Genomic DNA, 175,096 nt, shown 5'->3' with positions numbered 1-175,096 from the left:
CGACAACGTGTCCTTCGAGGTCGAGCTGATCGCGCCGATCGCCATGGAAGACGGCCTGCGCTTCGCCATCCGCGAAGGCGGCCGCACCGTCGGCGCCGGCGTCGTCTCCAAGATCATCGAGTGATCGCAGACACCATGCGGTCGCGGGGCTGACCCGCGACCGTGCCACAAGACAGCGAGGTTCCGGGGCACACCCGGAATTTCCCCCGGATAACCGGGGAAAGGTTCGACGAGGGGGGCTGGATGCTCCGGCCTTCCTCCTATCAACTCAAACGCCGTGAAAGGCCAGACTGATGCAAAGTCAAAATATTCGCATTCGGCTGAAGGCATTCGATTACCGCGTCCTGGATGCCAGCACGCAGGAAATCGTGAACACCGCCAAACGGACGGGTGCCGAGGTCCGCGGACCGATTCCGCTGCCGAACAAGATCGAGAAATTCACGGTCCTTCGCGGACCCCACGTGAACAAGAAATCCCGCGATCAGTTCGAGATCCGGACGCATAAGCGTCTTCTCGACATTGTCGATCCGACGCCGCAGACGGTGGACGCGCTCATGAAGCTCGACCTCGCCGCCGGCGTGGACGTGCAGATTTCGGTTTGAGGAGGGCAAGTTGATGTTGCGCTCTGGTGTTATCGCCAAGAAAGTCGGCATGACCCGGCTGTTCATGGATGACGGCCGGCAGGTTCCTGTCACCGTTCTTCAACTGGACAAGCTGCAGGTCGTCGCCCAACGCACGCCCGAGAATCACGGTTATTCCGCGGTTCAGCTGGGCTCGGGTTCCATCAAGGCCAAGCGGGTCTCGCAGGCCATGCGCGGTCATTTCGCCTCGGCCAAGGTCGAGCCCAAGCGCAAGGTCGCGGAATTCCGCGTTGCGCCCGAGAACATGATCGCCGTGGGCGAGGAGATCACCGCTGACCATTACTTCGAAGGTCAGTTCGTGGATGTCTGCGGCACCTCGATCGGTAAGGGTTTTGCCGGTGCGATGAAGCGGCACAACTTCCGGGGTCTGGAAATGACCCACGGCGTGTCGATCAGCCACCGTTCGCACGGCTCGACGGGTCAGTGTCAGGATCCGGGCCGCGTGTTCAAGGGCAAGAAGATGGCAGGCCATATGGGCGCCGCCCGCGTGACCACGCAGAACCTGCAGGTTGTCCGCACGGATGCCGAGCGGGGCCTGATCATGGTCAAGGGTGCGGTTCCCGGTTCCAAGGGTGGCTGGGTCACGATCAAGGACGCGGTGAAGAAACCCTTCCCCGAGAACGCGATCCTGCCCGCCGCGCTGAAGTCGGCCGCCGATGAAGCCGCCAAGGCCGCCGAGGAAGCCGCCGCACAGGCCGCCGCCGAGGAAGAAGCCGCCGCAGCAGCCGCCGCAGCCGAGCAGGCCGCGGAAGAAGCCGCTGCCGAGGCCGAGGCCGAAGCCGAGAAGAAGGAAGGCGAGTGACATGAAACTCGACGTCATCAAACTGGACGGCAAGAAGGCCGGCTCGGTCGACCTGGGCGAAGATATCTTCGGCCTGGAACCGCGCGCCGACATCCTGCACCGCGTGGTCCGCTGGCAGCGCAACAAGGCGCAGGCCGGCACCCACAAGGTCAAGACCCGGTCCGAGACTTCGTATTCCACGAAGAAGATCTATCGCCAAAAGGGCACCGGCGGCGCACGCCACGGTGACCGCAACGCACCGATCTTCCGCAAGGGTGGTATCTACAAGGGCCCGACACCGCGCAGCCATGCGCATGATCTGCCCAAGAAGGTCCGCCAGCTGGGTCTCAAGCACGCGCTGAGCGCCAAGGCGAAAGCCGGCGAGCTGGTGGTGCTGGACACCGCCGCGTCGGACGGCAAGACCAAGACGCTCGCCAAGCTGGTGCGCGACCTGGGCTGGAAGCGTGCGCTGATCATCGACGGGGCCGAGGTGAATGCCGATTTCGCCCGTGCCGCGGCCAATATCGAGGGTCTCGATGTGCTGCCGTCGATGGGCGCGAATGTCTATGACATCCTCAAGCGTGACACGCTGGTGCTCACGAAGGCGGGTGTCGAAGCACTGGAGGCTCGTCTGAAATGAGCGCGAAACCCGAACATTACGACGTGATCCGCAAACCGGTGATCACCGAGAAAGCCACGATGGCGTCGGAAAACGGCGCGGTCGTGTTCGAGGTGGCGATGGACAGCAACAAGCCGCAGATCAAGGAGGCCGTCGAGGCGCTCTTTGGTGTCAAGGTCAAGGCTGTGAACACCACGATCACCAAGGGCAAGCAGAAGCGCTTTCGCGGCGTGCAGGGCCGTCGCAACGACGTGAAGAAGGCCTATGTGACGCTGGAAGAAGGCAACACGATCGACGTGACCACCGGTCTGTGATCGTGGCCGGGGCGATGCCCCGCCCGAAGGATAGGAACCCCGGCTGCGAAAGTGGCCGGGGTTCGTGCGTTCCGGGGCAGGGCGCGTCCTGGCGCAGGCCGAGGCCGGGGGGCCTGCCCCCCGGACCCCCCGAGGTATTTCAGGCCAGATGAAGGGGCAGGCGGATCGGTGAGCGGGCAAGTGCGCGCAGGGGCCGATGGGCCTTTATTTTCGGGCCTCACCCCCTTGACCCGCCATGCATGCTCCCTTATCAGACACCATCCGCAAGGCCCCGGATTCGTCCGGGGCTTCGCTGTTGTTCGCAAGAGCAACCCTAACCGGGGACCTTCGGGGCCCTATAAACCGGCCACCTTTCAAGAGGGGGCTTGAACATAGGCGGAGATGCCCGAAGGGCCTTCGCCGTTAGCAAACGGAAGACAGAAAGCATGGCACTCAAGTCGTATAAGCCGACGACGCCGGGCCAGCGTGGGCTGGTGCTGATCGACCGTTCGGAGCTGTGGAAAGGACGTCCCGTCAAAGCCCTCACCGAGGGTCTGACGAAGTCGGGCGGCCGTAACAACACCGGGCGGATTACCTCGCGGCGACGCGGGGGCGGGGCGAAACGCCTCTACCGGATCGTCGATTTCAAACGTAACAAATTCGATGTGGCGGCCACCGTCGAGCGGATCGAATATGACCCGAACCGGACCGCCTTTATCGCGCTCGTCAAGTATGACGATGGCGAGCAGGCCTATGTGCTGGCGCCGCAGCGTCTGGCCATCGGCGACAAGATCGTCGCCGGCGCCAAGGTCGACATCAAGCCCGGCAACTGCATGCCCTTCTCGGGGATGCCGATCGGCACGATCGTCCACAATATCGAACTGAAGCCCGGCAAGGGCGGTCAGATCGCACGCGCCGCGGGCACCTATGCCCAGTTCGTCGGCCGTGATGGTGGCTATGCCCAGATCCGCCTGAGTTCGGGCGAGCTGCGCATGGTGCGCCAGGAATGCAAGGCCACCGTCGGTGCCGTGTCGAACCCTGACAATTCGAACCAGAACTTCGGCAAGGCCGGCCGTTCGCGTCACATGGGCAAGCGCCCGTCGGTGCGCGGTGTCGTGATGAACCCGATCGATCACCCCCATGGTGGTGGTGAGGGGCGGACTTCGGGTGGTCGTCACCCGGTGACCCCCTGGGGCAAGCCCACCAAGGGCGCGCGCACCCGCAACAAGAACAAGGCGTCGCAGAAACTTATCCTGCGCTCGCGTCACGCACGCAAGAAGGGCCGCTAACACATGGCACGTTCTGTATGGAAAGGCCCGTTTGTTGATGCCTACGTCCTGAAAAAGGCCGAGGCATCGCGCGAAAGCGGGCGTAACGAAGTCATCAAGATCTGGTCGCGCCGTTCGACCATCCTGCCCCAGTTCGTGGGCCTGACGTTCGGCGTCTATAACGGGCACAAGCATGTTCCCGTCAACGTATCCGAAGACATGATCGGTCAGAAATTCGGTGAATATTCGCCGACTCGCACCTATTACGGGCACGCGGCCGACAAAAAAGCGAAGCGGAAGTAAGTCATGGGCAAGGAAAAGAACCCCCGCCGCGTGGCAGAAAACGAAGCAATGGCAAAGCTGCGCATGCTTCGCACCAGCCCGCAGAAACTCAACCTGGTGGCCGCGATGATCCGCGGCAAGAAGGTGGACAAGGCGCTGAACGATCTGACCTTCTCGAAGAAGCGGATCGCGGACGATGTGCGCAAGTGCCTTCAGTCCGCCATCGCCAACGCCGAGAACAACCACAACCTCGATGTGGACGAGCTGATCGTCGCCGAGGCCTACGTGGGCAAGAACCTGGTCATGAAACGGGGTCGCCCCCGTGCCCGCGGCCGGTTCGGCGCGCTGCGCAAGCCGTTCTCGGAACTGACGATCAAGGTGCGTCAAATTGAGGAGCAAGCCTAATGGGTAACAAAGTCAATCCGATTGGCATGCGCCTTCAGGTGAACCGCACCTGGGACAGCCGCTGGTATGCCGACACCAAGGATTACGGTGATCTTCTGCTGGAAGACATCAAGATCCGCGAGTTCATCGAGAAAGAGTGCAAGCAGGCCGGCATCAGCCGTGTGATCATCGAACGTCCGCACAAGAAGTGCCGCGTCACGATCCACACCGCGCGTCCCGGTGTCATCATCGGCAAGAAAGGCGCCGATATCGAGGGGCTTCGCAAGAAACTCTCGAAGATGACCGCAAGCGAACTGCACCTCAACATCGTCGAGGTCCGCAAACCCGAGCTTGACGCGGCGCTGGTCGCCGAGTCGATCGCTCAGCAGCTCGAACGCCGTGTTTCGTTTCGTCGTGCCATGAAGCGCGCGGTGCAGAACGCGATGCGCATGGGGTCGCTGGGGATCCGGGTGAACGTGGCGGGCCGTCTGGGCGGCGCCGAGATCGCGCGCACCGAGTGGTATCGCGAGGGCCGCGTGCCCCTGCATACGCTGCGCGCCGATATCGATTATGCCCACAAGGAGGCCATGACGCCCTACGGGATCATCGGCATCAAGGTGTGGATCTTCAAGGGTGAGATCATGGAGCACGACCCAAGTGCCCGCGATCGCAAGGCCCAGGAGCTCCAGGATGGTCCCGCGCCGCGTGGCGCCGGCGGCCGTCGCTGAGGAGGGAATGAAAGATGCTACAACCAAAGCGCACTAAGTACCGCAAGCAGCACAAGGGCCGGATTCACGGCGTCGCCAAGGGCGGCTCGGATCTGAACTTCGGCACCTATGGTCTGAAAGCGGCGCAGCCCGAGCGGGTGACGGCACGTCAGATCGAGGCGGCTCGCCGCGCGATGACCCGTCACATGAAGCGTCAGGGCCGGGTCTGGATCCGGATCTTCCCGGACACCCCGGTCACGTCGAAGCCCACCGAAGTCCGGATGGGTAAAGGCAAGGGCTCGGTCGATTTCTGGGCGGCACGGGTCAAGCCGGGCCGGATCATGTTCGAGATCGACGGCGTCAGCGAAGTCATCGCCAAGGAGGCCCTGCGCCTCGCCGCGATGAAGCTGCCGATCAAGACCCGGATCGTGGTCCGCGAGGACTGGTGACCGGCTGATCGCTGCACAGACAGTGAAATGGAAACCCCCGGCGCGCAAGCGGCGGGGGTTTTGCGTTGCGATGTGGGTGCGTGCGTCGCGCGGAGGTGAAAGTTGCAAACTTTCCCTTGCCCTGCTGGCGCGTGTCCCGTATAGAGCCGCAATCCATGATACCCCGCTTGGCGGGGATTCGTGTATTTGCAATTCATCCACCAGGTCTCGGGTCACCCTGAACCAGCCGTCAGGGGCCTACTGGTGTTTTGAGGAAGGAACCGGCGACATGAACGCCAGCGAACTGAGAGACAAGACACCCGACCAGCTGCGCGAACAGCTGGCCGATCTCAAGAAAGAGCAATTCAACCTGCGCTTTCAGGCTGCCACCGGGCAGCTGGAGAACCCCGCACGGATGCGCCTTGCACGCCGCAACGCCGCGCGCGTGCTGACGATCCTCAACGAAAAGGCGGCGCCTGCCGTCGACGCAGAATAAGGGAGGCCTTGAGTTATGCCCAAACGTATCCTTCAAGGCACCGTGACCAGCGACGCCAACGAACAGACCGTCACCGTGTCCGTCGAACGCCGCTTCACGCACCCGGTTCTGAAGAAAACCATCCGTAAGTCCAAGAAATACCGGGCTCACGATGAAAAGAACGCTTTCAAGGTCGGCGATTCCGTTCGCATCATCGAATGCGCGCCGAAATCGAAAACGAAACGCTGGGAGGTTCTTGAGGCGTAAGCCCCTGAACCTTCCGGTTTGAGCGAAACCCTGGGGAAACGGCAATGATGCCCCCCAAAGGTCGGGAGAAACCAAATGATCCAGATGCAGACCAATCTGGATGTAGCTGACAACTCCGGCGCACGCCGGGTTCAGTGCATCAAGGTCCTGGGTGGCTCCAAGCGGAAATACGCGTCGGTGGGTGACATCATCGTCGTTTCCGTGAAAGAGGCCATTCCGCGCGGCCGCGTGAAGAAGGGCGATGTCCGCAAGGCCGTCGTCGTGCGCACCGCCAAGGAAGTCCGCCGCGAAGATGGCACCGCCATCCGGTTTGACCGCAACGCGGCCGTCATTCTGAACAACAACAATGAACCCGTCGGCACCCGTATCTTCGGGCCGGTCGTGCGCGAACTGCGCGCCAAGAAGTTCATGAAAATCATCTCGCTCGCCCCGGAGGTGCTGTAAGATGGCTGCCAAACTGAAAAAAGGCGACAAGGTCGTCGTTCTGGCCGGCAAGGACAAGGGCAAGCAAGGCTCTATCCTTTCCGTCAGCCCCAAGACCGGCAAGGCCGTGGTCGACGGCGTTAACGTCGCCATCCGCCACACCAAGCAAAGCCAGCAGAGCCAGGGCGGCCGCATTCCGCAGCCCATGCCCATTGATCTCAGCAACCTGGCGATCCTCGACAAGAACGGCAAACCCACCCGCGTCGGCTTCAAGACCGAAGGCGACAAGAAGGTGCGCTTCGCCAAGACCACGGGGGACGTGATCGATGCTTGATACAGCTACCTACACCCCGCGCCTGCGTGTGCAGTTCCGCGACACGATCAAGCCCGCTCTGAAAGAAGAGTTCGGCTATACCAACGACCTTCAGATCCCGCGCCTGGACAAGATCGTCCTGAATATCGGCTGTGGCGCCGAGGCGGTTCGCGATTCCAAGAAGGCCAAGTCGGCCCAGGAAGACCTGACCCAGATCGCCGGCCAGAAGGCGCTGGTGACCCTGGCGAAGAACTCGATCGCCGGTTTCCGTGTCCGTGAAGGCATGCCGATGGGTGCCAAGGTCACCCTGCGTGGCCACCGGATGTATGATTTCCTTGATCGTCTGATCACGATCGCCATGCCCCGCATCCGCGACTTCCGCGGCGTGTCGGGCAAGTCCTTCGATGGCCGCGGCAACTATGCGCTCGGCATCAAGGAGCACATCGTGTTCCCCGAGATCGAGTACGACAAGGTCGACGAGGTCTGGGGCCTGGACATCATCATCGCCACCACGGCGAAGACCGACGCTGAAGCCAAGGCGCTGTTGAAGCACTTCAACATGCCCTTCAACAGCTGATCGCGGGAGAAGAAAGATATGGCTAAGAAAGCAATGATCGAACGCGAGAAGAAGCGTCAGCGCCTGGTGGAGAAATACGCTGCCAAGCGGGCCGCTCTGAAAGCGATCATCAACGACGAGAGCAAGCCGATGGAAGAGCGTTTCCGCGCCTCCCTGAAGCTGGCGGAACTGCCGCGCAACAGCTCGGCCACCCGGTTGCACAACCGCTGCCAGCTGACGGGTCGTCCGCATGCTTACTATCGCAAACTCAAAGTGTCGCGGATCGCCCTGCGAGAGCTTGGCTCGAATGGCCAGGCTCCCGGCATGGTGAAATCGAGCTGGTAAGGAGGACGCAAAATGAACGATCCTATCGGCGATATGCTCACCCGTATCCGCAACGCGGCTATGCGTGGCAAGTCCACCGTTTCCTGCCCGGCGTCGAAACTGCGCTGCTGGGTGCTGGATGTGCTGGCTGACGAAGGCTACATCCGCGGCTATGAAAAGACGACCGGCGCAAACGGTCATCCGGCCTTGGAAATCAGCCTCAAATACTTCGAAGGCGCCCCTGCCATTCGCGAGATGAAACGGGTCTCCACACCCGGTCGTCGCGTCTATATGGGCGTCAAGGACATCCCTTCGGTCCGTCAGGGCCTGGGCGTGTCGATTGTCTCCACCCCGATGGGTGTGATGTCGGATGCATCCGCGCGCGCTGCCAATGTTGGCGGCGAGGTGCTCTGCACCGTATTCTAAGGAGCTCGGACATGTCTCGTATCGGAAAACAACCAGTGGCTCTGCCCGATGGCGTCACCGCCACCCTCTCGGGTCAGACCATCGAGATCAAAGGCCCGAAGGCCACCAAGACCTTCACCGCGACCGACGATGTCACCATCGTCATCGAGGATGGCCAGATCACCGTCACCCCCCGCGGCAAGTCCAAACGGGCGCGCCAGCAATGGGGCATGACACGCACCGTGCTTGCCAACATGGCGCATGGCGCGAATGAGTCTTTCAAGAAAGAGCTCGAAATCAACGGCGTGGGCTACCGGGCGCAGATGCAGGGCAACACCCTGAAGCTGAACCTCGGCCTCAGCCACGATGTCGATTTCGAAGTTCCGGAAGGTGTGACCGTCACGGCCCCCAAGCCCACCGAACTGGTGGTCGAAGGCCATGACAAGCAACTCGTCGGACAGGTCGCGGCCAATATCCGCGACTGGCGCCGTCCCGAGCCCTACAAGGGCAAAGGGATCCGCTACAAGGGCGAGTACATCTTCCAGAAGGAAGGCAAGAAGAAGTAAAGGACGCGACAGATGGCAAACAGCAAGAGAAAACTGTTCCTCAAACGCCGCCTGCGCGTTCGGAACAAACTTCGCAAGGTCAACGCCGGGCGCCCGCGCCTCAGCGTTCACCGCTCGAACAAGAATCTCAGCGTTCAGCTGATCGACGATCTCAACGGTGTGACGCTGGCTTCGGCCTCGACACTCGAAAAGGATCTCGGGCTCGTGGGCAAGAACACCCTCGAGGCGGCGGCAAAGATCGGCAGCACCATCGCCGAGCGCGCCAAGAAAGCCGGCATCACCGAGGCCCAGTTCGACCGTGGCGGGTTCCTCTTCCATGGCCGTATCAAGGCCGTGGCGGATGCCGCGCGCGAAGCCGGTCTGAAGATCTAAGGAGACGAGAGAATGGCAAGACAAGATAACCGCCGTGACCGTCGCGAACGCGACGAAGCACCGGAATTCGCCGATCGTCTCGTAGCGATCAACCGGGTGTCCAAAACCGTGAAGGGCGGCAAGCGCTTCGGGTTCGCGGCACTGGTGGTCGTGGGCGATCAGAAGGGCCGCGTGGGCTTCGGCAAGGGCAAGGCCAAAGAGGTGCCCGAGGCGATCCGCAAGGCCACCGAACAGGCCAAGCGCCAGATGATCCGCGTGCCTCTGCGCGAGGGTCGCACCCTGCACCATGACGGCCACGGCCGTCACGGCGCCGGCAAGATCATCATGCGCACCGCGACGACCGGTACCGGCATCATCGCCGGCGGCCCGATGCGTGCCGTGTTCGAGATGCTCGGCGTTCAGGACGTGGTCGCCAAGTCGGTCGGTTCGCAGAACCCCTACAACATGATCCGCGCAACGCTGAACGCGCTGCAGTTTCAGGCCAGCCCCCGCATGGTGGCACAGCGCCGGGGCAAGAAGGTCGCCGACATCCTGAAAAAGGATGACGCGCCGGCCAAAGAAGCCGCGGAAGCGTAAGGAGAGCGACCCATGGCAAAGACCATCGTAGTCAAGCAGATCGGCTCTCCGATCCGCCGCCCGGAAAAGCAGCGCCAGACGCTGATCGGCCTCGGGCTCAACAAGATGCACAAGACGCGCGAACTTGAAGACACCCCCGCCGTGCGCGGCATGGTCAACAAGATCCCGCATCTGGTGGAAATCATCGAAGAAAAGGGCTGAGGCAGGGCCGGGGGAACCCGGCGTGCCAGGAAACCAGCCATGACGCCCCGGCCCGCAACGGCCGGGGCGTTTTCATATCCGCCTGGCGTGCCGTTCACCCCGCCACGCATCGACAGGAGCGTTTTCCTCAAAGGAAAACAGCCCGGAAACGTCCGAAGTTTCCGGCGACCACCGCGTCCCGGCGCCAGCCCCCTTGCATCGCGCGTCAACACCCCGTATACGCCCGCGGGTGGCCTTCGGGCTCACGACTCACAATCAAGACATGCCGTGGTTGGCCCCATCACGCTTCGGGGGTCACATCCGGCTTCAGGAGAAGCGACATGAAACTTCACGAACTGCGCGACAATCCCGGCGCGACCAAGACCAAGAAACGCGTTGCCCGTGGCCCCGGCTCGGGCAAGGGCAAGACCGCCGGCCGCGGCATCAAGGGTCAGAAATCCCGTTCGGGTGTGGCCATCAAGGGCTTTGAAGGCGGCCAGATGCCGATCTATCAGCGCCTGCCCAAGCGCGGCTTCACCAAGCCGAACCGCAAGCAATACGCGGTCGTCAACCTTGGCATGATCCAGAAATTCGTGGACGCCAAGAAGATCGACGCCAAGAACCCCGTCACCGAAGACGTGCTGATCGAAGCGGGCCTCGTGCGCCGCAAGCTCGACGGCGTGCGCATCCTCGCCAAGGGCGAACTGAGCACCAAGCTGTCGATCGAGGTCACCGGCGCGTCCAAATCGGCCATCGAGGCTGTCGAGAAGGCGGGTGGCTCGCTGACGGTCACAACCGCGCAGGCGGCCGAATAAGAGGTTGTGGGCGGTGTTCGCGCCGCTTACATATCTTTGAGTTTTCCTGAAACGCCGCCTGTGCCGGAAAACGGCTTTAGGCGGCGTTGGCACTTGAAAGAGACCACGAATGGTATCTGCAGCAGAACAAATGGCCGCCAACACCAGTTGGGCCGCCCTTGGCAAGGCCACCGAGCTCCGCAAACGGATCTTGTTCACGCTCGCGCTCCTGATCGTCTATCGCCTTGGCACCTACATTCCGGTCCCCGGCATCGACGGGGCCGAGCTGCGCAACTTCATGGAAGGGGCGGCGTCGTCGATCGGCGGGATGCTGTCGATGTTCACCGGCGGCGCGCTTGGCCGCATGGGGATCTTCGCGCTTGGCATCATGCCCTATATCTCGGCCTCGATCATCGTGCAGCTTCTGACGGCGATGGTGCCCGCGCTCGAGCAGCTCAAGAAAGAGGGCGAGCAGGGCCGCAAGAAGATCAACCAATACACCCGCTACGGCACGGTGTTCCTGGCGACGCTGCAATCCTACGGCCTCGCGGTCAGCCTGCAATCCGGCGACCTCGTGACCAATCCGGGCCTCTTTTTCCTGGCCAGCTGCATGATCACCCTGGTCGGGGGCACCATGTTCCTGATGTGGCTGGGCGAGCAGATCACCGCGCGCGGCGTCGGTAACGGCATCTCGCTCATCATCTTCGTCGGCATCATCGCCGAAGTCCCCGCCGCCCTGGCGCAGTTCTTCAGCCAGGGCCGCTCGGGCGCGGTCAGCCCGGCAGTCATCATCGGCGTGATCCTGATGGTGATCGCGGTGATCGCCTTCGTGGTCTTCATGGAGCGCTCGCTGCGCAAGATCCACATCCAGTATCCGCGCCGCCAGGTCGGCATGAAGGTCTATGACGGCGGTTCCTCGCACCTGCCGGTCAAGGTCAACCCGGCGGGCGTGATCCCGGCGATCTTCGCCAGCTCGCTGTTGCTGCTGCCGACAACGATCAGCACGTTCTCGGGCAACCAGACCAGCCCGATCATGTCCACGATCATGGCCTATTTCGGCCCCGGCCAGCCGTTGTATCTGCTGTTCTTCACGGCGATGATCGTGTTCTTCACCTATTTCTACACCTATAACGTTGCGTTCAAGACCGACGACGTTGCCGACAACCTGAAGAACCAGAACGGCTTCGTGCCCGGCGTGCGTCCGGGCAAGAAAACGGCCGAATATCTGGATTACGTCGTAAGTCGCATTCTGGTGCTCGGCTCGGCCTATCTCGCGGCTGTCTGCCTCCTGCCCGAGGTTCTGCGCAGTCAGCTGGCCATCCCCTTCTATTTCGGCGGCACCTCGGTGCTGATCGTTGTGTCGGTGACGATGGACACGATCCAGCAGGTTCAAAGCCACCTTCTGGCGCATCAATATGAGGGCCTGATCGAGAAATCGCAGCTGAGCGGCAAGGGCAAAGGCAAGAAGCGCGCTCGCAGGAAAGGGACGACACGCCGATGAACATCATTCTTCTGGGACCGCCGGGGGCGGGCAAGGGCACGCAGGCGCATATCCTTGTGGATACGCATGACATGATCCAGCTCTCGACCGGCGACATGCTGCGCGAGGCGAAGGACAGCGGCTCGGAAATGGGCCGCAAAGTGGCCGAGGTCATGGCCCGTGGCGATCTTGTCACCGATGAGATCGTGATCGGCCTGATCCGCGAAAAGCTCCAGGGTGACAAGAAGGGTGGTTTCATCTTCGACGGCTTTCCGCGCACTCTGGCCCAGGCCGATGCGCTGGCCGACCTTCTGCACGAACAGGGCGAGACGCTGGACGCCGTGATCGAGATGCAGGTCGATGACGACGCGCTCGTCAGCCGCATCACCGCCCGCTCCACCTGCGCGGGCTGCGGCGAGGTCTACAACGACATCACCAAGCCGATCCCGGCGGATGGCCGCTGCACCAAATGCGGCGGCAGCGAGTTCAAGCGCCGCGCCGACGACAACGAAGACAGCCTGCGCCAGCGCCTGATGGAATACTACAAGAAAACCTCGCCGCTGATCGGCTATTACTATGCCAAGGGTCAACTTCAGTCGGTCAACGGACTGGGCGAAATCGACGAGGTCAAGGCAGCCATCACCGCCGTCCTGGGCAAATGATGGCGCAATGAGGGGGCAGGGGGTTGACGCCCACCGCAATTGCTCCTAACCAGCACCATCCCGCGTGGAATTGATTCTGACGCGGGGCTTGGTCCGTAACGGATCGATCACCTGAAATCAGCTGCGGCCCGGTCGGCAACGCTCCGGGCCTACGTTGTGAAAAAAGGTTCTGGAGCTACGGAACCGCAACGAAAGGACATGACACGTGGCACGTATCGCCGGCGTTAACATCCCGACTTCCAAACGGGTTCCCATCGCCCTCACCTACATCACCGGAATCGGCCATTCCTCGGCCAAGGCCATCTGCGAAGCGACCGGCATCGACCAGAGCCGCCGCGTCAATGAGCTGTCGGATGCCGAGGCCCTGGCCCTGCGCGAATATATCGACGCCAACCACACCGTCGAAGGCGACCTGCGCCGCGAGACGCAGATGAACATCAAGCGCCTGATGGACCTTGGTTGCTACCGTGGCCTGCGCCACCGCCGGAACCTGCCGGTTCGCGGCCAGCGCACCCATACCAATGCCCGCACCCGCAAGGGCCCGGCGAAAGCCATCGCCGGCAAGAAGAAGTAAGGGAGGGCATAACCAATGGCACGTGATACCCGTCGTACGAAAAAGAAGGTTTCCAAGAACATCGCCACCGGCGTTGCGCATGTGAACTCTTCCTTCAACAACACCAAGATCCTGATCTCCGATGTGCAGGGCAATGCGATCGCATGGTCGTCGGCCGGCACAATGGGCTTCAAGGGCTCGCGCAAATCGACGCCCTATGCCGCGCAGATGGCCGCCGAAGACGCCGGCCGCAAGGCGCAGGAACATGGCATGAAGACCCTCGAGGTCGAGGTTCAGGGCCCCGGTTCGGGCCGTGAATCGGCGCTGCGCGCGCTGGCCGCAGTCGGCTTCAACATCACCTCGATCCGTGATGTGACGCCGATCGCTCACAATGGTTGCCGCCCGCCGAAACGCCGCCGGGTCTGAGCATTTTTTCAAAGGTGGGGCCGCGTGCGATGCACGGCCCCATTCCGTCATATTGAACCTCGGGCGTCCCGTGCTTTTGGACATGGAGCCGGGACAGGAATGGAGGGAACGCATGATCCATAAGAACTGGGCTGAACTGATCAAGCCGACACAGCTGGACGTGAAACCGGGCAATGACCCGCTTCGTCAGGCGACCGTGGTTGCCGAACCGCTGGAACGCGGCTTTGGCCTTACACTTGGCAACGCGCTGCGGCGCGTCCTGCTGTCCTCGCTTCAGGGGGCCGCCATCACCAGCGTTCAGATCGACAACGTCCTGCACGAGTTCTCCTCGGTCGCAGGCGTGCGCGAAGATGTCACCGACATCGTTCTGAACCTCAAGGGCGTCGCCCTGCGCATGGAAGTCGAAGGGCCGAAACGCCTGTCGATCTCGGCGAAAGGGCCGTCGGTCGTGACCGCCGCCGATATCGCCGACAGCGCCGGGATCGAGATCCTGAACAAGGAACACGTGATCTGCCACCTCGACGAGGGTGCGGATCTGTTCATGGAACTGACCGTCAACACCGGCAAGGGCTATGTCGCCGCCGACAAGAACAAGCCCGAGGATGCACCCATCGGCCTGATCCCGATCGACGCGATCTATTCGCCGGTCCGCAAGGTCAGCTATGACGTGCAGCCGACCCGCGAAGGGCAGGTTCTGGACTATGACAAGCTGACCATGAAGGTTGACACAGACGGCTCGCTGACGCCGGATGACGCCGTGGCCTTCGCCGCACGCATCCTGCAGGACCAGCTGTCGATCTTCGTCAACTTCGAGGAGCCCGAGTCCGCCGGTCGCGAATCCGAGGACGAAGGGCTGGAATTCAATCCGCTCCTTCTCAAGAAGGTGGACGAGCTGGAACTCTCGGTGCGTTCGGCGAACTGCCTCAAGAACGACAACATCGTCTATATCGGCGACCTCATCCAGAAGACCGAAGCCGAGATGCTGCGCACCCCGAACTTCGGCCGCAAGTCGCTGAACGAGATCAAGGAAGTTCTCTCGGGCATGGGTCTGCACCTCGGCATGGATGTCGAAGACTGGCCGCCCGACAATATCGAAGACCTGGCCAAGAAATACGAAGACCAGTTCTGAAGAATTCGCGGGGCTGTCCGGCTTTTGTACGGACCGCCCCGCGCAACCACGGAATTCGGTGCAAAACCGGCGTACAAAACGCGCGTTTCGTACCGTTTCCACCCCGGGCATCCGCCCCAAGGAGAGCCGGTGACACGCATCGCCGGTCAGACAAAGCAAAATCGCCCGTAGACGGCAAAACGGAGAAAGAACCATGCGTCACGCAAAAGGCTACCGCCGCCTCAACCGGACCCACGAACACCGCAAGGCTCTGTGGGCCAACATGGCCGGCTCGCTCATCGAACATGAGCAGATCAAGACCACCCTGCCCAAGGCCAAAGAACTGCGCCGGGTGATCGAGAAACTCGTAACCCTCGGAAAACGCGGCGATCTTCACGCCCGCCGCCAGGCTGCGTCGCAGCTCAAGCAGGACCAGTATGTCGCGAAACTGTTCGACGTTCTGGGGCCACGCTACAAGGACCGCCAAGGCGGCTATGTTCGCGTCCTGAAGGCCGGTTTCCGCTATGGCGACATGGCACCGATGGCGATCATCGAATTCGTCGACCGCGATGTCGATGCCAAGGGCGCAGGCGACCGCGCCCGCACCGCAGCCGAAGAAGCGGCTGCCGAAGACTGATAAACCATTGAAAACCGAAAGGTTTTCATGCAGGCCCCCGCCCCGGAACGGCGGGGGTCTTTGCGTTTGCGGATGGGTATTTTCCCGCGGATGATACCGGCAACGGTTGCAATGCCCGCCGCATCTCCGCATATGGTCTGGACAGCAGCAAGAGGAGAACGACGTGATCCGTGCGCTCTGCATTCTTGGACTTGTGCTGAGCGGCCCGGCCTGGGCCGATGATCCCCGCGTGCCCCAAAGCCCGGCCGAAATCTCGCTCAGTTTCACGCCCGTGGTCAAACGCGCGGCCCCCGCAGTGGTCAATATCTACGCGCGCCGCATCATCAACACGCGCTCCAGCCCGTTCAGTGACGACCCGTTTTTTCAAAATCTTTTCAGGGACTTCGGGGTGCCCCGTCAGCGGGTTCAGAACTCCCTCGGCTCGGGCGTGATCCTCAGCGAGGACGGGATCGTCGTGTCGAACTACCATGTCGTCGCCGAGGCCACCGATATCCGCGTGGTGCTCAACGACCGGCGCGAGTACTCCGCCTCGGTGCTTCTGGCCGACCAGGAAAGCGATCTTGCCGTGCTCCGCCTCGAGGATGCCCCCGAGATGCCCGCGCTTGATCTGCGCGACAGCGATAGCGTCGAGGTCGGCGAGCTGGTGCTGGCGATCGGCAACCCCTTCGGCGTCGGACAGACGGTCTCGAGCGGCATCGTTTCGGGCCTCGCCCGTTCCGGCACCGCAACAGGCAACGCGCGCGGCTATTTCATCCAGACCGACGCACCGATCAATCCGGGCAATTCCGGCGGCGCGCTGGTGGATATCGACGGGCGGCTGATCGGCGTGAACACCGCGATCCTCAGCCGTTCGGGCGGATCGAACGGCATCGGCTTCGCCATTCCCTCGGCGCTGGTGGCGCAGTTCCTTGAGCAGGCAAAGGCAGGGAACACGAGCTTCGAGCGCCCCTGGGCGGGGCTTGCCGGTCAGCAGGTCACAGCGGACATGGTCGAGGGCCTGGGCCTGTCGCGCCCCGGTGGGTTGATCATCTCGCAGGTTCATCCTCAAAGCGGATTTGCCAGCGATATCCGCCCCGGCGACGTCATCACCACGGTCGACGGAGAGCCGGTGAACACCCCGGCCGAGATGCTGTTTCGCATGTCGGTTGCCGGAATCGGCACCAACATCACGGTGACGCGGGTGCGCGACGGCGAGGTGCAGGATGTCACGCTGGCCCTTGCCGCGGCGCCCGACACGCCCGCGCGCGCTCCAACGGTCACGCCTGACCGCGCCGCCATTCCGGGGGTGACGATCTCCACCATCAATCCCGCCGTGCTCGCCGAATATGACCTGCCGCTCGGCGCGACAGGGGTTCTGGTCGAGGATCCCGGTCAGATCGGTGCGCGTGCGGGGCTGCGCGCGGGCGATATCCTGCGGTCAATCGACGGGGTCGAGATCACCGACACGAGCGAGGCCGAGGCCCTGTTGCTCAACGCACGCGGCCAGCTTGCGATCGAAGTGCAGCGCGGCACGCAGCGCGTCGTCATGCGGTTCAGGCTTTAGGGCGATGGCGGATCTCTTCGACAAGAACCCCGATGCTATCCCCGACAGCGCCCCGCGTCCGCTCGCGGACCGGCTGCGCCCGCGCAAGCTCTCGGATGTGATCGGGCAGCCGCAGGTGCTTGGCCCCGAGGCGCCGCTTGGCGTGATGCTGGCCTCGGGCAGCCTCTCGTCGCTGGTATTCTGGGGGCCGCCGGGCGTGGGCAAGACGACCATCGCGCGGCTTCTGGCGGATGAGACCGACCTGCATTTCGTTCAGATCAGCGCCATTTTCAGCGGTGTCGCCGAGCTGAAGAAAGTGTTCGAGGAAGCGCGCCACCGTCGTGCGAACGGGCAGGGGACCTTGCTGTTCGTCGACGAGATCCACCGCTTCAACAAGGCCCAGCAGGACAGCTTCCTGCCGCATATGGAGGACGGGACGATCCTTCTGGTGGGGGCCACCACCGAGAACCCCAGTTTCGAGCTCAACGCCGCGCTCTTGAGCCGCTCGCAGGTGCTGGTGCTGGAGCGCCTTGGCCTTGCCGATCTCGAGCGGTTGGCGCAACGCGCCGAGGCCGAACTGGACCGCGCCCTGCCGCTGGACGGCCCGGCGCGCGAGGCGCTGCTGGAAATGGCCGATGGCGACGGGCGCGCGCTTCTGAACCTGATCGAACAGGTCGCCGCGTGGAAGGTCGAAGGCAAGCTCGACGCGCAGGGGCTCGGCGTGCGGCTGATGCGGCGGGCGGCCAAATACGACAAGTCGGGTGACGAGCATTTCAACCTGATCTCCGCGCTGCACAAATCGGTGCGCGGATCGGATCCGGATGCCGCGCTCTACTGGCTGGCACGGATGCTGACCGGCGGTGAGGACCCGCGATACCTGGCGCGGCGCATCACCCGGATGGCGATCGAGGATATCGGCCTGGCTGACCCACAGGCCCAGAACGTCTGCCTGCATGCCTGGGAAATCTACGAGCGCCTTGGCAGTCCCGAGGGCGAACTGGCGCTGGCGCAGGCGGTCACCTATCTGGCGCTCGCTCCTAAATCCAACGCCGTCTACGCCGGCTACAAGGCCGCCATGCGCGAGGCAAAGAAGACCGGAAGCGCACCGCCGCCCAAGCATATCCTGAACGCGCCCACCGGCCTCATGAAGGAGCAGGGCTATGGCGAAGGCTATGCCTATGACCACGATGCCGAAGACGGGTTCTCAGGGCAGAACTACTTCCCCGAAGGGGTCAAACGCCCGGTCCTGTACCAGCCTGTCGAGCGCGGATTCGAGCGCGAATTGAAGAAGCGTCTGGATTACTTTGCCCGCCTGCGCGCGCGTCGTGATTCTGACTGAACTCGCAGCGAGGCCGCGCAACGCTGCGGTGCAGAAGGTCGTTTTCAGAACAGTTCACGCCCGCCTTCGTGTGTGCTGTCAGGCGCATTTGGCCGCTTAAGGGGGCTATCTATCTGTCAAGATTAAAAAATCGGGCAAGTTTCCACGTAAAAGCTGGATGATAGCGGAATTTCGTGTTTTGCTGGAACTATGTCGTTTTTAGGCTACTTGCCTGAACGTATGAAGGGGAAGCTTTGAAAGATGTCGTTTTCGGGCGACTCCATAACGAACAAAATAAAATCCACGGGGAGAAAACATGAAAAACGTCAACGATCAGATTCTGATGGACCGGCTAGCGGAGGCGGCCCGCGAAGGCCGCATTTCGCGCCGTTCCTTCATGAATTATTCGATGGCCGCGGGGCTCAGCGCCTCTGCCGCCACAGGACTATGGACCAGCAAGGCGCAGGCCGCGCCCAGCATGGGCGGCACCTTCCGCCTTGGTGCGCATGACGGCAATACTTCCGACACCCACGACCCGGGCACCTATCTGAGTTTCTCGATGATCCAGGTGGCGCATACCTTCCGCAGCTACCTGACCCTGATCGAACCCGACGGGTCGCTTGGCCCGGACGTGGCGACCGAATGGTCGGCGACGCCCGATGCCAAGGAATGGACCTTCAAGCTGAACGACAAGGCCACCTTCCACAGCGGCCGCAAGGTGACCGCCAATGACGTGATCGCCTCGCTCAACCATCACCGCGGTGAAGAGTCGACCTCGGCGGCCAAGGCGCTGGTGGCGGATGTCATGGACATCACCGACAACGGCGACGGGTCGATCATGATCGAGCTCGCGTCGGGCAATGCCGATCTGCCCTGGCTTCTGACCGATTATCACCTTGCGATCTGCCCGGCCAACGAGGACGGCAGCATCGACTGGAAAACGGGCGACGGTTGTGGCCCCTACAAGCTGACCAATGCCGAATTCGGTGTCGGCTACAATTTCGTGCGCCATGACGACTGGCACCTCGAGGGCGCCTATTTCGACGAGGTGGTCATTACCGTCCTCAACGACCCGAATGCGCGCCAGACGGCACTTGTCACCGGCGACGTGGACGCGATCACGCAGCTTGAGCTCAAGACGCTCACGCTGTTGCAGCGCGATCCCAATATCGAGATCGACAACGTGCCCTCCGCCGCGGCGATCACGATGCCGATGTTCTGTGACCAGGCGCCGTTCGACAATCCCGATGTGCGCAACGCGCTGAAAATGTCGATGAACCGGCAGGAGATCATCGACAAGATCGCCTTTGGCACCGCCACGATGGGCAATGATTTCCACCATTCCCCCGCGATGCCCTATTGGCCCGAAAACATCCCGCAGCGCGAATACGATCCCGAGCAGGCGAAATCGCTGCTCAAGAAGGCGGGTGCCGAAGGGCTCTCGACCGAGATCAAGGTCGCCGACTCGGTGTTCTCGGGCGCGGTCGACATGTGCGTGCTTTATGCCGAACACGCCAAGGAGGCGGGCATCGACATCCGCGTGAACCGCGTCCCGAGCGACGGTTACTATTCGGATGTCTGGCTCAAGGAACCCTGGTGCGTCGTCCAGTGGGGCGCGCGTCCCACCCCGGACGTGATGTATTCGCTCGCCTACAAGAGCGATGCCGCATGGAACGAAAGCCATTGGCAGAACGAACGGTTCAACGAACTGCTGCTTCAGGCCAAGGCCGAACTGGACAACGACCGCCGCGCTGAGATGTATGCCGAAATGGCAACGCTGGCGCGCGATGATGGCGGCACGCTCATTCCGATGTTCCCGAACTTCGTTTATGCGCGCCGCAAGAACGTGCAGCACGGGCCTGACCTGGCTCCGAGCTGGCAGATGGATGGCGCGCGCGCCTGCAGCCGCTGGTGGTTCGAAAGCTGAACAAGACGACCGACCCGGCGCATCGCGCCGGGTCTTTCACTGCCTGGACCGGCACAGATTCATAAAAAATACCGCGTTCAGGCCAACAGCCTTCCAAGGCATGGTCCATGGGAAAGGTCCGTGCCGGGGGCAAAAGAAAAATTGATCGGCTGGCCGCCGTGACGCTTACTGGAATTACCGCGGCCAGAACGACAGCAGGAGGGACAGATGGGTGACATTCTAGGACTGATAGCCAAACGGCTCGGTCTCGGACTTATTATTTTGCTGGTTATTTCGGCAATCATCTTCTTCATGGTCGAACTTCTGCCCGGCGACATCGCGCAAGCGGTGCTTGGCCAGGGGGCGACCGAAGAGAACCTTGCCGCGCTGCGCAAGGAGATGGGTCTCGATCAACCGGCGATCATCCGATACCTGGATTGGCTCGGAGGTGCTGTCACCTTCGACTTCGGCAATTCCATCGTCACCGGGTCGCGCGTCTCCGCGATCATCGGTGAGCGGTTCAGAAATACGCTTTTCCTCGCCACATACGCCGCCGCGATCGCGGTGCCTCTGGCGATCGTTCTCGGTGTCGTGGTCGCGTTGCTGCGCAACACGGTCTTCGACCGGGTGGCAAACGTTCTCACCCTGACGTCGATCTCGTCGCCCGAGTTCTTCCTCGGTTACATCCTGATCCTCTATTTCTCGGTCAACTGGGGCATGTTCCCCGCAATCGCGAGCCTGAGCCAGGACATGTCGTTCGGGGAACTGCTTTACCGCACCTTCCTGCCGGCTCTGACACTGGTGCTGGTGGTGACGGCCCACATGATGCGGATGACGCGGGCCGCGATCATCAACCTCCTCGCCTCGCCCTATATCGAGATGGCGCGGCTCAAGGGCACACCGCCCTGGAAGGTGATCGTCAGGCATGCCCTGCCGAACGCCTGGGCGCCGATCATCAACGTGGTGGCATTGAACCTTGCCTATCTCATCACCGGCGTGGTGCTGGTCGAGGTGGTGTTCGTCTATCCCGGTATTGGCCAGGCCCTGGTTGATAACGTGTCCAAACGGGACTTCCCCGTCGTTCAGGCCTGCTGCCTGATTTTCGCCGCGACCTTCATCCTGCTCAATCTTGCGGCGGATGTGGGCGCAATCCTGACAAACCCGCGTTTGCGGCATCCGAAGTAAGGGGAGGGTGGAACAATGAGCTACTTCGTTTTCGGCTTTTACGCCCTTCTTCTCACGGCGTCCTGCCTTGCGGCCTATTTCAACAAGCGCACCTGGTTCCTGACGATCTTCGCCTTCACGCTGGTGTCGTTTGTTCTGGGCATCGTGGGGGGTACCTCGGTGCTTCGGAACGTGGCGGCCCTTGCCGGGCTGCTGGCGCTGGCGGCAATGGTCTCCTACGCCTTTCGCGAGTTCCTGATCGCCATTGCGTCGAACAACATGGCCAAGGAGTTGCGCACCGCGCCTCTGACCGCGGCCTTCGGCCTGTTCGTGATCTTCACCTATGCGATCGCGGGCATCTTCGCACCCTGGATCGCGCCGCATGGCGAGGCCGAGGTGATCGCGACGGCCTTTGCGCCGCCGGATGAAACCATGTTGCTGGGCGCGGACCAACTGGGCCGCGACATCTTCAGCCGGATCATCTATGGCACGCGCAACACGGTGTCGCTGGCGCTTTCGGGCACCTTGATGGCGTTCATCCTCGGTGCGCTGGCGGGCTTGCTTGCGGCGACGACAGGGGGCTGGTTCGACCAGATGCTCGGCCGGATCTCGGACGTGATCATGTCGATCCCGGCGCTGATCTTCGCGCTGCTCATGCTGTCGATCTTTGGCGGGGCGCTGGCCACGGATACCACCAGTTTCGCACTGCTATTCGTCTTTGCGATGGTCACCGGCCTTCTGGTCGTGGTCGCGCGGGCGGAACGCAGCATCATGAGCTGGGTGATCGGCCTCGCGGTCCTCGTGGCCGCGGCGGCGGGCTTTTCGATCGGGATGCTGGTTCTCTTCAACCCGTCCGAAGTGATCCTGATCATGGTGGTCGGCGTCATCTACGCGCCGCGGGTCTTCCGCCTGACGCGGGCGGTCGCGGGCAACGTCGTGGTGATGGACTATATCGAAGCGGCCAAGCTGCGGGGCGAGGGCAAGTGGTATCTCATCCGCCGCGAAATCCTGCCCAACTCCACGGCCCCGCTCGTGGCCGAATTCGGGCTGGAGTTCTGCTTCGTGTTCCTTCTGGTCGCGGGCCTGTCCTTCCTCGGCCTCGGGATTCAGCCACCCACGGCGGACTGGGGCTCGATGGTGCGTGAGAACGCGACGCTCATCTCGTTCGGTGACATCACCCCGCTGATACCGGCAGCGGCGATCGCGCTGTTGACCGTTGCGGTCAATTTCGTGGTCGACTGGATGCTGCACCGGTCCTCCGGTCTGAAGGAGCAATAATCATGGTCAAATCAAAAGATGTCCTGCTCGAGATCAGGGATCTCCAGATCCAGGGCTATTCCGATGAGAAATGGGTCGACATCATCAAGGGTGTCGACCTGACCCTCCACCGCGGCGAGGTTCTGGGCCTGATCGGCGAATCCGGCGCGGGCAAATCGACCATCGGTGCCGCTGCCATGGGCTATGCCCGCGACGGTACGCGCATTTCGGGCGGGTCGATCGAGTTCGACGGGATGGAACTGACCACCGCCACCGAAGCCGAACGCCGCAGCCTGCGCGGCTCGCGGATCGCCTATGTGGCGCAATCGGCGGCGGCCTCCTTCAACCCGGCGCACAAGATCATCGACCAGCACACCGAGGCACCGCTTCAGTATCGCCTCAAGAAGCGGCTCGAGGCGCAGGAGGACGCGATCGAGCTCTACAACCGGCTGCGCCTTCCCAACCCCGAGGAGATCGGCTTTCGCTATCCTCACCAGGTGTCGGGCGGCCAGTTGCAGCGCGCGATGACCGCGATGGCCATGTCATGCCGTCCGGATCTCATCATCTTCGACGAACCCACGACCGCGCTTGACGTGACCACCCAGATCGAGGTGCTGGCGGCGATCCGCGATATCGTGGATCAGTTCAACACCGCCGCGATCTACATCACCCACGACCTTGCGGTGGTCGCGCAGATGGCCGACACGATCAAGGTCCTGCTCAAGGGCGAAGAGGTCGAGGAAGCCTCCACCAAGGAGATGCTCGACAATCCCAAGGAGGACTACACCAAGAGCCTCTGGGCGGTGCGCAGCCTCAAGCGTGAGCAGAAATCCCGCCCCGAAGGGGCCACGCCGCTCATTTCGGTCAGGAATGTCGATGCGGCCTATACCGGCGGGGTCAAGGTGCTGGATGATGTCAGCTTCGACATCCACGAGGGCATGACCGTCGCCGTTGTGGGTGAATCGGGTTCGGGTAAATCGACCACCGCGCGCGTCATCACCGGGCTGTTGCCGCCGATGGAAGGCGAGGTCCTGTTCAAGGGCGAACCCTTCCCGCCGGATTATCACAACCGCACCAAGGAACAGCTCAGGCAGTGCCAGATGATCTACCAGATGGCCGATACTGCGCTCAATCCCAAGGTGAAGATCGCCGAGATCATCGGCCGCCCGGCGCAGTTCTATCACGGGCTCAAGGGCACCGCGCTCAAGAACCGTGTCGATGAACTGCTCGACCTGATCGAGCTGGAGCCCTCGCAGTATTACAACCGCTTCCCACCCGAGCTTTCGGGCGGGCAGAAACAGCGGATCGGGATCGCGCGCGCCTTGGCGGCGGACCCGACCTTCATCATCTGCGACGAGGTCACTTCGGCGCTCGATCAGCTGGTGGCCGAAGGCATTCTGAAACTGCTGAACCGTCTCCAGAAAGAGCTGAACCTGGCCTATATGTTCATCACCCATGACCTCGCGACCGTGCGCGCCATCGCCGACGAGGTGGTGGTCATGCAGCATGGCAAGGTGGTCGAGCAGGGGCCAAAGGAAGAGATGTTCACGCCTCCGCACCATCCCTATACCGACCTGTTGCTCAGTTCGGTGCCCGAGATGGACCCCGACTGGCTGACCACCCTTCTCGAGGAGCGCGGCGTTGACAATATCGGCGATGCGGCCTCGGCGCGGATCGACCCGGACGATCCTCGCGTCAGCAAGTGATCGGTTCGCAATGAAAAACGGCGGATGGCCTCGCACCATCCGCCGTCACTATTTCTTGGATATGCGACCGGGCCTTGATCGTGCTGCCCGGAAGATGCTGCCCTGGATCAGGTGATGGACATCGCTGTCAGCACCATCGTCGCAACGATAACGCCATAGACGATGAAGACCGCCGGCCAGGAAGCACTGTGCATACGCAATTCGCGGTTAAGTTCATCGCGTGTCATGATGGCCTCCTGAGGTTCGAGGTTGCGGTTTGGCGGGCGTCAGAGCGACCGTATTCCGCACATAATTGAAAATTCCAATCGCGCAATCCCAAATCATCGAAAAAGCAATGAAATTCCTGCAATGCTGCCCGGACCGCACAGCATAGCTCGCCGCAGGTCTTGGCCCTTCGGGATTAAATCGTTTTGAAACAGTGTCTTGCGCGGGTCGCCCTAATGTGGATCAGGACGGCCCCTGAAGCGGCATGACCTTCAATTCGCCATCCTGTCGCGCCTTCATCGCCTGCGCCGCGGCATGTGCTCCGGCGGCAGTGGTGAAATACGGAATCTTGTCATAAAGCGCGACCGAGCGAATCTCGCGGCTGTCCTCGACCGCCTGCGCGCCTTCGGTGGTGTTCATCACCAGCGCGATCTGCCCGTTCTTGAGCATGTCCACGATGTTCGGACGCCCCTCATAGACCTTGTTGACCACCTCGCAGGCGATCTTGTGCTCGTCGAGGAAACCGGCGGTGCCGCGCGTCGCGATCAGCGTGAAGCCAAGCTCGACCAGCAATTGCGCCGTCTCGACCAGTTGCGGGGTTTTGTCCGAATCCTTGATCGAAAAGAACACCGTGCCGCCCTCGGGCAGATCGGCGCCCGCACCCATCTGCGCCTTGAGGAAGGCGCGCGGGAAGGACACGTCCCAGCCCATCACCTCGCCCGTCGAACGCATCTCGGGGCCAAGGATCGTATCGACACCGGGGAAGCGCGCGAAGGGCATCACCGCCTCCTTGACCGAGAACCACGGCATCGCCGGATCGGCCAGTGTCATCTGGTCGGCCATCGGCAGGGTGCCGGGTTTGGTGTCGGCCGGGTAGGGGCCGCGATAGGGGAAATTCGACAGCGGTTCACCCGCCATCAGCCGTGCAGCAATCGAGGCAATGGCCGAATCCGTGGCCTTGGCGACGAAGGGCACCGTGCGGCTGGCGCGCGGGTTCACCTCGATCAGGTAGATATCCTCGCCCTTGACCGCGAATTGCACATTCATCAGCCCGCAGACATTAAGGCCCTTGGCCAATGCCTTGGTCTGACGGTGAATTTCGGCAATCGTCTCGTCGCTCAGCGAATAGGGCGGCAGCGAACAGGCACTGTCGCCCGAATGCACCCCGGCCTCTTCGATATGCTGCATGATCCCGGCAACATGCACCGCCTCGCCATCGCAAAGCGCGTCCACGTCGCATTCGATCGCGCCCGACAGGTAGCCGTCCAGCAGCACGGGGCTTTTGCCCGACACCACCACCGCCTCGGCGATGTAGCGTTCCAGATGCGCCATGTCGCGCACGATCTCCATCGCGCGTCCGCCCAGCACATAGGACGGGCGGATCACCAGCGGAAAGCCGATGCTCTCGGCGATTTCAAGGGCTTCGGCGTCGGAATGCGCGATGCCGTTCTTGGGCTGCTTCAGCTTGAGCTGGTTGACCAGCGCCTGGAACCGCTCGCGGTCCTCGGCGAGGTCGATCATGTCGGGCGAGGTGCCCAGGATCGGAATGCCCTCGGCCTCGAGCGCATTGGCCAGCTTCAGCGGTGTCTGCCCGCCGAACTGCACGATCACGCCGTGCAACGTGCCATTTTCCTGCTCGATGCGCAGGATCTCCATCACGTGCTCGAATGTCAGCGGCTCGAAATAGAGGCGATCCGAGGTGTCGTAATCGGTCGAGACCGTCTCGGGGTTGCAGTTGATCATGATGGTCTCGTAACCCGCGTCGCTCAGCGCGAAACAGGCGTGACAGCAGCAGTAATCGAACTCGATCCCCTGGCCGATCCGGTTGGGGCCGCCGCCCAGGATGACCACTTTCTTGCGGTCGCTCGGGCGCGCCTCGCATTCAACCTCGCCCATCATCGGGGCCTCGTAGGTGGAATACATATAGGGCGTCTGTGCCTCGAACTCGGCGGCGCAGGTGTCGATCCGCTTGAACACGGCGGTCACGCCCTCGGCCACGCGGCGGCGGCGTATATCGGCTTCGGTGAACCCGGTCAGCATCGCCAGCCGCGCATCGGTGAAGCCCAGCATCTTGAGCGCGCGCAAACCGGCCGCATCCTGCGGCAGGCCATCGGCACGAACCTGTTCCTCGGCATCCACGATCTCGCGGATACGCGCCAGGAACCATGGATCATAGGCCGTGGCGGCCTGGATCTCGTCGTCGCTCAGCCCGTGGCGCATGGCCTGGGCGATGGTGCGCAGGCGGTCCGGGGTCTGGCGGCTCAGCGCCTTCACTACGGCGGCCTTGTCCGGTGCGCCCTCGATCTCGATCTCGTCGAAACCGCACAGTCCGGTTTCCATCGAGGACAGCGCCTTTTGCAGCGACTCGTGGATCGTGCGCCCGATCGCCATCGCCTCGCCCACCGATTTCATCGCCGTGGTCAGGGTCGGCTCGGAGCCGGGGAACTTCTCAAAGGCGAAGCGCGGGATCTTGGTCACGACATAGTCGATGGTCGGCTCGAAGCTGGCGGGCGTGACCTTGGTGATGTCATTGTCCAGCTCATCCAGCGTATAGCCGACAGCCAGCTTGGCCGCGATCTTGGCAATCGGGAAACCCGTCGCCTTCGATGCCAGCGCCGAAGAGCGCGATACCCGCGGGTTCATCTCGATCACGACCATCCGGCCGCTTTCGGGGTCGATGGCCCATTGCACGTTCGACCCGCCCGTTTCGACACCGATCTCGCGCAGCACGGCGATGCTGCCGTTGCGCATGATCTGGTATTCCTTGTCGGTCAGGGTCAGGGCCGGCGCGACGGTGATCGAATCGCCCGTATGCACGCCCATCGGGTCGATGTTCTCGATCGCGCAGACGATGATCGCGTTATCCGCCTTGTCGCGCACGACCTCCATCTCGAACTCTTTCCAGCCCAGCAGGGATTCGTCGATCAGGATCTGGCTGACTGGCGAGGCATCCAGCCCCGATTTGCAGATCCGCTCGTAGTCGTCGCGGTTGTAGGCCACGCCGCCGCCGGTGCCGCCCAGCGTATAGGCGGGCCGGATGATCGCCGGCAGGCCGACCGTTTCGATCGCCGCCATCGCCTCGTCGAGCGTGTTGGCGATGGTCGCCGCCGGGTTCTCGATGCCCAGCCGGTCCATCGCCTCGCGGAACAGCTTGCGATCCTCGGCCATCTCGATGGCCTCGCGGTTGGCGCCGATCAGCTCGACGCCGAATTTCTCGAGCACACCCATATCGGCCACCGCCAGCGCGGTATTCAGTCCGGTCTGTCCGCCCATCGTGGGCAACAGCGCGTCGGGGCGTTCCTTTTCGATGATCTTGGCGACGATCTCGGGGGTGATCGGCTCGATATAGGTGGCATCGGCCAGCCCCGGATCGGTCATGATCGTCGCCGGGTTCGAGTTGACCAGGATCACCCGATACCCCTCCTCGCGCAGCGCCTTGCAGGCCTGCGCACCGGAATAATCGAACTCGCAGGCCTGGCCGATAATGATGGGGCCCGCCCCGATGATCATGATGGACGAGATGTCGGTTCTTTTCGGCATGGTGATCCCCGGGCAGCTGATCGGGCGCAGACATTGCTGCCCGCGCACAAATTGTTGGCGGTTATATCCATCATACGCAGGCTTGCAAGGGGGATCGCAAAACCGGGGCCAATGGCCGCTTTTGAGGGTGTCAAACGGGCGCTCAGGCTTTAGACACCACCCACCACGGCAAAGGCAGGGGGCATCCGTTGCAGATTCGCTTCGATCATGGACCCGGTGGCAGCGCCGCCGCTTTCGCGGCCCCTCGGCGGATCATCAGCGCGTCGCATCCCGATGAGGTGCCCGATGCAATGGCCGCGCTTGACGTTGCGCGCGCAGATGGCGCCTGGCTTGCCGGTTTCGCCAGTTATGAACTGGGCTATGCCCTGGAACCGCGCCTCGCACGGCTCATGCCCGAATCCCGCCGCCTGCCGCTCCTGCATTTCGGGGTCTACGACGCGCCCGCCGCCGCGCCGCCGCTTACCCCCGCGCCTGCCGGGCTTTCCGACATGCGCCCGCTCTGGTCCGAGGCCGACTACGCCGCGGCCTTTCAGGTCGTGCATGACTATATCTGCGCGGGGGATATCTATCAGGCCAACCTGACCTTTCCCCTGACCATGCGGACCGGCGCGCACCCCGAGGCGCTTTACGCCGCGCTTTGCGGGGTGCAGCCGGTGCGCTATGGCGCGCTCATCGACGCGGACGATCTGCCCGCGATCCTGTCGCGCTCGCCCGAGCTGTTCTTTCGCACCGATGCCGATGGCGGTATCGAAACCCGCCCGATGAAGGGCACACAGCCTCGCAGCGACGACCCCGCCGAGGATGTGCATCGCAAGATGTTCCTGGCCACCGACGAAAAGAATCGTGCCGAGAACCTGATGATCGTCGATCTGCTGCGCAACGATATCAGCCGAATCTGCACCCCCGGCAGTGTGCGGGTACCGGAACTCTTCAAGGTGGAAAGCTACGAGACCGTCCACCAGATGACCTCGCTTGTGACTGGACGGATGCAATCGGGGCGGGGCCTTTCCGATATCTTCCATGCGCTGTTTCCCTGTGGCTCGATCACCGGCGCGCCCAAGCTGCGCGCGATGGAGATCCTTGCCGCGCTCGAACCCGGCGCGCGCGAGATCTATTGCGGCACCATCGGCTGGGCCGCACCGGACGGAAGCTCGGAGTTCAACGTGGCGATCCGGACGCTGCTGGTCGAGAATGGGCAGGTGACGCTCAATGTGGGCGGCGGGGTCGTTTATGACAGCACCGCCGAATCCGAATACGAGGAGGCGCTATGGAAGGCCCGCTTCGCCCGCCGCCTGCCGATGACTTCCGGCTGATCGAAACGATGCTCTGGACGCCTGATAAGGGTGTCCACCGCCGCGCCCGCCACCTTGCGCGGCTTGCGCGCAGCGCGGCACGGCTGGGGATCGCGCCACGCGGCGTGGAACGCGCGCTTGATGGCGTCAGGGGCGACGCACCCCAACGCCTGCGCCTGACCATTGCACGCGACGGGCAGGCGGACCTCGCCGCCTGTCCGTTCACACCGCTCCCGCCTGATCATGTCTGGCGCCTGGGGCTGGCGACGGCTCGGCTCTCCTCCGCCGATCCCTGGCTTGGGCTGAAGACCACCGAGCGCGCGCTATACGATTCCATGCGTGCCGACATGCCCGATGATATCGACGAGCTGCTCTTCCTCAATGAACGCGACGAGCTTTGCGAGGGCACGATCACCAACCTGTTCGTCGATCCCGGAACCGGGGTGTTGCTCACGCCGCCGCTTTCCTCGGGCGTCCTGCCCGGCATCCTGCGCGAAGAACTGCTCGCCAGCGGGCGCGCACGTCAAGCTGTGCTGCGTCCGGGCGATCTGCGCGCGCCCGCAGCGGTATTCCTGGGCAATTCCCTGCGCGGACTGATCGCCGCGCGGCTCTGCTAAGCGTCACTCCGCGGCGTGGCGCATCCCGGCGTCATCGCCATCGTAAAGATAGTCGCGCGTCAGCGGCACGGCCTCCTGTCTTGGCGAAAGCTGGAACTGGAACACCACCTGCCGGTTCAGCCTGAAGGTCAGCTCGCACGCCACCAGGTAATAGCGCCACATCCGGCAGAACCGCTCGTCATATAGCGCGCGGGCCTTGTCGATATTGGCCATGAAACGATCATGCCAGTGTTTCAGGGTCATGGCGTAGTGCAGCCGCCATATCTCGATATCGGTCGTGAAAAGGTCCTGTTTCTCGATCGACTTCGTGACCTCGGACAGGGCCGGAACATAACCGCCGGGAAAGATGTATTTGGCGATCCAGGGGCTTGTCGTGCCGGGTGGCTCGGCCCGCCCGATCGTGTGGATCAGCGCCACGCCATCCGGTGTCAGGCGCTGCGCGACATTGCGGAAATAAGTGCTGTAATGGGGCACGCCCACATGCTCGAACATTCCGACCGAGACGACGCGGTCGAACTTTCCCTCGACCTTGCGGTAATCCGTCAGCTCGAACTTCGCCCTGTCGGCAAGGCCCGCTTCCCGGGCCCGGGCATTGGCCATCGCGTGCTGTTCGCGCGACAGGGTGACACCGACAACCTCGGCGCCGTAATCGCGCGCCAGCGTCAGCCCCATGCCGCCCCAGCCACAACCGATATCCAGCACCCGCATCCCCGGCTCGATCAGCAGCTTGCCCGCGATATGGTGCTTCTTGGCTTCCTGCGCCTGTTCCAGCGTCATGTCTGGATCGCGGAAATAGGCGCAGGAATATTGCCGGTCTGTATCGAGGAACAAATCGTAAAGCGCGCCCGAAAGGTCATAATGATGCGCCACGTTCTGTCTTGACCGCGTCATCGGGTTGAACTGGTCAAGGTGGCGCAGAAGGTGACGACCGGCCACCAGCGGCTTGCGGAACCAAGGCTGGCCATTCTGCGCTATGTTGCGGATCGCCAGCCCCAGAAAACCGTAAAGATCGTCATCCTCGATGGTCAGCCGCCCGTCCATATAGGCTTCGCCCACGGCCATGTCGGGCGACAGCACAATCTTGCGGGGCAGGGTGCCGTCGTGCAGGCTCACCGCCACACTCGGCCCGGTTCCATCGCCATAATGGCCGGTGCTGCCATCGGGAAAGGTCAGCTTCAGGTCCCCGCCGCGAAACAGATGCGAAAGGAACCTGTCCAGTATCTTGATCCACATGTCTCACCCTCGATCGTTGCTCGCCGAAATGGGCGCACTCGTATCGTGAAGTGAAACCTGCCGGTTCTGATCCCGGTCATGCCGGGTCCTGCTCGATGAGGGGTATTTTTGCCGACAAATCGCGGCCTGTAAATGGTTTTGCGCACCGCCTCCCGCCTGGACGCCCGCCCGCCCCTTGACTTTGCGCCGCTGCCAAGGTGTATCGGCGCAATCCAAGCCACGAAGCCCGCCGGGCCAGAGAGGACGCCATGCACGCTTACCGCAGCCATACCTGCGCCGAACTCGACAAATCGAATGTGGGCGACACGGTCCGCCTTTCCGGGTGGGTCCACCGTATCCGCGACCACGGCGGCGTCCTGTTCATCGACCTGCGCGATCACTACGGCATGACGCAGGTTCTCTGCGATCCCGACAGTCCCGTGTTCGCCGAGGTCGAGGCGCTGCGCTCGGAATGGTGCGTGCGCATCGACGGCGAGGTGAAGGCCCGTGCCGACAACCTGATCAATCCCAAGATCCCCACCGGCGAGATCGAGGTCTATATCCGCGACCTCGAAGTGCTCGGCAGCGCCAAGGAGCTGCCACTTATGGTGTTTGGCGATCAAGAATATCCCGAGGAAACGCGCCTGCGCTATCGATATCTCGACCTTCGCCGCGAAGAGATGCAACGCAACATGACCCTGCGGTCGGACGTGGTCGCCTCGATCCGCCGGCGCATGTGGGACACGGGTTTCCGCGAATACCAGACGCCGATCATCACCGCCTCCAGCCCCGAGGGCGCACGCGACTTCCTGGTGCCGTCGCGCCTGCACCCGGGCCGGTTCTATGCGCTGCCCCAGGCGCCGCAGCTCTTCAAGCAGCTGATCATGGTCTCGGGCTTTGACCGCTATTTCCAGATCGCACCCTGTTTCCGCGACGAAGACCCCCGCGCCGACCGCTCGCCCACCGATTTCTACCAGCTCGACATGGAAATGAGCTTTGTCGAACAGCAGGACGTGTTCGATACGATCCAGCCGGTGCTGGAATCGGTGTTCGAGGAATTCGGCGGCGGTCACAAGGTCGACAAGCACTGGCCGCATATTTCCTATCGTGATGCGGCACTCTGGTATGGCACCGACAAGCCCGACCTGCGCAACCCGATCAAGATGCAGGACGTCTCCGAGCATTTCCGCGGCTCTGGCTTTGCCATCTTCGCCAAGCTGCTGGAACAGGACGGCACAGAGATCCGCGCCATCCCCGCCCCCACCGGCGGCAGCCGCAAGTTCTGCGACCGCATGAACGCCTTCGCCCAGAAAGAAGGCCTGCCGGGCATGGGCTACATCTTCTGGCGCGACGGCGAGAACGGCATCGAGGCCGCAGGCCCGCTGGCCAAGAATATCGGTCCTGAACGCACCGAGGCGATCCGCCAGCAACTCGGCCTTGGCAAGGGCGACGCGGCCTTCTTCCTGGGCGGCAAACCGCAGACCTTCGAATCCGTCGCCGGGCGCGCCCGCAACGTCATCGGCGAGGAACTGGGCCTCACCGAGAAAGACCGCTTCGCCTTCTGCTGGGTCGTCGATTTCCCGATGTATGAAAAGGACGACGAGACCGGCGCGGTGGATTTCTCGCACAACCCGTTCTCGATGCCTCAGGGCGGGATCGACGCGCTCGATGGCGATCCGCTGGATGTTCTGGGCTACCAGTATGACCTGGCCTGCAACGGCTACGAGCTGGTTTCGGGTGCGATCCGTAACCACCAGCTCGATATCATGATCAAGGCGTTTGAACTGGCCGGCTATGACGAGGCCGAGGTCCACAAGCGCTTTGGCGGCCTGGTCAACGCCTTCCAATACGGGGCGCCGCCCCACGGCGGCTGCGCGGCGGGGATCGACCGGATCGTGATGCTTCTGGCCAATGAACAGAATATCCGCGAGGTCATCATGTTCCCGATGAACCAGCGCGCCGAAGACCTGATGATGAATGCCCCCTCCGAGGCCAGCAGCGAGCAGCTGATGGAACTGAGCCTGCGGGTGATCGAACAGCAGGACTGACACCGGCACCAAAACCGGCATCGATCAAGGGAAAGGGCGCGCCATCGTTGCGCGCCCTTTCCATTCGGCTTGCGCCCTCCTAACCTGCGGCGCAGCGCAAGCCCCGAAAGGAAGCCCCATGTCAGATCGTCCCGTCGGCCCGCCCGTCAAGGAATGGCAAGCCCCGCCGCGCCCCGGCCCTGCGCGGATCGAAGGCCGTTATACCCTGCTTGAACGGCTTTCCCCCGACCATGCCGCGCCGCTTTTTGCGGCCTATGAAGGGCATGACTGGGTCTGGGATTACATGCCGGTCGGGCCTTTTGCCTCGCTCGAGGCATTCCAGGATTGGCTCGTTCAGGCGGCCACGCGCGACGATCCGATGTTCTACGCGATCCGCGACGGCGACAGCGGCGCTTGGGTGGGGTTCGCGTCCTTTCTGCGCATCGACCCGGCTGTCGGATCGATCGAGGTCGGCTTCATCGCCATGTCGCCCGCACTGCAACGCACCCGCGCCGCGACCGAGGCGATCTACCTCATGATGCAATGGGCTTTCGATGCGGGGTATCGACGCTTTGAATGGAAATGCGATGCGCTCAACGCGCCCTCTCGCCGGGCCGCACGGCGCTTCGGCTTCGCCTTTGAGGGCGTGTTTCGCCAGGCCACCATCGTCAAGGGGCGCAACCGCGATACGGCCTGGTTCGCGGTGATCGACCGCGACTGGCCGCAGCTTCGCGCTGCCTACGAGACCTGGCTCGACCCCGGCAATTTCGACGCCGGCGGTGCACAGATGCAAAGCCTGAGCGACCTGACCGCGCCGCTTGTCGCTGCGGGCGAGGCCGAGGTGGCAGGGCTTTAGCACCGTTTAAGGATCGCGGATTCAGATCACCGCACGGTCATGCAGCCGGTCATGCACCAATGCCCTCAGATGCGCCAGCACCGCCAGATCATCGCCCGGCGCACCATTGCGGCGGCTTTGCACAAAGGCCTGCGCCGCCTCCGCAAGGGGCGTGTCCTGCGCCGAAAGGGCGACACCGCGCAGAAACTGCGCCACGTAGTCCAGGATCCGGCTTTCGGGCTGATCGTCCAGAAGGTCGGCGATATGGGTGATGTCCTCATGATAGGCGCGCCGGTCCGGCCTGATCGGCTCGTCGCGCACCGCACGCGGGAAAGCGGGCTGGCGGTCCGCGGGCAGGTGGGCCACGATCTCGCGCTGAAACAGCGCCAGACTGTCGAGCGGCTTCAGCAGGCAGCCATCGGCCCCCGCCTTCGCGGCCTTCTCAGGGGCGCGGTCATCCGCGCTCAGCCCAAGGATCACGCCGATCCGCGGCTTCGTGACGGCCAGTTCCCGGATCAGGTCAAGGCCCGACCCGTCCGGCAGCCCGATATCCACGATGATCGCCGAGGGGCGGTAGACCTTGAGATGACGGCGCGCCGAGGCGATGCAATCGGCCCGCCTGAGCCGTGCGCCGCTATGCATGCACATCAGGCGGATCGCCTCGCTGGCAAAGCGGCTGTCCTCAACGACGAGGATCGTGAGCCCCAATAGCGGGCGGCTCGATGTGGGCAGACCGTATTGCGTGTGGGGGGGCGGGGATGCGTGGCGATCGTCCATGGATTCGTCCTCTGGCAACTGAAGGTGGAATCAGGCTAGCCCGATCAAGGATAACGATGGGTTAATGGAGGGGTTGCGTCGCCCTGTCGCTTGCCTCACGTGGTCTGCGACCCCATAACAGGCCAAACGCCAAGCAGGAGTGGACCATGATCGGACGCCTCAACCATGTCGCCATCGCCGTGCCGGATCTCGATGCCGCCGCGGATCTCTATCGCAACGCGCTCGGCGCCAAGGTCGGCGACCCGCAGGACGAACCCGATCACGGCGTCACCGTCATCTTCATCGAACTGCCCAATACCAAGATCGAGCTGCTCTACCCCCTCGGCGATGACAGCCCGATCAACGGGTTTCTCGAAAAGAACCCGTCAGGGGGCATTCATCATGTCTGCTACGAGGTCGAGGACATCATTGCCGCCCGCGATAAGCTCAAGGCCAGTGGCGCGCGTGTGTTGGGTAATGGCGAGCCCAAGATCGGCGCTCATGGCAAGCCGGTGCTGTTCCTCCATCCCAAGGATTTCCAGGGCACGCTCGTCGAGCTGGAGCAGGTCTGATGGGCATCGCCTCTGCCATCGTCCTCTATATGGTGCTCTGGTTCCTGACCTTCCTGATCGTGATCCCGATCCGGATTCAGACCCAGGGCGACCTGAACAAGATCGTGCCCGGCACCCATGCCGGGTCGCCCGAACATCACAATCTCAAGAAGAAGGCCGTGATCACCACCGCCGTCGCGGCCGCGCTCTGGGGGATCATCGGCGGCGGGATCATCATGGGCGTGGTGTCGGTGCGCGACATCGACATGTTCGACCGCATGGGGCCGGGCGGCAGCATGTGGTATAGCGAAAGCAACAAGGAATAGGGTGAGGGCCTTGTACCAAACGGGGCGCGGTTCTGTACGCGCGCCCTGTTAACCCGATGCCCGGTCGGTGCGCGATACCGACGTGATACCGATGCGATACCGTCGCAATGCCGAAAGCGGATTTTCCTTGTTAACCGGAGGGTTGCCCCGATTCGTTCATCTTTCCCTGCAAGCGGTGGAAAATATGCGTGAAGGTTGCCGCCCCCAGGATCGGCACCACCAGATTCAGGATCGGCACCATCAGCGGCGCCGCCATCAGTACCCCCGCCAGCCAGATCGTGACTCCGTGACGCCGCCGCAATTCCAGCGCCCGCTTGCGCCCCACCCGCCGCATCGCCGCGACGGTGAAATACTCGCGCCCCAACAGGTATCCGTTGACTGCAAAGAATACCGGCAAACCCGCTATGGGTAGTATGAGGGTCAGCAGAATGGCCAATATGTTGGCCACGATCAGCACGCCCATGGCCGACAGTCCGTCGATGATCTCATCCTTCAGGGGTGTGCCCGCTACCTTGGGCAGGGCGGGGTAGTGGCGTCGCTCCACCGCCTCGGCGACCTCGTCAAGGAACATCGACACCACGCCCGATGCGACCGGCACCATCAGGAACACCGACAGAACGATCATCAGCGCCAGAAAGGCCCAGCTCAGTACATTGTCCACCCATTGCACCTCGCCAAGCAGCGGCAGCGTTACCGCATCCCCGACGAGCCAGCCTACACCCCAGACCAGAACCGCCGTCAGCCCCCCCAACAGCAAAAGCGTCAGCCCGATTCCGCGCCAAAGAACAGCCCGGAAACGAGGGTCGGAAAGTTGCGCCAAGGCTTTGAAAAAAGAAGATAAAATCATTCCGTCACCCATGTCGTGATCTGCTCCAAATCGGGCCTTGGCCGTTCGGGCGGTGTCGCACTCGGGGTGCCGATATGGATGAAGCCGGCAACGCGTTCATGGCCATTCAAGCCAAGCCCGACCTCGACGAATCCGCGGTCATGCGCAGGCCATCCGCTCAGCCAATTGGCCCCCCAACCCGCGGCCAACGCCGCATTGAGCAGCGACAGGCAAACCCCCCCGGCCGAATATGTCTGTTCGATCGGCGGGATCTTTTCCGAGTCCTTCTGCACCTCGATCACCGCCACCGCCAAGTGACTGTCATCGAACTGCTTGCGGCCCTTGGTGATCTCGGCCTCGTCCCGTCCCAGCGACATCCCTCTTGCCGCCGTCAGTTCGCCAAGGCGCGAAAGTGCCTTGTTTTCAAGGACAATAAAACGCCAGGGCTCCAGCTTTCCGTGGTCGGGGCAGCGGGCGGCGGCGGTCAGCAATTGCAGCAAGGCATCGCGTTCCGGCACCGGCAAACCCAATGTCTTGGCCGGGCATGAGCGGCGGCTCAGGAGAAACGCAAGTGCGGGTGGCGGGGTCTGATCGGCCATGATTGTCCTGTCCATCTGGAGTGTCGCGCCTACATGTCGGCGCAGCAGCGCAGCGGGTCAACCCTAGCCGTGCATCTGGCACAACCGCGCAAGGCGCGCTATGCCTTCGCCATGACCGCCACGCCGCTCTCTCACCTTGCCCATCCCGGCGCCCGCATCGCCGTCCGCGTGACACCCAAAGCCTCGCGCGAACGCCTGACGGAAGAGGAGGGCGTGATCCGAGCCTACGTGACCGTGCCCCCCGAAGACGGCAAGGCCAACGTGGCTGTGCAGAAGCTGCTGGCCAAGGCAGTTGGCCTTGCCAAATCGCGCCTCGTGTTGGTGCAGGGCCATAAATCCCGCGACAAGGTGTTTGAAATCACCTAAGGCCAGAACGGCTAGGTCTTCTGATCGGGGCGCAGCGTATAGACACCTTCGGGCAGGTTCAGCGCCGCGCCAAGGTCGCGGACCTGCTGCATCGACAGGGTGATGGTCTGTACCCGGTCGGTGCGGGCGTCGTATTGCTCGATCGTGATACATTCCTCGAAGGCGTTCACGATCACGTCCTCCTGGAGGGGCGTGTTGCCTTCGTCCACCAGCGTGATGACGGTCGAGTCGAATTCGTGCTCAATTGAAAACATCTCTTAAACCTATCGGGTTGGCAGGTCTTTGCAACTGCGCCCATCTTGCCGTGAACGGGGCTGTCAGGAAACACGAAACCTGCTAAATGCATTGGAGTGGAGACGAATTTCGAGGTCGACGATGCGCTGGATTGCCCTTTTCTTCATGACTGCACTTGCTGGATGTGTGTCAACGGTCGAACCGCAGCGCCCCTCGGGCCAGCCTGCCAAACCCGCGGCATCCGCACCCGCCATGCCGACGCGGGCCAAGGTGGATCAGTTCGTGGCGGTCGTCGAGTCGGTCGAACCCGTCGCCGAAGCGGTGTGTCGCGCACAGACCGGACCGAACTCGAATTGCGATTTCCGCATCGTGGTCGATGACCGGCCCGGTCAGCCGGTGAACGCCTACCAGACGCTCGATCGCAATGGCCGGCCGATCATCGCCTTCACGCTGGCCATGATCGCCGAGGCGCGCAACCGCGATGAGTTGGCCTTTGTTCTCAGCCACGAAGCCGCCCACCACATCGCCGGGCATATCCCGCGCCAGCAGCAGAACGCGGCGGCCGGTGCCATCCTTCTGGGTGGGCTTGCCACACTGACTGGCGTCGGCTCGGATGCGGTGCGGACCGCCTCGGATCTCGGGGCGACGGTCGGCGCGCGCACCTACTCCAAGAACTACGAACTCGAGGCGGATTCGCTTGGAACCATCATTGCCAAGCGCGCAGGATATGATCCGGTTCGTGGTGCCGCGTTCTTCTCGCGCATTCCAGATCCCGGCGACCGCTTCCTTGGAACCCATCCGCCCAATGCGCAACGCATCGAGACCGTCCGCCGGGTCGATGCACAGCTTTGATGCGGCAACTGACGGGGGTGATCAGCGACCGGGGATCGAAATACGCGGTCTCGGGCGGGCCGGTTGGTGACAAGTCCGGGGTCGACGCCTTCCTGAAGACCCTCAAGCGAGACAAGAAGTTCGCCAAGGCGACGCATAACAGTTGGGCGGTTCTGTTGACCGATGGCACGCCTCTCAAGAATGATGACGGCGAATCCGGCGCCGGTATGGTGATCTTGCGAATGCTGGAACGCGAAGCGCTGATGGATCACGTGATCGTGGTGACTCGCTGGTATGGTGGAAAGCAACTTGGCGGAGACCGGTTTCGGCATGTTCAGGATTGCGTGCACGCCTATCTCGAGGCGCTGAGGGCCGGTTGACTCAGGTCAAGGTCGCATCGGGAACGGTGCGATAGCCTTTTGATCGGTGCTGCTGTCACATGCGCCGTCAATATGGGAGGTCCCAATGCCTGAGACCGCTACATTCCGGCGCCACGCGGTGCTGGTTGACCGAATGGCCAACGCCATCGGCATCGATCTCGAAGAGAAAGTCATGGAAGGCCAGCTGGATTTCAACGGCGTCAGCGATGCAGTTTTGAACTGCACAGGCTGCTGCTGCACCGGGGCCTGCGAAATATGGTTGGAGGCATTTGCCGGAGGGGCCGACGCACCGCCCCCGATTTGCCGCAACCGGGAACTCTTTGAACGACTTAAAGCAGGGAAGCGGGCCTGACATGCCACCCTTGGGCGATATGCGACGGCATTACTGGCTGGTTCTCGATATGGCCCGTCTTGCAGGGGTCGATCTGGTCGCGGCATTCCGCGACGGTCGGATCGACAACAAGTCATGGGCGGCGATGGTTGCCTCCTGCCGCATGTGCGGAGATGTCGAAGCCTGCAAAGACTGCCTTCAGGATCGCTCAGTGGGCGGCGAACCGCCAAGTGGCTGTCGCAACCGCGCTAAATTCACGTGGTTGCGCGAGGAACAGAAGGCGACAATCTCATGAGAACGCAACTCGGGTATCTCGGTGATCCTACATTGCATTTCTGGCTGACACGGTCGGTTGCGCGGGCCATGAACCTCAGCCTTTCCGAGGCAATGGCGCAAGGGCATCTGAGTGCGCGGGATTATGCCGACTTGGTCACGCGATGCCGCAAATGCCCACATGTCGATACCTGCGAGTCATGGTTGGCCGCGCGCGCCGAGGGTGCTGGATGTGCGCCCGATCATTGCTGGAACGCCGAGGTGCTGAATGCGCTGGCCGACCGGATGGAGCATTGATCCAAGGCGATCGGGCAAGCACGTTTCTCAATCGCCGCCAGTCTCCTCCGAGACCCAAGCCTCCGCATCCGAGCCAGCCCCTACCTCTTCCCAGATGATGACCGGCAGGTCGCAGGGGTGCTCTTCCTCGATCAACTCCATCAGGCTTTGACGATGCGCGGCGCGAGTCTTGAGGGTCAGGCCGACTTCCTCCTGCTCTTCGATGGTGCCGCGCCAGTGAAACAGGCTTCGAATCCCCGGCGTGATGTTGGCACTTGCTGCAAGCCGGGCCTGCAAGGCCGTGCAGGCCAGCATCCGCGCGCTGTCGAGATCGGGGCAGGTCGTGCTCACATGGATCATGTCGGGGCTCCTCGTTGTCGCATGGAGCAGCCTAACCGCGCGCACCAAACCTGTTAAGGCCCCGCGCGTCGTCCTGCCCTGCGCCTCAGCCGACCTGCGTCAGCGCGGCCCAGATCCCGATGAAGAAACAGGCCGAGGCGATAACGATGAACAGGTGCCAGATCGCATTGGCAAAGCGCAGGCCTTCCCAGCAATAGAACGCGACCCCACCAGTATAAAGAAGCCCCCCGGCGACGATCATGGCGATGCTCAGCCCCGGCAGAACGCCCGCCAGCGGCACCAACAGCGCAACTCCCGCCCAGCCAAGCGCCACATAGGGAAGCCAGCCAGTGGTCATCTTGCCCGGTGCGGTCATCAGTTTGGTCGCGGCACCAAGCAGCGCGCAGCCCCAGACGATCGTCAGCACGACATAGCCAAAGGCACTTCCAAGGATGACGCCAAGGGGAGTGAAGGTGCCCGCGATCTTGACGTAGATCGCTGCATGATCCAGCCGCCGCAGGATCGGGCGCGCGGGTGTGTAGGCCGCCATGTGATAGGCGGCCGATGCCGTCAGCATCACGATCAGCGCGGCGCAATAAAGGATCGTTGCCGCCAGTGTCGGCCCGTCCATGCGAAAGGCCCAAAGCGCGAACAGCAGGGCCACGCCGGTGATGGCGGCGCAAATGCCGACAACATGGACAACGCTGTCTGCAATGCGCTCGGCGCGGCTGTATTCAGGATAGGACAAGTCGATCATGCCTCCGGTGTGACACGGAAAGGTAAACAATTGGATGATAGCAGACCGGCGCGGTAAATGTCCGTTGACCTTGCGTAAGGGATCAAGCGTGAGCGATAAGGCGTCCCCAAAGGTCGTATTCTCCTGCCTCGTCGACCTCGACGGTCACGATGTCACCCACCGACAGGCGTGCTGTATTTTCATCGATGAACAGGCAGCCGTCGATTTCGGGGGCGTCCCCTTTGGTCCGGCAGGTGGCGATTCCGTCGGCATCTATGTCGTCGACGATAACCTGTTGGTGGCTGCCGAGCTTTGCGGCCAGTTTCGCCTCGGAAATCGCCTGCGCCTTCTGCATGAAGCGTTCCCAACGGTCCTGCTTGATATCCGGGTCCACATGATCCGGCAGGTCGTTCGAGCGCGCGCCCTCGACATTCTCGTATTTGAAGCAGCCGACGCGGTCGAGCTGCGCCTCGTCCAGCCAGTCGAGAAGGGTCTGGAATTCGTCCTCGGTCTCGCCGGGGTAGCCGACGATGAACGTGGAACGCAGCGTGATGTCGGGGCAATCGCGCCGCCATGCCGCGATCTCGTCCAGTGTCCGCGCGGCGGCGGCGGGACGTGCCATGCGCTTGAGCGTATCGGGATGGGCGTGCTGAAAGGGGATGTCCAGATAAGGCAGGATCAGCCCCTCGGCCATCAGCGGGACAAGCTGGCGCACATGCGGGTAGGGATAGACATAGTGCAGCCGCACCCAGGCACCAAGGCTGCCAAGGTCGCGCGCAAGGTCAGTGATATGAGCGCGGTGGCCATTGGATTCGGCGTGCTTGATATCGACTCCGTAAGCGCTGGTGTCCTGGCTGATGACCAGAAGTTCGCGCACGCCGTTCTCGACCAGCTTTTCGGCCTCGCGCAGGACGGCATGGGCCGGGCGGCTGGCCAGTCTGCCGCGCATGTCCGGGATGATGCAGAACCGGCACTTGTGATTGCAGCCCTCGGAAATCTTGAGATAGCTGTAATGGCGCGGGGTCAGTTTCACGCCGCTGGCGGGCAGCAGGTCCACAAAGGGGTCGGGCGCGGGCGGAACGGCTTCATGCACCGCGTCGAGCACCTGTTCGTATTGATGAGGGCCGGTCACAGCCAGCACCTTGGGGTGAGCCCCGGTGATATATGCCGGGTCGGCGCCCAGACAGCCGGTCACGATGACCTTGCCGTTTTCATTCAACGCTTCGCCGATCGCCTCGAGGGATTCGGCCTTGGCGGAGTCAAGAAAGCCACAGGTATTGACGATCACCGCATCGGCCCCCGAATAATCGGGCGAAATGCCATAGCCCTCGGCCCGCAGCCGGGTGAGGATGCGTTCGCTGTCGACGAGTGCCTTGGGACATCCGAGCGAGACCATGCCGATGGTCGGCTGGCCGGCACGGTTGGTTTCGCTGATGCGGGCGCGGGCCAGGTCGGGCCGCAGGTCAGGGGGATTGGTGCTCATGGCGGGCATATAGTTCAGCAGGCGCCTCGCGGGAAGGGAAAACGGTTGTTCGCAACAGCGTCGCCGCTTACATCTTGAAGGGAGGTAAGACGGGGGTCTCGCGATGCGGGTGTTGGTGCGCCTGATTGGGCTTGTAGTCGTTCTGGTCGCGGTTGTGGTGGTGTCGCTCCTGATGTTGCCGGGCGACCGGATCGCGAAGATCGCCGCCGAGCAGATCAGCAATGCCACCGGTCGCGACGTGACCATGAGCGGCGAAACGAAGGTCAGCCTGTATCCCGTTCTGGGGGTCAGCACCGGAGAGGTGATCGTCGCCAATGCCGCGTGGTCCAAGGCCGGGCCGATGCTGGAGGCCGACAGTCTGAAGATCGGCGTGGAGCCTGCGGCGCTGTTTGGTGGCGAGATCCGCATCACCGGGTTGGAAGCGGTGAACCCCAGGATTCTGCTGGAACGCGCCTCGGACGGGCGCGTCAACTGGGAGTTGGGCGTCGAGGGCGTGGCGCCTTCGGGGCAATCCGGAGGCGGCGACGGCAGTGGCAGCGGCGCACCTGCGCGTTCCGAGCGGCTTGCCCTCACACTGGACCGAGCGCTGATTTCCAAGGCGACGTTGCGCTATCTCGATCATGGCACCGGCGACGAGGTCGCGTTGTCGGATATCGATCTTGACCTGCGCTGGCCGGATTACGAAGGGGCCGCGACATTCGAGGCGGCAGCCCGCTACGCGAGCGAGATCATCCGGGTTTCGGGGCAGCTCTCACAGGTGGGCACCTTTATCGACGGCGGGGTGTCCGGCCTTCAGGCGGATATCAAGGCGAAGGGCGGCAGCTTGTCCTTTGACGGTCGCGCGAGCACGGTTCCGCAACTGGGCGGGCGGCTTCGCGCTGATATCGGCAATACGGCCGCTTTCCTGGCGGCGCTTGGTGTCCCGGGTGTCGATGTTCCCCGAGGACTGGGTCGCGCCATCGTGCTGGATACGGATCTTACGGTTTCAGAGGATATGCGCCTCTCTTTGCGCGAGACATCCCTGACACTGGACGACAACCGGTTGAACGGTGCTGCTGACGTGTTCCTCGGCGGCGCAAAGCCGCGGCTCAACATGCAGCTCAACGCTGGCGCGCTCGATCTTTCGGCATTGGCCGCAGGAGGTGATGCCGGGGGGGGCGCCAAGGGTGGCGGGGGAAGTGGTGGCTCGGGAAGTGGCGGCGGAAGCAATGTCCCGACCGATGGCTGGCCGAAGACCAAGATCGACGCCAGTGCTTTGGGACTGGCGGATGCCGAGATTGCATTGGTCGCCGACAGCGTGGACCTGGGCGATCTGGCGATTGGAAAGACCCGTGTCCTGATGACCCTCACCAACGCGCGCCTTGTCTTCGCGCTGCGCGAACTGCGCGCCTATGACGGGCTGGTCACAGGCGAGTTCGTGCTGAACAACCGGTCGGGCCTGTCAGTGGGCGGCAATATGGACGCGAGCGGGATCAACCTTGAGACATTCCTGTCAGATGCTGTCGATATCTCCAGGTTCTCGGCCAAGGCCGACGGCAAGGTCAGTTTTCTGGGTGTCGGCCGGTCGCTGCATGCGATCATGAACAGCCTCGAGGGCAAAGGGTCGCTTGGCACGGGGCGTGGCGTCATTTCAGGGATCGACCTGGACCGGCTGATGCGCTCGGGGGATGTCAGCGGTGGCACCACGGTTTTTGACAGCCTCAACGCCAGTTTCACCATGAAGCAAGGCAATCTGTTCAACAAGGATCTCGCGATGAGCCTGCCGCTCGCAAAGGCCAGCGGCGAGGGGCGCATCGGGCTTGGCGGGCGCGATATCGATTACACATTCACGCCGACCTTGCTGGAGGGTGAGAACCGCAAGGGCTTTGCCATTCCGGTGCGCATCCGTGGCTCCTGGGCCAACCCGCGCATCCAGCCCGACCTGGAGGCCGCGATCGACCTCAACTTCAAGGAAGAGAAGAAAGAGCTCAAGGCGAAGGCGAAACGGAGACTGAACCGCAAGCTCGAAAAGGAACTGGGTCTGACGATCAAAGAGGGCCAATCGGCCGAGGACGCGGTTCGCGACAAGGTCGAGGACGAGCTGAAGAAGGAACTGTTTAAACTGTTCGATTAAAAGGAAAAGCGTGCGCTGCAGGGCAGGGCACGCTTTCCGGGATCAGTGCGTCGTCAACGGCGCGGGACTTTAGCGTTTGCGGTCGCGCCGGCTGCTCATCGGCTGGAAGGCGACGCCGACATGGGCCTCGCAATAGGGTTTCCCTGCCTGAACGGGCAACCCGCAGAACCAGAAATCCTCGGTCGCGGGGTCGCCCACGGGCCATTTGCAGGTCCGCTCGGTCAGTTCCATCAGCGTCAGCCGCTTGGCTTTCTTTTCGATCTCGCTGACCTTGGCCAATGCGGCCGGGTCGATCTCGTTGGCCGAGGGCTGCGGCGGCAGGGGCTGCCCGGCCGGGATGATCTGCTTGGCGCGCGATACGGGTGCCGCCTGCACGGGGCTTGCGGGTTCCTTGGCTTCGGGCGCGGGCTTGGGTGCGGGTTTGGCCGCGGGCTTGGCGGGTTTGGCCTTGGCCTCGGGCTTGGCAGCCGGCTTCGCCTTGGTCGCGCTCTCGGCGCCGGTTGCGCCCGACCCGTTCCGGTTCGACAGGCCGAGCCGGTGCACCTTGCCGATCACCGCGTTGCGGGTGACGCCGCCAAGTTCCTTGGCGATCTGGCTGGCGGACTGGCCTTCGCCCCATAGTTTCTTCAGCAGTTCGACGCGTTCGTCGCTCCAGGACATGGTTGTTTCCTATCTCAAAAGGCGGCCGGTTGCCCGCGCCGCCCTGCACTATCCGTAGTCGCCCCTATTCTAATCACTCACCAGTAAGTTACAAGGCATCGAATCACCCGTGAACGGAGGAACAGCATGAGCGAAATCACCGATATGGGCACACGCCGCTTCGGCTATGTGAACTGGCTGGGGCTTTACACGCTGGCCTCGCGCGAGGTGCAGCGTTTCCTCTCGGTCTGGACCCAGACCCTGTTGGCGCCGCTGGTCACCGCGGGGTTGTTCATGCTGATCTTCTCGATCGCCATCGGACCGCGCCGGGGCGACGTGATGGGGGTCGATTTCACCACCTTCATCGCGCCGGGCATCCTGATGATGACGGTGATCCAGAACGCTTTTGCCAATACCTCGTCCTCGATCGTCATCTCGAAGGTGCAGGGCAACATCGTGGACACGCTGATGCCGCCGCTCAGCCCGGTCGAGATGGTGCTGGGATACATGGCGGGCGGAGTCGGGCGGGGCCTGATCGTGGCGCTGGCCGTTGCCCTGGGGCAATTGGTGGTGCTGGGGATCGTGCCTGTGCACCCGATATGGATGCTGACCTTCATTCTGCTTGGTGCCGCGCTGTTGTCGGCGATCGGCATGGTAGCGGGAATTTTTGCCAATAAATTCGATCAGATGGCCGCGATTACCAACTTTATCGTGACGCCGTTGGCGTTCCTGTCGGGGACGTTCTATTCGGTGCAGGCGCTGCCGCCTGTCCTGAACGAAATCACCCATTTCAACCCGATCTTCTACATGATCGACGGGGTGCGGCATGGCATGATCGGCGTGTCGGACAGTTCGCCCTGGCTGGGTCTGGCGGTCGGGCTGGGGTCGGTTCTGGCGGTCTCGTTCATTGCGTGGCGGATGTTCGCGCGGGGCTATCGGCTCAAGAGCTGAGCCGACCGGCACGCCCTAGCGGCACAGCCTTTCGGCGCGTTCGCCATAGGCCGTGTAGGCCTGCCAGAAACGACGATCCGAGGCGCTGTCCGACTGGCGGATTTCCTGGGCGCTGTGGGGGTCGGTATAGAAGGCGACGGCGCGGCGTTGCTGGGATGCGCTGAGGGTCTGGTTGGCCGCTGCCTGGATGCAGCCGCAGAGCGTGCTGGAGCGTGCTGAGCGGCCAGAGACCATGCAGGCCTGGCTGAGCGGGCCGGAGGCGAAAGGCATTGCGCCTGCAAAGCCACCGCTGCTGCGCGAGCGGTCGCCGCCGCCGCCGCAACCGGCCAGAAGTGTCACCAAACCAAGAATGATCGCCTGTCTCATGTCACATGCCTCTGTTGCCGGGTTTGGCGCGGGTATCGTTCCCGCCTGGATGGTCCGCACCCGCGTGCCCGTCTGGATGTTTGCCCCAGATCGGCGGATTTTTCAATTCACAACCCGCGCCATTGCTGCGACAGTTTGAAGGGACAGTGGTGCGAACCCGATGCGGAGCGATCATGGAATTCAACCTCTCGACCCTTTTCTTTATTGTTTTCATAGTGATGATCCTGCAACCGATACTGGCCGGAAGGGTGTTCGGGTTCCGGCGGGAACAGGCGATCCGCAGCATCGAGCGCAAGCGCGGCAGCCGGGTGATCACGATGATTCACCGGCAGGAAAAACGGAGCCTGTTCGGGGTCAATGTCTCGCGGATGATCGACCTCGAGGATGCGCAATCCATCATATCGGCGATCAAGGCGACGCCGGACGACAAGCCCATCGACCTTGTGCTTCACACCCCCGGCGGGCTTGTTATCGCGGCGATGCAGATTGCACGCGCGGTCGAGGCCCATCCCGCGAAAGTCACTGTTTTTGTTCCCATTTATGCGATGTCGGGGGGCACGCTCATAGCGCTTGCCGCCGATGAAATCGTGATGGGAGAGTTCTCGATGCTGGGGCCGATCGATCCGCAGATCATGGGGATTTCGGCCGCCTCGATCGTGGCGGCGCGGGATGCCAAGCCGGTGGAGCATGTGTCGGATGTGGCGCTGGTGCTGGCGGATGTGAGCGACAAGGCGATCAACCAGGTGACAAGGGGTGCCGTGGAGATCATGACGCCGCGCATGAAGCGTGACGAGGCCGAGGCGCTGGCGCGCAAGCTGGCTTCGGGGACCTGGACCCATGACTATGCGCTGACCCCGGCGGAGGCACATGATCTGGGGCTGGAAGTGACGGTCGGGATGCCGCCGGAGATCCTGAACCTGATGAAATTGTTCCCGGCCCCCGTCAAGCAGAGTGCTGTCGAGTTCCTGCCCTTCGATCCGCCGGGTAAGAAAATGGGCTGAGTGGCCGAATCGCCCTACAAGCCATTGATTAACAAAGAAAACATGCTTCGGTATTGCGTCTGTTTCACGTCGGTAACGCGTCGGTATCGGTACGGTAAAGCCGCCGGGTTAACAGGGCGCGCGATGAAATCTGCACAAAACACCCCCCGGTTCCGTACAGGGTCGCGCCGTGACCGGCGGCGCGACCGAGCGGGTCAGAGGCTGGCGTAGATCACGACCCAGACCGACAGGATCGTGGCGGTCAGGAGGAAGTAGCCCCCGTTCCAGCGCAGTCCGACGTGGCGCGCGCTGATACGGGCGAAGGAGCCAACAAGCAGCGTCGTTGCGGTAAAGGGCGAGGTCACGCCGCTCAGCGCCCAACCGGCGGTGATGGCGACGATGAGGGCGGTGGGCGAAATGCCGAGTTCGGCCGCCGGGGGCACCAGCGGCGCGATCAGCGTGACCGCAAGGATCGGGTTCATCCCGATCTGTCCGGCCAATGGAATGAGCCAGACGAAGGCGACCAGGACCAGCGGCATGGGCAGGGCCGCCAGATCGAGGCCGAGGCCAGTCAGCAGGGGTTCGAGCAGGGGCGCGCCGACGGTGCCGATATAGCCGGCCATCATCAGCAACAGGATCTCGCTGCGGTAATTGGGCAATTCGCAAAAGCTGTAGCGCGCAAACCTGCGGGCAATGCGCAGTTCGGGTTCCGCGCTGCGGCTTTGCAGGGCGATCCATGCCATCGCGATCAACGGCACGATCAATATCACCATCCCGACCACGCGCACGTCGGTGACGTAATGCAGCAAGGTGATGCTGCTGACGAGGATCGCCAGCAACAGCAGAAGCGGCAGGATCGAGGCCCATGAGCCCTGGGGCGGTTTGGGAGCGGGGCGCGGCCCTGACAGGGTCGGGCGAAACATCGAATCGAGCGCCCAGCCGGTGCCGGCCATCAGCACCGAGCTGACGATTCCGGGAAGCACCGCCTGCGCCCATGTCGCGCCGGGAATGAGCGCGACCGAGATGGCGATGGCGAAGGAGAGCGGCGACCAGGGCAACATCGAGGTAAAGGCCCGCTGGATCGCCAGCAACATGCGCCGCGTGCGGTGGCGGCGGATTTCGGGGTCGGGTTCCTCGTTGGCGCTGGCGGTGGCGAGGCTGCCCAGAAGGGCGATGGCCCCGTAATTGAGCAGAAGCGCGAACATCTGTCCGCCGACTGTCAGCGCAAGGTAGCGCCGCCCCGGTGGCTGTTGTGCGAGAAAGCGACCGGCGCGGCGGATCGAAGCGGAGGTCTCGGCCGCAAAGCGAAGGGTGGCGAGAGCAGTGAAGAAGGCGCAGATGAAACCGGCGGTATAGAGTGCCTTGAGCGTCACCGCCTGCCAGTCGGGATTGGCCAGCGCCAGCGCGACGGTCAGCGCGAGGGCGACCAGGGCGAAGAGATAGCGCCCGGCGCTTGTTTGCAGGGCCAGGAGGAGGGTGGTCACGATCACCAGTCCGGGCAGTATCATGTCGGCCAGCGCGTTTGGTGTCCATTCGCGCAGGATCACCAGCCCGGTGATGGTGAGCAGCAAACTGCCGGTCGTTCGGTTCACGCGTGTCGAGGGTCTCATGCCAGCGCCATATGAGCGGCGATGGACGGAAAGTGCAAGGCGATGATTGGCGGGGGTCAGAACCGCAGCGCGGAGGCGATCACAAGGTAGAGCCCGGTCAGGATCAGCAGGCCGTAGATCAGGCGCATGAACACGGCCGTGTCGATCCGGGTGAACAGCATCTGCCCCAGGACCACGCCCGCGCCGGTGGCCGGGGCCAGGATCAGCGAGGCGCGAAGCACCTCGCCGGTGGCCGAGCCGACCCCGATCTGGAGCGCGAGGCTGATCGAATAGGTGATGAGGAAGCAGGTGAGCGTGGTGCTGCGCAGCACGCGCGGCGGGATCGGCGCGCCCGAGAAATAGACCATGAGCGGCGGCCCCGGCATTCCCAGCCCGCTGGTGAGCGCGCCCGAGAACGCGCCGGTCAGCACGTCGCGCCGGTTGCTGCGCCGAAAGCGGAACTTGCGCAGCACGAAGAAGGTGAACGCCAGAAGCAACAGCCCGATGCCCATGCGCAAATGATCGGGATCCGCATAAACGTAGGTCAGTATCCCCAGCGGGGCGCCCAGTATCCCGCCCGCCAGCAGCCGCCAGAGCAGCGCCGTGTCGATATCGGCCAGAAGGCGGGGCATCAGCACCACGGAGATCATGATCGAAAGGGCGATATTGATCTGGATCGCATCGGCGGTGTCGAAGACCAGCAACAGGAAGGGCGTGGCCAGCACCGAAAAGCCGAAGCCCGTGCAGGCATGGAGGATCGCGGCAAGCATCACGATCGCGCTGGCGGCGAGCATCTCCATCAGAGGGGCCGGGGGCAGGGGGCGGGCATGGTTATTCCTGATCGGTATCCGAGACCAGCGCGGCAAGGTCGTCCGCCGCCCGGCGCATTGCGTCAAGGTAGTCGAGCGCCTTCTGGATCGTGAAGCGCTGGGTCGGGGCATGGAACGAGAGGGTCGCCATCAGCCGCCCGTTGGTGTCGGGCACCGGCACGGCGAGGGCGATCATGTCGGCCATGAATTCCTCGCGGTCGAGCGCATAGCCCTGCTGGCGGATTTCGCGCAGTTCGGCGAATAGGGCATCGTGGTCGGTGAGGGTGTTGGGGGTGCGCGCATCGAGCGGCGTTGCGGCGAGGTATTTCAGAAGATGGGCACGGGTCAGCGAACTGAGATACATCTTGCCGCTGGCGGTGCAATAGAAGGGCACCCGCGTGCCGATGGGCAGCTGGATGCGCAGCGGCCATTCGGTTTCGACCCGTTCGAGATAGGTCATCGCATCGCGGTCGGGCAGGGCGATGTTGCAGGTCTCGCCGATCTCGCGGCTGAGGCGGCGCAGGATCGCCTGTCGCGCCGTGCGGATGCGCAGCGAGGACAGGATTCCGCCTGACATGGTGCGCAGACGGGGGCCGGGCGAATAGGTCCGCCCGTCCATGTCGCGTTGCAGGAAGCCTTCTTCCTCGAGGGTGGCGAAGAGGCGATGGATGGTCGGTTTGGGCAGGCCGAGAGCGATGTTCACCTCGGTCGGGGTGACGGGCACCCCGGCCTTGGAGATTTCCTCGATCACCAGGAGGAGCCGAAGGTTGGTCGGGATCGTTGACGCCCTGTCGTCATCCATGCGCGAAACCCCTCGTCAGTTCGCCAGAAGCGCCGTTGAGAGGCTGGGAACAAGGGCGACGATAACCCAGACCGTCAACAGGGCCACAAGATAGGGGACCGTATAGCGCAGCAGTCTGAAATAGGGAACGCCAGTGACACCGGAGGCCACATAGAGGTTGAGCCCGTAGGGCGGGGTGATGAAGCCGATCGAGGCGCCCACGAGGAAGATCACCGCGAACTGGACCGGCTCGACCCCGACGGAATGGGCGATGGGGGCCAGGATAGGGGCCAGGATGATGGTGACGGGCAGGCTTTCGAGCACCATGCCCGAGACGAAGACGATCGCCATCGAGGTGAAGAGCACCGCGTGATAGCCGCCCATCGAGGTGACGAAGCCGCTGATCGCCTCCTGCGCACCGAGCACCGAGAGGATCTGCTGCATCACCACCGAGACGGCGATGAGGGGCGCAAGGATGCCGGTGATCTGGGCCGAGCGCATGGTGATCGAGGGGAGTTCGAGCGGGCCGAAGCCTTGCACCACGAGCATCTGGGGGATGGATTTCTGCGACACGTCGGTATGTGCGCTGCCGCCCGTTATACGGTGCAGGGGCAGGCACAGGAAGCCGACGATCACGCAGAAGCCCACGGTGACGCCGGCGGCCTCGGTGGGTGAGAACTTGCCGGTATAGATGCCCCAGAGCACGAGGCCGATGGCGAAGAAGCCGAGCCATGCGCCGATCGCCGTCTTGAGGACACGCAGCGGGCTCAGCGGAATGAGAAAGCCCCAGCCATTGCGCCAGCAGATCAGGAAGCAGGCGAGCATCATCGCCCCGACCATCATCGCGCCGGGGATGATCCCGGCGACGAAGAGGTCCGAGATCGGCAGGTTCATGAGGAAGCCGTAGACGATGAAGATGATCGAGGGCGGGATGATGATGCCGACGGTGCCGCCCGCCGCTGCTGTGGCGGCCGAGAAGCGCTCGTCATAGCCGCCCTTGACCATTTCGGGGTGGAGCATCGAGCCGATGGTGGCGGTGGTGGCAGAGTTCGAGCCGGAGATCGCGGCGAAGAGGCCACAGGCCCCGAGTGCCGCCATCGCCAGCCCGCCACGGATCCAGCCGAGGCAGGCATAGGCGAAATCGCTGAGCCTGCGGGCGATGCCGGAGCGGTTGATGAGGTCGCCGGTGAGGATGAAGAGCGGCATCGCCAGCAGGGCGAAGCCGTCGGTGAACACATCCGCCAGCGCGGCGCCGATATTGTCGAGCGTCATGCCCAGGAAGAAGGACATGCCGATGACCCAGTAGCCGATCACCAGAAAGACCGGCACGCCGAGCATGAAGAAGAGCGTGACGCCCAGTGAAATCAGCGTGATGATTGTTGAATCGGCCATGTCAGTCCCCTCCGATCACGGCTTGCCGGAGCAGCGTTTCGCCCGAGCGGTAATTGCGAAGGTCGATCAGCAGGTTTTCGAGCACCCGTGCGACCAGCATCGTGAAGGCCAGCGGCACCGAAAGCAGGAACCACCATTGCATGATATTGTCGGTGCCCAGCATGATCTGGAAATTCGCCGCCGAATTCGCGACGACGCGCGACGAGGTCACGACCACGACCCAGGAAAACCCGATCCAGAGCAGCGCATCGAGCAGCAGGCAGGCCAGTTGACCGACGCGCGGCATGGCGGTGCGGAACTCGGCAAAGGCCAGATGGGTGCGCAGCTTGACGTTATAGGCGCAGCCGAACCACGTCATGATGAGGAACAGGAAGGGCGGCAGGGTCGTGGACCACGGCGCCTGTTGTTCCAGCACGAAGCGGCGAAAGACCTCGACGAAGATGATGCCGCCGATGGCGAGATAGGAGATCACCATCACGGTGGATTCGAAGTTGCGCTCGAACCACGGGCTGATCTGATAGATCAGCAGGATCAGTCCCGCCGCGCCCAGCATGGCGATCAGCCCGAGGGGCCAGATCGCCGGTTGGCGCATCGCTTCGGACAGCATCCATGAATCGCCTGATGAAAGGGCGCTGAGGATTTCTCCCGTGCCCTGGAACAAGCCGCTCATTCCCCGTTCCTCCCTTTGGGTGGCCGTTTTCTCGAACAGAAGTGAGATCCGTGCGCGGATCGCCGGGCCACCGCGAAAGGGCGGCCCGGTTCCACGCTATCGCGTCAGGCCGAACGCCACCAGCGGCGGGGTTCGACGTTTTCGGGCAGCATATCCTTGGGAATCTGCCGCGCGACATCGTAGATTTCCTGATAGGTGTCGATGCCGCCAGCCCAGCCGTTGATGCGCTCGCGCCATTGTGCCCAAGGTTCGGGATTGAACTCGGGCGAGCACATTTCTTCGGCCATCTTGACCTGATCGTCGGCCAGGAAGGCCGGGCGCACGTTGTTCTCGGCAAAGATCGTGCCGGGCAACTGCGGGTCCGAGAAGCCCACAGTCTTGACCAGGGCGGCCTCGTTGGCGGCCTGCACATGGACCTGCGCAAGATAGGCCGATTCCATGATCGCGTCCTGCAGATGGGGCTCCATCGCGTCGAACACCTTGGCCGACATCGAGGTATGCTCGGTGCCGCAGAAGAACTTGAGATCGACCGACTGGCTGACCACGGGCGCCATGTTGGCATAGGCCACGGCGGAGGCCCATGTTTCGGCACCGTCGATCAGGCCCTGCTTGAGACCGTCGAGCGTTTCTTCCCAGGCCACCGGGACCGGGTTGAGGTTGAGCTGCTGCATGGCGATGCGGCCCAGCTGTGTGCCGGTGACGCGGTTCTTGGTGCCGAACAGTTCCTCGAGCTTGGTCACGGTCGGCTTGTCGGCAAAGGACTGGCCGAGCTGGATGCCGCGCAATTCACAATGGCTGAACAGGAACTTGAGCCCGTGGCGCTTTTCAAGCGGTTCGCGCAGGATGCGCTGCGATTCCGGGCTGTAGAGGAAATGATACTGCGACGCACGGCTGGGGAACATGTAGGCGTAATCGAGAACATTGAGATAGGGTGCGCCGCCGGCGGAGTTCTGGGTTGAGGCGGCATACATGTCGACAACACCCAGCTGGGTTTTCTCGACGCAGGAAAGCTGCCCGCAAATCTGGTTGTCGCCGATGAATTCGACGCGGATCTCGCCTTCGGTGCGCTCTTCGAGGTCGCGCGCGAATTCGAGAACGCCGGCGCGTTCGATCAGCAGGTTGCGGGCGTTGAAGCCCGATGCGCCCAGTTTGAGCGTGTGTTTGGGTTCCTTCGAGAACCGCTTGTCATAGGTGCTTTCGGCGGCTTTCGCCAGCGACGGAAGCGTGACCGCGCCAGTGAGCGCGCCTGCGCCCAGCACGACCGAGGACAGGCCGAACTGGCCCGACAAACGGAACAGGTCCCTGCGGCTGATGCCGCTCAGGGCTTTTGATGCTTTCATGGTTTCCTCCCAAATGCGCAATTTTGATACTTGCGGTCTCAATATTGCTCGAACTAAGGTCTCTGTGGCAAGAAAAAACTTTCAACACTTGTCGCCGTGAGGAGGAGTTTCGGGAAATGTCGGGGATTTCAGCGGATTACGTCATCGTCGGTGCAGGCTCTGCGGGCTGCGTGCTGGCGAATCGCCTGTCAGCCGATCCTTCGGTGAAGGTCGTTCTGCTGGAAGCGGGGGGGCGGGACTGGAACCCGTGGATCCATATCCCGGTCGGTTATTTCAAGACGATGCATAACCCGTCGGTGGACTGGTGTTACCGAACCGAGCCCGATCCGGGGCTGAACGGCCGTCAGCTTGACTGGCCGCGGGGCAAGGTCCTGGGGGGGTCGTCATCGCTCAACGGGCTGCTTTACGTGCGCGGCCAGCCGCAGGATTACGACCGCTGGCAACAGATGGGCAATCCCGGCTGGGGCTGGGACGAGGTTCTGCCGCTGTTCAAGCGATCCGAGAACCAGGAGCGCGGGGCGGATGATTTTCACGGTGACCAGGGGCCGCTTTCGGTGTCGAACATGCGGCTGCAAAGGCCGATCTGTGATGCCTGGGTGGCGGCGGCGCAGGAGGCCGGGTATCCGTTCAACCCAGATTACAACGGCGCGACGCAGGAAGGCGTCGGATACTTCCAGCTGACCACCCGCAACGGGCGGCGCTGTTCGAGCGCGGTGGCGTTTCTCAATCCGGCACGGTCGCGTCCGAACCTGACCATCGTCACGCGGGCGGCGGCGCAGCGCATTCTGTTCGATGGCGCGCGCGCGACCGGTGTGGCCTATCGCGACGGGGCGGGGCGCGAACAGGTGGTCAGGGCCGAAGGCGAGGTGATCCTGTCATCGGGGGCGATCGGGTCGCCGCAACTGTTGATGCTGTCGGGAATCGGCGAGGGCGAGCAGTTGCGCGAGCACGGGATCGACGTGCGCCGCGACATGACCGCCGTGGGCAAGAACATGCAGGACCATTTGCAGGCACGGCTGGTGTTCAAGTGCAATGAGCCGACCCTGAACGACGAGGTGCGCAGCCTTTTCAACCAGGCGCGCATCGCGCTGAAATACGCGATGTTCCGGTCGGGGCCGATGGCGATGGCGGCCAGCCTGGCCACCGGGTTCCTGCGCACGGGCGAGCATGTGGAGACGCCCGATATCCAGTTTCACGTCCAGCCCTGGTCGGCGGACAGCCCCGGCGAGGGGGTGCATCCGTTCTCGGCCTTCACCATGTCGGTCTGCCAGCTGCGTCCCGAAAGCCGGGGCGAGATCCGCCTGGCATCGGGGGATGCGGGGGTTTACCCGAAGATCCACCCGAATTACCTGTCGAGCGAAACCGATTGCCGCACCATCGTGGAGGGCATCCGGATTGCGCGCAGGATCGCGCGTTGTGCGCCGCTGGACAGCAAGATTTCCGAGGCGTTCCGGCCGGATGACACGCTCGGGATGGACGATTACGAGGGCACGCTGGACTGGGCGCGCAGCAATTCGACGACGATCTATCACCCGACCGGCACCTGCCGGATGGGTCCGGACGAAGGTGCCGTGGTCGATGCGCGGCTGCGGGTGCACGGGATCGAGGGGTTGCGGGTGGCGGATTGTTCGATCATGCCCGAGATCGTTTCGGGCAACACCAACGCCCCTGCGATCATGATCGGCGAGAAGGCCTCGGACATGATCCTGGAGGATCGCAAGGCGGGCCGGGTGCAGGGGATCGCATGACATCCCGGAAGCTGTGAGGACATGATGAATTTCTGGTTCGAGGGCATCGCGGCAAAGGCACGCGGGCTGTTTCCCGGCATGATGGTGGCGTTGCTGGTGGCGCTGGCGGCGCAGTTCGTGGCCGAGCATTACGGCGCGCCGGCGATGCTGATGGCGTTGCTGTTCGGGATTGCGCTGAATTTCCTGAGCGAGCCGGGGCCGACTGCCGAGGGCATCGGGTTCACCGCGCGCACGGTGCTGCGTTTCGGGGTGGCGATCCTCGGGGCGCGGATCAGCGTCGAGATGCTGACCTCGCTGGGCTGGGGGATGATCGCGCTGCTGGTGGCCGGGGTGGTCGCGACGATCCTTTTCGGCGTGATTTTCGCGCGGCTGATCGGGCAGGGGCCGCGCTTTGCGATCCTGACCGCCGGGTCGGTGGCGATCTGCGGGGCCTCGGCGGCGATGGCGATCGCGGCGGTGCTGCCCAAGGACGAGCGGTCCGAGCGCAACCTGTTGTTCACGGTGCTGGGGGTGACGGTGCTGTCGACGCTGGCGATGATCCTTTACCCGATCCTGACCAATGCGCTGGGCTTTGACGAGCTGACGGCGGGGGCCTTTATCGGGGCGACGGTGCATGACGTGGCGCAGGTGGTCGGGGCGGGGTTCTCGATTTCCGACACGGCCGGGGAGACTTCGACGCTGGTCAAGCTGATCCGGGTGTCGTTCCTGGCGCCGGTGGTGGTGCTGATCGCGCTGTGGTGGCGCGACCCCGAAAGCGGTGCGGGCGAGAAGCGGCCGCCGATCATACCGGGCTTCGTGCTGGGGTTCCTGGTGCTGGCGGGGCTGAATTCCTTCGGACTCATTCCGCAGGCGGCGGGGGCGTTCCTGGCGAAGCTGTCATCATGGGCGCTGCTGGCGGCGATCGCGGCGGTGGGCATGAAGACCGACCTGCGCAACGTGATCCAGGTGGGCGGCGGCGCGATCGCGCTGATCGTGGCGGAGACGCTGTTCCTGGCGGGGCTGGTGCTGGCGGCGCTGGTCTGGCTGGACCTGCTGGCGGTGGGCTGAGGCGCGCGCTACCCCTTTGAACTGCCGGATGTTCACATTATGTTCGGCATCATGATGCCCGATCTTTTCGACTCGTTTCCCTTGCGCAAGGCCCGCGTCCATGAGGCGTGCGGGGCCGGGGCGACCGGCTTTGCCGCCATTGCTGCCGCGCGGGCGGCGTCGGATGTGTTGTGGATCCACGAGACCTGGCGGCCCGAGGTGCTCAACCCGGTCGGGCTGAGCGCCTTTTGCGACCCCGCGAAACTGCTGGTCGCGCAGGTAAACAATCAGCTCGAAGCCCTTGGCGTGGCGGAAGAAACCCTGCGCGACGGGGCGATCCCGCTGGTGGTGATCGAGTTGAGCCAGCCCCTGAGCCTGACCGCGGGACGGCGCCTGCAGCTGGCGGCGAAGGACGGGGGCACGACCGGCCTGTGCCTGATTTCCGAGGAGATGGGCAGCAACGCGGCCGAAACCCGCTGGCGTTGCGCGCCGGTTTTCGATGCGCAGGACTCGACTCTGATGGCGTGGGAAATTATCAAGAACAAAGCAGGAACATTGGGTATCTGGCATGTTCGATGGGATAGGACGTCGCGTCGTCTCGATGTGGTTTCCCCGGTTGGCGAGCGACCGGGTTCTGCGCGCGCATCCGGTTGACGGGCCGTTTGCCCTGACGCTGAAGCAGAACAACGCCAACCGCATATATTGCCTCAATGCGCAGGCCGAGCGGCTGGGGCTGCATCGGGGCATGTCGGTGTCGGATGCGCGGGCGTTCTGCCCCGACCTGCAAAGCCGCCCGGCGGAGCCGCGCAGCGATATGCGATTCCTGCATGTGCTGCGCCGCTGGGCGACGCGCTATTGTCCCTGGGTCGGCCTTGAGGGCGATTCCGGGCTGGTGCTGGATATCACCGGGGCGGCGCATCTGTTCGGCGGCGAGGCGATGATGCTGTCGGATATGCGCCGGCAGCTTGCGCGGGGTGGGGTTTCGGGGCGGATCGGGCTGGCGGATACGCGCGGCGCGGCCTGGGCGCTGGCGCGTCATGGCGAGGGGCTGGCCGCGCCGGGTGCGCCGATGGAGGCGCTGGGGGCGCTGCCGGTGACTGCGCTGCGACTGGACGAGGGCACCGTCACCGCCCTGCAACGGCTGGGATTGCGCAGTATTGCCGAACTGGAGGCCACGGCGCGCGCGCCGCTGGCGCGCCGGTTCGGGCCGGAGCCGCTGTTGCGGCTGGACCAGGCGCTGGGCCGCCAGCCCGAGCAGATCACCCCGCTGGCCGAGCCGCCCCATTACGGCGCGCGCATGACCCTGCCAGAGCCGATTGGCTTGCAGGGCGATGTCATGGCGGGCGCGGCGCGGCTGCTGGAGCGGATCTGCGACAGGCTGAAGGCGCAGGAGGCGGGCGCGCGGGCCTTGTGCCTGACGCTGCGCCGGGTCGATCAGGAGGCGCAGAGCGTGGAATTGCGGCTGGCGCGCCCGCTGCGCGACCCGGCCCGCATCCTGCCGCTGTTCGAGCGCGGCGTGAGCAAGGTGGAAGCGGGTTACGGGATCGACCAGATGCGGCTGGAGGCGACGCGGGTCGAGCCCTTGCCGGTTCAGCAGCTGAGCCATGTTTCCACCGACAGCCGGGCGCGGCTGGACGATCTGGTCAGTCGCCTGGGCACCCGGATCGGGCTGGAGAATATCCGCCGCTTCCTGCCTGCCGACAGCCATATCCCCGAGCGCGGTTTCATCGTCGCCCCGGCGGCTTACAGCCGGCCGGAGGGGTCTTGGGTCAGTCTGCGCCCGCGTCCGTTGCGCCTGTTCGCGCCCGAGCCGATCGCGGGCAGCGGGCCGCGCCCGCCGCAGCATTTCCGCTGGCGGCGGATGCGGCTTGTGACGGCGCGGGCCACGGGGCCGGAGAGGATCGCGCCGGAATGGTGGCTGGAGGATGACAACTGGCGCTCGGGCCTGCGCGATTACTGGCATGTGGAGACCCGGCAGGGGCGGCGGCTCTGGCTGTTTCATACGCCGCAAAGGCCGGGCTGGTTCGTGCAGGGGGAATTCGCATGAGCTATGCGGAACTCTGCGTGACCACGAATTTCACCTTCCTGACCGGCGCGTCGCATCCCGAGGAGATGGTGACGCGCGCGGCGGAGCTGGGGCTTGAGGCGATCGCCATCACCGACCGCAATTCGCTGGCCGGTGTGGTGCGGGCTTATGCGGCGCTGAAGGCGTTGCGGCGCGAGGCGGACGAGGCGGCGATACGGATACGGTCGCAGCACCGGATCGACCCTTGTTCGCGTCAGGAGGTGGGGCAGGCGGCGCCGATCGCACGGCCCGAAGCGCCGCGCCTGCCGCGGCTGATCACGGGCTGCCGTCTTGTGTTGCGCGACAGCCCGGTGGAGTGGCTTGCGCTGCCTTGCGAAAGGGCGGGGTATCAGCGGCTGACCCGGCTGTTGACCCTGGGCAAGCGGCGGGCCGGGAAGGGGGAATGCCACCTGGATCTTGCCGATCTGCTGGAGGGCTGTGCGGGTATGATCCTTGTGGCGCTGCCGCAGGGGCGGCTGTCGGGGGTGCTGGGGCCTTTGCAAAAGATGCAGCGGCGGTTTCCGGGGCATGTGTTCCTGGGCGCCGCGCCGCGCTATGACGGGTCGGATCAGGCCTATCTGCGGGCCTGTGCGCGGCTGGCGCACCGGGCCTCGGCGCCGATGGTGGCGGTGGGCGATGTGCTGATGCACCGGGCCGCGCGCCGCCAGTTGGCGGATGTGCTGACCTGCATGCGCGAACATATCACCATCGACGAGATCGGCACCCGCGCGCTGCCCAATGCGGAGCGGCGCCTCAAGGGTCATGACGACATGGCGCGGGTGTTTCGCGATCATCCCGCCGCGCTGCGCCGGACGCTGGAGATCGCCGCGCGGTGCAGTTTCTGCCTGAGCGAGCTGAGCTATGAATATCCCGACGAGATGTCCGAGGGCGAGACCCCGCAGGCGCGGCTGGAGCGGCTGGCGCGTGAGGGGGTGACGCGGCGCTATCCGCGCGGTGATGCGCCCGAACGGGTTCATGCGCTGTTGGAAAAGGAGCTGAAGCTGGTCGCGGAGCTGGGTTTCGCCGCCTATTTCCTGACCGTTCACGATATCGTCTGTTACGCCCGTTCGCGGGGCATCCTGTGCCAGGGGCGCGGCTCGGCTGCGAATTCGATCCTGTGTTACCTGCTCGGGATCACCGATGTGGGGCCGGACCAGATCGCCATGGTGGTCGAGCGGTTCATCTCGAAATACCGGGGCGAGCCGCCCGATATCGACGTGGATTTCGAGCATGAGCGGCGCGAGGAGGTGATCCAGTGGATCTATGAACGCTACGGTCGCCACCGGGCGGGGCTCTGTGCGACGGTCATTCATTTCCGCAGCCGGGCGGCGATCCGGGAGGTGGGCAAGGTGATGGGCCTCAGCCAGGATGTGACGGCCAACCTGTCGGGGCAGATCTGGGGCATGTCGAATGGTGGGGCGGAACCCGAGCGGATCCGCGAGCTGGGGCTTGATCCCGAGGATCGCAGGCTGGCGCAGACCATCCGGCTGATCGGCGAGATCATCGGCTTTCCGCGGCATCTGTCGCAGCATGTGGGCGGGTTCGTCATCACGCGGGGGCGGCTGGATGAGCTGTGTGCGATCGAGAACGCGGCGATGGAGGACCGCACCGTCATCGAGTGGGACAAGGACGATATCGACACGCTGGGCATTCTCAAGGTCGATATCCTGTCGCTGGGGATGCTGACCTGTATCCGCAAGGCCTTTGACCTGCTGGAGCGGCACGCGGGCACACGCATGACCATCGACAGCGTCCCGCAGGAGGACCCGGCGACCTACGAGATGCTGCAACGGGCCGATGCGGTGGGCGTGTTCCAGGTGGAAAGCCGCGCGCAGATGAATTTCCTGCCCCGGATGAAGCCTGCGACCTTCTATGATCTGGTGATCGAGGTCGCCATCGTGCGCCCCGGCCCGATCCAGGGCGGCATGGTGCAGCCCTATATCAGGCGGCGCCAGGGGCTGGAGCGACCCGAACCGTTCGGCGACGCGCTGGAAGAGGTGACGCGGCGCACCCTGGGTGTGCCGCTGTTCCAGGAGCAGGCGATGCAGATCGCTGTGGTCGGGGCGGGGTTCACGGCGGAAGAGGCCGACCATCTGCGCCGCTCGCTGGCCTCGTTCCGGCGGATGGGCACGATCGGCGCGTTTCGGGACAAGTTCATCGCCGGGATGCTGGGCAATGGTTACAGCCAGGAGGTGGCGGAGCGCTGTTTCGACCAGATCGAGGGCTTTGCCGATTACGGCTTTCCCGAAAGCCACGCGGCGGCCTTTGCCATGCTGGCCTATGTCTCGGCATGGCTGAAATGCCATCATCCGGCGATCTTTGCCTGTGCGCTGCTGAATGCGCAGCCGATGGGGTTCTATGCGCCGGCCCAGATCGTGCGCGATGCGCGTGAGCATCATGTCGAGGTGCGGCCGGTCTGCGTGAATGCGAGCGGCTGGGACAACCTCTTGGAGCGGCGCGCCGACGGGCGGCTGGCGTTGCGGCTGGGGTTTCGCCAGATCAAGGGCCTGCGCGAGGAGGATGCGGGCTGGATCGTCGCGGCGCGCGGCAATGGCTATCGCGATCCCGAGGCGGTCTGGCTGAGGGCCGGGGTCGCGCCCGCGGTGCTGGCGCGGCTGGCCGAGGCGGATGCCTTTGCCGATATGGGGCTGACCCGGCGCGATGCGCTATGGCAGGTGAAGGCGGTGCGCGGGCAGGCGCCGCTGCCGCTGTTCAACGACCCGATCGACGGCGAGGCGATCCGCGAGCCGGTGGTCGAGCTGCCGGCGATGCATCTGGGCGAGGAGGTAGTGGAGGATTACGTCTCGACGCGGCTGACGCTGCGGGCGCATCCGATGGAGATCCTGCGCCCCGCGATCCCTGACCTCATGCCGCATGAACGGTTGGCGACGACGCCGCTGAAACAGGTCAGCGTCTGCGGTCTGGTCATCACGCGCCAGCGCCCCGGCACCTCGTCGGGGGTGATATTCCTGACGCTGGAGGATGAGACCGGGGTGTCGAATATCGTGGTCTGGCCGAGGATATACGAACAATTCCGCCGGGTCGTCATGGGGGGGCGGCTGTTGCGGGTGCGCGGCTATCTTCAGCGCGAGGGCATCATCGTGCATGTGATCGCGCAGCAGGTCGAAGACCTGTCGCCGCGGCTGTCGGAACTGGGGCATCCGCTGGACGAGGCGGTCGGCGTCACCCGCCCCGAGACCGACGACGCGCCCCGCCCCGCGCGCTATCCGCCGCGCGCGCGCCATCCGCGCGAACAGGCCAAGCGGCTGTTTCCGAGCCGGGATTTTCATTGATGCGAGGGTGAGGGCGGAACCGCAGGTGCGGTGCGGGCCGGAGCAGAGATCGCCCCGGCCCTGCCGCCCGCTTACATCGCCGCGCGGAAGAGCGCGGTCAGGTTCTCTTCGGTCAATTCGACCGGGTTGCCGCCACAGGACGGGTCCTTGATCGCGCCCTTGACCAGATCGGGAATGGCGGCTTCGTTCACGCCAAGCGCGGCCAGCCCCTTGGGCACGCCCAGACGGTCATTGAAACCGTCGACAAAGGCGCGGAAGCCCTTGTAGCCGCCTTCGATCCCCAGGTAGCTCGCGGCAAGGTCGAAGCGCCCGGCGATCATCGGCTCGTTGAGGTCCAGAACGGCGGGCATGCAGACCGCGTTGGTGGTGCCGTGATGGGTGTTGAAATGCGCCCCGATCGGGTGACTCATGGCATGGATCGCGCCGAGCCCCTTCTGAAAGGCGGTGGCGCCCATGGCGGCTGCGCTCATCATCTGGGCGCGGGCCTCGATATCGGTGCCATCCTCATAGGCGCGCGGCAGGTATTCGACCACCAGCCGCATCCCTTCGAGCGCGATACCCTGGCTCATCGGGTGGTAATGGGGCGAGGAGAACGCCTCGACGCAGTGGGCGAAGGCGTCAAGCCCGGTCCCGGCGGTGATGGCGCGCGGCATGCCGACGGTCAGTTCGGCATCGCAGATCACCACGGCGGGCAGCATCCGGGGGTGGAAGATAATCTTTTTCTCGTGGGTTTCAGAATTGGTCAGAACGCCCGCGCGGCCCACTTCGGAGCCGGTTCCGGCGGTGGTGGGCACGGCGATGATGGGCGCGATGGCGTCGGCATCGGCGCGGGTCCACCAATCGCCGATATCCTCGAAATCCCAGACCGGGCGGGTCTGTCCGGCCATGAAGGCCACGCATTTGCCCAGATCGAGCCCCGAGCCGCCGCCAAAGGCGATCACGCCGTCATGGCCGCCTGCGTTATAGGCGGCGACACCGGCGGCGAGGTTGGTTTCATTGGGGTTGGGATCGACATCCGCGAACAGCCCGGCATCAAGCCCGGCCTCGCGCAGGATGTCGAGTGCCTGTGCGGTGATCGGCAGCCCGGCAAGCCCGCGGTCTGTGACCAGCAGGGGTTTGGTGATCGAGGACTGGCGGCAGGCGTCGGGCAGTTCCGCGATGCGGCCTGCGCCAAAGCGGATGGCGGTCGGATAGGACCAGTTTGCGGTGAGGCTCATGATGTGACCTTCTTGAGGTGGTAGGATTTGGGACGGGTGAGGTTGTGATAGCCGATGACCGAGAGCGCGCCGCCCCGGCCGGTGCTTTTGCAGCCGGTCCAGCAGAGCGCCGGATCGAGGTAATCGGCCCGGTTCATGAAGATCGTGCCGGTCTCGATGGCGTCGCCGATCCGCGCCGCGCGCGCCACATCCGCGGTCCAGAGCGAGGCCGTGAGGCCGAAGGGGCTGTCATTCATCAGCGCGATGGCCTCGGCATCGTCGCGCACCGGCATGATGCCGACCACGGGGCCGAAACTTTCGTCGCGCATGACACGCATGTCGTGGCTGACTCCGGTCAGGATCTGGGGTGTCAGATACGTGCCGCCGTCATCCTGCGCGAAGGTGTCGATATGGGCGGTTGCCCCGGCCTCGAGAGCCTCGGATATCTGGGCGCGCACCTCGGCGGCGAAACGGGCATTGGCCATCGGACCGATGGTGGTTTCGGGGTCGAGCGGGTCGCCCAGCCTGTAGCCCTTGACGATGGCCACGGCCTTCTCGACGAAGGCGTCGAACAGGCTTTCATGGACGTAGATGCGCTCGATCCCGCAGCAGCACTGGCCCGAGTTGAACATCGCGCCGTCGATCAGCGTATCGACCGCAGCGTCGAGGTCGGCGTCTTCCATCACATAGCCCGGATCCTTGCCGCCAAGTTCCAGCCCAAGCCCGGTGAAGGTGCCCGCGGCGGCGCGTTCCATCGCCTTGCCGCCGCCCACCGAGCCGGTGAAGTTGACGAAATCGAAGCAGCTTTCCGAGATGAGCTGCGAGGTGGTGTCGTGATCGAGGAACACGTTGCGGAACACGTCCTCGGGTACGCCGGCATCGTGGAAGGCACGGGCCATGCGTTCGCCCACCAGCAGGGTTTGCGTGGCGTGTTTGAGCACCACCGCGTTGCCCGCGATCAGCGCCGGGGCGACGGTGTTGATCGCCGTCATGTAAGGGTAGTTCCAGGGCGCCACCACGAAGACCACCCCGTGCGGCACGCGCCGGATATAGCGGTGGAAGGTCGCGTCATCCGAGATTTCGATATCGGCCAGCCCCTCTTGGGCGATTTCGGCCATGTATGACGCGCGTTCGTTGAAGCCGCCGAATTCGCCGCCATACCGGACGGGGCGGCCCATCATCCGGGCCAGTTCGGGGACGATTTCGTCGTTCATCTCGCCGATGGCGGCGACACCGGCCATGACGAGGTCGATGCGTTCCTGAAGCGGGCGCGCGGCCCAGTCGGCCTGCGCGGCGCGGGTCTTGGCGATGGCGTCACGGGCCGCATCCGCGGTCAGGGTCTCTCGGGTGGCGAAGGCCGATCCGTCGATCGGCGATGTGCAGGTCAGGGTGGTCATGCGAGTCCTCTGGGGATCAGGCGCGTTCAAAGCCGCGCTGGATTTCGTAATCGGTGACGGTGCGGTCGAAGTCTTCCTGTTCGACCTCGGCGGCGCGGGTGTAGTGATCGACGACATCGTCGCCAAGCGCGCGCCGCAGCATGGCGGAGTTGCGGAAGGCCGCCGTGGCGGCGCCGAGGGTGTAGGGCACCTCGGCCACGTCATCCATGCTGTAGAGATCGCCCTGGACCGGCGCGGGGAGGTCCAGTTCCTCCTCGATCCCGGCAAGCCCGGCGGCGAGCTGGCCCGCGCAGGCGAGATAGGGGTTCATGTCCGAGCCGGGGATGCGGCATTCGATGCGCACGCCCTTGGTGTTCTCGCCCACGAGGCGGAAACCGGCGGTGCGGTTGTCCACGGACCATGCGGATTTGGTGGGCGCGAAGGTGCCGGGCACGAAGCGCTTGTAGCTGTTGATATAGGGCGCCATCAGCAGCATGCAGTCGGGCGCGTATTTCAACAGGCCGGCGACGTAATGGCCCATGATCTTCGACATGGAGTGGTCGCCGCTGGCGTCGTGAAAGACATTGTTGCCGTCGGCGAAGAGCGACTGGTGGATATGGGCGGCGCTGCCGACCTTGTCGGCGTGCCATTTGGGCAGGAAGGTCGCCGCGTGGCCATGTTGATGGGCGATTTCCTTGACGGCGTGCTTGGCCAGGACGTGCTGGTCGCAGGCGGTGAGCGCATCGCCGTAGCGGATGTTGAGCTCACCCTGGCCGATTTCGGCCTCGCCCTTGGTGTTCTCGACCGGGATGCCCATTGCGTAGAGCGCGTTGCGCACCGGGCGCATGACATGTTCTTCGCGGCTGGTGAACTGGATCGAGTAGTCCTGATTGTATTTCACCACCGGTTCGAGGTCGCGATAGCCGCTGGCGCGGATCTCGTCATAGCTTTTCTTGAACAGGAAGAATTCCAGTTCGGTCGCCATCATCGGGGTGAAGCCCATTGCGGCGGCGCGTGCCACCTGCGCCTGAAGGATCTGGCGTGGCGAGTGGGGGACCGGGGCGTGGTGGTGGTGATCGAGATAGTCGCAGAGCACCAGCACCGTGCCCTCGAGCCAGGGCACCGGGCGCATGGTGGCGAGGTCGGGTTTCATGACGTAATCGCCATAACCCGAGGCCCAGCTTGTCGCCGCGAAGCCCTCGGGCGTCTGCATCTCAAGGTCGGTCGCCAAGAGGTAGTTGCAGCAATGGGTTTCCTCATGCGCGCTTTCCAGGAAGTTCGACACATGGAACCGCTTGCCGGTCAGCCGGCCCTGCATGTCCACGGCGCAGACCAGCACCGTGTCGATTTCGCCGCTTGCGGCCTTGGTTTTCAGCTCGTCCAGGGTCAGGGCAGCCATGTGCATTCGCTCCGTTCATACAAGGGGAGGGGGCCATGAAGCGGCCCCCTCGGGTCAGTGTGGTGCCGGGTCAGGTGTAGCGGTATGGACGGCCCGCTTTTTCCATGTCGGCGTTGTATTGCTTGAAGATCTCGACGACCTTCGCCTTGGTTTCGGACTCGGCCGCGATCTCGTCCCAGAATTCGCGCGCGGCGGATTCGACCGTCGCCCACTCGGCATCGGGGATCGTGGTGAGTTTCATCTTCTCGCCGTTGACGCGCAGCCGCGCTTCGCCGCCCCAATACCACCACTGGCGATAGTAATGCGACTGCTCCATGCAGGTAGCCAGCAGAAGTTGCAGATCCTCGGGCAGTTCCTCCCAGCGGCCCATATTGGCGAAGAAATGGCCAACCCAGGCGCCGGAGATGTTGTTGGTGAGGAAGTAGTCGGTCACGTCGGCCCAGCCGACGGTGTAATCCTCGGTGATGCCCGACCATGCGATGCCGTCAAGTTCGCCGGTCTGCACGGCGACCTCGATGTCCTCCCAGGGCAACGTCACCGGCACGACGCCGAACTGCGACAGAAAGCGGCCCGCTGTGGGGAAGGTGAAGACGCGCTTGCCCTTGAGATCCTCGAGGCTGTGGATCGGGTCCTTGGTGGCGAAATGGCAGGGGTCCCAGGACCCGGCGCTGATATGCTTGACGCCGACCTTGGCGTATTCCTCGTCCCAGATATCCTTCAGGCCATACTGGTTGAACAGAACCGGCACATCGAGCGAGTAGCGCGAGCCGAAGGGGAAATAGCCGCCGAACACGGTGACTTCGGTGGGCGAGGCCATCGAATCGTCATCCGACTGCACCGCGTCGATGGTGCCGCGCTGGAGAGCGCGAAAGAGCTCGCCGGTCGGGACCAGCTGATCGGCGAAGAATAGCTCGATCTGCATGCGGTCTCCGGCGATCTTGTTGAAGGTGTCGATCGCGGGCTTCACCACATGCTCGGCGAGGGCCGCGCCGGCATAGGTCTGCATCCGCCAGGTGATGGTGGATTGCGCGATGGCCGGGGCGGCCAGCGGCGTTGCGGCGATACCGATCCCGGCGCTTTTCAGGAACTTGCGTCTTGTCGTGGTCATTTTCTTTCTCTCCTTGTTATGGTTCGGCCCCTTGGGCGGGGCTTCTTCTTGCGGTTATTTTCCGTAGACGTAGTTCGGCAGCCAGAGCGCGATCTGCGGGAACAGCATCACCAGCGCCAGCGCCAGGGCCATGACGGCCACGAAGGGCACGATCGAGCGGTAGATGTCGCGCAGGCTGATTTCGGGTGGCGCCATCGCGCGCATCAAGAACAGGTTGTAGCCGAAGGGCGGGGTCATATAGGCGATCTGCGTGGTGATCGTGTAGAGCACACCATACCAGATCAGATCGAACCCCAACGCGCCCACCAATGGCACGTAGAGCGGCGCGACGATCACCAGCATAGCGGTATCGTCAAGAAACGTGCCCATGATGATGAAGCTGAGCTGCATGAGGATCAGGATTCCCCAGGGGCCAAGGCCCAGCTGCGCGGTAAACAGGTCCTCGATGGCGCTGACCGCGCCCAGCCCGTCGAAGATCGCGCCGAAGCCGAGAGCGGCGAGGATAATCCACATGAACATGCAGGAGATCGCCAGCGTGCTGCGCACGGATGTCTCGAACACCTCGCGGGTCATGCGCCCCTTGAGGACCGCCGCCAGAAAGGCCGTGATCGCCCCGATGGCCGAGCTTTCCACCAGCGAGGTCCAGCCCTTGACGAAGGGCACCATCATGGTGGCGAAGATCACCAGCGGCAGAAGGCCGGCGCGCAGGAGGCGCAGTTTCTCTGAGAGGGGGACGTTGCGTTCTTCCTTGGGGAGGACCGGCCCCAGTTCGGGCTGAATCCGGCAGCGCAGCCAGATATAGAAGATGAACAGCGTCGCCATCATCAGCCCCGGCACCACTCCGGCCAGCCAGAGCTGTCCGACTGGCTGGCGCGCGATCATCGCATAAAGCACCAGCACCACCGATGGCGGCACAAGAATGCCAAGGGATGACCCGGCCTGGATCACGCCGGTCACCATCAGCTTGTCGTAATTGCGCCGCAGAAGTTCGGGCAGGGCGATGGTGGCGCCGATCGCCATGCCGGCGACCGAGAGGCCGTTCATTGCCGAAATCAGCACCATCAGCCCGATCGTGCCGATGGCCAGCCCGCCGCGCACCGGCCCCATCCAGACATGGAACATCTTGTAGAGGTCGTCCGCGATGCGGCTTTCCGAGAGCACGTAGCCCATGAAGATGAACATCGGCAGCGTCAGCAGCGGATACCACTTCATCAGCTTCATCGCGGCCGAGAACGGAATCTCGGCGCCACCCGTGCCCCAGAGCATCAGCCCGGCCATTGCCCCGACGAAACCGATGGCGCCGAACACGCGCTGTCCGGTCATCAGCATCAGCATCATGCCGGAGAACATGACAACGGCGATGAGTTCCTGGGACATCAGACCTCCACTCCCCGGATGCGACCGAGATCGCGGAAGAATTCCGCCAGACATTGCAGGATCATCAGGAAGACCCCGACGCAGAGCAGCACCTTGATCGGCCAGATCTGCGGCCGCCAGGCGGTCGAGCTCACCTCGAGGTGGCCCAGCATGTCACCTGCGGCGGTCGGCCCCTGGGTAACGAAGGTCACCAGAAGATCCCCGAAGAACTGAAACGGCTCCATGCCGAAATAGCCCAGCGAATAGGCTGTCGAACTGATCGCGCCGTAAAACAGGACGCCAAGGTAGAAGACCAGGAAGAAGATCGTGAAGGCATCGACCGAGGCCTTGGTGCGCGGCGACCAGTCGCCGTAGAACAGGTCCATGCGCACATTCGAGCCGAGCTGGATCGAATAGGGTCCGCCGAGGATGTAATAGGCGACCATCACGAACTGCGCGGTTTCCAGCGTCCAGAGGGACGGGGTGAAGAAGGTCTTGGAGACCGAGGACCAGAGCAGCACGCCGATCAGCGCGAAAATCATATACATCGCGATCCGCCCGATGAAGCGGTTCAGGCGGTCGATCACGCGGATATAGGCCAGCATCGCCCTAGGCATCGCTTTGCTCCCGAAGGCCCAGGTGCGCGAGCGCGGGAAGCAGGAGGGTGATCAGCTCCTGCGCCATCGCGCGTTCGTCAGCCGGGGTGGTCAGAAGGTCGTTGCGCAGTTCGATCATCACGTTGGGCAGGTCGTTCTGCAGCCCGTGCAGGCGCAGCGTATGGGTCACCCCGTCAGCCGGGCCGTAGGGGTCGTTGCGCGCGATGCGGCGGTGCGACAGGCGGTGGGTCTCGGCCAGCATGGCATCGGCAAGGCGGCTGTCGTCGTCATGGAGGATGCCGATCTCGACCGGGCGCGGCGTGCCGAACCAGAGCGGCGTGAAACTGTGCATCGTGATCAGCGCGAAGGGCGTGCCCTGCGCCTTGCGCTGCGCGAGGAGGTCGGTGACCGCAGCGGTGAACGGGTCATAGACGGTGCGGACGCGTTCGGCGCGATCATCGTCGGAGAGGGCCGCATTGGCGGGGATGGCGATGGTTTCGCTTTGAGCGGGCATGGCGCTGGGCGCTTCGGGCGGGCGGTTGCAATCATAGACCAGCCGCGAAACCCGGCCCGCGATCAGCGGCGCATCGAGGGCCTTGCTCAACAGGCGGGCCACGGCTTCGGCGCCGGGGTCCCAGGCGGCGTGGCTGGTGCGGGCGGCGTCATCGAGGCCCAGCCCGTGATAGCGTTCGGGGATGTGGTTGGAGGCATGTTCGCAGATGATCACCGCCGGACCTGCGCCCGTCGCATTCATCACGTCATAGGCCTGTTCGGCGGTCTCGGCCACGGTCATCCCCCTGCAATTGGAAAAACCTTTCCACGAGGCAATATTTATGTCAATAATTTTCCAGTGACGTGGCGGGCGAAGTCGTTTCCGTGTTTGCGCGCCGGGGATTTGCACAAAAAACAGCCAGACGAGGCCCCGCTTTTGACTGATCGCGCGCGTACCGGAACGCCCCCCCAGACGGCCGCGAAAGTCACTGTGCGCCAGCTGATCCGCAAGCATTATCCGCAGCTGACCCAATCGGAGCGCAAGTTCGCCAATGCGCTGGTCGAAGATTATCCCGGTGCCGGCCTGGCGACGATCACGCTGGCGGCGGCGGGGGCGGGGGTGTCGACGCCGGTGGTGGCGCGGATGGTGCAGAAGCTGGGTTTCAAGGGTTATCCGCAGTTCCATCAGGCATTGCTTCAGGAGTTGCAGGCCAAGGTGTCAGGCCCCACGGCGCGGCGCGCAGTATGGGCCGCCGAGGCGCCCGAATCGCATATGCTGAACCGGTTCGCGGATTCGGTGACGCAGAACCTGAGCCAGACCTTTGCCAATATCGATTCCCGGCAGTTCGACACCGCGGCGCAGCTGCTGGCCGGCGATTCGGGACTCTACGTCGTGGGCGGGCGGATCACGCGGTCATTGGCGGAATATGCCTTTACCCATTTCCAGGCGATCCGCGAAGGCGTGGTGCATCTGACCTCGTCGCCTGCGACATGGCCGCATTACGTGCTGGATATGGTCGAGGGCGATACGCTGCTGATCTTTGACGTGCGACGCTATGAAGAGAACCTGCTGCGGCTGGCCAATATCGCGGCCGAGCGCGGGGTCAGGGTGATCCTGATCACCGATCAATGGGCCAGTCCGGTGGCCGGTGTCGCCGAGATCACCTTCAATTGCTGGGGTGAGATCCCGTCGGCATGGGATTCCAACATCGCAACGCTGTCGCTGCTGGAGGCGCTGATCGCCGCCACGCAGGAGGAACGCTGGCCCGATGCGCGCGAGCGGTTCGAGCGGCTGGATCGCCTGTTTGAACTGACACGGTTGTTCCGCAAGCCCTGAGCGGGTGTGAAGGAACGCGGTTTGCGGCGAGCGCTGGGCAGGGCGAGCGCCATCAAGGTGTATGCTGCAAGGCTTTCAATCGCTCCTGGAATGCCGCGAACTCGATCTCGAAGGCCTCGTCGAACAGGCGGATGGTGCCCGATTTGCTTGCGACCCGCGGGGTGATGCAGACGAAGGTGAAATCCAGTTTCTCGCGCAGCGGCCTGACCAGACCGCCGCGGTCCGCGAAACTGGCAGCGGTGAAGCCGTCGACGATACTGCACCCGAGCCCGGCTTGGACGAATTCGGATATGGTGAGCGACCAGCGCGCCTCGGTCTGAATCCGGCGCGAGATGTTCATCGAAGCGAACAGCGCATCCGTCCGCAGGCGGCTCGAGGTACCTTCCGCCGTGGCGATGAAGGTTTCGCCGGCAAGATCCCCGACTGAAATCTCGTGGCGGTCCTGCAGGCGGTGGCCCGGTGGCAGGATGCAGAAGGAAGGCACCGACATGACCGGCCCGACATGGACGCGCCGCGCATCGACCGGCGTCATGGCGAAGCCGAGTTCGCACAGGCCTGAGGCGACCAGTTCGACGGCCTCTTCGGAATTGTAGGCCTGAATCGAGAGCTGCAACCCGCCGACCGTCTGGTAGAGCCGCCGTGCGACATGGACGATGAAACCGGTCGCGAAGGTCGGCAAGACCGCGAGGCGCAGGCTGCCGGCGGTGCGGTCATGGATACGTTTCGCGGCGCGTTTGATGCGTTCCAGCCCGGCGAAGCTCTGTTCGACCTCGGCATAGAGGATATAGCCGTCATCGGTCGGGCTGAGCTTGCCCTGACGGCGCTCGAACAGCGAGAAGCCGAGTTCCGATTCCAGCTGGCTGATGATTTTCGAGACGGCGGGCTGCGTGACCGAGAGATACTGGGCGGCCTCTGTCATCGATCCGCTGACCATCAATGCGCGGAAGGCTTCGATCTGGCGGTGGGTTATCCTCATGTCGGGCAAGCGCTTTTATTCCTATATGAGTTCAGGTGATATCTTCATCATTATTTATTCTTTGACTTTATCTCATCCCGTCAAGAGGGTTGTCCAAGGTGAGCGGACGCTTGCCCCAAGAAAAACAACCTTTCGCGTATGTGTCGAATTTGAACGGCGTGCCGGTTTCGCAGTGATGCTGCGATGCCTGCGATTGGAAAAAGCAGATACAACAAGGAGACTACCCGATGACATCATCAAAGACTTTCACCGCCTACGGGCTTGTCGCGGGGCTGTGCCTTGCCGCCGGTCCGGCGTCGGTCGCCTTTGCCCAGGAGATGCCCCCGGTGCCCCAGGCCATCGAGGACGCAGGGGTCGTGCGCGTCGGCACGAAATGCGACTATCCGCCCGAGGGCTTTCTGAACAATTCCGGCACGCCGGTCGGGGTCGAAGTGTCGATGGGACACCAGATCGCGAAATATGCCTTTGGCGAGGATGCCGCGGCCGAGATCGTCTGTGTCACCGGCTCGAACCGGGTGCCTGCGCTTCTGGGCGGCAAGATCGACGTGATCATCGCCACGATGGGGATCAACGCCGAGCGGGCCGAAGTGGTGGATTTCACCGACCCCTATGCGTGGTCGTCGTCCGGCATGGTCGTGCGGGCCGAAGATTCATACAACAAGCTGGCCGATCTCGAAGGCAAGCCGGTGGCCTTCATCAAGGGCGCCTGGCAGATTCCCTATTTCGACGAGCATCATCCCGAGGTCGAGAAGCTGTTGCTGGACGGGGTTTCGGACAGCCTTCAGGCGCTGATGCAGAACCGTGTCGAGGGCTATGCGCATGACACCGCCGTCCTGATTTCGATGGTGCAGAACAATTCCAAGATCCGCCTGATCGAGGAATCCTACAAGATCGGCACAAGGGGCGCGGCCGTGCGGCCGGGCGAGACCGAGTGGCTGACCTATGTGAATGCCGCGATCAAGCGGATGGCCGAAGAGGGCAAGCTGAGCGAGTGGCTTGAAACCTATTCCGACCCCGAAACCGTCGAGGTGAAGAAGACCTTCTGGGACATGTCCAAGAAGCCGTCGCAATAAGAACCTGGACGGGATGGGGGCCGCGTTGCCCCTGTTCCGTCCCCGTTCAAGTCAGGTCAATCTGTCATGAGCTATGAATTCAGCTTTCCCTACATCTGGGGGGCGACGCCGGACCTTTTCCAGGGTCTGTGGATGACGCTGCTCGTCAGCCTGGTGTCGATTGCGATCTCGGTGGTGCTGGGCACGGTCTGTGCCTGCCTGCGGCTGTTCAAGGTGCCGGTATTATCGCAGATCGCGACGGCATATGTGCACTTCATGCGCTCGACGCCGCTTCTGGTGCAGCTTTACTTCATCTTCTACGGGCTGGCGTCGCTGGGGCTCGGACTCGGGGGGTTCTGGTCGGGGGTTCTGGCGCTGTCGCTCTGGGGTGGCGCCTATAACACCGAGAATGTCCGGGGCGGGCTGGCGGCGGTGCCCAAGGGATTGCAGGAGGCGGCGCTGTCGCTTGGGTTGCGCCCTGCGCTTTACCTCCGTCTCGTCGCACTACCCATCGGGCTGCGGGTCTGTATTCCCGCGATGCTCAATACATCTGTGTCGGTGCTCAAGAACTCGTCCTATCTTCAGGCGATCGGTGTGGCGGAGTTGACCTTTGTGGCGATGAACCGGGTGGCGATGGATTTCCGCACGCTCGAGATGTTCCTCGCGATCGGCCTGATCTACCTGACCATCGTCCTGTTGCTCTCGGCCGCGGTGCGGCGCCTTGAAGCGGTGCTGCAGGCACCATTCCGGACAGCTTGAGGAGGCGGGTGACATGCAGCTTATCATAGATAGTCTTCCGCTGTTGTGGCGCGGGTTGATCGTGACGTTTCAACTTGCCTCGCTGACCCTTCTGTTCACCGCCTTCATCTCGCTTTTCGTGGGGATCGCTTCGGTGTCGCGGTTCTGGACCCTGCGCGCGCTGGCGGTGATCTACGTCGAGTTCTTCCGGGATATTCCGCTGGTGGTGAACCTTCTGTTCGTCTACTTCGGCGCGCCCTTGGTGGGGCTGGCTCTGGACCCGTTCTCGGCGGCGCTCGTCAGTTTCACGAGTTGGGGCAGCGCCAATGGCGCAGAGATCATCCGTGGCGGATTCAACGCGCTGGCGAAACATCAGCGCGAAAGTGCGCAGGCGCTGGGCCTGAGGTCGTGGGAGACCATGTTCCTCGTGCTTCTGCCGCAGATCGTGCTGCCGATCCTGCCTGCCTTTACCGGCCTCTTTTCATTGCTGATCCAGGCGACATCGCTGGCCACGCTTGTGGGCGCGACCGAGTTCCTGCGATCGGCCAAGATCATCGTCGAGCGCCAGACGATGATGACCGGCGAAAGCCCCGCCTTCATGGTGTTCGGCTTCGTGCTCTGTGTCTATTTCGTCATTTGCTACAGCCTCAACCTGTTCACCGCCTGGCTGGAGCGGCGCATCGTGACGGCGCGCACCGTGCACCGGCACGCGCCGCAGGAAATCGCATCTACTCATGAAACCCAAGTGAATCCGGAGAATACATGATGTCCGTCCAACCCGATCATCCCGAGGCCGCAGCGCCCGCGCAATCAAAGGTCAGCGGCTTCTTGAACGAGCCTTTGGCGAAAGAGGTCATCGAAGGCATCAACGCGCCCGGACTGGTGCGTGGATTTCCGGCCTCGCTGCCCTGGTTCACCCGCATCAACCGCGCGCATCTGGTGATGCTGGCCGAACAGGGGCTGATCGAACCCGATGTCGCGGGCCGGTTGCTCGGGCATATCGCACAGCTTGACGCGGAAGGCCCGGATGCCTTCACGCTGGATCCGGAGCGCGAGGATCCGTGGTTCAACTACGAGGCCGAACTGACCAACCGCGCAGGTCCGGAGGCCGGGCGGCTGCATATGGCGCGCTCGCGCAACGATCTGAAATCGACCCAGGACCGGATGCGGACCCGCAAGCTGGCCGAGAGCCTGCTGCGCGAATGCCTGAGCCTGCGCAAGGCGCTGATCGCGCGGGTCGAGGACGAGATCGCCACGATCATGCCGGGCTACACGCATCTGCAGCATGCCCAGCCGATCACCTTCGGGTGGTATCTTCTGGGGCTCGAGAATGCGCTGACGCGCGATGCCGGCCGGCTTGAGGATGCGCTGATGCGCATGGATGAATGCCCGTTGGGCGCCGGGGCGCTGGCGGGGACGCGGTTTGACATCGACCGCGAGCGGGTGGCCGAGCTGCTGGGCTTTTCCAAGGCGCAGCCGCATTCGCTGGATGCGGTCGGCAACCGGGACGCGATGATCGAACTGGCGACGGCGGCAACGCAGTTGTCCATGACGATCGGCCGGATGTGCCAGGATTTCTATCTCTGGGCGACATTCGAATTCGGTATGCTGGAATTCCCGGACCGGGTCGCCATCACCTCGTCGATCATGCCGCAAAAGAAGAACCTTGCGGTGCTTGAGCACCTCAAGGCGCGGCCCGCGGCAATGGTCGGCGCGCTGACCACGGCGGTGGCCGCCTGTCGCGCGGTGCCCTTCGGGCACAGCCAGGAGGTGGGATTCGAGTCCGGGCGATGGCTTTGGGGCGCGGTCGAGGAACTGGCCGAGATGCTGCCCGCTGCACGGGTCGTCATCGAATGCGCCAAGCCACGCCGCGACCGGATGGCCGAACTGGCCGGTGCGAATTTCGCGACCGCGACGACGCTTGCCGACCTTCTGTCGACCCGGTTCGGGCTACCTTTTCGGGAGGCGCACCACATCACCGGGCGTTATGTCCGGCTGGTGCTGGATGGCGCAACACCGCAAGCGGCGATCGAGTCGGCCTATATGGAACAGACCGGCGAGGCGCTCGCGGAAGCGCAGGCGCTGCTGGACGAAGCGCTTGATCCGGCAAGCGTGCTTGACGCGACCACCGGCTGTGGGCCGAGCCGCAAGGAAAGCACCAGCCTCTTGGCGGAAGCGCGGCTTCGCTTGGCCAAGGCCGAAGCGGGCCTTGCGCGCCATTGTCAGCGCCAGGAGGCCGCCGAGGACCTGCTTGCCAAGGCCTGCGCGCGTTATGAAAGCGTCGCACGGTCCGGGAGCCCGGCGTGATGGAACGGCCGCTGATCGAGATATCCGCGCTCAACAAGGAGTTCCGCGGCGGAATTCAGGCGCTGCGGGATGTCGATCTGACGGTCGCCAGCGGCGAGGTCGTGGTGGTTCTCGGGCCTTCGGGATCGGGCAAATCCACCCTGATCCGCTGTATCAACGGGCTTGAGACGACGACCGGGGGCAGTATCCGTGTGGATGGCCAGCAGGTGAACGGCATTTCCCAGCGGCGCTGGCGCAAGGTGCGTCTGAATGTCGGGATGGTGTTCCAGAACTATGCGCTGTTTCCGCATCTGAACGTGTTGGGCAACATCACCCTTGCGCCGCGGCGCGCGGGCATCATGCGCCGCGCAGAGGCGGAAGACGAGGCGCGCCGACTGCTGGACATGGTCGGCCTTGCGGACAAGGAGACCGCGCCGGTGGCCTCGCTTTCGGGCGGGCAGCAGCAGCGCGTCGCGATATGCCGCGCCTTGGCGATGCAGCCCAAGGTCCTGTTGTTCGACGAGCCGACATCGGCGCTGGACCCCGAGATGGTCGGCGAGGTGCTGGCGGTGATGAAGCGTCTTGCGCAGGAGGGTATCACGATGATCTGCGTCACTCACGAGATGGGCTTTGCGCGCAGTGCCGCGGATCGGGTGATCTTCATGGACCAGGGCGAGATCGTCGAGATGGCATCGCCCGACAACTTCTTTACCGCCCCCAAGGCCGAGCGCAGCAGACGGTTCCTGGAGCTGATTTCGAGGCATGACGCGTGACCGCAACTGCCGATACCATCGTGATAGGCGGGGGCATGGTCGGATCGGCTATTGCCTGGGGCCTGTGCCGCCGGGGCATCAAGGTGCTGGTTCTAGATGGCGCCGATGACGCCGAGCGCGCCGCGCGGGCGAATTTCGGGCTGGTCTGGGGGCAATCCAAGGGCGATGGGCTGGCCGAATATGCTCATTGGACGCGCGAAGCGATCGCGCTTTGGCCTGCCTTTCAGGACGAGCTGCTGAATCTGACGGGCGTGTCCTGCGGGTTCTCGGGGAATGGCGGGCTGCATCTGTGCATGAGCGAGGCCGAGCTTGAGAGCCGACGCGCTTTGTTCGCGCGGATGGAGCGGATTGGCGGGGAAAACCCGCTTTATCTCAGGGTTCTGGACCAGGGCGAGGTCGCCGACCTTGTGCCGGGGATCGGCGCGGATGTTGTCGGCGCGGGTTTTTGCGGACAGGACGGACATGCCAGCCCGCACGGGCTGTTGCTGGCCATGCACCGTGCCATTCAGGCGCAGGGCGGCGAGATATTGTCGAACCATGCGGTCACGTCCATCGGGCGGGAAAACGGGGTCTGGAAGATCGAAAGCGGTCAGAGCCGGTTTGAAGCCGCTGCGGTGGTGCTCGCGGCGGGCACCGCGAACAAGGCTTTGGGGACCATGCTTGCTCTCGATATTCCGGTGTTTGGCCTCAAGGGGCAGATCCTGGTGAGCGAACGGATGGCATCCGTGTTGGAGATTCCGACGCATAAGGTGCGCCAGACCGAAGCGGGTACGATGCTGCTTGGCGACAGCAAGGAACCCGAAGCGGGGCATGACGACCGGTCGACCTCGGAGATGATCAGCGACATCGCGCAGAGGAGCATTCGCATGTTCCCGTGGCTTGCGGAGGTGAACCTGGTGCGGGCCTGGGGCGGTATCCGCACGATGACCGAGGATGGTTTTCCGCTTTACGACAGCTATACGCAGTATCCGGGCCTGTTCTCGGCGAATTGCCATTCGGGTGTGACGTTGGCGCCGGTCCACGCATTGCGTCTTGCCCCGATGATCGCGGAAGCAAGTTTCCCGCCGCAGTTGGCGGCGATGTCCTCGCGGAGGTTGCATGTTCAAGCGTAGCAATGACGAAATGCCCGACTCCGGCGCGCGGATCGGGTTCACCTGGAATGGCCGGTCGCTCAGCGGCTGTGACGGCGACACGGTCGCGTCGGCGCTGTTGGGGGCGGGCGTGCGCGCAAACCGGGTCCATCCGGTGTCGGGACAGGAGCGCGCGCCTTTCTGCATGATGGGTACATGCTTTGAATGCCTGGTGGAGATCGATGGCGTGCCGAACCGTCAGGCCTGCCAGGTCAGATTGAAGGAGGGTATGGCGATCCGCCCCCAGATCGGAGCCCGCAGATGAGTGGCGAGCACATGGCAGCGGAGTTGGTGATCGTCGGAGCCGGACCGGCCGGGATCGGCGCGGCGCTTGCAGCGAGGGCGGCGGGGTTGTCCGTGATCGTGGTCGACGACCAGATCGAACCGGGCGGTCAGATTTGGCGTTCCGCAGGCAGCGCGGCGCCGGACCATGCGGCGCGTCTTGGCAAGGAATATGAGTTCGGGCGCGTTCAGGTCCAGAACTTCATGGCCTGCGGCGCGACATATCTTCGCGAACACACCGTCTGGCATATCGAGATCGTCGCGGGGCGGCCGACTCTGCAATGTGCCGGGCCGGACGGCGGGGTCGCGATCACGGCGGACCGGTTGCTGCTTGCGACCGGGGCGCTGGAACGTCCCGTTCCGATCCCCGGATGGACGATGCCGGGCGTGATGACGGCTGGCGGGTTGCAGATCCTGCTCAAATCCGCGCGGCTGAGCGCCGACAATGCGGTGCTGGCGGGGGCGGGGCCGTTGCTGTGGCTTCTGGCAGCGCAGATGGTCGAAGCGGGCAACCCGCCGCGCGCCGTGGTCGAGAGCGTGTCCGGTGGAGCCTATCTGAGATCGCTCCGGTATCTTCCGGGCGCGCTGCGCCATCCGGGGCCGCTGGCGAAGGGGCTTGGGCTGATCGCGCGGGTGCAGCGCGCCGGTGTGGCGGTGCATCGGTTTGCCAGAGCGCTTCGTGTCGAGGGGGACGGCCGGGTGCAGGCGCTTGGTTTCAGGGATTGGCGCGGGCGCGCGCAGCGCATCGATGCCGGGATCATCGGCCTGCATGCGGGCGTGATCCCCAACCAGCAGGCCAGCCGGCTGTTGCGCTTGCCGCATCAATGGGATCGGGAGCAACATGCCTTTTTCCCGGAACGCGATGCGGGGCTGAAGGTGCATGAGCGGATATTCCTGGCCGGTGACGGGGCGCGGATCGGGGGCGCCGAGGTCGCCTGGCTCGAGGGACAGCTGGTGGGCAGGCTGGCCGCAGGGAGCGACGACCCCGCCCTGAGAGCCCGCGTGGCGAAGCGAAGGGCGACGCGGCCCTTCCTCGACAGCCTCTATCGCCCCGGAGAGGCGCTGAGGCGACCAGCCGATATGACGACGCTGTGCCGCTGTGAAGAGGTCACGGCGGGCCGCGTCCGCCAGGCGGTGCGCGACGGTGCCAGCGGGCCGAACCAGGTCAAGTTCCTGCTGCGCGCCGGGATGGGGCCATGTCAGGGGCGGGTCTGTGGCCTTGCGGTGAGCGAGGTCATTTCCGAAGGCCTTGGACAGGATATGGATAGCACCGGCTATTTCCGGATCCGCCCGCCGCTGAAACCCGTGCCCTTGGGCGTAATCGCTCGCAGCGGCGCGATGACCGACAAAGACAGATCAGGGAATGTGCAATGAACAGCCAAGCGATGCTTGCCGCCGAGGTCGAAGAGAACGCCATCGAGATCAGCGGCCTTTCCAAGAGTTTCGGCTCGTTTCAGGTGCTCCACGACATCGACCTCGTGGTCGGGCGCGGCGAACGGGTCGTGATCTGCGGGCCGTCGGGATCGGGGAAGTCTACCCTGATCCGTTGCATCAACGCGCTTGAGGGTTTTCAGAGCGGCTCGGTGTCGGTGGATGGCACCGAACTTGGCACCGCGATGAAGAATATCGACCAGGTGCGCCGCGAGGTCGGCATGGTATTTCAGCATTTCAACCTCTTCCCCCATCTTTCGATCCTCGACAATTGCACGCTCGCGCCGATCTGGGTGCGTGGCCAGAGACGCAAGGAGGCCGAGGCAACGGCGATGCATTTCCTTGAGAAGGTGAAGATCCCCGAGCAGGCGCACAAGTATCCCGGCCAGCTGTCTGGCGGCCAGCAGCAGCGCGTCGCGATCGCAAGATCGCTTTGCATGCAGCCCAACATCATGCTGTTCGACGAACCGACTTCGGCGCTCGATCCCGAGATGATCAAGGAGGTCCTGGACACGATGGTGACTCTTGCCAATGACGGGATGACGATGGTCTGCGTCACGCATGAGATGGGCTTTGCACGCGAGGTCGCTGATCGTGTCATCTTCATGGACGAAGGGCGGATCATCGAAGAAGGCCCGCCCGAGAGCTTTTTCGGGCAGCCAAGGCACGCCCGCACGAGGCTGTTTCTGGATCAGGTTCTCGGCCATTGAAAGGCGGCATTGAACCAAGGCGGCGATGGCCCAAAGCCGCCGCTACCGGCGGATAGCGGCTCTCTGTCTTCCGGGCTTCCTTCTGATCTTTCGCCAAGCCGGGTGTTTCACCCGTGAGGGCGGAAGAGAATGTCTGTGCTTTTCAAAATGCGCTGGCCCGGTATCCTGCGCCCCATGCGGTATCCGACGGTCATATTGATATGCCTATGGGCCTGCCTGACCGGAACGGTCAGCGCGGCCGATCTGCGTGTTCTGACATCTCTGCCGCCCAGTGTATCGGAGCCCTATGTGGATCTTTTCATATCCCGGACGGAGGACGGGGCGGTGCAGGTGCTCAACAAGAACACCATTGCCGGAATTGACGAGATCTTGCGCGGCAACGAACGCGGCTTTGACGTGTTCTGGGCCTCTTCGCCCGAGGCGTTTGAAATACTGTCGCGCAGCGATGCCTTTGCCGATGGCGATGTCTGCGGGACGGATGGGCCGCCGCCGGTGGCCGCATTTGCGCTGTCCTCGGTCGGATGGGCGCGGCGTCGGGATTCGGACCTGTTCATGCCTGCCGAATGGAATGACCTGACGCGTCCGCTATACCGCAATCGTCTGGCGATGGCGCGCCCCGCGCGGTCGGGGTCGACCCATATGCTGATCGAGCAGATCCTGCAGGTCAGGGGCTGGCAGGATGGCTGGGCGTTCATCCTGGGTATGTCGGCGAACCTGTCCACTCTCACGGCGCGCAGTTTCGGGGTTCCCGACGGGCTTGCGAACGACAGGTTCGATATCGGCCTGACGATCGATTTCCTGTCACAGGCCGACAGCGCCTTCCTGAGGTTCCAGTACGGACGACCCCTTGTTGTTGCGCCCGCGCAGATCGGGATCTTGCGCAATGGCCGCGATCCGGATGCGGCCTGTGCCTTTCTGAGCGCCGTGCTGTCGCGGGAAGGCCAACTGACCCTGCTTTCGCCCGGAATTTCGCGCGTCCCCTATAACCCGGACATTCGCGCCGAAGTAAAGGACAGGCTGCCCACGGAGATCGTGGACGCGTTGAAACTGACATGGTTCGAATACGATGCTGAAACGTCGGCGGATCGCTACTGGGCGGTGAATACCCTTTTCGATCTGATGATCACCGAACAACTGGATCGCCGCCGCACGCTTTGGCGTATGCATCATGATCTGAAACCATATGCACCGGCCGCGTCCCTTGATCGGGTTCACGAACTGCTGACCACCGTGGTTGCCACAGAAGACGAGGCCAGGCTGGCGACAGGGGCCGATGCGGGGTTGCGCAACACCTCGCTGATCCGGATGGATCCGCATATGCGCTCACTGGCAGGGGATTGGCGGGCGCGGGTCATTGCGCAACTGGAGGAGGCGGAACGCGCGCTTTTGGACCTTCAGCAAAGGTATCTTCCATGAAGCGCCTGTTCGACCGGCTGCTGCCGAAGATCTGGACGCGTCTATTCCTGATGATCGTCACGGCGGTGCTGTTGACATGGGCGGTGATCGGGATCGCGCTCTATTGGCTGGGTAATGCTCAGGCACTGGTTCACACCTTCAGCACCGAACATACGCCCCGATTGATGCAAACCACCGATCTGGCGGCGCAGGCATCGGACCTGGCGGTGCTGAGCAATCGGATTCTCTATTCCAATGCCGACACGCCCAATACGTTTGAAAACGATCTGCGGGTCTCGGTGGATCAGTTGAACCAGATGCTGCGTGACTCCTTCAGCACGCCCGAGATGCAGGCGCAATCGCTGGACCTGCAACGGAAACTGGCCGGGGTGATTCGATCACTGGACCGGGCCCGCCGGTTCGAGACGACCCTGCGCGGACAGGTCGACAGGCTGCGCTGGATCAACGTGGATATCCAGGACGAAACCACGCCGTTGGTTGCGGACTTTTCTTTCAACATCGCGGCATTGATCCGTGGCCTGACCCAAGAAAACGACCCTGCTGAACGCCGCAGGCGGGCCGAAGTCCTGATGGCCGAACAGGCGCTTTACCGAACGTTCGTGGACATCGGCACCGAAGCTTCGATCGCAAGCACCCTGGCAGTGGAAGGTTCGGCGAGCATGCAGAAGGAACAGCTCAAACAATTCGCAGGGCTCTTGTCGGATGCGCTGAGCCGTCTCAACGGACAGCTTCAGGGGCTGCCGCTCAAGGCGGAGTATGTCACCTTGCGGCAATCCATCGAGGCCTTGAATCAGATCACCATCGGGCAGGGCAGTATTGTTTCGATCCGTCGCAACTGGCTGGAGGAACGCGGGATTCTCAGTCAGAACCTCGAGGCCAGTCTTTCGGGGTTGTCCGCGCTGCAATCGCTTGTGCAGGATCTGTCGGCGGATCGCCGAGCCCAAATCCTCAGCACCAGCGAGGCGTTTGAAATCAGTGCTTCGCGTACGGTTCGCCTTTTGGTGGGGATGACGATATTTGCGGCGCTGGCCGCGTTGACCATCCTTTTCGCATATATCCGTCCCGCAATCATTCGCCCGCTGGATCACCTAACCGCCGCGATGCGCGCGATTGCCGAAGGGCGGCAACCCCGTCTTGTGGTTCTTCCGGCCCGCAATGACGAAATCTCGCAGCTTGCCGGGGCGGTCGAAGCCTTTCGCGACTCGGTGCAAGAGCGCGACCGCGCGATCGAACAGCTTCAGCAAACCCAGTCCGAGCTTGTTCAGACGGGCAAGATGGCCGCGCTTGGCAACCTGTCGGCGGGGCTGTCGCATGAGCTGAACCAGCCGCTTGGGGCAATTCGACAACGTTTGCACATGACCGGACGGGCGCTTGAGCGCGGCGATGTGGCGACGGCACAGGGCCAGACAGAGAAAATCGACGATCTGGTCGCCCGGATGGAGCGCATCATCAGCCATTTGCGGCGCTTTGCGCGCGCTTCGGAATACAGGCGCGACACGATCCGCATCTTGCAGGTGACCGACGCGGCCTGCGAACTGCTCCGCTCTCGGCTGGACGATCACGGTATCACGGTCGAGATCGACGATACCCTGAGAGATATGACCGCCACCGGCGATTTCATTCTGATCGAACAGGTCGTGGTCAACCTGGTCTCGAACGCGATCGACGCGATTGCGGCCACGTCAGGCCCCGGTGTCATCGTCTTTCGCGCCGAGTCCGCAGCGCCCGGCAACGTGGCCTTCTCGGTGCTCGATACCGGCGTGGGTCTGGGCGACCTGGAGCCCGAACGCGCCTTCGATCCGTTCGTGACAACCAAACCGCCCGGCGAAGGCCTGGGTCTGGGGTTGTCAATTTCCTATAACATCATCACCGGAATGGGCGGCGGCCTGCGTCTGGCGCACCGGGCACAGGGCGGCACGCGCGCCACGGTCATCTTGCCGAAAGGGACATGAGCCATGACGGATGAAAAGCTGATCTATCTTGTGGATGACGACAAGGATTTCCGCGAAGCCACATGCGAGTTCCTGGAGGCCGAGGGTTTTCCGACCGTCGCGTTCGAGCAGGGCGATGCGATGCTGGCGCAGCTGGATCCGGAATGGAACGGCATCATTCTATGCGATTTCAGAATGCAGAACATGGACGGGCTCGCGGTTCTCGAGGCGGCTCGCAAATCTGCGCCGGGGGTGCCCTTCGTCATGCTGACGGGGCACGGCGATCTGCGCACGGCGATCGCCGCCACCAAGGCGGGGGCGTATGATTTTCTCGAAAAGCCGGTGCAGCCCGACTACCTGCTCAACCTGCTGCGCCGGGGGTTGAAGGTTCGCAAGCTTGCTGTCGAGAACAATCGCCTGCGCCGCCGGGTGGCGCGTTACAGCGACATGCGCTCGCGTCTGATTGGCACGTCGAAGGCCATGAAAGCCTGCCGAAACGAATTGCTGAACGTGACCCCGCTGCCTGTCACGGTGACGCTTCACGGCGAGGCGGGCACCGGCAAGGAACTCGGCGCACGCACGATTCACGAGTTTTCCGAACTGACGGGCGAATTTCACACCATCAACTGCGCGACAGCCACGATAGACAGCCTGCGGGCCGAACTGGAGTGCCAGACCGACCCGCAAGACACGCTGTTCATGCGGTCGCTGCATCAGATGGATGCCTTTCTGCAAAGCCATCTGGCAGAGTTCCTGCGCCAGAGCCAACGCCCGCGCGTGGTTGTGTCGATGATCGGCGATCCCGATGCACACATGGCAAGCGGTGTCCTGACCAGGGAACTCTACTATCTGATAAATGTCGCGACGATCTGCCTGCCCCCGCTTCGCAGCCGTGACAGGGATATCTTCATCCTGCTCGAGACTTTTCTTCGCACCGGGGCGGCACGATTGGGGAAAAGCCTGCCGCGTGTCGATACTGCGCTGATCGAACGCTTCCGGGCGCATGACTGGCCCGGCAATGTGCGTGAACTGCGCAACGTGGCCGACCGTCTGGTGATCGGTCTTCCGATCGATCTCAAGACGACGGCACGCGATGCGGGGCAGTCCATGTCATATGAAGAAGCCATGCGCGATTTCGAGCGCAGCCTGCTGGTGCGTACGCTTGTCGAGACAGGCGGACACAAGGGCGATGCAGCGGCGATGCTGTCGATCCCGCGCAAGCGGCTTTATCTGCGACTCAAGGCGGTAGGCTTGTCCGAATAGGTCAGTTTTGACCCAAGTGGCGTGTCAAAATCGACCTAAAGCCACCCGCAAACCCCGATTTTCGCAAGAAATTTGATCGCTTCTCCGGTTGCCGACACAGTTTGCGGGCGCTGGAGGAGCGCGAGGATATCTGGGAGGGTTCCATGAATTTGAAACATTTGTTCTTCTCGTCACTGGCCGCGACTGCGCTGGCGGGCGGCACGGCTGTGGCCGAAGGGTCGATCACGGTCATCACATCGTTCCCCGACTCGATGACCGGCCCGATCGAAGCGGCCTTCGAGGCGGCACATCCCGAATACGACCTTGAGGTTCTGAACAAGAAAACCTCGGCCGGGGTGAAGTATATCCAGGAAATCGCAAGCGATAACACCGCCGATATCTTCTGGGCGTCGGCGCCGGATGCGTTCGAGGTCCTGAAAAGCGACGGTATGCTGGATCAGGTGCAGATCGCATCCGAAGGCATTCCCGACATGATCGGGGCCTATCCGCTGAACGATCCGGATGGGTATTACTTCGGTTTCGCGGGTGCGGGATACGGCATCATGTGGAACGAACGCTATCTCAAGGCGAACGATCTGGAGCCCGCCCGCGAGTGGGCGGAACTGGCCGATCCCAAGTATCACGGCCATGTCGGCATGTCCGCGCCATCGCGGTCCGGCACGACGCACCTGACCGTCGAAACCGTCCTGCAGGGCGACGGATGGGATGACGGCTGGGCCAAATGGAAATGGATCGCCGGGAACTTCTCGACAGTGACCGAACGCAGCTTCGGGGTGCCTGACGGGGTGAACACCGGCAGTTTCGGCCTGGGGATCGTGATCGATTTCTTCGGGTTCTCGTCCAAGGCGTCAGGGTTCCCTGTCGATTTCGCCTATCCGACGATCACCGCCCTGGTTCCGGCCAATGTTGCCGTGGTGAAGAACGCGCCCAATCAGCAAGGCGCAATCGCCTTTGTCGAGTTCCTGCTGACCCCCGAAGGGCAATCCGTGCTTCTGGACCCTGCGATCATGCGGCTGCCGGTCAACCCCGCGAGCTATGCCAACGCGCCCGAAGGGTTCCCCAACCCGTTCGAGGATTCGACCATCGGCGCCAGCGTGAAATTCGACGTCGAGAAATCCGGCGCGCGCTACAACCTGGTCAACTCGATGTTCGACGTGATGATCACCTATCGCCTCGATGACCTGCGCAGCGCCGTGAACGCGATTCAGAAGGCCGAGATGAAGCACGCGGATGGCGACAATGCCGAGGCCAAGGCCCTGATCGCCGAAGCCCGCGGCCTGATCGAGGCCAACCCGATTGACGAAGCCACCAGCCTCGATCCCGATTTCGCCGCGATCTTCACCAAGAAGCGCCGCACGGCGAGCGACACGGTCGAGGGCCGTCAGGCCGAGGTCGAACAGGAATGGGATGCGATGGTGGTCGAAAACTACCGCCGCGCCCGTGAACTGGCCGAACAGGCAGCAGCCCTGTAAGCGCTTTGCCGGCCCGGTTCGGGCCGGTCTCACCCTCGCCGTTCAGCGCGGCGAGGGGTTTCGGGGAAGGTGGGAAAAATGCCAAGCACGAACAGGTCTACGCCCGGCGTGAGTGCCGGAATCGCCGATCGTCTGCCCAAATGGCTGGTGCCGAACCTGTCGGGGCTGAACATGGTGGCGCTGTTTATCGCGCTGCTGTTGATCGGGTTGCTTCTGGTGCCGGTCGCTCAGGTGATGATCGTCGCCTTCCAGGACCCGGCAACCGGCGCCGCGACCTTGCAGAACTTTCTGGATTTCTTCCGCACGTCCCTGTTCCGTGAGAGTTTCTGGAACTCGTTCTATGTCTCGGCCATGTCGGTGGTGGTGGCCACCGCGATCGCGCTGCCGCTGGCCTATATCACGACACGGTTTCATTTTGCGGGATCGGTGCTGATCCAGAGCCTAGGGTTCATTCCGCTGATCATGCCGCCCTTTGTCGGCGCGGTCGCGATGCAGCTGATCTTCGGGCGCAATGGCACGGTAAACCTGCTTTTGCGCGATTACCTCGGGTTCGACATTCCGTTCATGGAGGGCCTGAACGGTGTGATCCTCGTGCAGTCGATCCATTATTTCCCGTTCATCCTGATCAACCTGTCGGCGTCGTTGCGCAATATCGACCGCTCGATGGAAGAGGCCGCGCAAAACCTCGGTTCGCACGGGATGCGGCTGTTTCGGCGGATCGTCTTTCCGCTGGCGATGCCGGGCTACATCGCCGGGGCGGCGCTGGTTTTCATCAAGGTTTTCGATGATCTGGGAACGCCCTTGCTTCTTAACGTCAACAACATGCTGGCCCCGCAGGCCTATCTGCGGATTTCGTCCATCGGGATCAGCGATCCGATGGGATACGTGATTTCAGTCATTCTGGTCGTCTTTTCGGTGCTTTCATTGTGGGCGTCGTTCCTGTTCATGCGCGGCAAGGATTACGCGACCGTCCAGAAAGGCGGCGGCGGAATGGCCAAGCGCAACCTGAAACCGGCGGAAAAGATGCTGGCCTATGGCGTCGTGATCTTCATTCTGTTGCTGGTCCTGACACCTCATATCGGCCTGACGCTCTTGTCCTTCGGCACGATATGGTCTTTCGCTCCGTTGCCTGACGGCTACACCCTGCAGAACTACGTGACGATGTGGGAAGGCTCCAAGTCCTTCATTATGAATACCCTGCTCTATGCCGGGATCGCCGCCACAGCGGACGTGATCCTTGGAACGGCTATCGCCTATATCGTGCTGCGCACCAATATCTTTGGCCGCAAGGGGCTCGATTACCTGGCGACCGCGGCGCTCGCCGTGCCGGGCGTGGTGCTGGGGATCGGATATCTGCGGACCTTCCACAGCGTCGATGTGCCGTTTGTCGGCGAACCGCTGGCCAGCTGGTGGGTGGTGATCGCCCTCGCGCTGATGATCCGCCGTTTGCCCTATGCGCTGCGCGCCTGCATGGCGGCGCTGCAGCAGGTCAGCCTTGCTCTGGAGGAAGCCGCCGAGAGCCTCGGCGCCACGAAGAAGCGCACCATCTACAAGATCGTCGTGCCGCTCATGAAGGGCGGTCTGCTGGCGGGATTCGTGACCAGTTTTGCCACCGCAGCAGTCGAACTGTCGGCCACCATCATGCTGGTCAGCTCCAATCAGGATGCGCCGCTGGCCTATGGCATCTACCTGTTCATGCAGACGCCGTCGGGACGCGGGGCAGGGGCCGCGCTTGGTGTGGTGGCGGTATTGTTGGTAGCCGCTGGCACGCTGGCATCCCAGGTCATTATCGAACGCGACAAGAAGGCCAAGGCTTCGGCCGATATGCACTGAAAAGGCGGAGACGGAAGAATGGACCAGACCGGCATCAAGATCGAAGACCTGCACCTGTCGTTCGGCGAGACACAGGTCCTGCGCGGCGTGAACCTCGATATTCGCCCCGGAGAGTTTTTCGCCTTCCTCGGCCCCTCGGGATCGGGCAAATCCACATTGCTGCGCGCGATTGCCGGGTTCGGCCCGACGCCACAGGGGCGCATCCTCATCGGGGATCGCGATGTTGTCGGGCTTGACCCGTGGAAACGCAATGTCGGCATGGTGTTTCAGTCATACGCCCTTTGGCCGCATATGAGCGTGCGCGACAATGTCGGTTTCGGCCTCAGGGAACGCCGGGTGCCTGCAAAGCAGATCAGAGACCGCGTGGACGCGGCGCTCGATCTGGTGGGGCTGGCGCATCTGGCCGACCGCATGCCCAACCAGCTATCGGGGGGGCAGCAACAGCGTATCGCCCTTGCGCGCACGGTCGTTGTCGAACCCGAGGTTCTGTTGCTGGACGAACCGCTGTCGAATCTCGATGCGTCGCTGCGCGTGCAGATGCGCCGCGAACTCTTGCACCTTCAGCGCAAGCTGGGCCTGACGACCATTTTCGTGACCCACGATCAGGAAGAGGCGAATACCACATCCGACAGGATGGCGGTTCTGGATGGCGGTGTGATTCAGCAGATCGGCACCCCGCAGGAATTGTACGACCGGCCCGCCAACCTATTCGTTGCGAACTTTCTCGGCACCGCCAATATCTTTGAGGGCCGGGTCGAGATCGACGGCGATGTCGCGCGGTTCCACACGAAAACCGGCGAGGTGCTCACGATCCCGGCCTCGGGTAATCTGGATGGAAGCAACGTGGTCTTGCGTCCGCAGAACATCTCGATGACGCAGGCCCCGGAGCAGGACGCCCTGAAAGGCGAGGTGCTGCACCGCGAGTTTCTGGGCAGTCAGATCCGGTATCTGGTCAAGGTCGCGGGCGCCGAGATTGTCGTCGATCAAAGTCACAGTGCCGGGCGGGACTGGTTCGATCCGGGGGCACAGGTGCATCTGGTCGCCAATACCTCCAGCGCGGTCATTCTCTGAAACACATACAGGCTGTCAAGATGAACCCAATTCCCGATGTCTACCTTTTGCGGCATGGCGAAACCGTCTGGAACAAGGCGGGCCGCATTCAGGGGCAGATGAATTCCGACCTGACCGATCTGGGCCGCGAGCAGGCAAAGGCGCAGGCTGGCATCCTCAAGCGGCTGGATATCGGATTGGACGATATCGGCCTGTACTGCAGCCCCCTCACCAGAACCCGCGAAACCGCCGCGCTTGCGCTGGAGGGGCGGGACTGCACCATCGACGACCGCCTGATCGAAATCGGATGCGGCGAATGGGAAGGGCTGACTCCTGCTGAACGCGTCGCCCGCGATCCCGACATCGTGTCGCGCTGCAAGACGGATCTCGACCTGTATTTCAAGGCACCGGGCAACGAGGGTCTGACGGCGCTTCAGGCGCGGACAGCTGCGTTTCTGGCCGACCTGACCGGACCGGCCGTGATCGTGTCGCACAAGGTGACGCTGATCGTCATGCGGGGCCTGCTGACGGGCCTGCCGGACGACAAGCTATCCGAACTGACCTCTCGGCAAGGGACCGTGATCCATATCAGCGGCGGGCAGGAACGGCACTACGAGTGATCCATGCCCACCGGACGTGGAGGGAGGCGAGGAGATATCTGCCACAAGTGGTTTTTGCTTGGAGCGGAGGCCGCCGGATCGCATTCCAGCAAGTCTGCAACCGGCCAAGATCAGGCGCAGCTCTCCCGCGCATTGCAGGCCGGGTCATGTCACTCACACTCCGGCATGTAGCCCAATACCGTCTCTGGGTCCGGGCGCAGGCCACCTGGTAGGTCCTGTAGCACCTCGTCGACCACCTCCGCGGTCAGCGACGCCACCTCGCAGGCGTATTGCTTGCGAGTCCCGTCGGGGTTCTCCGCCAGCCACTCCTGATAATCCTGCTCCTCGAAGTAACCAATAGCGGCGACACCGGCGATCGGAACGGCGACGACGGCTCTGCGCAAGCGAGCCTTCGCCTTGGCCTTCGCGACGGCCTTCGCCAGTTGTTTGCGATGCGCGACCGCCGTGGATGCTGCCTTTGCGCTCATGGCAGCGACCGTGGTGGTCATCTGCAGGGCCCAGATACCCGCCGCGATCGTGGTGGAAACCAGTGCAATGGAAAGCCATCCGAGGAACACAACGTTCCGGAAAACACCGACGATACCCGCCATTTGACATGCTCCACTTCGTAATCTGACCCCGGCCAGTCGTTACCTGCCGGGACCGTTCTCTGACCACGCGGACTTGTGGCCGACCAACACATCATCCGAGCCACCCGTCGCGGGGTCATCAGCCGGGGCACGTCCGGACCGCACGGCGTCCGCGCGGTTCATCGGGTCAAGGATCGGGAGGACTTGGCTGGGGTGGTAGGATTCGAACCTACGGTACACGGTACCAAAAACCGCTGCCTTACCACTTGGCTACACCCCAACGGTGACGCGCTAATTACTCTGGACCTTGACCCTGTTCAAGGCCCGAAACGAAAAAAAACCGATCAATGCGGAGGCGCCGCGCAGACGCTCTCACAAGGTCCGTGCATGAGGGCACCCGCCGGTGCGTCGGCCCGGCTCAGTCGAGGGTTTCGCGCGGGCGAACACCCCAGATCGCGGATTTGGGACTCCAGCCGGTATAGCCGCCGGCAGAAATCCGGCACCAGTCGACGCTGCAGGATTCGATGCGCGCGATCACGCCGAATTCAAGCCGTGCCACGACCAGGGTTGAGGGGTCGGGCTTGGCGTGGAGGTCCAGCAGGTCCTCTTCGACGATGGCGGTGCGCACGCCCGAGAGCAGCGAATAGTGAATCCAGCCGCCCGCGCCGTCACGGTCGCGCACGCGGCGCCAGTGGCCGTGTTCGGCGGTGATTTCCAGCGGCACATCCTTGCGCTTGAATACCCAGTCGATCCGGTGTGTCAGGCTGGGACCGCGGCGGATATTGCCTTCGCTGGCCTTCATCGACACGAAGCGGGGCAGGGGCAGGTTGGTGACCGGCCCTCGTTCGGCGGCGGGTGATTGCGTGGCAAGCCCCAGCGAGAGCGCCAATGCGCCTAACAACCCAAGCAGCGATTTCATGGCCTGTGATCCGATTTCTGCACGATGAGCGGCATGGGGTTCTTGTGCCCCGTCCGTTCCTGCGCCACTCTGGCAGCAATGTGCCGGTATGAAAAGTGAAAGGAGGGGGTGCATGTCATCTGGACGTCTGAGTGTTGTCGTTACGCGACGCTTGCCCGCGCCGGTCGAGAACCGGCTGGCAGAACTGTTCGACGTTACCCTGAACGAGGATGACAAACCCCTGAGCCGCGCCGCGCTGGCCAGCGCGATGCGTTCGGCGGATGTCCTGGTGCCGACGTTGAGCGACAGGATCGACGCGGCGCTGATCGCGCAGGCGGGTGACAGCCTGAAGCTGATCGCGAATTACGGGGCGGGAGTCGATCATATCGACGTCCAGACAGCCCGCCAGCACGGCATTCTGGTGTCGAACACGCCGGGTGTCTCGGCCGATGACACGGCCGACATGGCGATGGCGCTGATCCTTGGGGTCGCACGGCGCATTCCCGAGGGGCTGGCTCTGATGCAGTCGGGCGGCTGGGAAGGCTGGTCGCCAAGCGCGTTGCTCGGCGGGCGGCTGTCGGGCCGGCGGCTGGGCATCCTCGGGATGGGCCGGATCGGGCAGGCTGTGGCGCGGCGCGCGGCGGCGTTCAACATGCAGATTCATTACCACAACCGCCGCCGGTTGCGCCCCGAGATCGAGGAGGCTCTCGAAGCGACATATTGGGAGAGCCTTGACCAGATGGTCGCGCGGATGGATGTGCTGAGCATCAACTGCCCGCATACGCCTTCGACCTTTCACCTGATGAACGCGCGGCGCCTGAAGCTGATGAAACCGGAGGCGGTGATCGTGAACACGTCGCGGGGCGAGGTGATCGACGAGAATGCGCTGACGCGGATGCTGCGCGCGGGCGAGATCGCGGGTGCGGGGCTGGATGTCTACGAGCACGGCGCCGAGGTGAACCCGCGTCTGCGCGAACTCAAGAACGTGGTGTTGTTGCCGCATATGGGCTCGGCGACGGTCGAGGGACGCATCGAGATGGGCGAGAAGGTGATCGTGAACATCAAGACCTTTCAGGACGGCCACCGTCCGCCCGATCAGGTGGTTCCGGCAATGCTTTAAGATGCGCCACGCAGGGAGGGTTGGACATGAGAACGATCCTGACGGCGTTTGCCGCCGCCATGCTGTTTTCGGGTGCGCCATGGGCGCAGCAGGCGACCGACAGCGTTGCGCCGGAAGGGGCGGGCGCGGGGCCTGCGGCATCGGCGACGGTGTCGCCCGATGTTGCCGCGGCGGAGGCCGCAAAATCCGCAGGCAGGCCCGTCGAGGCACGGGACTGGATGGTTTCGGTGGCCAATCCGCTTGCCGCCGAGGCCGGTGCGAGAGTGCTGCGCGCGGGCGGTACGGCGGCGGATGCGATGGTGGCCGTGCAGGCGGTGCTGGGACTCGTGGAGCCGCAAAGCTCGGGTCTGGGGGGCGGTGCGTTCCTGCTTTGGCGCGACGGAACGACCGGTGAAATCACCACGCTCGACGGGCGCGAGACCGCGCCGCTGGCGGCGACGCCGCGCCTGTTCCAGGACGAAGCGGGCGAGCCCCTGCAGTTCTATGATGCCGTGGTGGGCGGACGCTCGGTAGGGGTGCCGGGAACGCCTGCGTTGATGGAAGCAGCACATGAACGCTGGGGACGGGCCGATTGGGCGGGGCTGTTCGATGACGCCATTGCGCTGGCCGAGGAAGGCTTCGCGGTGAGCCCGCGCCTGTCGATCATGGTGGCGGGGGACGCGATCCGCCTGTCGCGGTTCGGCCCGACAAGGGACTATTTCCTGAGCGATAACAGCCTTTTGGAAGTGGGCGAGAGGTTGCGGAACCCGGACTATGCCGAGACATTGCGCCGCCTCGCGAGCGAGGGCGCGGCGGCCTTCTATGGCGGAGAGATCGCGCGCGATATCGTCGAGACGGTGCGCGGCGCGCAGGGCAATCCGGGGGTCATGACCGAGACCGACCTTGCGATCTATCGCGTGAAGGAACGCGCGCCGATTTGCGTGGCTTACCGCGCCTATGAGGTCTGCGGGATGGGGCCTCCGTCTTCGGGCGGGCTGACGGTGGGACAGATATTGGGGATGCTGGAGCCGTTCGACCTGGCCGCGATGGGGCCTGAAAGCCCGGAGGCATGGCGACTGATCGGGGATGCGAGCCGACTGGCCTTTGCCGACCGGGGCCGCTACATGGCGGATGACGATTTCGTGCCGGTGCCGATCAAGGGATTGATAGCAAAGGATTATCTGGAGCGCCGCGCACAGCTTCTGAGGGGCGACGACGCGCTGCCCGAGGTGGAGCCGGGGCGGCCGGCATTCGATCATGCGCTGAACCTGGCGGATGACGAATCGATCGAGTTTCCCTCGACCTCGCATATTTCGTTAACGGATCGTTACGGCAACGTGCTGTCGATGACGACGACAATCGAGAACGCATTCGGGTCGCGTCTGATGGTGCGGGGATTCCTGCTGAACAACGAGTTGACGGATTTTTCCTTCAGAAGCCATGAAGACGGCGTTCCGGTCGCCAACCGGGTCGAGCCGGGCAAGCGGCCGCGATCCTCGATGGCGCCGACCATCGTGCTGAAGGACGATGCGCCGGTGCTGATCCTGGGCAGCCCCGGCGGCAGCCGGATCATCGGTTACGTGGTCAAGGCGATCATCGCGCATCTGGACTGGAAAATGGATGTGCAACAAGCGGTTAGCATGCCCAACATGGTCAATCGTTTCGGCGTTTTCGATGTCGAGGCGGGCCTGGTTTCCCCGCGTCTCACGGCAGAGCTCGAGGCGATGGGATACGAGGTTTCGTCGAGGCCGATGGTGTCTGGATTGCAGGCGATCGCGATCGGCGAGACATTGCGCGGCGGGGCCGATCCGCGCCGCGAAGGCATCGCGCTGGGCGAGTGAGAGGGCCGGAAACGGGCCGAAAACGGCATCTGTATCGTGTCGGTATCACGTCGGTATCGGGTCGGTATTATTCCGGCAGCTCCGCCATTGCCGGTTGCGGGACTTCGGCGAGAGTATTTTTGGCAAGATGAAGCCCCTTTGACCGTGAAAGCGGGCGCGAAGATGTTGCCCGGCGTCGGTTTTGCGCAATCTTGTGTCGGCTGGACCCTGCGTGACGTTGCAGGACTGATAAACAGGGTTCAACGCATTCAAGGAGTCGCAACCCAATGAAGACCCATGTCAAAGCCCTGATCGTCGGTGGCGGCGCCATCGGCACATCGATCGCCTATCATCTGGCCAAGTTCGGATGGGACGACGTGGTGCTGCTGGAGCGCGACGAACTGACGAGCGGCTCTACCTGGCACGCGGCGGGGTTGTTGCCGCTGTTCAACATGTCCTACGCGGTCACCCATATCCATGACTACTCGGTCAAGTTCTACAAGACACTGGAGGAGGAGACCGGCCTCAATGCCGGGTTCTCGGTGGTGGGCAACCTGCGCATGGCGCAGAGCGATGCGCGGATGGACGAGTACCGGGTCTATGCCTCGACCGCGGAAACGGTGGGGGTGCCCTTCGAGTGGCTGACGCCGGCGCAGATCAAGGAGCGCTGGCCGCTGGTCAATTGCGACGATCTGAAGGGTGCGATCTATCACCCGACCGACGGCTATATCAACCCTGCGGACGTGACCATGGCCATGGCGCGGGGCGCGCGCCAGCGCGGTGTCACCATCGAGCGCAAGTGGCAGGCGGATGCCTATCACTGGACCGGCGAGGCCTGGGAGGTGACGCTGACCAAGATGGTCGAGAAGGGTGGCAACCTCGTCCCCTCCGAGGAGCAGATCGTGGTGACGGCCGAGCATGTGGTCACCGCCACCGGCAATCACGCGCAGCGCACCGCGCGCCTGTTGGGCATCAAGACCCCGGCCATTCCGGTCGAGCATCAGTTCATCGTGACCGAACCCGACCCGGCGCTGGTGGAATACCGCAAGGCGGGCAACCCTGAACATCCCGTGCTGCGCGATGCCGACGCCAAGTGGTATGTGCGCGAGGAGCGCGGCGGCTGGATCCTTGGCCCCTATGAACTCAATGCGCCCGCGCGGTTTGAATACGGCGTGCCCGACAGTTTCCGCGCCGATCTCTTTCCGCTCGACCTTGAGCGGATCGAGGAGGAATACATGAGCATGATCCACCGGATCCCCAGTTCGGAAACCGTGGGTCTGAAGGACGATTTCAACGGTCCGATCTGTTACACGCCCGATGGCAACCCGCTGGTCGGTCCGGCGCCGGGGCTGCGCAACATGTGGCTGGCCGAGGGGTTCAGCTTCGGCATCACCGCCGCTGGCGGCACCGGGCATTACATGGCGCAGATGATGGTCGAGGGTGAAGCCGAGATCGACATGGCCTCGCTTGATCCCAAGCGGTTCGGCAGCTGGATCACCACCGAATATTCCGCGCGCAAGAACGAGGAGGCCTATAGCCACGTCTATGTTCTGCACCATCCCGACGAGGAGCGCGAGGCCTGCCGCCCGCTGCGCACCGCGCCGAGCTACGACCGGCTGAAGGCGCGCGGCGCCCAGTTCGGCGTGGTCAACGGTTTCGAGCGGGCGAACTATTACGGCCCCGTCGGTGCGCCCGCTGATTTCGACCATGACGCACGCAGTTTCCGGCGCGGCGGCTGGTGGGAATATGCGGTCGATGAGGCGAAGGCCGTGCGCGAGGGTGTCGGCCTGATCGACGCCTCGGCCTTTACCAAGCATACGGTGAAGGGACCGGGCGCGACGGCGTTCCTTGACTGGTTCACCTGCAACAAGCTGCCCAAGGTGGGGCGGATCAACCTGACCTATGCGCTGACGCCCGAGGGCACGACGCGCACCGAATACACCATCGTGCGGCTGGGAGAGGACAGCTATTACCTGGTGTCTGCGGGCGCGCTGACCGATTACGACGGCGACTACCTGCGCAAATGCGCCGAGGACAAGGCGCCCGAGTTCGGCTATATCGCGGTCGAGGATGTGACCACGCAATGGGGCGTCTTCGCCATTGCCGGGCCGAAATCGCGCGATGTTCTGAAAGAGGTCGTCAAGGATGCCGAGCCCGAGACCGCGCTGTCGAACAAGCGGTTCCCGTGGTTGAGCCAGCGCGATATCGAGCTGGGCATGTGCCCGGTGCGCGCGATCCGCGTGGCCTATACGGGCGAGCTGGGCTGGGAGCTGCATCATCCGATCGAGATGCAGAACTACCTTTTCGACCTGCTGGAAGATGCCGGGAAGAAGCATGGCATGAAGCTGGTCGGGGTGCGCGCGCAGAACTGGCTGCGCCAGGAGAAATCCTATCGCGCCTTCGGCAACGAGCTGGGCCGGGATGCGACGCCGCTCGAGGCCGACCTGCCGCGTTTCGTGGATCAGTCGAAGGACTTCCAGGGCAAGGATGCGATGAACGCGCTTGGTGTGCGGGTCAAATGCGTGACCTTGCTGATCGACGGGCCGGAGGATGCCGACCCCTGGGGCGCGGAGGTGCTGTTTGATGGCGACACGCGGGTGGGCCGCCTGACATCGGGTGGCTATTCGGTGGCTTTCGGGAAATCCATCGGCATGGGCTATGTCAGCCCCGAAAAGGCCGAGGTCGGGCAGAAACTGAAGGTGCGTATCCTGGGGGCGCTCTGGGATGCCGAGGTTGTCGAGGACAGCCCTTATGACCCCAAGAACGAGGTCATCCGGGTGGATGGCTGAAGCGAAGGGCCGGGCCGAAAGCCCGGCCTTTTTCATTTTGGGACGAGGGCGGCGCGCAAGAGATCCCAGCAATCGAGCGTCGCGGGGCGGATCGGTTCGGCGAGGCGGATCATGCGCAGGTCGAGCATGTGGTCGGCGCCGCCAAGCGGGACGCGCACCAGGCGCCCTTGCGACAGCGCCTCGGCGGCGACGCCATGGGGAAGCCAGGCGATACCGATGCCGTCGAGCGCATATTGGAGCGCGGCGAGGGTCAGCGCGGTTTCGGCCTTGCGCGTGATCTCGGTGCCGGGGGGCAGGCGGCTGAGGACGGCGCGTTCGACGACCTGCCCGAGGAAGACATCGCCCGGATAGGCGATGATCGCCAGTGGAGCATCGGGATCGCGGGCAGCGAGCGCAGGCGCGCAGACGGCCACGAGCGGTTCGGTGCCGATCGAGAGTTCGGTGAAGACGCGGCTGTCGGGGCGGGGCGGACCGAGGGGGGAGTCGTAGATCACGGCCAGATCGACCTCGCCGGTGACAAGCTGTCCGAGGCAGTCGTCGCGGTTGCCCGAGCGCACCCGCACCGAGCGGTCCTGTGCCAGCAGGTGCACGAGGCGGGGCGAAACGGTGGTGGTGATCGCATGCTGGCAGGCCAGAGACACGATGCGCCCCGCGCCCGAGGCGGACTGGCGCAGCCCGTCGCGCAGCGCGCGCAGATCGGCTGCCATCCGGCGCATCTCGGCTTCGCGGGCGCGCACATCGGGCAGCAGTTGCACCGGTTTGCAGGAGCGGTCGAAGAGGGCGGCGCCGATGCCGTCCTCGATGCTGCGGATGCGCCGGGTAAAGGCGGATTGCGTGAGGTTGCGGGCCATCGCCGCGCGGGCAAAGGAGCCGGTGTCGAGCACCGCAAGGATATCTTCGAGCCAATCGAGACGCATGGATCGGGGATAGGGTGCGGCGCCACAAAATGCAAGTTGTGCAATATGTTTTGCGGTATTCGCATTTGCGCGGGGGTATTTGCCGCGTTATCTGGAGTGTAACGCATTATAAGGAGGATTCCCCATGCATCTCGCCCGCTTCCCACGTCATTTTCTGGCGCATCTGCCTACGCCGCTGGAACGTCTTGATCGGCTGAGCGCCGAGTTGGGCGGACCGGAGATCTGGATCAAGCGCGACGATTGCACAGGGCTGAGCACCGGGGGCAACAAGACCCGCAAGCTCGAGTTCCTGATGGCCGAGGCCGAAGCGCAGGGCGCCGACATGGTGATGACGCAGGGCGCGACGCAGTCGAACCATGCCCGCCAGACCGCCGCCTTTGCCGCCAAGCTGGGGATGGATTGCCATATCCTGCTGGAGGACCGGACCGGCTCCAACGATGCGAATTACAACCACAATGGCAACGTGCTGCTGGATCACCTGCATGGCGCCACGACCGAAAAGCGCGCCGGTGGCGGTGACATGAATGCCGAGATGGAAACGGTGGCCGAGAGGCTGCGTGCCGAAGGCCGCAAGGTCTATACCATTCCCGGCGGTGGCTCGAACGCGACGGGCGCATTGGGCTATGTAAACTGCGCCTTCGAGCTCTTGTCGCAGGTCAACGGCACCGGCCTCAGGATCGACCACCTGGTTCATGCCACCGGTAGTGCGGGCACGCAGGCGGGGCTCATTACCGGGCTTCAGGCGATGAACGCGCAGATCCCGCTCTTGGGGATCGGGGTGCGCGCGCCCAAGGCCAAGCAGGAAGAAAACGTCTATAACCTGGCCTGCGCCACTGCCGAGAAACTGGGTTGTGCGGGGGTGGTCAAGCGCGAGGACGTGGTCGCCAACACCGACTATGTCGGTGAGGGCTATGGCATTCCCACCGAAAGCGGGCTGGAGGCGATCCGGATGTTTGCCGAGTTGGAGGCGATCCTGCTTGATCCGGTCTATTCGGCCAAGGGTGCGGCCGGGCTGATCGACCTGATCCGCAAGGGCCACTTCAAGAAGGGCGAGCGGGTCGTGTTCCTGCATACCGGCGGTGCCGCGGCGCTGTTCGGCTATGACCAGGCCTTCGATTTCGCGGATCGCTGGACAGCGGCGGGCTGAGGCAAGCGCCGAAGAAACAGACCGGCCGGAATGGAGCGGGGCAGACCTTGGCGTCTGCCCCGTTTGCGTTCATTTCATGATCTTGCCGAGGAGGTCATCGACCACCGAGCCGTCGCCATCTGCATCGAGCATCCTGGTCAACATCGAAAGGTCCGGCCCGGAGGATTTCGCGCCTGCCTTGCCGCCCAGCAGTCCGCCGATCATCCCCATCAGGCCATTGCCGCCGGCACCACCAGCGCCCTGAAGCATGCCCATCATGCCGTCGATCGAGGAATCGGGCATCTGCTTCTGCAGCCCGCCCTGTGCCATCGCGGCAAGCGCCGGAAGGAATTGCGAGACCGTGCGCTGATCGACGCCTGCCTTCTCGGCGGCGGCACTGGCCAGCCCTTCGGTCGCGGCGGCGTCGCCCATCAGACTGTCCAGAAAGGACTGGCCCTGCGCGACCCCCTCGGGTGTCGCGGCGGCGCTCGCATCGTCAAAGAAGGCGGCCTTGTCCTCGCCTTTCATGAAGCCGAGAACGGTTTCGGCACCGCCGCTTTCAGCGCGTTTCTTGGCGGCCTGGCCGATGGCGGGCGCCAGCATGTCCGTCAATGCGCGCGCCTTGCTTTCGTCAAGTCCGAACTGGCTGGCAAGCTGGCTCAGGCCCTGTCCGCCCTGCGCCTGTTCGAGAAGTTTCATGATCGACATTCGTTAACCCTTTTCCAACTGTCACTGAAGCGGACAGAAGACGCAGATTCGCGCCCTTGGCGTAAGGGGAAACAGCCTCGGTTCACGGCACTCGGAGCAGGGTGCCTAGTTTCCCTGGCCGAAATCCTGCGGCGTGACCACCCCGTCGCCGTTGGTGTCGATCGCTTCATGCCAGGCGGCGGTGCTGTCCAGGAATTCGCTCAGCGTCACCGTGCCGTCGTGATCGAGATCCGTGACCTCGCGTTTCAGGCCACCCGCCACCCGGCGCATCGGCGCGCGGCCTTCGGGCGTGACCGAGGCCATGTCATTGGCCCGCGCCGCATCGAACATGTCATAGTCGTCGCTGCTCAGGTTGCCGTCCTCGTCACTGTCGAAGGCGGCAAAGATGTTCTCGCGCATGGCCCTGGCCTCAGACAGGGTGACGGCTCCGTCGCCGTCAAGATCCCAATTGGACATGAATTTCTGGCCGGGTCCGTCCTGCGCCTGGGCCGCGCTGGCACAAATGGCGAGGCAGAGTGTGGCGAGCATGGGATATGTCATCATCTGCACCTTTTCGGGTTGGGAAGAAGCGTGGCGTCACGCCTGCCCGGTCAGTTCATCAAAGCAATCCAGGGCCTTGGCGGCATACATCATCGAAGGGCCGCCGCCCATCTGGATGGTCATCGCGAGCACGTCGCCCAGTTCCTCGCGGGTGGCGCCGCAGCGCACCAGCGCCTCGACATGCAGCCCGATGCAGGCCTCGCATTTGGTGGCGACCGCGATACCGAGCGCGACATACTCCTTGGTCTTGAATTCCAGAACGCCGCCTTCCTTGACCGCCTTGCCAAGCGCGCCAAAGGCCTGCGCGGTGTCGGGGATGGTCTTGTTGAGCGCCCGCAGCTGTTGCCTCGTGTCGTTCAGTTTGTCGTTCCAGGTCACATTCGCACTCCTCGATGTGTTTCGAGCCTGTCCTAGAGCGCGCGGTGCCCGGACACCTTGACCCAGATCAGACAGGAGAGTGCGCGCCCTGATTGATGCGTGCGTGAAACCGGGCGCGATGGCGCGACAGGAAGCCGGGATCGGGACGGAACCGCGCCGTGCTGTCCTCGCTCCCGCCTTCGATCCTCCGGCATCAACTGCGGTCAGACTGCCAGCGCGGCGCGCCGGTTCAATGGCGTCTTCACGCTGGGCGGCGGGCGACGATGGCAAGGTTGTTGGCGGGCATTTCGACCACGTCGACAAGCGTCAGACCCGCATCGTGCAGCCAGTCGATGACGTCGAAATCGTCCTTGTAGCCGATCTCGGGGTCCTGGGCGCGCAGGCTGGCGTCAAAGCTGGCGTCGCCCTCGGAAATGGTCTCGCCGGCGCGCAGGAACGGGCCGTAGATGATGAAGCGGCCTTCGGCGGCGAGCGCCTGTGCGACCTCCGATATGAGCTGTCGCGCTTCATCCGTGCTGATGAGATGCAGGAGGTTCACCAGCAAGATGAGATCCTGTCCGGCGTGTTCCGCGCCCCAGTGCGGCGCGGTGGCGTCAAGCTCGATCGCCTTGCGCAGGTTGGGGGCGTTCACGCTGGCGGCCCAGGCGTCGATGCTGGCGCGGCGCGCGGGGTCGATCTCGGTGGGCTGCCAGGTGAGCCCCGGAAGGGCGGGCGCGAAATGGGCGGCGTGCTGGCCAGTGCCCGAGGCCAGTTCCAGCGCGTGTCCGCTGGCGGGGCCGTGATGGCGCAGCAGATCGAGGATCGGCGCGGCGTTGCGCGCGGCCGAAGGCGCGTTGAGGCGGCCATCTTCCCCCGGCGTGGCAATCGACGCACTGTCGGGCAGGTTGAGGCGGCGCGCCACCTTCAGGCCTCTTCCAGGCGGTCGGTGGCGGGGGGCGGCGCCGGGCTGAGTGCGCTCAGCCGGGCGCGAAGCGCGTCATCCATGTCAAAGCTGATGGCGTCGAGCGAGGGTTGCAGCTGCGCGGTTGAACGCGCCGAAAGGATCGGCATCGGTGCGGCGGGATGATGCGCGGCCCAGGCGGCGGCCAGCGTGGCGGGGCTCACGCCCAGTTCGGCGGCGATCTCGCTCAGGCCGCTTGCCGCCTTGTGCATCCAGTCCTGACCATAGCGTGCGGCATAGCGGTCGTTCTCGGTCAGACGCCCGGTGCCGCCGCTGGCGTATTTGCCCGTCAGAAGCCCGCCCGCCAGCGGTGAATAGGGCGCCACGGCGATGCCTTCGCTCTGGCACATCGGCAGGATCTCGACCTCGGCCTGGCGTTTCACGAGGTTGTACATCGGTTGCAGGATCGACACGGGCAGATCGAAACGCGCGGCGATGGCGGCGGCCTTCATCACCTGCCAGGCGGCAAAGTTCGACAGCCCCATATAAGTGATCTTGCCCGCATCGCGCAGGCTGGCGAAGGTCTCCATCGTCTCGTTGAGATCGGTGTCGGGATCGAAGCGGTGGAGATAGAGGATATCGACGTGATCCATCCCGAGCCGCTGGCGCGAGATATCGAACTGCTTGATCAGGTTGTCGCGTCCCGCGCCACCGAGATAGCCTGCCTTGGTGGCGATGATCAGCCGCTCGCGCAGCGGCGCGGCAAACCGCCCGAGCAGCGTTTCCGCTTCCCCGTCGGTATAGACATAGGCGGTGTCGAAATGATTGAGACCGGCCTCGATGCAGGCGTCGAACATGGCGCGGCTCTGGCCCTCGTCGGCGGCGCCGCCGAATTGCATGGTGCCGAATGCGAGGCGGCTGGCCGGTGTGGCGTCGGGGGAGGTGAGGTTCTGTGTCATGACGTGAAACTGCCACGCCGCGCGGGAATGTGGAAGGCCTCGCGTGCCGGTCCGCGCAAGCGCCTGTCCGCCGCTTCATCTGGCTGAAAATACCTCGGGGGGTCCGGGGGGCTGGCCCCCCGGCCGTTTTCGTTACTGCGGGATTTCGGCGTCGAGGCCCTCGACATAGAAATCCATGCCCAGAAGCGTGCCGTCATCGGCGGTTTCGCCTTCGGCCAGCCAGTCCGAACCGTCCTGCTTCTTCAGCGGGCCGGTGAAGGGATGGTGATCGCCCGAGGCGATCGCGTCCTTCAGGGCCAGCGCCTCTTCCTTGACCTCGGCGGGCACCGCGTCGGTGATCTCGCCGATGCCGACCATGCCGGGGCCGATGCCGTCCCAGACCTGCTGGCTTTCCCAGGTGCCGTCGATCACCGCCTGGGTGCGGGCGATGTAATAGGGTTTCCAGTTGTCGATGATCGAGCTCACGCGCGGGAAGGGTTTGTATTCGGCCATGTCCGAGGCCTGCCCGAAGGTGACCACGCCGCCGGCTTTTTCAGCCGCTGCCTGGGGGGCGGTGGAATCGGTGTGTTGCAGGATCACGTCGGCGCCCTGCTCGATGAGCGCGGTGGCGGCGTCGGCCTCCTTGGCGGGATCGAACCATGTATAGGCCCAGATGATCTTGAACTCGACATCGGGGTTGGCCTTGCGGGCGTGGATGAAGGCGGAATTGATGCCGCGGATCACTTCGGGGATCGGGTAGGAGGCGATGTAGCCAACGATGTTGGACTTGGTCATCTTGCCCGCGATATGACCCTGGATCGCGCGCCCCTCGTAAAAGCGGGCCGAGTAGGTCGAAAGGTTCGGGGCGGTCTTGTAGCCGGTCGCGTGTTCGAATTTCACGTCCGGGAATTTCTCGGCCACGGCGACGGTTGCATCCATGTAGCCGAAGGATGTGGTGAAGATCAGATCCGCGCCATTCAGCGCCATCTGGGTGATTGCGCGGGTCGCGTCGGCGCCTTCGGGCACGCTTTCCTGGTAGATCGTCTCGACCTGGTCGCCGAAATGCTCTTCGAGGGCCAGGCGGCCCTGGTTATGCTCGTAGGTCCAGCCGCCATCGCCGATCGGGCCGACATAGATGAAGCCGACCTTGGTCTTGTCGTCCTGCGCCAGCGCCGGGGTCACGGCGCCGGCGGCAAGGCCAAGCGCCACCGTGGCGCCGGTCAGAAGGGTCTTGAGGGTCATGAGTTGAACTCCCTGTGGTTTGAGGATGGGCAGCGCCTCATTGCGAGGCATGGAAAATTCGGGTCAGCGACGCGGGCGCGCGGCTGCGGTCCGCCGACATGATGACAAGCACGAGGATGGTGATCAGGTAGGGCGACATCGAGAGATATTCGACCGGCAGCGCGACACCGGCGGCCTGAAGGTTGAGCTGCAGCACGCTGACGCCGCCGAATAGCCATGCGCCCAGCAAGACGCGCCCCGCCTTCCAGCTGGCGAAGACAACCAGCGCCAGCGCGATCCAGCCCGCACCGGCGGTCATGCCCTCGGTCCATTGCGGCACCCGAACGAGGCTGAGATAGGCCCCGCCAAGTCCGGCGCAGGCACCGCCGAAAGCGATCGCCAGCACGCGCACGCGCACAACCTTGTAGCCGAGTGCATGGGCGGCGTCGTGGTTTTCGCCCACGGCCCTCAGGATCAGCCCGGCACGGGTGTATTTCAGACCTGCCCAGACCGCGGCGACCAGCGCCAGCGCGATATAGACCATCGGATCGTGCGAAAACAGCACCGGGCCGAGGAACGGGATGTCGCTGAGCACCGGAATGTCCAGCCGGGCCGTGGGCGGGGGCTTGATGCCGACATAGCCCTGGCCCAGAAGCGCGCTCAGCCCGAGGCCGAAGAGCGTGAGCGCCAGCCCCGAGGCCACCTGATTGGCCAGAGCGAATTGCGTGAGCAGCGCGAACAGCAGCGACAGGCCCGCCCCCCCGAGTGCTGCGGCCAGAAATCCGAGCGCGGGCGAGCCGGTGTTCACCGCGAAGGCAAAGCCGCAGATCGCCCCGGTGATCATCATTCCCTCGACCCCGAGATTGAGCACGCCTGCGCGCTCGACCACCAATTCGCCGATCGCCGCCAGCAGGATCGGCGTCGAGGCGGCCATGATCGAGGCCAGCAGAAGGATCGGACTGATCGAGGAGAGGTCCATCATGCGGTCTCCGGTCGGGGGAGCAGGCGGAGGCGGTAGTTGGTCAGCAGGTCGACCGCCAGCAGGAAGAAGAGCAACATGCCCTGGAACATCTGGATTGCCGCCGCCGGCAGGCCGAGATTGGACTGCGCGATCTCACCACCAATATAGGTGAGCGCCATCAACAGCCCCGCCAGCGCGATGCCGAAGGGGTGCAGACGCCCCAGGAAGGCCACGATGATCGCGGTGAAACCGTAGCCGACATTGAAGTCGATACTGACCTGTCCGGCGGGTCCGGAGACCTCGAACATGCCTGCGAGCCCGGCCAGCGCGCCCGATACGCCAAGGCAGAACAGCACGAGGCGCGCCGGATCGACACCCGCGAAGCGCGCGGCGCGCGGGGCCTGCCCGGTCAGGCGGATATGGTAGCCCAGCACATGACGCCCGAGCAGGATATAGGCGAAGATCACCGCGATCAGCGCCGCGACCGCGCCCCAATGCATCCCGGTATCGGCGATGAGGTCGGCATTATGCGCCGACGGGTATTGTTGCAGGTTGCGGCTGCCGGGAAAGCCCATGCCCTCGGGGTTCTTCATCGGGCCGAGCGCCATCGCCGCCAGCAGTTTTTCGGCCACATAGACCAGCATCAGCGAGACGAGGATCTCGTTGGTGCCGAAGCGGACCCGGAGCAGCCCCGGAATCATGCCCCAGGCCAGCCCGCCAAGAGCGCCCGCGATCACCATCAGCGGAAAGACGAACCAGGCATCGAGAGGGTAGAAGGCCAGCCCCACACCCGCCCCCGCGAGGGCGCCGATGATATACTGCCCTTCGGCGCCGATATTCCACACTCCTGCGCGGAACCCGAGCGACAGCCCGATGGCGATCAGAACGAGCGGCGCGCCCTTCACCAGGAGCTGAGGGCGGTAATAGAAGGCGAATTCGCCAAAGAGCGGTTCCCAGAAGATGGTGGCAATGGCCTCGACGGGGTTCTTGCCGAGTGCCGCGAAAAGCGCGCCGCCTGCCAGCATGGTGACCAGCACCGCAAGGAGCGGCGAGAGATACAGCCAGCGGCGCGAGGGCTGGGGGCGTTTTTCCAGCCGGATCCTCATCGGCGCGCCTTCGTGGCGGTGGAGGGGGGCGCTGCCCCCGTCGCCCAAGGGGCGACTCCCCCGGAGTATTTCGGGCAAGATGAAGCGCGGTGGCGGTCAGGCATGGGCTACCTCCATACCGTGCGCGCCGCCCATCATCAGGCCGATTTCCTGAAGGCTGAGCGCATGGGTGGGGCGGATGTCGGAGAGCCGCCCTTCGTTGAGCGCGCCGAAGCGGTCCGCGATTTCCATCAGTTCGTCGAGATCCTGGCTGATGCAGAGAATCGCGGCGCCGTCGGCGGCGAGATCCAGCAGGGCCTGGCGGATCGCCACGGCGGCGGCGGCATCGACGCCCCAGGTGGGCTGGTTGACGATCAGCACCTCGGGGCGCTGGAGAACCTCGCGGCCGATGACGAATTTCTGCAGGTTGCCGCCCGAAAGTGCGCGCGCGGCGGTGTCGGGGCCGGGCGTGCGCACGTCGAAACGGGAGATAATGCGCGCGGCGAAATCCTGTGCGGCGGCCCAGCTGATGAAGCCGCGCGCCATCAGTCCTTCGCGCTCGGCGCCGGTCATCAGGGCGTTTTCTGTCAGGCTCATGTCGGGGGCGGCGGCGTGGCCGAGCCTTTCCTCGGGGGCGGTGAGCAGCCCCAGGCGGCGGCGCGCTGCGGGGCCGAGCGCGCCAACCGGGCGGCCCTTGAGCCGGATTGCGCCGGGGGCGCTGCGCAACTCGCCTGAGAGTGCCGCGAGGAGTTCATCCTGACCGTTGCCCGCGACCCCGCCGATGCCCAGGATTTCGCCCTCGGCGAGTGTGAAATGCAGGTTCTTCAGTGCCGTGCCGAAGCGGTTGGGCGAGGCGAGCGAGAGGCCGGTGATATCAAGGGCGGTTGCGCCGGGCGCGCGTGCGGGGCGGGCCGTGACATCGAGTGTGGTGCCGACCATCATCTCGGCCATCTCGCGCGCGGTGGTTTCACGCGGGTTGCAGGTGGCGACATTGCGCCCCTGGCGCAGGATGGTGGCGCGGTCACACAGCGTGCGGATTTCCTCGAGCTTGTGGGAGATGTAGAGGATCGACACGCCTTCGGCGGCGAGTTTGCGCAGGGTCTGGAAGAGGATCGCGACCTCTTGAGGGGTCAAGACCGAGGTGGGCTCGTCCATGATCAGGAGCCGCGGGTTCTGCAGAAGGCAGCGCAGGATCTCGACGCGCTGGCGCTCGCCTGCAGAAAGATCGCCCACGATGCGGTGAGGGTCGAGCGGGAGGCCGTAGGTCTCGCTGACATCGCGGATTCGCCGCGAGAGGTCGCGCAGAGGCGGGGGCGATTCCATCCCGAGCGCGATGTTCTCGGCCACGCTGAGTGCGTCGAAGAGTGAAAAGTGCTGGAACACCATCGCCACGCCGGCGGCGCGCGCGGCGCGCGGTTCGCCCGGCACAAAGGGCGCGCCATGCAGGGTCATGGTGCCGCTGTCGGGTTTCACCAGGCCGTATATCATCTTGACCAGGGTGGACTTCCCCGCGCCGTTTTCGCCAAGCAGCGCATGAACCTCGCCGCCCGCGATATCGAGGGAGACGCTGTCATTGGCCACGACTCCGGGATAGGCCTTGGTCAGTCCCGAAATGGCAAGCAATGGTGCTGTCACGCGTAGGTCCCCTGGTGGCGCGGTTGCGCGGCGTTTCAGGATGACTAGCGCAGGGGCGCCATGATGGGCAATGGGTTGCGCGCTTTTTGCGCGCCCCTGGGTGCGCTCAGTCGGCGGGATGGGCAAAAAACGCGCAAGCGCGCGCGAAGCGCCTTTTTCCCGGCGAGTGGGGAAGCTACTCTGCACATATGAGCAGTGATCCCCGATTCATCCATCTTCGTCTTCACACGGAATATTCCCTGCTGGAAGGCGCCGTGCGGCTGAAGACGCTTGCGGGTCTTTGCGAACGTGCGGGCATGCCCGCGGTGGCGGTCACCGACACCAACAACATGTTCGCCGCGCTGGAATTTTCGGTCACGGCGAGCGGGGCGGGCATTCAGCCGATCATGGGCTGCCAGATGGATCTGGAATATGTCGAGGTCCAGCCCGGCGAGCGCCCCAAGCCCCCTGCGCCGGTGGTTCTGCTGGCGCAGAGCGAGCGGGGTTACGGGAACCTCATGAAGCTGAATTCCTGCCTTTACCTGCGCGGGGACGGGCAGTTGGCGCATCTGACGATCGAGGATCTCGAGCGCCACGCCGAGGATGTGATCTGTTTGAGCGGCGGGCCGGACGGGCCGGTGGGGCGGCTGTTGCAGGCTGGTCAGCGCCCGGCCGCCGAGGCGCTGATGACTCGGCTGCATGGCGCGTTCGGGGATCGTCTTTATGTCGAGTTGCAGCGCCATCCCGGTGAGGATGGCGCGCCGGAGGCCGAACGCCAGACGGAACGTGGGTTCGTGGAAATGGCCTATGGGATGGGCATTCCGCTGGTCGCAACGAACGACGTCTATTTCACCGATCCCGGCATGTACGAGGCGCATGATGCGATGCTTTGCGTGGCCGATGGGGCCTATGTGGATCAGGGCGAGCCGCGCCGCCGCCTGACCGCGCAGCATTATCTCAAGACACCGCAGGAAATGGCGACACTTTTCGCGGACCTGCCCGAGGCGTTGGAAAACACCGTCGAGATCGCCAAGCGCTGCGCCTTCGGAGCGTATCGGCGGGATCCGATCCTGCCGCGTTTCGCTGATGACGAGGTTGACGAACTTCGCCGGCAGGCCAAGGAAGGGCTGGCGGCGCGACTGGCTGTGATCCCGCATGCGGCATCCGTCGAAGACTATGAAAAGCGGCTGGAATTCGAGCTGGGGATCATCGAGGGGATGGGCTTTCCGGGCTATTTCCTGATCGTTGCCGATTTCATCAAATGGGCCAAGGAAAGGGATATTCCGGTCGGGCCGGGGCGGGGCTCGGGGGCGGGCAGTCTCGTGGCCTATGCGCTGACGATCACCGATCTCGACCCGCTGCGCTACAGCCTGCTGTTCGAGCGGTTCCTGAACCCCGAACGGGTCAGCATGCCCGATTTCGATATCGATTTCTGCATGGATCGCCGGGAGGAGGTGATCCATTACGTGCAGGAGAAGTACGGACGCGACAAGGTGGGGCAGATCATCACCTTCGGCGCGCTGCTGTCCAAGGCCGCCGTGCGCGATATCGGGCGGGTGCTGCAGATGCCCTACGGGCAGGTGGACAAGCTGAGCAAGATGATTCCGGTCGAGGGCGTGAAGCCCGTGTCGATCGAACAGGCGCTGGCGCAGGAAGACCGCCTGCGCGAGGCGGCGCGCAGCGAAGAGGTGGTGGACCGGCTGCTGAACTACGGCATGAAGGTCGAGGGATTGTTGCGCAATGCCTCGACTCACGCTGCGGGGGTCGTGATCGGGGATCGGCCGCTCGATGAACTGGTGCCGATCTACCAGGATCCGCGCTCGGACATGCCTGCAACGCAGTTCAACATGAAATGGGTCGAGCAGGCGGGGCTGGTCAAGTTCGACTTCCTGGGCCTCAAGACCCTGACGGTCATCCAGAACGCGATGCAGCAGATCCACAATGAGGGGCGCGACCTGCATGTCGCGCAGGATGGCAGCACCATCTACGAGCCCTTCGAGGGCGCCGAGAACGATATCGGGCAGATACCTCTGGACGACGAAAAGACCTATGAGCTTTACGCGCGTGCGCGCACGGTGGCGGTGTTCCAGGTGGAAAGCTCGGGGATGATGGACGCGCTCAAGCGGATGAAGCCCACCTGTATCGAGGATATCGTGGCGCTGGTGGCGCTTTACCGGCCCGGCCCGATGGAGAACATCCCGAAATATTGCGAGGTCAAGAACGAGCTGAGCGCGCGCGATTACCTGCATCCGACGGTCGATCATATCCTGGACGAGACTCAGGGTATCATCGTCTATCAGGAACAGGTGATGCAGATCGCGCAGGATATGGCAGGCTATACGCTGGGGGGCGCCGACCTGTTGCGCCGCGCGATGGGCAAGAAGATCCAGGCCGCGATGGATGCCGAACGGCCCAAATTCATCGAGGGCGCCAAGGCGAACGGGGTGGATGATGCCAAGGCGCTCGAAGTCTGGAACCTGCTAGACAAGTTCGCCAATTACGGTTTCAACAAGTCCCACGCGGCGGCCTATGCGGTGGTCAGCTATCAGACTGCCTGGCTGAAGGCCAATCACCCGGTCGAGTTCATGGCCGGGGTGATGAACTGCGATATCCATCTGACCGACAAGCTGGCGGTGTATTTCCAGGAGGTAAAGAAGGGCCTTGGCCTGCCCTATGCGCCGCCCTGCGTGAACCGCTCGGATGCGATGTTCCAGGTGCGCGGCGGGGTTCTGCATTACGCGCTCGGCGCGCTCAAGAACGTGGGCGTCGAGGCGATGCGCCTGATCGTGGAGGGGCGCGGCGACAAACCCTTTGCCACGCTTTACGACGTGGCGCGGCGGGTCGATCTCAAGCGGATCGGCAAGCGGCCGCTGGAGATGCTGGCGCGGGCCGGGGCGTTTGACGAGCTTGACCGCAACCGGCGCCGGGTGTTCGACAGTATCGAGGCGCTGATGAACTATTCTGCGGCGATCCACGATCAGAAGAATTCCAACCAGGTGTCATTGTTCGGCGAGGCGGGCGACGATCTGCCCGAACCGCGCCTGAGTCCGGTCGAAGACTGGCTGCCCGCCGAGCGCCTGACCGAGGAGTTCAAGGCGGTGGGGTTCTACCTGTCGGGGCATCCGCTGGACGATTACATGGGCGCGCTCAGGCGCAAGGACGTGAAAACGCTGGACGAAGTGACCGCGATGATCGAGCGCAAGGGCGCGGCGGTGGTCAAGATGGCCGGCGTCGTGGCGGGCCGCCAGGAGCGCAAATCGGCGCGCGGCAACCGTTTTGCCTTTGTGCAGCTGTCGGATGTCACCGGCGGCTACGAGGTGACGCTGTTTTCCGAGGCGCTGGAGAAATGCCGCGATCACCTGGAAACCGGGTCACAGGTGGTGCTGACCGCCGAGGCGACGATGGAAAGCGATCAGCTCAAGCTGCTGGGCCGCTCGATTTCGCCGATCGACGGGGTTGTCGCCGATGTGAGCGCGACCGGGTTGCGCATATTTATCGAAACCGGGGATGCGATCCCGTCGGTGGCCTCGGTGCTGGCGAAGGCTGCGCAGACGGTGAAATCCGGCGGGCGCGGGCCGATCCGGTTCAACCTGATGGCGCAGGGTCTGCCCGGCGAGGTCGAGATCGATGCGGGCGAGGAGTTCCCGGTGAACCCCCAGATCAAGGGCGCCATCAAGAGCCTGCCGGGGGTCATGACCGTCGAGGAGCTCTAGGCGGCGGAGTTCACCAATGGGGCGGGCGCTCGTCGCCAAGGGGAACGCTGCCGCCCTGATCGACCTCGCGCGTGGCCTCGCGCTCGAGCAGCAGTTGCACGCGGCGCGTCATCAGGGCGAGTTCACGCTCCTGGCGGGCAACGACCTCGGAAAGATCGTCGACGATGCGGGTGAGGTGGGCGATCTGTTCTTCAATGGGTTCCATGGGGTCGATCTAGCGGGTCCGGGGCGTGGGCGTCAATGCGGCACAGCTTGCCCCCGCTGGCCCCATCCGATAGACGCTGCGGCAAGGACGAAACCCCGATGGATCCGCAGCATGGCCAAAGAGAAGAAACAGCCCCGCCCCAAGGCCGAAACGCCCAAGGGGTTCCGCGATTACTTCGGCGCCGAGGTGACCGAGCGCGCCGAGATGTTGCAAGCGATTGCAAGGGTTTATCATCTTTACGGCTTCGAGGCGCTGGAATCCTCGGCGGTGGAGACGGTCGAGGCGCTTGGCAAGTTCCTGCCCGATGTGGACCGCCCCAACGAGGGGGTTTTCGCATGGCAGGAAGACGAGAACGACGACTGGCTGGCGCTGCGCTATGATCTGACCGCGCCGCTGGCGCGGGTCTATGCCCAGCACCGCAACGACCTGCCTACCCCCTACCGGCGCTATGCGATGGGGCCGGTCTGGCGCAACGAGAAGCCGGGACCGGGGCGGTTTCGCCAGTTTTATCAATGCGATGCGGATACGGTGGGCGCGCCTTCGGTCGCTGCCGATGCCGAGATCTGCGCGATGCTGGCCGACACCCTGGAAACCGTGGGTATCGCGCGGGGCGATTACATCGTGCGGGTCAATAACCGCAAGGTCCTGAATGGCGTGCTTGAGGTGATGGGTCTTGAGGAAGGTGAGCAGCGCGACGCCGTGCTGCGCACCATCGACAAGTTCGACAAGGTCGGCGAAAGCGGTGTGCGCGAATTGCTGGGCAAGGGGCGGCTCGATGCCTCGGGGGCCTATATCGACGGCGTGGGGCTGAGCGATGATCAGGCCGGGCCGGTGCTGGCGTTCCTGACCTCGAAAAGCGCGGATACCGCGGAGACGCTTCAGAACCTGCGCGCCGCGGTCGGTGACTCGGCCATCGGCCAGGAGGGCGTGCAAGAGCTTGAAACCATTGCCAACCTTCTTGCAGCTCAGGGTTATGGCACGGATCGCGTGGTGATCGACCCCAGCGTCGTGCGGGGGCTTGGCTATTACACCGGGCCAGTTTTCGAGGCCGAGCTGACCTTTGATATCCTTGACGAAAAGGGCCGCAAGCGGCAGTTCGGGAGCGTCGCCGGTGGCGGGCGCTATGACGACCTGGTCAAGCGGTTCACCGGACAGGCCGTGCCGGCGACGGGTGTGTCGATCGGGGTGGATCGGCTGCTGGCGGCACTGCGTGAAAAAGGCCGCATCGGCGGTTCCATCAATGGGCCGGTGGTGGTCACGGTGATGGATCGCGACCGGATGGCCGATTACCAGGGCATGGTTGGTGAACTGCGCCGGGCGGGTATCCGCGCCGAGGTCTATCTGGGCAATCCCAAGAATTTCGGCAACCAGATGAAATACGCGGACCGGCGCGGCGCGCCCATCGCGGTGATCGAGGGCGGCGACGAGAAGGAACGCGGCGTTATCCAGATCAAGGATTTGATCCTTGGTGCGCAGATCGCCCAGAGCGCGACGCTGGAAGAATGGAAGGAACGGCCCAGTCAGTTCGAGGTGCCGCGCGACCAACTTGTTGAAAAGGTTCGTGAAATACTGGAGGGGCAGGGCGGATGAGTGACCGCGCCGCGATCCGGGCCGAGGCCGCACAACTGCGGGCGCTGTTCGAATCCGAGGGCGCGCAGCCGGTGGAAACCCCGATCCTGCAACCCGCCGAAGTGTTGCTTGATCTTTACGGCGAGGACATCCGGGCGCGGGCCTATGTGACCTCGGACGCGCTGCGCGGGGAGCAGATGCTGCGCCCGGATTTCACCGTGCCGGTCGTTCAGATGCACATGGAGCATGGCGCAGAACCGGCCTGTTATACTTATTCGGGCGAGGTGTTCCGGCGTCAGGAGGACGACCCGGCCCGCGCCAGCGAATACATGCAGGTCGGGTTCGAGGTGTTTGAACGCACCGCGCCCGAGGCGGCGGACGCCCGCGTTTTCGGTATCATTTTCAATGCCTTGAAGCCGCTTGGTCTGCGCGCCGCGACGGGCGATATCGGCATCCTGATGGCGGCGGTCGATGCGCTGTGCACCAGTGAGGGGCGCAAGCGGGCGTTGCGGCGTCATATCTGGCGGCCAAGGCGGTTCCGGGCGCTGATGGATCGCTATGCGGGGCGCGCGCCGGTGCCGGAAAGCCGCGCGGCGCTGCTGGCGCAATCCGATCCGATGGCGGAGGCGGGGCCGGTCATCGGGATGCGCGGCGAAGACGAAATAATGAGCCGTATCAATGCCTTGCGCGAAGATGCGGCGACCGCGCCGATCTCGGAGAACGAGGTGGCGCTGATCGACGCGATCCTGGGTGTACGCGAAACGTCGGATAATGCGCTTGAGCATCTGCGCGATATCGCCGTGGATCTGCCCGCGATCCAGCCCGCCGTGGAGCGCCTGGCGCGGCGTCTGGAGGCACTGGAAGCGCGCGGGATTGACGTGTCAAACCTGGATTTCGAGGCCAGCTACGGGCGCACCAACATGGAATACTATGACGGCTTTGTCTTTGGTTTCTATGCAGAAAATCGCCCCGACCTGCCGCCGATCGCCACTGGCGGGCGCTATGATGCGCTGACACGGCAACTGGGGCGCGGGCGCGAGATACCGGCGGTGGGCGGGGTGGTCCGGCCGGGGCTGGTTGTGGAACTGGGGGGGCTGTCATGAGCCTCAAGCTGGGAGTGCCCTCGAAGGGGCGGCTGATGGAAAAGACCTTTGACTGGTTCAGTCAGAGGGGCATCGGGCTGGGCCGGTCTGGATCGGAACGCGAATATGCGGGCTATGTCCAAGGCATTGATAACGTTGAGCTTGTTCTGCTTTCCGCGGGGGAAATCCCGCGTGAGCTGGCAGCGGGGCGGATCAATCTGGGGGTCACGGGTACGGATCTGGTGCGCGAAAAGCTGGGGCAATGGGATCTCAGGGTGCGGGAATTGGCGCTCTTGGGGTTCGGGCAGGCGGATCTGGTGCTGGCTGTGCCAGGCTGCTGGGTCGATGTGAACAGCCTTGACGACCTTGACGCGGCCGCCGCTGCATTTCGGCTAAAGCACGGATTTCGTTTGAGAATTGCCACCAAATACCACCGCTTGGTGCGGGAGTTCCTGCGCGATAACGGGGTGGCGGATTACCAGTTGGTCGACAGCCAGGGCGCCACCGAGGGCACGGTCAAGAACGAGACCGCCGAAGCGATTGCGGATATTACCTCGACGGGCGATACACTGCGGGCCAACCATTTGAAAATATTGGAAGATGGCCTGATCCTGCGCAGTCAGGCGACGCTGTTCAAATCCCGTGTCGCGGTGATGGACGAGGATGACCGGCGCAGCCTTGCGGCGTTGCTGCAAAAGCTGAAGGTGGACTGAGAAAAGCGTACGAAACGTCCGTTTTGTACGCCGCTATTGTACCGAATTCCGGTGCCGCGCCCAAAATTTCGTACAGTTTCCGAAATTCCGCCTGTGCGGGCCTGCGAAAACGAAAACGGGCGCGCCCCGAGAAGAGAGCGCGCCCGCGTTGCCGATTGGCTATACCAGGGTTCAGAAGCGGAAGGTGCCGCGGACCTGAACGGTGGTCGCTTCAACATCGGTGTTGGTCGAGTTGAAGTTGTCGAACTCGTGATAGAGCACTTCGCCACCCATCGCGAAGTTCTGGGTGATCATGTGCTCATAGCCCGCGCCGATGAAGTAACCGTCATCGTCGCCCAGGGTGTCGGTGTCGGCCTGTGCCCAGCCACCGGTACCATAGAGCAGACCGTTGCCGATCTTGTAGCCGCCGCGCAGTTTGACGCGCAGCACGTTTTCGATGGTCGGGTTGCCCGCGCCAAGGCCGATATCGGCCCAGTCGTAATCGAGGCCTGCGCCTGCGACCCACTGGCCGAAGTCGTAGTCGTAACCCATCACGAGACCGCCGATTGCGCCGTCGCCGTCAACGCCGGGGGCGTTGGTGTCGACATTGCCATAGCCGAGCTGGCCACCGACATAGCCGCCGGTCCAGTCGGGGCTGGCGGGAGCGGGTGCGGGTGCCGGCGCGGGGGCCGAAACGACGGGGTCGGGGGCGGGGGCGCTTGCCGAGCCGGCGAAGGCCGGGCCGGTGGCCATGGCGATCGTCGCGGCGATCATGGAACCTTGCTTCAACATGGTTCTACCTTTCTTCTTTGTCCTGTTCACGTCCGCGTCGGGCGGGCGTTTGCTTCCTGTAATGTCCCCTGCGTTAAGCACAGAGGTTGCCTCCCGGCAGGATGTCCTGCGCGGTTGAGACTGAAATGAGCGCGATCATGGATGGCTTCAACCGGGGCAGGGACGAAGGTAGCGGAAGACGGCGCATTCTTGCCGTAACTCCGTGGCGTAATGCGCTGAAATACGCCGAAAATACCGGGGTTCCGTCGGGGCGGCGGAGGGGCGGTCAAATTGCCGTGAGTGTTGCCTTAAAGCACCCCGATATCGGCCAGTGCCGCCGAGAGCGAGGCGGGCAGTTCGTCTTCGGTCTGGCGATGGGCGGGCAGGTCGGCGGGCGCGTCGGCGGGCTGAAGGTAGCGCCAGCCCTGGAACGGGCGTTTGAGCGCGTTGGTGGTGGGGATGATCGCGGGATCCAGCACGAAGGCGCAGCGGCGGATGCCGTCCTGGCCGATCACCTCGTCAAATCGCAGGAGGCGCTGGCGGCATTGCACCATCCCCTGGAAAACCCAGAAGATCGAGCCGCCGTCGAGCAGTTCATCGGCGCGTTTGGGCCACATGCGGGTGACATGGCGGGGCAGTCCATCGGCGGTCTGGGTCTGTTTGCCAGCCTGCCACTGGCGCAGGCTTTCGATGGTTTCGGTGCCGACGCTGAGCTTGATGAGATGCAGTTTGGCCATTGCCTTCGATTCCCCCGTCGCGGGCAGATAGGGTAGTGGAAATGCGCCGGGCTTCAAGCTATTGTGTTTTTCCCGACAGGTTCAGGATTCGCCGCATGACCCGTTTCGCCGCCCCAATCGCCCAATCCATCTGGGACATGAAATACCGCCTCAAGGAGGCCGACGGCACGCCGATCGACGAGACCGTCGAAGCGACGTGGCGGCGGATCGCGCGGGCGCTGGCCGAGGTCGAGGCCGAACCGGCGCATTGGGAAGAGCGGTTCTATCATGCGCTCGAGGACTTCCGGTTTCTGCCCGCGGGGCGGATCACCGCAGGGGCGGGCACCGGGCGCAGCGTGACGCTGTTCAACTGTTTCGTCATGGGCACGATCCCCGACGATATGGGCGGCATTTTCGAGATGCTGAAAGAGGCCGCGCTGACCATGCAGCAGGGCGGCGGGATCGGCTATGATTTCAGCACCATCCGCCCGCGCGGCGCCGAGGTGAAAAGCGTGGCCGCCGATGCCAGCGGGCCGCTTTCCTTCATGGATGTGTGGGACGCCATGTGCCGCACCATCATGAGCGCGGGATCGCGCCGGGGTGCGATGATGGCGACCATGCGCTGCGATCATCCCGATATCGAGGATTTCATCGGCGCCAAGTCGGATTCAGCGCGTCTGAGGATGTTCAACCTTTCGGTGCTGGTCAGCGATGCCTTCATGGAGGCGGTCAAGGCGGATGGCGCATGGGATCTGGAATTCGGCGGCAAGGTCTATCGCACGGTGCAGGCGCGCGACCTGTGGAACCGGATCATGCAGGCGACCTATGATTACGCCGAGCCGGGGGTGATCTTCATCGACCGCATCAACGCGGCCAACAACCTCAATTACTGCGAGACGATTTCGGCCACCAACCCCTGCGGCGAACAGCCCCTGCCGCCTTATGGTGCCTGCCTGCTCGGGTCGATCAACATGGCGCGGCTGGTCAGCGACCCGTTCGGCAAGGATGCGGCGCTCGATCCCGAGGCGCTGGACGAGCTGGTGGCGAGCGCGGTCAGGATGATGGACAACGTGGTCGATGCCAGCCGCTTTCCGCTGGAGGCGCAGGCGCGCGAGGCCGCCGCCAAGCGCCGGATCGGGCTGGGTGTGACCGGGCTGGCGGATGCGCTGTTGATGCTGGGGCTGCGATACGGCAGCGACGAGGCGGCGGCACAGACCGAGGCCTGGCTCAAGCAGATCGCGCGGGCGGCCTATCTGGCCAGCGTGGAGCTGGCGCGCGAAAAGGGGCCGTTTCCGCTGTTTGACCGCGATGCGTTCCTGGCTTCGGGCAACATGATGAACATGGATGAGGACGTGCGCGCGGCGATCGCCGAGCATGGCATCCGCAACGCATTGCTGACCAGCATCGCGCCGACCGGCACGATCAGCCTTTATGCGGGCAATGTGAGTTCGGGGATCGAGCCGGTCTTTGCCTATTCCTATACGCGCAAGGTCTTGCAGAAGGATGGCAGCCGCACCGAGGAAGAGGTGGTGGATTACGCCGTGCAGATGTGGCGCGAGAAGTTCGGCGATGCCGAGCTGCCCGCGCATTTCGTCAATGCCCAGACGCTGGCGCCCGAGGATCACGTCAAGATGCAGGCGGCGGCGCAGCGCTGGGTGGACAGCAGCATTTCCAAGACGATCAACTGCCCGGCGGATATTTCATTCGAGGCGTTCAAGAATGTCTACATGCAGGCCTATGAGACGGGCTGCAAGGGATGCACCACCTATCGTCCCAATGACGTGACCGGCAGCGTGCTGAGCGTGTCCGAGAGCGCCGACGCGGGGCCGGGCGAGAGCGGTGCGCCGATGCCCCAGGAGGGCGGCGAGATCGTCTACATGTCCGAGCCGCTGGACCGGCCCACGGAACTGGAGGGCGCGACTTACAAGCTGAAATGGCCCGACAGCAGCCACGCGATCTATATCACCGTCAACGATATCGTGCTGAACGGGCATCGGCGGCCCTTCGAGGTGTTCATCAACTCGAAGAACATGGAGCATTTCGCCTGGACCGTGGCGCTGACGCGGATGATCTCGGCGGTGTTCCGGCGCGGGGGCGATGTGAGTTTCGTGGTCGAGGAGCTGAAGGCGGTGTTCGACCCGCGCGGCGGCGCCTGGATGCAGGGCAGGTATGTTCCTTCGATCCTGGCGGCGATCGGCGGCATCCTCGAGCAGCACATGATCTCGATCGGGTTCCTCGAAGGCGAGGGGCTGGGCCTCAAGAGCGACCCGACGCAATCGGTGGTCAATCTCGATGCGCCGCGCGGCCCGTCCTGCCCGGCCTGCGGCAGCTATGACATGCGGATGATCGAGGGCTGCATGACCTGCGCGAGTTGCGGGCATTCCAAGTGCGGATGACGCCGGGATAGGGCGCGATTGTCCGGGCATGCAGAGGAGATGCCCGCCGCATTGCTGGCGGGTATGCGCGCGGCGGTTCTTGCTGGCGGTCAGTCGTCGTCGGCCAGCGGGCGCTGGAAGGCGTTGAGGGTGTTGCGGTGCATGGAGCGGGGTGGCGTGGCCGGGCGGTTGAGCCCGCGCCAGATCAGGGCGAGGGCCAGCGCGAAGGCCAGGGCGCCCCAGTAGCCGCCGCCGAGCATGCCGACGAGCAGCGTCGCCACGAGGGCGGCGGCGAAGAACAGCAGGGTGAAGATCATCGCGAAGAACGTCATGCTGCCCAGCATAGGCGATCTTGGGTGAGTGTCACCGCGAAGTGCCACTCAAGGTTGTATTTCGCGCGCAAGGATGGCCGATGCGCAACGGTGCCGCCCCGCGCCTTGATCTGGCGCGGGGCGGGGTTTTCGGGATGGGGCGCCGGGGTCAGCGGCCGTGGGAGCCGAGGCCGGTATCCTGGGGATCGCTGTAGCCGGTCGCCTCGAAGCTGTTGGCGGCGCGGCTGACGGGGGTGTCCGCCAGGGCCGCATCCACGATCGCGCGGCTTTGCGAGGCCGAGTTGCCTTCGATGATGACATCCACGCCGAGACGCTGGGCGCGGTCGAGGTCGTAGATCTCGTTGGCGCTCAGGGTGGCGAAGGTGCTTTCGCTGACCCAGGTGGGGACGCGGTCGGAGGGGTCGGTTTCCATCGCGCTGGCGGGGATGGCGGCGGCCAGGCTGCCGGCAAGTGCGAGGGCGGCGATGAGGGGGGTCTTGATTGCGTGGGTCATGTCATTTCCTTTCGGGTTTCCTGATTGGTGTCTGTTTCGTTCGATGCGGGCTGTGCCGCGTTCTGTGACTCCAAGATGCGCCCCGAATGGCGCTGGCGATAGCCGTGGCCCGGCGATGTGAAAAGCCGCTCACGCCGCCCCCCGGCGCCGTGATGCAAGCGATGCTAACGGCTCAAGGAGCCGCGAGCGAGGCGCTGAGGCGGGACGGGAAGTACTTATTTTTCAGCGACTTGAATTGTTTCAGCGGACCCTGCGAAAACGCACCCTTGCTGTGCTGACCCGCGCGCTTGCCCGGATCGGTAACAATCCGGGCGCCGCCGGGGGGCCAGCCCCCCGGACCCCCCGAGGTATTTCGGGCCAGATGAAGGGGCGGCGGGAAAGATTTCGCGGCAGGGCGAACCCTTCGGCGGGTGCTGCGTTACCTACATAGGAGGTGGTGCAATGGGTTATGCACGGTTTCTGTCGATGATCGCGACATCCACTGTCGCGATGTATGGGCTGATGTATCTCAATACCTATGCGATGGATCACGTCTTTTTCTCGCAGACGCGGCTTTGGATGGCGCTTTACATGGGCTCGGCGATGGCGGTGATCATGCTGGGATTCATGTGGGCGATGTATGCCAGCCGGCGGGCGAATATCGCCATTGTCGCGGGCGCGGTCGTGGTGTTCGCGGCGTCTCTCTGGCTGGTGCGCTCGCAGGAGACGGTGGGGGACGTGGCCTGGATGAAGGCGATGATCCCGCATCATTCGATCGCGATCCTGACCAGCGAGCGCGCCGAGCTCTCGGACCCGCGCGTCAGGGCGCTGGCCGACGCCATCATCGAGGCGCAGCGCGGCGAGATCGAGGAAATGAAACGCTATATCGACGATATCGAGGCCAATGGCGATGCGCCCGAGGGCACCGGGCGCCAGAAGGCCGAATGATCGCCCGGAAAGGAGAGAGATGAGCATGACGGCAAGCGGCAAGGACAAAGCAGGGCGCGCGGCGCTCTACCGGATGGTGATGCCGGATCATCTGTGCCCATACGGGCTCAAATCGAAGGAGCTGCTGGAGCGCGAGGGGTATGAGGTGGAGGATCACCATCTGAGAACCCGCGAGGAGGTCGAGACGTTCATGCAGCGCCATGAGGTGGAGACCACGCCACAGAGTTTCATCGAGGGTGAGAGGATCGGCGGGCATGATGCCCTGCGCGCGCATTTCGGAAAGGCGCGCGGTTTTGCGGGGGCCTATCAGCCCGTTGTCGCGCTGTTCACGGTGGCGGCTCTGATGGCGCTGGCGGTGGGTTTCGTATCCGGGCGCGGGATCTTCTCGGTGCGGGTGATCGAGTGGTTCGTCGCGATCGCGATGGTGCTGCTTGGCCTGCAGAAGCTGAAGGATGTCGAGAGTTTCTCGACCATGTTCCTCAATTACGACCTGCTGGCGCGGCGATATGTGCCTTACAGCTATGTCTATCCCTTCGCGGAGACCGGCGCGGGGGTGCTGATGATCGCCGGGGTGCTGACGCTGGTGTCGGCGCCGGTGGCGCTGTTCATCGGCTTGGTCGGGGCCGCGAGCGTGTTCAAGGCGGTCTATATCGACCGGCGCGAATTGAAATGCGCCTGCGTGGGGGGGGACAGCGAGGTGCCGCTGGGCTTCGTCTCGCTGACCGAGAACCTGATGATGACCGGCATGGGCATCTGGATGCTGGCGAAGGTCTGGGGCGGTGCGGCCTAGGGCCGCCGCCTGACGCGAAGGCCACCGGCAAGATCCTGAATTGCCAATTCTGCGGCGACAGGTCGCGGCAGGAGAGGGCCGGGATCAATGCGCGCTGCGCGAACATGCTATACATTCCCACAGTTGAATATGAGTGATGACAATGGCGATGAGGTGAGGGAATGGAAGAGTTCATGAAGGGGGCGACATCGCGACGCGGGTTTCTCGGGCTGGCGGCAGGGGGAGCGGCGGCGCTGGCCGTAGCGGGGCCGGGGACGGCACGGGCCGAGCCGGTGCGCACGAGCGCCAAGATCGTGATCCTGGGTGCGGGCGCGGCGGGCACGGCGATGGCCAACCGGCTGACGGAGCGCCTTGAGGGGGCGAGTATCACCATCGTGGACGGTCGCCAGCAACATTGGTACCAGCCCGGTTTCACGCTGGTCGCCGCCGGTCTCAAACCGGCGAGCTACACGCTGAGCGACACCGGCGACTGGCTGTCGGACGGGGTAAAATGGGTGGCGGAACATGCCGCCGCGATCGACCCCGACGCGCAGATCGTCACCACGGCGTCGGGCAGCAGGCTGGACTATGACTACTTGGTCGTGGCCACGGGGCTCTCGCTGGACTGGGATGCGGTCGAGGGGTTCTCGCTCGACATGGTGGGGCAGAACGGGATCGGCGCGCTTTATGCCGGGCCAGAGCAGGCCGAAGCCACCTGGCGCGCGATGGACGCGTTCACCGACAAGGGCGGTGTGGCGCTGTTCGGGCGCCCCGCGACCGAGATGAAATGCGCGGGTGCACCGCTGAAATACACGTTCCTGACCGATGACTACCTGCGCCGCAAGGGGCGGCGCGATGCCTCGCAGATCGTCTATGCGGCGCATGGCAAGTCGCTGTTCTCGGTGCCGGTGGTCGACGAGAAGGCCAAGCTGATCTTTGACGAACGCGGTTTCGACGTGCGCTGGAACCATGTTCTGACGGGCATCGACGCGGGCGCGAAAACGGCGCATTACCGTGTGCCGGAAAGCCGCGCGCTGGCGGCGGACGGCACCGTGACCGTGACGCCCGAGCGCGAGGTGAAGATCGGTTTCGATTTCACCAATGTGATCCCGCCGCAGCGCGCGCCGCAGGTGGTGCGCGAGTCGGGCCTGAGCTGGGCCGACAGGTGGGTCGGCCAGGGATGGATCGAGGTCGATCCCGGCACGCTGCGACATCGCCGCTATCCCAATGTCTTCGGGGTGGGCGATATCAACGGCGTGCCCAAGGGCAAGACTGCCGCATCGGTCAAGTGGCAGGTGCCGGTGGTCGAGGATCATCTGGTCGCCGAGCTGGACGGGCGCGAGGGCAGCGCGATCTATAACGGCTATACCTCCTGTCCGATGATCACCAAGATCGGCCGTGCCATGCTGATCGAGTTCGATTACGAGAACCGCCTGACGCCGTCTTTCCCCGGTGTGATCGCCCCGCTGGAAGAGCTGTGGATTTCCTGGCTGATGAAGGAAATCGCGCTCAAGCCCACCTATAACGCCATGCTGCGCGGCAAGGTCTGAGGAGGAACGACCATGAAGGAACTGACATTCGCAACCCTGCTGGCCGTGTTCGAGGAAGTGTTCGGGCGGGGCCTGTTCTGGGCGATGGTGGCAATCGCGGCGATCATCACCGTGGCCTATCTTTACGTGCTGGTCCGCGACCGGCACATGTCGGCGCGCAAATTCCTGCTGGCGCAGTTGTTCATGCCCCTGGGGGCGGTCGCGGCGGTGATGTTCGTTCTCCGGATGACCAATTCGGCGCTGGCGGATATCGGCGGGCCGGTGGACTGGATCGTGCTTCTGGGCGTTGCGGGCGCGGGGGCGGTCGGGCTGGCGATCCTGGTCTACACGGCGCAATCGCTCTTGCGCCCCGGTGGGGATTCGGGCGGGGACTGAGCGGTCGGCGGTCCGGTCCCGGGGCCGGGGGGTTGATGTTCGCGCCCTGAGAGGCGATATAGCCTTCACAATCCGTGCGGGTGATTGAAGCGTTGCTTGTCCCTGCACGCGGGGCCGGGGTGAATGCCTGGCCCGAGCGTTAGCGTATCAGCTCTCGGCGACAGGCCGATGCAGACCCCGGTATCAGGCGGTCTTGGCGCGTAACGCAATTCTGCGGGGGCGGACCTTTTGGTCCGGCGCCCCGGTGGATCGACCGGACAACAGACCAGAAGGAGAGAGCCATGAGCCACATGACCGATGAAGAGATCGAACAGCGTATCGACGAATTGCAGAATTCGGGGATGCACCTGGCCGCCAAGGCCCTGATGCGCGAGCTGCATTTTCGCCGCAAGAACGGCTGAACGCCGCGATCTGAAGTGAACCGGGGCCGTGCCGCTTGACTGGCGCGGCCCTTTGCATTTGAGCGCCCGCGCGCGGCTTGACCTTTCGGGGGGCTTGGCAGAACGTGGCGCGCAATGCGCGAGAATACCGGGGAAAACCATGACAATCGAACACGATCACGAACAGAACCTGGACCGCCTGGCCGAGCTGGCCGTGAAGGTGGGGCTGAACCTTCAGGAGGGGCAGGACCTGGTGCTGAGCGCGCCGGTCGAGGCATTGCCGCTGGTGCGCCGGATCGTGGCCGAGGCCTATCGCGCGGGGGCGGGGCTGGTGACGCCGATCCTGGGGGATGAGGCGCTGACGCTGGCGCGCTATCGCAATGCGCGGGAGTCGAGCTTTGACCGCGCGCCGGGCTGGCTGTTCGATGGTATGGCCGAGGCCTTTGCGGGCGGTGCGGCGCGCATGGCGATCGTCGGTGACGATCCGATGCTGCTGGCCGATGAGGACCCGGCCCGCGTGGCGCGGGTGGGCAAGGCCAATGCGATGGCCTACAAGCCGGCGCTGGAAAAGATCGCGAATTTCGACATCAACTGGTCGATCGTGAGCTATCCCGGCGCGGCCTGGGCGCGGCGCATCTTTCCCGATCTCGACGAGGACGCGGCGGTCGCGCGGCTGGCCGAAGCGATCTTCGCCGCCTCGCGGGTGGAGGGCGAAGACGATCCCGTCGCCGCATGGCAGGCCCATAACGAGAGGCTGCGGGCGCGCACGCGCTGGCTGAACGAGCAGGCGTTCGATGCGTTGCATTTCACCGGGCCGGGCACCGACCTGGTGGTCGGCCTCGCGGATGGGCATGAATGGCAGGGCGGGGCCTCGAGCGCGCGCAACGGCGTGACCTGCAACCCCAACATTCCGACCGAGGAGGTGTTCACGACGCCCCATGCGCTACGCACCGAGGGGCATGTGCGCGCCACCAAGCCGCTTTCGCATCAGGGCAGCCTGATCGAGGGAATCGAGATGCGTTTCGAGGGCGGACGCATCACGCATGCCAGCGCGACGAAGGGCGAGGCGGTGTTGCAGAAGCTGCTGGATACGGATGACGGCGCGCGGCGGCTGGGCGAGGTGGCGCTGGTGCCGCATTCCTCGCCGATCTCGCAATCGGGGCTGTTGTTCTACAACACGCTTTATGACGAGAATGCCGCTTGCCATATCGCCCTGGGGCAATGCTATTCCAAGTGTTTCAGGGATGGCGGCGATCTGAGCGCGCAGGAGATCGAAAGCCGGGGCGGCAACGCCAGCCTGATCCATGTGGACTGGATGATCGGCGGGGCCGACACCGATATCGACGGCATCGCCGCCGACGGCACGCGGGTGCCGGTCTTTCGCAAGGGTGAATGGGCGTCCTGAGCGCGCGGCCGCTGTTTTCCAGCGTGAGTGGGCTGCACGCCGCTACGGGTATGACGCCTGATGCAGAAATGGCGGGACAGGCGACCGTCAAGCTCCGGGACCACCGCACGCGCAGCCCTTGAACATGCTTGCGCAGTGGCGTCTAACGGGGGCGGCCGCGTTTTGGCGCGGCTGCCCTTTGACGATGCCGGAAGGTTTTCATGGAAGAGATATCTTCGCCCCTTATGCTTGGTTTCCTCGGCAGTCTTGCCGCTGGCCTGATGACGGCGGTGGGGGCTGCGCCGGTATTGGCAGGGCGGATGCCGGGACAGGCATTTCGCGACATGTCGCTGGGTTTTGCCGCGGGCGTGATGCTGGCGGCGTCGTTCTTTTCGCTGATCATTCCCGCGCTCGATGCCGCCGAGGTGAGCTATGGCGCGGGGCCGGTTCCGGCGGCGATCACCTGCCTTTCGATCCTGATCGGCATGGGCGCGGTGCACCTGATGAACGAGGCGCTGCCGCATGAGCATTTCAAGCTGGGCCGCGAGGGGCCGGAGGCGGCCTCGCTGCGCCGGGTCTGGCTGTTCATCATCGCCATCACCATTCACAATTTCCCCGAAGGGCTGGCCGTGGGCGTCGGGTTCGGGGCGCATGGGCTGTCGGGCGGTATGCCGCTGGCCATCGGGATCGGCCTGCAGAACGCGCCCGAGGGGCTGGCCGTGGCGGTGGCGCTTCTGGGCGAGGGCTATGACCGGCGGCGCGCCTGGTCCATCGCCGCGCTCACCGGCATGGTCGAACCCGTGGGCGGGGCCATCGGGGCCGGTGTGATTTCGGTCGCCGAGCCGCTCTTGCCCTGGGGGCTGGCCTTTGCGGCGGGCGCGATGCTTTACGTGATCAGCCACGAGATCATTCCCGAGACCCATCGCCGGGGCCATCAGAACAAGGCGACGCTGGGCCTGGCCGTGGGGCTGGTGGTGATGCTGTTCCTCGATGTCTGGCTGGCCTGAGGGGTGAACACGATCGCGTCAGCGGGCGGCTGCGGGCTTGCGGGCGATGCGCCGGGCGTTATCCTTGCAGCAATCATTCCAAGAGGCCCGACATGACCCAGCACGATTTTTCACGCCGCAGTTTCTTGATCGCCGGGGCGGCATTCGGCGCGCTGGCGGGGTTGCCGGTGGCGGCCAGCGACGCACCGCTTGAAATCCACGTCATGAAGGACCCCAATTGCGGCTGCTGTTCGGCCTGGATCGAGATCCTCGAGGCCGAGGGCTTCAAGGTGACGACCGAAACCAGTTTCGGCACGGCGCTGAGCCGTTACAAGCTCGACAACGGCATTCCGGCGCGCATGGCCTCCTGCCATACCGGGAAGATCGCCGGTTACATGATCGAGGGCCATGTGCCGCCCGCCGATATCCGTGCGCTTCTGAAGGCGCGCCCCGATGCGGTCGGGCTGTCGGTGCCGGGGATGCCCTATGGTTCGCCCGGCATGGGGCCGGAGTATCAGCGCGAGGCCTATAACGTCTACCTGATCGGGCGCGATGGCGGGGCCACGGTTTTCAACAGCTATCCCGCGGCGTGACCGCCTGACGTTCCGGCCTGCCGGACCGGGCCGCGCTTTGCGTCTTTTCATCTGCGCGGCGGCGGGTCAGGATGCGGCGCATGAGCAAGTTTGACGGATATGAACCGGGCTTTGACATCCCCGCCCTGCCGGGGATGGACGAGGCCGAGATCGCGACCCCCTGCCTAGTGCTGGACATGGACGCGCTTGAACGCAACCTGCGCAAGATGGGCGCCTATGCCAAGGCGCAGGGAATGCGCCTGCGGGTGCATGGCAAGATGCATAAATCCGTCGATCTTGCAAAATTGCAGATCGCGATCGGCGGGGCCTGCGGGGTCTGTTGTCAGAAGGTCAGCGAGGCCGAGGTTTTCGTGCGCGGCGGCATTGGCGACGTTCTTCTGACCAACGAGTTGCGCGACCCGCGCCAGATCGACCGGCTGGCGCGTCTGGCCGGGATGGGCGCAAGGCTGGGCTGTTGCATCGACGATATCGACAACGTCGCCGAATTGTCGGCGGCGGTCGCGCGTCATGGCACCACGCTGGACTGTCTTGTCGAGATCGACTGCGGCGCGGGGCGCTGTGGCGTCACCGACAGCGCGGCGGCGCTTGAGATCGCGCGCGCCATCGCGGCGGCGCCGGGGCTGCGTTTTGCCGGGCTTCAGGCCTATCAGGGGGCGGCCCAGCACCTGCGCAGCTTTGACGAGCGCAAGGCCCGGATCGGGACCGCCATCGCCATCACCCGCGAGGTGGTCGCGGTGCTGGAAGAGGCCGGTCTTCCCTGCGAGGTGGTCAGCGGTGCGGGCACCGGGAGCTTTCAGTTCGAGGCGGAATCCGGCGTCTATACCGAGCTGCAATGCGGATCCTATGCCTTCATGGATGCCGATTACGGGCGGGTTCAGGATGCCGAAGGCGGGCGGCTGGACGGGCCGGGGGGCTGGGAGAACGCGCTGTTCCTCATGACCAGCGTCATGAGCCATGTGCGCGCGGATCGCGCGGTGGTCGATGCGGGTTTGAAGGCGCAATCGGTCGATAGCGGCCTGCCTGTGGTGTTCGGGCGCGCGGGCGATGATCTTGAATACATCACATGCAGTGACGAACATGGCGTCATCGCCGACCCCAGGGGCGTGCTGAGGGTGAATGACCGCCTGAAGCTGGTGCCGGGCCATTGCGACCCGACCTGCAATATCCATGACTGGTATGTGGGCCTGCGCGGCGGCAAGGTGGAATGCGTCTGGCCGGTGTCGGCGCGCGGGCGGTTCTATTGATCGCGCCGGCGCGCGTGGCGCTCAGGTGACGCCATTCGCCTGCGCGACCTGCTGGCGCAGCCCGCCCATGTCGAACAGCGGGAAGGGCGAGACCATATCGCCCACCGCGATCACCGTGGGGGCGAGATAACGCAGCCCCGGCGGCCCGATCCTGAGCCCCGGCCCGGTCATCAGCCCGGCGCCATCGGGCGCCATCGCAAGCCAGCCGCGCGCCACCAGGCTTTCGCTGAGCGGATCGAGCGCCAGCCGCGCGCCCGGCCCGGCGCAGTTGATGACGAGGGGCGCGTCAAGCTGCATCTCTGTGCCGTCGCGGGTGTCGAGATGTACGCGCGCGCCGTCCCTGGTTGGTTCGACCCGCCGGGCGCGGCCGATGATCTCGGTGATCTGCCCGGCGCCCAGAAGGCGGTGAAAATCGGCGATACTGTCATGGGTGCCCCGGCGAAAGCGGCGTTCGAGCGGGTGGGTCACGCGGCGCCGCTCGGCGGGGTCGGGCAGCAATTCGGCCAGCTTGTCGCCGGTCGCCCAGTTCTTGAAACCGGGACGAAGCTGCGACATGCCGGCGCCCTCGTCGCGCCGCATCCGGGCGATCTCGCTGTCGACCGCCGCCAGGAAATCGTCGCAGGTGGCGAAGGGGCCGGTGATGCGCGGCACCACATCGGGCTTGCGCGGGCGTTCCCAGATCAGCGGCTCGGGGCGCAAGCCGCTGGCGCTGAGCACCGTCATGGAGATGTCGCGCTCATCGAGCAGCGATTGCAGGAAGCGCAGCACGTCGAGCATGGCCGCATTGGCGCCAAGGCAGATCACCCGGTCACCGGGGGAAAGCCGCGCGGCGATGGCCTCTTCGCGCCCGTAAAGCATGGGAAACGCGCCCGGCCCCGCATCGGTGCAGAACGCATCCATCGCAGGGGTGCCGGGGGCGAGGTCGACACGGTCCGCCGTCTCGACGCGGCCATCATCGAGGGTCACGCGAAACCGCGCTCCGTCGTGGTCGAGGCCATGCACCCCGGCCGTGACGAGGTTCACGGTAACGCCGTTTTGCTGGTGGCGCGCAAGCGCGGTTTCCACCAGATGCGAGAGGTAATCCCCGAAGAATGCGCGCGGCGCAAAGAGCGCGGCCAGATCGCCCGCCGCGATGTGATCGGCGCCAAAGCCCAGCCAGTCGGGCCGCCGACCCTGCATCGCGCGCGACACCTCGGGCCAGTGATCCTCCAGCCAGTCGGCGAATTCCGGCAGCACCGCCGCCGAGGGCGAATTGAGCAAATAGGCATAGCGCCAGGGCGCATCGGCGGCGTGATCGCCATAAGCCAGGCCACGGCCCAGGTTTTCGGGGGCGTGGGCAATCACGCTCAGCCGGTCGCCGGGGTTCAACTGGGCCATTTCGGCAAAAGCAGCGGCGGTGCCGCCATCCCCGATCACGATATGATGCCGGTTGCTGTCTGTCATGGCGCGCTTTCTGGTCTTGTTGCCTGTCGCGCCGACTTTGGTCGAGACCGCGCCGGATTGCCAGTGCCGGGGTGCGGTTTTCCCGCCTGCGGCTTGTGCAATTCGCCGCCTCGGGCTATCGCATCAGGAGGGGTATGCGCGGGCAGGCGCAAGGAAGGGCAGGGATCATGACACGGGTCTTCATTACCGGAACCGCCGGTTTCATCGGCTATCACCTGGCCGATCTGCTGCTTGACGAGGGCGTCGAGGTGCATGGGTTTGACGGGATGACGGATTACTACGATGTCGCCCTCAAGCGGAAACGGCACGCCATGCTGGCCGCCAAGCCCGGTTTCACCGCCCATGAGGCGATGCTGGAGGATGGCGCGGCGCTGGATCGCGCTGTCGATGCCTGCGCGCCCGACATGATCGTGCATCTCGCGGCGCAGGCGGGTGTGCGCTACAGCCTTGAGAACCCGCGCGCCTATCTCGATGCCAATGTGATCGGCAGTTTCAACGTGATGGAGGCTGCGCGCCGCCATGATGTGCGCCACCTGCTGATGGCCTCGACCAGCTCGGTCTATGGTGCCGAGACGCAGATGCCCTATGCCGAGACCATGAAGGCCGACACCCAGATGACGATCTATGCGGCCACCAAGAAGGCCAGCGAGTCGATGGGCCATGCCTATGCGCATCTGTGGAACCTGCCTGTCACGATGTTCCGGTTCTTCACGGTCTACGGGCCGTGGGGACGCCCCGACATGGCCTATTTCAAGTTCACCGACGCGATCCTCGGCGGGCGGCCCATCGACATCTACAATCACGGCGAGATGTTTCGCGATTTTACCTATGTCGGCGACCTCGTGCGCGCCATCCGCCTGTTGATGGATGCGCCGCCCGTGCGCCCCGCCGCGCCCGAAGATATCGCGCCGGGAGACAGCCTTTCGCCGGTCGCGCCCTGGCGGGTGGTCAATATCGGCAATTCCACCAGCGTGCGGCTGATGGATTTCGTCACCGCGCTCGAAGGGGCGCTGGGCTGCAAGGCCAGTTACAACATGATGGAAATGCAGAAGGGCGACGTGCCCGCCACCTGGGCGGATGCGAGCCTGTTGCAGCGCCTGACGGGATACCGCCCCGAAACCGATATCGCGGAGGGGCTCGCGCGTTTCGTCGCCTGGTATCGGGATTATTACGGGCGTTAGCCAGGGGCCGGGATCACCCCGGCATCGGGGCGCCGCCAGTATCGCATGGCGTCATCCGGGCCTCATCGCCGGAGCGTCACTATCCGGTGCGCGTCATTCGCCCTCGAAATCGCAGAGCGCGTGCACGTCCATGCCCATCGCCTCGAGCCGCTTGCGCCCGCCCAGCTCGGGCAGGTCGATCACGAAGGCGCAGCCGACGATCTCGCCGCCCAGCCGCTCGATCAGCCGGATTCCCGCCTCGGCGGTGCCGCCGGTGGCCCGCAGGTCATCGACCATCAGCACCTTTTCGCCCGGCTGGATGGCGTCGTCGTGGATCTCGACCACGGCCTCGCCATATTCCAGCTGGTAATCCTCGGAAATCACCGCGCCGGGCAGTTTGCCTTTCTTGCGGATCGGGACGAAGCCGAGCGAGAGTTGATGCGCGATCGCCCCGCCCAGGATGAAACCGCGCGCCTCGAGGCCGACGACCTTGTCGATCTGCTCGCCGGCATAGGGGTGCAGCATCTGGTCGATCGCCATGCGAAATCCGCGCGGATCGGCAAAGAGCGTGGTCACATCGCGGAACATGATCCCCTCATGGGGAAAGTCCACGATGGTGCGGATATAATCCTTGACGGTGCGGATCACGGGCATGGGCGGCCTTTCAGTGGCTGGAACAACCCATTGTTTGGCCGATGCCGCGCCGCCTTGCAAGGGTGCGATCCGTCGCGCCGCGGGCGCGTGCGGGGCGGCATCGCGGTGACACGGGGAGCTTCATGGGTGCGCGGCGGGTGAAGGGCTATTTACTCGGATGCGCGCGGTCAGTATGTCAAGCGGCGCACAGGTTGCCCATGCGGAGAGACCCTTTGAAGTATCGTGCTGAAATCGACGGTTTGCGCGCCGTCGCGGTTGTGCCCGTCATCCTGTTCCATGCCGGGTTCGAGGCCTTTGGCGGGGGCTATGTCGGGGTCGACGTGTTCTTCGTGATCTCGGGCTACCTGATCACCACCATCATCCTGGCCGAGCTCAATGAGGGCCGCTTCAGCCTGATGAATTTCTACGAACGGCGCGCGCGGCGTATCCTTCCGGCGCTGTTCTTCGTGGCGCTGTGCTGCCTGCCGGTGGCGTGGCTGGTGCTGTTTCCCACCGACCTAAAGGATTTCGCCCAGTCGCTCATTGCGGTGGCGACCTTTTCATCGAATTTCCTGTTCTGGAGCGAAGCGGGCTATTTCGACACCGCCGCCGAGATCAAGCCCTTGCTGCATACCTGGAGTCTTGCGGTCGAGGAGCAGTATTACATCATTTTCCCGGTATTCCTGATGCTGGCATGGCGCTGGGGCAAGCGGCGCATCACGCAGATCCTGATCGGGGTGTTCCTGTTCAGCCTGGCGCTGGCGCAATGGGCCGCCTACCAGGAGCCCGAGGCGGGGTTCTTCCTGCTGCCGGCGCGGGCCTGGGAATTGCTGGCGGGCGCGTTCGTCGCCTTTTACGTGGACCGGCGCGGCGCGGTCGATGTGGCGCCGGGGCTGGCCAATATCCTGTCGGCGCTGGGGCTGGCAGGTATCGGGTTCGCGATCTTCGCCTATGACCACAGCACGCCCTTTCCCAGCCTTTACGCGGTGGTGCCGGTTCTTGGCGTGGTGGCGGTGATCATGTTCGCGCAGCCAGGCACGCTGGTGCATCGCCTGCTGGCGTTCCGCCCGGTGGTTGGGGTGGGGCTCGTGTCTTACAGCGCCTATCTCTGGCATCAGCCGATCCTGGCCTTTTACGGCCATGCGGTCGGGCGCAACGCGCCGCTCTGGCATACCGCGCTGATGCTGCTGGCGACGGCGCTGCTGTCGGTGTTTTCCTATTACGTGATCGAGACCCCGACGCGGCGCAGGACGGTCTTTGGCACGCGCATGAAGATCGGCGGTTTCGCGGTGGCCGGGTCGCTGGCGCTGATCGGCGTCGGGCTGATGGGGACGCTGAGCAATGGCAACATGTTCCGCTACCCGCAGCCGGTGGTCGATATGTTCGCGCGCGCGGATGCCTATGGGCTGAGCACCTGGGAGGCCAAGAATGCCAGCCGCCTGCAGGATTTCGATCAGGACGCGGCGACCAAGCTCCTGCTGATCGGCGACAGCAATTCGGCCGATCTGCAGAACGCGCTGGCGGCGGTGATCGACAAGGATGTCTCGGTGGTCAGCGCACAGGTCGGCGCGACCTGCGGCAACCTGTTCGTCCCGCCCGAGGATTTCGCGGCATTCATCGAAAGAAGCCGTTTCAAGCTCTGTGGGGCCAAGCATAACGACCTCATGGCCGACAAGACCTATGCGCTGATCGAAGAGGCCGATATCGTGATCCTGGCCACCGCCTGGAGCGAATGGGAAGTGGGGCTGATGCGCGACAGCCTTGACCGTCTGACCGAGGAATATGGCGACAAGTTCTGGGTGTTCGGCACCAAGTCGGTCCGCTTTTCGCGGGCGGAGATCCTTGAACAATGCCTGAGCGATTGCATGGGCTGGACCACCAGCCCGGTCAAGAGCACAACCAAGATCAACGACAGTCTCGCCGAGATCATGGGCGATCGGTTCATCGACCCGCTTTCGCTGATGTGCTCGGAGGGCGAATGCACGGGCTTCATCTCGCCCGGCGAGGTGCTCGTCTATGACGGGTTCCACTTCACGCCCGACGGTTCGGTCTGGTTCGGCGAGCGGATGCGCGACGCGGGGCTGATCGACCGGATGGGCCTCGGAAGCTGATTGCCGGTCAGCCGCCCAGAACGCGCCCGGCCACCGCATCGAGCTTTGCCACCAGCGCGGCGTCACGCGCCTCGGGGGCGGTCAGGATGGCGTTGTCGAGCGCGCGGTCACAGCCATGCGGGCAGGGCGCACGGTCCGCACCCAGCAAGGCGGGCAGGGCGCGCAGCGTCTCGCGGCCCTTGTCGGCGTTGCCCATCAGCGTCGCGATGATCTGCGCCACGTCGACCTCGCCATGCTGGGGGTGCCAGCTGTCGTAATCGGTGATCATGGCGACCGAGGCGTAGCACAGCTCGGCCTCGCGGGCGAGCTTGGCCTCGGGCATGTTGGTCATGCCGATCACATCCGCGCCCCAGACCTCGCGATACATGCGCGATTCCGCCAGCGTGCTGAATTGCGGCCCTTCCATCGCCAGGTAGGTGCCGCCCTCATGCACGGTGATCCCGGCGGTACGCGCCGCCTGCGCAACGGCCGCGCCAAGGCGCGGGCAGGTGGGATGGGCAACGCTGACATGGCCGACGCAACCGGCGCCGAAGAAACTTTTCTCGCGCGCGAAGGTGCGGTCGATGAACTGATCGACCACCACGAAATCCCCCGGCGCCATTTCCTCGCGGAAACTGCCCGAGGCGCTCAGGCTGATCACGTCGGTCACGCCCAGGCGTTTGAGCGCGTCGATATTGGCGCGGTAGGGCACGGTGGAGGGGCTGTGCACATGGCCGCGCCCGTGACGCGGCAGGAAGGCCATCCTCACCCCGTCCAGCGTGCCGGTCATGATCTGGTCCGAGGGTTTGCCCCAGGGGCTTTCGACGCTAACCCATGTCGCGTCCTCAAGCCCGTCGATATCGTAAAGTCCCGATCCGCCGATCACCCCGATCATCGTCTGCGTCATCTCTGCCCCCATTGAAATCCGGTCTTGCCCTTGGGCCAAGTGATACTTGCCCGGCGCGGCGATGAAAACGGCAAATGCCCCATGCGTCGCGGCAGGGCGGCTCAGCCGCCGCAGATACCTTGCAGGCGCAGCCAGTCGGCGTCGCTCAGGAGGGGCGCGGGGGCTTCGCTGGCGAAGGGGTCGGCTTCGATCAGGGGCAGGGTGGATTCGCCGGTGATGTCCACCGCATAGGCATAGGGGGTCGAGCGCACGCCCCAGGCCGCGAAGCCCTTGAGCAGGGTGTCATCGCTCAGGGCCGGGCGCGGGCGTGTCAGCAGTGCGCGGGCGTAGTCGGCCAGCACCTCTGCGTCGATCTCGCCGGTGGTCAACAGGCGCAGCGTCACCCAGAGCCCGGCATGATCCAGAAGGTCCGCCAGCGGGCTGTGCAGCTCGGCGCGCAGGCGTTCGGCGACGATATAGCCTGCCACCACATCGGGTTCATCGTAATCCTCGACCAGCTCGCGGTGAATGAGGATCGTGCCTCCCGGCAGGCTGACGGTACTGCGGGCGCCGTCGCGCATGACTTCAAGTGCGCCGGTGCCGCCGCCCGGCGCAGGCAGGCGGCGGGCCAGCCGGCTTAATGCCGCGCGCCCTTCATTGGCGCGGCAGGCGGAACCGGCGATGCGCTGCACCTGGGTCATCAGCTGGCTGCCGATCTCGGCGCGCCGGACATCGGGTACCACCGAAAGCGCATGGTCGCGCGCCGCGCCGGGCAGCCAGAACAGCAGCAGCGCGGCCACCGACAAAGCCGAAAGCGACGCCATCACCAGCCTCAGGCGGCCCGGATGCGGGCGGCGGCGCTCGACCGCGGCGCGCAGCTTTTCGATGGCGGCGATCATGTCTTCTTCGCCCGCGTCCAGTTCCAGCGTCTCGCCGGGGTCGCCATCGGGATGATAGATCGCAGGCCTGCGGCCCGGATTGGCGCGGCTGATCGCCGCCAGCGACCAATGCGCCAGCGGGTTTTCCCGCAGGTCGGTGATCACGAGGGTCGCATCGCCGATCGACACGATCACGTCGCTGCGCTGATCCTCGGGGGATGCGCGCCACAGGCCCGACGCTTCGAGCCTCTGGTATTCGCTGAGTGCGGTCATCGGGTTGCGCGGGCCTGCTCTGCCTCGTTCGGCGCGACGATAGCATGCAGCGACACGGCGCGGCAATCGCCTTGCGCGCGCGGGCGGCGCTCAGAGAGTCCGGGCAATGCCGCGCAGCTCGAATTTCTGGATCTTGCCGGTCGAGGTCTTGGGAAGCTCCTGGAATTCCACATGCTTGGGGGTCTTGAACCCGGCCAGCCTTTCGCGCGCAAAGGCGATCAGCTCGTCCTTCCCGGCGGTCGCGCCGTCCTTCAGCTCGACAAAGGCGCAGGGCACCTCGCCCCAGGTCGGATGGGGCATCGCCACCACCGCGCAAAGAAGCACGGCGGGATGCATCATCAGCACGCCCTCGATCTCGACCGAGCTGATATTCTCGCCGCCCGAAATGATGATGTCCTTGGCGCGGTCGGCGATCTGAAGATAGCCGTCGGGATGCTGCACGGCGATGTCGCCGGAATGGAAATAGCCGCCGCGAAAGGCCTCGCGCGTGGCGCGCGGGTTCTTGAGATACCCTTTCATCACCGAATTGCCGCGGATCATGATCTCGCCCTGGCTGCTGCCATCCATCGGGATCTGGGTCATGGTCTCGGGGTCCATCGCGGTGATGTCCTCCATCATCGGCATCAGGACCCCGGTGCGCGCCTTGATCGCATAGCGGTTTTCGTCGTCCAGATCATCCCAGCGGGTCTGCCAGACGCATTCGGTGACATGACCATAGGTTTCGGTCAGCCCGTAGACCTGCGTCACCTTGAAGCCCAGCGGCTCGATCGCGCGCAGCGTGGCGGCGGGGGGCGGCGCGCCGGCGGTATAGACATCGACGACGTGATCGAGGTCGCGCCGCTCCTCGTCGCGCGCATTCACGATGGTGTTGAGCACGATCGGCGCCGCCCCGAAATGGGTGACGCCCGCATCGGCGATGGCGTCATAGATGGCGCGCGCGGTGATGTCGCGGCAACAGACCACGGTGCCGCCCAGCATCGGCATCATCCAGGTGTGGTTCCAGTTGTTGCAGTGAAACAGCGGCACGATCACCAGGTAACGCGCGTGGCGCGGCATCGGCCAGCTGACGGCGGTGCCCATCGTCATCAGGTAGGCGCCGCGATGGTGACAGACCACGCCCTTGGGCCGCCCCGTGGTGCCCGACGTATAGTTGAGCGCAAGGCTTTCCCATTCGTCCTGGGGCATGATCCATTCAAAATCGGGATCGCCCGAGGCCAGCAGCTCTTCGTATTCGGTATAGTGGCCGTGCGCATGGACCCCGGCCTCGTCATCGGCCACCTCGATCAGGATCGGCGGCTCGTTCTCCATCTCCTCGAAGGCCTCGGCCGCGACCGGCACGAATTGCGGATCCGCCAGCAGCACCTTGGCGCCGCCGTGATCGAGAATATAGGCGATGGTCCCGGCCTCGAGCCTCGTGTTGATCGCGTTGAGAACGCCGCCGCAGGCGGGCACGCCGAAATGCGCCTCGGCATGGGCGGGCAGGTTGGGCAGCAGGGTCGAGACCACATCGCCGGGCGCGACCCCCAGCTTGGCCAGCGCCGAGGCCAGCCGCGTGCAGCGTTCGTGATATTCGCTGTAATTGCGCCGGATGCCGCGATAGACGACCGCCTCGTGATCTGGAAACAGCTGCGCCGCGCGGCGCAGATGCGACAGCGGTGTCAGCGGCACGAAATTGGCGCTGTTGCGCTCAAGCCCGGTTTCATCTGCCATCCAGCCCATTATGGTCCTCCCCCTTGTTGAAATCCGCCCTCCCGGCGGGACGCGATAGTGCGCAGGTGTCGCGCAAATGAAAAGAGTGTTGCGCGGCAAACTTAGCCTCTTTTGCCCCTGCGCGCGCTGTTCTAGCGTCTGGTGCATGATCATCTCGTCCGGGCGCAGCTATATCTTCGTGCATATTCCCAAGACCGGCGGCACCTCGATGGCGCTGGCGCTGGAGGGGCGGGCGATGAAGGACGACATCCTGATCGGGGACACGCCCAAGGCGCAAAAGCGCCGCAAACGACTGGCGGGCGCGGCCAGCGCCGGGCGGCTCTGGAAGCATTCGACCCTTGCCGATATCGACGGACTGGTGCCACCGGCCCAGATCGCGTCGGCCTTCACCTTCACGCTGGTGCGCAACCCCTGGGACCGGATGGTCAGCTATTACCACTGGCTGCGCGAACAGGGCTTTGATCACCCCGCCGTCGCCCTGGCGAAATCCCGCGATTTCAGTGGCTTCCTCAACGATCCTCAGACAGCGAGCGCGTTTCGCGCATCCCCCTATGGCAGCTATATGCGCGCCGCCGACGGGCAGGAATATTGCCGCGCCTATATCCGGCTCGAACATCTTGAAGAGGACAGCGCCCCGCTTTGGGCGCATCTGGGATTCCGCCTGGAACTGGAGGTCGCGAATCGCTCGTCGCGACCACGCGATTTCCGCGCGTCCTACAGCGACCGCGACGCCGAAACCCTCGCCGCGATCTGCCGAGAGGACATCGCGCGATTCGGCTACGGATTCGGCGCGCCGCGATAATGCGTCTGCGCACGGCCAATTAACCGCCGATTTACATCTCTGGCGACATCACGACAACAATGCCCAGATTTCGCCACTTTCCCGACCAAACAGGGGCAAGAGAATCATGGCACATGGCCTCAACCCTGAGGATTGGCCGGATGCACCGGCCGACAGAAAGGATAGGAATGTTGGCATGGTTGTCTGCGCGCCCTGGGGGGCCCAACGCATGGCTGAATATGGCGGATCCTATGACGGCGGAGCAACAGGTGTCATGACCGGACTGGTTGAAGGCACCCGTATCGCGACGGCAATGGGCTGGCGCCCTGTCGAGGCGATCACGATGGGCGACAAGGTCCTGACTTTCGATGCCGGTCTCCAGCGCGTGACGGAGGTGCTGCGCGATCCGCTCTGGAGCGGCGACAGCGCCTGTCCGCGCCGGTTCTGGCCGCTCGAAGTGCCGCGTGGCGCGCTGGGCAACCGAGCGGTGATCCGGGTGTTGCCCGATCAGGCGATGCTGCTGGAAAGCGACGCCGCCGAGATGCTTTACGGCGATCCCTTCGCATTGTTGCCGGGCGAGGTGCTGGAAGGCATCCGCGGCATTGCGCGCGTGCCCCCCGAACGCGACCAAAAGGTCGTGGTGCTGCATTTCGCCGAGGATCAGGTGGTGTTCGACGAGAGCGGTGCGCTGTTCTTTGCGCCCTCGTCGCGCGATCTTCTGGACCGGGCGATGCAGGACGACGAAGGCCCGCTCTATACGGTGCTGCCGCTTGACGATGCGCGCGCTCTGGCCGCGCAGATCGAGATCGAGCTGTCGACCGACAGCGTTCCGGGGCCACGGGACATGCGCGCGGCTGTGTCGTCCTTCTGAAGCGGCGAACGTGATGCGCGATCCCTGCGGTCCGGGTCAGCGGCCATGCGCGGCCAGCCAGCCGCGCATGCAGGCGATTTCCTGATCCAGCGCGGCGATCACCGCCTCGGCCAGCTTAGGCCGGTTTCGCGCGCATGGCCTGTCACAAAGCGGTCTTTCGAGGCGCCGGAACGCAAAAACGCGGCCCCGCAAAGGGGGCCGCGCCTGTTGCTCTTGCATGTGCCGGCCGTCAGGCGGCGGCTTCGGTGTCCGGGGCGAAGCGACGATAGAAGCTCTGGTTGCGCTCGGCCATCTCGCGCAGCAGGGCAGGGCAGGCAAAGCGCTCGCCATGTGCCGCTTCCAGCTGGTCGCAGCGTTCGGCGGCATAGGGCGTGCCGATGATATCGAGCCAGCTGAACGGCCCGCCCGACCAGGGTGCGAACCCCCAGCCCAGGATCGCGCCGACATCGCCCTCGCGGATGTCTTCCAGCACGCCTTCCTCCAGCGCGCGGACCGCTTCCAGCACCTGTGCGAACATCAGGCGATGCTGCACCTCGGTCAGGTCGGGCTGTTCATCCGCGGGCGGGAACCGTTCGGCCAGGCCGCTCCAGTAGCCCTGCCGCTTGCCCTTGTCGTCATAGTCGAAGAAACCCGCATTGGCCTTGCGGCCCAGCCGCCCTTCGCCTTCCATCCAGAAGATCACCTCGTCGACCGCCCCGTCGGGATAGGCATCGCCCATCGCCGCCTTCGTGGCGCGCGCGATCTTGGCGCCAAGGTCGATAGAGGTTTCGTCCACCAGTTGCAGCGGCCCCACCGGGAAACCCAGCTGGCGCGCCGCATTGTCGATCAGCGCGGGCGTGACCCCTTCGGCGACCATGCGGATGCCCTCGTTGATATAGGGAATGATGCAGCGGTTGGCATAGAAGAACCGCGCATCATTGACCACGATCGGCGTCTTGCGGATCTGGCGCACGTAGTCCAGCGCCTTGGCGACGGCGCGCGCGCCGGTCTTCTTGCCCTTGATGATCTCGACCAGGTGCATCTTTTCGACCGGCGAAAAGAAGTGAATGCCGATGAAGCTCTCGGGGCTGTCCGATGCCTTGGCCAGCTCTGAAATCGGCAGGGTCGAGGTATTGGTGGCAAAGATGCAGTCGGGGCCGACGACCTCAAGCACCTTGCCGGTCACTTCGGCCTTGACGCCGGGGTCCTCGAACACCGCCTCGACCACCAGATCGCAGCCCTCGAGCGCGGCATAATCCGTGGTCGCGGTGATACGGTCCAGCAGCGCGGCTTTCGTGTCCTCGGTCGCCTTGCCGCGCTTGATGCCCTTGTCCATGTAGTCGGCGCTGTAGGCCTTGCCCTTGTCGGCGGCCTCCTGCTTCTGGTCGATCAGGACCACCTCGATACCGGCCTGGGCCGATACGAGCGCGATGCCCGCGCCCATCATGCCGGCCCCCATCACGCCCATCTTCTTCACCTTCTGGTCGGGTGCGTCGGGCCGGTTGGCGCCCTTTTCCAGCGCCTCCTTGTTGATGAAGAGCGAGCGGATCATCGCGCTGGACGAGGGGTTCATCAGCACGTTGGTGAACCAGCGCGCCTCGATCTTGAGGGCGGTGTCAAAGGGCACCAGCGCGCCTTCATAGACCGCGCTCAGCAGAGCCTTGGCGGCAGGGAAGGCGCCCTGGGTCTTGCCGTTGACCATCGCGCTCGCGCCGACGAAGGTCATGAACCCGGCGGGGTGATAGGGCTCGCCGCCGGGCATCTTGTATCCCTTCTCGTCCCAGGGCTTGACGATCGCGGGCTCCGAAAGAACCCATTCGCGGGCTTTGTCCAGCAGCTCGCCTGCGGGCACGACCTCGTCGACCACCCCGGCGGTCTTGGCCTTTTTCGGATCGTTCAGCTTGCCCTCCAGCAGCAGCGGCGCCGCCGCCATTGCCCCCAGCTTGCGCACCAGCCGCGTCGTGCCGCCCGCGCCGGGAAAGATGCCGACCATGATCTCGGGCAGGCCGATCTTGGCCTTGGGGTTGTCGGCGGCAAAGATCCGGTGGCAGGCCAGCGGGATTTCCAGCCCGATCCCCAGCGCCGTGCCGGGCAGGGCAGCCGCGATCGGCTTGCCGCCCTTGTTCTTGTCGTCCATGCCGCCGCGCTCGATCTTGCGCAGGATGGCATGCATGCCCATCACGCCCTCGAACAGGCCGCGCGCGGGTTCGTCGCCCGCATCGTCGCGCATCCTTGCGATGACATTGAGGTCCATGCCCCCGGCAAAGCTGCCCTCCTTGCCGCTGGTGATGACGACGCCCTTGACGCCATCATCGGCCAGCGCGTCGTCGATCAGCGCCTCGAGGTCCAGGAATCCCTGCTCGTTCATCACGTTCATCGACTTGCCAGCCGTGTCCCAGGTGATCACGGCGACGCCATCGGCGCCTTTTTCCATCGTGAAATCGGTCATTGTCCTAATCTCCCTTCGCCGCGGCTCAAACCCGCTCGATGATCGTGGCCGCGCCCATGCCGGACGCGATGCAAAGCGTGGCAAGCCCGACTTCCTTGTCGCTGCGCTCCAACTCGTCGAGCAGCGTGCCGATGATGATCGCGCCGGTGGCGCCCAGCGGGTGGCCCATGGCGATCGCGCCGCCATTGACGTTGACCCGGCCGGGATCGACATCGAAGGCCTGCATGAAGCGCAGCACGACCGCAGCGAAGGCCTCGTTGACCTCGAAGAGGTCGATATCGCCGATCTTCATGCCGCTGTCCTTCAGCGCCTTTTCGGTGGCTGGCACGGGGCCGGTCAGCATGATCGTGGGATCGGTGCCGATCTTGGTGGTCTGGCGGATGCGGGCGCGCGGGGTGAGGCCCCATTTCTCGCCGAATGCCTTCGAGCCCACCAGCACGGCGGCGGCCCCGTCCACGATGCCCGAGCTGTTGCCCGCGTGGTGGATATGGTTGATCGCCTCGAGGTGCGGGTATTTCAGCTTCGCCACCGCGTCGAAACCCGGCATGACCTCGCCCATGTCCTTGAAGCTGGGCTTGAGCGCGCCCAGGCTCTGCATGTCGGTGCCAGGGCGCATGTATTCGTCCCGGTCAAGAATGCTCAGACCGTTCTGGTCCTTCACCCCGACGATGGATTTCGCAAAGCGGTTGTCGGCCCAGGCGGCGGCGGCCCGGTTCTGGCTTTCCACCGCCAGCGCGTCGGCCTCGTCGCGGCTGAAACCGAACTCGGTCGCGATGATGTCGGCGCTGATGCCCTGGGGCACGAAATAGCTCTCCATCGCCACGCTGGGATCGACGGCGATCGCAGCGCCATCGCTGCCCATCGCGACGCGGCCCATCATCTCGACGCCGCCCGCGATATAGCCATCGCCCGCGCCGCCCATGACCTGGTTGGCGGCCAGGTTGACCGCCTCCATGCCCGAGGCGCAAAAGCGGTTGATCGCAAGGCCGGGGATGCTCTCGTCCAGCTCCGAGGCCAGAACCGCGGTGCGCGCAAGGCAACCGCCCTGTTCCTTCACCTGCGTGACATTGCCCCAGATCACGTCCTCGACGGCATGGCCGTCAAGCCCGTTGCGCGCCTTGACGGCGTTCAGCACATCCGCCGAAAGGCGCACGCTGGTGACCTCGTGCAGCGCGCCATCCTTGCGGCCCTTGCCGCGCGGGGTGCGCACGGCGTCATAGATATAGGCGTCAGACATCGTCGTCTCCTCTCTCAGGCCCGGTCCGCGGGGGATCCGGGCATCAGCTCATAAGGGTGTTTCCAGCCGGGCAGGCGCTCGATATTCGCCAGCCAGCGGTCGATCTCGGGCCAGGCCGCGCGCTCGAAACCGAACGGCTCGGGGTAGAACAGGTAGCCACAACAGGACAGGTCGGCATTGGTGACGCCCTCGCCGACGATCCAGTCGCGCCCCGCGAGATGGGCATCAAGCGTGGCATAGGCGGATTTCAGACGCCCCTGCATGAAGGGGATCACCCCTTCGGGGCGCTTCTCCTCGGGCAGGAAATTCATCAGGAACCGGGTCATCCCGGCCTGGCTCGACATCTTGTGATTGTCCCAGAACATCCAGCGCATCACCTCGCGCGCCTCTTCAGGTGTCCCGCCACCGAAACGCCCCGTCTTTTCCGTGACATAGATCTGCATGACCCCCGATTGCGTCAAGGTCACGTCGCCGTCGCGCAGCACCGGCACCTCGCCCATCGGGTTGATCTCGCGAAACGCTTCGCCGCGGGTCTCGCCATTGAAGAAATCCACATGGACCGGGGTCCAGTCCATCCCCGACAATTCCAGTGCCAGCGCCGCCTTGTAGGCATTGCCGCTTTCGCCAAAACAAAAAAGTTCGATGGTCATCGCGATCCTCCTGCGCTGTGCGCGTCCTGTCTGTCGCTCATGAGTATTTCCGGCAAGATGAAGCCGGGGCGGGTTTACCTGAAATTAACCTCGATACGCTTTCCTTGCTGGTGCGGAACAGGCTGGAGAGCCGATGACCGTGCAAGGTGAAGCCCCGCTCCGGTGCCTGATGCCAGCCGGCCCGCGCATCGGAGGGGGTGGACCTTTCCGCTTCATCTTGCCCGAAATACTCCACGGGGGTCCGGGGGTGTGAAACCCCCGGCGCTGCGCCCGAAACACACGCTTCCGCCCGGCCCATCAAAGCCCCCTCGCAATCAGTTCCTTCATGATCTCGTTGGTGCCGCCATAGATGCGCTGCACCCGCGCGTCCGCCCACATCTGGGCGATGTCGTATTCGGCCATGTAGCCATAGCCGCCATGAAGCTGCAGGCAGGCATCGAGCACCTCGCCCTGGGTATCGGTCAGCCAGTATTTCGCCATCGCGGCGGTCTCGACGCTCAGTTCGCCCCGAATATGCGCGGCGATGCAGTCATCGAGGAAAGCGCGCGCGACGCGGGTCTTGGTCTGGCATTCGGCCAGCTGGAAACGGGTGTTCTGAAACTGCGTCAGCGGCCCGCCAAAGGCTTCGCGCTCCTTGCAATAGGCGATGGTGCGCGCCACGGCGCCTTCCATCGCGCCCTGCGCGCCGCAGGCGATGACCAGCCGCTCCTGGGGCAGCTGGTTCATCATCTGGGCAAAGCCCAGCCCTTCCTCGCCGCCAAGGATATTCTCGGGTGCGATCGCCACCTCATCGAAGAACAGCTCGGATGTATCCGCCGCGTGGCAGCCGACCTTTTCAAGGTTGCGCCCGCGCTTGAACCCCTCGGCCCCTTCGGTTTCCACCACCATCAGCGAGATGCCGCGCGCGCCCGCATCCGGGTCGGTCTTGGCGGCGACGACGATCAGCCCGGCGTGCTGGCCATTTGTGATGAAGGTCTTCTGCCCCGACAGCCGCCACCCATTGCCGTCACGCACCGCGCGGGTCTTGATGCCCTGCACGTCCGATCCGGTGCCCGGCTCGGTCATCGCCAGAGCGCCCACAAGGTCGCCCGAGACCATCTTCGGCAGCCAGCGTTTCTTCTGATCCTCGCTGCCATAGGCGAGGATGTAATGCGCCACGATCCCGGAATGGATCGGGTTGCCCCAGCTGGCCAGGTTGGCGCGCGACTGTTCGATGCAGATCACCGCCTCATGGCCGAAATCGCCGCCCGCGCCGCCATATTCCTCAGGGATCGAGGGGCAGAGCAGGCCCAGCTCGCCCGCCTGTTGCCAGGTCTCGCGATCCATCTCGCCCTGTTCGTTCCAGCGCGCGAAATGGGGGGCCCATTCCTCGGTGATGAATTTCCCGGTCATCTCGGCAAGCATCCGGTGCTCGTCCGTCATCCATTGCGATGTCATTGGAACGCTCCGCTCATGTCTTGCGCGCCTCGAGGTCTGAATTGAACAGCCGCAGCCGGTGGGTGAGGTTGTCGCTGTCGGTTACACTGTCGAAGTTCTCGAAGAGAAAGGACAGCGCCTCGCCCTCGTCGAGGCCCGCCTCCTGCGCGAAGCGGCGCAGGCGGCGATAGCCGTCCTCGGTCATCGCCGCGTTGAAACGGCGGGTCAGGCGAAAGCGTTTGGGCATCCTCTCTCCTCCTCCTTCGTCGTCCTCTTTGCCGTCTTCGGGCTGGCCCTCCTCAGCCCGCGCTGGCGAATTGCTCGGGCGTGAGCGCCATCACCGTATCGGCGCCGGTCTCGATGCGCGCCAGATGCGTCGCGGTCATCGGAAGGTGGCGCGCCATGTAGTGACGCCCGGTGGCGATCTTGGCCTCGAGGAAGGCGCTGTCGCCATTCCCCGCCGCCAGCGCGCCCTGTGCGGCCTTCGCCATGCGCGCCCACATCAGCCCCAGGCAGACATGCCCGAAAAGATGCATGAAATCATAGCTCCCGGACAGGGCGTTGTTGGGGTTCTTCATGCCGTTCTGCATGAAATACATGCCCGCCGCCTGAAGATCCTTGCTGGCGGCCTTGAGGGGGTCGAGGAACTGCGCGTCGAAATCCGCATCGGTGCCCGCATTGTCCTTGATATAGGCCTTGATCATGTCGAAGAACGCCATGATCGCCTTGCCGCCATTCTGCGCCAGCTTGCGCCCCACCAGATCCAGCGACTGGATGCCGTTGGTGCCCTCGTAGATCATGGTGATGCGGGCATCGCGCACGAACTGCTCCAGCCCCCATTCGCGGGTAAAGCCCGAGCCGCCCAGCGTCTGCTGCGCCAGCACCGTGGTCTCGAACCCCTTGTCGGTCAGGAAGCCCTTGATGACAGGGGTCAGCAGCGAAACCATCTGCTCGGCCTCTTCGTCGCCCTTGCGGTGGCTCGCGTCGATCAGCGAGGCCCCCCAGAAGGTGAAGGCGCGCGCGCCCTCCACGAAGGCCTTCTGATCCATCAGGTTGCGGCGCACATCGGGATGCACGATGATCGGGTCGGCGGGCTTGTCGGGCGCCTGCGTGCCGGTCACGTCGCGCCCCTGCAGGCGCTCCAGCGCAAAGCCGAGTGCGTTCTGATAGGCGACCTCGCCCTGGGCATAGCCCTGAAGGCCGACGCCGAGCCGGGCTTCGTTCATCATGGTGAACATCGCGCGCATGCCCTTGTGCGGTTCGCCGACAAGAAAGCCGGTCGCGCCGTCATAATTCATGACGCATGTGGCATTGCCGTGAATGCCCATCTTTTCCTCGAGCCCGCCACAGCTCAGCGCGTTGCGCGCGCCAAGGCTGCCATCCTCGTTGACCAGGAACTTGGGCACGATGAACAGCGAGATGCCTTTCACGCCCTCGGGTGCGTCGGGCAGCTTGGCCAGCACCAGGTGGATGATGTTCTCGCACATGTCGTGCTCGCCTGCCGAGATCCAGATCTTCTGGCCGCTGATCTTGTAGCTGCCGTCATCCTGCGGTTCCGCCTTGGTGCGGATCAGCCCCAGATCGGTGCCGCAATGGGGCTCGGTCAGGTTCATGGTGCCGCCCCATTCGCAGCTGACCATCTTGGGCAGATACATCTGTTTCTGCGCGTCGCTGCCATGGGCATGGATGGCGTTATAGGCGCCATGCGTCAGGCCCTGATACATGTTGAACGCCATGTTCGCCGCCGAGAACATCTCGCCCACGGCGCTCGAGATCAGGTAGGGCAGGCCCTGCCCGCCATAGTCGGGGTCGCAATCAAGCGCCGTCCAGCCGCCGTCGCGCACCTGGTCGAACGCTGCCTGAAACCCCTCGGGCACGCGCACCACGCCGTTTTCCAGCGTGCAGCCCTGCCGGTCGCCCACGGCATTGAGCGGCGCCAGCACATCGGCGGCGATCTTGCCGGCCTCTTCCAGAACCGCGCTGGTGAAATCGCGGTCGAGCTCGTCATATCCGGGAATGTCGGATTGCGAGACTTCGAGAACATCGTGCAACACGAACTGCATGTCCTTGGTGGGCGGGGTATAGCTGGGCATGGTCAATCTCTCCCTGGAAATCGGTGAAGGGCGGTTATTCGGCGGCGTTCTTCGGCGACTGCCGGATCGAGGCGATCATCTTCTCGCCCCATTTCATCTGGTCGCTGAGATCGCTGATCGCGGTGGTCAGCTCGTCGCGCTGGCGCTTGAGTTCTGCCAGCCGCTCCTCGGCGATCGCATAGGCGCGGGTCAGCTGCGTAAGCTGCTGGTCGCCCCGGTCGTAAAGGTCCAGAAGCTGGCGGATTTCCTCAAGCCGGAAACCAAAGCGCTTGCCCCGCAGGATCAACTTCAACCGGGCGCGGTCGCGCCGCGTGAACAGGCGCTTCTGGCCCAGGCGACGGGGAAACAGAAGCTCCTTGGATTCATAGAATCGCAATGTGCGCGGCGTCACGTCATAAGCATCGCACATCTGGCGGATTGTCATCGTGTCTTCGGTCATTGGTCCATTCCCCAAACGGCTTCGCAAGTGAGGCGTGTCTGTCGGGGTCCAAGCTGAGGTGTCATCCCCTTGGCTACAACACCCGATCACGTTGACGTAAGAGATACGTCACGTCACTTTGAAGTTGACGCAGGATCAAGCAAGGTCAACCCGCGCCGCGCGCAGGTTTCTTGCCCGGAGTTGTGGGTGAATCGCTGGAAATGGCAAAGGGCGGGGCGGCGGTGCAGGCCCTATCCCAGGCTCGCGTCGGTCTCGTCGCGCAGCGCCTGCAACTCGGCGATGGTCTCGTCCAGCTGCGCCTTCTGCTCGGCCAGCTCGCTCAGTTGCCGGTCGGCCAGCGCGATCCAGGCGCGCATCTGCGCCTCGGTGCCCTCATGTTCGTAGATCAGCAGCCATTGCCGGATTTCCTCCAGCGAAAAACCGAATCTGCGCCCCCGCAGGATCAGGGTCATCCGGGCGATCTCGCGCGGGCGATAGAAACGCGACCGGCCCTCGCGCTCGGGGGTCAAGAGCTCGATATACTCGTAATAGCGCAACGTGCGCGGCGTCACGTCGAACCTTGCGCACATTTCCTTGAATGACAGTCGCTGTTCGGCCATCCGTGGGTACTCCTCCGCCAGAGGTTAGCTCCGCCCCCCGCCAAGAGCAACCGCCACCCTTGCGACCCTCCCGCATTCAGGCCCATAAAGGGGCCGCAACACCCAGAGGGGGCGCCGAATCCGCATGAGCGTGGACAAGACCAGGATCGCCGAACAGTTCATCACCGCAATCCCGCATTCGCAGGCGCTGGGCATGTCCCTGACCGAGATCGGCGAGGGCAGCGCGGAAATCGTCATGGATTACGACAGCCGCTTCATCGGCGATCCCGAAACTGGGGTGATTCACGGCGGCGCGGTCTCGGCCTTGATGGATACCTGCTGCGGGGCGGCGGCGATGAGCCATCCCGACAATCCCGGCCTGACCGCCACGATCGACCTGCGCATCGACTACATGCGACCGGCCACGCCGGGTCAACGCATCCGCGCGCGCGCCGAATGCTACCATGTCACTCGCTCGGTGATCTTCGTGCGCGCCCGCGCGATGGATGACGACGGCGACCGTCCGGTCGCCACCGCAACCGGCACCTTCACCGTGGAGTCGAAACCATGAGCGCATCGGGCAAGCAAACCGGCAAGCACCCCGAACCCGTCCAGGTGGTCAAGCAACGCCGCGATGCCGCGCTCAACGCGCTGGTCGAGGGCGTGCCCTATATCCGCTTTCTCGGCATCACCTTTGATCGGCGCGGCGACGAGCTGACCGCGATCATGCCGTTTGACGAAAAGCTGATCGGCAACCCGCTCCTGCCGGCGCTGCATGGCGGCGCGACGGCGGCTTTTCTCGAGGTTTCGGCGATCATCGGCCTCAGCTGGTCGATGCTCTGGCACGAGATCGAGACCGGCGCGCTCGATCCCGCCGAACTGGCGCAGGGCCGCCTGCCGCGCCTGCCCAAGACCATCGATTTCACCGTCGATTACCTGCGCTCGGGCTTGCCGCGCGATGCCTATGCGCGCGCCCAGGTGGCGCGCTCGGGGCGCCGCTATGCTTCGGTCCGCGTCGAAGCCTGGCAGGACAACCGCGCGCGTCCCTTCGCCCAGGCCTCGGGCCATTTCCTGATGCCGCGCCGCGATGGCTGAACCCGTCACCGGCGCGCTGACCCATCGCCGCGTGCTCAGGATCGCCATTCCCATCGTGCTCGCCAACATCACCGTGCCGATCCTCGGCGCGGTCGATACCGGCGTGATCGGGCAACTGGGGCAGGCGGCACCGATCGGCGCGGTCGGGATCGGCGCGGTGATCCTCTCGGGGCTCTACTGGCTGTTCGGCTTCCTGCGCATGGGCACCACCGGCCTCACCAGCCAGGCCCAGGGCGCGGGCCGCCAGGGCGAAGTGGCGGCGATGCTGACGCGCGCGCTGATGGTGGCGGGGCTTGGGGGGCTGCTGGTGATCGCCTTGCAGGCGCCGCTCTTCGCCGCCGCCTTCGCGCTTGCGCCCGCCAGCGCCGAGGTCGAATCCCTCGCGCATGAATACCTTGCGATCCGCATCTGGAGCGCACCGGCGATCATCGGGCTTTACGGCGTGACCGGCTGGCTGATCGCGCTCGAACGCACCCGCGCGGTGCTGGTGGTGCAGCTGGCGATGAACGGGGTCAATGTCGCGCTCGACCTCTGGTTCGTGCTCGGCCTCGGCTGGGGGGTGGCGGGCGTGGCCAGCGCGACCTTCATCGCCGAATGGTTCGGGCTCGGCCTCGGGCTCTGGCTTTGCCGCGATGCCTTTCTCGTGCCTGCATGGCGCGACTGGTCGAGGGTCTTCGACGCGCCCGCGCTGCGGCGCATGGCCTCGGTCAATACCGATATCCTGCTGCGCTCGCTGATGCTTCAGGGGATTTTCGTCTCCTTCCTGTTTCTCGGTGCCGATTTCGGCGACGTGACGCTGGCCGCCAACCAGGTGCTGCTGCAATTCCTGCAGATCACCTCCTATGCGCTCGACGGTTTCGCCTTCGCCGCCGAGGCGCTGGTGGGGCAGGCGATAGGGCGCTTCGACGTGGCGCGCCTGCGCCGCGCGGCGCAGCTCTCCAGCCTCTGGGGCGGGTTCGCGGTGATCGCTCTGGCGCTCGGCTTCGCGCTGTTCGGCCCCCTCATCATCGACCTCATGGCCAAGGTGCCTGCGGTTCAGGCGGCGGCGCGCGCCTATCTGCCCTGGGTCGTCGCCGTGCCGGTGCTCGGGCTTGCCCCCTACATGCTCGACGGAATCTTCATCGGCGCCACCCGCACCCGCGACATGCGCAACATGATGGCGCTCAGCCTTGCGGCCTACGGCGCCGCCGTCCTCCTGCTTCTGCCGCTCTTTGGCAATCACGGGCTCTGGGCGGCGCTGCTGATCAGCTTCGTGGCGCGCGGCATCACCCTCGCCCTGCGCTACCCGGCCCTTGAACGCGCCGCGCGCCTGTCTTCTTCTGTTTGAAAATATCCCGGGGAGCGCGAGGGGCCGGCCCCTCGCTCCGCCCTCGCCTCGGGCGCCCGCTCAGTCGGTGCTGCGCAGCCGTGAATTCTGCACCAGCCAGATCACCAGGAGCGGTGCGCCCACGGTGATGGCGGTCACCACGATCAGCAACATGCCAAGCTCGGAATAATCCGCCGGCACCGTGACAGCGCCGGTTTCCCTGTCGGTGACTTCACGCGTCACCGTGAAAATCTCGTTCAGGTAGCGCGTCAACAGGCTCGATGCCGACAGCGCCAGGTTGGTGAACGAGGCCATGACCGCAAAGAAGGTCGCCTTCAGGTTACCGGGCGCATTGCGCGCGATCCAGGCCAGCATCGGGATCATCGAGACCTGCCCCAGCGGCGATTCCACCGCCGTATCCAGCACCGCGATGAAGCGGGCATCCACGATCCCGCCGGTCAGCGGCGCGGTGATATCCTGGATCCCGTAGTAGAGCCCGAGATTGGGCAGGTTCAGCAGCCCCGCGGCCAGTGTCAGCATGACGAAGATCCACACGATCGAACGCGACGCCATCAGCGGGCGCAGCACCACCAGCCCCGCCAGCGTCAGCACTGATGTGATCAGCGACAGGACCGACAGGAATTGCTGGTCGAATCCCAGCACGTCGATCTCGAACCAGGTCTGCCCGTTGCCGGGGCGCGGGACCGCGCGAAAAACGAAGATGATCGTCGCCGTACCGATCAGCGCGCGCGCCTGCGCGGGCGCAAGCACCGCGATCAGCTGGCGCATCAGCAAGAGCACGATCGCCATCGATCCGGCAAAGACGATCTCCTGGCCGTAAGGCACCTGTCCCAGCCCCACCGCCAGCGTCAGCGCCACGAAGGCACCGCCGCCGATGAAATACCAGGGGTTCGGTTCGGTCTTCTCGTCCGGCCCCTCGAACAGCGCATCGGTCTCGTCCGGCGTCAGCCCGCGCCCCAGCATCCTGTGGCGGGCGCGGTATCTCTGCACCCCTGCCAGCATCACCCCCGAAACCGACAGGAGCGGGATCAGCAGCGCCACCAGGTAGATGCGCGCATAGATATCCGCCTTGGCGGCATCATCCATCGCCTCGATGCCGCGAAACATCCAGATATTCATCGCCGCCACCGCCACCGTGCCGGATATCAGCGCGAAACGCCCCAGCGTCTGCATGGTGGTATGCATGGCGCGGCTGGCCTCGTCCGCGATCGGCGCGCCCTCCGCATCCACGCGCGGCACCGCCTCGACCGACATCGCGTCCGCCACCGCATCCTGCAGAACCAGCCCGCAGGGCGTCAGCAGGAAGGAGGCGATGAACCAGGCGCTCGGCGGCATCACCGTCGCCATCATCGCGGTCTGCGTGATCACCAGGTACATGATGATCATGCTCAGCCCGATCAGCCCGGCGCCAAGATAGACCAGCAGCCATTTCCAGCGCCAGATGATGTCCACCAGATGCCCCAGCGGCATCTTGAGCGCCCAGGGCAGCCCCGCCCAGAACGCAAGCCCCGCCAGGTAGGCGGCCGACAGATCGAGGTATTCCTTGACATAGAACGTGCCCACGATCCCGGTCAGCCCCGAGAACCCGGCAGCGAAATAGACCATCAGCGGCGGCAGGAAGCTCCAGCGCATCTGGCGCGCGAGGTCGAACAGCACCGCGTCGATCCAGCCCGAAAATCCGCCGCGCCGCTGCTCTGTGCGCCCGTCCTGCGTCATGGCCTCTCCGTGACAGTGAAGCAATCACCCGATGTCAGGTTAGGCGCAACGCGCCCGCCTGCAAAGCCTCAAAGCGGCGCTGACGCCGCGCGCCGGGCCGCCCTAGAGCCACGCGTCGCGCCCGCGGCCCACCGCCTCGGCGACATTGGCAAACCCGTCGCGCTCGAGCAGGGCATCGAGCCCGTGCAGGATCCGCCCGACCAGGGACATCCCCTCGTAGACCAGCGCCGAATAGACCTGAACCGCATGTGCACCGGCGCGGATCTTCTCATAGGCCTGTTCGGCCGATGCCACGCCGCCAACCCCGATCAGGGGCATGTCGCCCTGTGTGAGCTGCGAAAGCCGCGCCAGAACCCGTGTCGATCGCTCGAACAGCGGCGCACCCGACAGGCCCCCGGCCTCGCTCGCATGTGGGCCATGCAGTCCCTCGCGCGCCAGCGTCGTGTTGGTGGCGATGATCCCCGACACCCCCGCCGCCGTCGCCACATCGGCGATCTCCGAGAGCTCGCCGTCGCTCAGGTCCGGCGCGATCTTGAGGAAAACCGGGATCGGATCGCGCAGAGCGCCGCGCGCCTCCATCACCCCTTCAAGCAGCTTCGCCAGCGCCTCGGCGCCCTGCAGGTCGCGCAGCTTCTCGGTGTTGGGGCTGCTCACATTGACCGTCGCGAAATCAAGGTTGCCCCCGCAATGCGCCAGCACGCGGGCGAAATCCCCGGCGCGGTCGGTGCTGTCCTTGTTGGCCCCCAGATTGAGCCCGATCACCGCGTCCTTCGGGCGCGCGGCCAGCCGCGCGGCAGCGGCCTCCATGCCTTCGTTGTTGAAGCCGAACCGGTTGATCACGCCGCGATCCTCGGTCAGGCGAAAGAGGCGCGGGCGCGGGTTGCCTTGCTGCGGGCGCGGGGTCACGGCCCCGACCTCCAGAAAACCGAATCCGGCGCGCGACAGCGGGCCAAGGGCGCGGGCATTCTTGTCGAACCCCGCCGCCAGCCCCAAAGGATTATCAAGCGCCAGCCCGGCAACCTCGCAGCGCAGGCGCGGCGAGGTGATGCGCCCCGGCAGCGGCACAAGACCCGCGCGCAGCGCCATCAGCGCCGCGTCGTGGGCGCGCTCCGGGTCAAGCCGGTGCAGCGCGGACAGCCCCATGCGCTCGAACTGGCGCGCAACGCCGCTCATGTCAGGCCCGGCGGAAAGCTGTGCGCGCCACCCTCAAGCGGCAGGGGCTGCGCCCAATGCACATCCTCAAGGCGCAATGCGCGGTAAAGATGCGGGAACAGCACGCCGCCGCGCGATTCTTCCCATTTCAGCGCATCCCCCAGCGCCGCCGCTTCGACCGCCACCAGCATCAGCCCATCCTCGCCCGCGAAATGCTTGGCGGCGGTCTCGGGGGCCTGCGCGGCCGTCGAGAAATGGATATAGCCATCGGCCAGATCGACCGGCGCGCCCCGGGTGGTGGCGTTCTCGCGCAAGGCGCGCCATTCACCGGCGCGAAATATCTTGTAGATCAGCATGATCCGGGTGATGCCCTGCCCATGCGCGCCGGTCAAGCACCAAGCGGCGGGCGCGCCTTGCGCCGCTTCACATTCACGCGCGCCTGCGGCAGGGTCGGCGCATGTGCGGACGCTATGCCAATACCTTGCCCGATGACGCGATGGCGCGGCTGTTTCAGGCCGCGCCCGCCAATGACCTGCCGCGCAATCCGAATTACAACATCTGCCCGACCAATGCCGTGCATGCGGTCACCTCGCTCGAGGGGCAGCGGCACCTGTCGGCGATGCGCTGGGGTTTCCTGCCCCATTGGTATGACAGTCCCGGCGACGGGCCGCTCCTCATCAATGCCCGCGCCGAGACCATTGCCAGTAAACCCGCCTTCGCGGCGGCCTGCCGCGCGCGGCGCTGCCTGATCCCGGCGACGGGGTTCTACGAGTGGACAAAGGACAGCGCGGGCAACCGCCTGCCGTGGTTCATCCGCCACAGCGATGACAGCCCGATCGCCTTTGCCGGGATCTGGCAGGATTGGACGCCAAAAGGCGGGCAGGGCGCTGAGCGCCTGACCACCTGCGCCATCGTCACCACGGCGGCCAATGACGCGATGTCCCGCATCCACCACCGGATGCCGGTGATCGTCGCGCCCGCCGATTGGCCGCTCTGGCTTGGCGAGGCGGGGCAGGGGGCCGCGCGGCTGATGCAGGCCCCGTCCGAGGACGCGCTCACGTTCTGGCGCGTCGATCCCAAGGTGAATTCCAACCGCGCCAGCGGGCCGGACCTGATCGAGCCGATTGACGCGGGCGAGTCATGATTTGATCAAATATTGTTTCACGACTGGCATTTCCCGCCTTGCGCGGCACAGTGTCAGCGAAACTGACCTGTCGGAGACGCGCCCATGACGAGCCGCCCCATCCGCGTTGCCATCAACGGCTTCGGCCGCATTGGCCGCACCCTGCTGCGCATCCTGCTGCGCGATGCGCGCGATATCGAACTGGTGTTGATCAACGAGATCGAGCCGCTGGCGACCTGCGCCTATCTCTTTCAGTATGACAGCGTGTTCGGCCCCTGGCCGGGCGAGGTCTCGGCGGGCGAGGGGGTGTTGCATGTGGACGGGCGCGCCATACCCTTCCATGCGCAATCCGATCTCAGCGCGCTTGATCTTGGCGGTGTCGACGTGGTGCTGGAATGCACCGGCATGGGCGGCGCGCGCGCGATGGCCGAACGCGGGCTGGCGGCGGGCGCAGGCGCGGTGCTGGTCTCGGGACCGTCGGCCGAGGCCGATGTGACGCTCGTGATGGGCGCCAATGAGGGCGACCTTGGCGATCAGCGCATCATCTCGAACGCGTCCTGTACCACCAACGCGCTGGCACCGCTCGTGCGGCTGCTGGACGATGCCTTTGGCGTGGAAAGCGGGCAGATGACCACGGTGCATTGCTATACCGGCAGCCAGCCCACCGTGGACAAGCCGCGCGACGCGCCCGAGCGCAGCCGCGCGGCGGCGCTCTCGATGGTGCCCACGACCACCAGCGCCCAGCATCAGACCGGGCTCGTGCTGCCGCATATGAAAGGGCGGATCGAGGCCCGCGCGATCCGGGTGCCCACCGCCAGCGTGTCCTGCCTCGACCTGACGGTGCAGACCCGCGCGCCGGTCAGCGAAGATGCGGTCAACGCCGTGCTGAAAGCCGCCGCCGGTTCCTCGCCGGTCTTTGGCTGGACCACGCAGCCGCTGGTCAGCGCGGACCTGCGCGCACGCCCCGAATCCGTCATCATGAGCGGGCTCGAGACCTCGGTCTCCAATGGCGGGCTTTTGCGGGTGTTCGGCTGGTATGACAATGAATGGGGCTTTTCCTGCCGGATGCTCGACATGGCGCGGCTGATCGGCGCGCGGCGCGGGCAGGGATGAGATCGGGGCGAAGGCCGGGGGGCCAGCCCCCCGGACCCCCCGAGGTATTTGAGGCCAGATGAAAGGGCCGGTTGGGGTCAGCGCCGGATCTCGAATCCGTCGCGCCCCTCGGGCGTGGCGGGGGCTGTCGCGACCTCTTTGACACGCGCGTGGACCGGCCCGCGCCGGAGGACGGAGATCATGTCATCCACCGCCGCGCCGTCGCCTTCGATCAGGGCGGTGACCGAGCCGTCGGCCTCGTTCCTGACCCATCCCGCAAGGCCGCGCGCCTGGGCGGCATCGCGTGCGAAGGCACGGAAAGCGACGCCCTGGACACGCCCGGTGATGTGGGCGGTGATGGCAGTTGGCGCAGGCATGGCGATGCTCCGTTCCGGTCTGGCGGCATTCAAGCATATCAAAAGGGGGCAGGCCAGCCCCGCGCCCCACGCAAGCTATTGACCCGCCCTGCTTTGCAGCGCATATCCGATCCTCATGACACCGCTTTCTCATATCCGCAATTTCTCGATCGTGGCGCATATCGACCACGGTAAATCCACGCTTGCCGATCGTCTGATCCAGATGACCGACACCGTGGCCGAACGTGACATGAAAGAGCAGATGCTCGACTCGATGGATATCGAGCGCGAACGCGGGATCACCATCAAGGCCAATACCGTGCGCATCGACTACACGGCCGAGAATGGCGAGCAATATGTGCTCAACCTGATCGACACGCCGGGGCATGTGGATTTCTCCTACGAGGTGTCGCGCTCGATGCGGGCGGTCGAAGGGTCGCTGCTGGTGGTGGATTCCACCCAAGGGGTCGAGGCGCAGACGCTTGCCAATGTCTACCAGGCGATCGACGCCGATCACGAGCTGATCCCGGTGCTCAACAAGATCGACCTGCCCGCCAGCGACCTTGACCGCGTCGCCGAGCAGATCGAGGAAGTGATCGGCATCGACGCCTCGGGCGCGATTCCGGTCAGTGCCAAGACAGGGCAGGGCATCCGCGAGGTGCTGGAGGCGATCGTCGCCCACCTGCCGCCCCCCGAAGGCGATGCCGACGCGCCGCTCAAGGCGATGCTGGTGGACAGCAAATACGACCCCTATCTGGGCGTCGTGGTCCTGGTGCGGATCATGGACGGCGTGCTGAAGAAGGGCGACAAGATCCGCATGATGCAGACCGGCGCCACCTACAACGTCGAGCGGATCGGCGTCTTTCGCCCCGCCATGACCGTCGTCGACGCGCTCGGACCGGGCGAGATCGGCTTCATCACTGCCTCGATCAAGCAGGTCCGCGACACCCGCGTGGGCGACACGATCACCCATGAGAAACGCAAATGCGAAAAGGCGCTGCCGGGCTTCAAGCCCTCGGTGCCGGTGGTGTTCTGCGGCCTCTTCCCGGTCGATTCCGCCGAATTCGAGAGCCTGCGCGACGCGATCGAGAAACTGGCGCTCAACGATGCCTCCTTCTCCTACGAGATGGAGAATTCCGCCGCGCTGGGCTTCGGCTTTCGCTGCGGGTTCCTCGGGCTCCTGCATCTCGAGGTGATCCGCGACCGGATCGAGCGCGAATACGATATCGAGCTGATCACCACCGCGCCATCGGTCGTCTACCATGTGTTCATGAAGGACGGCTCGGTCACCGAATTGCACAACCCCGCCGACATGCCCGACCTCACCTATGTCGACCATGTCGAGGAACCCCGCATCAAGGCCACGATCCTGGTGCCGGACGAATTCCTGGGCGACGTGCTCAAGCTCTGCCAGGACCGTCGCGGCATCCAGATCGACCTGACCTATGCGGGCGCGCGGGCGATGGTGGTCTATGACCTGCCGCTCAACGAGGTGGTGTTCGATTTCTACGACCGGCTGAAATCCGTGACCAAGGGCTATGCCAGCTTCGACTACGAGATCACCGGCTATCGCACCGACAACCTCGTGAAGATGCAGGTGCTGGTCAATGACGAGCCGGTCGATGCGCTTTCGATGATGGTCCACCGCGACCGCGCCGAAATGCGGGGCCGCGCCATGTGCGAAAAGCTCAAGGACCTGATCCCGCGCCACATGTTCAAGATCCCGATCCAGGCGGCCATCGGCGGCAAGGTGATCGCCCGCGAGACCCTGTCGGCGATGCGCAAGGACGTGACCGCGAAATGCTATGGCGGCGACGTGACCCGCAAGAAGAAGCTTCTGGAAAAGCAGAAGGCGGGAAAGAAGAAGATGCGCCAGTTCGGCAAGGTGGAAATCCCCCAGCAGGCCTTCATCTCCGCCCTCAAGATGGACGAGTAGGCCGGGGTTCACCCCGGCCCCTCCCGTACCCCCTACCGCTCGCCCCGAACACCGCCTATACCGCTGGCAACGTTTCCCGAACCCGGACCGATTGCCATGACCTGTGCCCTCTGCTCTGCCGATACAGACCTTGTCGCCCATCCCGTCCCCGGCGGCCCCGACGGCGCCAGCGTGCAGATATGCGCCACCTGCGCCGGGCAGATCGACGGCACCCCCGATCCCGACCATTGGCGCGGCCTGGCCTCGGCGATGTGGTCCGAAGACCCGGCCACGCAGGTGCTGGCGGCGCGGATGCTGGCGCGGCTTTCCGACCATGACTGGGCGCGCGACCTGGCGGATCAGCTCTGGCTGGACGACGAAACCCGCGCCTGGGCCGACAACATCGCGCAGGAAAGCGCGCATCGCGATTCCAACGGCGTGCCGCTGGCGCAGGGCGACAGCGTCGTCCTGATCAAGGACCTGCCGGTCAAGGGCGCGAATTTCACCGCCAAGCGTGGCACGGCGGTGCGCGGCATTTCCCTTGTCGCCGACAATCCCGCCCATATCGAAGGCCGCGTCGAGGGCCAGCGCATCGTGATCCTGACAGAGTTCGTGAAGAAGCGCTGAACCGGCATCAACCCGCCGACCCTCTCGCCAGTGCCGCGTGGCGTGCTACCTTTTTGCTCACGCGACACATAACGGGAGGAAACATAATGAAATATCTCGCACTCACCGCCGCTCTGGCGCTTCTTGCGGCGCCGGTCAGCGCCAGCCAATGCCCGATGGACATGGCCAAGATCGACGAGGCCATGCAGACCGCCAGCCTGTCCGAGGCCGAAATGGCCGAAGTGAAGGACCTGCGCGCCAAGGGTGAGGAGCTGCACAAGTCGGGTGACCACGCGGCGTCGGTCGAAACGCTGGCCAAGGCCAAGGAAATGCTGGGCGTCGAGTGACGCCACGGACCTACAGAGGGGGCGGATCTCCGCCCCCTTGCTCCGGCTTGCCGGAACCCTGCGGTGCTTTCGCGCGTTTCATGAATGGCGCATACTGAAAGGAGGCCCGCAATGGACCGCTTGAGCCTTGTTCTCTTTCTCGCCACGGGGCCGACCCTGATCGGCACATTCGTGACCACGGTGCTGGCCCTTGGCTATTACGGATGGCCCGCCATACTCATGGCGGCTGGGGTGGGCGCGGTGCTGACATGGCCCGCATCCCATATCATCTCGCGTTGGATCAAGCGCGACGATCCGGATTTCAATCACAAACGGCACGGCCCGCCGGGCCTTCTGCCCGACCCGAGCGCGCCTGAAATCTGATCGTGCCCGGCTGACCCAGATCAACGCGCCGCGACTGTGCGGCGCGTTAGCCTCCCGGCGACATGGCTTTGGGGGGCGACATGCTCTGGCTCACGATCATCCTGCATATCTTCATCGGCTCGACGCTGGCGGGCGTCGGCATAGTCTTCGCGCTCGTCTCCGGCCATGCCGGGGGATGGGTGTTGGGCGGCGCGGTGCTCGCGGGCTTTGTGCTGGCGTTTCCGCTGGCATGGGTGGTGGCCCGTGCCATGAGTGGCGGTGACGGGTGATGAACCTGACGCAGATCAAAGAGCGGCGTGCGCACGAGGGCTAACATCAATCTTGCGCGCGCCTTTTTGAAAGTGGGAAGGATTCTCATGTTGCGTCTGGGACTGATTCTTTATGTCTTCATCGGAACCACCCTGGCGGGTTCCGCCATGGTGGCGGCGCTGGCGGCTGGCTATGACACCACTTGGCCGGTGGTCATCTCCTCTCTGGTGGGTTTCGCCGTGGCCGCTCCGGTCGCCTGGCTGGTGGCTCGCGAGCTCTACACCGGCGAGTGAGAGCAACCGTTTTGTACCAATCCCGTCCGCAAGGCGCGGGGTTGGGTACAAAACCGGCGTACAAACCGGACGTTTTGTACCGATCTCAACCCAGCCAGGTTCGGATCGCCGCCTCGAATGCGCGCGGCCGGTCGGCATGCAACCAATGGCCTGCATCCGGAATTTTCACGAATTGAGCTTTGGGGAATAATGCCTTGATTTTCGGGCGATGTTCACGCGTGACATAATCCGATTCCGCGCCGGTCAGAAACATGACCTTTCCATCGTAATGACCTGAAATATCAGGGAAAGACATGATCTTCGGCATCTCGGCGCCCAGGGTCTCCAGGTTCAGCCGCCATTGTTTTTCTTTTATATCAATGGATTGCGTGAAAAAGCTGATCAGGGCGGGGTTGTCCACCTTGCCCTCCAACTGTGCATTCACATCCGATCGGCTCTCGATCCGGCTCAGATCGACCGATTTCATCGCCTCGATATACTGTATCTGGGAGTGGGAATAGGTCACAGGCGCTATATCTGCCACGATCAGCCGATTCACCAGGTCCGGCCGGGTCAGTGCCAGCACCATCGCCGCCTTGCCCCCCATCGAGTGCCCCAGCACATCGAAAGGCCCTTCCAGTTCCTCCAGAAGCGCGGCCAGATCCTCAGCCATATCGGGGTAGGAATGTGTTTCAAACCAAGGGCTTGACCCGTGGTTCCTCATGTCTGCGGCAACCACCTGGCGGCTGTCCGACAACCGTTTCGAGATCACGCCCCAGTTGCGCGCCGACCCGTAAAGCCCATGCGCGATCAACAGGCCCGGCATCTCTGTCCGCGTTCCATATTCGATCTTGTTCAACATGCCCTCACGCTATCCGCGCCGGCGTCCCAGCACCAGCCCTATTGAGCGCTTGGCGCAACCGCGCTAGATCTGGTGTCAGGGGGGTAAGCGCGTGATTGATCCGACATCTCTGGACTCTGACATCGCAAAGCTCGAGTCGCTTCTGCAAGAGCGCCTGGGCGTGCGCGGTCCCTCGTTCGAGGCGCGGCTCAAACGCGCCGGCCGCCGGCTGCCGCGCTTCGCCCGCCGCGCCGGTGATCGAATCGCCAAGGCCCGGATTTTATTGGAAAATCCACGCCTCGCGCGGCTGGTCGACAAGCCCGGAACGATGCATTCCATCGCCATCCTGCGCGGCCATCTCGAAACGATCAACGCCGGAGAGCGGCGCAAGTCCCTCATCCTCGGACTGCTGGGCAGCATGGTCTTCAACCTGCTCGCGCTGGTCCTGCTGATCCTCGTGCTGCTGCGCTGGCAGGGTGTGATCTGAGCCTGCGGGCATGAAAAAAGGCCCACGCGGATTATCCGCGAGGGCCTTTGAAATGATTTCAGAACAATGCGTTAGAGGGTCTGGTAGAGTGGGAACCGCTGGCACATCGAGGCGACCTCGGCCTTGACCTTTTCCTCGACGGCGCTGTTGCCCTCTTCGCCGTTCGCCGCCAGCCCGTCGACCACTTCGACGATCCAGTCGGCTATCTGGCGGAACTCGGCCTCGCCAAATCCGCGCGTCGTGCCCGCCGGCGACCCGAGACGGATCCCGCTGGTGACGGTGGGCTTTTCGGGATCAAAGGGAACCCCGTTCTTGTTGCAAGTGATATGCGCGCGCCCGAGCGCCTTTTCGGTGGCGTTGCCCTTGACGCCCTTGGGCCGCAGATCGACCAGCAAGACATGGGTATCCGTGCCGTGCGTCACGGTATCGAGCCCACCCTTGATCAGCTGATCGCTCAGGGCCTGCGCATTGGTCACGACCTGCTTGATATAGGCCTTGAACTCGGGGCGCAGCGCCTCGCCGAAGGCCACGGCCTTGGCGGCGATCACATGCATCAGCGGCCCGCCCTGGATGCCGGGGAAAATGGCCGAATTCACCTTCTTGGCGATGGTTTCGTCATTCGTCAGGATCATGCCGCCGCGCGGTCCGCGCAGGGTCTTGTGGGTGGTGGTGGTCGCGACATGCGCATGCGGGAAGGGCGAGGGATGCTCACCCGCCGCCACGAGACCCGCGAAATGCGCCATGTCCACATGCAGGTATGCGCCCACCATGTCGGCGATCTCGCGCATGCGGGCAAAGTCGATCTGGCGCGGGATGGCCGAGCCGCCCGCGATGATCAGCTTGGGGTTATGTTCCTTTGCCAGCGCCTCGACCTGATCGTAGTCAATCAGGTTGTCCTGCTTGCGCACACCATATTGCACGGCATTGAACCACTTGCCCGACTGGTTGGGCGCGGCGCCGTGGGTCAGGTGCCCGCCCGCATCGAGGCTCATGCCCAGGATCGTGTCGCCGGGCTTGATCAACGCGGTAAAGACGCCCTGATTGGCCTGACTGCCCGAATTGGGCTGCACATTGGCGAAACCGCAATCGAACAGCTTGCAGGCGCGCTCGATGGCCAGGTTCTCGGCGATGTCGACGAACTGGCAGCCGCCATAATAGCGCCGTCCGGGGTAACCCTCGGCGTATTTGTTCGTCATCACGCTGCCCTGGGCTTCCATGACGGCGGCAGAGACGATGTTTTCGCTGGCGATCAACTCGATCTCGTCGCGCTGCCGGCCCAGTTCGAGGCCGATCGCCTTGGCGATCTCGGGGTCGCGCGATGCGAGGGATTCGGTGAAAAACCCTTCGGACATAAAGGGCTGGTTTCCATCATGAGGCATTGGGGCAACTCCGTCCGTGTGATTTCGGGGATTTCCTATCGGAAACAGGCCCTGTTTGAAAGGATGTAAAGCGACAAAAGGACTTGTTGGACCGGCATATCTGGCGCAACAGGTGGAATTGTGGTTCGATCCGACCGACAGGACGTGCTTAGGAAACGAGGCAGCGCAGACGATGGCCCGGAAAATCGCCTTTCTCGCAAGCAATGCGCCCTCCGCCCAGACAGCGCGGGCGGCGCTGGTTGCGCGTTATGGCGACGTGCCCGAGGCCGAGGCCGATGTGATCGTCGCATTGGGGGGCGATGGTTTCATGCTCGAGACGCTGCACCGCACGCAGGATCTGCCCGCGCCGGTCTATGGCATGAACCGCGGCACGGTCGGTTTCCTGATGAATGAATATTCCGAGACCGACCTGCTTGACCGGCTGGCAGAGGCCCAGGAAGAGGTTATCAATCCGCTGGCAATGACGGCGCAATGCGCGCATGGCGCCCTGCACGAGGCGCTGGCGATCAACGAGGTTTCGCTGCTGCGTGCCGGGCCTCAGGCCGCCAAGCTGAGGATCACCATCGACGGCAACCTGCGGCTGGCGGAACTTGTCTGTGACGGAGCGCTGGTGGCGACCCCGGCGGGCTCCACGGCGTATAACTACAGCGCGCACGGGCCAATCCTCCCGATCGGGTCGGACGTGCTGGCGCTGACGGCGGTGGCGGCGTTCAGGCCGCGTCGCTGGCGCGGCGCGCTGTTGCCGAAAACGGCGCATGTGCGCTTTGATGTGATCGAGCCGGAAAAGCGCCCGGTCATGGCGGATGCCGACAGCATCTGGGTCGAGAACGTGCTCTGGGTCGAGATTCACTCCGATCCCGACGTGGCTCATCGTATCCTTTTCGACCCTGGTCACGGGCTTGAAGAGCGGCTTTTGCGCGAACAGTTCGTTTAGCGCGGTCTTTCCGGGATTCATTCAAAATCAACGATTTAGGAGCATGCTATCGGATAGCACGCGCCTGTTATTGCCTGTCCTGCGCCGCGATCCGCATTGTGGTGTTGCCTGCCAGGTGTGGGCCGCCACGGAACAGGATAACAGGAGAACGACCATGCAACCGCACTGCAAGACCCCGCCCCATACGTCGACGCGCAAGCGCCTTGCGCTGGTGTTGGGGCTGGTGATTGCCGGTTCGGGCGTGTTCGCGGGCATCAGCCGGGGCGGCGCGCCTGAGTTGGACCCTGTAAAGGCCCTGTCGATCAGCCCGGTTCAGGTAACCGTGCTCGACGCTCAGCGCGCGGAAGGGTAGGCGGCGGCGCCCGCCCCGACGCGCGGATGCATCGGGGCGGGCCTGCAGGCAGTGTCAGCCCTTGGCGTAGCCAATGGTTTGCAGCGCCTCGCGGATTTCATCGAGGATCGCGGGATCGTCGATCGTGGCGGGCATCTTGAAATCCTCGCCATCGGCGATCTTGACCATCGTGGCGCGCAGGATCTTGCCAGAGCGCGTCTTGGGGAGCCGGTCCACCACCACGGCCAGCTTGAACGCGGCGACGGGGCCGATCTGGTCGCGCACCATCGACACGCTTTCCTTGACGATGGCGTCGTGGGGCCGATTCACGCCCTTGGTCAGACAAAGGAAGCCGAGCGGCAACTGCCCCTTCAGTTCGTCGGTCACACCGATCACTGCGCATTCCGCGACATCCGGGTGAGCGGCAAGCACCTCTTCCATTGCCCCCGTCGACAGGCGGTGGCCCGCGACATTGATCACGTCATCGGTGCGTGCCATGATCCAGAGGTATCCGTCCTCATCCTTCATGCCCGCGTCGCCGGTTTCGTAATAACCGGGGAAGTGGTTCAGATAGGATGAATGAAAGCGGTCCTCGGCATTCCAGAGCGTCGGCAGCGTGCCGGGGGGCAGGGGAAGCTTGATGGCGATGGCGCCCAGTTCACCGGCGGGCATCTCGTGACCGGCCTCGTCGAGAATCTGCACGTCATAGCCGGGCATCGCAACGGTGGGCGAGCCGGTCTTGACGGGCAGGGCTTCGATCCCGGCGGGGTTTCCAGCGATCGTCCAGCCGGTTTCGGTCTGCCACCAGTGATCGTAGACCGGCACACCCATCACCTTCCTGGCCCATTCGATCGTGTCCGGGTCGGCCCTTTCGCCCGCCAGATAGAGGGCGCGCAGGCAGGAGATATCGTATTTCTTGATCATCTCGCCCTTGGGGTCGTCGCGCTTGATGGCGCGAAAGGCCGTGGGCGCGGTAAAGAAACTGCGCACCTTGTGTTCGCTGATGACGCGCCAGAACGTGCCCGCATCAGGTGTGCCGACGGGTTTGCCCTCGAACACGATGGTCGTATTGCCATGTATCAGCGGCGCGTAGCAGATATAGGAGTGTCCCACGACCCAGCCCACATCCGAGGCGGCCCAGAACACATCGCCAGGATCGACATTGTAGATGTTCTTCATCGTCCAGTTCAGCGCCACCAGATGCCCGCCGGTATGGCGCACCACGCCCTTGGGCGCGCCGGTGGTGCCGGATGTGTACAGGATATAGGCGGGATGGTTGCCCTCGACGGGAACGCAGTCGGCAGGCTCCACGCCATATTGGAAACTGTGCCAGGCAAAGTCGCGCCCTTCTTCCAGATGGGCGACTTCCTGCTCGCGCTGGAAGATCACGCAGAAATCGGGCTTGTGCGCCGCCTGTTCGATGGCGCCGTCCAGAAGCGGCTTGTAGTGGACAACGCGGCCCGGTTCGATCCCGCAGGAGGCGGCGATGATCGCCTTGGGTTTGCAATCGTCGATGCGTACAGCCAGCTCATGCGCGGCAAATCCGCCAAAGACCACCGAGTGGATCGCGCCCAGCCGGGCGCAGGCCAGCATCGCTTCAAGCGCCTCGGGAACCATTGGCATATAGATGATGACGCGGTCGCCCTTTTCGATCCCCTTGGCGCGCAATGCACCGGCAAGACTGGCAACGCGGTCGCGCAGCTCCTTGTACGTGATTTCGTGCTTGGTGTGGGTGACCGGACTGTCGTGGATGATCGCCACCTGGTCGCCGCGGCCTTGCTCGACATGGCGGTCGACGGCGTTGTAGCAGGTGTTCACCATGCCATCGGCGAACCATTCATAAAGCGGGGCATTGCCGTCGAAAAGCGCCTTCGAGGGCATCTCGTCCCAATCGATCGCCTTGGCCTGCTCCATCCAGAAGGCGTCGGGGTCGCGCTTCCAGCTCTCATAGATGTCCTTATATGCCATCGTGTCCTCCTCCGGTCCGTTACAGATGTGTTACGGGCGAGGCGACGTTGCGGCAAGTGAGTTGGCCGCGCGCGTGGCAGATTATCGCATGAAATTTGCAGATTTTATGCGCAAGGGCCTGCAAATTTTTGCAAAGCCGTTAGATTCATGCGGTCGCGCGGCAAAGCCTGTGACACTTGCAAATCTGCAAACCTGCTTTCTGCAAACCGGCCTCTGACGGATTCGCCGACTCAGCCGTAATGGCGCACCGGCGTTCCCGCGATGGCGGCCATGTTCAGGAGGCCGCGTGCGGTGACACCGGGGGTGACGATATGGACGCGGTTGCCCATGCCCATCAGGATCGGTCCGACCTCCAGCCCGCCAGCCTTCATCTTGAGAATGTTGCGCACGCCCGAGGCGGCATCGGCATGGGCGAAGATCAGCACATTGGCCGCGCCACTCATGCGGTTGTCGGGCAGGAGGCGTTCGCGCAGTTCGGTGTCAAGCGCAGTGTCGATATTCATCTCGCCCTCATAGGCGAAATCGCGCGGCGCGGAATCGAGTATCTCGATCGCTGCGCGCAGGCGTTTGCCCGAGCCCTCGGCCTGGTTGCCGAACTGCGATTGCGAGCAGAAGGCGACATTGGGGACGATCCCGAAGCGGCGCACATGGCGCGCCGCGCCGATTGCGGCCTCGGCCAGCTGTTCGGGTGTGGGGAGGGAATGGACGTGCGTGTCGGCGATGAACAACGGACCATCCTCGAGGATCATCAGCGACAGCGCCCCATGCGGGCGCAGGTCGGGGGTGCCCAGAACCTGCGTGACATAGTTCAGATGCCAGCGGTATTCGCCGAACGTGCCGCAGATCAGGCTGTCAGCCTCGTCACGATGCACCATCACCGCGCCGATGGCGGTCGTGTTGGTGCGCATGATCGCCTTGGCCAGATCGGGTGTGACGCCCCGGCGCTTCATCAGGTCGTGGTAGCTGCCCCAATAATCGCGATAGCGGGGGTCGTCCTCGGGGTTGACGACGCTCAGGTCGCGGCCGGGGCGGATTTCCAGACCCAGCCGTTCACAGCGCCGCTCGATCACCGAGGGGCGGCCGATCAGGATCGGCAGTTCTGTCGTATCCTCAAGGATCGCCTGCGCCGCGCGCAGCACTCGCTCGTCCTCGCCTTCGGCAAAGACGATCCGGCGAGAGGCCGTTGCGGCGGCTTCAAAGACAGGGCGCATGAGCAGAGCGGATTTGAACACCGACGCATCGAGCCGGGTCTTGTAGGCCTTGAGATCCTCGATCGGGCGCGCGGCCACACCTGTTTCCATTGCGGCACGGGCGACGGCGGTCGAAACGATACCGGAGAGGCGCGGGTCGAAGGGTTTGGGGATCAGGTAATCGGCGCCGAAGGTCATCGGCTCGCCCTGATAGGCTGCGGCGGCTTCGGCGCTCGTGGTAGCGCGAGCCAGGTCGGCGATGCCCTCGACGCAGGCGATCTGCATCGCGTCGTTGATCTCTGTCGCGCCCACGTCGAGAGCGCCGCGAAAGATGAAGGGAAAGCAGAGAACGTTGTTGACCTGGTTGGGAAAATCGCTGCGCCCCGTCGCGATGATTGCCTTGGGGGCGACCTTGCGCACCTCGTCGGGCATGATCTCGGGCGTGGGGTTGGCCAGCGCAAAGATGATCGGGCTGTCAGCCATCTTTTCCACATGCTCGGGCCGCAGGACATTCGGCCCCGACAGGCCGAGGAACATATCCGCCCCGCCGATGACGTCGCCAAGGTCGCGCAGGTCGGTATCCTGCGCAAAGGCCTCTTTCTGGGGGTTCATGTCTTTGCTGCGACCTTTGTAGACAAGGCCGTGAACGTCGCAGAGCCAGATATTGCTGCGCCGCACACCGAGCTTCAACAGCAGGTTGAGACAGGCGATCCCAGCTGCGCCGCCACCGGTCGAGACGATCTTGACGTCCTCGAACCGCTTGCCTGCCACGTGCAGGGCGTTGGTCGCCGCCGCGCCGACGACAATGGCGGTGCCATGCTGATCGTCGTGGAACACTGGAATGTTCATGCGCTCGCGGCACAGCTTTTCGACGATGAAGCAATCCGGCGCCTTGATGTCCTCGAGGTTGATCGCGCCGAACGTGGGTTCCAGCGCGCAGACGATATCGGCCAGCTTCTCGGGGTCGCTTTCGTTCACTTCGATGTCGAAGCAATCGATATCCGCGAATTTCTTGAAAAGGACGGCCTTGCCTTCCATCACCGGCTTGGAGGCCAGCGCGCCGATATTGCCAAGGCCCAGGACGGCCGAGCCGTTGGTAACCACTGCCACAAGGTTGCCGCGCGCAGTGTAGCGGCTGGCATTGGCCTCATCTTCCTTTATCTCGAGACAGGCTTCGGCAACGCCGGGGGAATAGGCGCGCGCAAGGTCACGGCCATTGGCCATCGGCTTGGTGGCGCGGATTTCGAGTTTTCCGGGTTTGGGAAATTCATGGTAGGCCAATGCCGCGTGACGCAGGTTCTCATTTGGATTGTCGGTCATGGTTTCCTCCCTCGCGGCATTTAGTTTAACATTAAACTATTATTTTGCCGGTGCAATCCCGATCTTGCCGGACCTTCTCCGCAGCTTGCATCCCGCAGCGCGCGGACGCAATGTTTAACCCAAGCGGTCCGCGCGGGACCTGAAAGTGAAAGGATAAGGGATGTCGCTGCTCGCTGATGCCGAGGCGGTGCGTGAAAACGCCCATGCACCCTATTCCGGGTTCAAGGTCGGTGCGGCGGTGCGCGCGGCGTCGGGGCGAGTCTATGTCGGGTGCAATGTCGAGAACGCTGCCTATCCCGAAGGCACCTGTGCCGAGACCGGCGCGATCGCGGCGATGGTTGCGGCGGGTGAGACCGAACTTTCGGAGGTGGCGATCATCGCCGAAGGCACCGAACCGATCAGCCCCTGCGGCGGATGCCGCCAGCGGTTGGCCGAGTTCGGCGGGCCGGACACATTGGTCATCATGGCTACGCTGGACGGGCGGCAGCGGAGCGCCAGGCTGGGCGATCTCTTGCCCGGTGCTTTCGTTGCCTCCAGCATCGTGAAGGGCTGAGCGATGGATGCCAGGGCAATCATCGCCATGATCCGGGATGGCGCCCCGGTGGGGCGCGCAGAGCTTTCGTGGTTCGCAGACGGGCTGGCCGATGGCCGCGTCAGCGATGCACAGGCGGGGGCGTTCGCGATGGCGGTCCTGTTGAAGGGCCTGGGCGACGCGGGGCGCACGGCCCTGACACTGGCGATGCGCGACAGCGGACGCAGGCTGGACTGGTCAGTTGATGGGCCGGTCATCGACAAGCACTCGACCGGCGGGGTCGGCGATTGTGTGAGCCTCGTGCTGGCGCCCGCGCTGGCGGCCTGCGGGGCCATCGTGCCGATGATCTCGGGCAGGGGGCTTGGCCATACTGGCGGGACGCTCGACAAGCTCGAGTCGATACCGGGGATCACCACGCAGCTTGATGAAGCGCAGTTTCGTGCCGTCGTTGCGCGCGCCGGATGCGCGATTGTCAGTGCCAGCGCCGAGATGGCCCCGGCGGATCGCCGTCTGTATGCGGTGCGCGACGTGACCGCGACGGTGGAAAGCCTTGATCTGATCACCGCCTCGATCCTCTCCAAGAAGCTGGCTGCGGGGCTCGAGGGGCTGGTGCTGGATGTGAAGGCCGGTTCGGGCGCCTTCATGAAGTGCGATGCGGATGCGCGGGCATTGGCAGCGGCGCTGGTCGAAACAGCAAACGCGGCGGGTTGCCGGACAAGCGCCGTGGTATCGGACATGAACCAGCCGCTGGCACCCGCGCTTGGCAATGCGCTGGAGATGGCCGAGGCGATGCGGGTGCTGCGTGGCGATACGCAGGGGCGGTTGGGCGCTTTGACCATCGAACTGGCGGGCGAGGCGCTCAGAATCGGCGGGATGGCTGCCACGCGCGAGGCGGGGGCGCAGATGGTCTCCGAGACGCTGTCGGATGGTCGCGCCGCTGCGCATTTCGGTCGGATGGTGGCCGCCATGGGTGGCCCGAATGACTTCGTCGAGAACTGGGAAGGCCACTTGCCCGAGGCCGTCGTGATCCGCGATCTGCCCGCACCCTGCGCGGGCCATGTCACGGCGATGGATGGCGAATCCATGGGGCTGGCGGTGATCGGCCTTGGCGGCGGGCGGCAGGTGGAGGCGGACAAGGTGAACCCCGCGGTCGGCCTGGATCGGGTTCTGCCGCTTGGCGCATCGGTTGCCAGGGGCGATCCGCTCTTGCGCATTCACGCGACATCCGAGGATGACGCCGACAGGGCGGCAGAACAGCTGCTACGGGCGACCGTGATCCGCGATGCCCCAGCGCAGATCCCGGCCCTGATCCATGAAAGACTGGGTTGAGCATGGCGCGCGCCTTCCTCGTGGTGATGGACTCGGTGGGCATAGGCGGGGCGCCCGACGCCGGGGCGTTCTTCAATGGGGGCATTCCCGACACTGGGGCGAATACAGTTGCCAATATTGCCAAGGCGCGGCCTGGCGGTTTGCATTTGCCGGTGCTTGATGCTCTGGGCCTTGGGGCGGCGATCCGGCTGGCATCCGGTGAAGACGCACCTGGGCTGGGCAGCCTGCCGACAGGGGGCTGGGGCTGCGCGACCGAGCAGTCGCCCGGCAAGGACACACCCACCGGGCATTGGGAACTGGCAGGGGTGCCGGTGCCCTGGGAATGGCATCACTTTCCCGATTGCGTCCCCGCTTTCCCACCCGACGTGCTGGCGGCGGTGCAAGAGGCTTCGGGCGCCGGCGGCACCTTGGGCAATTGCCACGCGTCGGGCACGGATATCATCGCGCGCCTCGGGGCCGAGCACATGCGCAGCGGTTGGCCGATCTGCTACACTTCGGGCGACAGCGTCTTTCAGATCGCCGCCCACGAAGACAGTTTCGGGCTGGAACGCCTGCTTGAAACCTGCCGCCGGGTTGCGCCGGTCCTGCATGGGATGCGGGTCGGGCGGGTGATCGCGCGACCGTTTCTGGGCGACAGCGCGGGTGGCTTCATACGCACCGCGCATCGGCGCGACTATGCGATGCCGCCGCCTGCGCAGACCTTGTGCGACTGGGTGCAGGGGGCGGGCGGCAAGGTGCATGCAATCGGCAAGATTGGCGATATCTTCTCAATGCAGGGGATCGACGACGTGGTGAAGGGCGACGATCGTGAATTGATGCGCCATCTCGAGCGCGCGATCGACAATGCGGAACCCGGCAGCCTGACCTTTGCCAATTTCGTGGAATTCGACAGTCTTTACGGGCATCGCCGCGATGTTGAGGGCTATGCGCGGGCGCTGGAATGGTTCGACCGTGAGATCGGCAAGCTGCTCAAGCGGCTTGGGGCGGGCGACATGCTGCTGCTCTGCGCCGATCACGGCAACGACCCGACCTGGCCCGGGAGCGACCATACCCGCGAACGCGTACCCCTCCTGATCGCCGGGCTTGGCGCGGGGCGGATCGGGCAGGTGGCTTTCGCCGATGTGGGGGCCAGCGTTGCGGCGCATCTTGGTGTGCCATCGCAAGGGCCGGGCCGCAGCTTTCTTCCGTGAGGGCACGGACCTCGCCCGTTGCCCTTTGCCGCGCTTTCTGAAATGACAGAAAAAACCGCCGTATCAGACCGCCGAGGACCATCCGATGAAACAGCACCTGACCGTCGTTACCCACCCGCTTGTTCAGCACAAGCTGACCCTCATGCGCGAGAAGACCACCTCGACCGCCGTGTTTCGGCAGCTTCTGCGCGAGATCAGCCAGTTGCTGGCCTATGAGGTCACCTATGAGCTGGACATGACCGACCGGCGCATCGAGACCCCCTTGCAGGAGATGGACGCGCCGGTGCTGGCGGGGCGCAAGCTGGCGCTGGTGTCGATCCTGCGTGCCGGCAATGGCCTGCTGGACGGGATGCTGGAGCTTATTCCATCGGCGCGGGTGGGGTTCGTCGGGCTTTACCGCGACGAAGAGACGCTCAAACCGGTGCAATACTATTTCAAGGTTCCCGACTACCTTGGCGAGCGCATGGTGATCGTCGTCGATCCCATGCTGGCGACGGGGAATTCCTCGGCGGCGGCGGTCGACCTGCTCAAGCAGGCAGGCGCGCGGAATATCCGCTTCCTGTGCCTCTTGGCCGCGCCCGAAGGCGTCGCCCGGATGAAAGACGCGCATCCCGATGTGCCCATCGTCACCGCCGCGCTGGACGAGCGCCTGAACGAGAAGGGATATATCCTTCCGGGACTAGGGGATGCGGGCGACAGAATGTATGGCACAAAATAAGCTATTGACTGTTTACTAGGCGTCACAAATCAGGCACTCTCGCCCTGTCTGTCTTGGGGGACATCATGAGAGTGACCAGAGTACTGGCGATGGCTGTCATCGTTGCGGCGTTCGGGTTTGAATTTGTCGAGGCGCAATCCACCTCGGCACTGCCGGTTCCGGCGGAATTTCCGCCCGCTTCCTACACGGGACGGCAATATGTCGACAGCAAGGGCTGCGTGTTCGTGCGCGCCGGTGTCAGCGGCAATACGACATGGATCCCGCGGGTCACACGCCAACGCAAGATGATCTGCGGCGCCAGGCCTTCCCTTGCTCCGACCCAGACAGCGCAGGCCCCGGCAACTGCTCCGGCCAAGACCCGGACAGCGGCCAGCACCCCTGCGAAAACTGCTCCGCAACCCAAGTCCATGCCGCAGCCCCGGTCCCAACAGGTTCGGCAGGTGGCGAAACCGGCATCACCCAAGATCGTGCGTGCGCCTTCTGTGGCGGCGCCGGTCTCTGCGCCGCCCGTCAAAATCGTCACCGCGCCGGCACGCTCCGTGGCGGTCAAGACCGCCAAGGCCCCCGCCCGCATCATGCGCCCGGCCCCGATGCAGGGGGTTTCCGTCTGTACGGGGCTCAGCCCGGTGTCGAAGCGTTACATGGGCAGTGATCCCGATGTGCGTTGCGGGCCACAGGCCGAGCCGCATGTGAGCTATGTCATGGGTGGCGGCGGATCGGGTGCCGAGGTGCATTATGTCAGGACTGCTCCCGTCCAGGCGCCGCGCGCGTCACGCCCTTCGGTGACGCCGCTTGCAGGCACCACGCTTCTGGCGCAGCCTTCTCAACAGGTTGTCCGGCGTGCGCCTCGGGCTGCGGCGTCCAATGTCAGGGTGGTCCCGCGCCATGTCTATGAGCAGCAACAGCAAAGCAATGGCATCTCGGTTCCCGAAGGTTACAAGCCGGCCTGGGATGATGACCGCCTCAATCCCTACCGTGCGCATCAGACCTTTGAGGGCAAGGCGCAGATGGAGGTCATGTGGTCCCGGACCGTGCCGCGCCACCTCATCGACACCGCGACCAACCGGGATGTGACCTATAAATATCCGGGTCTGAGATACCCCTATACGAGCTTTGCTCAGCAGCGTGCTGCGGGCGTTGCCGTCCAGACCGCGGGTGTTGCAGTGCGCGACCCGATCCGTGTGCGTCAGGTGGCGGCCACCTCGCGGCGCTCTGCCTCCAAGGCGCAGCCCGTCAGGGTCGTGCGTCAGCAGGTTGCGACGCCTCTGATCTCTACCCGCTCGCAGGCGCCGGCAGCATCGCCGAACGCAGGCGCAAGCCACCGCTTCGTTCAGGCGGGCATGTTCAGCCAGCCCGGCAATGCGCAGCGCGCCGCTCAGCAACTGGCGCGTAGCGGTCTGCCTGCGAGGCTTTCGCGGTATCAGCGGGGCGGCAAGACATATACGCGGGTTCTGGCCGGGCCGTTCGCCAGTCAGTCCGCCCTGCAATCCGCCTTGAACCGGGTGCGCGGCGCCGGGTTCTCGGATGCCTTCCTGCTGCGTTAGGTCCGGGCGTTCATTCGCCGGGGCGCTTGAGGGTGAACTTTTCGCGCACCACGCTGTAATCGCGGTATCCCATGCGGGCCAGCGGGTTGAAGGCCAGCACGTCGAAAATGCCATCCTTCAGGCAGTCGTCGCGCATGTGGATGCCGGTGACCTCGCCGAAGACGGCGAAATTGGCCTCGCCCGGCAGGGTCACGATCTGTGTCAGCTTGCATTCCAGATTGGCGGGCGCCCCTGCGACGCGGGCACAGGCGATGGTGTCGCACTCGGCCTTTTCGATGGCGGCGTGGTCGAACTCATCGACCTCCCTGTCCCAGGGGCCGGAGGTCTGGTTCATCGCGTCGCGCATGGCGTATTCCACGATATTCACGCAAAAAACCCCGGTCTCGCGGATATTGGCGACGCTGTCTTTCGTGTCGCCCCGATCCGCCTTGACCGAGGTCGAGGCGAACATCACCTGCGGCGGCACATAGGCGACAGCGTTGAAGAAGGAATAGGGCGCAAGGTTGTCCCGCCCCTCGCTGTCGCGGCTTGAAATCCAGCCGATCGGCCGGGGCGTCACGATGGCGTTGAAGGGGTTGTGCGGCAGGCCGTGGCCGTCTTCGGGGCGGTAGAACATCCTGGGTGCCTCGTCGCTTTCATTTCCGGGTTTGTGCCAGACCTAGCGCCGTGCTAGGCGCAAATCCAGCCGATTTCGCAGGGAGTTGCCGGGTGTTCGAGCTCAGCCCCGAAACAGATGATGACTGGTGGGAGGTCGAGGCTCTCTATGACCTGTGCTTCGCGCCGGGCCGCGAGGCGCTGTCGTCCTACCGGCTGCGCGACGATGTCCCGCCGGTGCGCGGGCTCAGCCTTGTGGCGCGTGATGGGCAGGGGATCCTGGCGGGTGCGATCAGGTTCTGGCCGGTCCTGGTGGGCGAGAAGAAGGCGTTGTTGCTGGGCCCCGTGGCGGTACACCCGACCCGGCAGGGCGAGGGGCTGGGCGGCTGGATGATCCGCGAGAGTCTGGCTCTGGCGGCGGCGCAGGGCTGGGAGCGGGTGCTGCTGGTGGGCGATGAGCCCTATTACGGGCGCTTCGGGTTTCATCGGCTCGACGGGGTCGAGATGCCCCCTCCCACCAACCCGGACAGGGTGCTGGGCGCGTCGCTTTGCGGCGATGCCTGGGCGGGTGTTCGCGGAAAGGTGACACGCGCCGCTTGAAAATGACGCCTGCAGGGGCGATCTTTCATCTGGACCCTTGCAGAGGCGCGGTAATGGAAATCATTGAAAAACAGATAGATGCCGCTGAAATCGGCCAGCGGCTCGATGCGCTGGCGGCGCGCCATGCGCGCGCCTCGAATGCGGGTATCCAGATTCTCAACATGGTCGGCGGACAGGCAGAAGGACTGCTTGACCGGCTGCCGGTCACGGTGCGGGGCCGGCTTGAAAGCGCCACCGAGCAGGCTTTGACGAGCGCAATGGACGCGGCGCATCGTTCGCGCGGGGTGGTGCCCGAAAGCCCGGCCTGGATGACCCGCGTGGTCACCACGGCGATGGGCGCCGCAGGGGGCTGGGGCGGTTTGCCGACGGCGCTGGCGGAGCTTCCCTTTACCACCACGGTGCTGTTGCGCGCCATTCAGGACGTCGCCGCCGAGAACGGATTTTCCCCGCAAGAACAAGGGGTTCGCTTTGACTGCGTGCAGGTCTTCGCGGCCGCCGGGCCGCTTGACCACGATGACGGAAGCGACCTTGCCTTTCTGAGCACGAGGCTGGCGGTGAGCGGCACCACGGTGCGGGCGCTGATCGCGCGCGTGGCGCCTCGACTGGCGACGGTGCTGGGGCAGAAGCTGGCCGCGCAGACGGTGCCGGTGTTGGGCGCGGCGGCGGGTGCGGCCACGAACTACGCCTATACCAGCTATTACCAGCAGATGGCGCATGTGCATTTCGGGCTGCGGCGGCTGGCGATCGAGGCGGACCGGGATCACGCCGCGCTGATCGAGGATTTCCGCACCCGTGTCGCCCGCCGCGGCTGAGCGCCGCCGAATCACCACGAAACCCCAGTATTAACAGACGAAACCGGCCTCGGTATTGCATCGGCACCACGTCGGTATCGCGTCGGTATCATGCACCGAAACCACCCCGGTTAACGCAGCGCGCGCTGGCATTTGGTACAAAAACGCCGCCAATCCGTACCGAACGCAAACCACTTCATCTGGCGGAAAATACCTCGGGGGAGTCGCGGCCCTGGCCGCGGCGGGGGCAGCGCCCCCGATCAGAGCTTGCCGCGCAGGTATTCCATCACGGCGGGGCGCACCGATTGCACCCCGCTGCTGCGCGCGTCGTGGATCACGCCCTGAAGTTCGACAAGGTCGGTGCGGCGCAGGATCGACTTGACCGGGCCGATCGAGGCGGGGCGCATCGACAGGGTGCGCAGGCCGATGGCCGCAAAGCAGGCGGCTTCGATCGGGCGG

178 protein-coding genes and 1 tRNA gene (1 of these 179 cut by a window edge) are annotated in these 175,096 nt (G+C 64.3%); 113 read left to right on the top strand and 66 right to left on the bottom strand.

The genetic code is table 11. The features are described 5' to 3' along the window. The 34 genes from ROH8110_RS14735 to ROH8110_RS14570 form a co-directional block, all read left to right on the top strand. Nucleotides 1-124, top strand: a 124-nt coding sequence (locus ROH8110_RS14735) for an EF-Tu C-terminal domain-related protein (RefSeq protein WP_503167789.1), incomplete at its 5' end; no start/stop codon positions are given. 169 nt (nucleotides 125-293) lie between these two features. After that, nucleotides 294-602 (top strand): 30S ribosomal protein S10, encoded by a 309-nt coding sequence (gene rpsJ, locus ROH8110_RS14730; protein WP_007817142.1) that lies wholly within the window; start codon nucleotides 294-296, stop codon nucleotides 600-602. A 13-nt stretch (nucleotides 603-615) separates the two neighbouring features. Next, complete coding sequence (gene rplC, locus ROH8110_RS14725) at nucleotides 616-1,443, top strand: 50S ribosomal protein L3 (RefSeq protein WP_085818459.1); 828 nt, start codon at nucleotides 616-618, stop codon at nucleotides 1,441-1,443. A gap of 1 nt (nucleotide 1,444) precedes the next feature. Then, nucleotides 1,445-2,062: a 50S ribosomal protein L4 gene (rplD, locus tag ROH8110_RS14720; protein ID WP_085818458.1), complete on the top strand. Its 618-nt coding sequence runs from the start codon at nucleotides 1,445-1,447 to the stop codon at nucleotides 2,060-2,062. After that, on the top strand, nucleotides 2,059-2,355 hold the full coding sequence (locus tag ROH8110_RS14715) for a 50S ribosomal protein L23 (RefSeq protein ID WP_085818457.1): 297 nt from the start codon (nucleotides 2,059-2,061) through the stop codon (nucleotides 2,353-2,355). The genes rplD and ROH8110_RS14715 overlap by 4 nt, the downstream gene beginning before the upstream one ends. A gap of 425 nt (nucleotides 2,356-2,780) precedes the next feature. Then, nucleotides 2,781-3,623 (top strand): 50S ribosomal protein L2, encoded by an 843-nt coding sequence (gene rplB / locus ROH8110_RS14710; protein WP_085818456.1) that lies wholly within the window; start codon nucleotides 2,781-2,783, stop codon nucleotides 3,621-3,623. A gap of 3 nt (nucleotides 3,624-3,626) precedes the next feature. Then, the gene (gene rpsS / locus ROH8110_RS14705; protein WP_085818455.1) at nucleotides 3,627-3,905 is read left to right on the top strand and encodes a 30S ribosomal protein S19; all 279 of its coding nucleotides are present in this window, start codon (nucleotides 3,627-3,629) and stop codon (nucleotides 3,903-3,905) included. Nucleotides 3,906-3,908: 3 nt separating this feature from the next. Further along, entirely contained in the window at nucleotides 3,909-4,289 is a 381-nt protein-coding gene (rplV, locus tag ROH8110_RS14700; protein WP_085818454.1) for a 50S ribosomal protein L22, read from the top strand. Then, on the top strand, nucleotides 4,289-4,996 hold the full coding sequence (rpsC, locus tag ROH8110_RS14695) for a 30S ribosomal protein S3 (protein WP_085818453.1): 708 nt from the start codon (nucleotides 4,289-4,291) through the stop codon (nucleotides 4,994-4,996). Before rplV ends, rpsC begins: the two co-directional genes overlap by 1 nt. A 14-nt stretch (nucleotides 4,997-5,010) precedes the next feature. After that, a complete protein-coding gene (gene rplP, locus ROH8110_RS14690) occupies nucleotides 5,011-5,424 on the top strand; it encodes a 50S ribosomal protein L16 (RefSeq protein WP_085818452.1) in 414 nt (137 codons plus the stop codon). A gap of 268 nt (nucleotides 5,425-5,692) precedes the next feature. After that, entirely contained in the window at nucleotides 5,693-5,899 is a 207-nt protein-coding gene (gene rpmC / locus ROH8110_RS14685) for a 50S ribosomal protein L29 (protein WP_085818451.1), read from the top strand. 15 nt (nucleotides 5,900-5,914) lie between these two features. Next, entirely contained in the window at nucleotides 5,915-6,145 is a 231-nt protein-coding gene (rpsQ, locus tag ROH8110_RS14680; protein ID WP_010437084.1) for a 30S ribosomal protein S17, read from the top strand. A 75-nt stretch (nucleotides 6,146-6,220) separates the two neighbouring features. Beyond that, on the top strand, nucleotides 6,221-6,589 hold the full coding sequence (rplN, locus tag ROH8110_RS14675) for a 50S ribosomal protein L14 (protein WP_073033610.1): 369 nt from the start codon (nucleotides 6,221-6,223) through the stop codon (nucleotides 6,587-6,589). Between the two features lies 1 nt (nucleotide 6,590). Continuing rightward, nucleotides 6,591-6,902, top strand: coding sequence for a 50S ribosomal protein L24 (gene rplX, locus ROH8110_RS14670; protein WP_085818450.1), 312 nt, complete (start codon nucleotides 6,591-6,593; stop codon nucleotides 6,900-6,902). Further along, nucleotides 6,895-7,458, top strand: a complete 564-nt coding sequence (gene rplE, locus ROH8110_RS14665; RefSeq protein WP_085818449.1) for a 50S ribosomal protein L5 — start codon at nucleotides 6,895-6,897, stop codon at nucleotides 7,456-7,458. Before rplX ends, rplE begins: the two co-directional genes overlap by 8 nt. 18 nt (nucleotides 7,459-7,476) lie before the next feature. Further along, nucleotides 7,477-7,782 (top strand): 30S ribosomal protein S14, encoded by a 306-nt coding sequence (rpsN, locus tag ROH8110_RS14660; RefSeq protein ID WP_085818448.1) that lies wholly within the window; start codon nucleotides 7,477-7,479, stop codon nucleotides 7,780-7,782. A 12-nt stretch (nucleotides 7,783-7,794) separates the two neighbouring features. Then, a complete protein-coding gene (gene rpsH / locus ROH8110_RS14655) occupies nucleotides 7,795-8,187 on the top strand; it encodes a 30S ribosomal protein S8 (RefSeq protein WP_085818447.1) in 393 nt (130 codons plus the stop codon). A gap of 11 nt (nucleotides 8,188-8,198) precedes the next feature. Then, on the top strand, nucleotides 8,199-8,732 hold the full coding sequence (rplF, locus tag ROH8110_RS14650) for a 50S ribosomal protein L6 (protein WP_085818446.1): 534 nt from the start codon (nucleotides 8,199-8,201) through the stop codon (nucleotides 8,730-8,732). A 12-nt stretch (nucleotides 8,733-8,744) separates the two neighbouring features. Beyond that, the gene (gene rplR / locus ROH8110_RS14645) at nucleotides 8,745-9,104 is read left to right on the top strand and encodes a 50S ribosomal protein L18 (protein WP_085818445.1); all 360 of its coding nucleotides are present in this window, start codon (nucleotides 8,745-8,747) and stop codon (nucleotides 9,102-9,104) included. A 12-nt stretch (nucleotides 9,105-9,116) separates the two neighbouring features. Further along, a complete protein-coding gene (gene rpsE / locus ROH8110_RS14640) occupies nucleotides 9,117-9,680 on the top strand; it encodes a 30S ribosomal protein S5 (protein WP_085818444.1) in 564 nt (187 codons plus the stop codon). Between the two features lie 12 nt (nucleotides 9,681-9,692). Then, on the top strand, nucleotides 9,693-9,881 hold the full coding sequence (rpmD, locus tag ROH8110_RS14635; protein ID WP_085818443.1) for a 50S ribosomal protein L30: 189 nt from the start codon (nucleotides 9,693-9,695) through the stop codon (nucleotides 9,879-9,881). A gap of 320 nt (nucleotides 9,882-10,201) precedes the next feature. Further along, on the top strand, nucleotides 10,202-10,675 hold the full coding sequence (gene rplO / locus ROH8110_RS14630) for a 50S ribosomal protein L15 (RefSeq protein ID WP_085818442.1): 474 nt from the start codon (nucleotides 10,202-10,204) through the stop codon (nucleotides 10,673-10,675). Between the two features lie 109 nt (nucleotides 10,676-10,784). Next, the gene (gene secY / locus ROH8110_RS14625; RefSeq protein ID WP_085818441.1) at nucleotides 10,785-12,155 is read left to right on the top strand and encodes a preprotein translocase subunit SecY; all 1,371 of its coding nucleotides are present in this window, start codon (nucleotides 10,785-10,787) and stop codon (nucleotides 12,153-12,155) included. After that, nucleotides 12,152-12,796, top strand: coding sequence for an adenylate kinase (locus tag ROH8110_RS14620; protein WP_085818440.1), 645 nt, complete (start codon nucleotides 12,152-12,154; stop codon nucleotides 12,794-12,796). The genes secY and ROH8110_RS14620 overlap by 4 nt, the downstream gene beginning before the upstream one ends. A 205-nt stretch (nucleotides 12,797-13,001) precedes the next feature. Continuing rightward, a complete protein-coding gene (gene rpsM / locus ROH8110_RS14615) occupies nucleotides 13,002-13,370 on the top strand; it encodes a 30S ribosomal protein S13 (RefSeq protein ID WP_085818439.1) in 369 nt (122 codons plus the stop codon). A gap of 15 nt (nucleotides 13,371-13,385) precedes the next feature. Beyond that, the gene (gene rpsK / locus ROH8110_RS14610; RefSeq protein WP_007817184.1) at nucleotides 13,386-13,775 is read left to right on the top strand and encodes a 30S ribosomal protein S11; all 390 of its coding nucleotides are present in this window, start codon (nucleotides 13,386-13,388) and stop codon (nucleotides 13,773-13,775) included. A gap of 112 nt (nucleotides 13,776-13,887) precedes the next feature. Continuing rightward, nucleotides 13,888-14,904, top strand: coding sequence for a DNA-directed RNA polymerase subunit alpha (locus tag ROH8110_RS14605; RefSeq protein WP_085818438.1), 1,017 nt, complete (start codon nucleotides 13,888-13,890; stop codon nucleotides 14,902-14,904). A 193-nt stretch (nucleotides 14,905-15,097) separates the two neighbouring features. Further along, nucleotides 15,098-15,520 (top strand): 50S ribosomal protein L17, encoded by a 423-nt coding sequence (gene rplQ / locus ROH8110_RS14600; RefSeq protein WP_085818437.1) that lies wholly within the window; start codon nucleotides 15,098-15,100, stop codon nucleotides 15,518-15,520. Nucleotides 15,521-15,683: 163 nt separating this feature from the next. Continuing rightward, a complete protein-coding gene (locus ROH8110_RS14595; RefSeq protein ID WP_085818436.1) occupies nucleotides 15,684-17,063 on the top strand; it encodes a trypsin-like peptidase domain-containing protein in 1,380 nt (459 codons plus the stop codon). A gap of 4 nt (nucleotides 17,064-17,067) precedes the next feature. Next, the gene (locus ROH8110_RS14590) at nucleotides 17,068-18,381 is read left to right on the top strand and encodes a replication-associated recombination protein A (protein WP_085818435.1); all 1,314 of its coding nucleotides are present in this window, start codon (nucleotides 17,068-17,070) and stop codon (nucleotides 18,379-18,381) included. Nucleotides 18,382-18,676: 295 nt separating this feature from the next. Next, nucleotides 18,677-20,287 carry an ABC transporter substrate-binding protein gene (locus ROH8110_RS14585; protein ID WP_085818434.1) on the top strand — a complete coding sequence of 537 codons (1,611 nt, stop codon included), beginning with the start codon at nucleotides 18,677-18,679 and terminating at the stop codon, nucleotides 20,285-20,287. Nucleotides 20,288-20,494: 207 nt separating this feature from the next. Then, the gene (locus ROH8110_RS14580) at nucleotides 20,495-21,451 is read left to right on the top strand and encodes an ABC transporter permease (protein WP_085818433.1); all 957 of its coding nucleotides are present in this window, start codon (nucleotides 20,495-20,497) and stop codon (nucleotides 21,449-21,451) included. 15 nt (nucleotides 21,452-21,466) lie between these two features. Next, nucleotides 21,467-22,708 (top strand): ABC transporter permease, encoded by a 1,242-nt coding sequence (locus tag ROH8110_RS14575; RefSeq protein ID WP_121143705.1) that lies wholly within the window; start codon nucleotides 21,467-21,469, stop codon nucleotides 22,706-22,708. 2 nt (nucleotides 22,709-22,710) lie between these two features. After that, the gene (locus ROH8110_RS14570; protein WP_085818432.1) at nucleotides 22,711-24,393 is read left to right on the top strand and encodes an ABC transporter ATP-binding protein; all 1,683 of its coding nucleotides are present in this window, start codon (nucleotides 22,711-22,713) and stop codon (nucleotides 24,391-24,393) included. A 447-nt stretch (nucleotides 24,394-24,840) separates the two neighbouring features. Here the strand turns inward: ROH8110_RS14570 and carB are convergent, their stop codons facing one another. Further along, on the bottom strand, nucleotides 24,841-28,137 hold the full coding sequence (carB, locus tag ROH8110_RS14565; protein ID WP_085818431.1) for a carbamoyl-phosphate synthase large subunit: 3,297 nt from the start codon (nucleotides 28,135-28,137) through the stop codon (nucleotides 24,841-24,843). A gap of 188 nt (nucleotides 28,138-28,325) precedes the next feature. Here carB and ROH8110_RS14560 point away from each other — a divergent pair, with 188 nt between their 5' ends. Together ROH8110_RS14560 and ROH8110_RS14555 are read left to right on the top strand one after the other, a co-directional pair. Continuing rightward, entirely contained in the window at nucleotides 28,326-29,450 is a 1,125-nt protein-coding gene (locus ROH8110_RS14560; protein WP_085818430.1) for an aminodeoxychorismate synthase component I, read from the top strand. Further along, complete coding sequence (locus ROH8110_RS14555; RefSeq protein ID WP_085818429.1) at nucleotides 29,405-30,046, top strand: aminotransferase class IV family protein; 642 nt, start codon at nucleotides 29,405-29,407, stop codon at nucleotides 30,044-30,046. Before ROH8110_RS14560 ends, ROH8110_RS14555 begins: the two co-directional genes overlap by 46 nt. Nucleotides 30,047-30,049: 3 nt before the next feature. Here the strand turns inward: ROH8110_RS14555 and ROH8110_RS14550 are convergent, their stop codons facing one another. Next, the gene (locus ROH8110_RS14550; RefSeq protein WP_085818428.1) at nucleotides 30,050-31,279 is read right to left on the bottom strand and encodes an SAM-dependent methyltransferase; all 1,230 of its coding nucleotides are present in this window, start codon (nucleotides 31,277-31,279) and stop codon (nucleotides 30,050-30,052) included. Between the two features lie 248 nt (nucleotides 31,280-31,527). Here ROH8110_RS14550 and aspS point away from each other — a divergent pair, with 248 nt between their 5' ends. Then, nucleotides 31,528-33,306, top strand: coding sequence for an aspartate--tRNA ligase (gene aspS / locus ROH8110_RS14545; protein WP_085818427.1), 1,779 nt, complete (start codon nucleotides 31,528-31,530; stop codon nucleotides 33,304-33,306). A 118-nt stretch (nucleotides 33,307-33,424) separates the two neighbouring features. Next, nucleotides 33,425-34,141, top strand: coding sequence for a GNAT family N-acetyltransferase (locus ROH8110_RS14540; RefSeq protein WP_085818426.1), 717 nt, complete (start codon nucleotides 33,425-33,427; stop codon nucleotides 34,139-34,141). 21 nt (nucleotides 34,142-34,162) lie between these two features. Here the strand turns inward: ROH8110_RS14540 and ROH8110_RS14535 are convergent, their stop codons facing one another. Then, nucleotides 34,163-34,897, bottom strand: coding sequence for a response regulator (locus ROH8110_RS14535; RefSeq protein WP_085818425.1), 735 nt, complete (start codon nucleotides 34,895-34,897; stop codon nucleotides 34,163-34,165). 146 nt (nucleotides 34,898-35,043) lie between these two features. Between ROH8110_RS14535 and mce the strand changes: the two genes are divergently transcribed. After that, complete coding sequence (gene mce / locus ROH8110_RS14530; protein WP_085818424.1) at nucleotides 35,044-35,448, top strand: methylmalonyl-CoA epimerase; 405 nt, start codon at nucleotides 35,044-35,046, stop codon at nucleotides 35,446-35,448. Next, the gene (locus ROH8110_RS14525; protein ID WP_085818423.1) at nucleotides 35,448-35,753 is read left to right on the top strand and encodes a DUF1467 family protein; all 306 of its coding nucleotides are present in this window, start codon (nucleotides 35,448-35,450) and stop codon (nucleotides 35,751-35,753) included. The genes mce and ROH8110_RS14525 overlap by 1 nt, the downstream gene beginning before the upstream one ends. 130 nt (nucleotides 35,754-35,883) lie before the next feature. On the opposite strand, the gene ROH8110_RS14520 is transcribed toward ROH8110_RS14525, so the two are convergent. Both ROH8110_RS14520 and ROH8110_RS14515 read right to left on the bottom strand, forming a co-directional pair. Then, nucleotides 35,884-36,600: an EI24 domain-containing protein gene (locus ROH8110_RS14520; RefSeq protein ID WP_170156515.1), complete on the bottom strand. Its 717-nt coding sequence runs from the start codon at nucleotides 36,598-36,600 to the stop codon at nucleotides 35,884-35,886. Beyond that, nucleotides 36,597-37,178 carry a nitroreductase family protein gene (locus ROH8110_RS14515; protein WP_085818533.1) on the bottom strand — a complete coding sequence of 194 codons (582 nt, stop codon included), beginning with the start codon at nucleotides 37,176-37,178 and terminating at the stop codon, nucleotides 36,597-36,599. The genes ROH8110_RS14520 and ROH8110_RS14515 overlap by 4 nt, the downstream gene beginning before the upstream one ends. Before the next feature lie 111 nt (nucleotides 37,179-37,289). Between ROH8110_RS14515 and ROH8110_RS14510 the strand changes: the two genes are divergently transcribed. Next, on the top strand, nucleotides 37,290-37,544 hold the full coding sequence (locus tag ROH8110_RS14510) for a DUF167 domain-containing protein (protein WP_085818532.1): 255 nt from the start codon (nucleotides 37,290-37,292) through the stop codon (nucleotides 37,542-37,544). Between the two features lie 11 nt (nucleotides 37,545-37,555). On the opposite strand, the gene ROH8110_RS14505 is transcribed toward ROH8110_RS14510, so the two are convergent. Continuing rightward, nucleotides 37,556-37,798, bottom strand: coding sequence for a DUF8831 family protein (locus ROH8110_RS14505; RefSeq protein ID WP_085818421.1), 243 nt, complete (start codon nucleotides 37,796-37,798; stop codon nucleotides 37,556-37,558). Between the two features lie 121 nt (nucleotides 37,799-37,919). Here ROH8110_RS14505 and ROH8110_RS14500 point away from each other — a divergent pair, with 121 nt between their 5' ends. From ROH8110_RS14500 to ROH8110_RS14480, 5 genes are all read left to right on the top strand, one after another. Beyond that, nucleotides 37,920-38,630, top strand: a complete 711-nt coding sequence (locus ROH8110_RS14500) for a M48 family metallopeptidase (RefSeq protein WP_085818420.1) — start codon at nucleotides 37,920-37,922, stop codon at nucleotides 38,628-38,630. Further along, nucleotides 38,630-38,989: a YigZ family protein gene (locus tag ROH8110_RS14495; RefSeq protein ID WP_085818419.1), complete on the top strand. Its 360-nt coding sequence runs from the start codon at nucleotides 38,630-38,632 to the stop codon at nucleotides 38,987-38,989. Before ROH8110_RS14500 ends, ROH8110_RS14495 begins: the two co-directional genes overlap by 1 nt. A gap of 85 nt (nucleotides 38,990-39,074) precedes the next feature. After that, a complete protein-coding gene (locus ROH8110_RS14490; RefSeq protein WP_085818418.1) occupies nucleotides 39,075-39,341 on the top strand; it encodes a DUF6455 family protein in 267 nt (88 codons plus the stop codon). 1 nt (nucleotide 39,342) lies between these two features. Continuing rightward, complete coding sequence (locus ROH8110_RS14485; protein ID WP_085818417.1) at nucleotides 39,343-39,615, top strand: DUF6455 family protein; 273 nt, start codon at nucleotides 39,343-39,345, stop codon at nucleotides 39,613-39,615. After that, entirely contained in the window at nucleotides 39,612-39,890 is a 279-nt protein-coding gene (locus tag ROH8110_RS14480; protein ID WP_085818416.1) for a DUF6455 family protein, read from the top strand. Before ROH8110_RS14485 ends, ROH8110_RS14480 begins: the two co-directional genes overlap by 4 nt. Nucleotides 39,891-39,917: 27 nt before the next feature. On the opposite strand, the gene cutA is transcribed toward ROH8110_RS14480, so the two are convergent. The 3 genes from cutA to rimO form a co-directional block, all read right to left on the bottom strand. After that, nucleotides 39,918-40,229: a divalent-cation tolerance protein CutA gene (gene cutA / locus ROH8110_RS14475; RefSeq protein ID WP_085818415.1), complete on the bottom strand. Its 312-nt coding sequence runs from the start codon at nucleotides 40,227-40,229 to the stop codon at nucleotides 39,918-39,920. An 85-nt stretch (nucleotides 40,230-40,314) separates the two neighbouring features. After that, complete coding sequence (trhA, locus tag ROH8110_RS14470) at nucleotides 40,315-40,965, bottom strand: PAQR family membrane homeostasis protein TrhA (RefSeq protein WP_085818414.1); 651 nt, start codon at nucleotides 40,963-40,965, stop codon at nucleotides 40,315-40,317. An 82-nt stretch (nucleotides 40,966-41,047) separates the two neighbouring features. Beyond that, nucleotides 41,048-42,427, bottom strand: coding sequence for a 30S ribosomal protein S12 methylthiotransferase RimO (gene rimO / locus ROH8110_RS14465; protein WP_085818531.1), 1,380 nt, complete (start codon nucleotides 42,425-42,427; stop codon nucleotides 41,048-41,050). A gap of 103 nt (nucleotides 42,428-42,530) precedes the next feature. Between rimO and ROH8110_RS14460 the strand changes: the two genes are divergently transcribed. Continuing rightward, nucleotides 42,531-44,540, top strand: coding sequence for an AsmA family protein (locus ROH8110_RS14460; protein ID WP_085818413.1), 2,010 nt, complete (start codon nucleotides 42,531-42,533; stop codon nucleotides 44,538-44,540). Between the two features lie 69 nt (nucleotides 44,541-44,609). Here ROH8110_RS14460 and ROH8110_RS14455 read toward each other — a convergent pair whose 3' ends face one another. Next, complete coding sequence (locus ROH8110_RS14455; protein ID WP_085818412.1) at nucleotides 44,610-45,200, bottom strand: GcrA family cell cycle regulator; 591 nt, start codon at nucleotides 45,198-45,200, stop codon at nucleotides 44,610-44,612. A gap of 126 nt (nucleotides 45,201-45,326) precedes the next feature. Here ROH8110_RS14455 and ROH8110_RS14450 point away from each other — a divergent pair, with 126 nt between their 5' ends. Continuing rightward, nucleotides 45,327-46,130 carry an ABC transporter permease gene (locus ROH8110_RS14450; protein ID WP_085818411.1) on the top strand — a complete coding sequence of 268 codons (804 nt, stop codon included), beginning with the start codon at nucleotides 45,327-45,329 and terminating at the stop codon, nucleotides 46,128-46,130. A 15-nt stretch (nucleotides 46,131-46,145) separates the two neighbouring features. On the opposite strand, the gene ROH8110_RS14445 is transcribed toward ROH8110_RS14450, so the two are convergent. Then, nucleotides 46,146-46,496, bottom strand: coding sequence for a hypothetical protein (locus ROH8110_RS14445; protein WP_085818410.1), 351 nt, complete (start codon nucleotides 46,494-46,496; stop codon nucleotides 46,146-46,148). Between the two features lie 173 nt (nucleotides 46,497-46,669). Here ROH8110_RS14445 and ROH8110_RS14440 point away from each other — a divergent pair, with 173 nt between their 5' ends. After that, on the top strand, nucleotides 46,670-47,497 hold the full coding sequence (locus tag ROH8110_RS14440; protein WP_085818409.1) for an SDH family Clp fold serine proteinase: 828 nt from the start codon (nucleotides 46,670-46,672) through the stop codon (nucleotides 47,495-47,497). Between the two features lie 194 nt (nucleotides 47,498-47,691). Here ROH8110_RS14440 and ROH8110_RS14435 read toward each other — a convergent pair whose 3' ends face one another. The 6 genes from ROH8110_RS14435 to ROH8110_RS14410 all read right to left on the bottom strand — a co-directional run bounded on the left by ROH8110_RS14435 (nucleotide 47,692) and on the right by ROH8110_RS14410 (nucleotide 54,057). Beyond that, nucleotides 47,692-49,086 carry a hypothetical protein gene (locus ROH8110_RS14435; protein ID WP_085818408.1) on the bottom strand — a complete coding sequence of 465 codons (1,395 nt, stop codon included), beginning with the start codon at nucleotides 49,084-49,086 and terminating at the stop codon, nucleotides 47,692-47,694. 56 nt (nucleotides 49,087-49,142) lie between these two features. Beyond that, a complete protein-coding gene (locus ROH8110_RS14430; protein ID WP_170156514.1) occupies nucleotides 49,143-49,865 on the bottom strand; it encodes a sulfite exporter TauE/SafE family protein in 723 nt (240 codons plus the stop codon). A 31-nt stretch (nucleotides 49,866-49,896) separates the two neighbouring features. Next, the gene (locus ROH8110_RS14425) at nucleotides 49,897-50,676 is read right to left on the bottom strand and encodes an IclR family transcriptional regulator (protein WP_085818530.1); all 780 of its coding nucleotides are present in this window, start codon (nucleotides 50,674-50,676) and stop codon (nucleotides 49,897-49,899) included. Nucleotides 50,677-50,691: 15 nt separating this feature from the next. Next, the gene (locus tag ROH8110_RS14420; protein ID WP_085818406.1) at nucleotides 50,692-52,047 is read right to left on the bottom strand and encodes a TRAP transporter large permease; all 1,356 of its coding nucleotides are present in this window, start codon (nucleotides 52,045-52,047) and stop codon (nucleotides 50,692-50,694) included. A 1-nt stretch (nucleotide 52,048) separates the two neighbouring features. Continuing rightward, the gene (locus tag ROH8110_RS14415) at nucleotides 52,049-52,717 is read right to left on the bottom strand and encodes a TRAP transporter small permease (protein ID WP_085818405.1); all 669 of its coding nucleotides are present in this window, start codon (nucleotides 52,715-52,717) and stop codon (nucleotides 52,049-52,051) included. Between the two features lie 104 nt (nucleotides 52,718-52,821). Next, complete coding sequence (locus ROH8110_RS14410; RefSeq protein ID WP_085818404.1) at nucleotides 52,822-54,057, bottom strand: TRAP transporter substrate-binding protein; 1,236 nt, start codon at nucleotides 54,055-54,057, stop codon at nucleotides 52,822-52,824. Nucleotides 54,058-54,173: 116 nt separating this feature from the next. Here ROH8110_RS14410 and ROH8110_RS14405 point away from each other — a divergent pair, with 116 nt between their 5' ends. From ROH8110_RS14405 to ROH8110_RS14385, 5 genes are read left to right on the top strand one after another with little or no spacing between them, the layout of a single operon-like run. After that, nucleotides 54,174-55,805 (top strand): GMC family oxidoreductase, encoded by a 1,632-nt coding sequence (locus tag ROH8110_RS14405; RefSeq protein ID WP_085818403.1) that lies wholly within the window; start codon nucleotides 54,174-54,176, stop codon nucleotides 55,803-55,805. Nucleotides 55,806-55,826: 21 nt separating this feature from the next. Then, complete coding sequence (locus ROH8110_RS14400) at nucleotides 55,827-56,852, top strand: YeiH family protein (protein WP_085818402.1); 1,026 nt, start codon at nucleotides 55,827-55,829, stop codon at nucleotides 56,850-56,852. Nucleotides 56,853-56,903: 51 nt separating this feature from the next. After that, entirely contained in the window at nucleotides 56,904-57,485 is a 582-nt protein-coding gene (locus tag ROH8110_RS14395) for an ImuA family protein (protein ID WP_085818529.1), read from the top strand. Next, nucleotides 57,400-58,878: a Y-family DNA polymerase gene (locus tag ROH8110_RS14390; protein ID WP_085818401.1), complete on the top strand. Its 1,479-nt coding sequence runs from the start codon at nucleotides 57,400-57,402 to the stop codon at nucleotides 58,876-58,878. Before ROH8110_RS14395 ends, ROH8110_RS14390 begins: the two co-directional genes overlap by 86 nt. After that, the gene (locus ROH8110_RS14385; protein ID WP_085818400.1) at nucleotides 58,875-62,189 is read left to right on the top strand and encodes an error-prone DNA polymerase; all 3,315 of its coding nucleotides are present in this window, start codon (nucleotides 58,875-58,877) and stop codon (nucleotides 62,187-62,189) included. Before ROH8110_RS14390 ends, ROH8110_RS14385 begins: the two co-directional genes overlap by 4 nt. A 71-nt stretch (nucleotides 62,190-62,260) precedes the next feature. Here ROH8110_RS14385 and ROH8110_RS14380 read toward each other — a convergent pair whose 3' ends face one another. The 7 genes from ROH8110_RS14380 to ROH8110_RS14350 all read right to left on the bottom strand — a co-directional run bounded on the left by ROH8110_RS14380 (nucleotide 62,261) and on the right by ROH8110_RS14350 (nucleotide 70,013). Beyond that, the gene (locus tag ROH8110_RS14380; protein WP_085818399.1) at nucleotides 62,261-63,406 is read right to left on the bottom strand and encodes an iron-containing alcohol dehydrogenase; all 1,146 of its coding nucleotides are present in this window, start codon (nucleotides 63,404-63,406) and stop codon (nucleotides 62,261-62,263) included. Next, a complete protein-coding gene (locus ROH8110_RS14375) occupies nucleotides 63,403-64,782 on the bottom strand; it encodes an aldehyde dehydrogenase family protein (RefSeq protein WP_085818398.1) in 1,380 nt (459 codons plus the stop codon). The genes ROH8110_RS14380 and ROH8110_RS14375 overlap by 4 nt, the downstream gene beginning before the upstream one ends. Nucleotides 64,783-64,798: 16 nt before the next feature. Continuing rightward, complete coding sequence (locus ROH8110_RS14370; RefSeq protein ID WP_085818528.1) at nucleotides 64,799-66,160, bottom strand: glutamine synthetase family protein; 1,362 nt, start codon at nucleotides 66,158-66,160, stop codon at nucleotides 64,799-64,801. Between the two features lie 70 nt (nucleotides 66,161-66,230). Beyond that, a complete protein-coding gene (locus ROH8110_RS14365; RefSeq protein ID WP_085818397.1) occupies nucleotides 66,231-67,268 on the bottom strand; it encodes a TRAP transporter substrate-binding protein in 1,038 nt (345 codons plus the stop codon). A 54-nt stretch (nucleotides 67,269-67,322) separates the two neighbouring features. Further along, complete coding sequence (locus ROH8110_RS14360) at nucleotides 67,323-68,645, bottom strand: TRAP transporter large permease (RefSeq protein WP_085818396.1); 1,323 nt, start codon at nucleotides 68,643-68,645, stop codon at nucleotides 67,323-67,325. Beyond that, nucleotides 68,645-69,241: a TRAP transporter small permease subunit gene (locus tag ROH8110_RS14355; RefSeq protein WP_085818395.1), complete on the bottom strand. Its 597-nt coding sequence runs from the start codon at nucleotides 69,239-69,241 to the stop codon at nucleotides 68,645-68,647. The genes ROH8110_RS14360 and ROH8110_RS14355 overlap by 1 nt, the downstream gene beginning before the upstream one ends. Further along, nucleotides 69,234-70,013 carry an N-formylglutamate amidohydrolase gene (locus ROH8110_RS14350; protein WP_085818394.1) on the bottom strand — a complete coding sequence of 260 codons (780 nt, stop codon included), beginning with the start codon at nucleotides 70,011-70,013 and terminating at the stop codon, nucleotides 69,234-69,236. The genes ROH8110_RS14355 and ROH8110_RS14350 overlap by 8 nt, the downstream gene beginning before the upstream one ends. Before the next feature lie 189 nt (nucleotides 70,014-70,202). Between ROH8110_RS14350 and ROH8110_RS14345 the strand changes: the two genes are divergently transcribed. Continuing rightward, nucleotides 70,203-71,048, top strand: a complete 846-nt coding sequence (locus ROH8110_RS14345) for a MurR/RpiR family transcriptional regulator (RefSeq protein WP_176236618.1) — start codon at nucleotides 70,203-70,205, stop codon at nucleotides 71,046-71,048. Between the two features lie 52 nt (nucleotides 71,049-71,100). Here ROH8110_RS14345 and ROH8110_RS14340 read toward each other — a convergent pair whose 3' ends face one another. Continuing rightward, entirely contained in the window at nucleotides 71,101-72,024 is a 924-nt protein-coding gene (locus ROH8110_RS14340) for a LysR substrate-binding domain-containing protein (RefSeq protein ID WP_139837421.1), read from the bottom strand. A gap of 227 nt (nucleotides 72,025-72,251) precedes the next feature. On the opposite strand from ROH8110_RS14340, the gene ROH8110_RS14335 reads away from it, so the two are divergent. The 16 genes from ROH8110_RS14335 (at nucleotide 72,252) to ROH8110_RS14260 (ending at nucleotide 90,011) form a co-directional block, all read left to right on the top strand. Continuing rightward, nucleotides 72,252-73,097 (top strand): transporter substrate-binding domain-containing protein, encoded by an 846-nt coding sequence (locus ROH8110_RS14335; RefSeq protein ID WP_085818392.1) that lies wholly within the window; start codon nucleotides 72,252-72,254, stop codon nucleotides 73,095-73,097. A gap of 66 nt (nucleotides 73,098-73,163) precedes the next feature. Further along, nucleotides 73,164-73,835 (top strand): amino acid ABC transporter permease, encoded by a 672-nt coding sequence (locus ROH8110_RS14330; RefSeq protein WP_085818391.1) that lies wholly within the window; start codon nucleotides 73,164-73,166, stop codon nucleotides 73,833-73,835. 13 nt (nucleotides 73,836-73,848) lie between these two features. Next, entirely contained in the window at nucleotides 73,849-74,580 is a 732-nt protein-coding gene (locus tag ROH8110_RS14325; RefSeq protein WP_085818390.1) for an amino acid ABC transporter permease, read from the top strand. Next, a complete protein-coding gene (gene argH / locus ROH8110_RS14320; RefSeq protein WP_170156513.1) occupies nucleotides 74,580-76,121 on the top strand; it encodes an argininosuccinate lyase in 1,542 nt (513 codons plus the stop codon). The genes ROH8110_RS14325 and argH overlap by 1 nt, the downstream gene beginning before the upstream one ends. Continuing rightward, on the top strand, nucleotides 76,121-76,873 hold the full coding sequence (locus tag ROH8110_RS14315; protein WP_085818388.1) for an amino acid ABC transporter ATP-binding protein: 753 nt from the start codon (nucleotides 76,121-76,123) through the stop codon (nucleotides 76,871-76,873). Before argH ends, ROH8110_RS14315 begins: the two co-directional genes overlap by 1 nt. Beyond that, nucleotides 76,870-77,985, top strand: a complete 1,116-nt coding sequence (locus ROH8110_RS14310; RefSeq protein ID WP_085818387.1) for an NAD(P)/FAD-dependent oxidoreductase — start codon at nucleotides 76,870-76,872, stop codon at nucleotides 77,983-77,985. Before ROH8110_RS14315 ends, ROH8110_RS14310 begins: the two co-directional genes overlap by 4 nt. Continuing rightward, nucleotides 77,972-78,268 carry a (2Fe-2S)-binding protein gene (locus ROH8110_RS14305; protein ID WP_085818386.1) on the top strand — a complete coding sequence of 99 codons (297 nt, stop codon included), beginning with the start codon at nucleotides 77,972-77,974 and terminating at the stop codon, nucleotides 78,266-78,268. The genes ROH8110_RS14310 and ROH8110_RS14305 overlap by 14 nt, the downstream gene beginning before the upstream one ends. After that, nucleotides 78,265-79,659, top strand: a complete 1,395-nt coding sequence (locus tag ROH8110_RS14300) for an FAD/NAD(P)-dependent oxidoreductase (RefSeq protein WP_245962863.1) — start codon at nucleotides 78,265-78,267, stop codon at nucleotides 79,657-79,659. Before ROH8110_RS14305 ends, ROH8110_RS14300 begins: the two co-directional genes overlap by 4 nt. Further along, nucleotides 79,656-80,426 carry an amino acid ABC transporter ATP-binding protein gene (locus tag ROH8110_RS14295; protein ID WP_085818385.1) on the top strand — a complete coding sequence of 257 codons (771 nt, stop codon included), beginning with the start codon at nucleotides 79,656-79,658 and terminating at the stop codon, nucleotides 80,424-80,426. The genes ROH8110_RS14300 and ROH8110_RS14295 overlap by 4 nt, the downstream gene beginning before the upstream one ends. Before the next feature lie 174 nt (nucleotides 80,427-80,600). Then, nucleotides 80,601-81,842 (top strand): ABC transporter substrate-binding protein, encoded by a 1,242-nt coding sequence (locus tag ROH8110_RS14290; protein ID WP_176236613.1) that lies wholly within the window; start codon nucleotides 80,601-80,603, stop codon nucleotides 81,840-81,842. Continuing rightward, complete coding sequence (locus ROH8110_RS14285; RefSeq protein ID WP_085818383.1) at nucleotides 81,839-83,794, top strand: ATP-binding protein; 1,956 nt, start codon at nucleotides 81,839-81,841, stop codon at nucleotides 83,792-83,794. The genes ROH8110_RS14290 and ROH8110_RS14285 overlap by 4 nt, the downstream gene beginning before the upstream one ends. A 3-nt stretch (nucleotides 83,795-83,797) precedes the next feature. Next, nucleotides 83,798-85,036, top strand: a complete 1,239-nt coding sequence (locus tag ROH8110_RS14280; RefSeq protein WP_085818382.1) for a sigma-54-dependent transcriptional regulator — start codon at nucleotides 83,798-83,800, stop codon at nucleotides 85,034-85,036. Nucleotides 85,037-85,179: 143 nt separating this feature from the next. Further along, entirely contained in the window at nucleotides 85,180-86,508 is a 1,329-nt protein-coding gene (locus ROH8110_RS14275; protein ID WP_085818525.1) for an ABC transporter substrate-binding protein, read from the top strand. 78 nt (nucleotides 86,509-86,586) lie between these two features. Next, nucleotides 86,587-88,341, top strand: coding sequence for an ABC transporter permease (locus tag ROH8110_RS14270; protein ID WP_085818381.1), 1,755 nt, complete (start codon nucleotides 86,587-86,589; stop codon nucleotides 88,339-88,341). An 18-nt stretch (nucleotides 88,342-88,359) separates the two neighbouring features. After that, nucleotides 88,360-89,412, top strand: coding sequence for an ABC transporter ATP-binding protein (locus ROH8110_RS14265; RefSeq protein ID WP_085818380.1), 1,053 nt, complete (start codon nucleotides 88,360-88,362; stop codon nucleotides 89,410-89,412). Between the two features lie 20 nt (nucleotides 89,413-89,432). Continuing rightward, nucleotides 89,433-90,011, top strand: coding sequence for a histidine phosphatase family protein (locus tag ROH8110_RS14260; protein WP_085818379.1), 579 nt, complete (start codon nucleotides 89,433-89,435; stop codon nucleotides 90,009-90,011). Between the two features lie 149 nt (nucleotides 90,012-90,160). On the opposite strand, the gene ROH8110_RS14255 is transcribed toward ROH8110_RS14260, so the two are convergent. The 3 genes from ROH8110_RS14255 to ROH8110_RS14240 all read right to left on the bottom strand — a co-directional run bounded on the left by ROH8110_RS14255 (nucleotide 90,161) and on the right by ROH8110_RS14240 (nucleotide 91,499). Then, nucleotides 90,161-90,601 carry a hypothetical protein gene (locus ROH8110_RS14255; RefSeq protein ID WP_085818378.1) on the bottom strand — a complete coding sequence of 147 codons (441 nt, stop codon included), beginning with the start codon at nucleotides 90,599-90,601 and terminating at the stop codon, nucleotides 90,161-90,163. A gap of 184 nt (nucleotides 90,602-90,785) precedes the next feature. Further along, nucleotides 90,786-90,860: transfer RNA gene (locus ROH8110_RS14245), tRNA-Gln, on the bottom strand. Nucleotides 90,861-90,998: 138 nt separating this feature from the next. Beyond that, on the bottom strand, nucleotides 90,999-91,499 hold the full coding sequence (locus ROH8110_RS14240; RefSeq protein WP_085818376.1) for an SH3 domain-containing protein: 501 nt from the start codon (nucleotides 91,497-91,499) through the stop codon (nucleotides 90,999-91,001). Nucleotides 91,500-91,611: 112 nt separating this feature from the next. Between ROH8110_RS14240 and ROH8110_RS14235 the strand changes: the two genes are divergently transcribed. The 3 genes from ROH8110_RS14235 (at nucleotide 91,612) to ROH8110_RS14225 (ending at nucleotide 97,186) form a co-directional block, all read left to right on the top strand. Further along, nucleotides 91,612-92,598 (top strand): 2-hydroxyacid dehydrogenase, encoded by a 987-nt coding sequence (locus tag ROH8110_RS14235; protein ID WP_085818375.1) that lies wholly within the window; start codon nucleotides 91,612-91,614, stop codon nucleotides 92,596-92,598. Between the two features lie 26 nt (nucleotides 92,599-92,624). Further along, complete coding sequence (ggt, locus tag ROH8110_RS14230; RefSeq protein ID WP_085818374.1) at nucleotides 92,625-94,418, top strand: gamma-glutamyltransferase; 1,794 nt, start codon at nucleotides 92,625-92,627, stop codon at nucleotides 94,416-94,418. A 266-nt stretch (nucleotides 94,419-94,684) separates the two neighbouring features. Further along, a complete protein-coding gene (locus ROH8110_RS14225) occupies nucleotides 94,685-97,186 on the top strand; it encodes a GcvT family protein (RefSeq protein WP_085818373.1) in 2,502 nt (833 codons plus the stop codon). A 32-nt stretch (nucleotides 97,187-97,218) separates the two neighbouring features. Here ROH8110_RS14225 and ROH8110_RS14220 read toward each other — a convergent pair whose 3' ends face one another. Further along, entirely contained in the window at nucleotides 97,219-98,103 is an 885-nt protein-coding gene (locus ROH8110_RS14220) for a LysR family transcriptional regulator (protein WP_085818372.1), read from the bottom strand. Nucleotides 98,104-98,227: 124 nt separating this feature from the next. Here ROH8110_RS14220 and cuyA point away from each other — a divergent pair, with 124 nt between their 5' ends. After that, entirely contained in the window at nucleotides 98,228-99,250 is a 1,023-nt protein-coding gene (gene cuyA / locus ROH8110_RS14215) for a D-cysteate sulfo-lyase (protein WP_085818371.1), read from the top strand. 69 nt (nucleotides 99,251-99,319) lie between these two features. On the opposite strand, the gene ROH8110_RS14210 is transcribed toward cuyA, so the two are convergent. From ROH8110_RS14210 to ROH8110_RS14170, 9 genes are all read right to left on the bottom strand, one after another. Continuing rightward, nucleotides 99,320-99,937, bottom strand: coding sequence for a DUF937 domain-containing protein (locus ROH8110_RS14210; RefSeq protein WP_254903796.1), 618 nt, complete (start codon nucleotides 99,935-99,937; stop codon nucleotides 99,320-99,322). A gap of 105 nt (nucleotides 99,938-100,042) precedes the next feature. Then, nucleotides 100,043-100,477, bottom strand: coding sequence for an EF-hand domain-containing protein (locus ROH8110_RS14205; RefSeq protein ID WP_211330789.1), 435 nt, complete (start codon nucleotides 100,475-100,477; stop codon nucleotides 100,043-100,045). Between the two features lie 36 nt (nucleotides 100,478-100,513). After that, nucleotides 100,514-100,855: a carboxymuconolactone decarboxylase family protein gene (locus ROH8110_RS14200; protein ID WP_085818369.1), complete on the bottom strand. Its 342-nt coding sequence runs from the start codon at nucleotides 100,853-100,855 to the stop codon at nucleotides 100,514-100,516. Between the two features lie 241 nt (nucleotides 100,856-101,096). Next, complete coding sequence (locus ROH8110_RS14195) at nucleotides 101,097-101,756, bottom strand: DUF938 domain-containing protein (protein ID WP_085818368.1); 660 nt, start codon at nucleotides 101,754-101,756, stop codon at nucleotides 101,097-101,099. Nucleotides 101,757-101,758: 2 nt separating this feature from the next. Continuing rightward, nucleotides 101,759-102,694 carry an aldo/keto reductase gene (locus ROH8110_RS14190; RefSeq protein WP_085818367.1) on the bottom strand — a complete coding sequence of 312 codons (936 nt, stop codon included), beginning with the start codon at nucleotides 102,692-102,694 and terminating at the stop codon, nucleotides 101,759-101,761. A 132-nt stretch (nucleotides 102,695-102,826) separates the two neighbouring features. Further along, a complete protein-coding gene (locus tag ROH8110_RS14185; protein WP_085818366.1) occupies nucleotides 102,827-103,915 on the bottom strand; it encodes a BMP family ABC transporter substrate-binding protein in 1,089 nt (362 codons plus the stop codon). A gap of 37 nt (nucleotides 103,916-103,952) precedes the next feature. Continuing rightward, nucleotides 103,953-104,873 carry an ABC transporter permease gene (locus ROH8110_RS14180; RefSeq protein WP_085818365.1) on the bottom strand — a complete coding sequence of 307 codons (921 nt, stop codon included), beginning with the start codon at nucleotides 104,871-104,873 and terminating at the stop codon, nucleotides 103,953-103,955. Further along, nucleotides 104,873-105,961 carry an ABC transporter permease gene (locus ROH8110_RS14175; RefSeq protein WP_085818523.1) on the bottom strand — a complete coding sequence of 363 codons (1,089 nt, stop codon included), beginning with the start codon at nucleotides 105,959-105,961 and terminating at the stop codon, nucleotides 104,873-104,875. The genes ROH8110_RS14180 and ROH8110_RS14175 overlap by 1 nt, the downstream gene beginning before the upstream one ends. A 96-nt stretch (nucleotides 105,962-106,057) precedes the next feature. Beyond that, nucleotides 106,058-107,575 carry an ABC transporter ATP-binding protein gene (locus ROH8110_RS14170; protein WP_085818364.1) on the bottom strand — a complete coding sequence of 506 codons (1,518 nt, stop codon included), beginning with the start codon at nucleotides 107,573-107,575 and terminating at the stop codon, nucleotides 106,058-106,060. A 188-nt stretch (nucleotides 107,576-107,763) separates the two neighbouring features. On the opposite strand from ROH8110_RS14170, the gene dnaE reads away from it, so the two are divergent. Next, nucleotides 107,764-111,267, top strand: coding sequence for a DNA polymerase III subunit alpha (dnaE, locus tag ROH8110_RS14165; protein WP_085818363.1), 3,504 nt, complete (start codon nucleotides 107,764-107,766; stop codon nucleotides 111,265-111,267). A gap of 10 nt (nucleotides 111,268-111,277) precedes the next feature. On the opposite strand, the gene ROH8110_RS14160 is transcribed toward dnaE, so the two are convergent. After that, nucleotides 111,278-111,472, bottom strand: coding sequence for a SlyX family protein (locus ROH8110_RS14160; RefSeq protein ID WP_085818362.1), 195 nt, complete (start codon nucleotides 111,470-111,472; stop codon nucleotides 111,278-111,280). Nucleotides 111,473-111,583: 111 nt separating this feature from the next. On the opposite strand from ROH8110_RS14160, the gene hisS reads away from it, so the two are divergent. Genes hisS through hisG form a run of 3 tightly spaced genes read left to right on the top strand, consistent with a single transcriptional unit; the run spans nucleotide 111,584 to nucleotide 114,836 of the window. Then, nucleotides 111,584-113,062 (top strand): histidine--tRNA ligase, encoded by a 1,479-nt coding sequence (gene hisS / locus ROH8110_RS14155; RefSeq protein WP_085818361.1) that lies wholly within the window; start codon nucleotides 111,584-111,586, stop codon nucleotides 113,060-113,062. Further along, nucleotides 113,059-114,144, top strand: a complete 1,086-nt coding sequence (locus ROH8110_RS14150; protein WP_085818360.1) for an ATP phosphoribosyltransferase regulatory subunit — start codon at nucleotides 113,059-113,061, stop codon at nucleotides 114,142-114,144. The genes hisS and ROH8110_RS14150 overlap by 4 nt, the downstream gene beginning before the upstream one ends. Beyond that, on the top strand, nucleotides 114,141-114,836 hold the full coding sequence (gene hisG, locus ROH8110_RS14145; protein WP_085818359.1) for an ATP phosphoribosyltransferase: 696 nt from the start codon (nucleotides 114,141-114,143) through the stop codon (nucleotides 114,834-114,836). The genes ROH8110_RS14150 and hisG overlap by 4 nt, the downstream gene beginning before the upstream one ends. 171 nt (nucleotides 114,837-115,007) lie before the next feature. On the opposite strand, the gene ROH8110_RS14140 is transcribed toward hisG, so the two are convergent. Beyond that, nucleotides 115,008-115,589 carry an outer membrane protein gene (locus ROH8110_RS14140; RefSeq protein WP_245962862.1) on the bottom strand — a complete coding sequence of 194 codons (582 nt, stop codon included), beginning with the start codon at nucleotides 115,587-115,589 and terminating at the stop codon, nucleotides 115,008-115,010. A 305-nt stretch (nucleotides 115,590-115,894) separates the two neighbouring features. After that, a complete protein-coding gene (locus ROH8110_RS14135) occupies nucleotides 115,895-116,323 on the bottom strand; it encodes a DUF1489 family protein (protein WP_085818357.1) in 429 nt (142 codons plus the stop codon). A 95-nt stretch (nucleotides 116,324-116,418) separates the two neighbouring features. On the opposite strand from ROH8110_RS14135, the gene ROH8110_RS14130 reads away from it, so the two are divergent. Continuing rightward, nucleotides 116,419-118,698: an adenosylcobalamin-dependent ribonucleoside-diphosphate reductase gene (locus ROH8110_RS14130; RefSeq protein WP_085818356.1), complete on the top strand. Its 2,280-nt coding sequence runs from the start codon at nucleotides 116,419-116,421 to the stop codon at nucleotides 118,696-118,698. A gap of 89 nt (nucleotides 118,699-118,787) precedes the next feature. Here the strand turns inward: ROH8110_RS14130 and ROH8110_RS14125 are convergent, their stop codons facing one another. Together ROH8110_RS14125 and ROH8110_RS14120 are read right to left on the bottom strand one after the other, a co-directional pair. Beyond that, nucleotides 118,788-119,021, bottom strand: a complete 234-nt coding sequence (locus ROH8110_RS14125) for a hypothetical protein (protein ID WP_085818355.1) — start codon at nucleotides 119,019-119,021, stop codon at nucleotides 118,788-118,790. 136 nt (nucleotides 119,022-119,157) lie between these two features. Further along, nucleotides 119,158-119,502, bottom strand: a complete 345-nt coding sequence (locus ROH8110_RS14120; protein WP_085818354.1) for a hypothetical protein — start codon at nucleotides 119,500-119,502, stop codon at nucleotides 119,158-119,160. Between the two features lie 441 nt (nucleotides 119,503-119,943). On the opposite strand from ROH8110_RS14120, the gene ROH8110_RS14115 reads away from it, so the two are divergent. The 8 genes from ROH8110_RS14115 (at nucleotide 119,944) to ROH8110_RS14080 (ending at nucleotide 127,710) form a co-directional block, all read left to right on the top strand. After that, the gene (locus ROH8110_RS14115; protein WP_085818353.1) at nucleotides 119,944-120,429 is read left to right on the top strand and encodes a DUF305 domain-containing protein; all 486 of its coding nucleotides are present in this window, start codon (nucleotides 119,944-119,946) and stop codon (nucleotides 120,427-120,429) included. Between the two features lie 25 nt (nucleotides 120,430-120,454). Beyond that, nucleotides 120,455-121,219 carry a MauE/DoxX family redox-associated membrane protein gene (locus tag ROH8110_RS14110; RefSeq protein ID WP_085818522.1) on the top strand — a complete coding sequence of 255 codons (765 nt, stop codon included), beginning with the start codon at nucleotides 120,455-120,457 and terminating at the stop codon, nucleotides 121,217-121,219. A gap of 161 nt (nucleotides 121,220-121,380) precedes the next feature. Next, on the top strand, nucleotides 121,381-122,748 hold the full coding sequence (locus ROH8110_RS14105; protein ID WP_211330787.1) for an NAD(P)/FAD-dependent oxidoreductase: 1,368 nt from the start codon (nucleotides 121,381-121,383) through the stop codon (nucleotides 122,746-122,748). A gap of 12 nt (nucleotides 122,749-122,760) precedes the next feature. Beyond that, nucleotides 122,761-123,123, top strand: coding sequence for a DUF5368 domain-containing protein (locus ROH8110_RS14100; protein ID WP_085818352.1), 363 nt, complete (start codon nucleotides 122,761-122,763; stop codon nucleotides 123,121-123,123). A gap of 540 nt (nucleotides 123,124-123,663) precedes the next feature. Beyond that, nucleotides 123,664-124,908 (top strand): aminopeptidase, encoded by a 1,245-nt coding sequence (locus tag ROH8110_RS14095; RefSeq protein ID WP_085818351.1) that lies wholly within the window; start codon nucleotides 123,664-123,666, stop codon nucleotides 124,906-124,908. Nucleotides 124,909-125,108: 200 nt separating this feature from the next. Further along, entirely contained in the window at nucleotides 125,109-125,894 is a 786-nt protein-coding gene (locus ROH8110_RS14090; protein ID WP_085818350.1) for a ZIP family metal transporter, read from the top strand. Between the two features lie 92 nt (nucleotides 125,895-125,986). After that, the gene (locus ROH8110_RS14085) at nucleotides 125,987-126,466 is read left to right on the top strand and encodes a DUF411 domain-containing protein (RefSeq protein WP_085818349.1); all 480 of its coding nucleotides are present in this window, start codon (nucleotides 125,987-125,989) and stop codon (nucleotides 126,464-126,466) included. A gap of 71 nt (nucleotides 126,467-126,537) precedes the next feature. Further along, on the top strand, nucleotides 126,538-127,710 hold the full coding sequence (locus ROH8110_RS14080; RefSeq protein WP_085818348.1) for a DSD1 family PLP-dependent enzyme: 1,173 nt from the start codon (nucleotides 126,538-126,540) through the stop codon (nucleotides 127,708-127,710). A gap of 21 nt (nucleotides 127,711-127,731) precedes the next feature. Here ROH8110_RS14080 and ROH8110_RS14075 read toward each other — a convergent pair whose 3' ends face one another. Continuing rightward, nucleotides 127,732-129,153, bottom strand: coding sequence for an FAD/NAD(P)-binding protein (locus ROH8110_RS14075; protein ID WP_085818347.1), 1,422 nt, complete (start codon nucleotides 129,151-129,153; stop codon nucleotides 127,732-127,734). A gap of 167 nt (nucleotides 129,154-129,320) precedes the next feature. Here ROH8110_RS14075 and ROH8110_RS14070 point away from each other — a divergent pair, with 167 nt between their 5' ends. Continuing rightward, on the top strand, nucleotides 129,321-130,334 hold the full coding sequence (locus ROH8110_RS14070) for an NAD-dependent epimerase/dehydratase family protein (protein ID WP_085818520.1): 1,014 nt from the start codon (nucleotides 129,321-129,323) through the stop codon (nucleotides 130,332-130,334). 93 nt (nucleotides 130,335-130,427) lie between these two features. On the opposite strand, the gene ROH8110_RS14065 is transcribed toward ROH8110_RS14070, so the two are convergent. Further along, complete coding sequence (locus ROH8110_RS14065) at nucleotides 130,428-130,967, bottom strand: adenine phosphoribosyltransferase (RefSeq protein WP_085818346.1); 540 nt, start codon at nucleotides 130,965-130,967, stop codon at nucleotides 130,428-130,430. 212 nt (nucleotides 130,968-131,179) lie between these two features. On the opposite strand from ROH8110_RS14065, the gene ROH8110_RS14060 reads away from it, so the two are divergent. Continuing rightward, on the top strand, nucleotides 131,180-133,057 hold the full coding sequence (locus tag ROH8110_RS14060) for an acyltransferase family protein (protein ID WP_085818345.1): 1,878 nt from the start codon (nucleotides 131,180-131,182) through the stop codon (nucleotides 133,055-133,057). Nucleotides 133,058-133,064: 7 nt separating this feature from the next. Here the strand turns inward: ROH8110_RS14060 and ROH8110_RS14055 are convergent, their stop codons facing one another. The 3 genes from ROH8110_RS14055 to ROH8110_RS14045 all read right to left on the bottom strand — a co-directional run bounded on the left by ROH8110_RS14055 (nucleotide 133,065) and on the right by ROH8110_RS14045 (nucleotide 136,792). Continuing rightward, entirely contained in the window at nucleotides 133,065-133,943 is an 879-nt protein-coding gene (locus ROH8110_RS14055) for an S-methyl-5'-thioadenosine phosphorylase (RefSeq protein ID WP_085818344.1), read from the bottom strand. Between the two features lie 101 nt (nucleotides 133,944-134,044). After that, nucleotides 134,045-135,073: a M48 family metalloprotease gene (locus ROH8110_RS14050; RefSeq protein ID WP_085818343.1), complete on the bottom strand. Its 1,029-nt coding sequence runs from the start codon at nucleotides 135,071-135,073 to the stop codon at nucleotides 134,045-134,047. A 90-nt stretch (nucleotides 135,074-135,163) separates the two neighbouring features. Continuing rightward, nucleotides 135,164-136,792 (bottom strand): AMP-binding protein, encoded by a 1,629-nt coding sequence (locus ROH8110_RS14045; protein WP_085818342.1) that lies wholly within the window; start codon nucleotides 136,790-136,792, stop codon nucleotides 135,164-135,166. 136 nt (nucleotides 136,793-136,928) lie between these two features. On the opposite strand from ROH8110_RS14045, the gene ROH8110_RS14040 reads away from it, so the two are divergent. Then, nucleotides 136,929-137,585, top strand: a complete 657-nt coding sequence (locus ROH8110_RS14040) for a sulfotransferase family 2 domain-containing protein (protein ID WP_085818341.1) — start codon at nucleotides 136,929-136,931, stop codon at nucleotides 137,583-137,585. A 253-nt stretch (nucleotides 137,586-137,838) separates the two neighbouring features. Beyond that, on the top strand, nucleotides 137,839-138,435 hold the full coding sequence (locus ROH8110_RS14035; RefSeq protein WP_170156511.1) for a Hint domain-containing protein: 597 nt from the start codon (nucleotides 137,839-137,841) through the stop codon (nucleotides 138,433-138,435). Nucleotides 138,436-138,664: 229 nt separating this feature from the next. Here ROH8110_RS14035 and ROH8110_RS14030 read toward each other — a convergent pair whose 3' ends face one another. The 8 genes from ROH8110_RS14030 to ROH8110_RS13995 form a co-directional block, all read right to left on the bottom strand. After that, complete coding sequence (locus ROH8110_RS14030; protein WP_085818339.1) at nucleotides 138,665-140,863, bottom strand: 3-hydroxyacyl-CoA dehydrogenase NAD-binding domain-containing protein; 2,199 nt, start codon at nucleotides 140,861-140,863, stop codon at nucleotides 138,665-138,667. Nucleotides 140,864-140,888: 25 nt separating this feature from the next. After that, nucleotides 140,889-142,100 carry an acetyl-CoA C-acetyltransferase gene (locus ROH8110_RS14025; protein WP_085818338.1) on the bottom strand — a complete coding sequence of 404 codons (1,212 nt, stop codon included), beginning with the start codon at nucleotides 142,098-142,100 and terminating at the stop codon, nucleotides 140,889-140,891. A 14-nt stretch (nucleotides 142,101-142,114) separates the two neighbouring features. Then, complete coding sequence (locus ROH8110_RS14020) at nucleotides 142,115-142,750, bottom strand: glutathione S-transferase family protein (protein ID WP_085818337.1); 636 nt, start codon at nucleotides 142,748-142,750, stop codon at nucleotides 142,115-142,117. A 297-nt stretch (nucleotides 142,751-143,047) separates the two neighbouring features. Continuing rightward, the gene (locus ROH8110_RS14015; RefSeq protein ID WP_085818336.1) at nucleotides 143,048-144,187 is read right to left on the bottom strand and encodes an acyl-CoA dehydrogenase family protein; all 1,140 of its coding nucleotides are present in this window, start codon (nucleotides 144,185-144,187) and stop codon (nucleotides 143,048-143,050) included. A gap of 13 nt (nucleotides 144,188-144,200) precedes the next feature. Then, nucleotides 144,201-144,413 (bottom strand): hypothetical protein, encoded by a 213-nt coding sequence (locus ROH8110_RS14010; protein ID WP_085818335.1) that lies wholly within the window; start codon nucleotides 144,411-144,413, stop codon nucleotides 144,201-144,203. A gap of 52 nt (nucleotides 144,414-144,465) precedes the next feature. Next, the gene (locus ROH8110_RS14005) at nucleotides 144,466-146,259 is read right to left on the bottom strand and encodes an acyl-CoA dehydrogenase C-terminal domain-containing protein (protein WP_085818334.1); all 1,794 of its coding nucleotides are present in this window, start codon (nucleotides 146,257-146,259) and stop codon (nucleotides 144,466-144,468) included. A gap of 34 nt (nucleotides 146,260-146,293) precedes the next feature. Beyond that, nucleotides 146,294-146,698 carry a MerR family transcriptional regulator gene (locus tag ROH8110_RS14000; RefSeq protein ID WP_085818333.1) on the bottom strand — a complete coding sequence of 135 codons (405 nt, stop codon included), beginning with the start codon at nucleotides 146,696-146,698 and terminating at the stop codon, nucleotides 146,294-146,296. 230 nt (nucleotides 146,699-146,928) lie between these two features. After that, nucleotides 146,929-147,297, bottom strand: a complete 369-nt coding sequence (locus ROH8110_RS13995; protein WP_085818332.1) for a MerR family transcriptional regulator — start codon at nucleotides 147,295-147,297, stop codon at nucleotides 146,929-146,931. A gap of 124 nt (nucleotides 147,298-147,421) precedes the next feature. Between ROH8110_RS13995 and ROH8110_RS13990 the strand changes: the two genes are divergently transcribed. The 3 genes from ROH8110_RS13990 to ROH8110_RS13980 are packed head-to-tail and all read left to right on the top strand — an operon-like array spanning nucleotide 147,422 to nucleotide 149,698. Next, a complete protein-coding gene (locus ROH8110_RS13990; protein WP_085818331.1) occupies nucleotides 147,422-147,847 on the top strand; it encodes a PaaI family thioesterase in 426 nt (141 codons plus the stop codon). Next, nucleotides 147,844-148,371: a PaaI family thioesterase gene (locus tag ROH8110_RS13985; RefSeq protein WP_085818330.1), complete on the top strand. Its 528-nt coding sequence runs from the start codon at nucleotides 147,844-147,846 to the stop codon at nucleotides 148,369-148,371. The genes ROH8110_RS13990 and ROH8110_RS13985 overlap by 4 nt, the downstream gene beginning before the upstream one ends. Then, on the top strand, nucleotides 148,364-149,698 hold the full coding sequence (locus ROH8110_RS13980; protein WP_085818329.1) for an MATE family efflux transporter: 1,335 nt from the start codon (nucleotides 148,364-148,366) through the stop codon (nucleotides 149,696-149,698). Before ROH8110_RS13985 ends, ROH8110_RS13980 begins: the two co-directional genes overlap by 8 nt. 60 nt (nucleotides 149,699-149,758) lie before the next feature. Here the strand turns inward: ROH8110_RS13980 and ROH8110_RS13975 are convergent, their stop codons facing one another. From ROH8110_RS13975 to ROH8110_RS13965, 3 genes are all read right to left on the bottom strand, one after another. Beyond that, entirely contained in the window at nucleotides 149,759-151,414 is a 1,656-nt protein-coding gene (locus ROH8110_RS13975; protein WP_085818328.1) for an MFS transporter, read from the bottom strand. Nucleotides 151,415-151,516: 102 nt separating this feature from the next. Next, nucleotides 151,517-152,587, bottom strand: coding sequence for a quinone-dependent dihydroorotate dehydrogenase (locus ROH8110_RS13970; protein ID WP_085818327.1), 1,071 nt, complete (start codon nucleotides 152,585-152,587; stop codon nucleotides 151,517-151,519). After that, nucleotides 152,584-152,922: a DUF952 domain-containing protein gene (locus tag ROH8110_RS13965; RefSeq protein ID WP_085818519.1), complete on the bottom strand. Its 339-nt coding sequence runs from the start codon at nucleotides 152,920-152,922 to the stop codon at nucleotides 152,584-152,586. Before ROH8110_RS13965 ends, ROH8110_RS13970 begins: the two co-directional genes overlap by 4 nt. A 101-nt stretch (nucleotides 152,923-153,023) precedes the next feature. Here ROH8110_RS13965 and ROH8110_RS13960 point away from each other — a divergent pair, with 101 nt between their 5' ends. Then, nucleotides 153,024-153,710: an SOS response-associated peptidase gene (locus ROH8110_RS13960; RefSeq protein ID WP_085818326.1), complete on the top strand. Its 687-nt coding sequence runs from the start codon at nucleotides 153,024-153,026 to the stop codon at nucleotides 153,708-153,710. Nucleotides 153,711-153,794: 84 nt separating this feature from the next. Beyond that, the gene (locus ROH8110_RS13955; RefSeq protein WP_085818325.1) at nucleotides 153,795-154,802 is read left to right on the top strand and encodes a type I glyceraldehyde-3-phosphate dehydrogenase; all 1,008 of its coding nucleotides are present in this window, start codon (nucleotides 153,795-153,797) and stop codon (nucleotides 154,800-154,802) included. A 77-nt stretch (nucleotides 154,803-154,879) separates the two neighbouring features. Here ROH8110_RS13955 and ROH8110_RS13950 read toward each other — a convergent pair whose 3' ends face one another. Continuing rightward, a complete protein-coding gene (locus ROH8110_RS13950) occupies nucleotides 154,880-155,158 on the bottom strand; it encodes an acylphosphatase (protein WP_085818324.1) in 279 nt (92 codons plus the stop codon). A gap of 115 nt (nucleotides 155,159-155,273) precedes the next feature. Between ROH8110_RS13950 and lepA the strand changes: the two genes are divergently transcribed. The 6 genes from lepA (at nucleotide 155,274) to ROH8110_RS13920 (ending at nucleotide 158,910) form a co-directional block, all read left to right on the top strand. Next, nucleotides 155,274-157,073, top strand: a complete 1,800-nt coding sequence (lepA, locus tag ROH8110_RS13945; protein WP_085818323.1) for a translation elongation factor 4 — start codon at nucleotides 155,274-155,276, stop codon at nucleotides 157,071-157,073. A gap of 96 nt (nucleotides 157,074-157,169) precedes the next feature. Beyond that, nucleotides 157,170-157,679: a PhnA domain-containing protein gene (locus ROH8110_RS13940; protein WP_085818322.1), complete on the top strand. Its 510-nt coding sequence runs from the start codon at nucleotides 157,170-157,172 to the stop codon at nucleotides 157,677-157,679. Nucleotides 157,680-157,765: 86 nt separating this feature from the next. Beyond that, a complete protein-coding gene (locus ROH8110_RS13935) occupies nucleotides 157,766-158,005 on the top strand; it encodes a PA2433 domain-containing protein (RefSeq protein WP_085818321.1) in 240 nt (79 codons plus the stop codon). Between the two features lie 111 nt (nucleotides 158,006-158,116). Further along, nucleotides 158,117-158,368, top strand: a complete 252-nt coding sequence (locus ROH8110_RS13930) for a hypothetical protein (protein WP_085818320.1) — start codon at nucleotides 158,117-158,119, stop codon at nucleotides 158,366-158,368. A gap of 80 nt (nucleotides 158,369-158,448) precedes the next feature. Next, nucleotides 158,449-158,637, top strand: coding sequence for a hypothetical protein (locus tag ROH8110_RS13925; protein WP_085818319.1), 189 nt, complete (start codon nucleotides 158,449-158,451; stop codon nucleotides 158,635-158,637). Between the two features lie 87 nt (nucleotides 158,638-158,724). Then, nucleotides 158,725-158,910 carry a CTP synthetase gene (locus tag ROH8110_RS13920; protein WP_085818318.1) on the top strand — a complete coding sequence of 62 codons (186 nt, stop codon included), beginning with the start codon at nucleotides 158,725-158,727 and terminating at the stop codon, nucleotides 158,908-158,910. Between the two features lie 85 nt (nucleotides 158,911-158,995). Here ROH8110_RS13920 and ROH8110_RS13915 read toward each other — a convergent pair whose 3' ends face one another. After that, nucleotides 158,996-159,751, bottom strand: a complete 756-nt coding sequence (locus ROH8110_RS13915; RefSeq protein ID WP_085818317.1) for an alpha/beta fold hydrolase — start codon at nucleotides 159,749-159,751, stop codon at nucleotides 158,996-158,998. A 91-nt stretch (nucleotides 159,752-159,842) separates the two neighbouring features. On the opposite strand from ROH8110_RS13915, the gene ROH8110_RS13910 reads away from it, so the two are divergent. Next, nucleotides 159,843-160,217 carry a hypothetical protein gene (locus tag ROH8110_RS13910; RefSeq protein WP_085818316.1) on the top strand — a complete coding sequence of 125 codons (375 nt, stop codon included), beginning with the start codon at nucleotides 159,843-159,845 and terminating at the stop codon, nucleotides 160,215-160,217. 71 nt (nucleotides 160,218-160,288) lie between these two features. Here the strand turns inward: ROH8110_RS13910 and glyA are convergent, their stop codons facing one another. Continuing rightward, nucleotides 160,289-161,596, bottom strand: a complete 1,308-nt coding sequence (glyA, locus tag ROH8110_RS13905) for a serine hydroxymethyltransferase (RefSeq protein ID WP_281272808.1) — start codon at nucleotides 161,594-161,596, stop codon at nucleotides 160,289-160,291. A 172-nt stretch (nucleotides 161,597-161,768) separates the two neighbouring features. On the opposite strand from glyA, the gene ROH8110_RS13900 reads away from it, so the two are divergent. Both ROH8110_RS13900 and ROH8110_RS18550 read left to right on the top strand, forming a co-directional pair. Continuing rightward, nucleotides 161,769-162,530 (top strand): NAD kinase, encoded by a 762-nt coding sequence (locus ROH8110_RS13900; RefSeq protein ID WP_085818315.1) that lies wholly within the window; start codon nucleotides 161,769-161,771, stop codon nucleotides 162,528-162,530. Between the two features lie 154 nt (nucleotides 162,531-162,684). Beyond that, on the top strand, nucleotides 162,685-162,882 hold the full coding sequence (locus ROH8110_RS18550; RefSeq protein ID WP_139837420.1) for a hypothetical protein: 198 nt from the start codon (nucleotides 162,685-162,687) through the stop codon (nucleotides 162,880-162,882). 54 nt (nucleotides 162,883-162,936) lie between these two features. Here the strand turns inward: ROH8110_RS18550 and prpE are convergent, their stop codons facing one another. Then, entirely contained in the window at nucleotides 162,937-164,829 is a 1,893-nt protein-coding gene (prpE, locus tag ROH8110_RS13890) for a propionate-CoA ligase PrpE (RefSeq protein WP_085818313.1), read from the bottom strand. 230 nt (nucleotides 164,830-165,059) lie between these two features. Beyond that, on the bottom strand, nucleotides 165,060-167,339 hold the full coding sequence (locus tag ROH8110_RS13885; RefSeq protein WP_085818312.1) for an NADP-dependent malic enzyme: 2,280 nt from the start codon (nucleotides 167,337-167,339) through the stop codon (nucleotides 165,060-165,062). A gap of 160 nt (nucleotides 167,340-167,499) precedes the next feature. Here ROH8110_RS13885 and ROH8110_RS13880 point away from each other — a divergent pair, with 160 nt between their 5' ends. The 5 genes from ROH8110_RS13880 (at nucleotide 167,500) to ROH8110_RS13860 (ending at nucleotide 172,652) form a co-directional block, all read left to right on the top strand. Continuing rightward, nucleotides 167,500-167,892 (top strand): cytidine deaminase, encoded by a 393-nt coding sequence (locus ROH8110_RS13880; RefSeq protein WP_085818311.1) that lies wholly within the window; start codon nucleotides 167,500-167,502, stop codon nucleotides 167,890-167,892. A gap of 3 nt (nucleotides 167,893-167,895) precedes the next feature. Further along, complete coding sequence (locus ROH8110_RS13875) at nucleotides 167,896-169,200, top strand: thymidine phosphorylase (RefSeq protein ID WP_085818310.1); 1,305 nt, start codon at nucleotides 167,896-167,898, stop codon at nucleotides 169,198-169,200. A gap of 2 nt (nucleotides 169,201-169,202) precedes the next feature. Further along, nucleotides 169,203-170,390, top strand: coding sequence for a phosphopentomutase (locus ROH8110_RS13870; RefSeq protein ID WP_085818309.1), 1,188 nt, complete (start codon nucleotides 169,203-169,205; stop codon nucleotides 170,388-170,390). An 85-nt stretch (nucleotides 170,391-170,475) separates the two neighbouring features. Beyond that, complete coding sequence (gene upp, locus ROH8110_RS13865; protein WP_085818308.1) at nucleotides 170,476-171,108, top strand: uracil phosphoribosyltransferase; 633 nt, start codon at nucleotides 170,476-170,478, stop codon at nucleotides 171,106-171,108. 65 nt (nucleotides 171,109-171,173) lie between these two features. Continuing rightward, nucleotides 171,174-172,652: an SPOR domain-containing protein gene (locus tag ROH8110_RS13860; RefSeq protein WP_085818307.1), complete on the top strand. Its 1,479-nt coding sequence runs from the start codon at nucleotides 171,174-171,176 to the stop codon at nucleotides 172,650-172,652. Nucleotides 172,653-172,662: 10 nt separating this feature from the next. Here the strand turns inward: ROH8110_RS13860 and ROH8110_RS13855 are convergent, their stop codons facing one another. Then, nucleotides 172,663-173,268: a flavin reductase family protein gene (locus ROH8110_RS13855; RefSeq protein WP_085818306.1), complete on the bottom strand. Its 606-nt coding sequence runs from the start codon at nucleotides 173,266-173,268 to the stop codon at nucleotides 172,663-172,665. A gap of 92 nt (nucleotides 173,269-173,360) precedes the next feature. Between ROH8110_RS13855 and ROH8110_RS13850 the strand changes: the two genes are divergently transcribed. Next, nucleotides 173,361-173,846 (top strand): GNAT family N-acetyltransferase, encoded by a 486-nt coding sequence (locus tag ROH8110_RS13850; RefSeq protein ID WP_085818305.1) that lies wholly within the window; start codon nucleotides 173,361-173,363, stop codon nucleotides 173,844-173,846. Nucleotides 173,847-173,899: 53 nt separating this feature from the next. Then, nucleotides 173,900-174,658 (top strand): EcsC family protein, encoded by a 759-nt coding sequence (locus ROH8110_RS13845; RefSeq protein WP_085818304.1) that lies wholly within the window; start codon nucleotides 173,900-173,902, stop codon nucleotides 174,656-174,658. 239 nt (nucleotides 174,659-174,897) lie between these two features. Here the strand turns inward: ROH8110_RS13845 and ptsP are convergent, their stop codons facing one another. Continuing rightward, a protein-coding gene (gene ptsP / locus ROH8110_RS13840) for a phosphoenolpyruvate--protein phosphotransferase (protein ID WP_085818303.1) crosses the window boundary here: on the bottom strand, nucleotides 174,898-175,096 show its 3' portion. It continues 2,045 nt past the right edge of the window; 199 of the gene's 2,244 nt are visible here — the last part of the coding sequence; the start codon falls outside the window, past its right edge; it ends in the stop codon at nucleotides 174,898-174,900.

Source organism: Roseovarius halotolerans (assembly GCF_900172255.1).
GTDB lineage: Bacteria > Pseudomonadota > Alphaproteobacteria > Rhodobacterales > Rhodobacteraceae > Roseovarius > Roseovarius halotolerans.
Note: the sequence above shows the minus strand (reverse complement) of the source record. Positions and strands in the feature narration are given on the sequence as shown.

What these genes read in the sequence shown, in the direction of transcription:
- rpsJ (WP_007817142.1), top strand. Translation starts at nt 294, where the DNA reads ATGCAAAGTCAAAATATTCGCATTCGGCTGAAGGCATTCGATTACCGC.
- rplC (WP_085818459.1), top strand. Translation starts at nt 616, where the DNA reads ATGTTGCGCTCTGGTGTTATCGCCAAGAAAGTCGGCATGACCCGGCTG.
- rplD (WP_085818458.1), top strand. Translation starts at nt 1,445, where the DNA reads ATGAAACTCGACGTCATCAAACTGGACGGCAAGAAGGCCGGCTCGGTC.
- ROH8110_RS14715 (WP_085818457.1), top strand. Translation starts at nt 2,059, where the DNA reads ATGAGCGCGAAACCCGAACATTACGACGTGATCCGCAAACCGGTGATC.
- rplB (WP_085818456.1), top strand. Translation starts at nt 2,781, where the DNA reads ATGGCACTCAAGTCGTATAAGCCGACGACGCCGGGCCAGCGTGGGCTG.
- rpsS (WP_085818455.1), top strand. Translation starts at nt 3,627, where the DNA reads ATGGCACGTTCTGTATGGAAAGGCCCGTTTGTTGATGCCTACGTCCTG.
- rplV (WP_085818454.1), top strand. Translation starts at nt 3,909, where the DNA reads ATGGGCAAGGAAAAGAACCCCCGCCGCGTGGCAGAAAACGAAGCAATG.
- rpsC (WP_085818453.1), top strand. Translation starts at nt 4,289, where the DNA reads ATGGGTAACAAAGTCAATCCGATTGGCATGCGCCTTCAGGTGAACCGC.
- rplP (WP_085818452.1), top strand. Translation starts at nt 5,011, where the DNA reads ATGCTACAACCAAAGCGCACTAAGTACCGCAAGCAGCACAAGGGCCGG.
- rpmC (WP_085818451.1), top strand. Translation starts at nt 5,693, where the DNA reads ATGAACGCCAGCGAACTGAGAGACAAGACACCCGACCAGCTGCGCGAA.
- rpsQ (WP_010437084.1), top strand. Translation starts at nt 5,915, where the DNA reads ATGCCCAAACGTATCCTTCAAGGCACCGTGACCAGCGACGCCAACGAA.
- rplN (WP_073033610.1), top strand. Translation starts at nt 6,221, where the DNA reads ATGATCCAGATGCAGACCAATCTGGATGTAGCTGACAACTCCGGCGCA.
- rplX (WP_085818450.1), top strand. Translation starts at nt 6,591, where the DNA reads ATGGCTGCCAAACTGAAAAAAGGCGACAAGGTCGTCGTTCTGGCCGGC.
- rplE (WP_085818449.1), top strand. Translation starts at nt 6,895, where the DNA reads ATGCTTGATACAGCTACCTACACCCCGCGCCTGCGTGTGCAGTTCCGC.
- rpsN (WP_085818448.1), top strand. Translation starts at nt 7,477, where the DNA reads ATGGCTAAGAAAGCAATGATCGAACGCGAGAAGAAGCGTCAGCGCCTG.
- rpsH (WP_085818447.1), top strand. Translation starts at nt 7,795, where the DNA reads ATGAACGATCCTATCGGCGATATGCTCACCCGTATCCGCAACGCGGCT.
- rplF (WP_085818446.1), top strand. Translation starts at nt 8,199, where the DNA reads ATGTCTCGTATCGGAAAACAACCAGTGGCTCTGCCCGATGGCGTCACC.
- rplR (WP_085818445.1), top strand. Translation starts at nt 8,745, where the DNA reads ATGGCAAACAGCAAGAGAAAACTGTTCCTCAAACGCCGCCTGCGCGTT.
- rpsE (WP_085818444.1), top strand. Translation starts at nt 9,117, where the DNA reads ATGGCAAGACAAGATAACCGCCGTGACCGTCGCGAACGCGACGAAGCA.
- rpmD (WP_085818443.1), top strand. Translation starts at nt 9,693, where the DNA reads ATGGCAAAGACCATCGTAGTCAAGCAGATCGGCTCTCCGATCCGCCGC.
- rplO (WP_085818442.1), top strand. Translation starts at nt 10,202, where the DNA reads ATGAAACTTCACGAACTGCGCGACAATCCCGGCGCGACCAAGACCAAG.
- secY (WP_085818441.1), top strand. Translation starts at nt 10,785, where the DNA reads ATGGTATCTGCAGCAGAACAAATGGCCGCCAACACCAGTTGGGCCGCC.
- ROH8110_RS14620 (WP_085818440.1), top strand. Translation starts at nt 12,152, where the DNA reads ATGAACATCATTCTTCTGGGACCGCCGGGGGCGGGCAAGGGCACGCAG.
- rpsK (WP_007817184.1), top strand. Translation starts at nt 13,386, where the DNA reads ATGGCACGTGATACCCGTCGTACGAAAAAGAAGGTTTCCAAGAACATC.
- ROH8110_RS14605 (WP_085818438.1), top strand. Translation starts at nt 13,888, where the DNA reads ATGATCCATAAGAACTGGGCTGAACTGATCAAGCCGACACAGCTGGAC.
- rplQ (WP_085818437.1), top strand. Translation starts at nt 15,098, where the DNA reads ATGCGTCACGCAAAAGGCTACCGCCGCCTCAACCGGACCCACGAACAC.
- ROH8110_RS14590 (WP_085818435.1), top strand. Translation starts at nt 17,068, where the DNA reads ATGGCGGATCTCTTCGACAAGAACCCCGATGCTATCCCCGACAGCGCC.
- ROH8110_RS14585 (WP_085818434.1), top strand. Translation starts at nt 18,677, where the DNA reads ATGAAAAACGTCAACGATCAGATTCTGATGGACCGGCTAGCGGAGGCG.
- ROH8110_RS14580 (WP_085818433.1), top strand. Translation starts at nt 20,495, where the DNA reads ATGGGTGACATTCTAGGACTGATAGCCAAACGGCTCGGTCTCGGACTT.
- ROH8110_RS14575 (WP_121143705.1), top strand. Translation starts at nt 21,467, where the DNA reads ATGAGCTACTTCGTTTTCGGCTTTTACGCCCTTCTTCTCACGGCGTCC.
- ROH8110_RS14570 (WP_085818432.1), top strand. Translation starts at nt 22,711, where the DNA reads ATGGTCAAATCAAAAGATGTCCTGCTCGAGATCAGGGATCTCCAGATC.
- carB (WP_085818431.1), bottom strand. Translation starts at nt 28,137, where the DNA reads ATGCCGAAAAGAACCGACATCTCGTCCATCATGATCATCGGGGCGGGC.
- ROH8110_RS14555 (WP_085818429.1), top strand. Translation starts at nt 29,405, where the DNA reads ATGGAAGGCCCGCTTCGCCCGCCGCCTGCCGATGACTTCCGGCTGATC.
- ROH8110_RS14550 (WP_085818428.1), bottom strand. Translation starts at nt 31,279, where the DNA reads ATGTGGATCAAGATACTGGACAGGTTCCTTTCGCATCTGTTTCGCGGC.
- aspS (WP_085818427.1), top strand. Translation starts at nt 31,528, where the DNA reads ATGCACGCTTACCGCAGCCATACCTGCGCCGAACTCGACAAATCGAAT.
- ROH8110_RS14540 (WP_085818426.1), top strand. Translation starts at nt 33,425, where the DNA reads ATGTCAGATCGTCCCGTCGGCCCGCCCGTCAAGGAATGGCAAGCCCCG.
- ROH8110_RS14535 (WP_085818425.1), bottom strand. Translation starts at nt 34,897, where the DNA reads ATGGACGATCGCCACGCATCCCCGCCCCCCCACACGCAATACGGTCTG.
- mce (WP_085818424.1), top strand. Translation starts at nt 35,044, where the DNA reads ATGATCGGACGCCTCAACCATGTCGCCATCGCCGTGCCGGATCTCGAT.
- ROH8110_RS14525 (WP_085818423.1), top strand. Translation starts at nt 35,448, where the DNA reads ATGGGCATCGCCTCTGCCATCGTCCTCTATATGGTGCTCTGGTTCCTG.
- ROH8110_RS14520 (WP_170156515.1), bottom strand. Translation starts at nt 36,600, where the DNA reads ATGATTTTATCTTCTTTTTTCAAAGCCTTGGCGCAACTTTCCGACCCT.
- ROH8110_RS14515 (WP_085818533.1), bottom strand. Translation starts at nt 37,178, where the DNA reads ATGGCCGATCAGACCCCGCCACCCGCACTTGCGTTTCTCCTGAGCCGC.
- ROH8110_RS14510 (WP_085818532.1), top strand. Translation starts at nt 37,290, where the DNA reads ATGACCGCCACGCCGCTCTCTCACCTTGCCCATCCCGGCGCCCGCATC.
- ROH8110_RS14505 (WP_085818421.1), bottom strand. Translation starts at nt 37,798, where the DNA reads ATGTTTTCAATTGAGCACGAATTCGACTCGACCGTCATCACGCTGGTG.
- ROH8110_RS14500 (WP_085818420.1), top strand. Translation starts at nt 37,920, where the DNA reads ATGCGCTGGATTGCCCTTTTCTTCATGACTGCACTTGCTGGATGTGTG.
- ROH8110_RS14495 (WP_085818419.1), top strand. Translation starts at nt 38,630, where the DNA reads ATGCGGCAACTGACGGGGGTGATCAGCGACCGGGGATCGAAATACGCG.
- ROH8110_RS14490 (WP_085818418.1), top strand. Translation starts at nt 39,075, where the DNA reads ATGCCTGAGACCGCTACATTCCGGCGCCACGCGGTGCTGGTTGACCGA.
- ROH8110_RS14485 (WP_085818417.1), top strand. Translation starts at nt 39,343, where the DNA reads ATGCCACCCTTGGGCGATATGCGACGGCATTACTGGCTGGTTCTCGAT.
- ROH8110_RS14480 (WP_085818416.1), top strand. Translation starts at nt 39,612, where the DNA reads ATGAGAACGCAACTCGGGTATCTCGGTGATCCTACATTGCATTTCTGG.
- cutA (WP_085818415.1), bottom strand. Translation starts at nt 40,229, where the DNA reads ATGATCCATGTGAGCACGACCTGCCCCGATCTCGACAGCGCGCGGATG.
- trhA (WP_085818414.1), bottom strand. Translation starts at nt 40,965, where the DNA reads ATGATCGACTTGTCCTATCCTGAATACAGCCGCGCCGAGCGCATTGCA.
- rimO (WP_085818531.1), bottom strand. Translation starts at nt 42,427, where the DNA reads ATGAGCACCAATCCCCCTGACCTGCGGCCCGACCTGGCCCGCGCCCGC.
- ROH8110_RS14460 (WP_085818413.1), top strand. Translation starts at nt 42,531, where the DNA reads ATGCGGGTGTTGGTGCGCCTGATTGGGCTTGTAGTCGTTCTGGTCGCG.
- ROH8110_RS14455 (WP_085818412.1), bottom strand. Translation starts at nt 45,200, where the DNA reads ATGTCCTGGAGCGACGAACGCGTCGAACTGCTGAAGAAACTATGGGGC.
- ROH8110_RS14450 (WP_085818411.1), top strand. Translation starts at nt 45,327, where the DNA reads ATGAGCGAAATCACCGATATGGGCACACGCCGCTTCGGCTATGTGAAC.
- ROH8110_RS14445 (WP_085818410.1), bottom strand. Translation starts at nt 46,496, where the DNA reads ATGAGACAGGCGATCATTCTTGGTTTGGTGACACTTCTGGCCGGTTGC.
- ROH8110_RS14440 (WP_085818409.1), top strand. Translation starts at nt 46,670, where the DNA reads ATGGAATTCAACCTCTCGACCCTTTTCTTTATTGTTTTCATAGTGATG.
- ROH8110_RS14435 (WP_085818408.1), bottom strand. Translation starts at nt 49,086, where the DNA reads ATGAGACCCTCGACACGCGTGAACCGAACGACCGGCAGTTTGCTGCTC.
- ROH8110_RS14430 (WP_170156514.1), bottom strand. Translation starts at nt 49,865, where the DNA reads ATGGAGATGCTCGCCGCCAGCGCGATCGTGATGCTTGCCGCGATCCTC.
- ROH8110_RS14425 (WP_085818530.1), bottom strand. Translation starts at nt 50,676, where the DNA reads ATGGATGACGACAGGGCGTCAACGATCCCGACCAACCTTCGGCTCCTC.
- ROH8110_RS14420 (WP_085818406.1), bottom strand. Translation starts at nt 52,047, where the DNA reads ATGGCCGATTCAACAATCATCACGCTGATTTCACTGGGCGTCACGCTC.
- ROH8110_RS14415 (WP_085818405.1), bottom strand. Translation starts at nt 52,717, where the DNA reads ATGAGCGGCTTGTTCCAGGGCACGGGAGAAATCCTCAGCGCCCTTTCA.
- ROH8110_RS14410 (WP_085818404.1), bottom strand. Translation starts at nt 54,057, where the DNA reads ATGAAAGCATCAAAAGCCCTGAGCGGCATCAGCCGCAGGGACCTGTTC.
- ROH8110_RS14405 (WP_085818403.1), top strand. Translation starts at nt 54,174, where the DNA reads ATGTCGGGGATTTCAGCGGATTACGTCATCGTCGGTGCAGGCTCTGCG.
- ROH8110_RS14400 (WP_085818402.1), top strand. Translation starts at nt 55,827, where the DNA reads ATGATGAATTTCTGGTTCGAGGGCATCGCGGCAAAGGCACGCGGGCTG.
- ROH8110_RS14395 (WP_085818529.1), top strand. Translation starts at nt 56,904, where the DNA reads ATGATGCCCGATCTTTTCGACTCGTTTCCCTTGCGCAAGGCCCGCGTC.
- ROH8110_RS14390 (WP_085818401.1), top strand. Translation starts at nt 57,400, where the DNA reads ATGTTCGATGGGATAGGACGTCGCGTCGTCTCGATGTGGTTTCCCCGG.
- ROH8110_RS14385 (WP_085818400.1), top strand. Translation starts at nt 58,875, where the DNA reads ATGAGCTATGCGGAACTCTGCGTGACCACGAATTTCACCTTCCTGACC.
- ROH8110_RS14380 (WP_085818399.1), bottom strand. Translation starts at nt 63,406, where the DNA reads ATGAGCCTCACCGCAAACTGGTCCTATCCGACCGCCATCCGCTTTGGC.
- ROH8110_RS14375 (WP_085818398.1), bottom strand. Translation starts at nt 64,782, where the DNA reads ATGACCACCCTGACCTGCACATCGCCGATCGACGGATCGGCCTTCGCC.
- ROH8110_RS14370 (WP_085818528.1), bottom strand. Translation starts at nt 66,160, where the DNA reads ATGGCTGCCCTGACCCTGGACGAGCTGAAAACCAAGGCCGCAAGCGGC.
- ROH8110_RS14365 (WP_085818397.1), bottom strand. Translation starts at nt 67,268, where the DNA reads ATGACCACGACAAGACGCAAGTTCCTGAAAAGCGCCGGGATCGGTATC.
- ROH8110_RS14360 (WP_085818396.1), bottom strand. Translation starts at nt 68,645, where the DNA reads ATGTCCCAGGAACTCATCGCCGTTGTCATGTTCTCCGGCATGATGCTG.
- ROH8110_RS14355 (WP_085818395.1), bottom strand. Translation starts at nt 69,241, where the DNA reads ATGCCTAGGGCGATGCTGGCCTATATCCGCGTGATCGACCGCCTGAAC.
- ROH8110_RS14350 (WP_085818394.1), bottom strand. Translation starts at nt 70,013, where the DNA reads ATGACCGTGGCCGAGACCGCCGAACAGGCCTATGACGTGATGAATGCG.
- ROH8110_RS14340 (WP_139837421.1), bottom strand. Translation starts at nt 72,024, where the DNA reads ATGAGGATAACCCACCGCCAGATCGAAGCCTTCCGCGCATTGATGGTC.
- ROH8110_RS14335 (WP_085818392.1), top strand. Translation starts at nt 72,252, where the DNA reads ATGACATCATCAAAGACTTTCACCGCCTACGGGCTTGTCGCGGGGCTG.
- ROH8110_RS14330 (WP_085818391.1), top strand. Translation starts at nt 73,164, where the DNA reads ATGAGCTATGAATTCAGCTTTCCCTACATCTGGGGGGCGACGCCGGAC.
- ROH8110_RS14325 (WP_085818390.1), top strand. Translation starts at nt 73,849, where the DNA reads ATGCAGCTTATCATAGATAGTCTTCCGCTGTTGTGGCGCGGGTTGATC.
- argH (WP_170156513.1), top strand. Translation starts at nt 74,580, where the DNA reads ATGTCCGTCCAACCCGATCATCCCGAGGCCGCAGCGCCCGCGCAATCA.
- ROH8110_RS14315 (WP_085818388.1), top strand. Translation starts at nt 76,121, where the DNA reads ATGGAACGGCCGCTGATCGAGATATCCGCGCTCAACAAGGAGTTCCGC.
- ROH8110_RS14305 (WP_085818386.1), top strand. Translation starts at nt 77,972, where the DNA reads ATGTTCAAGCGTAGCAATGACGAAATGCCCGACTCCGGCGCGCGGATC.
- ROH8110_RS14300 (WP_245962863.1), top strand. Translation starts at nt 78,265, where the DNA reads ATGAGTGGCGAGCACATGGCAGCGGAGTTGGTGATCGTCGGAGCCGGA.
- ROH8110_RS14295 (WP_085818385.1), top strand. Translation starts at nt 79,656, where the DNA reads ATGAACAGCCAAGCGATGCTTGCCGCCGAGGTCGAAGAGAACGCCATC.
- ROH8110_RS14290 (WP_176236613.1), top strand. Translation starts at nt 80,601, where the DNA reads ATGCGGTATCCGACGGTCATATTGATATGCCTATGGGCCTGCCTGACC.
- ROH8110_RS14285 (WP_085818383.1), top strand. Translation starts at nt 81,839, where the DNA reads ATGAAGCGCCTGTTCGACCGGCTGCTGCCGAAGATCTGGACGCGTCTA.
- ROH8110_RS14280 (WP_085818382.1), top strand. Translation starts at nt 83,798, where the DNA reads ATGACGGATGAAAAGCTGATCTATCTTGTGGATGACGACAAGGATTTC.
- ROH8110_RS14275 (WP_085818525.1), top strand. Translation starts at nt 85,180, where the DNA reads ATGAATTTGAAACATTTGTTCTTCTCGTCACTGGCCGCGACTGCGCTG.
- ROH8110_RS14270 (WP_085818381.1), top strand. Translation starts at nt 86,587, where the DNA reads ATGCCAAGCACGAACAGGTCTACGCCCGGCGTGAGTGCCGGAATCGCC.
- ROH8110_RS14265 (WP_085818380.1), top strand. Translation starts at nt 88,360, where the DNA reads ATGGACCAGACCGGCATCAAGATCGAAGACCTGCACCTGTCGTTCGGC.
- ROH8110_RS14260 (WP_085818379.1), top strand. Translation starts at nt 89,433, where the DNA reads ATGAACCCAATTCCCGATGTCTACCTTTTGCGGCATGGCGAAACCGTC.
- ROH8110_RS14255 (WP_085818378.1), bottom strand. Translation starts at nt 90,601, where the DNA reads ATGGCGGGTATCGTCGGTGTTTTCCGGAACGTTGTGTTCCTCGGATGG.
- ROH8110_RS14240 (WP_085818376.1), bottom strand. Translation starts at nt 91,499, where the DNA reads ATGAAATCGCTGCTTGGGTTGTTAGGCGCATTGGCGCTCTCGCTGGGG.
- ROH8110_RS14235 (WP_085818375.1), top strand. Translation starts at nt 91,612, where the DNA reads ATGTCATCTGGACGTCTGAGTGTTGTCGTTACGCGACGCTTGCCCGCG.
- ggt (WP_085818374.1), top strand. Translation starts at nt 92,625, where the DNA reads ATGAGAACGATCCTGACGGCGTTTGCCGCCGCCATGCTGTTTTCGGGT.
- ROH8110_RS14225 (WP_085818373.1), top strand. Translation starts at nt 94,685, where the DNA reads ATGAAGACCCATGTCAAAGCCCTGATCGTCGGTGGCGGCGCCATCGGC.
- ROH8110_RS14220 (WP_085818372.1), bottom strand. Translation starts at nt 98,103, where the DNA reads ATGCGTCTCGATTGGCTCGAAGATATCCTTGCGGTGCTCGACACCGGC.
- cuyA (WP_085818371.1), top strand. Translation starts at nt 98,228, where the DNA reads ATGCATCTCGCCCGCTTCCCACGTCATTTTCTGGCGCATCTGCCTACG.
- ROH8110_RS14210 (WP_254903796.1), bottom strand. Translation starts at nt 99,937, where the DNA reads ATGTCGATCATGAAACTTCTCGAACAGGCGCAGGGCGGACAGGGCCTG.
- ROH8110_RS14205 (WP_211330789.1), bottom strand. Translation starts at nt 100,477, where the DNA reads ATGACATATCCCATGCTCGCCACACTCTGCCTCGCCATTTGTGCCAGC.
- ROH8110_RS14190 (WP_085818367.1), bottom strand. Translation starts at nt 102,694, where the DNA reads ATGACACAGAACCTCACCTCCCCCGACGCCACACCGGCCAGCCGCCTC.
- ROH8110_RS14185 (WP_085818366.1), bottom strand. Translation starts at nt 103,915, where the DNA reads ATGACCCTCAAGACCCTTCTGACCGGCGCCACGGTGGCGCTTGGCCTT.
- ROH8110_RS14180 (WP_085818365.1), bottom strand. Translation starts at nt 104,873, where the DNA reads ATGGACCTCTCCTCGATCAGTCCGATCCTTCTGCTGGCCTCGATCATG.
- ROH8110_RS14175 (WP_085818523.1), bottom strand. Translation starts at nt 105,961, where the DNA reads ATGAGGATCCGGCTGGAAAAACGCCCCCAGCCCTCGCGCCGCTGGCTG.
- dnaE (WP_085818363.1), top strand. Translation starts at nt 107,764, where the DNA reads ATGAGCAGTGATCCCCGATTCATCCATCTTCGTCTTCACACGGAATAT.
- ROH8110_RS14160 (WP_085818362.1), bottom strand. Translation starts at nt 111,472, where the DNA reads ATGGAACCCATTGAAGAACAGATCGCCCACCTCACCCGCATCGTCGAC.
- hisS (WP_085818361.1), top strand. Translation starts at nt 111,584, where the DNA reads ATGGCCAAAGAGAAGAAACAGCCCCGCCCCAAGGCCGAAACGCCCAAG.
- ROH8110_RS14150 (WP_085818360.1), top strand. Translation starts at nt 113,059, where the DNA reads ATGAGTGACCGCGCCGCGATCCGGGCCGAGGCCGCACAACTGCGGGCG.
- hisG (WP_085818359.1), top strand. Translation starts at nt 114,141, where the DNA reads ATGAGCCTCAAGCTGGGAGTGCCCTCGAAGGGGCGGCTGATGGAAAAG.
- ROH8110_RS14140 (WP_245962862.1), bottom strand. Translation starts at nt 115,589, where the DNA reads ATGATCGCCGCGACGATCGCCATGGCCACCGGCCCGGCCTTCGCCGGC.
- ROH8110_RS14135 (WP_085818357.1), bottom strand. Translation starts at nt 116,323, where the DNA reads ATGGCCAAACTGCATCTCATCAAGCTCAGCGTCGGCACCGAAACCATC.
- ROH8110_RS14130 (WP_085818356.1), top strand. Translation starts at nt 116,419, where the DNA reads ATGACCCGTTTCGCCGCCCCAATCGCCCAATCCATCTGGGACATGAAA.
- ROH8110_RS14125 (WP_085818355.1), bottom strand. Translation starts at nt 119,021, where the DNA reads ATGCTGGGCAGCATGACGTTCTTCGCGATGATCTTCACCCTGCTGTTC.
- ROH8110_RS14120 (WP_085818354.1), bottom strand. Translation starts at nt 119,502, where the DNA reads ATGACCCACGCAATCAAGACCCCCCTCATCGCCGCCCTCGCACTTGCC.
- ROH8110_RS14115 (WP_085818353.1), top strand. Translation starts at nt 119,944, where the DNA reads ATGGGTTATGCACGGTTTCTGTCGATGATCGCGACATCCACTGTCGCG.
- ROH8110_RS14110 (WP_085818522.1), top strand. Translation starts at nt 120,455, where the DNA reads ATGACGGCAAGCGGCAAGGACAAAGCAGGGCGCGCGGCGCTCTACCGG.
- ROH8110_RS14105 (WP_211330787.1), top strand. Translation starts at nt 121,381, where the DNA reads ATGGAAGAGTTCATGAAGGGGGCGACATCGCGACGCGGGTTTCTCGGG.
- ROH8110_RS14100 (WP_085818352.1), top strand. Translation starts at nt 122,761, where the DNA reads ATGAAGGAACTGACATTCGCAACCCTGCTGGCCGTGTTCGAGGAAGTG.
- ROH8110_RS14095 (WP_085818351.1), top strand. Translation starts at nt 123,664, where the DNA reads ATGACAATCGAACACGATCACGAACAGAACCTGGACCGCCTGGCCGAG.
- ROH8110_RS14090 (WP_085818350.1), top strand. Translation starts at nt 125,109, where the DNA reads ATGGAAGAGATATCTTCGCCCCTTATGCTTGGTTTCCTCGGCAGTCTT.
- ROH8110_RS14085 (WP_085818349.1), top strand. Translation starts at nt 125,987, where the DNA reads ATGACCCAGCACGATTTTTCACGCCGCAGTTTCTTGATCGCCGGGGCG.
- ROH8110_RS14080 (WP_085818348.1), top strand. Translation starts at nt 126,538, where the DNA reads ATGCGGCGCATGAGCAAGTTTGACGGATATGAACCGGGCTTTGACATC.
- ROH8110_RS14075 (WP_085818347.1), bottom strand. Translation starts at nt 129,153, where the DNA reads ATGACAGACAGCAACCGGCATCATATCGTGATCGGGGATGGCGGCACC.
- ROH8110_RS14070 (WP_085818520.1), top strand. Translation starts at nt 129,321, where the DNA reads ATGACACGGGTCTTCATTACCGGAACCGCCGGTTTCATCGGCTATCAC.
- ROH8110_RS14065 (WP_085818346.1), bottom strand. Translation starts at nt 130,967, where the DNA reads ATGCCCGTGATCCGCACCGTCAAGGATTATATCCGCACCATCGTGGAC.
- ROH8110_RS14055 (WP_085818344.1), bottom strand. Translation starts at nt 133,943, where the DNA reads ATGACGCAGACGATGATCGGGGTGATCGGCGGATCGGGACTTTACGAT.
- ROH8110_RS14050 (WP_085818343.1), bottom strand. Translation starts at nt 135,073, where the DNA reads ATGACCGCACTCAGCGAATACCAGAGGCTCGAAGCGTCGGGCCTGTGG.
- ROH8110_RS14045 (WP_085818342.1), bottom strand. Translation starts at nt 136,792, where the DNA reads ATGGGCTGGATGGCAGATGAAACCGGGCTTGAGCGCAACAGCGCCAAT.
- ROH8110_RS14040 (WP_085818341.1), top strand. Translation starts at nt 136,929, where the DNA reads ATGATCATCTCGTCCGGGCGCAGCTATATCTTCGTGCATATTCCCAAG.
- ROH8110_RS14035 (WP_170156511.1), top strand. Translation starts at nt 137,839, where the DNA reads ATGACCGGACTGGTTGAAGGCACCCGTATCGCGACGGCAATGGGCTGG.
- ROH8110_RS14030 (WP_085818339.1), bottom strand. Translation starts at nt 140,863, where the DNA reads ATGACCGATTTCACGATGGAAAAAGGCGCCGATGGCGTCGCCGTGATC.
- ROH8110_RS14025 (WP_085818338.1), bottom strand. Translation starts at nt 142,100, where the DNA reads ATGTCTGACGCCTATATCTATGACGCCGTGCGCACCCCGCGCGGCAAG.
- ROH8110_RS14020 (WP_085818337.1), bottom strand. Translation starts at nt 142,750, where the DNA reads ATGACCATCGAACTTTTTTGTTTTGGCGAAAGCGGCAATGCCTACAAG.
- ROH8110_RS14015 (WP_085818336.1), bottom strand. Translation starts at nt 144,187, where the DNA reads ATGACATCGCAATGGATGACGGACGAGCACCGGATGCTTGCCGAGATG.
- ROH8110_RS14010 (WP_085818335.1), bottom strand. Translation starts at nt 144,413, where the DNA reads ATGCCCAAACGCTTTCGCCTGACCCGCCGTTTCAACGCGGCGATGACC.
- ROH8110_RS14005 (WP_085818334.1), bottom strand. Translation starts at nt 146,259, where the DNA reads ATGCCCAGCTATACCCCGCCCACCAAGGACATGCAGTTCGTGTTGCAC.
- ROH8110_RS14000 (WP_085818333.1), bottom strand. Translation starts at nt 146,698, where the DNA reads ATGACCGAAGACACGATGACAATCCGCCAGATGTGCGATGCTTATGAC.
- ROH8110_RS13995 (WP_085818332.1), bottom strand. Translation starts at nt 147,297, where the DNA reads ATGGCCGAACAGCGACTGTCATTCAAGGAAATGTGCGCAAGGTTCGAC.
- ROH8110_RS13990 (WP_085818331.1), top strand. Translation starts at nt 147,422, where the DNA reads ATGAGCGTGGACAAGACCAGGATCGCCGAACAGTTCATCACCGCAATC.
- ROH8110_RS13985 (WP_085818330.1), top strand. Translation starts at nt 147,844, where the DNA reads ATGAGCGCATCGGGCAAGCAAACCGGCAAGCACCCCGAACCCGTCCAG.
- ROH8110_RS13980 (WP_085818329.1), top strand. Translation starts at nt 148,364, where the DNA reads ATGGCTGAACCCGTCACCGGCGCGCTGACCCATCGCCGCGTGCTCAGG.
- ROH8110_RS13975 (WP_085818328.1), bottom strand. Translation starts at nt 151,414, where the DNA reads ATGACGCAGGACGGGCGCACAGAGCAGCGGCGCGGCGGATTTTCGGGC.
- ROH8110_RS13970 (WP_085818327.1), bottom strand. Translation starts at nt 152,587, where the DNA reads ATGAGCGGCGTTGCGCGCCAGTTCGAGCGCATGGGGCTGTCCGCGCTG.
- ROH8110_RS13965 (WP_085818519.1), bottom strand. Translation starts at nt 152,922, where the DNA reads ATGCTGATCTACAAGATATTTCGCGCCGGTGAATGGCGCGCCTTGCGC.
- ROH8110_RS13960 (WP_085818326.1), top strand. Translation starts at nt 153,024, where the DNA reads ATGTGCGGACGCTATGCCAATACCTTGCCCGATGACGCGATGGCGCGG.
- ROH8110_RS13955 (WP_085818325.1), top strand. Translation starts at nt 153,795, where the DNA reads ATGACGAGCCGCCCCATCCGCGTTGCCATCAACGGCTTCGGCCGCATT.
- ROH8110_RS13950 (WP_085818324.1), bottom strand. Translation starts at nt 155,158, where the DNA reads ATGCCTGCGCCAACTGCCATCACCGCCCACATCACCGGGCGTGTCCAG.
- lepA (WP_085818323.1), top strand. Translation starts at nt 155,274, where the DNA reads ATGACACCGCTTTCTCATATCCGCAATTTCTCGATCGTGGCGCATATC.
- ROH8110_RS13940 (WP_085818322.1), top strand. Translation starts at nt 157,170, where the DNA reads ATGACCTGTGCCCTCTGCTCTGCCGATACAGACCTTGTCGCCCATCCC.
- ROH8110_RS13935 (WP_085818321.1), top strand. Translation starts at nt 157,766, where the DNA reads ATGAAATATCTCGCACTCACCGCCGCTCTGGCGCTTCTTGCGGCGCCG.
- ROH8110_RS13930 (WP_085818320.1), top strand. Translation starts at nt 158,117, where the DNA reads ATGGACCGCTTGAGCCTTGTTCTCTTTCTCGCCACGGGGCCGACCCTG.
- ROH8110_RS13925 (WP_085818319.1), top strand. Translation starts at nt 158,449, where the DNA reads ATGCTCTGGCTCACGATCATCCTGCATATCTTCATCGGCTCGACGCTG.
- ROH8110_RS13920 (WP_085818318.1), top strand. Translation starts at nt 158,725, where the DNA reads ATGTTGCGTCTGGGACTGATTCTTTATGTCTTCATCGGAACCACCCTG.
- ROH8110_RS13915 (WP_085818317.1), bottom strand. Translation starts at nt 159,751, where the DNA reads ATGTTGAACAAGATCGAATATGGAACGCGGACAGAGATGCCGGGCCTG.
- glyA (WP_281272808.1), bottom strand. Translation starts at nt 161,596, where the DNA reads ATGCCTCATGATGGAAACCAGCCCTTTATGTCCGAAGGGTTTTTCACC.
- ROH8110_RS13900 (WP_085818315.1), top strand. Translation starts at nt 161,769, where the DNA reads ATGGCCCGGAAAATCGCCTTTCTCGCAAGCAATGCGCCCTCCGCCCAG.
- ROH8110_RS18550 (WP_139837420.1), top strand. Translation starts at nt 162,685, where the DNA reads ATGCAACCGCACTGCAAGACCCCGCCCCATACGTCGACGCGCAAGCGC.
- prpE (WP_085818313.1), bottom strand. Translation starts at nt 164,829, where the DNA reads ATGGCATATAAGGACATCTATGAGAGCTGGAAGCGCGACCCCGACGCC.
- ROH8110_RS13885 (WP_085818312.1), bottom strand. Translation starts at nt 167,339, where the DNA reads ATGACCGACAATCCAAATGAGAACCTGCGTCACGCGGCATTGGCCTAC.
- ROH8110_RS13880 (WP_085818311.1), top strand. Translation starts at nt 167,500, where the DNA reads ATGTCGCTGCTCGCTGATGCCGAGGCGGTGCGTGAAAACGCCCATGCA.
- ROH8110_RS13875 (WP_085818310.1), top strand. Translation starts at nt 167,896, where the DNA reads ATGGATGCCAGGGCAATCATCGCCATGATCCGGGATGGCGCCCCGGTG.
- ROH8110_RS13870 (WP_085818309.1), top strand. Translation starts at nt 169,203, where the DNA reads ATGGCGCGCGCCTTCCTCGTGGTGATGGACTCGGTGGGCATAGGCGGG.
- upp (WP_085818308.1), top strand. Translation starts at nt 170,476, where the DNA reads ATGAAACAGCACCTGACCGTCGTTACCCACCCGCTTGTTCAGCACAAG.
- ROH8110_RS13860 (WP_085818307.1), top strand. Translation starts at nt 171,174, where the DNA reads ATGAGAGTGACCAGAGTACTGGCGATGGCTGTCATCGTTGCGGCGTTC.
- ROH8110_RS13855 (WP_085818306.1), bottom strand. Translation starts at nt 173,268, where the DNA reads ATGTTCTACCGCCCCGAAGACGGCCACGGCCTGCCGCACAACCCCTTC.
- ROH8110_RS13845 (WP_085818304.1), top strand. Translation starts at nt 173,900, where the DNA reads ATGGAAATCATTGAAAAACAGATAGATGCCGCTGAAATCGGCCAGCGG.